We start from the raw sequence: 230,686 nt of genomic DNA on the forward strand, positions 1-230,686 counted from the left end.
ACCGCCAGCCGAAATTCATCCTGCCGTCTACGGCAGATCGTCTGGAAAAGGGCGATGATATCGTCGGTCTCTCGCTGGTCTCAGCGCTCTGGTGCCGTTATTTTGCAGGCACATCCGATAGCGGCGCGCAGATCGTCTTCAATGATGCCAGCACTGATCGCCTGCAGGCCGCCGCCATCAAGGCCAAGGATGACCCGATGGCGTTTCTGGCTCTGGATGATATCTTCGGAGATGTCGCCAAATCGGACCTGTTCCAGAAACGCTTCGCCCATGCCTTGAAGACATTGTGGGAGAAGGGTACGGCTGAGACGCTTGAACTTTACCTGCAAAACAAACTCGTCAGCTGACGACAAAGAGATGGGCCATGCAAACCGGAAACGCGCCACTGCTGATCTTTGATTGCGATGGCGTTCTCGTCGATAGCGAGCCGGTTTCGATTGCGGTGCTGATCGAAATGGTCGCCCATCAGGGTGTCCAGATCAGTGAAAAGGAAGCCTACGAAAGGTTTCTGGGTCGCAGCGTTGCCAGTATGACGAAAACGCTCTGGGAAGAGTACGGTATCGAGACCGATATCGATTTTCTGGAGCATATGCGTCGCATTCTGTTCGAGCGGTTTCGAGCGGAACTCAAGGCCATCAATGGCATTGCCGAGACACTGGATCGCCTGTCGGTTGCCCGTTGTGTTGCATCGTCGAGCCAGCCCGAGCGCATCCGCTATTCGCTTGGCCTGACCGGTCTTTTGGAAAGGTTCGAGCCGAATATTTTCAGCGCCACCATGGTCAAAGATGGCAAGCCCGCGCCGGATCTCTTCCTGCATGCGGCTCATGAGATGGGGGTTGCGCCTAGCAATTGCATCGTCATCGAGGATAGCCCCGCTGGAATTATCGCCGCCAAGGCGGCAGGCATGCGGGTCTTTGCCTTTACCGGTGGCACCCATGCCCGTTTTCCTGCCTTCCGGGAGCAAATTGCCAGCCTCAAGCCCGATCTGGTGTTTGACGCCATGCCGGATTTGGTCCAACTTGTGGCCGATCAAGCTGCGCGACATTAGCGGCTGCCGGTGCTGCCTGCACCTTTGCTGATTGGCTGCGACCGAGGGATGGGAATTTAGCGTGATGCGTCAATATCTTGTTGCTGTCGATGTCGGCACGGGCAGCGCCCGCGCTGGTGTGTTCGATGCAGGCGGCAGGTTGATGGCGCGCTCCACCCATCCCATCCTCATGCAGCGCCCGAAAGAGAACCACGCCGAGCATGATTCGACCGATATCTGGAACGCTGTCTGCGTAGCCGTGCGCAAGGCCATGGCGGATGCGGATATCCCGGCATCACGCGTTGCGGCAATCGGTTTCGATGCCACCTGTTCGCTGGTCGTGCGCGGGCGTCAGGGAGAGCCGGTTACGGTTTCCACCACAGGCGAGGCGCGTTTCGACACGGTCGTCTGGCTCGACCACCGGGCCATTGCGGAAGCCGATCTGCTGACGGCGTCTGCCCATCCGGTGCTGGATTTCGCGGGCGGCTCGATTTCACCCGAGATGCAGATGCCCAAGCTGATGTGGCTGAAAAAGCACCTGCCGGAAAGCTGGGCAAAAGCCGGCTATTTCTTCGATCTCGCCGATTTCCTGACATGGAAGGCAAGCGGCAACTCCCGCCGCTCCAATTGCACCCTGACGGCCAAATGGAACTTTCTGGCCCATGAGGGCAAAGGCTGGAGCCGGGATTATCTTGATATTGCCGGTGTCAGTGACCTTCTTCAGCGCGGCAATCTTCCAGAAGAAACGGTTGCACCCGGCCAGAGTGTCGGCAAGCTTTGCCAGCAGGCCGCCGATGAACTGGGTCTTGATACGGGCTGCGAGGTCGCCGCAGGCATGATCGATGCCTATGCCGGTGCGCTAGGCGCGCTGGGCGGCAGCCTGCAATCCGATGTCGGCAGCAATGTCGCGCTGATTGCAGGCACCTCCAGCTGCCTCGTCACGCTCACTCCAAAGCGCATGCCCGGCCACAGTCTTTGGGGTCCATACTGGCAGGCGGTTCTTCCCGGCCACTGGCTGGTCGAGGGCGGTCAATCGGCCACTGGTGCGTTGCTGGATCATGTGGTGCGCATGCATGCCGCCGGTGGCGAGCCGACGCCCGAACTTCATGCTCGCATCGTTCCTCGGGTCTTGGAGCTGCGCGGCATGGAAGGCAAAAGCTTTGCCGAACACCTGCATGTCCTGCCGGATTTTCACGGCAATCGCTCGCCTCTGGCTGATCCGCACGCGCGCGGCGTTGTCAGCGGGCTGACGCTGGACACGTCCTTTGACAGCCTTTGCCGCCTTTACTGGCGCACTGCCCTGGCAATCGCTTTAGGGGCAAGGCATGTGCTGGATGCGATGGAGGGTTTTGGCTATGCAGTCGAAACGCTCCACGTCACCGGCGGCCATGTGCACAACCCGCTTCTGATGGAGCTTTATGCCGATGTCACCGGAAAGCGCATCGTCGTTCCTGCCACGGCAGATGCGGTACTCCTTGGCACGGCCATGACGGCTGCCTCTGCGGGCGGTGTTCACCATGGATTGGCTGCGGCGGGTGCGGCCATGTATCCCGGCGGCGAGGAACGTCAGGCGAGCGGGCAGTTCTATGACCGATATGAGCGCGATTATCGGCGCTTCCTGGCCATGTATCGCCACCGCGAAGAACTGGAGCAGATGTAAGGCGTGCACATCGCAGCGGACGTGCACACCATCTAGCAAAGCAGCAGATTAGCCCTTCATGACCTTCTGCATATCGCCGATGCGGCGGTAGCGGTCCTTGCGGCCCGTATCGGTTTTCTGCGGCAGCGAATGCAGCACGAACTCGGTGATGGCCACCAGTTGCAACATGCTGTGGCCGCCATTCTGGCTCAACGGAATCGTCAGGCAGATGTCGGCGCTGTCAGGGCCCCACTCATAAAAGCGGGTGGTGATCAGCACTGTCGCGTAGCCAGCCTTCATGGCCATTTTCGCAAGCCGTTGCAATTCGGCCAGCTCGCCACCGCAATCCATCAGGATCAGCAGGGTGCCATCGGCAGGCTCGTCCATCAGCGAGATGTAGGATGCGCTGTCGCGGGGCAGGTAGTGAACCCGCTCACGACATTCCAGCAGCTTGGTGTAGAAGTAGCGGCAGATGCCGAAGCTTTCCGCAGAGGAGGCGACGAAGACCTGTTTGCTCTCGGCAATATTGGCAAGCGCCGTCTTCCAAACGGGCTGTCCCGCCAGATCATACACGGCCTGAACGGCCTGGATCTGTTGCAGCATGAGAGACGACAATGGTGTCTGTGGCGTTTCCTGTTTGGATACAGGCGCGGTTTCCACCACGCGGGGCTCTTCACGCAGATGTTCACGAATGTCGCTCAGCTGGCGATAGCCCAGCGAGCGCAGGAATCGACCGACCGTCATCGGGCTGAGGTTGAGTTTCTCAGCAAGCGTCGCAGCCGTCTCGAATGGCAACTCCGCCAGGTGCTCGATGATGTATTTTGCAATCCGCCGTTCAGAGGGCGTTCCCGTTTTCAGGGTCCGGGTCAGATCAATCAGCAACTTTTCCAACGAGGCCTCGTTTGTCTTGTCTTTAGTGCGCAATGATGATCTCACAAGCAAATCTTGCTGTTCATTGCGTCGACTAGGTTGTACAAAAATGGCCCATCGTCATCCTGCCCGCCCCCGGTCGCAAGAATATACGATTTTTTGCCTGTTTGTTTTTATAGTTTAGCGCCTCCTTTTCTTCAAGTGCAAAATGTCGAGTTGTGTTTTTTCTTGGAGGAAGCGCGGCGCATTTCTTGCGAAGGGTGGCTGAGCGCCCTATCTGGCATCTATCGGCGCTTGTATTTCACTCCCGAATCATCCGCCCAAATGGAGGCAATTGAATGATTTTCGACGCAGCGCGGCTTGCTTTTGGCAACCTTTTTGCCGCCGAGACCCGATCTGCCTTCTGGAAATCCCTAGGGTTGACGATTCTTGTGCTTGTGGGCCTGTGGTTTGCCATTCGCGGCATTTTCATCTGGCTCGCCCTGCCGTGGCTTGATCAACTGCTGCCGGGCATTCCCGAATGGGCGGGTTGGATGAGTTTCATTCTGGCCATTCTCGCGGGCATCGGCCTTGCGCTGGCGCTGGCGCTTCTGATTTCGCCGGTCACCGCCATCATTGCCAGCCTGTTTCTGGATGATGTCGCCGAGGTCATCGAGAAGAAGGATTATCCGGCCGATGCGCCGGGCACCGCCATGCCATTGAGCGAGGCCATACCCTCATCGCTGAAATTCTTCGGCGTGGTCATTCTCGGCAACATCATTGCGCTGTTGCTGCTGCTTGTCCCCGGCGTCAATCTCATCGCGTTTTTTCTGGTCAACGGCTATCTGCTGGGGCGGGAATTTTTCGAGTTTGCCGCCATGCGCTTCCGTAGCCCGGCCGATGCGCGGGCGTTCCGGTCAAAGCATCAGACCAAGGTGTTCATGGCCGGTCTTGTTATCGCTGCCTTCCTAGCCATTCCGTTCCTCAACCTGCTGACGCCGCTATTTGCTGCATCGATGATGGTGCATCTGCACAAGTCGATCAGCAAGCGCGACCCGTCATTCTCCAATCAGTTGAGCCGGTAGCTCCACCAGCGGTGCAGGAAGATCGCAGGTCTTTTCCGGCGATTTGCAGATATCGGCAATCACGCATCGCTCGCATTCCGGCTTGCGCGCCTTGCAACAATAGCGCCCGTGCAGGATTAGCCAGTGGTGCGCGTGGAAGAGATAAGTGTCGGGAATGATCTTTACGAGCCGCTCTTCCACCTCATCCGGGGTCTTGCCCGGTGCCAGACAGAGCCGGTTGGCAATGCGGAACACATGGGTATCGACAGCCAGCGTCGGAACGCCGAAGGCCATGGACATCACCACATTGGCGGTCTTGCGGCCCACGCCGGGCAGCAGGATCAGCTCTTCCAGCGTGCGCGGAACCTCACCGCCAAACCTGTCGACCAGCATCTGGCTGAGCGCGATGACGTTCTTCGCCTTATTGCGAAAAAGGCCGATGGTCTTGATATAGCCGATCAGGCGTTCTTCACCCAGCGCCAGCATCTTTTCCGGCGTGTCTGCCACGGCAAACAGCCCGCGTGTCGCCCTGTTCACGCCCGCATCGGTGGCCTGCGCGGAAAGTGCGACTGCCACCACCAGCGTGAAGGGATTGGAATGTTCCAGCTCCCCTTTCGGCTCCGGCCGCTGGATGGAGAGACGGCGGAAAATCTCGGACACTTCCTCGGTCGAGTAGAGCGTCTTGACGCGAACCGGCTTGCGACGTGTTGTCACGTTTGACTTTTTCACCGTTTGGGCGCTGGATCTCTTCTTGGCAATTGTCATGTTTAACTTTTATCTGATGTCAGCTTCCTGCGAAGCATTGGACGAGGACCGCAACGTGGACAGCGTAAACGAAAAGCCGGTTTTTGCAGCGGAACTTGTTCCCTATCGCTCCCTCGGGCGCAAGGGATTTTACGTGCTTTTAGGTCTCACGGGAACCGTGTGTCTCGGCTATGGCGCTTTCTTCATGATCACCGGGGCATGGCCCATCGGCCTGTTTCTATGTCTTGATTTTCTTCTACTCTACATCGCTTTTCGTGCCAATTATCGGGCGGCCAAAGCGCGTGAGGAAGTCACGGTGTCGCGCACCAATGTTTCCATCCGCAAGGTTTCTCCGGCAGGCCGCGTGGTAGAGCATCATTTCAACCCGTTCTGGGCGCGCTTTCGGGTTAAGCGCCATGATGAAATCGGCATCCTGTCCATGCATGTCTCAGGCGAGGGGCGCGTGACAGATATCGGCTCGTTCCTCAATCCCGATGACCGGGAAAGCTTTGCGAGGGCATTTCGCGGCGCGCTTGCAACGGTGCGGCTCAGAATTTAGCTTTTTCGGCAAGAAACGGGTGGAGAAAAGCGGCGCTGCGTGGTTGGTTGACGTTCAAGGAGAGACGCCATGAATGCCAGCATCACCCTCAGCGAGGATATCACCCCGGTGGGATCGGACTACGAAACCGTGCGGCGGGTGATCGAGATACTGACGCTGGACTATCGCGATCAACCCTCTCTCGAAACCATTGCCGCAAAGCTCGAACAATCCCCCACGCAGTTGCAAAAGACGTTTACGCGCTGGGCTGGCCTCTCGCCCAAGGCATTCCTTCAGGCCGTGACCATCGATCACGCCAAGCGTCTGCTTCGCGAAGAAAGCCTTCCGCTTCTGGAAACGGCATTGGAAGTCGGCATGTCGGGCCCCGGTCGCCTGCATGATCTCTTCGTCACCCACGAGGCCATGTCTCCCGGCGAATGGAAAGCCAAAGGCGCTGGCCTTCAGATCCGTTACGGCTTCCACCCGTCGCCCTTCGGTCTTGCACTTGTTATGATCACCGATCGCGGTCTGGCGGGCTGCGCCTTTGCCGATCCGGGTGAGGAGCAGGCCTGTTTCGAAGACATGTCCCGCCGCTGGCCCAATGCCGATTATCTGGAAGATGTCGCCGCCACCGCACCCTACGCCGCCCGCATTTTCGACCCGCAACGCTGGAGCAGCGAACAGCCCCTGCGCGTCGTTCTGCTGGGAACGGATTTTCAGGTGGGGGTCTGGAAAAGCCTCCTCAAGATCCCGCTCGGCAAGGCCGTCACCTATTCCCATGTCGCCCACGATATCGGCCAGCCCAAGGCATCCCGCGCCGTCGGCGCCGCCATAGGCGCCAACCCCATCTCCTTCGTCGTCCCCTGCCACCGTGCCGTCGGCAAAAGCGGCGCGCTCACCGGCTACCACTGGGGCCTCACCCGCAAACGCGCCATGCTTGGGTGGGAGACGGGCAAGGTTTGATTTGAGGCGGGACCTTGTGATATTGAGATGGGAACGGCGAAACTGCTGAGGTAGCGATGAGAAGCACAATTGATCTGCCTGAAGATTTGAGCCGTCGCGTCGATTTGCTTGCGCAGCAAACGCGCATGACACGCAGCCGCATCGTCGAAGAAGCTTTGTCCCATGGCCGATCAATCGCTTGGCAAGAGCAATGGATCGCCGGTGTCAAAGCGGGCATTGAAGACGCCGACAACAGTAACTTCGCGACCGACGAAGACATCGCCAAGGTCCTGAGCCGATACGATCAGGCTTGATCCATCATGCGATTGGTTTGGACCAGCCGTTGCCTGAACGAGCTTGCGCTTATTGGTGACTATATTGCGGAGCACAATCCACGCGCTGCGGCTCGTATGGTCAGGCTCATTTACACGAAGACGGATGAACTTTTATCATCCAACCCATTTATCGGTCGGACAGGCGATATCGTCGGTACGAGAGAATTGGTGGTACCCGGTACGCCTTACATCGTCGCTTACCGCGTGCGAGATGATAAGGTCGAAGTCTTGTTCGTCCAGCATGGCGCGCGTGAGTGGCCAACTGAAGTCGATTGACAGCTTCCGATCTCAGTCACCCGCCCCCACATTCCCCCAGTTCCAGCAACGCCCGTGCCGCCGCCTCATCCGTTATCAGCGTGTTGCATCCGATGCGTTTGATGGTGGCGCGGATGGCGGTGGCGCGGTGGGCGCCGCCGGAGGCCAGCACGATGTGTTTTGCCTTTTTCAGCGTATCGAGGCCGATGGCCATGGCGCGCTGGTTGATGGGGTGATCGACCGAGCGTCCCTCGGCATCGATGAAGTTGAACATGGTGTCGCAGACGCATCCCGCCGCCACCAGTTCCTCATGGGTCTCTCTGGAAATGAAGCCTTCCGATAGCGAGGTGGAATGCGGTCCGATATCGCCGCAGCTGACAATGGCAAGGTCGAGATTTTCGGCCAGCTCGAACAGTGTGTTCAGCCCGCATTTTTCGATCAGGGCGCGCCGTGTTTCCTCTGAATCCACCAGAAGCGGCGCAAGGAACATGTAGCATTCCGCCCCCAGCGCGCTCGCCAGACGCCATGTGTAATCCAGCGGGTTGGTCTGGTGGACGGCGACGATCCCGCCAAGAAGCGAAACGACCTTGCAGTTTTCCCGGCGTGGCGGGCGGAAGCTGGAAAGCGATGCCGTCATGGTGCGGCCCCAACCGACGCCGATGGTGGCATTATCAGGCACGGCTTCTGAGAGAAACTGCCCGAGCGCAAGGCCTACGGCCTTGGCAATGTCTTCTGCTTTGGCGGAGGCCGAGGGAATGATGATGGCTTCATCCAGCCCGTAGGCCGCTTCCAGTTTTATGGCGAGTTCGACGTAATCTTCGATGCCCTCATTGATCCAGATCTGAACTTCGGAGCGTTTCATGGCCTCGTCCAGAAGCCGGATGACGGTGGAGCGGCTGATCCCGAGCTTTTCCGCCACGTCCTTCTGTGTCATGCCCTGATTGTAATACAGCCATGCCGCCCGCAACCGCAGGGAAGCGGCTTCGGAATAGGCGGTATGGGTTTCTCTTCTCAGTTTTGCCACTGTCTTCGCCGTGATTTTGTTGTTGAGCAAGTATCGCTGGTATGAAACTTATGTCAATTGGATTGCGCAAATGTCTTGACTTTGCCATTTTGACAACGATACTCGCACCCTAGAAAAACCGGTTCCGGCGCCGCAATTTTGACGCGTGGGCAAAACTGGCTTGAAGCAGTTTCATTAAGATCACGAGGATCAAACGGCATGAAGTCCAAACTTGACCAACTTCGCGAAATCACAACGGTTGTGGCCGATACGGGCGATATCGAGGCGGTCGCGCGCCTGAAGCCGGTGGATTGCACCACCAATCCCTCCATCGTGCTGAAGGCGCTTGGCACGCCCATGTTTGCCGATGCCGTGAAGGAAGCCGTATCCTGGGGCAAGAAGCAGGGCGGACATTCCGACGCTGTTGTTGGCTCAGTTGCAGACCGTCTGGCCATTTCGGTTGGCGCTGCGCTGGTTGATCTGGTTCCCGGCCGCGTATCGACCGAAGTCGATGCCGACCTGTCCTTCGATACAAAGGCATCCATTGCCAAGGCGCACCAGATTATTGCCGGTTACAAGGAACGCGGCATAGAGCGGGACCGCATCCTCATCAAGCTGGCTTCCACCTGGGAAGGCATCAAGGCTGCTGAAGTGCTGCAGGCTGAAGGCATCGATTGCAACCTGACACTGCTGTTCTCGCAGGCTCAGGCCATTGCCTGCGCAGAAGCCAAGGCGTTCCTGATTTCGCCTTTCGTTGGCCGAATTCTGGATTGGTACAAGAAGTCCACGGGTGAGAACTACACATCCGAGACCGATCCCGGCGTTGTCTCGGTTCGCGAAATCTACAATTATTACAAGGCCAACGGCATCGAAACCGTCGTCATGGGCGCGTCCTTCCGCAATGTTGGCGAGATCGAAGCCCTGTCTGGTTGCGACCGCCTGACCATCAGCCCGGCACTTCTGGAAGAGCTGGACAAGGACACCGGCACGCTGGAGCGCAAGCTTTCGCCAGACAACGCAACGGCCAGCCCATTGCAGTCCATGGACGAGAAGACATTCCGCTGGCAGCTCAACGAGGATGCCATGGCAACGGAAAAGCTGTCGGAAGGTATTCGCCAGTTCGCCAAGGATCTCGTTTCCCTGCGCGAAATCGTTCGCAAGGAACTGGCCGCTTAAGGGTCTCCGCATTTTTTGCGGAACCTTTGCTGAGGTCTCCCGTTATTAAGGTATAATACCTCCAGTCAAAGAAAACGCGATCGGTCCCCTGCCGGTCGCGTTTTTTATTGTCCGGCCGCGACTTCGGAAATCGTCCGTGCTGCCTGACGGATGAGAGCAAGGCAATCATCGGCGCCGGGTGCGCCATCGTTCAGCGATGCGATGAAGGGGCAGGTCACAACCGCCAGCGCCGTGCCATCCAACGTCAGAACCGGTGCAGACATGTTGCGCACACCGGCGGTTTGCAGGCTCGGCATGTTTTCAAACCCATTTTCTCTCACCTGCGCCAGCCTGTCCAGCAAGCCTTCCGGCACGGCCTTTTCCTCACCGCCGCGCAATTGCTCGGCAATCATCCGGTCTCGCTGCGCATCGTTCTGGAAGGCCAGGAGCACATGGCCGGAGCCGGTGTTGAACAGGCTCATCTGCGCGCCGACCCGGATGGACAGCGCCCAATAGGTGGATGGTTCCTGCTGGGCGATGACGACGACGGAGCCGCGATCATAGACGGCCAGATGGCAGGCCTGTGCCGCCTTGTTGGAAAAGTCGCGCATGACGGGGGCGGCGAACGATACAAGTCGTCTCAACGGCGCATGGAAATGGGCAAGGCCAAAGAGTTTCAGCGTGAGGAAAAACCGGTCTCCATCCTGCCTCTGCACATAGCCGCGGCGCACCAGCCGGTCCAGCATCCGGTAAAATTCATTGGGACTTTTGCCAATCGCCTTGGCAATTTCCACCTGTGTCAAACCACCATCGGTGCTGGCTAAAAGCTCGAGAATGTCGAGCCCCTTGTCGAGCGCCGGTGCGCGATATTTCTCATTGTCGTCTTCAATCATCGTGGCCCTGCGTCACAAGATGACAGCACCATGCATCATCGCTGGCCCGGTTCACTTGACGTGCCATGAATACACTGTTTACTTATGAATTGTCGATCCATATTCGATTGCATCAGGCGCTTAGGCGCGGGAGGAGAAAGCGCATGGCGCAGAATTTCAGCGGCCAGACGGTCGTCATTACCGCCGCAGGCCAAGGCATTGGCCGGGCGACAGCGGAACGGTTCATCGAACTCGGTGCCCGCGTCATCGCCACAGATATCAACGAGGCCGCATTGGCAACGCTTGAGGGCGCTGAAACGCGCGTTTTGAACGTGCTAGATGCAGAGGCAGTGAAGGCGCTGGCCGCCGAGATTGGTCGTGCCGATGTGCTGTTCAATTGCGCTGGCTTCGTCCATTCCGGCACCATTCTCGATTGTGATGAAAAGGACTGGGATTTCTCGTTCGATCTGAATGCGAAAGCCATGTACCGCACCTGCCGCGCGTTTCTTCCCGCCATGCTGGAAAACGGCAAGGGTGCCATCGTCAACATGTCGTCGGTCGCATCCAGCGTGAAGGGTGTGCCCAACCGCTTCGCCTATACGGCGTCGAAGGCCGCCGTCATCGGCCTGACTAAATCCATCGCTTCGGATTTCGTCACCAAGGGCGTGCGCTGCAACGCCATCTGCCCCGGCACGGTTGACAGCCCCTCGCTGCATGATCGTCTTCGTGCCACGGGCGATTATGAGCAGGCATTGGCCGATTTCATTGCGCGCCAGCCCATGGGCCGCATCGCCACGCCTGCGGAAATCGCAGCGCTGGTCACCTATCTCGCATCAGATGAGGCTGGTTTCACCACTGGGCAGATCCATGTGATCGATGGTGGCTGGACGGCGTAAACGCCTGATATTTGTGGGGCTTGCCCCGAACTCCGTCATCCTCGGGCTTGGCCCGAGGATCTAACCACGTTTGACGTTGGGGTTCGTTAGATCCTCGGGTCAAGCCCGAGGATGACGGAAAATATGGTCTGAAAGCACAACAAAACGGCGGGCCTTGCGGTCCGCCGTTTCTCGTTCGAATTTGGTGTTAGAGAATGGCCTGACCTGCCATCAGCGCCAGAACCACGAAGATCAGGAACACGACCACGGCGATGAAGAACAGAATGCGCGCGATGCCCGCTGTCGCTGCGGAAATTCCGGTAAAGCCGAAAACACCGGCGATCAGCGAAATAACAAAAAATATCAGTGCCCACTTCAACATGGCCGTTCCCTTCGCGTCAATTGATGGGGTCGAGGCCTAAAGGCTCCAACCTTCACCTATGACGCCGAACCCTGACAGGAAGTTCCAGCCGGTCTGAAATATTCTCTTCAGCGCGAGAGTTCGGGCCTCAAATGACCTGTTCCGTGCGGGACTTCATTGTCGTGCGCAGGAAGGCGAGAATGAACATTGCACTCATGATGAGGACGATGGTCGGTGCAGGCGCGCTGTCGATCAGGAAGCTTGACCAGATGCCGATGATGGAGGCTGTGACCGCAACTGATATGGCGACCAAAATCATGCTGGAAAACCGCCGCGCCAGCAGAAAGGCGATGGCACCGGGGGCCACCAGCATGGCGACGGACAGAATAATGCCGATGGCCTGCAGCGCGCCAACCACCGTCAGCGAAAGAACAGCCAGCAGGCCATAATGCAACAGGCGCACCGGCAGGCCGATGGCTTTGGCGTGTTGGGCGTCAAAGGCATGAACGAGCAGATCCTTGCGCAGCAACACCAGAAACAGCGTGGCGGCTGCGGCAATCAGGCCTGTCTCGATGATATCGCCCATCGCCACACCCAGCATGTCGCCGAACAGGATGTGGTCCAGATGCACGTCGCTCTGCACCTTCACGTAGAGAACGAGGCCAAGGCCGAACATGCCGGAAAAGACGATGCCAAGAACGGTATCTTCCTTGATGCGGCTATTTTCCTTCAAAAATCCAGTGCCGAGCGCGCAGATCATGCCCGCAATGAAAGCGCCAATGGAGAAGGGAATGCCGATGATATAGGCGATAACGACGCCCGGCAGCACGGCGTGGGACACCGCATCGCCCATCAGCGACCAGCCTTTCAACACCAGCAGACAGGACAGCATCGCCATTGGCACCGCAATCATCAGCGTGATGATGAAGGCGTATTGCATGAAGGGAAGCTGGAAGGGCAGAATTGCCAGTTGCATGTTCTCGCTCATGGCGCTGTCTCCAGCGCGGCTTTCGCCTTGGCGCGGGATGCGAGGTAGCCATGTTTGGGCGCAAACACGAAAGCGGTGAGGAAAATCAGCGTTTGTAGCACCACGATGATGCCGCCTGTTGCGCCATCGAGAAAGTAGCTGAGATATGCGCCGGTAAAGCTGGTTGCAGCGCCAATGCCAAAGCTCATGCCGATCAGCCGCTCAAACCTGTCGGTTAGCAGATAGGCGGTGGCACCTGGCGTGACGACCATCGCTACCACCAGAAACGCGCCAACCGTCTGCAAGGCAGCGACTGTCGAGGCGGCAAGCAGCGTGAAGAAGATGATTTTCAGCAGCTCGGGGTTCAGACCCACGGTGCGGGCATGGTTCTCATCGAAGAACACCACCATGAAATCGCGCCACTTCAAGGTTAGCACCAGAAGGCTGATACCACCGATCAGCGCCAGTTGGATCGTATCCTTAGGCGTGATGGCCAGGATGTTGCCGAGCACGATGGTCTGGATGTTGATGGAGGTGGGCGACAGCGACACCATGAACAGACCAAGGCCGAAGAACGAGGTGAAGATCAGGCCGATGATCGCATCTTCCTTCAGCCGGGTTTTCTGGTTGAGAAAGAGCATGGCCGCAGCGGCAAGTCCGCCGGAGAAGAAAGCGCCGAGCGAAAACGGCAGTCCCAGCATATAGGCGCCTGCCACGCCGGGCACGATGGCGTGGGACAGCGCGTCGCCGATGAGCGACCAGCCTTTCAGCATCAGATAGGATGACAGAAAGCCACAGACGCCACCCACCAGCGCGCTGACCCAGATGGCGTTCAGCATGTAGGAATAGGTGAATGGCTCAAGAAGCGTGTCAATCATGGGGCTTGGCTTCCGTCGTCACCGTCGTGGTTCCGTTCTTGCCGTAGATCACGAAAGGCCGCTCATCATCGGTGATGACCTTGAGATGGCGCGGATCGGCATCGTCGTGCAGATCGGTACCGCCCAGAATGAAGTGCCGCAGGCTGCCGCCAAAGGCCTTTTGCAGGTTCTCTTCGGTGAATGTGTCTTCGGTCTTGCCGGAGGCGATCACGGTTCCCTTCACGAACACGGCGCGGTCGCAAAAATCCGGCACGCTGCCCAGATTGTGGGTGGAAACCAGCATGATGCGGCCTTCGTCGCGCAGCGCCTTCAATAGCGTCACGATCTGCTCTTCGGTGTTCACATCAACCCCGGTGAAAGGCTCATCCAGCAGGATCACCTGGCCTTCCTGCGCCAGCGCACGGGCCAGAAACACGCGCTTCTTCTGCCCACCGGAAAGCTCGCCGATCTGGCGCTTGCGATAGTCCACCATGCCAACGCGGGCCAGCGCCTCGCCTACCATTTGATGGTCGCGTTTGGAGGGGATGCGCAGAAAATTCATGTGGCCGTAGCGGCCCATCATAACCACGTCTTCCACCAGAACCGGGAAACTCCAGTCCACTTCTTCCGCCTGCGGCACATAGGCCACGAGGTTGCGTTTCAGCGCATCGCGGGCGGGAAGGTCGAAGATGGAGACCGAGCCAGCAGCCAGCGGCACAAAGCCCATAATGGCCTTGAAGATGGTGGACTTTCCCGCGCCATTGACGCCGACAAGCGCCGTGATCGTGCCGCGTGGAATGGAGAAGCTCGCGTTTTTCAACGCCGTGTGGCCGTTGCGGTAGGTCACGGTCACATCATCGACCGTCAATCCTGTCTGCGCCGCTTTGCGCTTGCCCATCATCATTGGGTCAGGCCTTTCACCACGGTTTGCGTGGTCACCCGCAACAGGTCCAGATAGGTGGGCACGGGGCCGTCGGCCTCGCTCAGCGAATCCACATAGAGAATGCCGCCATAGGCCGCGCCCGTTTCCTTCGCCACCTGCTTTGCCGGGTCGGGAGAAACGGTGCTTTCGCTGAAAATGACCTTGATATTGTGCTCACGCATGGCATCGATCACGCCGCGCACCTGCTGCGGGGTGCCCTGGCTGTCGGCATTCACGGGCCACAGATAGAGTTCCTTCAGCCCGAAATCGCGGGCGAGATAGGAAAATGCTCCCTCGCTCGTCACCAGCCAGCGTTTTTGCTCCGGTAGTCCTGCGATCGCATCGCGCATCGGCTGGATTTCCTGTCGGATGCGGTCGGAATAGGCCTTGGCATTGGCCGCGTAGAGTTCCGCATGGGCGGGATCGATCTGCGCCAGCGCCTTGCGGATATTCTCGACATAGATGAGCGCATTGTCCGGCGACATCCATGCATGCGGGTTCGGCTTGCCCTGATAGGCACCGCCGTTGATCGACATGGCCGTGATGCCATCGCTCACAGTCACATTCGGGACGCCTGCGAGGTTTGCCAGAAACTTCTGGAACCACATTTCAAGGTTCAGGCCGTTCCACAGAACGAGGTCGGCGTTGCGGGCTTTGAGAATGTCACGCGGGGTTGGCTGGTAGTTGTGAATTTCCGCGCCCGGCTTGGTGATGCTTTCCACGTCTGCTGCGTCGCCAGCCACATTGCGCGCCATGTCGGCAATGATGGTGAAGGTGGTAACGACCTTCGGTTTTTCACTTGCTGCGGCGGAAAGAGGCAGAAGAAGCGAGGCGGCACAGAAGAGAATACGGAGCGCGGATGACATCATGAACCTATAAAACCCCTAATGCGAATAATTCGCAATCTCAATCTGGGGTCTCACATGATGTTTGTCAATGATATTGCAAATCATTCGCAATAAAGCGCGTTGCGGCTTCTCTGATGCAATTCCACGTGGAGTCCAAAAATGGTTCATTTACAGGTGTGGATTGTTGCGTCGGTTAAATCTTCTTCAACAAGAAGGCGTCAGAATTGACCCGTGCAAGGCAACAGTTTTGGTTGCTGCGCTGGGTCCGTTTCGCAATCCGTCATCCATGACGCACCGAAACGGCGGTAGTGAACGGGGTAATGGATGTCGGAACGTTCGACGTGAAATCAGTGTTCAAGAGAATACGGTTTTCTCGCAAGTTCGTATTGATCAGTGGCGGTGTCCTCCTTTTGGGGGGAGCATCCGGCGTTGCTGCTATTTTCGTTGGCAAGGAAGCCCTGTTCGGCACCGCGCAAGTCTCGGTCAACGGGCTGGAATGCAGCATGGTCCAGACCGTCAACATCAAGAAAAACGGCGCTGTGTGGATCCGCAAATTCATCCGCACCGATGGTGGCGATGGTACGGATCGGATCAAGACGGCATTGCGTGTTGCCAAGAACGTCTATGACGAGACAAAGCCCGATCTGGTTCAGGTTTCCGTTCTGGATCAGAAGGGCCCAACCATGCGCTCGGATATGCGGGGCAGGGCGGTGGCAGCCCAGGTCGTTTACGTTCCCGATGTCACCAAGCTTCCAGCGGATGCGCAAGCCAAGACCTATTCCGCTTTTTATTATGATGGCGCGCCAAATGATGAGGGCGTCTTTTACGGCCTGAAGATCGACCTTCCGCTGGAAGATACCGAACGTCTGGCTGCAAGCCTCAATGAATTTACCCCGTGCAGCGACCCCGCCGCGGAACACGCACCCGCTGATGCGCATGGCGCTGCGGCAAAGGGCCACGAAAAATCAGGCGATGCGCACGGTGGCGGGCACGGAGAGGCCGCACCTGCCGATGACGGCCATGGCGCCAAGGAACCGGAAGGTGCCCATGGTGGGGGGCATGAGGGAGAGCCGACGGCGAAGGACGGCCACGGCACTTCTGACGATCCGGCATTGCTGACCTCCACGCCGGAGCCGGAACCCGTCAGCATGTTCAGTCTTGCCTATGTAAAATCGCTGATTTTCGGCAAAGGCCCGGTTGAAGCCGTTGCCGCTGAATCCGGACATGGCGAGCAGCCGGTGCCGGATGAGCCCAATGGGCATAAATCTGGCGCGCATGAGCCTGCTTCGCATGACGCGCCTGCCTCTGCCAAACCGGAAGAACCGGCCAAGCCAGAGCATTGACGCCTCGCCTTCTGCGACGCACTTCCTGATATCAATGAAAATTCGAGATGAGATGCGCCAGAGTTAGGCTTGCGCAACGAGCCGTTCCGACCTGACACCGGCGACTAGCCTGCTGAGGAGGAGGGCGGCTTTCCCGCCCTCTCCATGATTCTTTTAAGGCCGATCAATCCGCCTTCTGGCGGCGGGCCGGGAACAGGATGACGTCGCGGATGGACGGCGCGTTGGTGAGCAGCATCACCAGGCGGTCGACGCCGATGCCAAGGCCACCGGCGGGCGGCATGCCCTGATCGATGGCGTCGAGGAACTCGTCGTCCAGCTGCTTGTCCTTTTCGCCACGGGCATGCGCCTGTTCCAGCTGCTCCACCATGCGGCGGCGCTGTTCTTCCGGGTCGTTGAGCTCGGAAAAGGCGTTGCCAACTTCCCAGGCGTTGCAATAGCTCTCGAAGCGTTCCACCAGACGCGGCTCGCCCGGCACTTCCTTGGCGAAGGGCGAGATGTCCTTCGGAAAATGCGTGACGTGGCTTGGCTGAATGAGTGTTGCCTCGACCTTTTCTTCAAAGATGAAGGCGAGGCACTCGCCCCAGGTCCAGTCCTTCTCGACCTCGAAACCGGCAGCCTTGGCGGCAGCGCGGGCTTCTTCGTCGGTCTTGATTGCGAGGAAGTCGATGCCCGTCGCTTCCTTCACGGCATCCGGCATGGGCACGCGCTTGAACGGCCCCTTGAAGGAAATCGTCTTGCCCTGGAATTCCAGTTCCGTCGTACCATGAATGGCAATGGCCAGCGTCTCGAACATGCGCTCGACCAGACCCATAATGTCTTCGTAGTCGGCATAGGCCCAGTAGCATTCCAGCATGGTGAATTCCGGATTGTGCCGGGTGGAAACACCTTCATTGCGGAAGTTGCGGTTGATCTCGAACACCTTGTCGGAAAGGCCGGATACCAGCGTGCGCTTCAAAAACAGTTCCGGCGCAATGCGCAGATACATGTCCATCTTCAGCGTGTTGTGGAATGTCTTGAACGGATCAGCCGTCGCGCCGCCATAGACGGTCTGCAGCATCGGCGTTTCCACTTCGAGGAAAGCTTCCTCTTCCATGAAGCGACGAATGCCGGAAATGATCTTGGAACGCTGCTGGAAGCGCAGCTTGGATTCCTCATTGGAGAGAATATCCAGGTGGCGCTTGCGATAACGGATTTCGATGTCGGAAATACCGCTCCACTTCTCTGGCATCGGCAGCAGAGACTTGGTCAGCATGGTGATTTCTTCGGCATTGATCGTCAGCTCGCCGCGCTTGGTGCGACGCACCTTGCCGGTCACGCCGATGATGTCGCCAATATCGATCATTGGCAGCAGGTCACGGGCCTCTTGCGGCGTCGTATCCTTGTGAGAGAAGATCTGCACCTTGCCCGAGGCATCATGGATATCCATGAACATGCCGGAATTGCGCGAGGAATAAACGCGACCGGCAACCGTCACCGTATCGCCGGTCTCGACGTCAGGCTCGATCTCGGCATATTTCTCGGCCAGCTCGGCATTGGTCAGCGTGCGGTGAAAATGGGCGGGGTAAACATCGCCAACCTTCTCGCGCAGCATCGCCAGCTTCTGGCGGCGCACTTCGGTCACGTCGGAGGAGAGGGTGGTGGTTTCGGTTGTCTTTTCGGTCATCTTTATCGCCTTTTGGCAAGTTGTTCTGTGTGCTGGTGAGCCATCTTCTCGCCCACACCCACGCACGGTCGTCATCCTCGGGCTTGACCCGAGGATCTAACCCCGGTGCGGCCCGCTCACGTTCTATACTTGGCACCCGACGCAGATCCTCGGGTCAAGCCCGAGGATGACGAGTGTGGGGTCTGCCGAGCAACACCAAACAGCGTCGTTGCTTAACTTCCAGCGCCAACCATGGACGCCGCAACCGCAATCGCCACCTTCAAACGCTGGCGCACCACGGAACGACCCAGCACCGCCATGCTGTCGAACAGCGGCAGCGAGCGGGATGAGCCGGACATGGCAACGAAGAGCGGCGGTGTCACCACGCGCAGCTTCTTGCCGGTGCGTTCTGCCACATCGCGCAGTTCCTGTTCGATGGATTCCAGCGTCCAATCCGGCATCTTTTCCAGATCGGCAGCAACCGTGGTCAGGATTTCGTGGATTTCTTCTGGCTTGCTCTTCAGGCCAGCGAAGGATGCGGGCGTCAGGCCGACATCGCTCGATAGCAGGAAGCCCGCGAGGTTCGGCAAATCACCGAGCTTGGAAATGCGGCTCTGCGAAAGCTTGAGGCCCTCGGTCAGGCGCGCATTTTCCATCGCCCATTCCAGCGTGCGGGCAATGAATTCTTCCTGCGTCAGCTTTTCGCGCAGCCAACGGCCGTTCAGCCAGTCCAGCTTTTGGATATCGAAGATAGCGCCGGCCTTGGACAGCGCTTCCGGGTCGAACTTGGATGCAAGCTCGTCCATGGTCAAAAGCTCTTCGCCTTCGCCAATCTGGATGAAGAACAGGCCGAGGAAGTTCATCAACGCTTCCGGCAGATAGCCGAGCGCGGAATAATAGGAAATCGAGGTCGGGTTCTTGCGCTTCGACAGCTTGGATTTGTCGGCATTGCGCATCAGCGAAAGATGCATGAAGGTCGGCTGTTCCCAACCGAAGTAACGATAGAGCAGAATGTGCTTTGGCACGGATGCAAGCCATTCTTCGCCACGCGCCACATGCGTGATCTTCATCAGATGGTCGTCGATGACATTGGCCATGTGGTAGGTCGGCATGCCATCGGCCTTCATCAGAACCTGCATGTCGACGCTGTCCCAGGGGATCGACACATCGCCGTAAACGCCGTCGGTGAAATCGCACGAGCCTTCGGTCGGGATTTTCATCCGCACGACAGAAGCTTCGCCCGCTTCCATCTTCGCAGTCACTTCCTCAGCCTTCAGATGGAGGCAGAGTCCGTCATATTTCGGCGGCTTGCCAGCGGCGCGCTGCCCCTCGCGCATCTCCGTCAGCCGCTCCGGCGTGCAGAAGCAGCGGAAGGCATGGCCTTTTTCCAGCAGTTCATCGGCGAAAGGCTGGTACATGTCCTTGCGGTCGGACTGGCGGTAAGGGCCATATGGGCCACCAATATCCGGACCTTCAGACCATGTCAGGCCGGTCCATTTCAGCGCCTCAAGCACCTTTTCTTCATATTCGCGCGTGGAGCGCGTAGCATCGGTATCTTCGATGCGCAGAATGAATTCGCCGCCGTGCTTTTTGGCAAAGAGGTAGTTGAAAAGCGCGATATAGGCTGTGCCGACATGCGGCTCGCCAGTGGGGGAAGGTGCAATGCGGACGCGGACGCCGGAAGTGGTCATGGATTTCACTCGTGCTGACGCAAGGTGATACGGGGCGAGCCACGTGTCACGGATGTGTTGTTGAATGCCGAAGAAAAAGCGGAAATAGCGCAATATGCGCTGCCATCCCACAGTTTCCTGTTGGGATGGCTTAGGCCACATTCAGCCGCATGCGTCAAGAAAATTAGGTTGTTTCAGCCTCGTCTAGACCGGCCAGACATAGAGCAGCATGGGAATGGAGACGATGACGATCATGACGGAAAGCGGAGCCCCAAGGCGCGGATAGTCGCTGAACTTGTAGCCACCGGGTCCCATGACCAGCGTGTTGCACTGGTGGCCGATGGGGGTGAGGAAGTCGCAACCGGCACCAATGGCGACCGCCATCAGGAAGGCTTCGGGGCGAAAGCCGAGCGTTGTCGCAAATCCGGCGGCAATCGGCCCCATCACCAGCACCGTCGCGGCATTGTTGAGGAAGGGCGTCACGGCCATTGCTGTCAGCAGGATCATGCCGAGCGCAGCATAAGGCGGAAGCCCCTGCGCCGCCGTTCCCAGCCATCCGGCAATAAGGTCGCTGGCGCCGGTGGAACGTAAGGAATCACTGACTGGAATAAGGGCTGCCAGCATCACGAGGATCGGCCCGTCGATGGACTTGTAGACCTCGGTCAGCGGTATCGCGCCCACGAGGATCATCGCAAAGGCTGCGGCAAAGAACGCAACGGCCACGGGTGCCACGCCAGTGGCGGCGGCAAGCATGGCGGCTGCCAGAATAAGAACGGTGATGAAGGCGCGGCGCTGCGTACCGAGAAGGATTTCCCGTTGCGCCAGCGGAAGCAGCGAAAACTCCCGCAGCACGCCGGGAAGGTTCTTGCGTGATCCCTGCAGCACGATCACGTCGCCAGCCTTCAGCGTCAGGTCGGCAAGGCGCTCATTCACCCGGTGGCCACGGCGGCTGACAGCAATCAGGTTGACGCCGCGTGTGTAGGAGAGCGCCAGATCTCTCGCCGAGAGACCGCTCAGCAGAGATTCGTTGCTAATGACAGCTTCCATGGCAATCAGATCGACCGTCTTCTGGCCGTTTTCGGTAATCGGTTTGCCGGAAAGCGTCAGCTTGGCATTGGAGACGATGCGGTCCAGCCCCTCGGATGTGCCTTCCAGAAGAATGGTATCGCCCGCTTTCAGGATCACATCGGGAAATGGCGAAACACGGCGGTGGCCGCGAATGATGGTGTTGGCGATGACGTCGCCATCGGCCTGTTTCAAAACGTCTCCCAGCGGCTTGCCGATCATCAGGCTGTCGGCGGGAAGCGTTGCTTCTGCCGCGTAGCTCGCCCCTTCCAGAATGTCCTCGACGGAGGTGCCATCCTTGGCGCGTGCCGGAAGCAGCTTGTAGCCAAAGGTCAGAAATAGGATGCCGACAACGGCAAGCGTGGCGCCAACGGGCGTGAAATCGAACATCGAGAAGCTCTCGCCGGTCAATTCCTGCCGAAGGCGAGACACCACGATATTGGGCGAGGTGCCGATCTGCGTCATCAAGCCGCCTAGAAGGGCGGCAAAGGCCATGGGCATCAGGTAATAGGAGACCGGGCTGCCGGACTTGCGGGCAAACTGGAACGCAACGGGGATCATGATCGCCAGCGCGCCAATGTTCTTGATGAAGGCGGACATCACGGCCACAACGATCATCAGAAACGCCAACTGCAAATGTTTCGAGCGCATCTCCGGGAAGTATTTCTTGATCATCGTATCGACGATGCCCGACCGCGCCACGGAGGTGCTGACGATCAGCGCACTCGCCACGATGATGACGATATCGTCGGAAAAGCCTGAGAAGGCCTTGTCGAACGGCACGACGCCAAGCAGCACCGCAACCAGCAGCGCGCTGCATGCCACGATGTCATATCGGAACTTGTCGATGATGAAGGCGACCATCATGCCGCCGATCACAGTGAAGGCAAGGATCTGCTCGATGGTCATATGGTTATTTTTCTTTCAGAATCGGAAAAATCAAAGCGGCTGATTTTCCTTGCATGATGTGTGAGCAACAACGCAAGTCCGTTCTGTCAGTTCCTGCGTGCCAACAAAGAACATGTCTTGCCGTTTTAAAAAACCGAAAGGCCCGCACGGGGCGGGCCTCTGGCAGAAATTGATGTCAGAAAACGCTAGTGCATCGCCTTCTTTTTCTTGCGTGCATTTCGCGAGATCATGTTGAGCACTTCGACCAAAGCGGAGAAGGCCATGGCTGCGTAGACGTAGCCCTTCGGAACATGGAAGCCCATGCCTTCGGCGATCAGCGTCGTGCCGATCATCAACAGGAAGGCCAGCGCCAGCATGACGATGGTTGGGTTCTTTTCGATGAAGTTGGCCAGCGGATTGGCGGCCAAGAGCATCACGGTGACGGCGAAGACCACGGCAACGACCATGATCGGAACGTGCGGCGTCATGCCAACGGCAGTGATGATGCTGTCGAGCGAAAAGACGAGGTCGAGCAGCAGGATCTGGGCGATGGCTGAGGAGAAGCTGGCAACGGCTGTGCCGACCATGTCTTCCTTGTGATCATCCGGGTCCACATTGTGGTGGATTTCCTTGGTGGCTTTCCACACGAGGAACAGACCGCCGCCGATCAGGATCATGTCCTTCCAGGAGAAGCCGTGACCGAAGAGTTCGAAGACAGGTTCCGTCAGCTGCACGATCCAGGCAACGGTGCCCAGCAGGCCGAGACGCATGATCAGCGCCAGACCGATACCGATCTTGCGGGCCTTTTCACGCTGATGCTCAGGCAGCTTGTTCGTCAGGATGGAAATGAAAATCAGGTTGTCGATGCCAAGCACGACCTCCATGACGATAAGAGTGACGAGCGCCACCCATGCAGCGGGGTCTGACAATAGAGGGACAATGGAGTCCATCGGGCCTGTTTTCCTTTTCAGCTATCCGTCTTCGACAATTCGAAGCGCTCAGTTTTATATTCGATTGCGCGAGAAACAAGCGTGTGACAGCTGTGTTACGCCAAAATTTAGCGATATTGCGCGCAATGCGAGAAACCCGGATGCTGAATGGGCCTAGTCCTTCTTGGTTCCATAGGCCGCCATAAAAACCTCGATAGCGCTGGAAAGAACATGGTCGGCGTCTTCGGGCGGAATGTCTCCAGACAATTCTCCAAACAGCCGCATCTTGAAAAAGGTGCCGGTCGCGAGTTCTATGAACTGACGCGCAGCCAGATCCACATCATCGGTACGCAGCGTTCCCTGGTCCACATGGTTCTGGAGAAAATCGCGCAGAACAACCCGCACATTGTTTGGTGCCGCCACGAAGAACCGCTGGGAAAGCTTGGGCATGCGGTCAATCACGGCAAGCGCTGAGCGCATGGCAGGTATCATGTCAGTGCATGTCACCTTGTGAATGAAGGTATGGCCGAACTGCCATAGCCCGTCGCGCACTTCCTCCGTTCCCGCCAGAATATCGCGCATGGAGAGGGCAAATTGCGCCCGGTGGCGGTCTATAAGAGCGGCAAACAGCTCGTCCTTGTTTTCAAAGTAAACATAGATTGTGCCTTTGGAAACAGCGGCTTCGCGGGTAATATCGTTCATGCTGGCGGCGTCGAAACCCTTTTGCTTGAACACGCGCCAGGCACCGTCGAGAATCTGCTCGCGCTTGGCCGGATCTTCGCCCGCGGCAAACCGGCCCGCAGGCGTTGCGGTGGAGATGCTCTCCGAAGGTGTCTCGTTCGTCACTATGCAGTCCGCCAAAAGTTACAGAGGAATTCACTATATCGAACCAATCGGTTCGATGCCACTTGATATGTGTCACTAAACAGAATAAATCAATCGAACCGAACGGTTCAGTTCGAATTCCTTTTTCATGTTTACAATGAGCGATATGACCATGTTGGGCCCAAAAAACGGTGCAGTTCGTGTAGTCAACTCGGCGGATGAGGCTGAGGCCAATCCTGCGCAGGGCAAGGCGGGCGATGCAAATCCTGCGGACGCCCAGCAGGCTGCGGCACCTGCGCCAGCCACCCCTGCGGCCCCGGAAAAGAAGAAGCGCTCCCTCGTTCTGCCGGTCGTCGCCATTGCTATTTTGGCAGCGGGCGGCTGGTACGGTTATCAATACTGGACAGATGGTCGCTTCCTCATCTCCACCGACGATGCCTATGTGCAGGGCGATATCGCTGTTATCGCGCCCAAGGTTTCCGGCTATGTCGAGAAGGTCGAGATCGTTGAAAACCAGACGGTGAAGGCAGGCGATACGCTGGTAACCCTGGATGATGGTGATTACCGCAATGCGCTGGAACAGGCGCAGGCGCAATTGCAGACCCAGAAGCTTTCCCTCAACCGCATCGATGCGCAGATTGCCGGTGCCGAGGCATCCTTGCAGCAGGCTGTTGCGCAAAAGGGCTCTCTCGATGCCGCACTTCGCGGTGCCGAGATCAACCTGAAGCGTGCCACCGAGCTTCAGTCGAAGGATGTCGGCACGGTTGCCTCTACCGATAATGCTCAGGTCGCGATGGAACAGGCCAAGGCGAATGTCGTGGCGGGTGAAGCCAGCGTTGTGTCGGCCCGCGCCAATATCGATCTGTTGAGGGCGCAGCGCAAGGAAGCCGAAGGCTCCGTCAAGACGCTGGAACTTGCCCGCGACAAGGCCGAGCGCGATCTGTCCTTCACAGTTCTGCGCGCGCCCTATGATGGCGTGATTGGCAATCTCTCGGTCCAGACCGGTGATCTTCTGTCGGTCGGCAAGCGCCTTGCGTCGCTGGTCCCCATGGATGATCTTTATATCGACGCCAATTTCAAGGAAACGCAGCTCGCCAAGATCGAGCCCGGCTCCAAGGTGCGCGTGCATGTGGATGCCTTCGGCGAACATGATATCGAAGCCACGGTGCAGTCCATCTCGCCCGCCTCCGGCTCGGTCTTTTCCATGCTGCCGCCGGAAAACGCGACAGGTAATTTCACCAAGGTCATCCAGCGCGTGCCGGTTCGCATCGTCTTCTCGAAGGAAGACCTTGCCAAGCATAAGTTGCGCGCCGGTTTGAGCGTGGTGGTCGATGTCGATACCCGCACGGCACCGGAAGCGACGCAAACAGCTCAGTCGAAGTAAACTTCGATAAGGATCACGATCATGGCGGCAACAGCTGGTATGGCGGGCGCAAATGCGCCTGCAATCGATCCGCCGATGGATCGCAGACGCCTCATCGCCTTTTTCGCGATGGTCTTCGGCATGTTCATGTCGATCCTCGATATTCAGATCGTATCGGCGTCGCTGGCTGAAATTCAGGCGGGCCTCGGTGCCGGTTCGGATGAAATCGCCTGGGTTCAGACCTCCTATCTGATTGCGGAAGTCATCATGATTCCGCTGTCGGGAACGCTTGCGCGTATTCTGTCGACCCGGGTGCTGTTTGCCACCTGCGCGGCCGGCTTCACCATTTCCAGTGCCCTGTGTGCGACCGCAACGAACATCGACCAGATGATCGTCTATCGCGCCATACAGGGCTTCATAGGCGGCGGCATGATCCCATCCGTCTTTGCCGCCGCCTTCACCATCTTCCCGCCATCCAAACGCTCGGTGGTGTCGCCCATCATCGGCCTCGTGGCCACGCTTGCGCCCACCGTCGGCCCTACGGTCGGCGGCTATCTGTCCAATGCCTTTTCCTGGCACTGGCTGTTCCTCGTCAACATCATTCCCGGCATCATCGTCACGCTGGTCACCTGGAACTTCATCGATTTCGACAAGCCCGAACGCTCCCTGTGGAAGAAGTTCGACTGGTGGGGTCTTCTGTCCATGGGCGTGTTCCTTGGCTCCATGGAATATGTGCTGGAAGAGGGCAACAATAACGACTGGTTCAACGATAGCCACATCGTCATCGGCGCGCTCGCCATGACCATTGGCGGCGTCGTGTTCTTCTGGCGTGCGTTCAATGTCGATTTTCCGGTGGTGGACCTCAAAGCCTTCGGGGACCGAAACTTCTCCATCGGCTCGCTGTTTTCCTTCGTCATGGGCATCGGTCTTTACGGGCTGACCTATATGTATCCGCTCTATCTGGGGCGCGTGCGCGGCTATGATGCTCTGATGATCGGCGAGACGATGTTCGTCTCGGGCCTTGCCATGTTCATCACCGCGCCGATTGCCGGCAAGCTGTCCGTCAAGCTCGATCCGCGTTTCATGATGGCCGTCGGTTTCTCAAGTTTTGCGCTCGGCACGTGGATCATGACATCCGTCACCGCAGACTGGGATTTCTACGAGCTGCTCGTCCCGCAGATCCTGCGCGGCTTCGGGCTGATGATGTGCATGGTCCCGATCAACAACATCGCGCTTGGCACGCTGCCGCCTGCGCGCATGAAGAACGCATCCGGCCTCTTCAACCTCACCCGTAACCTCGGCGGCGCCGTTGGCCTTGCCATCATCAACACGCTGCTCAGCCAGCGCACCGACGATCACTATTTCCGCATCGCTGAACATGTGAATTTCGGCAATCCGGCAGCGCTTGAATGGCTTGATAATGTCGGCGCCAATTACAATTCCTTCGGCCTTGATGGCTCCTCGGTCGCCATCAAGAAACTCGTCGGTGTCGTGTCGCAGCAGGCATGGCTGCAGGCCTTTGCCGATGTATTCCTGGCGCTCACCGTCCTGTTCAGCACGCTGATTTTACTGACGCTTCTCATCAAGAAGCCAAAAGCCGCGCCCCCACCAGACGCCGCCCACTGATTTTTACCCATCCACCGCAGCGCAAAAGGGTCGTCAGAAATGACGGCCCTTTTGTTTTGATGGATGAATCTGAGGTACGTACATCATTTTCTGATTTACGTACCTCAAAAACTCCTTTAAGCACGCTAGCGGGAGGAAGCATGAAGCCGACAGTTCACGATATCGCGTCGAAAGCGGGCGTCAGCCTTGCCACCGTTGACCGGGTCATCAACCTGCGTCCGGGCGTGCATGCCGTTACCCGTGCCAAGGTCGAGGCGGCTATTCTGGAACTCGGTTATGTGCGTGATATGGCTGCCGCAAATCTGGCCAAGGGCCGCAGCTACGCGCTGGTCTTCATCCTGCCCAACAACGACAATTCCTTCATGGCCGGTCTGCGTGCCGAAGTCCGGGTCGCGGCGTCCCGGTCCTACACTGAGCGCACCTCCATCCGCATCATCGAGGTGCCGCCCTTCGATGCCGCAGCTTTGGCGCAGGCACTGGATGTGGCGCGGCTGGAAAAACCCTCCGGCGTTGCCTTCGTCGCGATTGATGCCGAAGACGTGGTGGAAGCGGTGGACCGGCTGACCGAGAGCGGCATTGCCGCCGTGACGCTGGTTTCCGATATCACCGGTTCGCGCCGCGATCATTTTGCCGGTGTGGACAATGTCGCCGCAGGGCGCACAGCGGCCAGCCTCATGGGTCGTTTTCTGCCGGAAAAGGGTGGGGATGTCGCGGTTCTCGCTGGCTCCATGCTGGTCAAGGACCACCGGGAGCGGCTTGCCGGGTTTCAGTCTGTGATGGCAGACGAGTTTCCTGACCTGCGGCTCCTGCCGGTTCTGGAAGGGCGCGACGATCCTGAAACGGTGGAGCGGCTGGTCGCGCAATGCCTTGAGGAAAATCCCGATCTTCTCGGCCTTTACAGTCTGGGCGCTGGCAATCGCGGGCTTATCAAGGCGCTCAAATCATCGCGCCAGCAAACCTCGCCTTGCGTCATCGCCCATGAGCTGACGGAAAACACCTCCAATGCGCTGGCAGAAGGCGTGCTGGATGCGGTGCTGAACCAGGATGCGGGCCATGAGGTGCGCAGCGCCATCCGCGTGCTGAAAGCACGCGCCGATGGGCTTGCGGTCATCGACGCACAGGAACGCATTCGTATCGACATATTCTTGCGGGATAATCTCCCCTGACACTGACTTAAGCACTGGAGGAAACATGTATCTCGGTCTCGATTTGGGAACATCTGGCGTCAAGGCGCTGCTGATCGATGGCGATCAGACCATCATCGGTTCGGCCAATGGCGCGCTCGACGTTTCTCGCCTGCACCATGGCTGGTCGGAACAGGACCCGGCCCATTGGATCAAGGCAACGGAAACGGCGATTTCCGGGCTGAAAGCCAAATTCCCCAAGGAATTGTCGGCGGTCAAAGGCATCGGATTATCAGGCCACATGCACGGCGCAACGCTGGTCAATTCGGCGGGCGATGTGCTTCGCCCCTGCATCCTGTGGAACGACACCCGCTCTTATGCCGAGGCCGCAACGCTGGATGCCGATCCCCGTTTCCGCCAGATTACCGGCAACATCGTGTTCCCCGGCTTCACCGCGCCAAAGCTCGCCTGGGTCGCCAATAACGAGCCTGAAATCTTTGCCAGGGTCGCCAAGGTTCTGCTGCCGAAGGATTATCTGCGGCTTTGGCTGACGGGTGAATATATCTCCGAAATGTCTGACTCGGCTGGCACCTCATGGCTGGATACCGGCGCGCGCAAGTGGTCGCCAGAATTGCTCGAAGCCACCGGCCTGACGGAAGACCATATGCCGTCGCTGGTGGAAGGCACGGATGAGGCGGGAACGTTGCGTGACATGCTTGCCTCTGCCTGGGGCATGTCCGGTCGCGTCATCGTCGCCGGTGGTGCCGGTGATAATGCGGCGTCTGCCTGCGGCATGGGCACGGTGTCCGAGGGCCACGCTTTCGTTTCACTCGGCACGTCCGGCGTCCTGTTTGCGGCCAATGCCTCCTATCTGCCAAAGCCGGAAAGCGCCGTTCACGCCTTCTGCCACGCGCTGCCCGATACATGGCACCAGATGGGCGTCATTCTGTCTGCCACCGACGCGCTGAACTGGTATTCCGGCATTGCGGGCAAGTCGCCTGCCGATCTCACCCAGGAGCTGGGCGATGCGCTTAAAGCCCCAACCGGCGTCACCTTCGCGCCCTACCTCTCCGGCGAGCGCACACCTCACAATGACGCCGCCATTCGTGGCTCCTTCATCGGCCTGTCCCATGAAAGTGACCGTAAGGCGCTGACGCAGGCGGTTCTTGAAGGCGTGACTTTCGCTATCAGGGATAATCTCGAAGCTCTGAAATCCGCAGGCACATCCATCTCGCGCGTCACCGCCATCGGCGGCGGCTCTCGCTCCCGCTTCTGGCTGGCCTCTATCGCCACGTCACTCGGCGTCTCCGTGGATATCCCAGCAGAAGGCGATTTCGGCGCAGCCTTCGGTGCCGCCCGCCTCGGCCTGATTGCAGCCACCGGAGCCGATCCTGTCACGGTCTGCACCCAACCTGAGACGGAAGAAACCATCGAGCCGGTCACGGCGCTGGCTGAGGCCTATGAAGACGCTTACGGGCGTTACCGGGCGCTTTATCCAGCCATCAAGGGCTTGTCACATTAATAGCCGACCACCGGCGACGAACACCACCATCCACACAAAGGGAGAGAACCTCACATGAGCACCGGCTTTTTCGGAGACATCCAGAAAATCAAATATGAAGGCCCTGACAGCACCAATCCGCTGGCCTTTCGGCATTACAACCCCGATGAAGTCGTCGGCGGCAAGCGCATGGAAGATCATCTGCGGTTTGCGGTTGCCTATTGGCACACATTCACATGGCCGGGCGGTGACCCCTTCGGTGGCCAGACATTCGAGCGTCCATGGTTCGAAGACACCATGCAGGCCGCCAAGCTGAAGGCCGATGTCGCGTTCGAATTCTTCTCGCTGCTCGGTTCGCCCTTCTATTGCTTCCACGACGCCGACGTGCGCCCAGAAGGCAAGACCTTTGCTGAAAACACGAAGAACCTCAACGAGATCGTCGATTATTTCGGCCAGAAGCAGGCCGATACCGGCGTCAAGCTTCTCTGGGGCACCGCCAACCTGTTCTCCAACCGCCGCTTCATGTCGGGTGCTGCCACCAATCCAGACCCTGACGTCTTTGCCTATTCAGCAGCAACGGTCAAAACCTGCATGGATGCGACCAAGACGCTCGGCGGCGCGAACTACGTGCTCTGGGGCGGTCGTGAAGGCTATGAAACCCTGCTCAACACAGATGTGAAGCGCGAACTGGACCAGCTCGGCCGCTTCCTCAATCTGGTGGTGGAGTACAAGTACAAGATCGGTTTTGAAGGCACGATCCTGATCGAGCCAAAGCCGCAGGAACCCACCAAGCACCAGTATGATTACGACGTCGCCACCGTCTATGCCTTCCTGCAGAAGCATGGGCTGGACAAGGAAGTGAAGGTCAATATTGAGCAGGGCCACGCCATTCTGGCCGGTCACTCCTTTGAACATGAGCTGGCCATGGCCAATGCCTTCGGCATTTTCGGCTCCATCGACATGAACCGCAACGATTACCAGTCCGGCTGGGATACCGACCAGTTCCCCAACAACGTGCCGGAAATGGCGCTGGCCTATTATCACGTACTGGCCGGCGGCGGCTTCAAGAATGGCGGTACCAACTTCGATTCGAAGCTGCGCCGCCAGTCGCTCGACCCAGCCGATCTCTTGATCGGTCACATCGGCGGCATGGATTGCTGCGCCCGTGGTCTGAAGGCTGCGGCCAAGATGATCGAGGACAAGGCCCTGTCGCAGCCGCTCGCAGATCGCTACGCCAAGTGGGATTCAGCCGACGCCCAGAAGCTGCTGCGCGGCGAGTTGAAACTGGACGAGATCGCCGCCATGGTCGAGCGCGATAACATCAACCCTGAGCCAAAGTCAGGTCGTCAGGAATACCTCGAAAACGTCGTCAATCGTTACGTTTGATGCAATTCCAGCAAGAGTGGGAACGGTTTTGCGCCGCTGAGGCGGCGCAAAACCCACTAGTGCTCATCCCCTCTTTCGTCATCCTCGGGCTTGTCCCGAGGATCTAACGAACCCCAACATCAAACGTGGTTAGATCCTCGGGACAAGCCCGAGGATGACGGCGGTGTGTGGCTACGATGTCTGTGGGTATGTTGCCGCTCGGTGCATCGACAGGCTCTACGATCTTTTTCAATCGACGCTGCGAACACGACGAAAAATATTTTAATTTTTTTCTCAATGGCCATTTTCACGCCCGCACAATCCCCATGCATTCGAAGCAAAGGGGCGCAACGCGCGGCGCTCTTGCGGTTCGAATGCCGGTATCGACAAGCGGCAGCTTTTGCAAAGAGGGTCGTTTCTGGAACCCACCTTTTGCCATTGGCCGGGCAAGAGACCGGGCGTTCCGATAGATAGTGCGAAATACTGATGCAATGGGTCCGGCAAATGCCAAGACCTTAACCATACCTGCCAATGCCAACAGCATTTGCCGGGCATTCCTCATCCCTCCGGTTCGCTTTTTTCATAAAGCGGGCCGGAGTGGATTTTGCATGTTTTGTTGGTGCTGCCGTCTTGTGTGCGCTGCAATATCACCTATCTCATAGATGTTTTTGCAAGGGCGCGCCCAAAGGAGAATATTGTGCTGATTGAGAAATTGAACTGGCGTTATGCCACGAAGAAAATGGATCCTTCCAAGTCTGTCTCGCAGGACAAGGTGGACCGTATTATTGAGGCGGCTCGCCTTGCGCCGACATCAAGCGGCCTGCAGCCTTTTGAAATCATCGTTGTGACCAATCCTGAAACGCGCGCCAAGATCCAGGCCATTTCCTGGAACCAGGCGCAGATCACCGAAGGTTCGCATTTGCTGGTGTTTGCTGCGTGGGATAATTACACCGCAGACCGCATCAACCACATGTTCGATCTCACCAACGACGTGCGTGGCTTCAAGAATGAAGGCTGGGAAAAGTACCGTCAGTCCCTGCTGGACTCCTACCCGCAGCGGGATGCGGAGGTGAATTTCCAGCACGCCGCCCGTCAGGCCTACATTGCTTTTGGCACCGCCATGGCGCAGGCTGCTTTCGAGGGTGTGGACTCCACGCCGATGGAAGGTTTCGATCCTGCCAAGCTGGATGAAATTCTCGGCCTTCGCGAAAAGGGCCTGCGCTCTGCGGTGATCCTTCCTCTCGGCTACCGCAAGGAAGAAGGCGACTGGCTGGTCAACCTCAAGAAGGTCCGCCGCCCGCTCGAAGAGTTCGTGACCGAGGTCAAGTAATCGCTCATAAGGCGTGTTTGGTCGATTTTTCTATCTCTCTCGCATAATTGAAAAATCATACCTATAAAATCGTATCGCAGACAGGCATGTTTGCGATACACACAGCCGATCCCGGCTTTATCAAGGAAGTCTGAATTGATGCTCAGGAACGTCTTACCTGGCCGAATGTGCTGCTAAGCAGCATGAGAAGCGGTTTTCCAAGACCGCCGGGTTCAACATGACGGTTTCCATTGCAAGAGCATTTTATGACACGAGACAATTCCGCGGCCAGCCCCGCTTCCGCCGATCGAGCGACTGATCGCCCCATGGTCGTGTTCGAGCGCGTCACCAAGACCTTCGGCGACCCTCAGAGCAACACTTCTTTCACAGCGCTTGCGGGTGTGGATTATGTCGTGCCGAGAGGTTCGATCTCCGGCATCATCGGCCGTTCCGGTGCCGGAAAGTCTACCCTCATCCGTCTGGTCAACGGGCTGGAGCTTCCAAGTTCCGGCACGGTTGCGGTCGATGGTATCGATGTCGGTGGATTGGATGAGGCGGGCCTTCGCACGCTGCGCCGCTCGGTCGGTATGATTTTCCAGCACTTCAATCTGCTGTCATCGCGCACCGCTTACGATAATGTGGCCCTGCCGCTGGAAATTGCGGGGATGTCCAAGGCCGATATCCGCAAAAAGGTCGCGCCGCTTCTCGATCTGGTCGGCTTGGGTGACAAATCGAACCGCTATCCGGCAGAACTGTCCGGCGGGCAGAAGCAGCGCGTCGGTATTGCCCGCGCGCTGGCCACGGAGCCGAAGCTTCTGCTTTCGGACGAAGCTACATCGGCGCTCGACCCGGAAACCACGCAATCGATTCTGGAACTTCTGAAAAAGATCAATGCCGAGCTTGGCCTGACCGTTCTTCTCATCACCCATGAGATGGAAGTGGTCAAAACCATCGCTTCTCAGGTGGCCGTCATCGACAAGGGCCTGATTGTCGAGCAGGGCACCACATTCGACATCTTTACGGCACCGCGCCATGAAACGACCCGCAGCCTTCTGTCGTCTGCCGTCGGCGTCAAGCTGCCCCATTGGGTGACCTCCGGATTGAAGCCCCAAGCCGCGCCCGGTGACCGCGTACTGGTGCGGCTTGTGTTCTTCGGGGATACGGCGTTCAAGCCGCTCACTGCGCGGCTGGTGGCCGAGATCGGGCCAGACGTCAACATTCTGGCAGGCACCATCGAGGAGATTTCCGGCCAGCCCTTCGGCTCGCTTGTCGTTTCCTATCCGGCAACGCCAGAGGTCACGGCCCGCGCGCAACATTTCTATGCCGATACCGGCCTGACAACGGAGGTGCTCGGCTATGTCGCCTGATATGCTGTTTACTGTTCTGCTGAAAGGTCTGCTCCAGACCCTGCACATGGTGGCTGTCTCCGGTCTGGTCGGGTCGCTGTTTGGCGTGCCGATCGGCATTTTCCTCGCCACCAGTGGCAAGGGTGAGCTGTTTGAGGCGCCAATGATCAACCGCGTCATCGGCCTCATCGTCAATGCTGCCCGCTCCACGCCCTTCATCATTCTCGTTGTGGCCATCATCCCGTTCACACGGTTTGTGGCCGGAACTTCCATCGGCACCTCTGCGGCCATTGTGCCACTCACGGTTGCAACCATTCCTTTCGTGGCTCGCCTTGTGGAGGCAGCCATTCGTGAGGTGGACAAGGGGCTGATTGAAGCGGCGCGTGCCATGGGCGCGACACCGTTGCAGATCGTGACCAAGGTTCTGCTGGCGGAAGCCAAGCCCGGCATCACGCTGGCGCTCACACTGACGCTGGTCAGCCTCATCGGCTACTCGGCCATGGTCGGCGCTGTCGGCGGTGGCGGGCTGGGTGATCTCGGCATTCGCTACGGTTACCAGCGCTTCATGCCGGATGTGATGCTGGCGGTGGTCGTCGTCCTCATCGTGCTTGTCCAGATCGTGCAAAGCGCCGGTGATGCGCTGGCCCGCAGCTTCGACAAGCGCAACCGCAAAAACTGATTACAGACAAGACTTAAAACTCAAGGAGTACCCCCCGTGAAAAAACTCATCATTGCCGCATCGCTGGCCGCACTTTTTGCAGGCAGCGCGCTTGCCGAAAGCATCAAGGTTGGCGTTACACCCGGACCGCACGCGCAGATCTTCGAAAAGGTGAAGGACATCGCTGCCAAGAAGGGTCTGGATATCGAGGTTCTGGAATTTTCCGATTATGTCGTTCCCAACCAGGCGCTGAATGACGGCGAATTGCAGGCTAATTCCTTCCAGCACCAGCCTTATCTCGACAATCAGGTGGCTGACCGCAAGTTCGATCTGGTCAGCGTCGGCCAGTCGGTCAACTTCCCGATGGGGATTTATTCCAAGAAGGTGAAGGCTCTTGAGGAGTTGAAGGAAGGCGCAAGCATTGCCATTCCGAACGATCCGACCAATGGCGGTCGCGCTCTGCTGATCCTCGCCGACAAGGGCCTGATCAAGGTGGATGCAGCCAAGGGCCTGAAGATCGGTCCTGCCGATGTGACGGAAAACCCGAAGAACTTCACCTTTGCCGAACTGGATGCAGCCCAGCTGCCGCGCTCGCTTGACGATGTCGATGCCGCCGTCATCAACACCAATTACGCGCTGGAAGCCGGTCTTGACCCATCCAAGGACCCGATTGCCAGAGAAGGCGAAAAGGCTCCCTACATCAACGTCATCGCCGTTCGTGCAGCTGACAAGGATGCGCCATGGGTGAAGACGCTGCTGGAATCCTACCACAATCCGGAAGTGAAGGCCTTCGTTCTGGAAACCTTCAAGGGTGCGGTCGTCCCCGCCTGGTAAACTGATTTTCGTCAATGTTGACGGCCTCTCCCAGCTCTCTGGGGGAGGCTTTTTTACGTCTTGTTAGCCGTAAAGTGACCGTCGTTGCCGTTGGCTGAAAATAGATGGCGATCGTCCCGATAATCTTAATGGGTTTTGAAGATTTCACGCGGAGGATGCAGTATTCCGTGGGAAAAGATACTGCTGCATGTCGCATGAGATTTCCAGAGCATTGTCGGTCGGTCGAAGAACGGCAGTTGCTGGAGTTCTTTCTGCCTTTGCGCTTGTCGTCATCATCGTCACGGCACTTATTCTTTCGGCGCTTGATAATGTCACGCGCAACACGAACGTGCTGGACGAGCAGCGGTCTCTGGAGACGATAACCGGGGCGCTCACCACCTTCCGCCAGCAACTGGGCGCGACGCTCAACGATTATGCAGCCTGGGACGATGCCGCCCGAGCGGTCTATTCCGCCGATGGCGCCAGCTGGATCATCGCCAATTACGGGGATATGACCCGCAACAGCGACTTGTTCGACACGGCCGTGCTGATCGATAACGATCAGCGGGTCCTGATGGCTTACAACAACGGGGATCCCGCTTACTGGTCCATACCGGGTTATTTCGGCTCCAGCCTGTCCAGCATGATCGATATGGTGCGTGCCGTTCCTCCAGGTGAGATACCGGAAACCACGGCATTTCTGCAAACCAGAGATGGCATAGCAGCCGTCGGCGTTGCGCTGGTGCGAACCAAGGCCGGGTTCGTCGATGCACCGGTTGCCAGGCACAGCTATCTCATCTTTGCCCGTCATCTGACCCCTGCCAAAGTGGAGAAGCTTGCCGAAACCTATGTCGTTGAAGGCCTGTCATTGCAACCGGGTGATGCGAAAGTGGCCTATCAGGTTCCCGTGCCTGATCCCTTCGGCAATATACTGGGCGTTCTCACATGGCAGTCGCGGATGCCGGGAGATCTCAGCTTTTATGAGGTGCGTCCCCGGGTACTGACTGCTGTTGCCATTACCCTCCTTTTTTTCATGGCGCTGCTGGGCATCGGCTACGCCGCCCTGAAAAAGCTGAAGAGTGATGAAACCGCTGCGCGGCAGGAGCTGCTGCGAGACAGGCTGACCGGGCTGAACAACCGCCTCGGCTTCTTTCTTGGCTTGAAGCGGCAGCTTGAGCGTTCAGCTCAGGACAATTCCTACGTCAAGCTGATCTATCTCGATCTTGATGGTTTCAAGGAAATCAACGATTCCTTCGGGCATGGCGCGGGCGATCTTCTCATCAAGGGGGTCTCGGCGGCGTTGCAGGTTCTGGTCTCGGAGCGGGCGCTCCTGGCGCGGCTGGGCGGAGATGAATTTGCCATCGCCTTGCAGGGCCCCGATGCCCGCGTGCTGGCCCGCCACCTCTGCGATGATCTTCTGACGCTGTTTTCCGAACCGTTCATGATTGGTGACAAGGTTGCGGCCATTGGTTGCAGCATCGGCATGGCCGTGGCGCGGGGAGGGGATATTGACGGGGAGGAGCTTCTGCGTCGGGCCGATATGGCCATGTATGAGGCCAAGGAGAACGGACGCGGGCGCTATGTGGCCTATGAGGCCAATATGGATACGCGCCGGGAAGAGAAGAACCAGCTTGAGGCCGATCTGAAATATGCCATCGAGCATGACGAGATCAAGGTTGTGTTCCAGCCGGTTGTCAACACTCTGACCCGCCGCATCACCGGCGTGGAAGCCCTGGCCCGGTGGAACCGCGCCGGCTACGGCCCGGTGTCGCCCGATATCTTCATTGCAGCGGCGGAAAGCAGCGGCATGATCGACCAGCTCGGCCTGTCCGTTCTGCGCAAGGCCTCCAAGGAGGCGGTCGCATGGCCGCAGGTCAAGCTTGCCGTTAACGTCTCGCCGGTGCAATTCAGAAATCCGATGTTCGCTAGCCAGGTCCAGTCGATTTTGGTGGAGAACGGCATTTCCCCATCGCGGGTCATGCTGGAAATGACGGAAGGCTACTTTATCCGCCATCCCGAGCGGGCAAGTACGGCCATCGACAAGCTGAAGCAGATCGGCGTCAGCATCGCCCTTGATGATTTCGGCTCCGGCTTTGCAAGCATCGGCTATCTGCGCCAGTTCGGTTTCAACCGCATGAAAATCGACAAGTCGCTGGTCGATGCGCTGGATGAGGGCGGACGCTCGCTTGAAATGCTGACCGCAACCGTTGCCCTTGCCCGCTCCCTCGGCATTCCCGTGACCGCTGAGGGCATTGAAACGGAAGACCAGGCATCGATCCTGCAATTGTGTGGCTGCGATGAGTTGCAGGGCTATCTGTTTTCAAAGCCGGTGCAGCCGCAACAGATTCTGACCCTGCTGACCGAGCAGGATGCGCCGGTGCGGCAACGCAAGGTTTCGTGAGGTTTTGGGGTGGCTGTAGATTACAGCCATCTAGAGTGTGTCGTCATCCTCGGGCTTGACCCGAGGATCTAACGAATCCCAACATCGAACGTGGTTAGATCCTCGGGTCAAGCCCGAGGATGACGTTTGAGAGTGCTTAGAGGGCGGTGCGTATCCATAAGGGGCGGTGACTACACTGAGTACAGCGCGCCTATAGGCTCCGCACCACATCGCCAAAGCCCATCCCTACCGACCGATATGCTTCTCGCCGCGCTGTTTTGCCAGATCAATCTGGCGCTGACGGTTGCGGAAGCGTTCGCGGTCTTCTTCCGAGCGGTCGTCGTAGCAGCTTGGGCAGGACACGCCTTCCTCGAACTTCGGAGAGAGGCGAACTTCCGGCGTGATGGGGTTGCGGCAGGCGTGGCACAGCTTGTGGTCGCCTTCGGCCAGACCGTGAACCACAGAGACGCGCTCGTCGAACACGAAGCAGGCGCCTTCCCACAGGCTCTCTTCCTGCGGCACTTCCTCAAGATATTTCAGGATGCCGCCCTTGAGGTGATACACCTCGTCAAAGCCCTGATCCTTCATGAAGGCCGTGGCCTTTTCGCAGCGGATGCCGCCGGTGCAATACATGGCGATCTTCGGCTTGTTGTGCAGGCCGGGATTGTCCTTCACCCAGCCGGGAAACTCGCGGAACGTCTTGGTCTGCGGATCGACCGCTCCCTTGAAGATGCCGATGGCGGTTTCGTAATCATTGCGGGTATCGATGAGGATCGTGTCCGGGTCTGAAATCAGCGCGTTCCAGTCCTTCGGATCCACATAGGTGCCGACGATCTGGTTCGGATCGATATCCGGCACGCCCATGGTGACGATTTCCTGCTTCAGCTTCACCTTCATGCGCACGAAAGGCATTTTGGAAGCGCGGCTTTCCTTGTGCTCAAGGCCCGCAAATTCCGGCTGGGCGCGCAGATAGGCAAGCACGGTGGCAATGCCCGCATCCGTTCCGGCAATGGTGCCATTGATGCCTTCGGCGGCCAGAAGCAGCGTGCCCTTGACGCCATTTTCCTGGCACAGCGTAAACAGCGGCTCGCGCACGCTTTCAAACCGCGGAAAGCGGGCAAAATGATAAAGCGCTGCCACGAGAAAATCAGCCGCTGCTGGCTGCGCGGCTTGCGGGCTGGGTAGGGTCGAAGTGTCGGTCATGGCGGCTGAAATACAGCCAGATGCGGCTTTGCGCAATCATATTTCGCGCATGGTCTGCCTTGCGGCGAAGTTTTGAATTTTGTCAAAACACGGCCTGGTGTCTTGGACCCTGATGACACAGCATGGTCGAAAAGCTTTAAGGAGGAAGTCGGTACCTATTGCAAAACTTGCCGAGAACCGCCTCGGTTTAATTCAAGCAGCGTACCAATTAACGTCGTGTGTGGCGATCCACCCTTTGCATCTCGACTTACGAGCGAGACTGTTTCGAAGAGAACTTCGATCGTAATGTCGTTAAAAGATATCAGCCAGAATCTCGGTTTGAGGGCTTTCCAATCTCTGGTTTCCGCCCCCTGCGTAATTTCATTGAAGGTCCATGGATCGACCGGATACCTGCAGTCTTTCAGCCCCTCAACGTTTACCGGCGTTATCCGGAAATCGATAACGTCCCCGAATTTGATGACAACATTGCCGCCTCCCGCACGGTTTGAGGCTTCATAGCAAACAAAAGCATCGTTGCCATCATAGATTACGGCGGGGTTTGCTACAGTGCCTAACTCGGGGAAAGCTTCTTCGGGACTTAATACTTGCATGATCGCGCTACCAGATCGGTGAAAATAATGGCACTGCTCTACGTAGAGCGTCACTCCGTCACTTGAGCCTACCGTGCCGCCTCTTCCCACAGAAGCCCGATGATGCCGCTTTCGGATTTGGCGGATTCGGCAAAGATCCGGTCGGCCAGATCGAGGCACTCGGCCCGCAGGGTCTGCTGGCGGTGGGTGACGGTTTCAAGCAGCGCGGCGCGTGTATCTTCGCTCTCGAACTGCTCCGGTTCATGCTCGACAAAGGCTTTCAGCACGGAGAGGTCATGCTCGTAGCCGAGGAGATCGACCAGATTTTTGGCCTCGATTTTCTTGGCGCGCATGGCCGATGGCCAGAGCTTTCGCAACAGGGCCAAGTGCATCCAGTAGACCTGGCCGCTCTTGCGCAGATCATGGAAGTCCTCGTCATGGATGTCGTGGTCGTGCCTGCCATGACAGCGGTTGAGAGCATCCAGCGCCCGCTTGCGTTGCTTGCTCCATGTTTTCCTGATGAGCTTCGCTGTCGTCTTGCCGCCGCTGGGCAGCGAGAGCTGTTCAAGCGCATGCTTGCCCTTTTCGCACTCGATCAAGGCGGCTTCGATGCGGGCGGGTAGATCGCCATCCTCACTGGTCATGGCATCGCGCCGCTCGGTCAGGGCGTGATGGGCTGACGTGAGAGCGTGGCTTCCTGCCTCCGATTGGTCGAAACCTTGCAAATATTCGACCGTTTCCACCAATGCGGCGGCGTCGCGGGCCTTCGACAGGGTGCGTGCAATATCGCCGAAGCGTCGGTTTTCCTCGCTGCGGAATTTCGGCTCGGCGCTTTGCACGAAGCGATAGAGGCCACGAAGGCGTTTGAATTTCTTGCGCGCTGCATGCACGGCGGCATGAGGCCCATCGGGCTGCTGCGAGAGCGCTTCCATGGCCTCATCGATCAGCCGGGTGCCGATGCGCTGGATTTCATTGTTGAGGGGTTTTGACGGATCAATCCTTGATGACATCGCTCAACTCTGTGCTGAGATCGTCCGTTGCCAGTTGCTGGTTTGAAAAGCGTCGGTCGCCGGTGACCTCAGGGCCGACCCATGCGGGCAGAGCGGGCTGGTCGGCTTCGGAACGCAACTCCACCTCCGCCACGATGAGGCCGCGATAAAGGCCATCGAACACATCGATTTCCCATGTGAAGCCTTCATGCTCCACCGTGTAGCGGATTTTTTCGAGGATGAAGCCGGGCACGGACTTCAACAGCTCCTCGGCATCGGCCACGGGAATGTCATATTCATATTCGTCGCGGATCAGAGCGCCGGTGCCGACCTTGATGGTGAGCTTTGCCGCTTCATCGCCCATGATGCGGACGCGCACCGAGCGGTCTTCCAGCGAGGCGATGTAGCCTTGTCGAAAGCGCGTTCGTGACGCGATTTCCTCTCGCCAGCTCTCATCCGTTACAAGATACTTGCGTTCGATTTCTTTGGCCATTCAACAACCTGTCCAGTTTTGCGGCACCGTAGCGCAAGCTTGCGTCATGAAACAGTAATCAAATCGAAATATTTCATTTTGCCTCGACACTCGCGGTTCCGCGCGGTAATTAGACCCCAATTCAATCGATTCAATGAGGAGACATTGCCATGGCCCAGGATTCCGAAAAGCTGATTTCCATCCTGCAACTTCAGCCGGTCGTGCCTGTCCTCATCGTGGAAGACGCAGCCTCTGCCGTGCCGCTGGCCCGCGCACTGGTGGCGGGTGGCCTGCGTGCCATCGAAATCACCATGCGCACACCGGCAGCACTGGACGCCATCCGCGCCGTTGCCGATGAAGTGGAAGGCGCCAATGTGGGCGCGGGCACCGTTCTCAATTCCAAGGATTTCGATGCTGCCGTGAAGGCGGGCTCGACCTTCGTCGTCAGCCCCGGCGTCAACAAGAGCGTTCTGGAAGCGGCCAAGGGCTCCAAGGTTCCGCTTCTGCCGGGTGCGGCAACGGCCAGCGAAGTCATGCATCTGCGTGACAAGGGCTACAAGGTTCTAAAATTCTTCCCCGCCGAACAGGCCGGTGGCGCGCCTTACCTGAAGGCGCTGTCTTCTCCGTTGGCCGATATCAAGTTCTGCCCCACGGGCAGCATTTCGCTGAAAAATGCTAGGGATTATCTGTCGCTGCCAAACGTCATCTGCGTTGGCGGTTCCTGGGTTGCGCCGAAGGAAATGATTGCTGCCGGTGACTGGGATGGCATCACCAAGCTGGCGGCTGAGGCTTTCGCCCTTCGCGGCTGAGGCGTTTTGTTCACGACGGCGTGAACGGTGCTGCCATTTGTTTTCCGCTTCGCAATTCCTATCTCCTGTTGATGTTAACCCAGCAGGAGATTTGAATGTTCGACGCGAAGAAGCTTCTAGACCAGTTTTTGGGCTCCAACGTACCGGGCCTGTCGGGAAGTGTGCGGGACCGGGCCGGACAGGCCACGCAAATCGCGAAGAACAACCCGATGAAAGCCGGCGCGATTGCCGCCGCTCTCTTCGGCACCAAAACCGGCCGCAAGCTGGCTGGCAATGCCGCAGCCGTTGGCGGCATCGCGGCCATCGCGGGCCTTGGTTATCTCGCCTACAAGAATTACCAGTCCGGTCAGGCGCCAAAATCCGTGCCGCAGCCGCAGCCGACTCAGGAGCTTTTGCCGCCACCGGTCGATTCGCCGTTTCACCCGCAATCACCGACGCTTTCTAACAACTTCGCGCTGACACTGGTGCAGGCCATGATTGCCGCCGCCAAGGCTGACGGCCATATCGATGCGGCGGAACGCGCCCGCATCATGGAAAAGCTTCAGGTTTCCGAACTGGATCGCGAGGCGGAAGCCTTCATCGAGAAAGAACTGGCCGATCCGCTCGATATCGATGCGCTGGTGGCTGCGGCCCAGACTGAAGAGCAGAAGGTGGAGATCTATACGGCGTCTCGCCTGACCATCGAGCCGGACAGCCGGGCAGAGCGCGGCTATCTCGATCTTCTCGCGGGTCGTCTCGGCTTGCCGGATGCGCTGGTGGAGCATATTGAAGCCACGGTTTCCGCCGCCAAGGTGTGACGCCGTCTGCGGGCAAGTACGCCAATTCCTGTTGTCTTTGCCCGCCGCCTGCCATAAGTCTCTCCCGTCATGTTACGGGGGAGCAGAATGCGCGATCTAGCCCAGTTCAAAGGATGTCCGCCACCAAAGCCGGTGCTGCTCAAGGGCCGTTTCGTAACCGCCGCACCGTATGACCGGTCGCAGCATCTCGACAGGCTCTGGGATGCGCTGGGTGGCGCGGGTACCAATGATCTTCTGAAGTATTTCCCGCAGGACAGCTTTGCAGATGCCGTCGCCTTTGGCGACTGGCTGGATGCCGCACAGGCCGGTTCAGGCTGGGTGACCTTCACCTTTATTGAAAACGCCAGCGGCAATGTCGTGGGCATGGCGAGCTATATGCGGCCTGAGCCGAAATACGGCGTGGTGGAAGTCGGCTCCGTTGCCCATGGTGCGGCAATGAAGCGCTCGCCGCTTGCCACCGAAGCGCATTATCTCTTGGCCCGCCATGTGTTCGATGATCTCGGCTACCGCCGCTATGAGTGGAAGTGCCACAGTGAGAACGAAGCCTCCAAGGCTACGGCTGCGCGTTACGGCTTCCAGTTCGAAGGCATCTTTCGCCAGCACATGGTTTCCAAAGGGGCAAACCGCGATACGGCGTGGTTCTCGATGATCGATGCTGAATGGCCGCTTCTGCGCGAGGCCTTCGAGACATGGCTTTCGCCGGACAATTTTGGACCTGACGGTCTGCAAATCCGCAAGCTGGAAGATATCAGGGCAGGGCTATCCGCATGAACGGCAAAAGCACATCCGCAGCGCTCGCCGCCGTCGCCATTGTCCTCGGCTTCGGCTTCCTGTTCTACATCATGCCCACCGTGACGCTGTGGCTGGCGGAACACTATTCCGTCTGGGTCGCCGCCGCGTTTGATACGGTTGCGGTTCTCGCATTCTTCCTGATCTTCTGGCTGCGGGCGCGGTATCAGCGGCGCAATCACTAGGATATCTACAGCATGTATCCCAAAAACAAGCCGTAGAAGATGCCATGAAAGAGCGCTCGGCTAATCTTTCCGCCTGCGCCGCCGTCAATCGACCTGAACTCTAAATATAATTCTGCGGCTTTGATCATGCCAAAGATGATCACCACCGCCACGATGACCCAGATACCCGTCAGAAAAAGCATACCGATAATTGAAGCGATGGCGACAAGCACCGCAAAACCAGTTTCGGCACGCTGATTATTCCTCATCTGTCCGGTCACCTCTGAAACGCTTCGCTATAGACCCACGAAAATTCTGGATTCGTGTTCCAGTTTGCGGCGGCGTCGATGGCGTGCGAAATTTGCCGACCAAATATTCACTGATCAATCCGATGACGAAAGCCGCACTGAGGCAGGCGGTTACAAGAAACCAAAATTGGCCATATGCCGCGAGAGATAAATCGTATTGATTGATTAAAGCGAATCCCAGGACAAAGCCCACCGCTGCGCAGGCGATTGCGCTTGATGTGACTACGATCTCTTTCATCAATCGACTGCTTATCACAGCCCCCACTTTCGCTTCACGCCTGCAGTGCTGCCCCCAGCAAGCCAAGCCCCATCAACAGCACGAAGACGGCGCCTGCGATTTCGATGGCGTGGGTGATGCCTGCGGCTTTGCGGCTGCCGGTTCCGGCAAAGCGCACCGCGATGTCCTTGGCCTTGACGGCAAGGCAGGCCAGCAGGGATACGGTGATGGCGGTGCCGAGCGACATGGCGATGACCGAGAGGACGCCGCCCAGCAGCAGGCCGTTCAGGATTGAAAAGCTCATGACGATGATGGCGCCGGAGCAGGGGCGAAGGCCGACCGCGATGATGGCTGACCATGCTTCCTGCAGGCTGAAATCTTTGGATCTCAGCATGGAGGGGTCTGGCGCATGGGCATTGCCGCAGGTGGTGCAGATTTCGCCAGTGCCGCTCTGGTCGTGATCGGCAAAGACCGGCTGGCCCTGAAAGCGCAGGCCGGAGCCCATGCCCTTTCTGGCGGTGCTGGTGGTGGCTGAGCTTGCGGAGAAGCTGCTTGTTTCGAGCGCGATAGTCGGTGCGGGGCCTGCAGTTTCGATGGCAAGGACTGGAGCTGCTGTCCGACCTGTCATGAGGCTGCGCAGCTTGCGAAACAATAGCCATGCGCCGAACAGGGCGACCATGGCGAAGCTGGCGATCTCCATGGCCTGCGTCGCCTTGGTCATGGTGATGGAGGTGCCGCGCAGCACCAGATAGGCCGCGCCGACGAGGCCGATTGCAACGCCGCCTTGCAGAAGAGCGGAGACGAAGGAAATGAGGATGCCGCGTTTTAGCTGCGTCTCATTGGCAATCATATAGGACGAGATGACGGCCTTGCCGTGGCCGGGGCCTGCGGCGTGGAATACGCCATAGGCAAAGGAGAGGCCGATCAGCGATGTCAGCGCCCACGGGTCTTCCCGCATGGCGCGCAGCGCGCCTGTGAGGGCGCGGTAGAACATCTGCTGGTGAACGTTGATCCACTGGAAGAGGGGCGCGAGCGGCCCGCCGATGGAGATGGAGGGCTCTGCCGAGCCGATGCCGAGCGGCGATTGCGCATGGGCCACGCTGACGGCCGCAACCACAAGCACTGAGGCCATCAGGAAACCGGCGCACTTCCTCAGCATGTCAGCTCCAGTCGCGTTGCAAACAGCTTGGTCATGTCGGTGCCCGTCGGATCGTTGAAGAAGGCGTCGGTCAGATTGTTCTGGTTCTGAGAGATGATCTCATCCGGGTCCGGCCGCACGACCTTGTGCTTGCAGGCGCTGAGATGCGTGCCTTTCACGACGATGTCGGTGTCCTTGGCGAAATCGATGGCCGTGTAGAGCGTCGGGTCCCATGCGCCGAAGGTCAGGACGCCCTTCACAGGGAGGGGTGCTTTTGGCTTGACCGAAAAGAACATCAGGACCTGATTGTTCTGGTAATCCACATGGATCGTATCGGGCTTGCCGAAATCAACCGGTTTTCCGTTTGCGGTGATGAAGGTGTAGTAGGAAAATTCGGCAAGCGACTCGTGAACCGTCGCGCCGATTTCGCCCAGCTCTTCCTTGTCGAGCTTCGCGTCGCTGTTCTTGTCGTAATCCATCACGACACTTGCGGAAAACATCTCATCAAAGCGCCAGACATTGCGTACCTCTGCGATATTGCCATCGGCACCCTCGATAATTTCCATCCGGGCTTCGGCAAAGATATGCGGGTGCGCCATGGCGCTCAAGGGCGCAAGACAGACGGGCAGGCATGCAGCCAGTGATATGATCGCTTTTTTCATGGATGCCTGTCTGTCTCTTGTCTGGGGTGTTTCTATGATTCTAGCGGAAATTGGGACCGAATTTCGGCCTTGCTGTTTTCGATCCGAAATCAGCCGTGCGTTTTAAACCAGTTGGTCAGATAGTCCACAAAGCTTCTGACCTTGGCGGGCAGATAACGGCGGTGCGGATAGACAGCGTAAATGCCGCGATCCCGGGAAATGTAATCGTCAAACAGGGTCACAAGTTCGCCTGAGAGAATGTAGGGCTTGGCAATGAAATCGGGAACGATGGCGACGCCAAGACTGGTGCGGGCCGCACGCAGGGTGGCTTGCGGGCTGTTGACCTCAATCGGGCCGTTGATGGCCACTGAATTGGTGCCGCCGCCGGGTTCGAAATAGCGAATGTGATTGTGGAAGCGCGAATTCGTATCCACGATGCAGGGAACCCGGCCAAGATCCTGCGGGCTGTCGAGCGGGCCATAGCGTTCCATGAAGGCGGGTGTTGCGACCGCATAGACGCGAAAATCCGCCAGCTTCTTGGCAATCATGCCCGAATCTTCAAGCTTGGTGATGCGCACGGCCAGATCGAAGCTTTCCTCGATGAGGTCAACGAATCGGTCCTCGGCCACGATTTCCAGCACGAGATCGGGATTTTCCTTGGCGAAATCGATGAGGCTCTGGCCAATATCCGCATCGATGAAGGTGCGCGGCACGGAGATGCGCAGCTTGCCCTTCAGGTCGGCATTTTTCTCGCGCACCAGATCGGCCAGATTGTCGATTTCCTTGAGGATATCGGCGGCGGTGCGATAATAGGTGTGGCCCGCTTCGGTCAGCGAAAACTGCCGAGTGGTGCGGTTGAGAAGCAGCGCGCCGAGATCGTCTTCCAGCTCGCGCACATATTTGGACAGCAGCGCTTTGGAGCGCCCGGTTTTGCGGGCGGCCGCCGAAAAACCCTCCGCTTCGACAACATCAATAAAGGCCCGGATACGGGTGAGAGTGTCCATTAAAGTCTCCAATTCGCTCACAATTGTGAACGGTCAAGCCCCAGTGTTCAGCGATAAAGTATTCTGCCAAAAAAATCTGCATCGTGATGAAAAATTCCCTTGATTGTTACAGCGAATATTCCTATCTCCCGGTTGCCCAAAGTCGCACGTGCCCATGTGTGTCCGCCGACCCTCGATGTGGTGAGGAGTTCGGTAAGGTACCTGGAATTAACCCCTCCAGTCGCTATTCCGGCCAACCGGAAAATGCGAGGACATATGAAGCAACGACGGTGCGGGCCTTTCTGGTTCTCTGCCGGCTTTCCATCAGCCGGGGTACTAAAGAGGCACACCATCATTGCCGTAAGTGCGGTTGGGTATGATTCCCTCCAATCCCATGGCAGACAAAGCCGAATGATGCTCCTGGCAGGGCGTTGTTCACAATTGCGCCTTGAGCGTATGCTATTGATTCAGCGTCTCCACCGGCTGGAACATTCTGCATATCTTGAGCGCCCTTTGTCCTCTGGAATTTTTCCAGAGCCGGAACATTTTAGGGAATACAACGATGACGACTGCACGCATCATTGACTTCATCAAGACCCGCCGCCCAGAAGGCCCTTGCCTCGTGGTTGACCTTGATGTTGTACGCGATAATTTCCATGCGTTCCGGCACGCTCTGCCAAACAGTGCGATCTATTATGCCGTGAAGGCAAACCCTGCTCCTGAAATTCTCAAGCTGCTGGCCGGCCTGGGCTCCAGCTTCGATTGCGCCTCCGTGGCTGAAATCCAGATGGCGCTCGATGCCGGTGCGACTTCTGACCGTATCTCCTACGGCAACACCATCAAGAAGGAACGCGATGTTGCGCGCGCATTTGCGCTGGGCATCGATCTCTTCGCGGTGGATAGCCATGAGGAAGTCGAGAAGGTTGCCCGTGCAGCCCCGGGCGCTCGCGTATTCTGCCGCGTTCTGACCGATGGCGAAGGCGCCGAATGGCCGCTGTCGCGCAAGTTCGGTTGCGTGCCGCAGATGGCTGTCGATGTTCTGGTCTATGCCCATCAGATGGGTCTGGAATCCTACGGCGTTTCATTCCACGTCGGTTCGCAGATGATGAACCTCGACGCATGGGATGCTGCCCTTGGCGATGCAAAGCGCGTATTCGCTTCGCTGTCCAAGCAGGGTATCCACCTGCAGATGGTCAACATGGGCGGTGGCTTCCCGACGAAGTATCTGCGCGATGTGCCTGCTGCCGAAGAATATGGACATGCCATCGACACGGCGCTGCGCAAGCACTTCGGCAACCAGATTCCACGCACCATCATCGAGCCGGGTCGCGGCATGGTCGGCAATGCTGGTGTCATCAAGGCGGAAGTTGTGCTGGTTTCGCGCAAGTCCGACAATGACAACCATCGCTGGGTGTTCCTCGACATCGGCAAGTTCGGCGGCCTGGCCGAAACCATGGACGAGGCCATTCGCTACCCGATCCGCACCGAGCGGGACGAAGATGCGATGGAGCTTTGCGTTCTGGCGGGTCCAACCTGCGATAGCGCCGACGTGCTCTATGAGAAGAACATGTATCCGCTGCCGGTCTCTCTGACCATTGGCGACGATGTTCTGATCGAAGGTACGGGCGCTTACACGACCACCTATTCGGCGGTCGCATTCAACGGCTTCGAGCCGCTGAAGTCCTACGTGATCTGAATGAGTGCCGCCGGTCTTTAAGGGCAGGCGGCATTTTCAGACGTCTCCCGTTCCGGCTTAAGTCTTCCATGCCTGGCGCAAACCCTGCTTGCCGCACCTCTTTCCAGCCGAGGTAGGGCGTGGTTCAGCGGGCCGGAACGGTTTCAACATTTTTTTGGGTGCCGCTTTCGTGGGCGGCTTGGTGACGGGAGGCCGGGATGGCCGCTGTTCTCAAATCTGTACGTGCATTTTTCACGCCGCAGACATTTCATATCGAAGCTGAAAATCCTGGTGATGTGGTTGCCCGCGAGAACCTGCTGGACCGCGTCATGGGCCCGGGTCGTCGCCGCAAATCATCCGAGAAGCTGCGCGCCGGGCGCGTTCCTGCCGAAGGGCTGGCGCTGGTTGCGCGCGATGAGGATGGTCACGTGATCGGGACCGTCCGCCTGTGGAATGTCGAAGCTGGAGTAACGCGCGAGGGACGTCCGGTTTCGGCCCTTCTGCTTGGGCCGCTTGCGGTGGACTGCGCCCATGAGGGCAAGGGCATCGGATCTGCCCTGATGCGCGCCGCCATCGGTGAAGCTGCCAAGCGCGACCACGGTGCCATTCTTCTGGTGGGTGATGCTCCCTATTATGAGCGCTTCGGCTTTTTTGCCGGTCAAACCCAGCATCTTGTCATGCCCGGCCCATTCGAGCGTTCGCGCTTTCTGGCGCTGGAGCTGAAAAGCGGCTGGCTGGATGGCGCGGCTGGCATGCTTGTGGCGAGCGGGCGCAAGTTTTCCTGATATCGGTAGTTTGATCGGTCGTACAAAGAAAAGAGGGCTACACGCCCTCTTTTCTTATCGGCAAACGCCGTGACTGAGCCATCTATGCTGCGCGTCTGGAAGACACGGCTGCGGGCTCGATGCTGAAGCGGCTGACCATGTCCGATAGCGCCTTGGTCGCTTCTGCAATGGAATGGCTGACCGCATTTGTCTCTTCCACCATGGCGGCGTTTTGCTGGGTCATCTGGTCCAGCGCGTTGACGCTGGCGCTGATTTCCTGAAGGCCGACGGATTGCTCGCGGGCAGCGGTGGCGATGTTGTCGATATTGGTATCGATGCGGGAGACGAAATCCTCGATCCGCGTCAGCACCTCGACGGTGGATTGCACGAGGGTTACGCCGCTTGCGACTTCATCTCCCGATTTGCCGATGAGAACCCTGATTTCCTTCGAGGCCTTTGCCGAACGCTGGGCGAGTTCGCGCACTTCCTGCGCAACGACCGCAAAGCCTTTTCCAGACTCGCCTGCACGGGCTGCCTCTACGCCAGCATTCAGCGCCAGAAGATTGGTCTGGAAGGCGATTTCGTCGATGACGCCGACGATGGATTCGATTTCTCCAGACGCGCCTTCGATGCGTTGCATGGCGGATATGGCTTCGGTGACGACGCTTGCAGACTTCGAGGTGGACCGGCGCGCTTCCTTCACCAGATTGCGGGTGTCATCGACACGCGCCGTGGAGGTCTTGACGGTGGAGGCGGCTTCTTCCAGTGCGGCTGCGGTCTGTTCGAGCGCTGCAGCTTGCTGTTCCGTGCGGCGTGACAGATCGTTTGCCGAGCCGTGCATCTCGCTGCCCTGGGCCCGCAGGTGTTGGGCTTCTGAGAGGATCTTTCCCATCGTTGCTTGCAGGGTGCGCACCGAGGCGTTGAAATCTGCGCGCAGGGTTTCAAACTTGGCGTCGAAGCTGTGGTCGAGTGTCGAGCTTAAATCACAGTTGGCGAGATTTTTGAGGCCATGTCCCAGATGCTGGATTGCGAAGCGCAGCGCATCTGCCTCGGCAATGCGTTCTCTTTCCCGTGTCTCGCGCTCCATGCTGGCGGCGCGGCGTGCTTCTTCTGCTTCACTTTCCAACTGACGCTTGGCGAGGCCAGCATCTCTGAACACGGCGAGCGCCCTTGCCATGGCGCCAATTTCATCATGCCGGTGAATATGCGGTGGCGCTTCCTTCAGGTCGCCTGCGGCCATGCTCGTCATGGTCTGCGTGATCCGCAGGATCGGCTTCATGGCGCGGCGACGCAGGAAGACGGTCGAGGCAATGGACAGGAGGACGAGGATATATCCCAGCGTGTCGTTGGTCGTTTTCAGGAATGAGGTCTGTTCCGCCGCTTCTACTTCCTTCTGCTTGCCATAGACGGTGCCCATCTCGACCAGTTGATTGACCGCCGCTTCATGGGCATGGAATGTCTTGCTCAAGGTGTCGAGCGATGCCGGGATTTTTGCCGCCTCGCCGGAGGCGAGCGCTGGCAGCGTGTCCGTATCCAGCGTTGCCCAGAAGGCGTCGCCCTTGATGAGAACATCGTTCTGCAAGGCCTGCTTCAACGTGTCCGGCAGGGTCGTCGTCTTCCAGTATTCACGGCGCTCCTTATATTGGCCCTTCAACACCTTGATACGCTCGATGTTTTGCGGCAGCCTATCCGGGTGGAGGGCGCCTTCATTGGTCAGCGCATAGGTCTCGATGAGATAGAGCGGTGGTGGCAGGATATCGGCAATCAGGTCCTTGCTATCGATGATTTCCTGATAGATCGGGCCGTTGACCTTCAGCGTATCGAGCGCGAAAGAACCCACGAGAAGCGTGATGGTAATGCCGGTTGCCAAGGCGATGCCACTGGCCGTTATGATCGCTGAAATCGAAAGTTTCATAGGGGAAAGATCCAAGGAAATACAGGGAAGCGGCGTGCTACTTTTCGAAATTCTGAATGGGGGTAAGTATTTCAAGTACAGATGCAGTGTTCAATGACTGCAACTATTGAATAAAAATATCTATAATTGATTAACTACAATAATCGCTCTTCGCATTGATATGTTTGAATAATCTTAAATGCGAATACGCTCTATGTGCGTGACCAACCCCCAAATTTCCTGTCCGGGTTTTGATCTCCCTCAAATGATGATTTTGATGTGCGTGTTACGTGCGGGCAGGGTGTGGCTTGCAGCAATGGCTATGGGTTTCCAAGGTCGAGGGGCCAAAGGAGCCGATGTTGCAAAGCACCTCTTCGATAGATCAAGGAGAGAAAAATGTTCGCCAAATTCCGCAAAGCCATCTTTTTGGCATCTGCTTTCGCTGTTGCGCTGCCAGCGTTTTCCCAAGCCGCTGACATGGCGCCGACCGCGCCCGTGCCCACAGCCGAAGAGGCCATTGCTGCGGCAAGCCCATGGATGATCCGTGTGCGCGGCCTTGGCGTGATGACCCATGACAGCGGCTCGATCAACGGCGTGCCCGGCGCAGGGCTTGAATATTCGGACACGGTTATTCCGGAATTCGACGTAACCTATTTCTTCACCGATAATATTGCCGCCGAACTTATTCTTGGCACGACCTTCTCCAAGATCAACACGACAGGCGCGTTGGGCGAGATCGATGTCGGCAAGACATGGCTTTTGCCACCAACGGTGACTTTGCAATATCACTTCACCAATTTCGGTGCCTTCAAGCCTTATGTGGGCGCTGGCCTGAACTATTCGCTGTTCTACAATCAGTCTGAAAAGGCAGGTTTCCACAATCTCGACGTCAAGAACGACTTTGGCGCGGCGGTGCAGGTCGGTTTCGACTACATGCTGACGAAGAATTGGGGTGTGAACTTCGACGTGAAGAAGATCTTCCTCGAAACGAAGTGGAGCGCCACGCATGACGCGCTGGGTGATATCAGCGGCAAGGCCAAGCTCGATCCGTGGCTGATCGGTGCCGGTGTGACCTACCGCTTCTAATCCTCTGGGAGGGCGCCACCGAGGTGGTCAGGGAGGCACTGCCGCAAATTGCGGCGGTGCCTCGCTCATATTTGAGGATTGCTTACGTCTTGATGTCGATGATGCCGCAATCACCAGCTTCCGATGCGAAGGCCAGCAGATTACCATTGTTGCTCCAATCCATGGACGTAATCGCGCCCTTGCCGGGGCGACGCAGCAGGGCTTCCTTCTCGTCGGCAAGACGCACGCCGAGGATCATGCCATCCGCAAAGCCTACGGCCAGCACTTCATCTGCCGGGTGGAAGCAGACATTGGTGACCATGATGTTTGCGCGGGTGCCAAGCTCCAGCGGAGCCTTGCCCATTGGGCCATCCTTGCCGGAGAAGGGCCAGACGATGGCCGCCGGTGCGCCCGATGATGCCAGCCACTTGCCCTTGTGTGACCACGAGATGGATTTGACCTTGGCGGGATAGCCGGTCATGCGCATGTGGCGCGCTTCCATGCCGCCCTTGGTGGCCTCCATCTTCCAGCCATGCAGCGCATTTTCCTGCATGGTGGTGACGAGGAATTTGCCATCTGCGGAGAAGGTGACGCCGGTATGGGCGCCTTTCCAATCGAGATCGACAGGATCGCCAGCGCTGGCCACCCAATGAAGCGTGACGCCATTGTAGCGGGCAGCGGCAATGCGCAGGCCCTTGGGCGCAAAGGCGATGCCCTCAACGGTACGGTCTTCCTTGAATTCCTTGACGGTGCCATCACCCAGACGCACGAAGCTGGACTTACCAACGCCGTATGCGATGGCGTTTTGCGGGCCGCCTGCGACAACGCTGATCCATTTGCGCGGCACATGGGCAAGCTCGATGACAGAGCCATCATGGCCGATGCGCAGCACCTTGCCATCTTCACCGCCGGTGAGAAGCGTGGCGCTGTGCGGATCGCGGGTGCAGGTCAAAAGGCCCTGATGTGCCTCGACAACCTTCTCGCCGCCATCCAGCCGGTGGATGGTGCCTGCAGCTGTGGCAAACAACGGAACTTCGCCCAGAAAATGCGCCGCGACGACGTGGCCTTCGAGGTCAAGAGGAGCAACGGTGGGCATGGGTCTCTGGTCTTTCCGTGGTTGTTATCGTCAGTCGTGAAAAAGTGCACCATCACGGTGCACTCCTTGTGGTCGTCATGTCATGGCGTGCCGCAATGGCACTTTTCGATATCAGGTCGATATCAAGCCGCTGCCATGCAGGCATTGAAGCTGTTTTCCAGCTTCTCGCGGTCAAGATCGCGGCCGATGAAGACGAGGCGGCTTTCGCGCTTTTCGCCTTCTTTCCATGCACGCTGGTGATCACCTTCGATGATCATGTGAACACCCTGAACGACATAACGTTCCGCATCATCCTTGAAGGCAATGATGCCCTTGAGGCGCAGGATCTTCGGGCCATCGGTCTGCGTGACCTTCTGGATCCATGGGAAGAAACGATCGGCATTCATCTCACCGCCGCGCAGCGAAACGGACTGAACCGTGACATCATGGATGGGCGAGGCGGCGTGGCTGTGGCCATGGTCGTGCCCGTGATCATGGTGGTCGTGGTCATGGTGATGATGGTCATGCCCATGGTCGTGATGATGGTGATCGTGGCTGTGGTCATGTCCACAATCTGGACCGCAGACGTGGTCGTCGTGTTCTTGCGCCAGGAAATCCGGGTCGTTTTCCAGCGCCCGTTCAAGGTTGAACGCGCCCTGATTGAGCACATGGGCCAGATCGACACCGGAGCGGGTTGTCTTGTGAATGCGGGCGGACGGGTTGATGGCGCGAACGACATCTTCGATGACGGCCAGTTCCTGCGGCGTGACAAGATCGGTCTTGTTGATGACGACGACATCGGCAAAGGCGATCTGGTCTTCGGCTTCGCGGCTGTCCTTCAGGCGCAGCGGCAGGTGCTTGGCATCGACAAGCGCGATAACGGCATCCAGTTCTGTCTTGGCGCGCACATCGTCATCCATGAAGAATGTCTGTGCGACGGGAACAGGATCGGCAAGGCCTGTGGTTTCCACGATGATGCCATCGAAACGGCCGGGACGGCGCATCAGGCCTTCCACCACGCGGATAAGGTCTCCGCGCACGGTGCAGCAGACGCAGCCATTGTTCATCTCGTAGATTTCTTCGTCGGATTCCACGATCAGGTCGTTATCGATGCCGATTTCGCCGAATTCATTGACGATGACAGCGTATTTCTTGCCGTGATTATCCGACAGGATGCGGTTGAGGAGCGTGGTCTTGCCCGCGCCCAGATAGCCCGTCAATACGGTTACGGGAATGGGCTTTGATGTCGGTGCTGCTTCGGTCATGATGAACCTCTGATATAAAAGAGCCGGATGATGGCTTTGAAAGCGTTGCTGTTCATATAGGCGTGTGGGGAAGTGAGTTCAAAGAGAATCTGCCGAAGATTTTTGAACCGAGCTTTCAAGCAAATTCATGTCGAAGGCGGAAATGTCCGCTAGCAGCTCCACCAGACCCGATACCGCATGCGCGATCATCGCCTCGCCCTTTGCGGTGGTGGCAATAGCGGCATTGCCCGCCACGCCTTGTCTGTTGAGATCTGACATGCGCCAGCCGAAGGCGTGCGGGCCATAGGCGCGCAAATGCTTGAAGCGGTTGGAAAATTCCGTCTGTGCGGAGGGGAAGTTCCCAGCCTTGTCCATCTTCACACGATGCGGCTGCAAGGCCAGCATCACAGACGTTTCGATATCGCCGCCATGGATATCGATGGTCTTTTCCTGCGGGGTGATGATGCCGGGCGGCATGCCGAAGCGGGTCCAGCTGGTGGCAACGGCCAGCATATCGAAACGAACACGCGCTTCGGTGGCGACGATGGTCATTAGCGGTGAATTGCCACCATGGGCGTTCAGCATCACGAATTTGCGGATGCCCTTACGGTGCTGGCTTTCAGCAATTCCCAGCCAGCGGTGCACCGCCTCATCGAAAGACAGCGTCTTCGTGCCCGCCACATCCATATGCTCGAGCGAATAGCCGACCGGCTCTGCGGGCAGGAAGTGGATAGGCGCATTGGGCGCAAGCGCCTGTTTCAATCGCTCGACAATGCCTTCCACGATCAGCGTATCCGTCTCGAAGGGAAGGTGGGGGCCGTGCTGCTCATGGGCGCCTAGCGGCAGCACGGAAATGCTCTCGTTTTGCCCATCTGCTGGGGCTGTTACGTTATTGTCGTGAATATGCGTATATGTGTCTGGCATCTGGCGATCCGCGCCTGCATTCGTTAAGTGTTACCAAGAACATATCGTCGTCCGGGACTTCAGGAAAGGCATTTGCTGATGAGCAAGGATAAGCTGGCCAAAAAGAACAAATCCGAGAAGAAGGCCAAGTCCGGCAAAAAGAAGGATCTGGCGATCCATTCGGAAGAGCTTGCCCAGACGATTACGCAGGCAGCCCGCTCCATGCGCACGGCACTCAGCCACAATCTTGCAGCCAGTGGCCTCTATGCGGGGCAAGATGGCGTTATTCTAGCGCTGGCCCAAGAGGGAAGCATGACGCCGGGGCAGATTGCCCAGAAGCTTGGCGTGAAGGCACCGACGATGACGCGCACGATTGGCCGCATGGAGGCGCAAGGCTTTGTGGAGCGCAGTGCGGGCGATGGCGACGGACGGCTGACTATGGTGAAGCTGACGGAGGCTGGCCTGAAGAGCGTCGAGCACATCAATACATCGCTGGCCGATTGCAACAGCCGTGCTGTGGAGGGTCTGTCCGCCAAGGATGTGAAAACGGTTGTCAAATTGCTGCGGGCCATCGACGCCAATTTGCAGGCTTTTGAATCAATCGATTAAAATTTGTATTACAGATATTGCCTTGTGTTGAAATCCTTAAAACGGTTGCAGATTTTGTTTAAATTGTTTAGTCACAATTTAAACGCCGCGTGATGGCGGAATGCGTGACCGTGGGAGGCAACTGTGGCGCAGAAGATCAAATTATCGACCATTGCTGAAAGTCTGGGGCTTTCAACTGCGACCATTTCGCTGGCATTGCGGGACAGCCCGCTGGTGGCTGCCGATACGCGCGAAAAGATCAAGCTGCAGGCGCGAGCGCTGGGCTATATCTACAACCGCCGCGCCGCCAGCCTTCGCACCTCGCGCTCCGGCATTATTGGCGTTGTCTTTCACGATGTGATGAACCCGTTTTACGGTGAAATTCTCAAAGCCATCGAGAGCGAGCTGGACCGCAGCCGCCAGACCTTCATTCTGTCCAACCACTATGATTCCGTTGAAAAGCAGCGCACCTTCATCGAGACGCTGCTGCAGCTTGGTAGTGACGGCATCATCATGTCTCCGGCCATCGGTACGCCTTTGGAAGACATGACGCTGGCCGAGGAAAACGGCATGCCCGCCATTCTGGTGGCGCGCTCCATGGATGGTGTCGACATGCCGACATTTCGCGGCGATGACAGCTATGGCATTTCGCTGGCCACCAACCACCTGATCAGCCTTGGCCACCGCACCATTGCCATGGTGGGTGGCACGGACCAGACTTCGACCGGACGTGACCGGTATCAGGGCTATGTCAATGCGCTGCGCAAAGCGGGCATCGAGGTGGATCCAAACCTGCGTATTCCCGGCGCGCGCTCCAAGCAGGGCGGGTTCGAGGCGGCTGTGAACTTCCTGTCGCTGCCGCAAAAGCCGACCGCTGCCGTTTGCTGGAACGACCTTGTCGCGATTGGCCTGATGAACGGTATTTCGCGGGCGGGCTTTGTGCCGGGCAAGGATATTTCGGTCACCGGCTATGACGATCTGGAAGAGGCGGCGATTGCGACGCCGGCGCTGACGACCGTTTCCAACGGGCAGGCAGAGGTGGGTCGACTGGCTGCGCGGGCGCTGCTGGACAGGCTGGCGGGCAGCCATGAGCCTGATGGTATTCACCTCATCAAGCCCGAAATGCGCATTCGCCAATCCACCAGCCCTTGCATTCCGCGAAAGTAGTTTGCGGGTTTCGCTTTTCGTATTGATCGTCTAGCTTGCCCCCCGACGCATTGCAGCAAGGGGTTGTCCAAGCATGTCAGAGAGTAAAGCCGCCGTTCTCGTTCCGGGAAAGATCCATCCACGCGTTCTCGAGCGTTTCGAGGGCAAGGTGGAGGTCATCACAGCGCCCTCGGGGCCAGAGCCGTCGCTGCCAGAAGGTGTTGCCGAGCGCATTAAGGCCGTTGCCGTTTCCGGTGGCTTTAACGCCAAGTGGATGGATGCGCTGCCGAATCTTGAAGTCATCGCCAATTTTGGTGTGGGCTATGATGGCGTTGATGTGAAGCATGCGGCTTCGCGCGGCATTATCGTGACCAACACGCCTGATGTGCTGAACGACGAGGTGGCCGACACGACGATTGCGCTTCTGATCAGCACGGTGCGGCGCCTTTACGAGGCGGAAAAGCATCTTCGCGAGGGCAAATGGGTGGCGGAAGGACCGTTTGCGCTTTCGCCATTTTCGCTGCGGGGCCGCAAGGTGGGCCTGTTCGGCATGGGCCGCATCGGCCAGGAAATCGCCAAGCGGCTGGAGCCGTTCAAGGTGGAGATCGGCTATCACACCCGCTCCAGGCGCGCCGAGCTTTCCTATAACTACTATGGCTCGCTGAAGGAAATGGCGCAGGCGGTGGACGTGCTGATCTGCATCGTGCCCGGCACTGCGGAAACCCATAAGGCCATCAATGCCGATATTTTCGCGGCGCTGGGTTCCAATGGCGTGTTCATCAATGTGGGCAGAGGGTCCAGCGTTGATGAAGACGCGCTGCTTGCGGCGCTGCAGAACGGCACGCTGGGTGCGGCGGGTCTCGATGTGTTTTACGCTGAGCCGAAAGTGCCGGAAGGGTTCCTGGCTCTGCCCAACGTAACCCTGCTGCCGCATGTTGCCTCGGCATCCGTGCCGACACGCAACGCCATGGCCGATCTGGTGGCAGACAATGTGCTGGGCTGGCTTGGCGAGCGCAAGGTTGTGACGCCGGTGCCGGAAACGCCGGTCTAAGCGACGACAAAGATCATGGGGGGAGTTGAACTCTCCCCATGCAGTCTATGTCATCAGGCTAGAGCTTTAGCGCAGCAGGACGAAGCCTGCGACAGAGAGAATGACGAACACGAGCAGGCCACCGAAAAAGCCGCCTGTTGTGAAAAATCCAACGGCCATGGCGATCATCAATACCGTGACGAGCATTGTGCCGTATTTGGCGGCTGACAGAAAGCCGTCATAGGTCTTTTCATGCTCGGAATAGTTCATCTTCGCGCCGAGTTCGATCGGGCCCGTATGGTGTTCACTCATGCCAATTCCCCTTCAATGATCAACGCTTCCGCCCGTTACTCCACACGCCCGTTGGCGGCTTTCCTCACATGGCAGACCGTTGCAAAACGCTCCGAAACAAGACCTACATGGAAGTGTTGAAAAACGCAACGGACACAGGCCAGTCGTGGTTGGCCTGTGTGGGACATGCCGCAATTTTGCCGGGCCTGTGGAAAAAGCGTGCAGTGATGCCACAGCAGGTTGCTCAATTCCTCGTAAACCGCCTGTTTGCAAGGGCAAAGGTGCCAATGCCGTTGCATTTTGGCAAGCCACCTCCTACACGAAATGGTGTGGAGGACGTCCGAAGTTACCGCATAGTCGATGCAAGTATCGTCAGAGGGTGACGGTCACGGATGAACCTCTCGCATAGAACCCGCAAAGGGATGGTGGAGGGGAAGGAATGAAGGCTCTTCTGAAGACAAGCGCTCTTATTGACGGGTTCAGTGAGGCGATGGGCAAGTTTGCAGGATACCTTGTCCTGATCTGCTGCCTCGTGAGTGCGGGCAACGCCATTGTTCGCTATATTTTCAATTATAGCTCGAACGGCTGGCTGGAAATCCAGTGGTACATGTTCGCCTTCATCGTGCTGGTGGGTGCGTCCTACACATTGCGGATGAACGAACATGTGCGCGTGGACATTATCTACGGCGCCATTTCCGCCCGCGCCCGCCTCTGGGTCGATATGATCGGCCTCGTCGTGTTTCTGCTGCCGGCCTGTTTTTATCTGGCGTGGCTGAGCTGGCCGATGTTTACCCTGTCACTTGCGCAGAACGAAGTGTCTTCCAATGCGGGCGGCCTGATCCGCTGGCCGGTCAAGTTCATTATCTTTGCGGGCTTTGCCTTGCTCTTCCTTCAGGGAATATCCGAACTGGTGAAGCGCATCGGCGCGCTGAACGGGCTCTATCAGCTCGACACCAAATACGAAAAACCGCTCCAGTAAATCAGGCGCTGACCGCTAAGGATATTTCCATGTTCGAATACGGTATTTTGCCGCCGCTGATGTTCCTGGGCATGATTATTTTCATGCTTTACGGGTTTCCCGTGGCGTTCTCTCTGGCTTCTGTCGGGCTTTTGTTCGGCGTCATCGGCATTTTCACGGAGCATTTTTCTCCTGCCTTCCTGCAGGCGCTGCCGCTTCGCATTTTCGGCATCATTTCCAATGATCTGTTGCTGGCCATCCCCTTCTTCACCTTCATGGGCGCTATTCTGGAACGATGCGGGCTTGCGGAGGATTTGCTGGAGGGCACGGGCAAGCTGTTCGGCGCCATTCCCGGTGGACTTGCCTATGCCGTCATTCTCGTTGGCGCGATCCTCGGTGCCATTACCGGCACAGTTGCGGCCTCGGTCATTACCATGGGCGTCATCTCGCTGCCGATCATGCTCAAATATGGCTACAATCCGCGCCTTGCGACCGGCGTCATCGCCGCATCCGGCACGATTACCCAGGTCATTCCGCCATCTCTGGTTCTGATCGTTCTGGCCGACCAGCTCGGCAAGTCCGTCGGCGACATGTATCTCGGTGCCATCGGCCCATCGATCCTGCAAGTCGTCATCTTCATGCTGTTCATCTTCGTCATGTCGAAGCTGCGGCCGAAAGACCTGCCAGCCTTGCCGCCGGAAGCGCGTGGCGAACTGAACCGTGCGCTGGTGTTCAAGGTGCTGGCGGGCATGGTGCCTTCCATCGTGCTGATCTTCCTCGTGCTGGGCACCATCTTCATGGGTCTGGCAACGCCGACGGAAGCGGGTGCGCTGGGTGTTGTAGGTGCCATGGCGCTGGCCGCCGCGCATCGTCGCCTGACCTGGGATCTGGTCAAGCAGGGCATGCACTCCACCATGCACATCACCTCCATGGTGGTCTTCATTCTGGTCGGCGCGACCTGCTTCAGCCTCGTGTTTCAGGGCATGGACGGTTCGCTGTGGATCGAGCACATGCTGTCGGGCATTCCGGGCGGGCCAATCGGCTTCCTGATCTTCGTCAACATCTTCATCTTCTTCCTGGCGTTTTTCCTCGATTTCTTCGAAATCGCCTTCATCGTCATTCCGATGTTGGCGCCGATCGCCGAGTCTCTCGGTATCGACCTCATCTGGTTCGGTGTGCTGATCTGCATCAACATGCAAACCAGCTTCATGCATCCGCCCTTCGGATTTGCGCTGTTCTATTTGCGGTCCATCGCACCCCGAAGCGTGAAGACATCCGACATCTATATGGGCGCGATACCGTGGCTGGGAATGCAGCTCGTTCTCGTTGCCATCGTGATCTTCTGGCCCGAATCCGTGACCTACTGGCTGGACAAGGCGCCTGCTGTGGATCTCAACACGATCAAGATCGATGTGCCCTTTGGCAACTCAGGTGGCAATACGATGCCGACTTTGGGGCCGAATTTCGGCCTGCCACCGATGGACGGTGCGCCGGCACAGCCGGGCGGAAATGGACTGCCCGGAATGCCGAACCTGAACGAGCCGCCGAAGATCGGTCCGTAGTACAGCATGCCTGAAAATAAAAGACCCGGACCTTTCGATCCGGGTCTGTCATAGTGCCGTCAGGCCTTGATAGTGATCAGAGCTTGCCGTTGCGCTGCTGGATCATCATGAATGTATCGAATGTGTATTCAGCAAGCTGCATCCACAGATAGCCCTCGCGCTTGAATGCCACTTGATCTTCGTAGATCTTCTTGAAGTCCGGATTGACGGCTGAAATTTCGGCGTAGACTTCCAGTGCTGCCTTGTAGCAGGCATCCAGAATATCCTGGCTGAAGGGGCGCAGCGTTGCACCTTCGGACACGATCTGCTTGATCGCGATGGGGTTTTTCGCGTCGTATTTCGCCATCATGTTGGTGTTGGCAAAGGAGCAGGCGTCCTGCAGGATAGCCTGATAGTTCTTGGGCAGGGCGTTCCACTTGTCCAGATTGACGAAGGAGTGGATGACCGGGCCACCTTCCCAGAAGGCCGGGTAGTAGTAATACTTCGCCACTTTCTGGAAGCCGAGCTTGTGGTCATCATAGGGGCCGACCCACTCAGCCGCATCGATTGTGCCTTTTTCCAGCGCCGGATAAATATCGCCACCGGCGATCTGTTGCGGCACGACGCCAAGCTTTTCGACCACCTTGCCAGCCAGACCGGCAATGCGCATCTTCACGCCCTTGAAGTCTTCGACCGTGTTGATTTCCTTGCGGAACCAACCGCCCATCTGCACGCCGGTATTGCCTGAGATCATGCCGTAGAGGTTGTGCTTGGCATAGAACTCGTTGAGCAGCTTGTTGCCATTGCCCTCATAGAACCAGGAGTTCGTGAGGCGCGCATTGAGACCGAAGGGAATGGCCGTGCCGATGGCGAAGGTTGGGTCCTTGCCGACGTAATAATATGAGCAGGTGTGGCACATTTCCACCGTGCCGGATGAAACGGCATCGGCTGCCTGCAGGCCGGGCACGATTTCACCGCCTGCAAAAACCTGAATGTTGAAATTGCCGTCGGTGGCGGCCTTTACGCGGTCTGCGACATCCTGCGCGCCACCGAAAATCGTATCCAGCGATTTTGGGAACGAAGAGGTGAGGCGCCATGTGATCTTGGCATTTTGTTGCGCGATGGCCGGCGCGGCAAGAACCGTTGCGGCAGCAACGCCTGCGCCGGAAACGGCACCTTTTTTGATGAATGAACGACGATCCATAAATATCCTCCCAGATATTGATCTGACCGATAGGCGAATTCCCCTCCGCTATCTGGCATGGCCAGAGAAAAGCACGCCCCCGCACGGCTGACAAGCATCTCCACCAAGAATAAAACGCTGTAAATGCTTTGTTGTTACGGCGATTGCGTCAATACAAGCAGTCAACTGAAATCTGAAGAAGAGACATCAGACTTTAGGTGAAGACTGGGCTTCACTCCGACAGCGCAGACGCTTGACGAACGGCGTTTCCGGTTTCAAAACAGGTGAACCTTCCAAGCCGGAGCCTCCATGTCCAGACCCATCATCGCCATTCCCGCCGATATCAGACATCTTGATGGTGCCGACTGGCACGCCGCGCAGACACAGTATCTTTCCGCCGCGCTTGATGTTGCCGACGTCATGTCCTTCATCGTACCTGCCTTTGAAGAGGGCAATGATGTCGATGCCATTCTCGACCGTGTGGATGGGCTGCTGGTGTCGGGTTCCGCCACCAATGTTCACCCCTCGCTTTACCGTGTCGAGGCGAAAGACAGTGACGGACCTTTCGACCCCGCCCGTGATGCGACGAGCCTTGCGCTCATTCGTCGGGCGATAGATCGCGGCATTCCGATGCTGGCGATCTGTCGCGGCATTCAGGAGTTGAATGTGGCGCTGGGTGGCACGCTGGCCAGTGAAATTCAGGAGCAGCCCGGCGTGTGGGACCACCGTAAGCCCGATGATGCGAACCGCGACGCGGCCTATGCCATTCGCCAGCCGGTCCATATCCGCGAGGGCTCCTGCATTGCCACGCATCTGGGCATGAGTGGTGAGGTGCAGATCAACTCGCTGCACCGCCAAGCCATCGCAAAAACCGCGCCGCGCCTTCAGGTGGAGGCGACGGCGCAGGATGGAACGATCGAGGCGGTTTCCGTGATCGATGCCAAAGGCTTTGCCTTGGGCGTGCAATGGCACCCGGAATATTGGGCGCATACGGACGCACCCTCGCGGGCGCTGTTTGAAGCCTTCGGCAAAGCCGTGCGGCAATATCAGGCAGGTAAGGCCTGACTGCAGCCGGCAGAAGATTGGCGCCGTCAAGCGGGTCCGGTTCGGCGAAATACAGGAAGAGGGTTCTGAAAGATTGCAATCCATGGTTTAATGTCAGCGATTCTTAATGTCGCTCACGTCATTCCAGTTGCTTTCGCAGGACCGCCATGGCTTTTTCAGACTTTGTGTATCGTCCGTTTGAAAGGCTGATCCGGCCGCTTGATATTGCCTACCGGCCGATCCCTGATAAGGGGCCGTTCCATGTGCTTTTGCATTTCGTGCGGATGTTTCGGGGTGTGCTCATCGCGATCTCTGTCTCTGCGATGTTGATGGAAGCCAGCAATCTCTTTCTGATCTGGAGCTTCTCATCGATTGTTGACGGGGTAACTGCCAAGGGGGCGGAGGCCTTTCTGGTTGAGGACTGGCCTCTTCTCGCTGTCATGGCGTTTCTGCTGTTTCCCGTGCAGCCCATTCTCATATTCCTGGCCAACACGCTGTCATCGCAGACGGTTGCGGTGGGAATGCCGGCGGCCATTCAGTGGCAGGGCCACAAGGCGGTTGAACGGCAGGATCTGCGGTTCTTTCATGACCTGTTTGCCGGGCAGGTTGCGTCGCGGCTTTCGCAGGCCGCTTCTGCCGTGCAGACCCAGGTTATTGTCGCTTTTTATTCGATACCCTATTTTCTGATCCAGTTTGTCGGCTCGCTCGTGCTGTTGAGCACGGTGGCGTGGCCGCTTGCCCTACCGGTGCTGGTCTGGATAATCTTCAGCATTCTGATTGCCGTGAAAGCGGTGCCTAAATTTGCCGAAGCCGCTCGCCACTCGGCCAAGAAGCGCAGCCTGCTGGTGGGGTCGATGACCGATCTCTACAGCAACATCCAGATGGTCAAGCAGTTTGCCGCCGAAGACAGCGAGGCGGGAAGTCTGCGCAAGGTCTTTGCCGAGGTCATATCAACGCAGCACAGCGAGCGGCGGGTCTATCTGACGACCAGCATCGCCATTCTCCTTCTCAGCGTTCTCCTGTGGCTTGCCATGTTGGGTATCGGCTTCTGGGGCATGCTGGATGGTTTTGTGACGACCGGCCAGTTGCGGGCGCGATCTATCTCACGCAGCGGCTTTCAGGCAATGGTCGCGCCTTTCTCGATATGGGCCAGCAGATTTTTCAGGCGATTGGCACCATCCGTGATGCGATGCCCGTGATGACGACACCGCCGACCATTGTCGATGCGCCTGATGCTGCAACACTTGCTGTGAAGCGGGGCGACATCAATTTTGAGGGCGTGCACTTTGGATATCGGGAAGGTGCTGATGTGATCAATGACCTGTCACTGCATGTGCGGGCGGGTGAAAAAGTCGGGCTTGTCGGGCTATCGGGTGCTGGAAAAACGACACTCATCAATCTTCTGCTGCGCTTTTACGAGCTGGAAAAGGGCGATATCAGCATTGATGGGCAGAACGTTAAAGCCGTGACGCAGGCGAGCCTGCGCGAGAATATCGGTGTGATTTCTCAGGATGTTTCGCTGCTGCACCGCTCCGTCGGCGATAATATCCGCTATGGCAAGCCGGATGCATCGGCTGACGAAATCGATGCGGCGGCGCGGGCAGCGCAGGCCCATGACTTCATCGGCGATCTGACCGATGGCGAGGGCCGTCGCGGTTATGACGCTTTTGTCGGAGACAGGGGCGTCAAGCTTTCCGGTGGCCAGCGCCAGAGGGTGGCCATTGCGCGGGTGCTGTTGAAGGATGCGCCCATCCTCATTCTGGACGAGGCGACATCTGCGCTCGACAGCGAGTCCGAGGCTGCGATCCAGGAGAAGCTCGACCTGTTGATGGCGCGCAAGACGGTGATTGCGATTGCCCATCGGCTGTCCACGATTTCTCGGATGGACCGCATCATCGTGCTGGACCGGGGCCGGATTGTGGAAGAGGGAACGCTTGCAGCCCTGATCGAGCAAGGTGGTCTTTATGCGAGGCTTTGGCATAGGCAGACCAGCGGCTACATCGCCGATGAGGATGACGGGCCGTGAACGTCTTTCCTGTCAGCTAAGCAGGTATGGCAACAAAAAAGCCGGAGGCGAGGCATCCGGCTTTCGTTTTCGGTCATGTCGTGTGTTCGATCATGAGGCGCGCGCGCCACCACGGGTGCGGGCGAGGCCATCGACAGCTGGCTTGTATTTCGGATCGAGGCGGGCGGCGTGGCCGTAGGATTTGGCGGCCTTGTCGCGTTCGCCACGGCGCTCATAGACCAGCGCCTGATTTGCCCAGGATTCAGCCAGATCACCATCAAGAGCGATGGCGTGGTTGAAGTCTGCGAAAGCGTTTTCATCGTCATTCATGGCGACATAGGAGATGCCACGGCCGTTGTAAGGCTCTGGCGAATTTGGCGACAGCGAGATGGCCTTTGAGAAGTCCTCGATGGCCTGGGTGTGCTGGTTGCGGACCTGATAGATCAGACCGCGATTGTGCCAGGCGCGACCATCGGTCGTATCCAGACTGATAGCGGAAGAGAAGTCGTTGAAGGCTTCGTTGATGCGGCCTGTCTGGCGATAGAGATTGCCACGGCCGATCAGTGCCACATCATAGCTTGGGTTGATCTGCAGCGCGCTGTTGTAATCCTGCAAGGCCAGTTGCTGCTGGTTCATGTTGCGATAGACGAGGGCGCGGTTGGCATAGGCCTGGTAAAAACGCGGATTGAGCTGCAAGGCGCGCTCGAAATCTGCGATGGCGCGCTTGGAATCGCCAGCACGGCCATAGGCGGAGCCGCGAACATTATAGCCTTCAGGATCCTGCGGATTGGCATTGATGACCGAGGTCAGCGACGCGATGTTTCCTTCCGAGCCCTGTGCCCGATCAAGCTGGAATACATCATTTGTCTGCGGGGAGGAGGTGGCGCAGCCCGACAGGGTTGCAAGAACACCGCAAATAACGAGAGAAGGCAAAAGCCGCATGTTTTTTCTCTGGGATACGCCGCTTGCAACAAACGGATTTCGGGAAGCACTTGTATCAACAGCGTTCATGCGATTTGGGTTCCCTCTACCAATCCCGGTCCACGGTCATAGACTCAAAGAGCGGCGGCGAAAAATCGCCCCCGCCCCATAAACATTCAAAAACGTCGAAAAAACGACCTTATGCGCGAGCCGCTGGTGCACGTGGGCCTGCGATCAGACCTTCGCGCTGCATGCGCTTGCGGGCTAGCTTACGAACGCGGCTAACACTTTCGGCCTTTTCGCGTGCACGCTTCACAGACGGCTTCTCAAAGTGGTCACGCAGTTTCATCTCGCGGAAAATGCCTTCGCGCTGCATCTTCTTCTTGAGAGCGCGAAGCGCCTGATCAACATTGTTGTCGCGGACTAGTACCTGCACGTGAATCCCGTTCCTTTGGTTGGTTATTTTGCCGTGTGAATTGGCATTCGCAAGCAAACAAAAAATCGTTCGGTTGGCCGTGAAGCCGCGCGAGTGGTGGGGTGCAATACCAGATTGCCTCCCGAAAGTCCAGCGATTAACTGTGTTCGAGCCCCTAAAAAGCACCGCCTGAGCCATTCCAGACGCCCATGTCGATACTTTATAGTGGCACGTCGCAAAATGAACATTCCCAGTCTAATTCATTTGCCATGTGTAGTGTTCTGCCGGAAGAGTATCCAGCCCGGTTTTCCTGCCCGGCTTCAAGGAGTGGTTCGCCCAATGCGCAAATATTCGGTTTTCGCCGTCGCTCGTGAGGCCCTGCGTGGACACAAGGGTTGGGATGCGCAATGGGCCTCTCCCGAACCGCGCCAGTCCTACGATGTCATCATCATCGGTGGCGGCGGGCATGGGCTGGGTGCAGCCTATTATCTGGCCAAGGAACACGGCATTACCAACATTGCGGTGCTGGAAAAGGGCTGGATCGGTGGCGGAAACAGCGGGCGCAACACCACCATCATCCGCTCCAATTATCTCTATGAAGAGAGCATGGATATTTACGAGCATTCCCTGAAGCTTTGGGAAGGCTTGAGCCAGGACCTCAACTACAATGTGATGTATTCGGCACGCGGCGTGATGATGCTGTCGCACAATGTGCATGACCAGCAGAGCTTCAAGCGCCATATCAATGCCAACAGGCTCTATGGCATCGACAATGAATGGCTGACGCCGGAACAGGCCAAGGCTTACTGTCCGCCGCTCGATATTTCCGCCAATGCGCGTTACGCCATCAATGGTGCCGCTCTTCAGCGCCGTGGCGGCACGGCGCGCCATGATGCCGTGAACTGGGGTTATGCCCGTGCAGCATCCGACCGTGGCGTGCATGTGATCCAGAACTGTGAAGTGACGGCGATCCGGCGCGGGCCTGACGGTGCGGTGACGGGTGTGGAAACCAATCGCGGCTTTATCGGCGCCAAGAAGATCGGCGTTTCGGCGGCGGGCCATTCTTCCGTCGTCATGAAAATGGCCGATGTGCGGGTGCCGCTCGCCTCCAACCCGTTGCAGGCGCTGGTCTCTGAGCCGCTCAAGCCGATTTTCCCCTGCGTGGTCATGTCAAACACGGTGCATGCCTATATTTCGCAATCCGACAAGGGTGAGCTGGTGATCGGCGCGGGTACTGACCAGTATAACTCCTATTCCCAGACCGGCGGTTTGCAGATCATCACCCATACGCTGGATGCGATCTGCGAGCTGTTCCCGATTTTCCGCCGGGTGAAGATGATGCGCCAATGGGGCGGCATTACCGACAACACGCCTGACAGGTCTGCCATTCAGAGCCTGACGCCGGTGCCAAACCTCTTCCTCAATTGCGGTTGGGGCACGGGCGGGTTCAAGGCGACACCGGGCTCGGCGCATCTGTTTGCGCATCTGATTGCGCGTGGTGAGCCGCATAAATTGGCGGAAGGCCTTAACCTCGACCGTTTCCGCACGGGACGGCTGATCGATGAGGCGGCAGCTGCGGCGGTGGCGCATTGATGATGCCGCAAGCGCTTCTTGCCGCAGCCGTTGCGACCGCGCCATTGCCGGTCAGCACGCTTGTGCCTGAGGTGCAGGATTTTCGCGTTCAGGCCATAGCCAAGGCGCAGGGCGAGGAGAACTGGCCGTTTGTGGCGAACAAGGGAATGCTTCTCTGCGCGCCCGTGATTGGCGACAAGGCGGTCTATTTCGTGGCGGAAAAAGAGGATGGCGGGCAGGAAGCGCCTGTCGTTCTCAACATCAACCCCATGACGATGGCGGTCGTCAATCTGGGTAAGACCAAGGTTTTCCGCGCCTTTAGCAGTGTCGATGAACTGATGAGCAGGCTCTACCCCTATATTACCATGGGAAAACGCCTGTGTGACCAACCCGCCGGAACCATCGTTCCGGAAAGCTCTCTTTGAGGCAAGAACATGCTGTTGATCCGTTGTCCCTATTGTGAAGATGAGCGTTCCGAGCTGGAGTTTCGCTGGGCGGGCGAGGCGCACATTGCGCGGCCTCAAAACATTTCCGCTGTCACCGATGAGGAATTTTCGGAATATTTCTTCATGCGCGACAATGACAAGGGCATGGTGTTTGAACGCTGGCGGCATATTCACGGCTGCGGGCGTTTCTTCAATGCGGCGCGCCATTCGGTCACCGACAAGATCCACCTGACCTACAAGGCGGGTGAGCCGAAGCCAGATGAGGCGACGATCATGGCTGGAAGTGAAGGAGCGGCACGATGAGCGGCGCTTACCGTATCAAGGGCGCTGGCCGCCTGACACCTGCGCGGACAGCGCGGTTTACCTTCGATGGCAAGATCCACACCGCTTTGCAGGGTGACACGGTTGCTTCGGCACTTCTGGCCGATGGTGTGCATCTGATTGGCCGCTCGTTCAAATATCACCGTCCACGCGGGTTCTTGTCCGCCGGGCCGGAAGAGCCGAACGCGCTGATCGATGTTTCCAGGGACAGCAGCCGCAAGCAGCCCAATGTGCGCGCCACGGTGCAGGAAGTGTTCGATGGTGCCATCGTCTCGTCGCAGAACCGCTTTCCGTCGCTGTCCTTCGACGTGGGTGCGATTAACGATTTCTTCTCGCCCATGTTCGTGGCGGGCTTCTACTACAAGACCTTCATGTGGCCGAAGGCTGCGTGGGACAAGCTCTATGAGCCGATCATCCGCCGTGCAGCGGGCCTTGGCAGTGCGCCGAAGGAAGGTGACAACGACCATTATGCCAGCCGTTTCGCCCATTGCGATGTGCTGGTGGCGGGCGGTGGTGTGGCCGGTTTGACGGCAGCGCTAGCTGCGGCAAAGACCGGCGCGAAGGTCATGCTGGTCGATGAAAACCCTGATATTGGCGGCGCGCTTCGCTTCGATACCGGCGCGACCATCGACGGCCTTAACGGCTACGACTGGGCGCAGAAGGTTCTGGCCGAGTTGAAAGCCATGCCGAATGTGCAGGTTTTGCAGCGCACGACCGTGTTCGGCTATTACAACCACAATTTCATCGGTCTTGCCGAGCGCGTGACCGACCATCTGGCCACACCGGGACATGAACCGCGCGAACGCCTGTGGCAGGTGCGGGCCAAAAAGGTTGTGCTGGCGACAGGCGCTATCGAGCGTCACATGGTGTTTGCCAATAATGACCGGCCGGGCATCATGCTCGCGTCTGCTGCGCGCACCTATCTCAACCATTACGGCGTGACTGTTGGCCACAATGTCGGCGTCTATACCGCGCATGACTCGGCTTATGAGACGGCCTTCGACCTGAAGCGGGCTGGCGTCGCCATTGCCGCCATCGTGGATTGCCGCGCAAACCCGGATGCGAAGCTTCTGGATGAGGCGCGCATACTTGGCATCGAGGTGCTGGCGGGCCACAGTGTTTATGACACGGCGGGGCGTTTGCGGGTTTCCTCCATGACGGTGGGTCGCAATGGCGGCGGATCGAAGCGCAAGATCAAGGTGGATGCGCTTGTGGTTTCCGCAGGCTGGACGCCATCGGTCCATCTCTTCTCGCAATCTCGCGGCAAGCTGACATATGACGCGGAAAACCAGCGTTTTCTGCCAGACGTGCATGTGCAGGAGTGCGTTTCCATCGGCGCCTGCAATGGTACGGATGATCTGAGCGCTCTCATTGCCGAGGCGGCAAGTGCCGGCGGCGGTGCTGTGGAGTATTCCGGCCATAATGCCCATTCGTGGACCGGCGGCATGATCGGTGCGGCGGAAGGTGCGGGTGAAGGCGAGAATGTCAAAGCCTTCATCGATTTCCAACACGATGTCTGCGCCAAGGATATTCGTCTGGCGGTGCGCGAAGGCATGCACTCCATCGAGCACATCAAGCGCTTCACCACCAATGGCATGGCGTCCGATCAGGGCAAGATGTCCAACATGCACGGCCTGGCAATCGCATCAGAAGCCTTGGACCGCGATCTGCCCAAGGTGGGTCTGACGACGTTCCGTGCGCCCTATACGCCTGTCACTTTCGGCACGCTGGTTGGCCATTCACGAGGCAAGCTGTTTGACCCGGCCCGCAAGACGCCGATGCATGCGCTGGAAGTGGCAGCAGGGGCCGCCTTCGAGGACGTGGGCAACTGGAAGCGTGCGTGGTTCTACCCGCGCGCGGGCGAAGACATGCATCAGGCCGTGAACCGCGAATGCAAGACGGTGCGCGAAACGGTGGGCGTGTTCGACGCTTCAACACTGGGCAAGATCGAGGTTGTCGGGCCGGATGCGGCCAAGTTCCTCAACCTGCTTTACACCAATGCCTGGGACACGCTGAAACCCGGCCGCTGCCGCTATGGCATCATGACCCGCGAAGATGGCTTTGTTTACGATGACGGCGTTGTCGGGCGTCTGGCCGAAGACCGTTTCCATGTGACGACCACGACCGGCGGTGCGCCACGCGTGCTGCATCATATGGAAGACTATCTTCAGACGGAATTCCCGGAGCTGAATGTGTGGCTGACATCGGCCACCGAACAATGGGCCGTGATTGCCGTGCAGGGGCCTAAGGCGCGGGAAGTGATTGCGCCGCTGGTCGAGGGCATCGATCTTTCGCCGGAAGCCTTGCCGCATATGGCCATTGCCGAGGGCACGATTTGCGGCGTGCCGACACGACTGTTCCGCGTGTCTTTCACAGGCGAACTTGGTTTTGAAATCAACGTTCCTGCTGATTTCGGCCCTGCCGTGTGGAAAGAGATTGCGCAGCGGGCTGAAGCCGTGGGCGGTTGTCTCTATGGTACTGAGACCATGCATATTCTGCGTGCCGAAAAGGGCTATATCATCGTGGGTCAGGATACGGATGGTACCGTGACGCCTGACGATGCGGGGCTTGGCTGGGCTGTTTCCAAGAAGAAGACGGATTTCGTCGGCATTCGCGGTCTGCAACGTTCTGATCTTAAACGAGAAGGGCGCAAGCAGCTTGTCGGCCTTCTGCCCAAAAATCCGCACGACGTGCCGGAAGAGGGTGGGCAGATCGTGGCTGATCCGAACCAGCCTAAGCCGATGACGATGCTGGGCCACGTGACATCATCCTATTGGTCTGAAAATCTTGGCCGTTCCATCGCCTTCGGGCTGGTGGCGGGTGGCCGGGCGCGGATGGGCGAAACGCTCTATATTCCGCTGGCCGACAAGACGATTGCCGTTGAGGTGACGGACATGGTGTTCTTCGACAAGGAAGGGGGCCGCATCAATGGCTGATCTTATAGTGGCAAACCGCACGTCGGTTCTCGAAGGCGCTCGCGCCGGGTCTGCAAATGTCTCGATCAAGGTTGCAGCGCCCGCCTACAGGCTTTCGCTGCGCGCCAAGGCCGATGCAGTGACGGAGCTTTCGCAGGCGCTGGACATCAGCCTGCCGCAGACGCCCAAAACATCCACCACATCAGCGCTGCGTGCCGCACTCTGGCTCGGGCCGGATGAATGGCTTGTGATAGACCAGGGCGAAAGCAACCTGATGGAAGCCTGCGCCAGCGTTACATCAGCCCATTCCGCCACCGACGTTTCCCACCGCAATGTGGCTATGACAGTCTCAGGCGAAGGTGCTGAAGCCACACTGAACGCCGGATGCCCGCAAGATCTCTCGCTGGAAGGCTTCCCCGTCGGCGCATGCTCACGCACGCTGTTCGGCAAGGCCGAAGTGGTGCTCTTGCGCGTCACCGAAGACACGTTCCGGGTGGAGTGCTGGCGCTCCTTTGCGGACTATGTGTTCGACTTGCTGGAAGAGGGCGCACGGGACGCTTGAGGCGTTTTGTTGCCGACAAGCGTCAGGCAGAAGTTACACTCCGCCTGACATGTTTTCTCAAGGTCTGCTTCCCAATGCCAGACGGCATGCCAAGCCGGTAAATACGCTCGCCAGCAAATATTGCGGCAGCTTCGGAAAACGGCTGACTGCGGAGAGCCGGTTACGGATGCTGGTGCCTAGCAGGATGACCGCGCCATTTACCAGAAAACCTATGCCATTCAGGATGCTGGCGAGGGCCACGGTCTGGATGAGCATGGAGTCATTCGGATCGATGAATTGCGGGAAGAGAGCCAGCACGAACAGTGCCATTTTCGGGTTGAGGATGTTGGTCGCCAGACCCTCGCTGAAAATGCGTTTTCCCGACAGTTTTTTAAGACCCGTCGATGGGGCAAAGGTTGAGCTTTTCGAACGAATTGTCTTATATGCCAGATATAGCAGGTAGGCGCATCCCGCCCAGCGTACGATCTCATAGGCAAGGGGCACGGTCACAAACAGTTGGGACAGACCAAGGGCTGCAGCGATTGCGTGGCAATATGTGCCCGCTGCTATTCCCGCATAGGTTAGAAAACCGGCTGAACGGCCTTGGCTGACACTGCGTGATGCAATCAGCAGCATATCAGGACCAGGCGTTGCCGTCAGCACGACTGCGGCGGCAGAGAAGAGCATGAGGGTGGAGAAGTCCGGCATGGAATTTCCTTTGAAATGGGAGCCGGAATTCCGATTTATCACCGTGGGTATGGAATGCAACCATGCCCACGGCGTATTTGCGTTCTTTAAACTGCTTTACGCTGCATCTTCATGAAGCTGATCGTGGCAAGCCATAGCAGCACGCCGATGAAGAGCAACACACCAGCGATCGAATATTGCACCGGGTCGCGGCCTGTCCATGGGCCGACGAGGAAGAAGCAGCTGGCGGCGCCGATGATCGGGATGATGGTCGGGGTACGGAAATGCTTGTGCGCCACCTTGTCCTTGCGTAGCACCAGAACCGCGATGTTGACGATGGTGAAAACGCCCAGGAGCAGAAGCGCCGTCGTGCCGCCCAACGCTGGCACGCCGCCTGCGAAAGCGATGAGGCCGATGGCGATGACGGATGTGAAGACGATGGCGATATAGGGGGTCTGACGCGCCTTGTGGACCTTGCCGAGCGCTGGCGGCAGCACGTTTTCGCGGCTCATGCCATAGATCAGGCGGCTGGCCATCATCATGTTGATGAGCGCGGAATTGGCGACCGCAAACATTGTGATGACACCGAAAATGCCGATGGGGAAGTTTGGCGCACCGGCTGCGACGACTTTCAGCAAGGGCGTTTCGCCTTCGCCAAGCTCGGCTGCGGGAACAAGCGTAATGGCCGATATGGCAACGAGAATGTAGATGACGCCTGTTATCGCAAGGCCACCCAGGAGCACCTTGGGGAAAATGCGCGAGGGCTGCTTGCACTCCTCAGCCATATTGACCGAATCCTCAAAGCCGACCATGGCGAAGAAGGCGAGGGTCGTGGCGGCAACGACCGACCACATGACGCCGGTATCGCCAGCAGGCTCAAATGTCCAGACGCGTGATACATCGCCCTGACCGTTGCCGATGGCCCAGAAGCCAATGCCGATGATGATGAGAAGGCCGGTCAGTTCGACCACCGTCAGCACCACATTCATCTTCACGCTTTCGCCCACGCCGCGAAAATTGATGAGCGCGATGGCGGCGATGAAGGCGATGGCGACACCGGTGACGCCGAAGGCACCGAAATCAAACCCGGTCACTGTCGTGAAATTGGCGGCAAAGGCGCGCGATGCCGTGGCGGCGGACGTGACGCCCGACGACATGACGGTGAAAGCCACCAGAAACGTGATGAAATGCACGCCAAAGGCCTTGTGCGTATAAAGTGCTGCACCGGCGGCCTTGGGATACTTCGTCACCAGTTCCAGATAGGAGCAGGCGGTGAGCAGCGCCACGCCAAAAGCAATGAGGAAGGGAAGCCAGACAACGCCGCCGACTTTTGCGGCAACCTGACCCGTTAGCGCGTAGATGCCGGTGCCCAGAATATCACCGACGATGAACAGGAGCAGAAGGCCGGGGCCGATGACCCGCTTGAGCTCCGTTTTCGGCTCGGACGTATCGTCGACCTGCGTGACCGGTGTTGCCATGAATTTTTCCCCCTCAAATCATGTTTCCTTCAACGCAGAGTGCGCTGACGGGTTCCGGGCTTTGGGCGAGAAAAGTTGCGCACAATGCATGTTTCCTCAAACGGTTCACAAGAAGAGTATGAGGATGGAGACATCCGATATGGAATTTCGGTTTGGAATTGGGGTCGGAATTCCGATGTTTCGACGCGGGGCACCGATTGCAACCATGCAGAGGAAACGATTCGTTTGTGTTGTGTGGTGATCGCTATCTCAGAAAGTAATGCGAAGAAGTTTTATTGGTGAACTTTCAAAATCGATTGACGAACTGCAAGCTTGATGACGTCTAAGACTGGTAATTTGATAATTTTATCGGTTTTTTCTGTCGTTTCTCCGTAATTCCAAGGTTATTCGGCAAATTCAATCTGTAGTTTAATAGTTTATTTATCCAGCGGAGTAAACTGTCATAAAACTGTCATAAAACTTTCACAATCGACCGTAAGCGAGGAAATGCCAATGTTTCTTTTGAGGTTTTCTATTGCTGCCCGCACATGGATGCTGGCGTTTTTTTCTCTGCTTGGAATGTTGAGTGTTGGATTTCTGTTCTGGGATGCTCAGGAGTTTGAAGAACACACAGAAGAACAACTCAGTTTTTCAAAGAAGATATCCGATCAGGTGACGGAAGCTGGATATCTCTTTCAAAATCTTCGTTTGAGTGCAGGACGGTTTTTACAATCGCCGACGGAGGAGCTTGAAAAGCAGGTGGATGCCCGCCACGCCAAGCTTGTTGCCGCGGTGAATGCCCCTTTGGCCGCGCTTGCGCCTGATACCTCCGAGGCAAAGCAATTGGTGCTTTTGCGCCAGCAGGTGGATGTCTATGGCGCAGCGTTCAAGCGGCTGGCTGGAACCACGCGGGAGCTCGGCTTTACGGCGGATGATGGTTTGCAGGGCCAGTTGCGCGGCGCCATCCATGCCGTGGAAAAGATACTGACCGGCAGTAACAATCCTACTGTGGAAGTTCTGCTGCTGAAAGCCCGCCGCTATGAGAAGGATTTCATGCTGCGCGGTGAGCAGAAATATATCGAGCAGCTCGACAAGAGTGTCGATGCCATGGAGGCGCTTCCCGCTTCCACCTATGCGGCGGGCCAGAGCGCGGATATTTCGGGTCTGTTGGAAAAATATCGCAAGGCTTTTCATGATTTTGCAGAGCGGTCGGTTTCCCAGCGCACGATGACGGAAGAGCTGCGGCAGATGGAGCTGCGACTTGATCCGCAATTTGAAGCGCTGAGGCAGTCTCTTGCTTCAACGCAGGCGGCAACGGAGGCTGCTGCCACTGCCGATAATGCCCGCCGGATGCTGATTCTGATGGGCACGCTTGTGGTTGCCGCTGCGGTGCAGCTGGCTCTGGCGGTTATTGTCGGTCGCTCCATCGTTCGTCCTTTGCGCGGACTGACCCAGGCCATGAGCCATCTGTCCGCCGGGCAACTGGATGTCGATATTCCCGGCAAGGGAACGGGTCACGAGTTGGGAAGCATGGCGGAAGCCATGGAGATTTTCCGCTCCAATTCCCTGCTGAAGGAAAGCCTGGAGGCAGAGACGATTGCACAACGCGCGGCGGCCGAGCGAGAACGCCACGCCAACGAACGGCAGGCGCAGCAGCGGGTTTCTCAGCTGGACCACGCAACGGCCCTTTTGGGGCAGGGTTTGCAGGAACTGGCCAATGGCAATCTGGCTTTCTCAATCGAAACGCCGCTTGCGCCGGAATTCGAGCGTTTGCGGCAGGATTTCAACCGCTCCGTGGCAGAGCTGGCCAATACGCTTTCCACCGTGGTGGAGGCTGCCCATTCCATCGATGGAGGTGCGGGCGAAATCAGCGGCAGTGCTGCCGATCTTTCCAGCCGAACGGAACAACAGGCTGCCTCGCTTGAGCAGACGGCGGCGGCGCTCGATCAGATCACGACCAACGTTCAGGGTTCCACCCAGCGTGTGCAGGATGCGCAGGAAGTGGCCGGGCAGGCGCAGCAAAGCGTGGCAGATTCCGCCAAGGTTCTGGCCCGCATGACCGAAGCCATGTCGCTGATTGAAAGCTCATCGCAGCAGATTACCAGCATCATCACTGTTATCGACGAGATTGCCTTCCAGACCAATCTTCTGGCCTTGAATGCCGGTGTGGAGGCGGCGCGTGCTGGGGAGGCGGGCCGTGGCTTTGCCGTCGTTGCGCAGGAAGTGCGCGAGCTGGCACAGCGCTCCTCCAAGGCGGCCAGGGAAATTCGTCTGCTGATCGGGCAATCGGGCTCTCATGTGCGCGGCGGTGTGGAACTGGTGACGGACACGACGCAGGCGCTTGGCGAGGTTCAGGTGCATATTCAGACCATCAACGAGCACATGGCCTCCATCGGCATTGCAGCCAAGGAGCAATCGACCGGCCTTGCCGAGGTCAATGCTGCGGTCAACCAGATGGATCAGGTCACCCAGCGCAATGCCGCCATGGTGGAGGAAGCGACAGCCGCAAGTAACATGCTGGCGCAGGAAAGCAAACGTCTGCGCGAGATGATCAGCCGCTTTGCTTTGGCTGATAAGCGGCACGGCCAAGTGCGCAAAGCGGCATAAGGCGCGCGCTCAATCGTCTTCTGGCCTGTCTTCCGGGTTGAACTGGCTGATGGTGGTCCAGCGGGCGGTGAGGGCGGGTTTTTTCTCGTCTTCGATTTCCACGGTCACGTCATAGGTGGTCATTAGCATGGCTGCGCCGCGAAAGCGGGCTTCGGCGAGGGTGAAATGGCCGCGAATGCGGGCGCCGCTTTTGACCGGGGCGACGAAGTGAAGTTTGTCGAAGCCGTAATTGATGCCCATGGTCTGTTCGCGGATCTTGGGCAGGGCGCTGTAATTCATGGCAGACAGGAGAGACAGGGTCAGAAAGCCGTGGGCGATGGTGCCGCCGAAAGGGCTCTCGGCTTTCGCCCGCTCAGGATCTGTGTGGATGAACTGGTCATCCTGCGTTGCCTTGGCAAAGGCATCGATCATGGCTTGATCGACGGTGATCCAGTCGGACACGCCGACTTCTGTATCGACAAGGTCTTTGACCTCGGACAGAGAGATTTCCTTGGGCATGGTTGCTCTCGATGTTTGTTATCTCAGGGGTAGTGCCAGCATATTCAGTCGGACTGACTCTAACGAACAACAGGCTTTTTGCAACGCAGCAATCAGCCCTGCCGGTAGAACACCACCGAGCGGGCCGGGAGATAGGCCGGGTTGCCGAAATCCGTGCCCATGGGCTGCCATTGCCCCGGTAGAGTGAAGGGCACGATATCGTGGCTGCGGTTGAAAAGGATGGCAAGGCGTGTGGCCTCACCCGTTTGCGCATCATGGGTTTTGAGCAGCATAGCGAGCGGTGTGCCGTCAGGTCTTTCCCAATCGGCCACCGTCATTGGTTCGCCGGATGGTGAGAGCCACTCCACATCGTCGCTCAGGCTGGAGAAGAAGCCCGCCTCGCTGAAGACATCGAAGCGTTTGCGCAGGGAGGCTAAAAAGGCCGTGTGCTCGATCAGTTCCGGCGACAGCGAAGACCAATCCACCCATGTGATGGCATTGTCCTGACAATAGGCATTGTTGTTGCCCTGCTGGCTACGACCGCCTTCATCGCCCGCTGTCAGCATGATGGTGCCACGGGTGACGAACAGGGTGGAGAGCATGGATTTGATGTCTGCAGCCCGGGCAGCCTGGATCGACGGATTGTCGCTCAGGCCCTCGACGCCATTGTTCCAGGAGAAATTCTCATTGTGGCCATCGCGGTTCTCCTCGCCATTAGCGCCATTGTGCTTGTGGCTGTGGGAGACGAGGTCGTAGAGCGTGAAACCATCATGGGCGGCGAGGAAGTTGATGCTTCGGGTTTGCGTGCGGTTGTGGCGAGAGAAAATGGCGGATGAGCCCGCCAGCGCATCGGCCAGCGCGCCGGTGGTTGCGGCATCGCCGCGCCAGTAGCGGCGCAGATCATCACGGGCGCGGTCGTTCCATTCGAGAAACTGCTCGGGGAAATTTCCGAGCTGATAGCCGCCGGGACCGATATCCCACGGCTCGGCAATCATCACACGGTCATGCAGCAACGGATCGGCGTGAATGAATTTCAGGGTCTCGCTATCCGCATGGAAGCCTGTGGCGGTGCGGGCGAGAATGGGGGCGAGATCGAAGCGGAAACCGTCTATGCCTGCATGGGCTACGAAGTGCCTGAGTGTTTCAACGATAAGCTGGCTAACCTGCGGATGGTCGCAGGCCAGTGTGTTGCCGGTGCCGGTATCGTTGACCAGCGTGCCGGGATCATCAGGCAAGTTTCGATAATAGGTGAGGTTATCCAGCCCGCGCAGCGACATAGTGGAGCCGAAGCGGTCGCTTTCGCCCGTGTGGTTGAAGACGAGATCGAGGATGACGCCGATACCCTCTTCGTGCAAAGCGGCAACGGTATCGCGCAATTCATCCATGCCACCGGGGCACAGGCGCGGATCAAGCGCCATGAAGCCGACGGGATTATAGCCCCAGCCATTGGTGAGGCCGAGCGGGGCCAAGTGGCGCTCATCGATCCAGGCGGTAATAGGCATCAGTTCGATGGCATCGACACCGATGGTCTTGAGATGTGCGATGATGGCGGGGTGGGCGAGTGCTGCGACCGTTCCCCTGATCGTCTCGGGCACATCGGGATGCAGCATGGTAAGCGGCTTGACGGCCACCTCATAGATCAGGCCACCGCGCGAAAACAGCGGCGCTTGCCGCTCTACGGGCTTGTACTGGGACACGATGGCTTTCGGCATGACGGCAGCGGTGTCGGCACCAAAGGTAAACAGCGCTGCATCATGGGCGAAAGGTCGATCGATCTCGGTGGCATAGGGGTCGAGCAGGAGTTTCGACGGATCAAACCACAGGCCGTGGTCTGGCGCATAGACGCCATCGGCACAAAAGCCGTAGCGGGTGCCGATGGGAGCATCTGTGGTGAGGCGGTGGATATCGTTTTCATCGCGCTGCATGGGCAGGCGGGCGGTCTGGATATTGCCGGTGGCGTCGAACAGGCAAAGGTCGATCTGGGAGGCGTGGCGGGAATAGACGGAGAATGCCGTGCCGTTAGCCGTGAGGGTTGCGCCTGATGGGTAAACGGTGGGGGGCATCTCGCTTATTCTCCAATATGTGGAAGCCAGCGGCTGGGTTACCTCTCCTCTTGTGGGAGAGGAAGAAAAATCATGATCTTAGCAAAGCTAAGTCATAGATTTTTCAGGTGAGGGGTCCGTTGAGGGTGCGGCAAACCCCTCACTTGCGATTTCTAGCACTTAAGCTGCGCTTAAGACGCTGAAATCGCTTTCTCTCCCACAAGGGGAGAGATACCGAGCATGCCGCACCCTCAAGGCCTATGACGACCGTTGATCACGTAATCACAGTCGGTGCATCGCGGCCCGTGTGCGTCTTGATGCCAGCAATCGTGTCGGCCACCGAGATCAGGTCGGCGAGTGCCTCCTGCGTTTCGATGTTGTGGCGCGATGCGTCTGCCTCGTACCGTTCGACATAAAGGCGGAGAGTCGCGCCCGATGTGCCGGTGCCGGAGAGGCGGATGACGATGCGGGAGCCGCCTTCGAAGAGGATGCGGATTCCCTGGTTCTTGCTGACGGACTGATCGACCGGATCATTGTAAGCGAAGTCATCGGCAGCCTTGACCTTCAACGCGCCGTAGGTGGTGCCGGGCAGGGTGGCCAGCTTTTCGCGCAGGATGGCGACAAGCGTGTTGGCGGCGTCGCTATCGACTTCTTCATAGTCGTGGCGCGAATAATAGTTGCGGCCATATTCGGCCCAATGCTGCGTCACGATATCCTTGACGCTTTCCTTGCGGGCGGCAACGATGTTCAGCCAGAACAGCACGGCCCAGAGACCATCCTTCTCGCGCACATGGTTGGAACCGGTGCCGAAGCTTTCTTCGCCGCAGACGGTGACCTTGCCAGCATCGAGAAGATTGCCAAAGAATTTCCAGCCGGTTGGCGTTTCATACATGCCGATGCCGAGCTTTTCAGCCACGCGGTCTGCCGCCGCACTTGTCGGCATGGAGCGGGCGATGCCGGAAATGCCCGCGGCATAGCCGGGTGCCAGCGTCGCGTTGGCAGCAATGATGGCGAGGCTGTCTGACGGTGTCACGAACATGCCCTTGCCGACCACCATGTTGCGGTCGCCGTCGCCATCGGAAGCCGCGCCGAAATCAGGGCCATCGGCGCTCATCACGTCGTCATACATTTCCTTGGCATGAACAAGGTTCGGGTCCGGGTGGTGGCCACCGAAATCAGGCAGCGGAATGGAGTTGCGCACCGAACCGGCAGGCGCGCCGAGGCGCTTTTCAATGATTTCGACAGCGTAAGGACCGGTGACGGCGCTCATGCTATCGACCACGACCTTGAAGCCACCGGCGATGAGTTCGCGAATGGCTGCGAAATCGAACAGCTCTTCCATGAGGGCTGCATAATCGGCCACGGGATCGATGACCTCGACGGTCATGCCCGCAACATCATAGGTGCCGATCGTATCCAGATCCACATCGGCAGCCTGCGCGATGCGGTAGGTTTCGATGGCCTTGGTGCGGGCGAAGATGGCGTCGGTGATCTTTTCGGGTGCGGGGCCGCCATTGCCAATATTGTACTTGATGCCGAAATCTTCGTTCGGGCCGCCGGGATTGTGGCTGGCTGAGAGAACGATGCCGCCGAAGGCCTTGTATTTGCGGATGATGTGCGAGGCGGCCGGTGTGGAGAGAATGCCGCCCTGACCGACCAGAATTTTGCCGAAACCGGCAGCAGCGGCCATCTTGATGACCTTCTGGGTGACTTCGCGGTTATAATAACGGCCATCGCCACCAATCACCAGCGCCTGTCCGGCAAAGCCTTCCAGGCTGTCGAAGATCGACTGGATGAAGTTTTCCGCATAGTTTTCCTGAGCAAACACAGGCACTTTCTTGCGAAGGCCTGACGTGCCAGGCTTCTGGTCCTGAAATGGTTTTGTCTGAACAGTGGTGATCGTCATTTATTGGCCTTTCGAAATGAGCTGGGCGTAAAGGTCGGCATAAAGGCCTGCACTTTTTTCCCAGGAAACGTCCGATTTCATGCCCTGCTTCTGCATCTGCGTCCATAATTTTGGTTCGCGATAGAAGCGCACGGTGCGGCGAATGGCATGCCGCAAACCGTCAGCGGTGATGGAGGAGAACTGCACGCCGGTTGCGACCTTGGCAGCAATGGCGGCGTGGTTGGCATCGATGACCGTATCGTTCAGCCCGCCATTGCGGGCCACGACCGGAATGCAGCCGTAGCGCAGGGCATAAAGCTGGGTGAGGCCGCAGGGCTCAAAGCGCGAGGGAATGATGATGGCATCACAGCCCGCCTGCATGAGGTGCGAGAGCGGCTCATTGTAACCTATGGCAACGCCGACGCGGCCGGGATGGCGCGAGGCGGCCGCCAGAAGCGCGCCTTCCAGCGAAATTTCACCAGCGCCGAGCACCACCAGACGGCCACCCATGGCGACGATATCGTCAACGACTTCGCTGACCAGATCGATGCCCTTCTGCCATGTGAGGCGCGAAATGACGCAGAACAGGGGTCCGCTATCCTGATCAATGCGGAAATGGTTTGCCACCGCCGCCTTGTTCAGCGTTCGCAGCTTGGGGTTGGCGGAGGAATAATTGTGGTTGATCAGGTGGTCGCTTGCCGGATCCCAGACCTCGGCGTCGATGCCATTGACGATGCCATGCATGACATGTGCGCGGCTTCTGATAACGCCTTCCAGCCCCATGCCGAATTCCGGCGTGAGGATTTCCTCGGCATAGGAGGGGCTGACGGTCGTGATGGCCGTCGCCGTCTGCACGCCGCCCTTGAGGAAGCTGACATCGTTGTAATATTCGATGCTCTCGGTGCTGAAGGCATGCGCGGGAAGACCGAGCTGGCTGAAAATATTGGCACCGAACTGGCCCTGAAAGGCTATGTTGTGGATGGTCAGGATACTCGGAATTTCCGGCGTCTCGGCATAGCGCATATAGACCGGCGCCATGGCCGCCTGCCAGTCATGGGCGTGCAGAAGGTCCGGCGTCCAGCCGGGCAGCTTGCCAGCGGCAATTTGCGCTGCCGCTAGAGACAGTGCCGCAAAGCGCTTCCAGTTATCGGCAAAATCCTTGCCGGTGGAATCGAGGTAGGGACCGGCGGGGCGATCATAATAGGCGGGCGCATCGAGGATGAGAAGGTCAAGACCTTCGTGATGGGCTTCCAGAATATCGGCATGTTCGCCGAGCAGTTCCATCTCGGCGATCTTGACGGCATCACTCACCGCAGCCTTTACCGCCGGATAGCCGGGGATGAGGGTGCGGGTGGTGACACCGAATTTATTGAGGGTGATGGGAAGCGCGCCGGCAACATCGGCGAGCCCCCCTGTCTTGATGAGTGGATAAACTTCGGACGCAACCGAAAGAACTTTCATGAGGTCTACAGATCCAGCTTGTCGATCATCGATTGGGTTATCAGGCAAATGCCGCTATCTGTGCGGCGGAAGCGCTTTCCATCCAGTTCCGGGTCCTCGCCAACGATCAATCCTTCCGGAATGACCACGCCATGGTCGATCACCACATTGCTGAGCTGCGCGTGGCGACCGATCTTCACACTCGGCAGTACTACGGCATTCTCAAGGCGTGAATATGAATTGGCTCTGACACCTGTGAACAACAGGCTTCGGTTGAGAGACGAGCCGGAGATGATGCAGTCACCCGCCACAACGGACGAGGTGGCAGAGCCGCGGCGCTTGTCATCGTCATGCACGAATTTGGCGGGCGGCAGAATTTCCGCGTAAGTCCAGATCGGCCAGGACTTATCGTAGATATCCAGATCCGGGACGATGTCCGTCAGGTCGATATTGGCCTGCCAGTAGGCATCGATGGTGCCGACATCGCGCCAATAGGGTTCATGCTCGAAATCCGAGCGCACGCAGGAGGCGGCGAAGCGGTGTGCGACGGCTTTGCCGTGCTCTACGATATGGGGAATGATATCCTTGCCAAAATCGCGGCTGGAATTTGGATCGGCGGCATCGCGGCGCAGACAATCCATCAGGAACTTCGTGTGGAACACGTAAATACCCATGGAGGCGAGCGCCATGTCCTCATTGCCGGGAATGCCCGGTGGGTCAGCAGGCTTTTCGATGAAGGCGATGATTTCGTCTTTTTCATTCACATGCATGACGCCGAAGCCGGTGGCTTCCATGCGCGGAACTTCAAGGCAACCGATGGTAACATCTGCGCCTGAATCCACATGCTGCTGCAGCATGTATTCATAGTCCATCTTGTAAATATGGTCGCCCGCCAGAATGACCATATATTCCGGGCCGTGGGATTCGATGATGTCAATATTCTGAAAGACCGCGTCGGCGGTGCCTTCATACCATTGCGTTTCGGACACGCGCTGGGAGGCGGGCAGAATGTCGAAGCTTTCATTACGCTCGGGGCGGAAGAAGTCCCAGCCGCGCTGAAGGTGGCGAATGAGGGAGTGCGCCTTGTACTGCGTGGCGACACCAATGCGGCGGATGCCGGAATTGAGCGCATTCGACAGCGCGAAATCGATGATGCGCGCCTTGCCGCCGAAATAAACGGCAGGCTTGGCGCGGCGATCCGTCAGTTCTTTCAGGCGGCTGCCACGGCCACCGGCAAGCACGTAAGCCATCGCATCGCGCGCCAGCGGCTGAATTCTTTTCTCACTCATAGCAATCCTCCCATAAAATTCCGTATGTTCCCACGATATAAGGGCGTCGATTTTGTGTTCGATGCCTTTTTAGTTTTCGAGCTCCAGCATGATCACGGCCAGCGGCGGCAATGTCAGTGTCGCACCAATTGTGCCGCCTGCATCCACAGCCTGAACGCGCCCGCCATTGCCCTTGCCGGTGCCGCCATAGATCTCGGCGTCGGTGTTGAGCACTTCACGCCAGCGACCGGCTGTCGGCAACGGCACGTAGAAATTCTCCCGGTAAACAGGCGTCAGGTTGGAGATAACGGCGACAGGCTTTTCGCCCGGTGCCAGACGCAGCCACGCCAGAACCGAATTTTCATGGTCATCAGCAATCAACCACTGGAAGCCTTCCGGCTCGCAATCGCGCGCATGCAGCGCGCCCTTGGAGCGGTACATGAAGTTCAGATCGCGCACGAGGCGGCGCATGCCCTCATGCATATGATATTGCAACAGGTTCCAGTCCAGCGAGGACTTCTCGCTCCACTCGCTCCATTGCGCAAATTCCTGACCCATGAACAGCAGCTTCTTGCCGGGATAACCCCACATGAAGGCGTAATAGGCGCGAAGATTGGCGAATTTTTGCCAGTCATCGCCCGGCATCTTGGCAATCATCGAGCCTTTGCCGTGGACGACTTCGTCATGCGAAATCGGCAGCACGAAATTCTCAGTGAATGCATAGAGCAGGCCGAAGCTGAGTTCCTGATGGTGAAACTTGCGGTGGACAGGCTCGCGCTGGAAGTAGCTCAGCGTGTCGTGCATGAAGCCCATGTTCCACTTGAAACCGAAGCCCAGCCCGCCTTCGTGCACCGGCTGCGAGACCTTCGGCCAGGAGGTGGATTCCTCGGCAATGGTCATGACGCCGGGATGATGTCCGTAGATCAGCGTGTTCATCTGCTGCAGGAACCGCACGGATTCGAGGTTCTCGCGGCCGCCATATTCGTTGGGAACCCACTCGCCTTCCTTGCGGGAATAATCGAGATAGAGCATCGAGGCCACGGCATCGACGCGCAGGCCATCGAGGTGGAATTTCTCGGCCCAGTAAAGCGCGTTGTTGACGAGGTAGGACATGACCTCGGAGCGACCGAAATTGTAGATCGCCGTGTTCCAGTCCGGGTGAAAGCCCTGACGCGGGTCGGCATGCTCGTAAAGCGCAGTGCCATCGAACCATTTCAGGCCGTGCTCATCGACAGGGAAATGCGCAGGAACCCAGTCGAGCAGAACGCCGATGCCGACCTTGTGGGCGCCGTTGACGAAGCGGGCAAAGCCTTCCGGCTCTCCGAAACGTGCGGTGGGCGCATAGAGACCGGTGGTCTGGTAACCCCAGGACGGATCATAGGGATGTTCTGAAATCGGCATGAACTCAATATGGGTAAAGCCCATGTCGGCACAGTATGGGATCAGCCTTGCGGCCAGCTCATCCCAGGTCAGAAACTCGCCGTTTTCACCAAGCTGCCAGGATGAGGCGTGGACCTCGTAGATGCTGATGGGCTGGCGGCGCTGATCGACGCTGGCCCAGTGCTTGCGGTGTGCATCGTCGCTCCATTCCTGAACCAGTTCTGGCGTGGTGACGGATGCGTTCTTTGGGCGAAGCTCGGCGCGGCGGGCATAGGGGTCGGCCTTGAGCGGCAGCAGATCGCCATGCGGGCCGATGATTTCGAACTTGTAGCTGCAACCGGCATAGACGTCTGGCGCAAAGATTTCCCAGATGCCGGTGTCCTTGCGAAAGCGCATGACGTGGCGGCGGCCATCCCAATTGTTGAAGTCGCCCACCACTGAAACGCGCCGGGCATTGGGTGCCCAGACGGCAAAATGAAAGCCCTCGACGCCTTCAAGCTTGAGAGGATGCGCGCCCATCTTGTCGAACAGGCGCAGATGCGAGCCCTCTCGCACGAGATAATCATCCATGGGCCCGAGAACCGGGCCGAAGCTGTAGGGGTCCGTCACCGCCCATTCGGCATCGTCGCGCAGCGCGCGATAACGGATGGGCTGGCGTTTCGAAAGCGTGATGGGGCCTTCGAAGAAGCCGTCGGCATCGGTGCGGACAAGCGTGCCCGCAACGTTGCCGTCCAGTGTCATGACGGTGATTTCTTCTGCACCGGGAATGAAACAGCGTGCCACAAAGCCGTCCGGTGCCTGGTGGACACCCAGGACGGCAAAGGGGTTGGAATGCAAACCGCTCTTGATTGCCTCGATCTCAGCCTTAGCGATAGTGCCAGTCTTTTTCTCTTCGGCAGCATTGAGCGGTTTTTTCATCAGGCTCTCCAGATTTCGGACGCATATTGCCGGATCGTCCGGTCGGACGAGAACCAGCCCATGCGCGCCGTATTGTGCACGGTTTTTTCGTACCAGCTCTTCGGATCGCTCCAGATCGTATCGACGTCCCGCTGCGCCTGTGCGTAAGCGTCGAAATCTGCGGCGACCATGAACCAGTCATTGTTGTAGATGCCGTCCATCAGGCCTGCAAAGCGCGAGGGGTCATCCGGCGAGAAGACGCCCGATGCGATGGATGACAGGGCTTGAGACAGTTCGGCGGAATTTTCGATGATCGCACGCGGATTGTGCCCATCGGAGCGGGCCTTGGAGACCTCTTCCGCCGTCTTCCCAAAGATCATGATGTTGTCTGCGCCGACATGCTCGAGCATTTCGACGTTGGCACCATCCAGCGTGCCGATGGTGAGCGCGCCATTCAGACCAAACTTCATGTTGCCGGTGCCGGATGCTTCCATGCCAGCCGTGGAGATCTGCTCGGACAGATCAGCCGCCGGAACCATGATTTCCGCAAGAGACACGTTATAGTTTGGAATGAAAACCACCTTCAGAAGACCGCGAACCGCCGGATCGTTGTTGATGACGCGCGCGATATCATTGGCGAGCTTAATGATAAGCTTTGCATTGTGATAACTTGGCGCGGCTTTACCAGCAAAGAACTTAACGCGCGGCACCCAATCCAGTTCCGGGCGCGAGCGAATTTGATCGTAAAGGGCAACGGCTTCCACGAGGTTTAGAAGTTGACGCTTATATTCGTGGATGCGCTTGATCTGGATGTCGAACATGGCCGATGGATCAAGGCGGATACCCATGCGCTGTGCGACCAGATTGGCAAGGCGCACCTTGTTCTGACGCTTGATCTGCGCAAACTTCTCGCGGAAGCCGGCATCGTCAGCAAAGGGGTCGAGGGCAACGAGTTTTTCCGCATCGTCCAGAAAATCATCGCCGATGGATTGGCGGATGAGGTCGGTCAGGCCGGGGTTGCACTGCATCAGCCAGCGGCGCGGAGTAATGCCGTTGGTCTTGTTGTTGATGCGGTTTGGGTAAAGCATGTGAAGGTCGGAAAACACCGTTTCCTTCATCAGTTCGGTGTGAAGTGCCGAGACCCCGTTGATGGAATGCGAGCCGATGAAGGCCAGATTGCCCATGCGCACGCGGCGCTCTCCACCTTCCTCGATGAGCGAGATGGAGCGGATCTGCTGATCCACCAGCTTCTTTTCCTTGCGGGCAAAGACCAGCGTCTGGGCATTGATCGCGTAGATGATCTGCATGTGGCGCGGCAACAGGCGCTCTAGCAATGGCACGGGCCAGCTTTCCAGCGCTTCCGGCAGAAGCGTGTGGTTGGTGTAGGAGAATGTGCCCTGGGTCAGCTTCCACGCTTCGTCGAAATCAAGACCATGCACGTCGCACAGAAGGCGCATCATTTCGGCGATGGAAATGGCCGGATGCGTATCGTTGAGCTGGATCGAGACCTTGTCCGGCAGGTTGGTGAAGTCAGGATATTGCTGCAAATGGCGGCGCAGAATGTCCTGAAGGGATGCCGACGAGAAGAAATATTCCTGACGCAGGCGCAGTTCCTGCCCCGCCGGGTTGGCATCGGCAGGGTAGAGAACGCGGGTCAGGGATTCTGCCTTGTTGCTTTCGCGCAGCGCGCCGATGTGATCACCGGCGTTGAAGGCGGCAAGCAGGATGGGGTCGATCGGCTGTGCTGACCAGAGCCGCAGCGTGTTGACGCGGGTGCCGCGCCAGCCGACGACCGGCGTGTCGAAGGCGGTCGCGATCATGCGCTCGGATGGCTTCCAGACGAACCGCTCAGGGTCTTCATATCCACCGACGGTTTCGACGCCACCGCCAAAACCGATTTCATAGGAGCTTTCGCGGCGCTCGAATTCCCATGGGTTGCCGTGGGCAAGCCATGTCTCGGGCAATTCCACCTGCCAGCCATCGGCCATCTGCTGGCGGAAAAGGCCGTGCACGTAGCGAATGCCATAGCCGTAAGCCGGAATATCGACGGTTGCCATGGATTCCATGAAGCAGGCGGCGAGGCGGCCAAGACCACCATTGCCCAGCGCCGCATCCGGTTCCAGCCCGGCAATGACGTCATACTCGACACCAAGCGAGGTCAGCGCTTCCTTGATCTGGCCCATCAATCCGAGATTGGAGATGGCGTCGCGCATTAGTCGACCAATCAGAAACTCCAGCGACAGATAATAAACGCGCTTGGAATCATGCTGGTAGGCCTTGCGGGTCGATTCCATCCACTTGTCGATAACGCGGTCGCGGATGACAAGAATGGTGGCTGTCAGCCAGTCATGCGGCTTTGCGACCTTGACGTCCTTACCGATGCGGTAGGTCAGTCGCTCAATGATTTCGGAAGCCAGAACTTCCGGTTCGGAGCTGCGCGGGGCGGGGCGGGGAAGATCGTTTGTTTCGAGTTTATTGATCATTGGTCGGTCAGCACCTTGTTGGGAGGATAGTGTCTGATTCTGTCGATCGGCGCGGCTGTCGTGGTTGCAATTTATGCACCGATACGCGGTCGTGGCAACAGCCGTTTTGTCGGAAACGTGAATGACTTAGAGAGTTAAGACATGCTTATAAACGCCGTGCGAAAACAATAAAAAACCACGCAAACCGGCGTGGTTTGCGTGGTGTATCAGAGGACAGTTAAAACTTTAGTTTGTAAGGCGGCTGACGTTTCCTGCGGCTTTCTTGGCGATATCGCCAAAGGCCGCGACAATCTCTTCCATATTCTCGGGCGCGTAGTAGTTGTCGAGGCTCGTGGCGCAGGCCTGAAGCAGAGACTTGCCCTTGTCCGGCGCCATGAAGGCAACCGTATATATCTTGATGTCATCAGCCTTGGCTCGGGCGCAGGTGGTTCGCACAGCATTGTCTACGAAAGAAGACCAGTTTGCGCTGTTGCCGGTCATTTCACCGTCCGTCATCAGCACGATGATCCGCTGGAAAGACTCGTTTCCGGATTCCTTGTGGGCGTTGGCTTCTGCCGGATTCGACGATTTTAGTGCTTCAAAGGCGGCGCTGAGCGCCCCGCTTGCGTCGGTGCCGCCCGTTGCCGAGAGCGCATTAACGTAGCCGCCCGATCTCTTGGTGCCCCAGTCCAGACCCTGCGTTGGCGATGCCTTGTCATTGTAAGCGATGGCGCTTGTTCTGACCAATTGGGACGCCGGATTTCCATTGGATTTATAGGTGGGGTCGGATGTGTTGAGAGTCTCGACGAGAAAGCTGACAGCCGTCTTGAGCGAGGTGATCTTGTCAACGTAGCAGGGGCGGGTGCTGCGCATCGGGTTTGGCCAGTTGACCGCATCATAGTTGGAGCAACTGTATTTGCTCTTGTCGACGGTGTCAGTTTTGAACGCCATGGATCCCGAGCGATCCAGGACAAGATACATGGACAGCGGCGCGCCATTGTTGAAACTGCTTTGCGATGTGCTGGTGGCGCTGAGCGTGATCGACTTAGCACCGATGAACTCCAGCATCGGATTGAGCGGCATCTGGTAATTGATGGTGGTGGAAACCTTGAAGCCGGTGCCCTTATCCGTCTTGAACCGGGATGTGGCGGTTCCGATTGCTACGCCAGCCGCCTTCTTTTCGACGTCGCTCAGAGCATTTGCTGCGAGGGCCGGGTCGAGCATTTTTTTGTCATCGTCACTCAATTCCTGCGCAAATTCAGAGGCGCTGAGAAATCTGGTCACTTCGGTCTTGAGCTCTTCATCGCTCTTTTCGCCGGCGGATTCGCGGAATTTCGTGGCAGCGGCAAGTGTTGCTGCGTCGGCGGCATTCTGCATATCGGATTTGACCTGAAGGGCTCTGGTGAGCTCAAGCCCGGCGCCCGCCACGCCCATCAGAAAGGGCAGCGTCAAGGCTGTCATGATTGCAAAGTTACCCTGCCGGTCGCGCAACAGAGCGCCCAGACGTGTCTTCATTCCAGCCCTGTTGAACATCATGTCCACCTGTTCAATTGTAACCCTTGTGAGAGGTCTACAGGCGGGTAATGTAGATTTTCCTAACGTTACGTCAGCAATTTTACGGAATGCTCGAAACGGCACATTTTTCTATTGAAAAACAGGGAGATGCGCCAAGCTGGCGCAGCGCGCTGTGCCATTTCGAGGCAGAGCTGTGCGTCTTGTCTATTCCTTTACGGGAATGACGTCGACGGCCTGCGTTGCCTGCTGGTTTCCGTAGCTTTTCAAGACACCGATGACGGGGGCGACATCGGAGTAGTCGCGACCGTAACCCACCACGATGTGGTCATTTCCTGCGACGATGTCATTGGTCGGGTCCAGCTCGATATAGCCTGTCGTTTCGCCGCACCACACGCGCACCCAGGCATGCATGGCGTCTGCGCCCTCCAGCCGCTCCTTGCCCGGTGGTGGGGTGGTGCGCAAAAAGCCGCTGACATAGCCTGCGGGAATACCGAGGCTGCGCAGCGCCGAAATCATGATATGCGAGAAATCCTGACAGACGCCGCGTTTCAGTTTGAAGGCTTGAGCGGGGGTTGTATCGACGGTGGTTGCCTCGCCGTCATATTTGAAATCCTTGTAGATGCGTTTGCAGAGCGCCAGTGCAATATCACGGATGGTCATGTCAGGCGTGATGATTTCGCGCGCATAGGCGGCAATCGCTGCGTCCTCGCCGATGCGCGGGCTGAAGCCTGCGAGATGATGCGGGGACTGCGCATCAAGCGACCAGACGGTCGCCAGTTCCCGTGGCAATCGCGACAGTGTCGGCGAGAAATCCGCCGGTAGTGACGCACTTTCGACCGAAACGCGGGCCTGCATGCGAATATCCAGCTTATCGTGCGGTGCGCGCAGAAAGACCGAGGTCGCGCTTTGCTCGAAAAAGTCGTTGAATGCGGTGCGCTCTTCCGGCGTGGGGGACACGCTGAGCGATCCGGCGATCAGCCGTTGCCGTCCGGGGATGGACAGGGGCATGACGCGAATGATGTGGCGCGCACCGGATGCCAGCGTATCATAGAGATAACCCATGTGCAGGTTGAGATCGTAAAGCATGGATTATCCGAGATATGTCTGGGCCAGAAGGTCCGAAAGATGTTCGAGATCCTGCTCCAGCTGCCGGAAGACGGCGGGCGACAGGTTTTCCGGCGTCAGTACGGCAAGCCCTGAATGAATGCGCATGACTTCGCGGTAGAAGGGCGACATCTGGCCGTTCACGAAGGCATTGGGCAGCTGCTCGACCTCGGTGCGGATCTCGTTGAGCTGGAACAGGATGGAGCGCGGATTGAGCGGATCAAGGCCGAGCAGGTCCATCACCGTCAGCGCGGCGGTGTTGACATTGTAGCGGCGGCGATGGGTCATGACGCTATCGCCGATTTCCAGCAGCATGTCATAGGAACCATCAGGCGCATCCGGTCCGCTCATATGGCCGAGAAGCCGTGTGAGATGCAGCCCGCGCTCCAGATAACGGCCGATGGAGAGGAACCGCCAGCCGGTGAAGCGATACATGTTTTCATGCACCAGACCGGCAAAGCCCGCCAGCTTGCGCAACAGTACCGTCATGGCATGGGTCGCGTCATCACCGGCTGCGACCTTGCTCTGGAAGCGGCGCGCGGTTTTGGCGAGATCGTTCAATGCTAGCCAGCCATCCGGGGAGAAGCGGTCGCGGATATTGCTGGCGGAATAGATCGCGCTGTTGAGATTGGCGATGAGGCTTGCCGGAACGGCGACCTCGACATCGATATCGATGGTTTCGAGATATTCGGTGACGTGTGCCAGCAGCGGCTGCTTCGGATCTGCCGACTCGGCAAAGCGGGCGTGCCATGCGCGCAGAATGCGAAGCGCACCTTCGGCCCGCTCGATATAACGGCCTAGCCAGAAAAGATTGTCTGCGGCACGGCTGGGCAGGCTGCCCGGCATGTTGCGGATGAAGTCTTCTTCGGCGGGCAAAAGCGTTGTTCGTTCCACCGGTTTGTTCGAGACGATCCACACATCGGCAGCACTGCCGCCAGCCTGCATGGCAATGGCCGCCGTGTCATTGCTGCGACCGATGCGGGCGAAGCCGCCCGGCATGACCTGCCAGCCATCCTGCGTGCGGGCTGCAAAAACGCGCAGGCTCATGGGGCGCGGCACCAGCTTGCCATCGACATAGGCCGGTGTGGTGGAGAGCGTTACCGCTTCCTGGCCAACCAGCTTGTTGCCATCGCTGGCCAGCCAGTCGCCAATGGAATCCTTGGCTGTTTCGCGCAGCGACGAGCCGAGCACCGACTGGCCGTTATCATCAAAGAAGGGCAGGCGCGAATAGGCCGGGCCGATAACCATGCGCTCGATATTGCGTGCCACATGCTCCCGCTCGGAAGGCTGGCCGCACCACCACGTGGCAATCGACGGCATGGCGAGGTCTTCGCCCAGCATGTTTCGGCAGATGGCGGGCAGAAAGGCGAGCAGCGCGCGGGTTTCCAGAATGCCGGAGCCGAGCGCATTGACGATGCTGAGCGAGCCGGACCGCAGCGCCTGCACCATGCCGGGCGTGCCGATATGGGAGTTCTGATCCAGTTCCAGCGGGTCGGTATAGGAAGCATCAAGCCGCCGCCACAACACGCCGATGGGTTTGAGGCCCGCCACTGTGCGCACCATGACGCGGTTGTTGACGACTGTCAGGTCTTCGCCTTCCAGCAGCATGAAGCCGAGATAGCGGGCGATATAGGCGTGTTCGAAATAGGTTTCGCTGGCAGGTCCGGGCGTTAAGACCGCAATGCGCTCATCCGGGTGCTGGCGGTGGGATTGCAGCGTATCGCGAAACCCGCCGAAGAAGGATGCTAGGCGGTGGACGTGGGATTCGGCATAGATATCGGAAAAGGCGCGGGTGGTGGCGACGCGGTTTTCCAGCGCAAAGCCAGCGCCCGAAGGGGCCTGCGTGCGGTCTGCCAGCACCCACCAGTTGCCATCCGGTCCACGGCCGATTTCGAAGGAGCAGAAATGCAGGTAGTGGCCATTTGCCGGTTTGACGCCTGCCATGGCGCGCAGATATTCCGGGTTGGAGGCGATGAGCGCCGGAGGCACATAGCCCTGCTGCACAAGCCGGTTCTCGCCATAGAAATCCGCAACGATGTTTTCCAGCAGATTGGCGCGTTGGACGATGCCGCGCGTGACGGCCTCCCATTCCTTCTCATCGATGAGAACGGGAATATGTGAGATCGGCCAGTTGCGTTCGCTGTTTCCTTGAGCGCTGTAATCACGGTAAAACACGCCGGCATCGCGCAGGTAACGGTCCGTGCGGGCAAAACGCTCATGCAGCTCGCGTTCGCTCATATGCGACAGCGCATTGACGAATGTCTGCCAGACAGGGCGAATGCGACCGTGGATATCGAGCATTTCATCGGCAATGCCGGGCAAGGACTCGTAGCCCAGCATGGTTTCCATGCCGGGCTTTGCCTCTATCCGTTGCCTTGCCGGTGTCTTTGCCAACTCACACTCCCTGCGGGCGTCTTAAATCAAGCGTCAACGGAAATTCCGGCGACGCTGCTTCCGGCCACAAAGGATAGTGTCCGGCCGTATGTCCCCACGGTTCGAAACGGGCAAGCCGTCTGGCTTCTGCCTCATTTCCATTGATGGGGAATGTCTCATAGGTGCGCCCACCGGGGTGAGCAACATGATAGATGCAGCCACCGATCGATCGGTTCGACCATGTATCATATATGTCGAAGGTCAACGGAGTGTTGACCGGCAGAGCTGGATGTAGCCCCTGCGCGGGCTGCCACGCCTTGAAGCGAACGCCAGCCACGGACACGCCGGAAACATCGGTCTGCTTCATCGGCACGGCACGGCCGTTGCACGCCACCGTGTAGCGGGATGGATTGGAGGTTTCCAGCCGGACCTGCAAGCGCTCCACCGAGGAATCGACATAGCGAACCGTGCCGCCAATGGCACCCTGTTCGCCCATGACATGCCACGGCTCCAGCGCCTGGCGAAGCTCGAGCTTGGACCCTTCATATTCGACCTCTCCGAAGAAGGGGAAGCGGAATTCCAGCTGGGCCGTGAACCATTCCGGCTTCACATCAAAGCCGTTTTCCTTGAGGTCCGCCAAGACGTCGAGGAAATCCGCCCAGATGTAATGGGGCAGCATGAAGCGGTCTGCCAGCGCCGTTCCCCAGCGAACAAAGCGCCCGCTCGACGGGTTTTTCCAGAAACGGGCGATGAGGGCGCGGACCAGCAATTGCTGCGCCAGCGACATGCGGGCATTGGGCGGCATTTCAAAGCCACGGAACTCGACAAGGCCGAGGCGTCCTGTCGGGCCATCCGGGGAGAACAGCTTGTCGATGCAGATCTCTGACCGGTGCGTGTTGCCGGTTACATCAGTCAGCAGGTTGCGGAACAGGCGGTCCACCAGCCACGGCAAAGGCGGCGCGCCTTCACCCGGCATCGGCACCTGCGCCATGGCGATCTCAAGCTCGTACATGCTGTCATGACGGGCTTCATCGATACGCGGAGCCTGGCTTGTGGGCCCGATGAAGAGGCCTGAGAACAGGTAGGACAGAGACGGATGGCGCTGCCAATGCAGCACGAGGCTTTTCAAAAGGTCTGGACGGCGCAGGAAGGGGCTATTTTCAGGATTTGCGCCGCCCACGACCACATGGTTGCCGCCGCCAGTGCCGGTGTGGCGACCATCGATCATGAACTTGTCTGCACCGAGCCTTGTCTGGCGTGCGTCTTCATAGACCGCCGTGGTGATATCGACGCAATCCTTCCAGCTTTCCGCCGGATGGATGTTGACCTCGATGACACCGGGATCGGGCGCGACGCGGATGACATTCATGCGCTCGTCATGGGGTGGCGTGTAACCTTCGATATGGACGGGAAGCCCAAGATCGGTCGCGGCTGCCTCGGCTGCGGCGACCAGATCGAGATAATCCTCGATGCGTTCCACCGGTGGCATGAAGACGCAGAGGCGTCCGTCACGCGCCTCGACAGACATGGCAGTGCGGACTTCGCCATTGATATCGCTGATGGATTGCTCGATGCGCTCCTGCGTTGCGCTGTCTGAGGCCTGGAATGACGCTTCCGGCAAAGCGCGGGCCGAGGGCGCGACGGAATCGGGCAAGGGTCCACGAGGCACCGAAGGGTCAGCCGGGTGGATATAGGGATATTTCGACGGCGGCACATGGGGCAGGGTGCCGAGCGGAATGCGGTATCCGACCGGGCTATCACCCGGCACGAGGAAGATGCGGCCGCGCCTTGTCTTCCATTTCTCGCTCATCCAGCGTTTTTCCGATGTCGCCTTGGCGTTCCACGCCTGCACCGGCAGAACATAGCCCGTGGGCGTGGTGAGACCGCGTTCGAACACGCGGGCGATGCGGTTGCGCTCTTCCGGGTCTTCCAGCTTTGAATTGGATGGATCGACATTGTCAGGAAGGTTGCCTTCCTTGACCAGCCATTCCGCCGGATCTTCATAAGCGGGCAGCACCAGTTCCGGCGCGATGCCGATGTTTGAGGCGATGGTGGTCAGCAGCTTTTCCGCATCTTCCGAGGTCACGCCGGTGTCGGCACCTTCGCGTGCTACGAGATCAGGATTATGCCAGACGGGCTTGCCGTCCTTGCGCCAATAGAGCGAAAAGGTCCAGCGCGGCAGGCTTTCGCCGGGATACCACTTGCCCTGACCATAATGCAGAAAGCCGTTGGGTGCGAAGCGTTCCCGCAGCTTGCGGATCAGCACGTCGGCCTTTTCGCGCTTGGTGGGGCCGACGGCGTCGGTGTTCCATTCGCCGGATTCGAAATCATCGATGGACACGAAAGTCGGCTCGCCGCCCATGGTGAGGCGCACGTCCTGCTCGGCCAGAACCTTGTCCACCTGTTCGCCCAGCGCATTGAGGCGATCCCAGCTTTCGTCGGAGAACGGCTTGGTGATGCGCGGATGCTCGGCCACACGGGTGACCTTCATGTCGAAGGCAAATTCCGTGTTGGCCTCGCCATAATAACCGCCGGAAATGGGGGCGGCATTGCTGAAATGCGGCGTTGCGGTCAGCGGCACATGGCTTTCGCCGGTCAGAAGGCCAGAGGTTGGATCAAGACCCACCCAGCCAGCGCCGGGAAGATAGACTTCCGCCCAGGCGTGAAGATCGGTGAAATCCACCTCCGTTCCCGATGGGCCATCCAACGCCTTCAGATCCGGCGTCAACTGGATGAGGTAGCCCGAGACGAAACGAGCCGCGAAGCCCAGATGGCGCAGGATCTGCACCAGAAGCCAGCTTGTGTCGCGGCACGAGCCCTTGGCTGTTCCGAGCGTTTCTTCCGGCGTCTGCACGCCGGTTTCCATGCGGATGACATAGCCGATATCGCGTTGCAGGCGGGCGTTCAGACCCACGACCATATCGACCGTCGGCTGTCCTGACGTCCAGTCGAGGGTTTTCAGATAGTCTGCAAGAAGCGGGCCTGTCGGCTCCGGCGTCTGGTAGATCGAAAGATCGGCCTTCAATGTTTCTGGATATTCGAAAGGCCAGTAGGTGGCGCTTTCCTCGACGAAGAAGTCGAACGGATTATAGACCGTCATGTCCGCGACGAGATCGACCTCGATCCTGAATTCGGTAACCGGATCAGGAAAGACGAAACGGGCGAGGAAGTTGCCGTAGGGGTCCTGTTGCAGGTTCACGAAGTGATTGGCAGGCGTGACCTTCAATGAGTGGCTGATAACCTTTGTGCGAGAATGCGGCGCAGGCTTTAATCTGATGATCTGCGGTCCAAGGCGGATTGGACTGTCATATTTGTAATGCGTCAGATGATAGATGCTTGCTTTGATCGACATGCTGGCCCTTGCCCGGTTTTTCCGGTTTGCGCGGATGGTGCCGCCCCTCTTTGATTGTCCATTTTGATATCCCCGACAGCGCTGGCGGGTTTCCCAATGAACTCTTATTGCTGCGACTTTGTGCAATGCACGCAAATAAAGCAAGGACGTTTTGCCCGCCGTCACGCATTGCGGCACCTCAGCGCTTTTCCAGTGTTTGTTGGGAAGTGGACAAGCTTTGCCGTCATGCTATTGCTGTCATCACATGCAATGATATTCGACGGCCTAACAAAAGTCCCACAATTTACAAAATCATGGAAATGGCAAGGTACTGATGGCGCAAGGTAATCCTTCCACCGAAACCGTGGTCCCACCCTCGTTCGATCTGGATTTCAAATCGCAATTGAAGATGATGGGCAGTGCTTTCTGGACCTCTCCGGTGCGCGGCAGGCTTATTTTTTTGATGGCGGCCCTGCTGACCGTCATTCTGGTAACAGCTTATGGTCAGGTGAAGCTGAACCAGTGGAACGCACCGTTCTACAACGCGCTGGAGCGACGCGATCTTGCCGCGTTTCTGAGCGAGCTGAAAGTCTTCGCCGTCATTGCCGGAACACTCTTGCTGCTCAACGTCTTCCAGACGTGGTTGAACCAGACGACGGCGCTGAATATGCGCGAGGGCCTTGCAAAGGACATGGTGGACCAATGGTTCAAGCCCGGCCGCGCAGCAAGGCTTGCCGGCTTCGGTGCGATTGCCGTTAACCCGGATCAGCGGCTGCATGACGATGTGCGCAATCTGGCTGAAAGCAGCACCGCACTTGCCATCGGGCTGGTCAATGCCACCATCATTCTCGTCAGCTTCATCGGCGTGCTCTGGGGTCTGTCGGCTGGCTTTGCCATCGATATTGGCGGCAAGATGGTGGAAATTCCGGGCTACATGGTGTGGGCAGCGCTGATCTATGCGGGCTCTGCGTCGTTTCTCAGCAACCTTGTGGGCTACCGGCTGGTGCCGCTGAATGCGGAACGCTACTCCAAGGAAGCGGAATTGCGCTTCTCGCTGATGCGGGCCAGCGAAAACGTCACCGCGATCACGCTTGCGCGCGGCGAAAAGAACGAGCGTCACCGCATCGGTGAAGACATCAATGCCGTGCTGGCGGTCATTCGGGGGCTGGCCATGGCGCTGACCCACCTGACATGGGTTTCCTCGGGATATGGCTGGCTTGCCGTCGTCGCGCCGATCCTGATTGCCGCACCGGTCTATTTTTCCGGAAACCTGAGCTTTGGTGGCTTGATGATGGCCGTGGGTGCCTTCAACCAGGTCAATGTCGCCCTGCGCTGGTACATCGACAATTTCGGCCCCATCGCCTCCTGGAAGGCCAATTTGCAGCGCGTATCGGTGTTTCGCAATGCCTTGATCCAGATGGACAGCGTGGAGCGCCATGGCAATGCCATCGAAATCGAGCGGACCACGACAGGCCCGGTGCGGCTGACATCGGTTGAAATCTCGCCGGAGGCCGGTGGGCTGGATCTGTCGCGCGTTTTCCGTCTGCGCGAAGCGCCTGTCGAAATCAATGTCGGAGACCGGTTGATTGTGAACGGCGATCAGGGCGTCAACCGGCGCCTGTTCTTTGCTGCCCTTGCCGGTCTGTGGCCATGGGGGCGCGGCACCATCACCATGCCGCCGCGTGAGGAATCGCTGTTCATTGCCCAGCACGGCTATCTGCCCGCCGCTCCCTTGCGCGAGATACTCTGCTATCCGCGCAGCCCGCAGAAATTTCAGGAACAGGAGTTTCTGGATGCCATGGAAAAATGTGGGCTCAGCCACATCATTCCGCGTATGGGCGATCATGTGCGCTGGGACAAGACATTCGATTCAGACGAGCAGGCCTGCGTGCGCGTTGCCAATGCGCTGATGCTGAAGCCGCGCTGGCTGTTTATCGATGATCTTCTCGAAGGTCTGGAGACCGAAACCGTGGACCGGCTGACAGCGGTGCTGGCGGGGATGAAGGACACCGCCATCGTGTATATTGGCCGCTCCGATGCCATCATGCAGGTTCTGGAACCGCGCGTCGTGCATCTGGACCTGATCAAAACCTAAAGGGTTTACGGCGGCAGGCTGTTTTCCTCCGATGCAATTGAAGAGGCCGGGGCGATGGTATCGCCCCGGCCTTTATTGTTCTCGCAGTTGAGCTTTCACTCCGCTGCCGGTGTCGTCAGACGGCGATCTTGCCGCCACCGGCCTTGGTGATCGCAACGACTGCCGGGCGAACCGGCATGTTGTCCTTGAAATCCGGCCAGCGCGTGGAAAGGTCTTCGTAATAGGATGGGCGGCCATGGCCCGACCAGTCTTCGCCGCCATCACCCGGATGCTGAACAGCCACGAAGGCGGTTTCATCATCGGGGGTGAAGAGCGGGCCGCACATTTCAGCGCCAACGGGGACGCGGAAGAACAGCTTTGAGGTGGCGCGGGCTTCGCCTTCCGTATCGACTGCCCAGAGACCGTCGGTGCGGCCTGTCTGCTTGTTGTTGTTGCCGTCTGTCGAGACCCAGAGACGACCGGCAGCATCGACTGCACAATTGTCCGGCATGCCGAACCAGCCATTCTTGGTGGTCTCGGTGGAGAAGGTAGCACCAACAGCTGCAACGGAAGGATCGCCGCACTTCAGCAGCACTTCCCACTTGCCGAAGGTAGCAGTGAAATCGCCGTCGTTTTCGGCAATCTCGATAATGTGGCCAAAGGCGTTTTCTGCGCGCGGGTTGGCCGCATTGACCTGATCTGCCTTGCGCTTGGTGTTGTTGGTCAACATGACGTAGACCTTGCCGTTGACGCCATTCGGCTGAACGTCTTCGGGGCGGTCCATCTTGGTGGCGCCCAGAACGTCACCTGCACGGCGGCATTCGATCAGAACATCTGCCTGGCTGGCGAAACCGTTTTCAGCGGTGAGGGGGCCCTGACCGTGGATCAGTGGCAGCCATTGCATGGTGCCGTCTTCGTTGAACTTGGCGACGTGCAGTGTGCCCTTGTCCAGCAGGTTCATGTTGGCCGCACGGTCGTTTGCGTTGAACGTACCTTCGGTCACGAACTTGTAGACATAGTCGAAGCGTTCGTCATCACCGAGATAGAAGACGACCTTGCCGTTCTTGGCAACGATCGATTCGGCACCCTCATGCTTTGTGCGACCGAGTGAGGTGCGCTTTTTCGGCGTAGACGTTGGGTCCATGGCATCGACTTCGACAATCCAGCCGAAGCGGTTCGGCTCGTTCGGCTCTTTCGAAAGATCGAAGCGGTCGTAGAAATTGCCCCACTCATAGCCGCCCTCTGGCACGCCATAACGCTTGTAGTTGGCGGCTTCCTTGTGGCCTTCAGGCAGTTTGCCGGAGAAGTAGCCGTGGAAGTTTTCTTCCGCCATGATGTATGTGCCCCAGGGCGTTACGCCGCCGGCACAGTTGTTCAGGGTGCCGATGGCGCGGGTGCCTGTGGCGTCTGCCGATGTTTTCAGGCGATCATGGCCTGCGGCAGGGCCGGTGATTTCCATAGGCGTGTTGGTGGTGATGCGGCGGTTGTACTTACCGTCAGTCACGACCTTCCACTTGCCATCGACCTTGCGGATTTCGACGATGGTGCCGCCATGGGCTGCCATTTCGACATCCACCTGCTCCTTGCTGAGCGCGCCCTGCTTGATCTTGCCATCCACGACCTTGACGAGGCCCGGGAACATCAAATGAGGGTTGGTGTATTCGTGATTGACGACGAGCAGGCCGTGCTCGCTCGACCCGTCGAGCGGAATGAAGCCGACATAGTCGTTATTGTAGCCAAACTGCTTGCTCTGAGCCTCAGCGGTCTGCTTGGTCGGATCGAATTCGGGCGCGCCTGGCAGCACCGCATCGCCCCAGCGCAGCAGGATATCGGCGTCATAGCCTTCAGCCACGTGGTGGGTGGCATCGACGCCAGCTTCCACCTCGGTGAAGTTGAAGGCGGAGCCGCCCTTGCTCTGGGCGCGGGCTTCATCGGCGGTGATCAGGGCGACAGGGCTGATGGTCGCGGCAATGGCCGAAACGGCAAGCGAGCCCTGCAGAAAATTGCGACGTGAGAAGCGCTGGCTGATGATTTCGCCCATTGTGGGGTTGGCACTTGCGTTGTGGCCGTCACCATCTGCGTCTTCTAGCTGGGTAGTCGGGAATATCTTCTGGGGACAGTGCTCGTTCATCGGTTAGCCTCTTTGTTAAAACGCGCCCCTAGTCTGGAGCCGTTCTAACCTAGAGTTACAACATTACAGGTTTGCGACATTGCAGGCTTTCGCCGTGGATATCTGGCCGGGCATGTGTTCGACACGGCTGTCAGGCTCCGCGTCTCTCCCCGGAAACGCGATGTCGCTGACGGCAAACCAACGATGTTTGTTGTGGTAGGAAAAGGTTAGAGTTTCAGCGGCGTCGATTTGACGGCTTTGGCAGTGGACTCGACCAGCTGCGGTGCAGCCACATGCGTGGTGCCCAGTGGTGCGATGGCGGCAATCAGCAAAAGCGCGAGGATGGTGACGATGACGAACACAGTCCAGTTTTCGCGTTTTTCTTTAACGGTATTCCCACTCCAGTCATATGCCATAGCGATCCTCGCCCTTTTAAGTACATTATGATGAAAGATTACAACGTTAGAGTGCCGTAGTATGGTTAATCAAAGGTTAACAGCTCTGTCAATTCCCTTTTATACTGGAGCGCAGATTTGCGATTGCCATGTGGAAATGTTCAGCGGCGATGCGCAAAAGGCAACTCTTGCGCGCATCGCATCAACTGCGGATGAGGGGTGTTGTCAGCCTCAGGCGCCAGCCAGCAGTGCCAGCGCCTGTTCGTGCACTGCCTTGCTTCCGGCGGCGATGATGCGGCCCGCGGCTTCCGGCCTTCCGCCATCCCAATTGGTAATGATGCCGCCAGCCTGCTCGATGATGGGAATGAGCGCGCCGACATCGTAGGGTTTCAGGCCCGATTCAATGACGAGATCGACATGGCCGCCGGCCAGTAGAGCGTAGGCGTAGCAATCCACACCATAGCGGAACAGGCGGACCTTTTCTTCCACCGCGCCGTAAAGCCTTGCTTCATCCGGTGTGAAGATATGCGGCGATGTGGTGAAGAGGATGGCGTCCGAGAGGGATTGGCAATTGCGTGTCTTGATCTGCCTGTCGCCGCCGGGGCCGAAGTACCATGCGTTTTCGCCATCGGCAAAATACCGTTCGCCGGTGAAGGGCTGATCCATGACGCCCATGACGGCGCGACCTGACGATTGAAAGCCGATCAATGTTCCCCAGACGGGCAGGCCCGAAATGAAGGCGCGGGTGCCATCGATGGGGTCTATGACCCAGACATGCTCCCGGTCCGTGCCGACGCTGCCATGTTCTTCGCCCAGAATGCCGTGGTCGGGGAAATGCTCGGTGATCAGGCTGCGGATCGCCGTTTCGGCTGCCTGATCGCCCTCTGTCACCGGATCGTAGCCGCCATCCTGCTTGTTGGCAACGGCGATGCCGGTGCGAAACCGGGGCAGGGTCTCGGCCTTGGCGGCATCGGCAAGACGAAAGAAGAAGTCGCGATCTGGCAGCATCATTTTCCTCGGCAATGGGAGCAATTGGCTCATTGCATAACCCGGCAAGGCCGCTTCGTCCACATGGGGTTGAAGCCATGCTGTGCACGCGTCTTGTGCGTTGCGGCCTAAAATAATGGCAAAGCAGCAAAAATCAGCACAAAATATAAGCAAATCAAAATATGCTTGACAATTGTGCAGTTCTTGCTAGTGTCTTCTCACAGTCTTTGACTGTAAATACCCTCCTTGGGTGTTTCCTCCCTAGACTTGACCGCGCCAAGGCGCGGTTTTTTTTGGCCGTGTCACGGCGGTGGTCAACGTTGGAGGGTTGGGCTGCGGCCTATTCGGCGGCAAATGCCATGTCGATGGCGTATTCGGATACGAACATCGCCATCTGGCGCATGAAGCTATCGAGCGCCGCTTGTACCGCGAAGAAGTCCGGTGTTTTCATAAGAGTCTTCTCGTCCACATAAAGCGACCGGCTAACCTCGATCTGCAGGGCATGCAGTGAGCGGACGGGGCGTCCGTAATGTTCGGTGATGAAGCCGCCAGCATAGGGCTTGTTGCACACGGCGGTGAAGCCAAGCTCTTCCAGAACATAGAGGGCGGCGCGGGAGATTTCTGCAGATGCGCTGGTGCCGAAGCGGTCGCCGATGATGATATCTGGGCGGACATTGGAATTGGCAAGGCGGATATTACCGGGCATCGAATGGCAATCGATCAGCACCGCCATGCCGAAATTGGCATGGGTGCGCGAAACCAGCTTTCGCAGGCAGGCGTGATAGGGCTTGTAGATGCTCTCGATGCGCTCAATGCCCTCATCGACGGTGAGGCGGCGCGCATAGATATCCATGTTCTCTGCCACGATGCGTGGCACCGTGCCAAGCCCGCCTGCCACCCGCATGGAGCCGATATTGGCGTAGGATGGGAGCGGGCCATCGAACATGCGCGGATCAAGCTCATAGGGCTCGCGGTTCACGTCCAGAAAAGCACGGGGAAAATTGGCCTTGAGCATCGGCGCGCCAAGATCGACCGCGCCTGAAAACAGCTCATCGACGAAATGATCTTCCGAGCGGCGGATCTCATAAGCATCGAGGCGGGATGATTCGAGGAAGGAAATGGGGTAGCAGCGGCCGCTATGAGGAGAGTTGAATACAAACGGAATGCTGTGAACGGCCGGTTCGTGCACTTCGAAGAGTTCGTACTCGCCCGTTACCCAGTCCATTCCGCCCCGTTTACCATGTCATAATTCTGCCAGAAGCTTCATGTTGCCAGTTAAGGCAGAGCAAGTCCATACTGTGCATCAGTCGTCCAAGCCACGATTCTGCCGTTCACATCATATTTACTGAACATGCGGTATGATCAGGGTAAGGTATTCCCAGAAATCCAGAAGCTACGGTCATTTAAATGGTACAGAAAATTCTTCTCGCAGAAGATGACAATGATATGCGCCGCTTTCTCGTGAAGGCGCTTGAGAAAGCCGGTTACAAGGTTTCCTCCTTCGATAACGGCGCAAGCGCCTATGACCGGCTTCGTGAGGAGCCTTTCTCGCTTCTGCTCACCGACATCGTGATGCCGGAAATGGACGGGATCGAGCTTGCCCGCCGCGCAACCGAACTCGACCCTGACCTCAAGGTCATGTTCATCACCGGTTTTGCAGCCGTTGCGCTCAACGCTGATTCGAAAGCACCGAAGGACGCAAAGGTCCTTTCCAAGCCATTTCACCTTCGCGACCTCGTCGACGAAGTGAACAAACTCCTTGTGGCATAAGGCTTCGCATAAACCTTTCACAAAACTGAAAAAAAGCAGTTGACGCTTCATCCAGTTTCGTGATTTATGCGCCGCAACGGAGGGCGTGTAGCTCAGCGGGAGAGCACTACGTTGACATCGTAGGGGTCACAGGTTCAATCCCTGTCACGCCCACCATCCAGTTTCAAAAAGGCTTTCGGGAAACCGAAAGCCTTTTTTGGTTTTGGTGCGTGCGCACCCGAGTTGGAGCGTTTGCACCAGCATTAAACCTGCAGGCCTGACACAATCATCACCCTTGCTTTTTACCTGTGGTATAGGTGGCCTCTATCCGCACAAGGAATACAGCCATGGCTAAAATCAAACTGATCGTTCTCGCCGCCTACAAGGCCGACGACGAGGGCAACATGGTCGAGGCATTCGAGCCAAGGCAAATGCCAACGGAAGAGCGCGCCGTGCGTGAGGGCAAGGCCCTCTCAAGCCAGTATGACGGCGTTCTGGCCTGGGCGCGCGATGCAGACCCCGACATGGGCGAATACGGCCCTCCGGTGATTATCTACCAGCACGGCGAAATTCCCGATATTGGATGATACTTGCTCGGGGCGGGGTTGCGCGGGCCGATTCGATCTTGGCTGCCCCTGCATCCGTCGTAGGCACTCAGATTGCTTTCGAACGCCTCAATGAAAGCAGCCGCCCAGTGTTAACCGGACGGCTGCAAATGGTGGTAAGCGTATTTAGGCGACTATCTGCCACCAGGTCTTTCTGACGCAGCACGACCGCCGCAGCGCGAGCCGTCGCTGGCCCTATCGCTGGCATAGTTACAAGCCGCGTTTGCAATGCTTCCGAACGACAGAAGTGCAAGAATGGCAACAGAAAGAATTTTCATGAAATGATCCTTCATGCGCCGGATTGGCGCAATGCAGGAAGCGTTGCAGCTCACTTAAATAGCAAGTGCTAAATTAAAATATTCGAACCTTTATTGGGCTAGACTATGATTTAAACTATGGCGATCGTTATTATAGGATTGATCTATTGTTTGAACTTGCAGGACACTACGATCACCGAAATGCCCGGCACGTCAGGGCTTTTAGGTGTTGCGTAACTTTTGATTGTCTTCAACGGAAAGGAAAAGACGCGATCAGGCGTTCCAGCACTTCGTCTGACGGTACGGCAGGGGCGAACTCTGACGAGTGCATGTCAATCTCTCCAGCCAGTACATTTTGAAACAAAAATGGGCCGGAGAATTTTTTCCCTCTTTGTGCTTCGTAGTCCTTGAACTTGAAGCCATCGCCCTTGATCTTGCCGGTGGGGAAAATGCGGCAGGATGGTACGCCATAGGCGTCTGACACGATCAGACCATGCAGGCTGCTGGTGACTACGAATTCGCTTCCCGCGATCTGCTCACAGACGTCCTTGGGATCACTGCGCAGATCAAGAACTTTCCAGTTCTTTGGAAGATCATTTTCGAATGTCGACGTGAATTTTTGGTGGGTCGCGAAATGGGGCACCACCAGCACTTTGCATGTTTTATCTTTCGGGCCGGCCCAGATTTTGGGTAGCAATATGGCCGGGTCACCTAAAGCCAATGCATCGCCATTTGGCACCCGTGCGGCAGACAATGGGCCTCGCACAGCGTGGTAGCGAAGTCTTTGGGGCCATTCATCGGCGGAATCCGAGGACATGAACCCGCTTCCCCAAACGGCAAGTTCCCTCCAGGGACGTCTTTGCCAGAAATATGGCCTGCGCCGCTTGCGCCAATAGGCATCGATAATGCTTCCAATTCCGATGAGATCGGCTTGAGAATGTCCAACATATTTGACATCGACGCCAAATATCTCGGGCAGCATGAAATGCATCAGATTGTCACCAAAATTCTCGGTGCTTTGGCCAAATTTTCCAGCAATGGGCGCCGCGTAAACGTTGACTGTCCTCATATGGCTTTACTTTACTCCCCTATCTGCAGCCATAGATGCTGCTAATATAAGCGAAGCAAAATACTATATTTTATATATAAGGCCAGCCTTTATGAGGAATTTTCTATGAATCAGGCTGTGGACGGCCAACGGATGATGGGGCTGTGGCTGGCTGAAGCTTAGCTCTCGATCTTCTCCACCACCAATGTCCGCCCGTGGGCGGACGCTATGCGCACGCGGGTGCCGGCGGGGAGGTCGGTGCCTTGGACGGGCCACCAGGTGTCATCCAGCCGGATGCGGCCTCGGCTTTCGGCGATGGGTTCCTGCAGGGTTGCGGTGCGGCCTACGAGGCTGGCTTCGCGCTGGTTGAGGAAGGGCTCGTCGGTTTTGGCGTGGTTGCGGCCGTAATAGCGGCGTCCAAGGAGCGCGAAGGCGATGGAGAGCAGGGCAAACAGCAGCAGTTGAACATGCCAGCTCCACAGAGCCGTATCCCAGAGCGCCAGCGACACCGCGCCGATGACGAGCGCGGCGGCGCCGATCCAGATGAGGAACACGCCGGGGGCGACGAGTTCGGCGGCCAGCAGGAGGGCGGCGAGTATCCACCAACTCCACGGGCCAAGATCGGTCACGAGCCTGGCTATCATCTCAACGCTCCGTGGAAGGGCCGAACGGGTTGTTGGGGATGGTCACGTTGATGGTCTGGGCAGCCGGGCGGCTGGACGTTGATGGAACGGAGCTGCGCTGTTTGGGCGAGGCGGCTGTATCGGGCGTAGCCTGTGCATTGCTGTCGCGGCCGAACACTTCCTTGGCGATGGCGCCGATGCCGCCGAGAGAGCCGATCAGCGCGGAGGCCTCCATCGGCATCAGCACGATCTTGGAGTTCTTGGCGGTGCCGATGGCGGTCATCGCTTCGGTGTATTTCTGGGCGATGAAGTAGTTGATGGCGTGGATATCGCCAGCGGCGATGGCTTCCGAGACCATGCGGGTGGCATTGGCTTCGGCTTCTGCCAGACGCTCACGCGCTTCGGCGTCACGGAAGGCCGCTTCGCGCTGACCTTCGGCCTCGAGAATGGCGGATTGCTTGGCGCCTTCTGCCCGCAGAATTTGCGCAGCGCGCGAGCCTTCGGCTTCCAGAACCTGCGCGCGCTTCTCACGCTCGGCCTTCATCTGCCGGGCCATGGAATCCACGAGGTCCTTGGGCGGCGCGATATCCTTGATTTCGATGCGGGTGACCTTGATGCCCCATGGGCCCACGGCTTCATCCACCACGCGCAACAGGCGGTCATTGATGGCATCGCGGTTGGACAGAAGCTCATCGAGATCCATAGAGCCCATGACCGAGCGGATATTGGTCATGGTGAGGTTCTGGATGGCAGATTGCAGATCAGTGATCTGATAGGCCGCCTGCGCGGCGTTCAGCACCTGATAGAAGGCGACGGCATCTGCCGAGACGCTGGCATTATCCTTGGTGATGACTTCCTGTGTGGGAATATCCAGCACCTGTTCCATCACGTTCAGCCTTGCGCCGACGCGCTCGATATAGGGCGTGAGGATGTTGAGGCCGGGTTCCATGGTGCGGGTGTAGCGCCCGAAGCGCTCCACCGTGTAGCGATAGCCCTGCGGCACCGTCTTGATGCCTGCAAACAACGTGAGAATGACGAGCCCCACAACGACGATCACGACAATATCGAAACCACCCAGATCAAACATCGCCATCTCCTCATGTGCTGGCAGGTGTCAGGTAGAGCAATTCCAGCAAAAGTGTAACGCGGTTTTGCGTCCGGAATTGCTCAGGGTTGGGTCAAACCCAACCTTGCAACTCCCTGCGTACAACTTTCTCGAGAACCCGCATACCCTCAGAACTGTCATTCAGGCATGGAATGTGGGAAAACTTCTCGCCACCATTGTGGTGGAAAATCTCGCCCGCTTCGCCTGCAATTTCTTCCAGCGTTTCCAGACAGTCGGAAACGAAGCCCGGATTCATCACGGCAATGCGCTTGACGCCTTCCTTGGCAAGCCGCTCCACCGTCTTGTCGGTATAGGGCTGCAGCCACTCTTCCGGCCCGAAGCGGGACTGGAAGGTAATCATGAAGCGGTCTTTGTCCAGACCCAGCTTTTCACGCAGCAGGCGACCCGTCTTCATGCATTGGCAATGGTAGGGATCGCCCTTCTTGAAGTAGGATTGCGGAATGCCGTGGAAGGAGGCAATGATCTTTTCCGGCTGCCAATCCAGCGTCGCCAGATGGGTTTTGACGGAGTTGGCCAGCGCATCGATATAGGTGTCGTCGTCGTGATAGGGCGGAACGGTGCGAAGCGCTGGCTGCCAGCGCTGCTTCATCAGATATTCGAAGGCCTTGTCGTTGACGGTGGCAGTCGTTGCCGCCGCAAATTGCGGATAGAGCGGAAACAGCAGGATTTTTTCACACCCTTGCGCCTTCAGCGCGTCCATGCGTTCGGCAATGCTCGGCTTGCCGTAGCGCATGCCCCAATCGACGACGACATTGGGCAGATCGGTCAGCATCTTCGCCAAAGCCTCACCCTGATTGCGGGTATAGGTGCGCAGGTAGCTTTCGTTCAGCTCGTGGTTCCAGATCTCCTCATAGGCCTTGCCCACCTTTTGCGGGCGCTTGTTCAGCACGATGCCATAGAGAATGGGATACCAGAACAGGCGCGACCATTCGATGACGCGCTTGTCGCTCAAAAATTCCGCCAGATAACGGCGCATGGATTTGTAATCCGTGCCATCTGGTGTGCCGAGATTGACGAGGAGCACCCCGACCTTGCCGAAGGCGACCTTCGGGTGGTCTGCGGGGAAATGAGCTGTCTGAACCGTGGAATTATCTGCGATCATGAAATCGTCCTGAACCTGCATTGTTTGATCAGCCATACGGCAGGACCATGGTGTTGGATCATCTTGTAAAGCATCGATATCACAATCTGAATTGAAATCTTGAGTTCAGGACGTGACATTTCAACGCGTAATCTTCTGACCCATATAAAAAGCCGGCCCGCAGCGCGGACCGGCTTCAATTTCGTGTCGGCAGATCAGTTGGCTGGAACGGTCAGTTCTTCGCCAATCTCGATGTGGTTTGGACGCTTCAGCGCATTGGCCTCGGCAATCTTCTTCCACTCCGTGCCATTGCCGTATTTCTCGGCAGCGATCTTCCAGAGAGAATCGCCACGCGTCACGACATATTTTTCAGCAGCAGGCGCCATAGCGGCAGGCGCGGCTGTGGTTGCTGCCGGTGCCGGAGCGGTTGCGGCTGGCGCTGTTGCGGTGGCAGGTGCAGGCGTTGTGGCTGCTGGGGCCTGGGCTGTTGTGGCCGGTGCAGGTGTCGCAGGCTTGGCTTCCTTTGGTGGAGCCACATAGTCGGCAGGGGTGACATCCATCACGCGGCCATCGGTGTAAGGCTTGTAGGGGCTGTGCGCGCCGATATAGGCGGCGACGGCATCTTCAAGGCTTGGTCCGAAGTCGTAAGGGTTGATGGCCTTGGTTGCGAAGGTCTTGAAGCCATCGCCGCCGGTGCGGGTATAGTTGTTGGTCACCACGCCATAGGTCTTTTCCGGGTCGAGCTTGACGAAGGCGTCGCCTTCCTTGACCTCGACGGAGACGATACGGCTGCCAGCTGGCTTGGAGCGATCAAAGGAATATTTCAGGCCAGCGGTTTGCACGAAGCGACCGGCGCCTTCTTCAATCTGGCCTGCGCCATTTTCAAGAGCGGCCAGAAGATCGACACCCTTGATCTGGAAGGTGGCAACGGAGTTCTGGAACGGGAGAACCGTCAGCACTTCGCCCATGGTGATTGGACCGGCATCAATAGAGGCGCGCAGACCGCCGCCGTTCTGGATGGCAATCGTGATGCCCTGATCCTTGACGCGGTCGAGCAGGGCGTCGGACACCAGGTTGCCCATGGTGCATTCCTTGGCACGGCAGACTTCGCGGGAACCGTCGATGGCCGCTTCGGCAACGCCGATTTCCTTCTGCTTCATCTCTTCCAGCGGTGCGGCGAGTTCTGCCACGCGCTTGGTAAAGCCTTCATCCGGCGTGACCGATGCGTCGAGCAGCTTCGGTGCGCCAGCGGTGGACTTGACCACGCCATTGTCATCAAAGGTAACGGTGAGGTCGCCGAGGAATTTCGAATAGGCATAGGCCGTGACGATGGGAACATCGATCCCGGCGGGGTCCTTGACCAGCGTCGGGTAGGGGCCAGCCGCCTTCGGGTCGGTGCTGGAGAGCAATGTGTGGCTGTGGCCGCCGACGATCACGTCGATACCATCAACAGAACGGGCGATCTCCTGATCCTTGACGTAACCGACATGGGACAGAAGGACGATCTTGTTGACGCCCTGATCCTGGATTTCCTTGACGGCACCCTTGAGATAGCTGATCTCGTCGTCAAAGGTGACCTTGTCGCCGGGCGAAGATGTCTCGTTGGTGTCGGTTGCCAGAACGGAAACAACAGCGACCTTCTCGCCGCCCATCTCCTTGATGACGTAGCCCTTGAACTTGTCCTTCAGTTCGGAGCCATCGGCGATTTTCGTGTTGCCGGAGATGATGGGGAATTTTAGCGCATTGATGAATTTCAGAAGCTCTGCCGGGCCGTCATCGAATTCGTGGTTGCCGATAGCCATGGCATCGAAGCCGATACCGTTCATGAATTCGGCAATGGGCGCGCTCTTGTAGCGGGTGTAGAAGAGGGAGCCCTGAAACTGGTCGCCAGCATCCAGCACCAACACATTGGCATTGGTGCCGAGTTCGGTGCGGCGGGCATCGATGGCGCTTTTGACGCGGGCAATGCCGCCGAAGCACTCGTTCTTGCCAGCTTCCGCAGCGGAGCAGGTCGAATCCGACTTGTTGATCGCCTCGATGCGCGAATGCAGATCGTTGATGTGGAGAATATTGAGCTGATAGTCAGCCAGCGCTGCCCCCGCCGAAAGCGCGACGACCGATGCGGTCATCAGGCTGAATCTCAAAATCCTGTTCATCGTATCTCTCCTGTTGAAAGCGAAATGCTGAAGGGCTCGTCCGTGCCATCATAGCTATTGTGAAAGTGTGTCAGTCTTTCAACGATGATGTTTTCATCTCGGGCCATCTGCCGCAAGCAGAATTGTGACAGGTGTGCGCAAATAAAAACGCGCGCATTACGCGCGCGTTCAATCAACGCCGAAGAGAAATGGTGAAAGCGGATCAGCCCTGGCGTGTCAGCGTAAACTGGCTGTTGCTATCTGTCGTGCAGTTGAGCTGCGACGGAGAGATGAGCGCGCAATTGACGCGCGACTGGGTGTTGCGCACCAGCGAGGTCATGTTGATCTCATAAAGTGTTGGCGACAGGGTGACATAGGTTCCCGACGCCAGCAGCGTGTTGGTGTCTGTGGAGCGAGTGGAGAATGCGCCCGCCTGGAACGTGGAAACGATGCCGTTCTTATCGACCCAGCGACCATCGACAGCCGGACCCTGTGCCGCGACGGGTGGCATGGGGCGAGGGGATGGGCCTGTCGGAGAACATGAAGCGGCTGCCATTGCGGCCAGAACCAAGGCTGCGCCTGTCTTGAAATTCATGTCTTAAGTCTCCTGCGATTCTTCCCGATCTATCAATCAGACCATGTATGGAAGTTGACTATATTGCAAGCGAACGACCACCTCCATGCGCTGGTTCCCAACGCCTTCCACAAAAGGACAAGCGTTGCAAACCAGCACCAGTCTGCGCCCTGAGGTAGGGCGGGGTTTCTAGTTGCGCACCAGAATATTGCGGAACTGCCAGGGGTCATTCGTGTCGATATCGTCAGGGAAAAGGCCCGGCCTGCCATCGATGGGCGTCCAGTCCGTGTAGTGACCTTCCACAGCCCCCAGATAGCGCCGCTGGACATTGAGGCAACGGCGATAGTCTACCTCATCGGCCTCCACGATGCCCGCTTGAGGGTTTTCCAGCGCCCAGACCATGCCCGAGAGAACGGCGGAGGAAACCTGAAGACCGGTAGCATTCTGGTTGGGAGCAAGCTTGCGCGCCTCTTCCAGCGTCAGGCGCGAGCCGTACCAGTAGGCATTCTTCTCGTGACCATAGAGCAGAACACCCAATTCGTCTGAACCATCGGTCAGTTCGGCTTCTGTCAGCACGTGCTGCACAGGCTGGGCATTGCCGCCATTGCCGAACATTTCATAAAGCGAGAGCACGGCATCATTGCAGGGATGGTAGGCGTAATGGCATGTGGGGCGGAACTCCACATGGCCGCGCTTGTCGTGCACCGTGAAATAGTCCGAGATCGAAATCGCTTCATTGTGCGTGACCAGCAGGCCGTACTGGGGCCCGAGTGTCGGGCACCATGTGCGCACGCGGGTGGAAGCGCCGGGCTGATCGAGGAAGATCGCGGCCTTGTTGCCCTTTTTTTGCTTTTTGGCGTTTTTCGGCATCCATTTTTCGTGGCTGCCCCAGCCCAGTTCGGCAGGCTGCATGCCCTCAGCAATGAAGCCTTCGACAGACCATGTGTTCCAAAATGTGTTGAAGGGCTTGGGGTCCTTTGCGCGCTGTGTGTCTCGCTCGGCAATGTGCACACCTTTGACGCCCAGCGTCTGCATCAGCTTTGCCCAGCCTTCACGGTCGTGGGCTTCGGGCTCGTCGAATTCCAGGCCCGTGTCATTTGCCAGATTGACCAGCGCCTGCTTGACGAACCACGACACCATTCCCGGGTTTGCACCGCAGGTGGAAACGGCCGTGGTGCCACCGGGGCGCCGGGCCTTTTCCTTCAGCATGGTCTGGCGCAGCGCATAGTTGGTGCGGGCGGCATTATCCACATCCGTGTCGAAGTAGAAGCCCGGCCAGGGTTCAACGACGGTGTCGATATAGAGCATGCCATATTTGCGGCACAGCTTCATCAGATCCACGGAGGAGGCATCGACCGACAGATTGACGCAGAAACCCTGTCCCTCGACATTCTTGATCAGAGGTTTCAGCACATCCTTGTAATTCTCTTGGCTCAGATGTGCACGGATATGGCGGATGTTGCGGCTTTGCAGATGGTCGGCAATGTCTTCCCGGGGGTCGATCACGACAAGGCGCGAGAGATCGAATTTGAAATGCCGCTCGATCAATGGAAGCGTACCGCGCCCGATAGAGCCGAAACCGATCATGATAATGGGACCGGGAATTTCGCCAAGGATCGGGTATTCAACGTCCGTCATTCTTTAATTTCCTATTGGAACACAAGGCTCAAGCTAGATGATTAGTCTGTAACAATAAAGGGTAGCCGGATGACGGGCGTGTGAAGGCTGACGAAAGGGTAAACCGATCCGCATGTGGGCGTCATCATTCCGGGCATAAATCACAGGTATGGCTTGAGACTTCGCGTTTCCATTCCAGGCATTATAATGCAACCACGCCGAATGCATGGTTCGGCTTGAGGAGGGCGCAAAATCGTGAGGCAAGAGACTGCCAATCTGGATAGTCTGATGGAACGCGTCATTGCCCTGCAGGACGCTACGCCTGTGTTTATTGCGCTTTTCGATACAAATGACAGGCTGCGCCATGCCAACCGCGCCTTTCGCGAAGCCTTCAATCTGGCCAGCGACGCTTTCCCCATGTGGGGCGATATTCTGCGGGCGAACTACGTCGATCGAAAAGGCCTGATCATCACCACCACGGATTACGAGGCGTGGTTTCTGTCGGCGCAATCGCGCCGCGGCAAGCTGCCTTTTCGCGGGCTGGAACTCGACCTGCATGACGGCCGCTGGATCTGGATGACGGAGACCGTGCAGGATGATGGCTGGATGCTGTGTGTGGGAAGCGACATTACGGCGCTTCGGCAAAACCAGCGCAGCCTGCGCCAGGACCGCGACATTGCCCAGCGCGCCGCGCAAACCGATGAGTTGACCGGAACCGCCAACCGCCGGTTCGTCTTTGCCAATCTCGATGCCCAGATGGAGAAAGTCCAGAAGGGCGCAGAAGGACCCTTCGGGCTCTGCGTCATCGATATTGATTTCTTCAAGGTCATCAATGATCGCTTCGGCCATCAGGGAGGCGATACTGTTCTGCGCGATTTCGTCAAGATCGCTCACTCGACGATCCGCCGTGCCGATTGCTTCGGGCGCGTGGGCGGTGAGGAGTTCATGCTCATCATGCCGCGCACGGCTTTGGCGGATTGCGCTGGTATGGTTGAACGATTGCTGGAGAAAGTCAGGGCATCCTGCCCGTTTCCCGGTGCAACGGATTTTTCCTACAGCTGCTCGGCCGGGCTTTCGCTTTATCAACCCGGAGAAACCGCTTCCGACCTCTACCAGCGGGCAGACCGTGCGCTCTATGCTGCAAAGCAGAACGGACGCGCGCGGGTGGAGTGGCTCTAGACCAATTCCGCAGCCACCAGCCCGTGCAGGGAATTGCCCACGAACAGTTTGCGACCTGCAAGATCCTGCGGCTTGAGGGACTGTCCCCGTGCCCTGCGCTCGCGGATAAGGTCGGCACGCAGCACGCCGGGCAGAATGCCGCTATCGAGTGGTGGCGTCAGAAGCGCCCCTTCGGCGGTTTCCACGAAGATGCTGGTGGCCGAGCCCTCGCAGATTTCTCCGCGCTCGTTCAAAAGCAGCACCTCATCGGCCTCGGCGGTCGAAAATTCCGCGCGGGCGGCATCATAGGGCTCGCGGCGGGATGATTTGTGCCGGTAGAATGTGTCGGCTGAGTCCAGACGGGTCTTTTCCGCGATCTTCAGCCGCCAGACCGCGTTGTCGCAGAGTGGAACGAAAGGTTCCGCTGCCACGTCCAGCTCGCCCTTGTAGTTCATCACCACGCGCACGATCAGCGGCTGGGTGCCGCCGACAGCTGCGTTTAGTGCCTTGGCCGCGTCAGACGGTGCACGGAAGCCCAATGCATCGGCAGAGCGCAGCAGGCGGCGCAGGTGCTGCTCCAGCCGTTTGAAGCCTGATGCAGGTTCCCAGCGCAGCGTTTCCCGCAATGTCAGGTCAGCCGGTTTGCGTTTCATGATCAGTGTCCATCAAGCTGTTCACGTAAGGTGAGGCATAAGAACCGGCGAAGCTTGCCCGAAAATGGGAGCGCCGCCGGTTTTCATGATTATTCTTTATCCAGAGCCTCCAGCTCGTCGATTAATCCTTCGATCATCGACAGGCCCTTGTTCCAGAAGGACGGGTCGGTGGCGTCAAGGCCGAAGGGCTTGAGCAGTTCGGAATGGTGCTTGGTGCCACCAGCCTTGAGCAGCTCGAAATACTTGTCCTGGAAGCCGGTGTCGGCGTTCTGGTAAACCGCATAAAGCGAATTGACGAGGCAATCACCGAAGGCATAGGCATAGACGTAGAATGGGGAGTGGATGAAGTGGGGAACATAGGTCCACCAGCTTTCGTAGCCTTCGGAAATCCTGATCGCCGGTCCAAGGCTTGTCCGCTGCACAGACAGCCACAGCTCACCAATCTGCTCTGATGTCAGCTCGCCATCCTTACGGGCGGTGTGGACCTTCCGCTCGAATTCATAAAACGCGATCTGGCGCACGACCGTATTGATCATGTCTTCCACCTTGCGGGCCAGAAGTGCCTTGCGCTCGCGCAGGTCCGTGGTGTTGTCCAGCATCTTGCGGAAGGTCAGCATTTCACCGAAGACCGAGGCCGTTTCGGCAAGCGTCAGCGGTGTTGCGCACATTAGAGCGCCCTGTCCACCAGCCAGAACCTGATGGACGCCATGGCCCAGCTCGTGGGCGAGCGTCATCACATCCCGCGGCTTGCCGAGATAGTTGACGAGCACATAAGGGTGAGCTGATGGCACGGTGGGGTGGGCAAATGCGCCGGGTGCCTTGCCGGGGCGGGCAGGGGCATCGATCCATTGTTCATCGAAGAAGCGGCGGGCGATATCGGCCATTTCTGGCGCAAAATCGCCATAGGCCGAGAGCACCATGTCCTTCGCATCTTCCCATGGAATGACCGCATTGGATGTATCGGGCAGCGGCGCATTGCGGTCCCAATATTCCATCTGGTCCATGCCCAGCCATTTGGCTTTCATCGCGTAATAGCGGTGCGACAGGCGCGGATAGGCCTCTGTGACCGCTTGGGCCAGCGCATCCACAACCTCGCGCTCAACGCGGTTGGCCAAATGGCGGCTATCGGCAATGTCTTCGAATTTGCGCCAGCGGTCGGAGATTTCCTTGTCCTTGGCCAGCGTGTTGGTAATCAGGGTGAAGACGCGCAGATTGTTCTTGAAAGTCGTGCTGAGCGCCTGAGCGGCGAGCTTGCGCGTTTCCGGGTTTGGTTCCTGAAGCAGGTTGAGCGTTTCTTCCAGCGCCATGCTCTTGCCATCAACCTCAAAGCGCAGTTCCGACATGGTTTCATCGAACAGGCGGTTGAAGGCGGCTGCACTTGTCATGGATTTTTCGAGGAACAGTTGTTCAAGCTTGTCATCCAGCTGGTGCGGCTTGTCCTTGCGCAGATCCACGATCCACGGCGCATAGTGGCCGGTCAGCGGGTCATTGGCGATGGCCGCATCGATCGTTGCATCATCGATGCGGTTCAATTCCAGCGCAAAGAAGAGCAGATGCGAAGACATATCCGTCAGTTTCGACTGCGCATCGCCGTAAAGCTTGCCATTTGCAGGGTTGGACGTATCGGAAAAATAGGTGAGGCCCGCAAAGGAGCCAATAAGACCCAAACTGTCATCCAGCGCTTCATATTCCTTAAGCGCGGCACCGAGGCCTTGATCGCCAGAGAGCTTGGCGGCGGCCTCAAGCTTTCCCTTCCACTTAGCTTCAAATGCCTTGGCATCGCTTGCGGCTTTTTCCAGCGCGCCCTTGTATTCCGGGGCATCCGCAGAGGTAAAGAGGTCGGAAAGCTTCCATGTGGGCAAGTCACCCAGAGCAGCACTTGCGGCTTCCGCACCAGAAAAAACGGGCAGGGGGATCGGTGTCTTGAAGGTCATGTCAGGCTTTCCTCTTTATCTTTGCCCCAAGCATATGGGGGCTCTGTTTCCCGTGGCAATGCATAAAATGCAAGCAAATCTCAAAACTGGATGTTCAAGCCTTGCGTGTCACATTCCCTCCAAAGGACTGCATGAAGCACGTCCATAAACCGGAAACCGGAGCCTGACATGACAGCGCAAGTACTCGTTATCGATGACGATCCAGTTCAGCGCCGCTTGCTGAGACAAGCGGTGGAGCGTTATGGACATCACCCAATCCTTGCTGAAAATGGCCGGGTCGGGCTGGAGCTGTTGAAACAACACAGCGGCGATATCAGCGTTATCGTGCTTGATCTGATGATGCCGGAGATGGACGGATTGTCTTTTCTTAAGGCTGTTGGAGAGCTGGGTACGGATGTGCCCGTCATCGTGCAGACCGGTCAGGGCGGCATCGACACCGTGGTTCAGGCCATGCGCGCCGGGGCATTCGATTTCGTGGTCAAGCCCGTATCGCCCGAGCGGATCGGCTCGGCGATTGCCAATGCGTTGAAACTCGACCAGCGCGAGGCCAAGGCCCGTACCGGCAAACGCTCCCGCAATCATGCGGTCAACTTCAACGATATCGTTTCGGCAAGCCCCGCCATGCTGCGGGTGATCGAGTTGGCGCAGCGCGCCGCTCAATCCAATATTCCGGTCGTGCTGGAAGGCGAATCCGGCGTTGGCAAGGAAATGATCGCGCGTGCCGTTCAGTCTGGCAGCGACCGGGCGGGCAAGCCCTTCATCACGGTCAATTGCGGGGCCATTCCGCACAATCTGGTGGAGAGTATTCTTTTCGGTCATGAGAAGGGTGCCTTTACCGGCGCCACCGAAAAGCACATGGGCAAGTTCATGGAAGCCGATGGCGGAACGCTGTTTCTGGACGAGATCGGTGATCTGCCGCTCGAGGTTCAGGTCAAGCTTTTGCGCGCCGTGCAGCAGGGCGAAATAGAGACCGTTGGCTCCACCAAGGTTCAGAAGGTCAATGTGCGGCTGATTTCAGCCACCAACAAGAACCTGATCGAAGAGGTCAAGGAAGGTCGCTTCCGCGAAGACCTCTATTACCGCCTCAACGTCTTCCCCATCACCATTCCAGCGCTTCGCCGCCGCAAGGAGGATATTCCCTATCTTGCACGCGTGTTTGCCGAGCGTTTCTCCATTGAGCAGAAACTTCCACATGCGCTGGGCGTCAGCGCCGGTGCTTTGGCCCTGCTCACCGCTTATGATTGGCCGGGCAACATCCGCCAGCTGGAAAATGCCGTATTCCGCGCGGTGGTCTTGGCACAAGGCGATGAACTGACCGAAGCGGATTTCCCGCAGATCGCCTTTCAGGTTCCCGAGTTCAGGGATGATGTCGACGAGCACGACCTGTCGGCCCACCGTCTGTCTGAACGTTCGCTTCTCGTTGCGCCCGTTGCAGAGAACCGCGCCAGTGCTGCTGAGATACTTTCCGTCATGGAAGCCATTGCCACGGATGAGGAGCGTTCAGCGGCTGTGTTTCCGGGCGGTGGCCTGATTGCATCGACCGATGACAGCGGCGACGTTCGCAAGATCGCCGATATCGAGGAGGAACTGATCCGTTTCGCCCTGCGATTCTACCGGGGCCAGATGAGCCAGGTGGCCCGCAAACTCGGCATTGGGCGCTCTACACTCTACCGAAAGTTGAAGGATTATGGCATTGATCCCGATGATCCGCTGCGTGATGCCGCATGATGCAGCGGGCGGGTCGTTAAATTAGCAAAACCGATATTTGTTAACTCCTGGGCAAGGATATTCACTTACGGTCTATAAACCTCTTGTTAGTATTCCATTCACTATATAGAGGATGAGTGTTCATGTGTGGCAAAATTGCCATCGTGTGACCGTAATTGAGGTTCATGTGGGGCAATGTGACGAATTGTCTGCCAGGCGGGGATCAAATTGCTTTATCTGCATCGGAAATTCGCGCTCTCGGGCAAGAAGGCGCGCAGCGTGATTAAAGATACATGCAAGAAGCTATCGGCACGCGTCGTGACTTGCGCGTGCCTGATGATGGCAGCTGTTCCCTTTATCGGGATTTCGGCCACAGAAGCGGCTGCTGAAACCCGCAGCCTCAAGCTTTATTATATCCACACCAAAGAAAAAGCCGTCATTACCTTCAAGCGCAACGGCAAGTACGACCAGAAGGGTCTGCAGGAGCTGAATCGTTTCCTGCGTGACTGGCGCCGCAACCAGCCAACCAAGATGGACCCGCGCCTTTTTGATCTGGTGTGGGAAGTTTATCGCCGCTCCGGTGGCAGTGATTATATCAACGTCGTTTCTGCCTTCCGCTCGCCTGAAACCAACGGCATGCTGCGGTCGCGCACGAAGGGTGTTGCAAAAAGCAGCCAGCACACGCTCGGCAAGGCCATGGATTTCTACATTCCCGGCGTAAAGCTCGCCCGCCTGCGTGAAATCGCCATGCAGATGCAGATTGGCGGCGTTGGCTTCTATCCAACCTCCGGTTCCCCTTTCGTGCATCTTGATGTCGGCAATGTGCGTGCTTGGCCACGCATGAGCCGCCAGGAACTCGTGCGCATTTTCCCCAAGGGCAACACCATTCACCTGCCAGCTGATGGCAAGCCTTTGCCTGGCTATGAGCAGGCGATGAGCGATTACAGAAAGCGTGTCAGCTCGTCCTCCATTCAGGTTGCCAGCACCGCTGGCGAAGGTCCTGCTTCTGCGCCATCGGGTGGCAAGCGTAAAACTCTTCTCGCGGCCCTGTTTGGCGGTGGCGATGAGGACGAAGATGCCGAAGGCATTGCAACGCCGGAAGCCGCCCCATCGCGTCCTTCGGCGCCTGCCGCTGCACCTGTGGCTGAAGAGACGGAAGAAGCGCCTGCTGCCGTTGCCGTTGCCTCTGCGCAGCCGGCTCCTGCCATTTCCGACGCGCCTTTGCCAACGGCAAGGCCTGCATTCCGCAATCAGGATGGACAGACCGGTCTAGCGACCGCGCTCTATTCGCCAACGCGTAACGCCGCGCAGGATGCTCTTCAGGCTGCAACCATGCCAACGCCGACAGCCGCTCCTGCCGAGCAGCAGTTCGCCGATCTGGCACAATACTCAATTCCCGTGCCGACCCTGCTTGGTCCGCGCCGCTTGAAGGGTGATGCAGACAGTCCTATCGTGACCGCATCTCTGGGTTCGGAAGATATGCCGGGCGATGCCTTGGCTGCCCATGTTCCCGTTCCTGCCAACCGTCCTGCCGTTGCCGAAGCACTGCTTGCCAACGCCAATTCCAACGTGGATGGCCAGGAAGATGATGCCGAGCAGGAGCAGGCGAGCCTTTCGCCTGTGGTTGTTGCGGCGCTGGAACAGAGCGGACAGGATGCGCGCTCCTCAATGACAGCAACGGCCATGCCATCGGCTGCACAGTTCCCGGCATCGCTGACACGCAGTGCCGCCACGCAGCCTGCTGCAAAGCCTGTGGAAACAGCCAGAGCCACGCCTGCATCAACACCGCGTGACGATGCGAGCTACGGTGATGCGTTCGATGTCAAGCCACAGGCGAAGAATAGCGGCCTGACGGCTGGCCTGCCAACCAAGGGCTCGCGCCCCAGCAAGCAGGATGCCGTGGTTTCTCAGAAAGCCATGGTCAGCGGTGGTCGCTTGACGCAGGAAGCAATCTCCGACTGGGCCTTGAGCCAGGACAAGGGTGTTTCCGGACGTGCCGTGAAAGCACCGCGCGTGGTCAATAACCGCATGTTGAGCCACGATATGTCGGCCTCTGCCGCCACCGCAAGCTTCCGCCCCGGTGCCAAGGCCATTGACTCGAGCCGCTTCAGCACACCCGTAAAAATGCCATGACGGATGCCGCCGCATCGTAGTGGCAGCTTGAAGAATTTAGATAAAGCGGCACCCACTGTGCCGCTTTATGCGTTATTAGGGCAGCATTTGCCTGGTGAAACGGGTGGGTCGGGACGGATTGCCCGTATTCGAGGGTGGGGCTGCCCAAACGCGGGGACGTATCTCCAGGCTTAACGGTTAGATGTCGTTATGGCTTGAGGCGATCTTGACGCGTAATATCCGGGCTGCTATCTTAATATTTACTATTACATGAAAATGTAGTATGATTGTTGCATGTGAATATTCAATCTCATCAATGCAATATTGTATTTTGACGCAACGGCAGCAATCCTCGGGATTGCTTGCTGCATGAGGCAACCCAGCGCGTCGGCTCTAGCCAGCCATGTTTCTTAAAATTCGTTGTTTACGCTGCATATGTTTGGTGTTTGCTATTCTGGCTCTCATCACTTCTTGTCGTGACAGGTTCATTGTTGGGTTGCGGCCACTGCCGTTTCTCGAGCTCGGGACAAGATACGCTGCGTAATACTTTGGCTTGATCAGTAATTGATGGTGTTGCGCGCTTATGGCTTCTGAAATCACCTCCCTTCCTCCCCGGCAGATTGCCCAGCTTCCGACGGCAACTGTTGCCGCCTTGACGACGTCTGACCTCGACGAGCTTAGTACGGCGCAGCTAAGGGCCCTGACATCGACGCAGGTCGGTGTGTTGAGCACAGGTGTCGTTTCGTCGCTGACCACGAGAATGGTCAGTGCCCTTGCTCCGGCATCCGTCAGAGGATTGACGCTTGAGCAATTGGCAGCTGTCGGTCCGACGCAGGTCTCTGGAATGAGCGCGACGCAGGTCAAGTCGCTTTATGCAACCCAAGTAGAAGCATTTTCCTCCGCAGCGATCGAGGCGCTGGACGTCAGGCAGATTTCCGCGCTCACCAATCAGCAGACTGCAACGCTCTCAGCCAGCGAGCTCAACAGCTTTACTGGTGAAGAAATTGCCGCGATCAACAAAGGGTCGATTGCAGGCATTCCGGTGGCGACGATTGCAGGTTTGACAACCGACAAGATCGCTGCGTTCACGCCGTCGCAAATCTCGGCTTTCAAGACGGATCAGATTGCGGGCTTGACGACAAACCAGATCCTGTCGTTTTCGGGCACACAGTTTGGAGCCCTCACGTCCAGGCAGATTGCTGCATTTTCAACCTCGGTGATCGCAGCACTTACCCCTGCGCACATTGAGGCGATGACCACGCGGCAGGTTGGCGGGTTGACGTCGGACCAGTTTGAGGCGCTGACCACCTCCAGCCTCGAGGCTTTGTCGACCTTGCAGGTTGCCGGGCTTAAATCGCAGCAGCTTGCAACGCTGACGGCTGGCGAGCTGAATTCATTTAGTGCGCCAGAAATTGCGGCCTTGAGGAAAACCTCCCTGGTCGGGTTGGCAACGTCTGCAATAGCAGGTCTGACCACAAACAGTTTGTCAGCTTTGACAGCGGGGCAAATCGCCGCGTTTTCCTCTGAGCAGGTGAATGCGCTGAGCTCGGCGCAGTTTGCGGCGCTCAGCCCGCTGCAGTTTTCCGCCCTGACGCAAAAGCAGATTGCCGGACTGTCCTCTGACGTCATTGCAAGCCTTGACTCTTCCAAGCTTGAAGCCATGAAAACGAGGCAGATTGCTGCGCTGACGACCGCGCAGTTCGGTGCCTTGACATCTTCCGCTCTAGCAGGTCTCACGACCGCGCAAGTCGTGGGATTGACCGCGCAACAGGCTTCCACGCTGACCTCTGATGAACTGAGCACCTTCACGGCAGCAGAGATTGCATCGTTCAAGAGGGCGGCCATGTCGGGTTTGACGACATCGGCAATCGCCAGCCTTTCATCGGACAAGATATCCGCCCTAACGTCCACCCAGATCGCCTCGCTGACGTCGACGCAAATGGAAGCTCTCAGCACAGATCAGCTAGAGGCTCTATTGCCCAGCCAGTTTGCGGCGATGAGAGCCAACCAGATTGCTGGTCTTTCGACGCAAGCCATTTCCAATCTTGATGCAGCGGAGCTGGCAGCCTTTACCGTCCAGCAGCTGAAGGTGCTTTCCTCGACTCAGTTCGAAGCGCTCACCAGCGCCAATATTGAAGGCCTGACAAAAGTTCAGGTGGCAGGATTGAGCGGCAAGCAGACAGCCACGCTGTCTGCAGCGGAATTGAACGCCTTCACGGCAGATGAAATTACAGCTTTCAAGAAAGATGCGATTTCCGGCTTTTCGACGACGACACTTGCGGGTCTGACGACGAACCTCGTCGCTGCCCTGACGACTGCTCAGATCGCTGCTCTCTCGTCAGACCAGGTGAAAGCCCTCACGTCCACTCAGTTCGCCGCTTTGTCTCCGCAACAATTTGCGGCGATTGGGACCAAGCAGATTGCCAGCCTGTCGACTGATATGATCGCCGGCCTCACCAGCGATAAGGTGAGTGTGATGGCCACAAGGCAGTTGGGCGCGCTCACGTCCCAGCAGTTCGCAGCGCTCAGCACAGCCAATGTCCAGGCGCTGACCGTGGCGCAGGTCGCGTCACTGGGCACGAGCCAGCTCGCAACACTGGACTCGGCGGAGCTGAACTCCTTTACGACAGCTGAGATAGCCGCAATCAAACACACAACGATCCAGGCGCTGTCAACGGCAGCACTCGCTGGTCTTTCGGATGCAAACATCGCCGCGTTCACTACGCGCCAGATGCAGGCTCTGACTGAGGCGCAGGTCGCCGTTGTTATCGCGGCCTATCAGGACGTTTGATCGGACAAAGTCTGCCCTTGGGGCAGTTCTGGCGGAAGTGGTCAGTTGCCTCCCAGCGCAGATTTCTCAAAACAAAAGAAACGAAGAAAAAAGGCGCCCCGAAAGGCGCCTTTTTTAATGCGGTTGATTTTGAGATGGCTCAGACGCCGCTCTGGCCGTCAGAGCCGATATAGGCGATGCGGACCATGTTGGTCGCACCCGGTGTGCCCAAGGGAACGCCGGCAGAGATGATGATGCGGTTGCCGGGCTGGCCGAAGCCTTCGTCGACAACGATACGGCATGCACGGTTGACCATGTCATCCTGGTCGCTTGCATCGCCGGTCACAACACAGTGCAGGCCCCATACGACGGAGAGGCGGCGCGCGGTCTGAACGATCGGCGACAGGGCGATGATCGGCACCTGTGGACGCTCGCGCGCTGCGCGCAGACCTGTCGTGCCTGACGAAGTGTAGGTCACGATTGCAGTCAGGCCAAGCGTTTCGGCAATCTGGCGGGCGGCCAGCGAAATCGCGTCGGCGCCAGTTGCCTCCGGCTGCGGGCGCTGCGCGTAGATGATGTTGGAGTAGTAAGGGTCCTGCTCCACGGTGCTGGCAATGGATGCCATGGTGGAAACAGCCTCGACCGGATAATCGCCGGAAGCCGATTCGGCCGACAGCATGATCGCGTCTGCACCTTCAAACACAGCAGTTGCCACGTCGGACACTTCGGCGCGTGTTGGAACCGCAGCCGAAATCATGGATTCCAGCATCTGGGTTGCAACGACAACGGGCTTTCCAGCCTTGCGGCAGGCGCGGGTCAGCTGCTTCTGGATGCCTGGAACGGCTTCCAGCGGCATTTCAACGCCGAGGTCACCACGGGCAACCATCAGCGCGTCTGATAGTTCGATGATTTCCTCGATGCGCTCGACGGCCTGCGGCTTTTCGATCTTGGACATCAGGCCAACGCGGTTGCCAGCAATCTTGCGCACTTCTACCAGATCTTCCGGGCGCTGCACGAAGGAGAGCGCAACCCAATCGACATCGTTGGTTGCCAGAACGGCATCCAGATCGACGCGGTCCTTGTCTGTCAGAACGCCGACGCCGAGCAGGGTGTCCGGCAGGCTGATGCCTTTGCGGTCTGAGATCTTGGTGCCGGAAACGACTGTGGTGACAATGCTCTTGCCATCGCATTTTTCAGCGCGCAGGTGCAGCTTGCCATCGTCGATCAGCAGGCGGTCGCCCGGCTTCACGGCTTCAAGAATTTCTGGATGCGGCAGGAATACGCGGTTCTGGTCGCCAGGGGCTTCATTGTTGTCGAGCGTGAAGCTCTGACCGGCAACGAGATCGACCTTGGTGTCGGCAAATTTTCCGACGCGCAGTTTGGGGCCCTGAAGATCGGCCAGAATGCCGATGGGGCGGCCAACGCGGCTTTCGACCGAGCGAATGCGCTGGATGAGCGTGCGCATCACATCATGGCTGGCATGGCTCATGTTGATGCGGAAAAGATCAGCGCCGGCCAGGTGGAGCTTCTCGATCATCGCTTCATCGGAGGATGCAGGGCCGAGAGTTGCAAGGATTTTGACTTTGCGATTGCGCTTCATCAGTTCTGACTTTCCTGTGTACCTGGCGTGTCTGAAAGCTGGACCATCCAGCTTCCCTGTCGGCCCGTATCGTATTCCTTGAAACCCATTCTCTGGAAACTACGGGCATAGCAATCATCCACGCCTGTGATCTTGAACTCGTTTTCCGCGACGCACATGTTGACGTCGCCTGTCCACCTGCCGCCACGGGCAGCATCTTCGGCGTAGAGGTAATAATAGCGCGATTGCAGCTCACCCTCGATCAGCGTGGCGCATGTCGATGCGGGAACCTGCCACCAGCCTTCGCTGATCCAGCCTTCCTGCGCACGGTAGCCAATGGCCACGCCCACGAGGTTCTGCGTGCTGTTGCAGACACGGAAATCCGCCAATGCCGGCTCTGCAAGAAGAAGCGGTGTGGTGAAGAGGGCTGCGGTGCACAACAGGCGGATCGCGCGCTGGTGTTTTTGGAGCTTAGCGGAGAATGTCTGTGTCACGGCTTCCATCGGGATTCCATGGTTATAAATGAGAACACTTCTTGGCGCGGACGCCCAAGAAAGTCAACGCAAGTTCAATCGATTGTATCGATATGGACTGTATCTGGCGGCAGTCGGGGTGGTCCCGAGGCGGTCTCAACTTGCGCGTGGCGCTGAGCCGTGGCATCAAGCGTCTCTCCCTTATCATCGCCAGAAATCTAGAGATGCCAGACTTCCAGCCATACGAAATCATAGAAGGCGATTATGACAAAGGCATGGTCCTCCTTGCCGATCACGCCACCAACCTTCTGCCGCCTGCTTATGGTGATCTCGGCCTGCCGCCACAGGCTTTTCAGCGCCACATCGCGTTTGATATCGGCATTGAAGGCCTGACCCGAAAGCTTGCTGCGCGGTTGGGTGTTCCGGCCGTCATGAGCCGATTTTCCCGCCTGTTGATCGATCCCAATCGCGGTGAAGATGATCCGACGCTGATCATGAAGATTTCCGATGGCGCGATCATTCCCGGCAATCATCCGATCACGAAGCAAGAGTGGGATCTGCGGCTCGATGCCTTTCATAGGCCGTATCATAAAGCGGTGGATGACGTGCTGTGCAGAACAGCAGAGGCGAGCCGCAAGGCGCCGCTGGTGTTTTCGCTGCACTCTTACACGCCGTTCTGGAAAAGCTTTGAGCGACCATGGCATGCCGCCGTGCTCTGGGACACAGACCACCGCGCTGTTGAGCCTTTGCTGGCCCATCTACGGGAGGCAGGTGACATTCTTGTGGGAGACAATGAGCCCTATGACGGCGCGCTCAAGGGTGACACCATGTATCGCCATTGCATGGTCAAGGGCTTGGCGCATGCACTTCTGGAAGTGCGGCAGGATTTGATTGGCGATGAGGCGGGGATTGAGGCCTGGGCTTTGCGCCTTGCTCCCATTTTTGCCGCAATGAATGCTGATCCCACCCTCCATGACTACAAGCAGTTCGCATCGCGGACGGGCCCCTATTGAGCGGAGAGCAGCATGAGCGAACTTGACGAGCGCCAGAAGACAGAGCTTGAGGCGGCTGCATTCCGCAGGCTTCTCAACCATCTGCGCGAACGCAACGATGTGCAGAATATCGATCTGATGAACCTTGCCGGCTTTTGCCGTAACTGCCTGTCCAACTGGTATGCCGATGCAGCGCGCGATGCAGGCCACGAGATCAGCAAGGATACGGCCCGTGAGATGGTCTACGGCATGCCCTACGATACCTGGAAAACGCTCAATCAGGGCGAGGCCAGTGATGCCCAGAAAGTCGCATTCGAGCAAAACAAGCCTCACGAATAAAGCACCAGCACCGGAAACGGCTTGACGCGGCGGCCCGGGACGGGCAGTTCACCAACCTTGAAAATTCAGCTGCCATCGCAGCCTGGAGGCTCGTGCCTCCAACCAGTTTGAATGAAGCGGCTCTTCATACAGAGCCCACCCGCAAAGGATAGAAGAATGGACGAAACAGCCACAACCGAAACCGTAGCCGCCGCCGAACTGCGTCAGTTCATCGAACGCATCGAGCGTCTTGAAGAAGAAAAGGCTGCGATCTCAGGCGACATCAAGGATGTCATGGGCGAGGCAAAGGGCCGTGGTTACGACACCAAGGCCATCCGCACCATCATTCGTCTGCGCAAGAAGGACGCCAACGAACGTATCGAGGAAGAAACGATCCTGCAGACCTATATGGCCGCGCTTGGAATGGAATAATGCAGTGGCCGACCTGAGTTGCTGACCAAATTTTCCGGGAACCATACTGCTTCCTAACCCGTTGTTCCACCAATCGAGCAATCCAGCTCACGATAAGGAGAACGATCATGGGAAGCACAATGGACAAGGTTAAGGGCAAGGCAAACGAACTCGCTGGCGAAGCACGTCAGGCAGTAGGCGATGCGACCGACAACCACGAGATGGAAGCCAAGGGCGCAGCTCAGGAAGCCAAGGGTCATGCACAGCAGACCAAGGGCGAAGCCAAGGAAAAAGTGAAAGACGTGATCGACCGCGCATAACGGTTGCCGTCAACACATCAAGGGCTCCGAACTCAGTTCGGGGCCCTTTTTTTATGGCATGAGGTTGGGTCCGCAACCGCGATCGGCGGCATTTTTTGCCTCGGGCTTTCGGCGCGTGGGTCGTGTACAACGGCTGCATGAATGGAAAAATCAGGCAGGCGTTACCAGAATGGTTTTTGACTGCACACAATCCGTTGCCGGAAGCTCACAGTTGCGTCATAAAGACCAAAAGGCCAGACGGCCGTACCGCCTGAAAGGCCTGAAATGACATCGAATGCGCCTGCGTCAGAGACGCGGAAGTTCCTCGTTCTGCTGCTCGGATCCGTTGGGGTCGTGTATGGGGACATTGGAACCAGTCCGCTTTATGCCTTTCGTGAAGCACTTCGCCCGTTCTCTTCAGACGGCGTGCAACAGATCGAGGTGATCGGTCTCATCTCGTTGATGATCTGGACGCTGACCATCATCGTCACATTCAAATACGTCCTGTTTCTTTTGCGTGCAGACAATGACGGCGAGGGCGGAACGCTGTCTTTGCTTGCGCTTCTGATGAAAAAGACGGGAAGCTACATGCCCGCCCTGTTTTTCGCGGGTCTGATCGGCGCGGCGCTTTTCATCGGTGATGCGATGATTACGCCAGCGCTGTCCGTCATGTCTGCGCTTGAGGGCATGAAGCTCGTCACGCCTGCCTTCTCAGATTACGTTTTGCCTCTTTCCGTCGTCATCATGCTCGGCCTGTTTGCTGTGCAATCGAAAGGTACAGAGGCTGTCGCCAAGTTTTTTGGCCCCATCACCGTTGTGTGGTTCCTCGCCATGGCCTGGGGTGGGCTGATCCATGTTGGGGATGACCTGACGATTCTTCAGGCGCTCAATCCCGTCAACGCATTCTGGTTCGTCACCCATGCTGGCTGGGCCGGGCTGGTCGCTCTCGGTGCTGTGTTCCTGACGGTGACAGGCGCGGAAGCCTTGTATGCCGATCTCGGCCATTTCGGTCGCAAGCCGATCAGCGTCGCATGGTTTATTCTGGTGTTTCCGGCACTTGGCCTCAACTATCTCGGTCAGGGTGCGCTGGTCCTCAGCAATCCGGCAACCATCGATAATCCTTTCTATCTGCTCTATCCGGAATGGGCGCTGCTACCCATGGTCATTCTGGCGACCATGGCCACCATCATCGCCAGTCAGGCGGTCATCACCGGTGCATTCTCGCTCGCCCGTCAGGCGGTGCATCTAGGCTTCCTGCCTCGCCTTGCCATCAAATTTACGTCGGAAACCAATACGGGGCAGATTTACGTGCCATCCGTCAACATGATCCTGCTCATCGGCGTCATCGTGCTGATCCTTACGTTCGGGTCTTCGGAATCGCTGGCGACCGCCTATGGCATTTCGGTCACGGGGGCGATGGTGGTCACGACACTCATGGCGTTCCAGTTCCTGCGCTCGGTCTGGGGTTTCAAGGCCATCACCGCCGGTCTGCTGCTGGCACCGCTGCTGATGATCGAGACGGTGTTCCTGATGGCCAACATGCTGAAGGTCCATGATGGCGGTTGGGTGCCTCTGGCTCTGGCAGCTGCGATCATCATGGTCATGTGGACTTGGACAAAGGGATCACGCTATCTGCGAACCAAGATCGCCAAGAACGATATTCCGCTGGGTGACTTCATCAAATCCATCGAAAGCTCGATTGACCGCGAATCCTCCAGCGCACCCGTGACTGTTCCCGGAACCGCTGTGTTCCTGACAAGCGTTCCCAACATGACGCCGGGCGTGCTGCTCCACAACCTCAAGCACAACCACGTTCTTCACGAGCAGAACGTGATCCTGACGATCTGGACGCAGGACAAGCCCTATGTTGCCGAGAGCGAACGCGTGCATATGACACGGCTTTCCAAGCGGTTCATGCAGCTTGAAATCACCTTCGGCTTCATGGACGAGCCCAATGTCACGAAGGCGCTTTCGCTGTGCAAGAAGGCCGGGTTCAAGTTCGAGATCATGCAGACGTCCTTCTATCTGGGACGCCGAAACCTCATCGCCACGCCGAATACGGGGCTGCCGCGCTGGCAGGAAGATCTCTATATCGCTCTGTCCGATTTCGGAATTGACCCATCAGCCTATTTCAATCTGCCCCCAAACCGGGTGGTTGAGCTGGGAGAGCAGATCGCGATCTAGGCTGCTCATCCTGCCAGAACGCTGCGTGCTTTATTCAACGGGCGCGAAAAACGTGTCGATCGCTGCCAGCGCCTGGCGGCGGTAGACATCGCGCTCCAGAAACAGCTCGTGGCGCGCGCCCGTTACCGGTATCAGTTGCGCGGCACGGAAGTTGCGGGAGAGCTCTTCCTGCGCCGCATAGGGCGTGATGCTATCGCGAATGGGTGCGAGCAAAAGCGTCGGCACGGTGACCTTGGTCAGATGCTCCTGCCGGGTCACACGCGGCATTGTCTTTAACGCTTCATACAGCCAGCGTGCGGTTGGTGCGCCTATGAAAAGCTCTGGATGCTCGGTGCCGATAGCCGCATTGCGGGCAAATCTCACAGGATCTGAGGTGAGCGGATTGTCTTCGAAAGACCGCGCGCGATGATCCTTGCCCACCTGCACGCCGCCAAGGCCTAGGAGGCTCAGCGTCGTGACGACAGCCTTGATGAACCAGCCCGGCATGGATTGTCCGCTCAAGCCAATGAAAGGGGCACTGAGCACCATGCGCTCTATGCGGTTGGATAGGGCAGGTGCCATGGAAAGGGCTGCAAGCCCGCCGGTGGAATGGGCCAACAGGAAGAAAGGCAGGCGCGCATCGGGCAGCACAACCTGCTCCAGAAACAGCGAAATATCCTTCTGATAATCGGAAAAACGGCGGACATATCCGGCATGGACGTTCTTCAGCAAACGCTCGGAACCGCCCTGGCCACGCGTATCGAAGGTGGCGACCCAGAAGCCCTTGGCGGTCAGGTCATTGATGGTCTCGAAGTATTTTTCGATGCACTCATTGCGGCCATGCAGGAGAACGATGGTGCCGCGTGCCACGGAATGGCTGGAGCGAAAGATCGCGTAGCGCAGCTTCTTGTTCTTATGACCGGTAAACGTGCCCACGATGTGATTGTCGGGCACGGGGTTGCCCTTGGTCGCGTGCAATGTGGCTTCGGTCATGGGGTGGTTTCCGACTTGGCACTGAAGAGGTGTTTCAGAACGGGATAAGTGGCGCGCCCATTTGCGTCAAAGGAAAACATGCGCGTCACAGGAAAAGTTGCCGGAACCGTCGGGCTTAGCAGTCGCGGTTCCGGCCAATATGACAGAAGAAGAAGGGACGTTATCCTCCTGCCGCCGGAGAAAGCCTCCGATGTCGCTTGTTTAGCGTAGGTAAAATGAACGTTTTCAGAATTGCCCGTTCAGATGAAGTTCACATGTGAAGCGGGGCTAAAAAAGCTCTTGAACTTCTCGCAGGCCCTTCCCATCTCTTGGTTACGGTCGCCAGAACGGGGCCGTTACCCGGGTCACTCATCGCCAGAATGGGATGAGGCCTTATCGCAAACAGTCGCTTCCTAGGAGGACACCATGCGTCACGTTGATTTTTCCCCTCTTTACCGCTCCACAGTCGGTTTCGACCGTCTTTTCTCCATGCTCGATGGTCTTGGCCAGCCGGAGCAGGCGCAAGCCTATCCGCCCTACAACATCGAGCGGACCGGCGAGAACAACTACCGCATCACCATGGCGGTGGCCGGTTTCGATGAGAGCGAACTCAGCATCGAATCCCGCGCCAATGTTCTGACGGTCAAGGCTGAAAAGGCCGATGAGACCAAGGAGAGCGAAGGCGAGTTTCTCTATCGCGGAATTGCCAAGCGTGCTTTCGAGCGTCGCTTCCAGATGGCCGACCACGTGGAAGTGCAGAACGCTTCTCTGAAAAACGGCCTGCTGCACATCGATCTTTACCGCAATATTCCAGAAGCCATGAAGCCGCGCCGTATCGCAATTGTTTCAGACGTTTCGGATGAGCCACGGCAGATCGAGGCGCAGATCACGCCAGCGCAGGTCAACTAATCCCACATTCCAATGTTACGGACGGCCCCTTTCATGGGGCCGTTTTTGTTTGTGCGGGCAGGGCATTCGCTTTTGTAGATGCCGGCTTTTCAATGGTCTTTGCTCTGCGCGCATAGCGTTGGGCAATCGCCGCGCAGGCCATCAGCTGGATCTGGTGGAACAGCATCAGTGGCAGGACGATTGCGCCGATGCTTTGGCCAGCGAAAATCGCGCCTGCCATGGGTACGCCGCTTGCGAGGCTTTTCTTCGAGCCGCAGAAGGTGATCGTTATCTCGTCTTCCTTCTTGAAGCCCATGAGGCGGCTTCCAAACATGGTGATGAGCAATACGGCGGTCAAAAGCACAATATCGACAGCAATGACCACGCCGATGTCACGAAGAGTGAACTGCTGCCAGATGCCTTCGACGACAGCGTCGCTGAAGGCGAGATAGACGACCATCAGGATGGAGCCACGATCGACGGGCGCGAGAAGGGACTTGCGGGCGCGGATCCAGTCGCCGATCCAGGGCTGCAGGCACTGGCCAAGAATGAAGGGAAGCAGAAGCTGGAGGAAAATCTGGAGGAAGGCATCAAGCGAGAAGCCGCCGCCGTGGCCGCCCACGGTAAACAGAAAGCCGACGAGCGCCGGAGTAAGGAACATCCCGAGAATGTTGGACGCCGATGCCGCGCAAACGGCCGCGGGCACATTGCCGCCGGCCATTGAGGTGAAAGCAATGGAGGATTGGACGGTGGAGGGCAGAACGCAGAGGAACAGCACGCCCATATAGAGCGGTGCTGGCAGAATATCTCGCGGGATATAGCCCAGCGCTACGCCCAGCAGTGGAAACAGGCCGAATGTCACGAGCAGGATGACAAGATGCAGCCGCCAGTGCAGCACACCCGCAATCACCACATCCCGGGACAATCTGGCCCCATGCAGGAAAAACAGCAGAGCGATTGCACATTTGGTGGCGATGCCGAAGTAATCCGCCCATTCGCCGCTGATCGGCAGCAGGGAGGCGAGGATGACGGTGGCGACCAGCATCATGGTGAAACGGTCGGGCAGGAAGCGGCTCATGAGGGCAAGCTTTCGTTTCTTTGAATGTGCATTGAATATTGCGGCATTATCGCTCATCATGATTTAAGATGCAAAGACTAACAGTTATCACATTTCAGGATAACCATGCTTAACCTGCAACATCTGGCCAGCTTCGTCGCGCTGGAACAGACGATGAATTTTACCCAGGCCGCAGAACGGCTGGGCATCGGTCAGTCCACACTCAGCCAGCATATTCAGCGGTTGGAAGTATCGCTCGGGCAGCGCCTGATCGCCCGCGATACCCACCGCGTGAGGCTGACGCCGGAGGGTGAGGCGCTTCTGGGGTATGCGCGCAACATGCTCGATATCAACAGCAAGGTGGCGGCTTTGTTCGGCGAAAGCAGGCTGCGCGGGCGTCTGCGCCTTGGTGTGTCCGAGGATTTCGTCGCCAGTCGGCTCACCGTCATTCTCGAAGAATTCACCCGGCTTTATCCGCTTGTTGATCTGGAGCTGACGGTGGCACTGAGCGGCGTGCTCTATGAGATGCAGGATAATGGCGAGTTGGATGTGGTGCTGGCCAAACGGCGGCTGGGAGATCAGCTCGGCCATTTTCTCTACCGCGAACCGCTGGTGTGGCTGGCGCGGGACCCTGAGGCCGTTCTGGGCCGAGACAGCGCGCTTCCGTTGATTGCCTTTCCGCCACCCAGCATCACGAGAAAAGCCGCGCAGGAGGCTCTGGATCGCGCTGGCGTTTCATGGCGCATCGTCTGCACCTGCGGCAGCCTGAGCGGGCTGACGGCGGCGGCGCGTGCGGGAATGGGCGTTCTCGTTCAGCCGCGCAGCATGGCCCCGTCGGGGTTGCGCGAATTGCCCAAGGGCGCGTTGCCTGCGCTGGAAGACGTGGAATTCGTCCTCCAGCCGCGCAAGGGCGCCGATGCGGAGCTGGTCGAGGCGCTTTCCCGGCTGGTCATGGCGAAGGGCATGGTGCCGGGAAGCTCTCTTTAAGCGTCAAGCAGTCCCGCAGATGCGCAGGAAGTCATCCACGTCGTTCTCAAGCGTCGCAAAGCTTGTGACGAGGCGGATGAGTTGTTCGTTTTCGCCCACCGGTTCCGGCATGTCGTGGGGCACGGGCCAGTCGTAGAAGCTGGCACCGGCATCCTTTGCCGCCTTCGCCTTGTCCTTGTTCAGCACCACGAACAATTCGTTCGACTGGGTCTGCCACGCCAGACGTGCACTGTTGGATGCCGACAGGCCCTCGCGCAGGCGGGTAGCCATGGCGTTGGCATGGGCTGCCAGTTCCAGCCAGAGATCATTAGCAAAATAGGCATCGAACTGCGCCGCCATGAAGCGCGTCTTGGAGAAAAGCTGGGCGGAACGCTTGCGAATGAAGGGCAGGTCTTCTGCCGTTTTCGGATCCATATAGACGATGGCTTCCGCGCACCAGCAGCCGTTTTTCGTTGCCCCGAAGGACAGAATATCGACGCCACGCTTCCAGGTCATTTCAGCAGGTGTGGTGTCGAGCGCCGTCAGTGCATTGGCAAAGCGTGCGCCATCCATGTGCAACGGCACACCGGCTTTTTTAGCAATGTCAGAGATCGCCTGGATTTCGTCAAGCTCGTAAATCGTGCCCTGTTCGGTGGCCTGCGTCAGCGTGACCAGCATGGGCTGGCCCTGATGGATGGAGCCGGGCGGGAAGCGGCCAATGGCGGCTTCAAGGTTTTTCGGCAGCATCTTTCCGTTCGGTCCGGCAACCGGCATCAGGCGCGAGGCATTGGAGAAATAGACGGGAGCGCCGCATTCATCCTCGATCACATGCGCTTCGGAGTGGCAAAATGCGATGCCGCCGGGTCGCGCAACACTGGCCATGGCCAGAGAATTGGCAGCGGTGCCCGTGCCCACGAAGAACACGGCCACTTCGCGCTCGAAGATTTCGTTGAAGCGTTTCTCGATGGCCCGGTCCAGCTCACTCGTGCCGTAGGCGGCGGCAAAACGCGTGGATTCCTTCATCAGCCGCTCGTTGATGGCGGGATGGGCACCTGCCCAATTGTCGGAAGCAAAAAACATGGGTCTGCACTTTCGATGAGTTGATGATGGCTGCGGTGCCTTGGTAGGCCAAGAGATAGTCGTTTTATGGGCATATTTTGCGGAAGGCAAATCCGGTAATGAAAGCAACGATTTCGCCCTGTCGCCGGAATAAAATTGCGTCGAATTCGACCCCCGAGACACGAAACGTCATTTTGCGGGTTTATAATTTGTTAGGGTGGACTTGCAGAGCAAGGATGTTTCTGTCAAAATCCAATCAGAATTGAGACAGCAATGCTGTCCTAAATTGACAAGCGGACGCGATGCCACTATCCAGAAATGGGGCGAGGCAGACCGTCCGCCTCTCTGCGTGAAGCCATGCAACGTGTTGCAGGAGGGATGAAACATGACGATGAAGCTGGACGGCGAAAACGCCACTGCTGCCGTAACCAATGACTGTCCGACGAGTGCCGAGCCCAAGGCTGCGGCACGCGCGACCATTGGCGGTCTTCCTCCAAAGCAGGGTCTTTATGACCCGCGCAACGAGCATGATGCCTGCGGCGTGGGCTTCGTTGCCCACATGAAGGGCCAGAAGTCGCACCAGATCGTCAAGGACGGCCTGTTCATCCTCGAAAACCTCACTCACCGCGGTGCTGTTGGTGCCGATCCCCTGATGGGCGATGGCGCGGGCATTCTGGTGCAGATCCCCGACAAGTTCTTCCGTGAGGAAATGGCGCTTCAGGGCATCACGCTGCCCAAGGCTGGCGAATACGCTGTCGGACATATCTTCATGTCGCGCGATGCGGCCCAGATCGAGCACTACAAGAAGGTCATCATCGATGTGGTGGCTGAAGCTGGACAGCAGTTCATCGGCTTCCGCGATGTGCCTGTCGACAACTCCTCGCTGTCTGAAGCACCTGATATTGCCGCAACCGAGCCGCACCACGTGCAGGTCTTCATCGGTGCTGGCCGCAATGCCGCCACCAATGCGGATTTCGAGCGTCAGCTGTTTTTGATCCGCAAGGTCATTTCGAACACCATCTACAATGCTGGCGGTGGCAAGGAAGCGCAGGATTTCTATCCGGTTTCGCTGTCCTCCTCGACCATCGTCTACAAGGGCATGTTCCTGGCCTATCAGGTTGGTGCCTATTACAAGGACTTGGCCGATCCGCGCTTTGAAAGTGCCGTCGCTCTCGTGCACCAGCGCTTCTCCACCAACACTTTCCCATCCTGGAAGCTGGCGCACCCGTACCGCATGGTTGCCCATAACGGCGAAATCAACACGTTGCGCGGCAACGTCAACTGGATGGCGGCGCGTCAGGCTTCCGTCGCATCGCCGCTGTTTGGTGAGGACATTTCCAAGCTCTGGCCGATTTCCTATGAGGGACAGTCGGACACTGCCTGCTTCGACAACGCGCTCGAATTCCTCGTGCGTGGTGGCTACTCCATGGCGCATGCCGTGATGATGCTGATCCCGGAAGCATGGGCTGGCAACCAGTCCATGTCGCCTGAGCGCAAGGCATTTTACGAATATCACGCCGCTCTCATGGAGCCATGGGATGGCCCGGCTGCCGTTGCCTTCACCGATGGCAAGCAGATCGGAGCGACACTCGACCGTAACGGTCTGCGGCCTGCTCGTTATCTCGTGACCGATGACGACCGCATCATCATGGCGTCTGAAGCTGGCACATTGCCGGTGCCGGAAGAGCGCATCATCAAGAAGTGGCGTTTGCAGCCCGGTAAGATGCTGCTGATCGACATGGAAAAGGGCGCGATCATTTCCGATGAGGATGTGAAGCGCGAACTGGCGACCAAGCATCCTTACCGCACATGGCTTGATCGTACCCAGCTGATCCTCGAAGACCTGAAGCCCGTCGAGCCTCGCGCTCTGCGTCGTGACGTGTCGCTGCTCGACCGTCAGCAGGCCTTTGGTTACACCAGCGAAGACACCAAGCTTTTGATGTCTCCGATGGCCACAACCGGTCAGGAAGCCATCGGCTCCATGGGCACGGATACGCCGATTTCGGCCATGTCGTCCAAGTCCAAGCTGCTCTACACCTATTTCAAGCAGAACTTCGCGCAGGTTACCAACCCGCCGATCGACCCGATCCGTGAAGAGCTGGTGATGAGCCTTGTTTCCTTCATCGGCCCGCGTCCGAACATTCTGGACCATGAGGGTGCAGCGCGTGCCAAGCGTCTGGAAGTGCGCCAGCCGATCCTGACCAATGGCGATCTGGAAAAGATCCGCTCCATCGGTCACACGGAAGACCGTTTCGACACCAAGACGCTCGACTTCACCTATGATGTGGAGCGTGGTGCCGAAGGCATGCCTGAAATGCTGGACCGTCTGTGCGAGCGTGCAGAATCCGCCGTTCGTGGTGGCTATAACATCATCGTTCTGTCAGACCGTCAGGTCGGGCCGGATCGCATCGCTATTCCCGCGTTGCTGGCAACGGCTGCCGTCCACCACCACCTCATCCGCAAGGGTCTGCGCACCTCGGTCGGCCTCGTGGTCGAAACCGGCGAGCCGCGCGAAATCCACCATTTCTGCCTTCTGGCAGGGTATGGTGCCGAGGCTATCAACCCCTATCTCGCCTTCGATACGCTGCTGGACATGCACAAGCACAATGCATTTCCAAAGGAAGTGTCCGAAGACGAAGTGGTTTATCGCTACATCAAGGCGGTCGGTAAGGGCATTCTCAAGGTTATGTCCAAGATGGGCATTTCCACCTACCAGTCCTATTGCGGTGCGCAGATTTTCGATGCCATCGGCCTGTCTTCTGAGTTCATCGAGCAGTATTTCTTCGGCACAGCCACGCAGATTGAAGGCGTTGGCCTGACGGAGATTGCCGAGGAAACCGTATCGCGCCACAAGGATGCGTTCGGCAAGGACCCGATCCTCGCCAGCACGCTGGATATTGGCGGCGAATATGCCTACCGCATGCGTGGCGAAAGCCATGCCTGGAGCCCGGATGCGGTTGCCACCCTGCAGCACGCCGTGCGTGGCAACAGCCAGGAGCGTTACCGCGAATTCGCCGAAATGGTGAACGAGACGAACCTGCGGATGAACACCATTCGCGGCCTGTTCAAGGTCAAGGGTGCGGAAGCTTTGGGCCGCAAGCCGATCTCCATCGATGAGGTCGAGCCAGCGGTTGAGATCGTCAAGCGTTTCTCCACCGGCGCCATGTCCTTCGGCTCCATCAGCCGTGAAGCACACACCACGCTTGCCATTGCCATGAACCGCATTGGCGGCAAGTCCAACACGGGTGAGGGCGGCGAAGAATCCGACCGTTACCTGCCGCTGCTCAATGGCCAACCGAACCCGGAACGTTCTGCCATCAAGCAGATCGCCTCTGGCCGCTTCGGTGTGACGACGGAATATCTCGTCAATGCCGATATGCTGCAGATCAAGGTTGCGCAGGGTGCCAAGCCCGGCGAAGGCGGCCAGCTGCCCGGCCACAAGGTGGATGCCACGGTTGCCAAGACCCGCCACTCCACACCGGGCGTCGGCCTTATCTCGCCACCGCCGCACCACGATATCTATTCCATCGAAGATCTGGCGCAGCTGATCTACGACCTGAAGAACGTCAACCCGGAAGCCGATGTTTCCGTGAAGCTCGTGTCTGAAGTCGGCGTCGGCACGGTTGCCGCCGGTGTTGCCAAGGCACGTGCGGACCACATCACCGTGTCAGGTTTTGATGGCGGCACGGGCGCGTCGCCGCTCACATCGCTCAAGCATGCCGGTTCCCCATGGGAAATCGGCCTTGCTGAAACGCAGCAGACGCTGGTCATGAACGGCCTTCGTTCACGCATCGCACTGCAGGTGGATGGCGGCTTGAAGACGGGCCGCGATGTCATCATCGGCGCTCTCTTGGGCGCAGATGAATTCGGTTTCGCAACGGCTCCGCTGATTGCTGCCGGTTGCATCATGATGCGCAAGTGCCACCTCAACACCTGCCCTGTGGGCGTTGCCACGCAGGACCCGGTTTTGCGCAAGCGCTTCAAGGGTGCGCCTGAGCACGTCATCAACTACTTCTTCTTCGTCGCCGAAGAAGTGCGCGAAATCTTGGCATCCCTTGGCGTGTCCAAGCTGGATGAGATCATCGGCGCTTCCGAACTGCTCGAAAAGGATGAGATGCTGGCCCACTGGAAGGCCAAGGGTCTCGATTTCAGCCGCATCTTCCACAAGGTCGATGCGCCGAAGGAAGCGACCTACTGGACAGAGCGCCAGAAGCACCCGATCGACGATATTCTCGACCGCAAGCTGATCGAGAAGTCCATGCCATCGCTTGAAAACCGCGAACCTGTGGTTTTCGAAGTGCCGATCAAGAATGTCGACCGCTCTGCCGGTGCCATGCTCTCGGGCGCGCTTGCCAAGCGTTGGGGCCATAAGGGCCTGAAGGACGATACCATCCACGTGCTTCTTCGCGGCACGGCTGGCCAGTCCTTCGGCGCGTTCCTCGCACGTGGCATCACCTTTGATCTGGTGGGCGACGGTAACGACTATGTCGGCAAGGGTCTCTCGGGTGGTCGCATCATCGTGCGTCCGCCGGAAAATGCCCGCATCGTGGCCGAAAACTCGATCATCGTCGGCAATACGGTTCTTTACGGCGCCATCACCGGCGAGTGCTATTTCCGTGGTGTGGCGGGTGAACGCTTCGCCGTTCGCAACTCCGGTGCCCTTGCCGTTGTCGAAGGCGTGGGTGACCATGGTTGCGAATATATGACCGGCGGCATTGTCGTTGTTCTGGGTGAAACCGGACGCAACTTCGCAGCCGGCATGTCTGGCGGCGTGGCCTATGTTCTGGATGAGCAGGGCGATTTCGCCAAGCGCTGCAACATGGCCATGGTTGAGCTGGAACCGGTGCCGGAAGAAGACGACATGCTGGAAAAGCTGCACCATCACGGTGGCGATCTCATGCACAAGGGACGTGTGGACGTTTCCGAAGACATGACCCGCCACGACGAGGAGCGCCTCTACCAGATGATCTCCAACCACTTCCATTACACAAACTCCAACCGCGCCAAGGACATTCTTGACCGCTGGAGCGAGTTCCGCCCGAAATTCCGCAAGGTCATGCCGGTCGAATATCGCCGTGCGCTTGAGGATATGGAACGGATGAAAATGGGCGTGGCTGCGGAGTAATCCGACGCGTGAAGTCGCTACACCGACTGATCTCGCTGTTGATCGCGGTCGCCGTTCCCACGGCGATCCACTGGACGAGCGGCGAGATCAGACTTGAGTTCATCGTACTGGGAGCAGCCGTGGGCGGCGCTTGGAAGTACTGGGGCCCGACGGGTGCCCTGCTTTGATGTGAGGATATAACATGGGCAAGGTTACAGGTTTTCTGGAAATAGACCGTCAGGTTGGCAAGTATCAGCCAGCGTCGGACCGTATTCGCCATTTCCGGGAATTCACCATTCCCATGTCGGACCCAGAGGTGCAGAAGCAGGCGGCGCGCTGCATGGACTGTGGCATTCCCTATTGCCACGGCCCAACCGGTTGCCCTGTTCATAACCAGATCCCCGACTGGAACGATCTGGTCTATAACAACAACTGGGAAGAGGCGATCCGCAACCTCCACTCCACCAACAATTTTCCGGAGTTTACGGGCCGTGTCTGTCCCGCACCGTGCGAAGAAGCCTGCACGCTAAACCTTGAAGATGCACCGGTTGCCATCAAGACCGTGGAACAGGCCATTGCCGACAAGGCCTATGAGCTTGGCTTCATCGTGCCAAAGCCCGCCACGGTCCACACCGGCAAGAAGGTTGCGATCATCGGCTCCGGCCCATCGGGTCTGGCTGCTGCCCAGCAGCTGGGGCGTGCTGGCCATGAAGTGCATGTCTATGAGCGCGAAACCAAGGCGGGCGGTTTGCTGCGCTATGGCATTCCCGATTTCAAGATGGAGAAGAACTTCATCGATCGCCGCGTCGAGCAGATCAAGGGCGAGGGCGTCACCTTCCATTATGGCGTCAATGTCGGCGTGGATGTCACCGTTGAAACGCTGACGGCTGAGCATGATGCCGTGCTCTATTGCGGCGGCTCGGAAACCCCGCGTCCAGCCGGTATCGGCGGCACCGAGTTTCACGGCGTGCACGATGCCATGCCGTATCTCGTGCAGCAGAACCGCCGCGTTGGTCGCGAAAACATCGACAGCGTGGGTTGGCCTTCCGATCCCATTCTGGCCGGTGGCAAGCACGTCGTCGTGGTCGGCGGTGGCGATACGGCGTCGGACTGCGTCGGCACGGCGTTCCGCCAGGGCGCGGTCAAGGTGACCCAGCTCGACATTCGCCCCATGCCTCCTGAAAAGGAAGACAAGCTGGCCGTCTGGCCCTACTGGGCAACCAAGATGCGCACATCCTCCAGCCAGGCCGAAGGTGCCGCCCGTGAGTTTCAGGTGGCAACGCTGGAATTCGTGGGTGACGAAGATGGCGTGCTGACCGGTGTGAAGTGCTGCCAGGTGGATGACCGCCGCAAGCCGATTGCCGGCACGGAATTCATCATCAAGGCCGATCTCGCCTTCATCGCCATCGGCTTCTCCGGCCCGTTCACAGACAGCGTTCTGAAGGAACTGGACGGCAAACTGACGCTCAACACCGACCGCCGCGGCTCCACCAACGTCGTCGCCAATGACCGCGACTACAAGACCTCGGTCGACAAGCTCTGGGTAGCCGGCGACGTGCGCCGCGGCCAGTCCCTTGTCGTCTGGGCCATCCGCGAAGGCCGCCAGGCCGCCCGTGCCATCGATGAAGCCCTGATGGGCGAGACGCTGTTGCCGAGCTGAGGCTGGAGCGAATGTGACATTGAGCCTCCGAAGGTTTGCCTTTCGGAGGCTTTTTGTTGGTGAGTTGTTATTGATAGGATGATGGTATGCGGTGTGCTGATCCACCTTGGGTGGAGAATGCCGAACTGGGCTATTGAGCGTCAATCGCCGTGAAGCGGGTAAGGTCGCATTGAGGCAATAGCTGTCGTCCTCACGCCTTGCGTCGACGTCATATCGCCATCCGTGCGACCCTTTGCAAAGCTGTTTATTTTTCGTTGCAGTGCGGCGTGAACGTAATGACGCTTGGTGTCTAGAACTGTAGCATCTGGTCATGACAATCGAAGAGACGAGTATTAAAACTGATGGTCGCTAGGCTGCTTGATGAGATAGGTGCTAACCCGCCGAAGGACTGTGGGGCTTTAATGAAGCTCCTAGAGTTGGCCGCACAGCCTGATTCGTATCGCGAGTTTGTCAATAGGAACTCAAGCGGGCTGCCGAATTTTGAGGCCCGGAAATCGTTGCTAGAAATGGGCCACTTCCAATCTCAGGATTTCTTGCATCTTTTATATGCATGCGGAGACGGCGAAGGGATTAGTAGCGCCGTTGTGATGCCTCTATTACGGCGTCTGATCGAATGGGGGCTTGTCGTTGATCACACCATGTTTGGGAGCCATGCTTACGTAAATTATAGTTGGGAGCAAGGCAGAATTGGGGTGTTCAATGATTTGCGTGTCGTCGATAACATTCTCTTTGGAGCCAGCTATGTCGCGCGCAAATACCGCAGCAGCGTTCCCGCTGTGTACGTCAGACGAGGTGAGGATGAATATACTGGGACAGGGTTTCTGGTGACCAACAGAGTCGATAGACGAAAATGCGTAATTGTTACCGCAAAGCATAACGTCGACCCCGAAGATGGCATAACTTTTATTGGGCTAAACGAGCCTAACGGTAGCACCTTCAATCCTGTCAGTGGTAATTGGATCTTGCATCCTAAGCTCGACCTGGCGCTTCTAGAAGTTGAATGCAATGATGCCATCGCTCCAATTTTCCCGGTCGGGTACCCATTGGTGCTCACGCGGACCATCACTCTCGGCTACCCGCGTATTGCCACGACTGACTCGTCTTACCTCTTGGCCCACAGCGGCGAACTAAACGCTATTGTCAACACATACCATGGCGAGGATCGGCTGATAATTTCAAATGTAGTCGCACCAGGAAATAGTGGTGGCCCTGTCTTGGACGAGGCAGGACTATGTCTGGGAGTTATAGTCAACTCTTTTGAAACCCAACACGAGGGTGGAGTCGAAAAGGCGAATTCCGCCATTCCAGCCAAACATGTTCTGGAGTTTATCGGTCCCTATTGCAGTTAAGTATGTTGTAAAATGTTTGCAAGCCCTGACCTTTGCATGTCTCTGGTACCACATATGTTCCAGCAGTAGACTGATGGCGTCCCACACCGTCGTTTGCAAGTTCTCTTGGAGAATACTATTTCCGTTTAGGGCCAACAGTATACTTCAGCAGCTTGTTCGCCCCGTATAACTCAACGACAAAAGCTCATCGATCCGGCTTTGACTATGGCCTTGGCGATGAACGTCGACGCCTACTTCGCCGCCGTCTCAGCCGGTGCGGGCATGCGGTAATCATCCACGCGGCCCAGCGGTGCTGCGTCCATCAGGCCGCGTTTTGTGAGTTTTTCACGGGGGGATTCGGTGATGGAGAGTTTGGTGGCGGGTTTATCGCCCAAGAGCACGTCGCCGCCGTCGAGGTCTGGGTCGGTCAGGCTGATGGGCTGGGTGCGGACCTGTTGGGCGTCTATGCCAAGGGCTGGCAGAGAGGTGAGGGCAGGCAGGTTGCTGCCATCGAGCGTTGTCAGGTCAGGGCTTGCACCATCCAGATGGCGGCGCACGAATTTTTCGACATAGAAGGCGAGCTTCTGTTTTCCGGCTTGCGTCATGCCGATGCCGTCTGCTTCACGCAGACGCGCTTGCTGGCCGTTGACGTCGTAGCCTGTCGTTACGAACATGCCGGCTTCGTCCACGAAACCATCCCACACATCAACGAACTCGCCGCCAGCCTTTTCAATGTGGCTGCGGTAAAGGCGGTTGAAGCTGACGAAATCGGCGGTCAGCGAGGGCGACTGGAAAGCGGGGAGACCCACCCAGAGCACGGGCACCTTTTGGCGATTGGCGATGGCAATCAGCGCATCGATGCGGCGCTCATATTCTTTCAGCCAGGCATCGGTGCCGTATTTTTCCTTGGTGTCGCCCATCACCATCATCTGGCGGTCGTTGGAGCCCAGCATGATGACGATGGTGGCGGGGCTGGTTTCCTTGATGAATTGTGGAAGATTGGCAAACCAGTCGTAGTAATCCGTGCGCACAAGGCCGGATGATCCGTTGGAGCGGACATCCACGGTAATGGCGGGCGAACTCTGGAAGCTGGAAACAAGGCCTTCGCCCATATTGCCAGCCAGAAAATCACCAATGACCAGAACGCGGCGCGCATTTTCAGCCTTGGCCACGGGGCCGGGCTTTGCGGTTCGCATCTGCACCACGGATGGCGTCTTGCGCGGGGCGGCTGGGCGCGTCACGGCGCGGTTATCGCGGGCGGCTGGCGGCGGACGTCTCGTTCTTTCCGGCGGCGGCTGTCTGCGTTCCTGCTCATATGTTCGTTCATCGCGCCTGTTGGGGCTGCCAAACATCATTTCAAACAGGGTGCGGCGCTCACGCTGCTCCTGTGCTTGCGCGTAAGGAACCGACACAGGCAGGCTGATGACAAACGCCAGAAACACGGCACCTATGCGCCGCGTCATGCGTTTAAAATTGCCTGTGTTCATTCTCACCACGGCCTTGAACTCCCGGACGGTTCTTTACGTATTATGTTCTTCTAATTCTGGTGCCGTCCGCAAGCGCTGTCAATTGCGCAGCGCGCGCAGCAACAGGCGTGAGGGCTCGCCATCATTTTCCATGCCCATGCGTTTCTGGATCGCGCTGATGGCGGCCTTGGAGCCGGACCCGAAGTTGCCGTCGACTTCGCCATCATAATAGCCAAGCTCTTTCATGCGGGTCTGCAATTCGAACTTTTCCTTCACGTCCAGCGTATTATCAGGGCGCGGCCAGCGCTGCTGCATGCCGCCGGTGCCGGCAATTTCATCGGCCAGAAGGCCAACTGCCAGCGCGTAGCTATCAGATGAATTGTATCGCTTGATGGTGAAGAAGTTCTTCGTCATCAGGAAGCCGGGGCCGTTGGCACCGCCCTGCATCTTCAGCGTGGCGCGGTCTGAGGCACGGGGGAAGCCCTTGCCGCTTGGGCGGGCAAAGCCCAGCTTCTGCCACTCGCCCATGGTCTTTGTCTGACCTTCATAACGCCCGCCACCATTGGGAACGACCGCCTCATAGCCCCAGGTGCGGGCCGGCTCCCAGCCGTTCTTGGCCAGAAGGTTGGCAGCGGTTGCCAAAGCATCGGGAATGGAGTGCCAGATGTCGCGCTTGCCATTGCCGTCTGCGTCCACTGCATAGAGCAGGTAGCTGGTGGGAATGAACTGGGTGTGGCCCATGGCACCGGCCCATGAACCGGTCAGTTGCTTTGGCGTCACATCACCGGCCTGCAGAATTTTCAGTGCCGCAATCAGCTGGTTACGGGCAAACTTGCCACGCTTGGGGTCGGAATAGGCAAGGGTTGCCAGCGCCTGTGGAATGTTGTGCAGGCGTTCCGGCTTTTCCAGAACTGCACCATAATTGGACTCCATCGACCAGATAGCGAGGATGACGTGCTTGTCCACCTTGAAGTTACGCTCGATCCAGTTGAGGGTCGTGGCGTGCTTCATCTTCATTTCACGGCCAATGCGCACCGTATACGGGTTGACGCGGCTATCGACGTAATCCCATATCTTGGTGGTGAATTCCGGCTGGAAGGTTGCCTTGCGCAGGGCGTCCGGGTCAGGCTCGGTCACGCCTGCGAATGCCTTCTGGTAGGTGGATTTGCTAATGCCTTCCTTGGCGGCGGTGGCATAGAACTGGTTGATCCACTGGCGGAAACCTGCATCAGCATTGGCAGGTGATGGCGCAAAAGCGATTGCGATGCCCGCAAATGCCATGCAGCCAAATTTGCGAATGTGGGAAAGGATCAGCTTTTTCATCGGCAGTCTTTCGTTTCTCTCGAATTTCATTTCGATTGCGAGATACGCATCGGGCTTGACGATGTTTTAACAACTCAAAGTCAACAAATTCTTTACCATTAACTATGCGTAACGTCATCACTTACAAAAGATCGCCACTTTTGCCATAACAATGTCGTGGGTGATATTTGATCGAGCGAATCCCTCAAGGAGGAACGTGTGGTAGAACAGAAGAAAATTCGAAAAGCAGTTTTCCCGGTAGCGGGTCTTGGAACACGTTTCCTGCCCGCAACAAAAGCAGTTCCAAAGGAAATGCTGACCGTGGTCGACAAGCCGGTCATCCAGTATGTGGTGGATGAGGCTGCCGAAGCGGGTATCGAGCATTTCGTATTCGTAACCGGCCGTGGAAAAGGGGTGATCGAAGATTACTTCGATATTCAGTTCGAGCTGGAGCAGATGCTGCGCGAGCGCAACAAGAACGCTGAACTGACGCTGCTGTCGGGTATTCTGCCCAAGGCAGGAACTGCAAGCTTTACGCGCCAGCAGGTACCTCTTGGTCTTGGCCATGCCGTCTGGTGTGCGCGTGATATCGTTGGCGACGAGCCATTTGCGGTGCTGTTGCCAGACATGATCATGCACTCTGAAAAGAGCTGCCTCAAGGGCATGGTCGATCTTTACGATCAGACCGGCGGCAACGTCATCGCGGTTCAGGAATGCGAACCCGACCAGGCCCACAAATACGGCATCGTCGGCGTTGGCGAAACTGTTGGCGAAGGCTTCAAGATCACCGAAATGGTCGAAAAGCCTGCCAAGGGAACCGCGCCATCGAACTACTACATCAATGGCCGTTATATTCTTCAGCCCGAGATTTTCAATATTCTCGAAAATCAGGAACGCGGCGCTGGCAACGAAATCCAGTTGACCGATGGCATGCTGTCGCTGGCCAAGAGCCAGGACTTTGCGGGCTACCGCTTCAACGGTGAAACCTTCGACTGCGGCGCAAAGGATGGCTTCATCCTGGCAAACGTTGCCTTCGCGCTGGAACGTGGCGATATCCGCCCTTCCATCGAGGGCCCGCTGAAGGCGCTCGTCAACAAGCTGAAGTAAGGTCTCAAACCTTTAAACGACAAATCCCGGCCTTCGTGCCGGGATTTTTGTTCCAGAGCAATCCAGCAAAAGTGGGAACCGGTTTTGCGTCCGGAATTGCGTAAACTAAGGGACGCTCTAGCGCCTCAGGGTCAGACCTGCGCCAATCCGCCATTGGCTGTTGTCGGTCACAGGCGTCGTCTCGTAGCTGATGTCAGTGGTCAGATCGAGATATCTGTTGATGTTCCATGTCAGCCCGGCACCAACAGTATATTCCGTCTCGTCCCTGATGGTTGAGGTAAGGTAGGAGCGGCGCTCCAACCCAGCCGTCAGCCGTGCCACGAGGTCGCTGCGTAGCTGGTGCGTCAGGCCCGTCGTCAATTGCCTTGAAATCCACCCACCGCGCGCGCCACCGGCGAAATCTTCGATGGTGGTGCGAAGGCCAAGGTTGACATCTGTGCCGCGCTGGGGCGACCAGACGATGTTGCCATCCATCGCCAGCGCGTTGATAGCCGCCAGACGGTCATCATCATAGCCCTTGCGAAGATAACCGATGGCGGCTTCCCCGCGCAGCTTTTCACCCAAATCGATCTGCGCGCCCACCTTCGCGCCATAGCTCTGCGAGGAGCGTTCATAGCCGGTATTGTCCCGCGTCTGGTCGTAATTGGTCAGGCCCGCGGTGACTTCTAGAAAGGGAATGAGCGCTGGCGATAATTCGTAACCCAGCCGCCCGCGAATGCCCGCGCCGTAACGGTCGCGGTCGGCAAGGCTGATGGATTGGCCATTGACGCCCTTGGCATCCGTATAGACGGTGCGGGAAAGATCCAGCGCGGCAAGAGCTTTCAAGATGCCGACATTGCGCTCCACGGACGCACCAGACGTAAACACATGCTCGCCGCCCTGCACGGAGGCGTTGGAGATGGCGTTGGGATCATTGGTGTCTTCGCGGCTGAAGGCATATCCTGCTTTCAGGTTGGCCTGTGTGCCGTCACCCAGATCAAGGCGAAGGTCGGCGCCTATATTGGCGGTCGGCTCTTCGCCCGCGCTGCTGCCACCCAGATTGCGCTGATAGGCGCCCTCGCCAGTGATCGTCAGCGCATGGCGCGACCAGTCGCTGGTCAGCGTGCCGCGAATGGCAGTGGTCGAATAGGTGCGGCTGGTGGAGCCGTTGGAAAATGTCTTTTTCTCGTGGTTCAGCGTCTGGCTGATCGAAGGGCGAAGGGTCAGCGTTCCCAGGCGGATGCCGGGGGCGCTGCCATCATCGTTACGTGCGTTTTCTCCGCCATCCACGGTTGGCTCTGCCCCATTTTCAGACGTGACTGCAGCCTCCGCCGCACCGTCAAGGTCTTCCGGTATGGCGTCGCCGGGGTTGGAAAGCGGGCGCGTGGCGCCGGTGGTCAATGGGTCAGGGGTAGCCGCTGCCGGTGCTGGCTGCCGCCGGTTGGGGCTGTCAGGATCGATGACGGATAGATTATTCTGGCCGATAAAGGGATCGGAACTCGTCAGGGTTCGAAGGCCTGAAGTCTGGGGTGGCTGGTTGGCCGATTGGGCAAGGGCCGCTGTTTCAGGCCACAACACGGCACAAGCAAACAGCGCCGGGGCCAGCAGCACCGGGGCGGCTGTCCGCCACGTCGAAAGACGTCTTGCGGTGCTGTGATGATCCATGCGTGCTTCTATCCGGTCCCGACAAAATCTCGCCGCCAAAGGCAAATCTTCCGCTTCCTGCACCTCTGACGCTTCAATCGTCATAAGCATCTGTTTTTCTTGCAGTATATCAGCCACTGGCGGAGCTGTGGTGAAATCGCAGTCTGCCCGCGCAGGGTTATTTTATGGTTAACATTCTGTAAAAAATGGCAGATGCGTGCTGCTCTTCAACCGGCGGACCGTCTGGTCTATAGGAAAGCCAGAACCTGCTACGTCTTGGGAATCTTGCAGTGAACAGATATTTGCGACGCGCCGCCTGCCTTGCCGTTACCGCGCTGCTTTTGCCAGCTGCTGGCAGCGCCTCTGATTTGCCTTCGCGCAAGGCGGGGCTTTGGATTATTTCCTCGAAAGACAACCTGTTTGCAAACTGGTCTGCCTGCGTGGATGATAGCAAGGACAATGTCGTCAACACCGACATCTGGACCGATTTTGCCGCTGAATGCGAGGTTCTTCACACGGAAAAGACTGAGAAGGGGCGCACGTTGCTTGCCCAGTGCCAGTCCGGCCTCACAGGTAAGGTCAAGCTTCTGGTGGAATTGTCAGGGGATTTTCAGTCGCAGTACCACTTGGAATCGACGACCGTCTTTGCGGGCAAGGACGGGGAGGAGGCGCAGAGTTTCACAATTGATGCGCGCCATGGGGGCGAATGCCCCACGGGCATGCTGCCCGGCCAGAAAAAGATGGCGCGCTAAAGCCGCGCCTCAAGCTTGTCGCCAATAGACATGTTTTGTGGAAAAGAGTATCAGTCCGGCATGATTACGAGAGCTGTCACACTGGTTGAAAACAACGCCATCGAGTCTGCACTGCGGACCGTTTCGATCGAGAGAAACGGTCTTGCCGCTTTGGAGCAGGCGCTTCAGGGCGATCTTGGTGATGGATTTTGCAAGGCTATCGATGCCATCGGCAAATCGGATGGGCGTCTGATCATCACCGGTGTGGGCAAAAGTGGTCACATCGGCTCCAAGCTCGCAGCCACCTTCGCATCCACGGGAACGCCGGCCTTTTTCGTGCATGCAGCGGAAGCCAACCATGGCGATCTGGGCATGATTGGCGGCAATGATGTGGTGCTGGCCATTTCCAAGGGTGGTGAAAGCGCTGAGCTTCGCAGCATCATCAATTATACCAGACGTTTTTCCATTCCGCTCATCGCGTTGACCTCATCAGAAGACGGCTCTCTCGCCAAGGCGTCGGATATCGTGCTGCTTGTTCCCAATGAGCAGGAGGCATGCCCGCATGGGCTGGCGCCCACCACATCCACCATGATGCAGTTGGCCTTGGGCGATGCTCTCGCCATCGCCCTTCTGGAAGCGCGCAGCTTCACGGCGGGTGATTTTCGCGTGTTTCATCCGGGCGGAAAGCTCGGCGCGAGTCTCGCACTTGTCGGCGATATCATGCATACCGGAGACCGTCTGCCGCTGGTGCCGAAGGGCACCGCGTTGCGCGAAGCAATCGGCGTTCTCGCAAGCAAGCACTTCGGTTGCGTGGCCGTGCTGGATGAGGACGGCCGTCTCTGCGGTATTGTGACCGAAGGCGATCTCGCTCGAAACCTCACGCGCAATCTGTCGGAGCTTCGGGTCGATGATATCATGACCGTTACGCCGAAAACGGTCAGCCGACACGTTTTGGCGACTGCCGCGCTCGCAACGCTGGAGAAACATCATATCGGCGCTCTGATCGTGATCGATGAAGACAACAGGCCCATTGGCCTTATCCACTTCCACGATCTTCTGCGCATCGGCGTGGCTTAAATCATCAGCCGCTGACTGGCGTCAGCTGCGCGTTCCCGCGAGTTTTTCCGTAAGGTCGCTCGCTTCCTTCTGGGCATCCTTGTCTGCGGGGTATAGCGCCAGATACTGCTCCCACACTTTCAGGGCCAGCGCGTCGCGCTCGTTGCTCTCAAGAATATTGGCAAGGCTCGCAAGGGCCGGAAAAAAGCGCGGCTCCTTTTGCAGCGTGCTGTTGAGGTCAGCCATGGCCTTGCGGGTATCGCCATCCGCATAATGCACCAGCGCACGCCGATACCAGGCTTGCGCGAAGTCCGGCTCCAGAAGAATGGCCTGATCGAGAAAGTCATAGGCCGCAGCCTTGCGCTTTTCCTCAGCGGCTTCTTCAGACCATGTCAGGAGCAGATTGATGGTGGCGCTGCCGGAATCCGTCCACTGCCCAACGATCTCATTGGCAATGACGCGGGCTTTTTGAGGATCACGCTCTTTCTTCAGGCTGGAAAACAGACGGCTCAAGGCGGCGTCAGGTGTGGTTTCCGGCTGGGCGGCGGCCCCGGCATTCGCGGTGGGGGAGGCGGCGTTCCCATCAGGCGTTTGAACTTGTGGCGTCTGTAATTGAGGCTGCTGTAACTGGGGAGCCTGCGCGGCGGCGGGCGTGGTCAGCTGCGGGGCGCTGGCAAAAGCAACTCCGAGGCAGGTAAATGTGATGGCTCGAAAACAAAACTGGCGCATCTGGACAGGATAATCCAGCTGCGCCAATTATGAAATCGAATTTTGCAGTCTATCAACAATGTGATCCGCCACGACGAGACGGGCACAGATGCAAACGTTAATCAGCCCTGACGAGCCTTGAAACGTGGGTTCATCTTGTTGATGATGTAGACGCGGCCCTTACGGCGAACCAGACGGTTGTCGCGGTGACGGGCCTTAAGCGCTTTAAGCGAGTTCTTGATTTTCATTTTTCTGGTCCGCAGTTTGGCGTGACGCTTCTTGCCACGCATATCTCAACAATCAAAAACGCGCTACGAGGGCGCGCTTTTTTCGGTTGGCTGGCAAATACCCCGTCAGTCCCAGCCTGTCAACACATTAAGGCATATTTTGCCGGGAAAGACTTGGTTTTCCGGGGCTCGTTACCTGCGTAACATGGCCCATCTTGCGGCCTGCACGGGCTTCTGTCTTGCCGTAGAGATGCACAAGGCAATCCTCTTTTGCCAGCCAGCCCGGCACATCGTTGATGTCGTCGCCAATCAGGTTGGTCATCATACAATCGGAATGCCGCTGTGTGGAGCCGGGAGCAAGCCCCGCCACTGCACGAATATGCTGTTCGAACTGCGAAACCACGCAGGCTGCTTCCGTCCAGTGGCCGGTATTGTGCACACGTGGCGCGATCTCGTTTGCGACCAGCGATCCATCGCTCAGAACAAAGAACTCGATACCGACAACACCGACATAATCCAGCGCAGCCAGCAGTTTCCCGGCGGATTCCTCGGCCACGGTTCTGGCAGAATCGGAAAGATTGGCCGGAACGGTGGAGGTGTGGAGAATGCCGGAAAGATGTACGTTTTCGGCAGGGTCGTAGCAGGTCACTGTGCCATCGGCAAAGCGGGCGGCAATGATGGAGATTTCACGCTCGAAGGGCACGAAGCTTTCGAGGATGAGGGCCACGCCACCCATCGCCTCGAAGATGCCGGTTAGGTCTTCGCCACCCTTGAACACGCGCTGGCCCTTGCCGTCATATCCCATGCGGCGGGTCTTCAGTACGCCTTTGCCGCCAAACTCCGCAAGGGCGGCTTCAAGGCTTGCCTGGTCGTCCACTGGCCGGAAACCGGCGGTCGGAATGTCGCAATCATTGAGGAAGCGCTTTTCCGTCAGCCGGTCCTGCGAGGCGCTGAGCGCCTGCGGTGGCGGATAGACGGGAACAGACGCCGACAGCGTCTGTGCGGCCACGACGGGCACATTCTCGAACTCATAGGTCACGACGTCGCAAACGCTGGCAAGCTCGGCCAGCGCCGTCTCGTCATCATAGGCGGCCACGATCTGCCGATTGCAGACCTGTGCTGCCGGACAATCGGCCTGCGGTTCCAGCACGATGGTGCGGAAGTTGAGGCGGGCAGCAGCCATGGCCAGCATGCGCGCAAGCTGACCGCCACCGATAATGCCGATGGTCCCGGATTTCCCTTGAAGTTTCGATGTCATTGCGGCGTATCCAGCGGGTATTCTGCAATGGCGGCTGTCTGGCGGGCGCGGTATTCGTCCAGCCGGTCTGCCAGATCTTCGTCAGACAGTGCCAGCACCGCTGCGGCCAGCAGCGCTGCATTGATGGCGCCAGCGCGGCCGATGGCCAGCGTGCCGACGGGAATACCGGCGGGCATCTGCACGATGGAATAGAGGCTATCCTGACCCGACATGGTTTTTGACTGTACGGGAACACCGAAAACCGGCAGCGGCGTCAAGGCGGCTGTCATGCCGGGCAGGTGGGCTGCGCCACCGGCACCTGCGATGATGACCTTGAAACCTTCGTCGCGCGCGCCGCTGGCAAAGCTGAACATGCGCTCTGGCGTGCGATGGGCGGAAATGATGCGCGCTTCATATTCCACATCCAGCGCGTCCAGCGTATCGGCGGCGTTTTTCATGGTTTCCCAGTCAGACTGGCTACCCATGATGATGGCGACGGGCGGTGTTTCTGTGCTCAACGGTGATCTCCGTATCAGGCAATAATATCGGGAATAATCTGGTCTTCGATCTGTGTCATCTTGTCTTTGATAACCAGCTTCTTCTTCTTCATGCGCTGAATGCGCAACGCTTCGCAGTTGGTCTGCATCATGGCGTTGATTGCCGCATCGTAATCTTCGTGTTCCTGGCGAAGTCGCGCAAGCACCAGCCGAACGTCGGCCTGATCCTGATCGGGCATCTCTGTCTTCCCCATTTTAAGACAACCGGACCGCCATCCGGCTATTTTGTTGTCGCTCTTGGTGCCTGTACCATCAAATCACGGTAACGGGAAGTTTCCCTTACAACCAAATTGCCCCATTATGGCCTTCATTTCGCCTTCGACAAGCGCGGCGTTCCATGTCACATTGCTGTCGTAAACCTGAAACTCCTGCGATGGAGCGCGGGAGGTAGGTTCAACAAGGAAGGACGTGCCGCATGACCATTCAGGCTCATATTGCATCGCTGGAAAAGAAACACGGTGCTCTTGAGGAGGAGCTAGAAACCGTATTGGCTTCTCCCTCCTCAGATGATCGGCAGATTGTGGATCTTAAACGCAAGAAACTGCGCCTGAAGGATGAAATGCAGAGGCTGCAAGCCTCCACCAAGCATTAATCGCCTAAAATCTTTGTTGCCTGACGTCAGTATCGTTTACGTCGCAGCCTGAAAGCCCGGCTCTGATTGCTACCGCGATCAGGGCCTTTTGTTTGGCTTACCGTGGCTAGATCGGTAGCCCATCCCACAGAAGCTTCAGCGCCGCCAGGAAGGCCATGGCGTACATCAATGGATAAAAGATCGCCGGCTTCATGTATTTCACCACTTTTGCCCCGGCAAAGGTGGCCACCATGGCAACCGGCAGCAGCATGGCGGATGTCGTGAGGTTTGCGGAGTCAAGCGCGCCTAGCGCAAAATAAGGGATGAGCTTGATCGCATTCATGATGGCGAAGAAGCGAACGCTCATGCCGGTATAGACCTTGGGGTCCAGTTTCAGCGGCAGCACGTAAATCTGGAAGGGCGGGCCGCCTGCATGCGCCACGAAGCTGGCATAGCCCGAAAGGCTGGACCAGATGGTCGCCTTGACGGGGTTCTGGGCTTTGGCCGGTGCTTCCTGCCCGCCGCGCGCGGTGCGATAAGCCTCGAAGAAATAGCGGATGACAAAGATGATGGTGACGCTTGCCACGACAAGGCGCATGGCATCGGCTGAAATCATGCTGGACATCGCCCATCCCAGCGTAATCCCTGCAATCGCCCCCGGCAGCATAAGCAGCAGGGTCTGGCGGTGATTGTATTTGCGCCATGCCATCAGCGCGACCAGATCCATGACCACGAGGATCGGCAAAAAGATGGCCGCGGCCTGAACCGGCGGCACGGCCAGCGCCATCAAAGGCACGCCCATCAATGCCAGCGCACCGCCGAGCCCGCCTTTGGAAAGGCCAACGAGGATGACAGCGGGGATGGCGACGAGAAAAAAATGAAAATCATGCAGCATGGATGAAGGTTGATCCTTTCGCCTGTCCGGTCTATCGGAATTGCTATATGAAAACGAGTGCAGATTGCGCGGGAAGCGTTCTGTCTGCGGAAAATGGAAAAACCGATGTCTGCTCCCAAAAACCGTTGCCGCCTCGTTCTGATCGTGCCTGCGCATGATGATGCCGAACATCAGGCAAAGATGCTGCAAGATGCGCTGCGTGGCGGCGATGTCGCGTCCGTCATCATTCCCCAATATGGTCTTGACGACGCGACCTTCCAGAAATTGGCAGAAGTGCTGGTTCCCATCGTGCAGGAAGCGGGTGCGGCGGCACTGGTGGCTGGCGATAGCCGCACGGCAAGCCGCGTGAAGGCAGATGGCCTGCATGTGCTCGGCGGTACGGAAGCTTTGGCTGAAGCCATGGAGAGTTTCTCGCCGAAACTCATCGTTGGCGGCGGCAATGCCGATGACCGTCACAAGGCGCTGGAGCAGGGCGAGAGCAACCCGGACTATATGTTCTTCGGCAAGCTGGAAGGCGATATCAAGCCGGATGCCCATTCCAAGAACCTCGCGCTTGGCGAATGGTGGGCCTCCATGATCGAAATCCCTGCTATCGTCATGGGCGGTTCCGATGTCGCCTCGGTGGTTGCCGTGTCTGAAACCGGCGTCGAGTTCGTTGCCCTGCGGGACGCCGTTTTTGGCCATGCTGGCGGTGCCGCGCAGGCGGTTGCTGAAGCGAATGCGCTGCTGGACGAAAAAGCGCCACGGTTTGGCGGTTGATACAGGCGATGATCGCTCGTTTGCTTCGTTTCCGTCTGTCTGTTTCGGCTCTCGCTCTGGCTTGCGCGATTGTGCCGCATGCCGTTTTTGCACAGGACCCGAAACCGGCACCGCCACAATCCGAGCTTCTGCCGGGTGTGGGAGCGAGCGCGCCGCAGCCTGATACAATGACGCCGACGGATGAAGATACGGATTTTGGCCCCGCCAAAGCCGATGGCCCGGAAGTCCTGTCGCGTCCGTCTGATGCCAATGCCGAGCCGATCCGCAAGGGTCGCGTCGGCGCTGACGACCAGAAGGATTTGCAGCCTTCCGAAGGGGTCACTGTCTACCAGCGCATGGGCGCCGAACTTCCAGCCCTTCCGCCCGAGAAAAAATTCACCGGCAAGGTGGATGAGGCCTTCGGCCACTATCAGCGCGGTGAATATGTGCAGGCGCTGTCCAAGGCTTTGGCGCGCGCGGAAAAAGGCGATGCACCGGCCCAGACGCTGGTCGCAGAGATGATGTCGCGCGGCTTCGGCATTGCCCGCGATGACAAGACCGCAGCCTTCTGGTTCGAGCAGGCGGCAAAGGGCGGCGATCCCGTCGCCATGTTCAAATATGCCCTCATTCTGATGGAAGGCAAAGTCGTCAAGCGTGATAAGACGCTGGCCGATGATTACATGCGCCGTGCCGCTGAGGCTGGCAATGCCGAGGCGGAATTCAACTGGGCGCAGATCCTGGTGTCGCAGGCGCCGGGGCCCAATGGCCTTCACTCAGCTTTGCCATTTTATGAGAAATCGGCCGAAAAGGGCGTAGCCGACGCGCAATATGCCGTTTCGCAGATCTACTGGAACCTCAACGACATACCGCCCGAAAAGAAAGCCACGTCCCGCGACTGGCTGATGCGAGCTGCAAAGGCAGGTTTCGATACGGCGCAGGTTGATCTCGGCGTTTGGCTCGTCAACGGTGTGGGCGGTGAGCGCAATCTGGAAGAGGGCTTCCGCTGGCTCCTTGGCGCTGCCCAGCGCGGCAATGTCGTTGCCCAGAACAAGATCGCCCATCTTTATATTCAGGCGCTCGGCACCAAGCCTGATCCGGTCGAAGCCGCGAAGTGGTACGTGCTTTCGCGCCGCGCCGGTCTCAAGGACCCCGGATTGGAAGATTTCTACCTCGGAATCGAAGAAGAGCAGCAAAGAAAAGCCATCGACGCTGCAAACCGCTTCCGCCCTGCCTGAGTCGGACGCCTGTTCGGCTGCCTTTCGGCTTTTTACCTTGAATTCCAGCGCGTTTTGTGGTCTTGAACCGCAAACTTTCAATCAGAAACCGCATTTGCGTGCCTGCCGGAAATTTCGGCTAGCAGGTTCAGCCACCTTTCAGGAACAACGTCATGGCCCGTTCAGCCCTTCTCAATGTCATGGTTCAGGCCGCTCTCAAGGCCGGAAAATCGTTGGCTCGTGACTTCGGTGAAGTTCAGAACCTGCAGGTTTCGGTCAAGGGCCCCGGCGATTTCGTGTCACAGGCAGACCTCAAGGCTGAAAAGATCGTCCATGACGAGTTGATGAAGGCCCGTCCGACCTATGACTTTCTGGGTGAGGAAGGCGGCGAGGAAAAGGGTTCTGACGGCGCGCATCGCTGGATCGTCGATCCGCTTGATGGCACCACCAACTTCCTGCACGGCATTCCGCAATTTGCCGTTTCCATCGCGTTGGAGCGCAATGGCGAAATCGTCGCGGGTGTTATCTTCAACCCCGCCACGGATGAGCTCTTCACCGCGGAACGCGGCAGTGGCGCGTTCCTTAATGATCGCCGCATTCGCGTAGCCGCCCGCAAGCAGATCACCGATTGCGTTGTCAGCTGCGGCGTGCCGCATCTGGGTCGTGGCAATCACGGCAAGTTCCTGGTTGAGCTGCGTCATGCCATGGGCGAAGTGGCTGGCATCCGTCGTTTCGGCGCTGCATCGCTGGATCTGGCCTATGTTGCGGCAGGCCGTCTCGATGGTTTCTGGGAAGCGGATCTTTCCCCTTGGGATATGGCTGCCGGTCTCGTCATCATCCGTGAAGCGGGCGGTTTCGTCAGTGACATGAAGGGTGGACAGGATATTCTCGGCACTGGCACCGTCGTTGCCGGCAACGAATATATCCGCAAGGCGTTGCACGAAGTCGTCAACCGACCCATTCCGGGCCGTTAAGCCTCTTTTTTCGCTCGTTAATCTCCAGAAGAGTCGTTTGCTGACGCCTCTCTTGATCAAGGGTTAAAAAACCCTTGGGACGTTACCGGCTTTTCACTTCAATTCGTCGCAATTTTCCACTAGCTTCCGCTCGTAACCGCGATCATGCGTTTGCGAACCGCTGCAAGGCGTGTTCAAACGTGTGTTGCGGCAGGTCCAAAGGGAATGAGCATTATGGCGGATACGGAACGGCTGGACGTTGGCGTCGAGAGAGAGGTGACGAAGGAATATCACCACAAACTGTCGAGCCCCACGCCATTTTTGTGGACGATGGTCATCTTCCTCATCATCGTCGCCTTCCTCGCCGCCATTCTGTTCCGGCAGGCGCAATCGGCTTTCATGACCAATCCGGGCCTGAACGGCTTCATTCTCGGCGTTCTGGTCATCGGCATCATTCTCGTTTTCACGCAGGTTCTCTCGCTTCGTCCGGAAGTGCGCTGGTTCAACGGCTTTCAGGCCGCAGGCACTGTCGATAAGGCCGGTCGCACGCCAAAGCTTCTGGCGCCCATGCGCGCCGTCTTCGGCAGGCGCACCGATGTGCGCGTCTCCACCGTCACGCAGCGCTCCCTGCTGGATAGCATCGCTACGCGGTTGGACGAATCGCGCGATACGTCGCGCTATCTCATCGGCCTTCTGGTGTTTCTCGGCCTGCTCGGCACATTTTGGGGCCTCATCGGCACCATTGCCGCTATCAGCGGCGTCATTCAGGGCCTTGACCCGACATCGGGCGACACCAACGATATCCTCTCGTCATTGAAGTCAGGTCTTACCGCGCCATTGTCGGGCATGGGCACCGCGTTTTCGTCCTCTCTGCTCGGTCTGTCCGGCTCTCTCATTCTCGGTTTTCTGGATCTTCAGGCCGGTCGCGCCCAGAACCGCTTCTATACAGAACTGGAAAACTGGCTTTCGTCCGTGACCGATACCGGCAAGGATATGGATGGAAAGTCTGCTAATTACGGCGCCGCTGGCAGCGAGCGTTCACTGGCCGCCATGACCAGCCTTGCGGAAGGCATTCAGGGTCTCGTCAAGAACATGCGCGGCGAACAGCAGATGCTGCGCGACTGGATCGAGGCGCAGCAGGAGGAATCGAAATCCCTGCGCCGCACGCTGGACAGATTGTCGGCGCGCATGGATGCCGACCAGAAATACGCCAGAAGTTCATCCCGCCACGATAACGGGAGCGAGTGATCATGGCGCTTGGGCGCAACCGCCGACGCGACCGGGGTGTCGATTACTGGCCGGGTTTCGTGGATGCCTTGTCCACGCTGCTCATGGCCATCATGTTCCTGCTCACCGTCTTCGTGTTGGCGCAGTTCATTCTCTCGCGGGAAATTTCCGGCAAGGATGAGGTGATGAGCCGTCTGAACAACCAGATCGCGGAACTGACCGAATTGCTGGCGCTGGAAAAGGGCAGCAAGCAGGATATTGAAGATACGCTGGCCAATCTCCAATCCACGCTGGCCGTATCGGAAACCGAGCGTTCGCGCCTGCAATCCCTGCTGGACTCCGGCGCGGGCAATAGTTCAGCCGCCAATGCCCGCGTGGGTCAGTTGACGGGTGAACTGGAAGATGCGCGCCAGACAGGTGCGCGTGCCTCTGCCCAGATCGACCTTCTCAACCAGCAGATCGCAGCGCTTCGCGCGCAGATTGCCTCTGTCGAAACCGCCTTGCAGGCATCCGAGGCGAAGGATTCATCCTCGCAGGTCAAGATCGCCGATCTCGGTCGCCGCCTCAATGTAGCGCTGGCCCAGCGGGTGCAGGAGTTGAACCGCTATCGTTCAGATTTCTTTGGACGCCTGCGTGAGATCCTGTCGGACCGCGAAAATATTCGTATTGTGGGCGACCGCTTCGTCTTCCAGTCCGAAGTTCTGTTTCCCTCAGGCGGCAATGACATGAACCCGGCAGGTCAGGACGAAATGGCCAAGCTCGCCACGGCCCTGATTGATCTCGCCAAGGAAATACCCGCCGAAATCAACTGGGTTCTGCGCGTGGATGGCCACACGGATAATGTCCAGCTTTCGGGCACTGGCCGCTTCCGCGACAATTGGGAACTTTCCTCTGCCCGCGCGACCTCCGTGGTCAAATATCTCATCTCCAAAGGCGTCCCCGCAAACCGCCTCGTCGCGGCTGGCTTTGGCGAATACCAACCCTTAGCTGATGGTGATACGCCTGAAGCGCGCTCGCAGAACAGACGCATCGAGTTGAAGCTGACCGAAAGGTAATGGCTCAGCTATGGCTTACCTCTCCCCTTGTGGGAGAGGATAGAAAATCACGATCTCAGTGCAGCTAAGTCGGTAATTCTGCAGGTGAGGGGTAGTGCCCCAACCGCCAGCGCTCCTATATCGCCAGATATTTCCTATCTGAATCAATGCCTTAATAAAAATCTCCGAAAATCCTCAAAAAATCGATCTGCACTTTCTCAATGACGGGCGAATCACCCGCACAATGGTCCCGTTCCGCCCTCGGATACACCGCAAGGCGTTGCGGCGAGGCGGAACCGGCGCTGGTGGTGATGAGGCTACGCAACCTTTCATCACCGGGGTCTGGCAGCGATCTCCCCGGGGGCAACGGGTGAGGGGATAGCGCCGGTTTCGGACCGGCTGGCGCAATCTCCTCCATGTTCGATCCGGCCTGATGCTTGTGCGTTGCGAAGGCCTTACGGGTTCGTTTCGCGTCTGCGTCAGTCCGGCTCGTCAGCCACCGGGCGTACCGACAGCCCTTCGCCTATGGTCGAACGCGACCGGATGGCGGAACGGCGAAAGTCAGGCGGTACACAGGAACACGCTGCATCTGCCCCGCATCGTAAAGGATGCGGACGGATCGTGAGGGACGCATCGGCCAAAAGCCTATGCCCACCTCGTGGAAAACGGATCGCTTGTGCCCGCGCCTCGATCAATCGGCGCGGATGTCAGGCGAAGGCAGGTGCGGCCGAACTGGCAGGGGGTATCCTTTAGGAGATGCCGCCGCCCGGAATGGGGAAGGGTTGGACCTTGGTCATGTCCGACCGGTTTTCCGGCAAGGTTCGCCCTCGCCATCCGGGAATAGCCAGCCGTGGCAAGAGATCGTGGGCGGACATAAACCGCTGAACGGGGCGCTGAAAGGTGCCACTCCTTACACTACCCAACGAGGCAACTTCCAGCGCCCCGTCCGAAATACCCATGGCCTCAAATGGCGATGGTCAGAAATGAGAAGATCAAGCCACGGGCAGATGCTGCCGCGTGAACGGCGAAGCTTGGCTGACGGAATGCGCTTCTGCATCCGTTGCAAAAAAATTGACGTTTGCGTAAAGGTAATCCGATCTATCCGGGAGGGGTTGATGGAGCAATTTGACGCTATTGTCGTGGGCGCGGGACTTGCCGGTCTGGTTGCGGCCAGCGAGGCTGCCGAGCGTGGGCTGAAAGTCTGTCTGCTGGATCAGGAAGGCGAGCAGAATCTCGGCGGGCAGGCCTTCTGGTCGCTCGGCGGTCTGTTTTTTGTCGATAGTCCCGAACAGCGCTTCATGCGTGTCCGCGACAGTATCGATCTTGCCCGGCAGGACTGGTTCGGTTCCGCAGCCTTCGACCGGCCAGAAGACCATTGGCCCCGCCTTTGGGCTGAGGCCTATCTGAATTTTGCAGCCGGTGAGAAACGGGCCTGGTTGCATGGTCTTGGCATGCGGTGGTTTCCGGTTGTCGGCTGGGCAGAACGCGGCGGCGCGCATGCCCATGGTCACGGCAATTCCGTGCCCCGCTTCCACGTGACATGGGGCACCGGCCCCGGTGTGTTGGAGCCCTTTGTCAGAAAGGTCAAAAGCCTTGCCGAGACCGGGCGCATTGTTCTCAAATTCCGCCATCAGGTCGATGTGCTTGATAGCACCAATGGTGCGGTGACTGGCGTTTCTGGCGTGGTGCTCTATCGGGACACGGTTCAGCGTGGGCAAAGCAGCAGCCGGCTCGGTATTGACACATTTCAACTCACCGCCGCAGCGGTCATTGTCACATCGGGTGGCATTGGTGGCAACCACGCGCTGGTGCGCCAGAACTGGCCGGTCGAGCGGCTAGGTCAACCACCAGCAGAAATGGTCTGCGGCGTTCCTGCCCATGTGGACGGGCGCATGGTGGCCATCACAGAGGCGGCGGGCGGTGCGGTCGTCAACCGCGATCGCATGTGGCATTATACCGAGGGTGTAAAGAACCATGATCCGATCTGGCCAAACCATGGCATCCGCATTCTGCCCGGTCCGTCATCCTTCTGGTGCGATGCGCGGGGTGATCGGTTGCCAGCGCCTGCCATGCCGGGTTTCGATACGCTGGGCACGCTGAAAATTCTGCGTGAACGGGGCAGCGATTACAGCTGGTTCATTTTGACCAAGGCGATCATCAAGAAGGAATTTGCGCTATCCGGTTCCGAGCAGAACCCGGATCTGACGGCCAAGAATATCCGCCTTCTTCTCAAACGTCTGGGCAAGGAGCCGCCCGGTCCGGTCAAGGCCTTCATGGAGCATGGCGAAGATTTCGCCGTTCGCGATACGCTGGAGGAGTTGGTGGAGGCGATGAACGGCATTGCCGGTGAAGGGCATCTCGATGCGGGCCACATTCGCCACCAGATCGAGGCGCGGGATCGGGAACTGACCAACGCTTTCAGCAAGGATGCGCAGATCACTGCCATCCGTGGCGCGCGCCATTATCTCGGCGACAAGCTGATGCGCACCGCCAAGCCCCACCGTCTGCTGGACCCGGCAGCCGGACCCCTGATCGCCGTTCGCCTGCACATCCTCACCCGCAAAACGCTGGGCGGTCTGCACACCGACCTCCATGGCCGGGTGCTGGATGGCAACGGCGAGGCGCTGCCTGGGCTTTACGCGGCGGGCGAAGTCGCAGGCTTCGGCGGTGGCGGCATGCACGGTTACAATGCGCTGGAAGGCACCTTCCTTGGAGGATGCCTGTTTTCCGGTCGCGTGGCTGGTCGGAGTGTCGGAGGCTAGCTGGATTTCAGCAGCGTGACGACCTCATCCTCGCCTGATGTCTGGAACTGAAGACGGGCGAGTTTCGCATAGAGACCGCCCTGTCTGGAAAGGCTTTGATGCGAGCCTTCCTCGATGATGCGGCCTTCATCCATCACCAGAATGCGGTCGGCTTTCAGCACGGTCGCCAGGCGGTGGGCGATGACGATGGTGGTACGCTTGGCAATCAGCTGATCCAGCGCCTTTTGCACCAGTGTCTCGCTTTCGGCATCCAGCGCAGATGTTGCCTCGTCAAGAAGCAGAATGGGCGCGTCCCGCAGAATGGCGCGGGCAATGGCGATTCGCTGGCGTTGGCCGCCCGACAGTGTCACGCCGCGTTCGCCAACGATGGTGTCGTAGCCATTTGCGAGCTTGGTGATGAAGCCATCGGCCTGTGCGGCGACCGCTGCCGCCTGCACATCGTCACGGCTCGCATTGGGTTTGCCAAAGGCGATATTGTCATGGATGGAGGCCGCAAAGATCGCCACATCCTGCGGCACGATGGCCAGCCGCGACCGCAGCTCTTCCAGCGTGACCGAACGGATATCGGTGCCATCCACCATGATGCGTCCGTTCTGCGGATCATAAAAGCGCATCAGCAGCGAAAAGACCGTGCTTTTCCCAGCACCCGATGGGCCGACAATCGCGACCGTTTCACCAGCCGCAACCTTGAAGGACAGGTCGGATAGAATCGGTCTGCCAACGGCCTGTGGATAATGGAATGCAACATTCTCAAAGCTTGCTTCGCCACGGGCCGGAGCGGGCAGGGCAACCGGCGCTGCGGGATTTTCGACCGGCGATCTCTCCTGCAGCAGTTCGGACAGCCGCTCGGCGGCACCGCCTGCCTGCGACAGCTCGCCCCAGACTTCGGAGAGCTGGCCGAGCGAGCTTGCGGCTATGACGGAATACAAAACGAACTGGCTGAGCGTGCCAGCCGAAATCGTCCCATTCAAAACGCCATGCGCGCCGTACCAAAGGATTGCGACGACGCTGCCGAAGACGAAGCTGATGGCAACGGCTGTCAGAACTGCGCGGGCGCTGATGGCAGCACGGGCGCCGCGATAGGCCGTTTCGACCGCATTATTATAGCGAGAGTTGGCCAGCACTTCCGCATTGAAGGACTGGATGGTGCGGCTGGCGGAAATGGTTTCGGCGGCAAAGGCAGAGGATGTGGCAAGGGCGTCCTGCGTGATGCGTGACCGCGAACGGACGGAGCGGCCAAAGGCGATGAGCGGGAAGACGATGAGCGGGATGGCCAGCAGCGCAAGGCCCGAGAGGCTCGGGCTCGTATAGACCATCATGACCACGGCACCCAGACAGAGCAGGATGTTGCGCAGCGCCTGCGAAGCGGATGAGCCGAAGGCGGAGCGGATCTGCACCGTGTCGGCGGTCAGGCGCGAGGCCAGTTCGCCGGAATGGTTGACGTCGAAAAAGGCCTGGGACAGAGAGGTGAGATGGGCGAATACGTCACGGCGAAGATCGGCAACGACCCGCTCACCAATGGTCATGACGTAATAATAACGCATGGCGCTGGCCAAAGCGAGCACGACGGCAATGGCCAGAAGCATGGCGAAATAATTGTTGATCATGGCGCCATCGGCACCTGCAAAGCCATGATCGACGATCCGGCGAACGGCCAGCGGCAGAGCGAGCGTCATCGCAGAGGACAGGACAAGGGCGAAAATGGCGGCTGCAACCAGCCCGCGATAGCGCTTCAGATAGGGGAACAGGCTCGCGAGAGGCTTGGGCGATTTGCGCATGGCCGATTTCGGTTCCTGAATGTCTGCCACGATCAACTCCTACATTTGCCGACATGCTGTTGTGCCAAGTGTTGACCGAGCATCAGCAGGCACTTGTTATCTCGGTGACCTTCATGTATAGGCTCCGCATCGAATTGGGAAGCCATGGCCAAATGGTCTGGAGCTTCATTATTGAATTGGCTCAGTTGACGCAATTGCGGCAAATGGTCCGCATGTCACTAAAGCAGGAAGATTGTCATGAAGGCTGAAATTCATCCCGACTATCACATGATCAAAGTGGTCATGACCGATGGCACAGAATACGAAACACGCTCCACATGGGGCTCCGAGGGTCAGGTCATGAACCTCGAAATCGATCCAAGCTCGCACCCTGCCTGGACAGGCGGCAACCAGCAGCTTATGGACCGTGGCGGTCGCGTTTCCAAGTTCAACAAGCGTTTCGGCGGCCTCGGCCTCTAAGCTTCTTGATACTGAAAACAATAGCAAAAACCCCGGAGCAATCCGGGGTTTTTTGTTGCGTGGATTTTTGGGGCGTTTGCCGCTTCGCTTGGGAGGGGCCAAATTTCACAGAGCCGAAAAACAAAAAAGGCAGACCGAAGTCTGCCTTAGAAGTGTTTAGTCGTCTTCAAAACCGACTTGGCGTCTCAGTTGCCTGAGAATGCGGTGCGGAGCAGGTTGAGCTGCGCCTGAACACTGTTCTCATTGTCTGGAACCTTGGCGGCTTCAGACGGACGATAGATTTCGCGGTCGAGAAGGGCGACGCGGTTCTGGAGGCGAAGCGAACGCTCGACGAGATCGCGGAACGATTCTGGCAGGTCACCCCAGCCAGGAGCATTGCGATCAACGTTGAAGTTGTCGAGGCGGACTTTGTTCTTCTCGCTCAGGACCTGATCGCGGCTCATTTCGCCATTGTTGACAGCGCGCTGGAGAAGAAGCCAGGAAGCCATCTGCATGAGGCGGGTTGTGAGACGCATGGATTCTGCGGCGTAAAGAACCGATGCCATCCGTGGCAATACTTTGGAAGCTGCGCGCCCGGAACCGTCGAGGTAGGTCGCAGTTTCTTCTACCAAAGTCATGCCCTCAGAATAAAGGCTCTTGAACTGGTTGGAAGCTGCAGCACGGCCAGCAAAGCTGATAGTATTCAAAACCTGTTCTGACATTTTTTCAAATCCTGCTTACGCACCATACTACGGCAACGGAACTGAGGCGTAATAGTTCCGGCGTCTTTGTATTTTCAGGATGATAGCAATAGCCCAAATACGCAAGCTGATTATTAAAGAAAGGTTAATACCCACAGCTTTGGTCATTTTGGGGCTGGACAAAAAAAGAGCCGCAAAAGCGGCTCTCAAGGTAAAACAGGGAGAAAAATCAGACCAAATCGCCGATAGGAGAAACTGCCTGAGGTTCAGCAGAACTGAACATGTATATTAATCGCTTAAAAAGCTTAATTTTTGGTTAATGGTAAACGAAATTCTGACCCGCTGCGTAACGTTAATGGAACGTCACGCAGCCGATCAGGAGCGGAACAGGGTTTCTGCTGACTTTCGGCCCGCTGCCTTCTTCTCACGCTCAACTTCCAGTCTTGTTATTTCCACTTGAAGTATTGTGATGCGCGCCGTCAGCTCGTCCACCGACAATGGCGAGAGATCGCCACCCACAACATGGGTGGTGGCTGGGGGCTTCATGGATGGTTCGTCAAAGACACTCATATTCCGGCTCCTTTTTCCAACTCAGCCTCATCCTCGGGATATTGCGGGGCGCGAGGATCGAGCGAGGCGCTTTCAGGGGTGATCTGTGCCATGGCGGTGGTGGAGAAATTATCCTTCTCTTCCGCAGGCAGAGCGGCGCGTTGGCGCGAGCGGAACATGGCATAGGCGGTAATGAGCAGGTGCGAAATGGCCGTGACCCAGAAGAGGGCATAGGGGCCGAAGGAGGTCATGATCGGGCCACCGAGGGTTGGGCCGATGATTGTGCCGATGCCGTAAAGCAGAAGAAGGCCGCCAGAGACTTTGACGAAGTCTTCTGAGGAGGCGTAGTCGTTGGCATGCGCGACCGCGATGGGGTAGAGCGCGTTTGCGGTGGCGCCATAGACCGCGATCATGCCGATCAGCACATAGGCGTGACCCGGCTGGACGAGGGTGACGGCGAGGCCTGCGAGGGCCGCCACGCCGGATAGGCCTGCTAGCACATAGCGACGGTCTATCCTGTCGGAAAGCTTGCCTGCCGGAAATTGAGCCAATGCGCCGATGAAGATGGTGACACTGACCATGATGGCGATGGTGGTGGGGTCAAGGCCCGCACGCGCGCCGAAAACCGCGCCTAAGGTGCCGTATGCGCCGTTGGCGATGCCGATCAGCAGAATGCCGATGAAGGAGACCGGTGAGTTTCGGTAGAGTGCGGGAAGATCCAGCTTGACCTTTTTGAGAGGCTGAGGGCTTTCCGCTTTCGACAGCATGGCGGGCATGATGGCGACGCAGTAGATGATGGCGCAGACCATGAAGAGCGAGGTGTTGCTGACGGTGCCGAATGGAACCAGCAATTGTCCTGCCACGACGCCAAACAGAGTGATGGCGATGTAGAGGGAGAAGATCGCGCCACGGCTTTCATTGGTAGCGCGCTCGTTAAGCCAGCTTTCGATAATCATGGACGTACCGGCGGTGCAGAAGCCGGTCAGCGCACGCAGCGCGACCCAGGATACATCATCGACGAAAAGTCCTGTCAGAAGAACGGTGAGGCAGATGAGGGCGACGAAACTACCGAAGGCCCTGATATGACCGGCGCGCCGCACGATGCTGGGTGCCACAAAACAACCAACGACGAAGCCCGCAGCCCATGACGTGCCGAGAAAGCCCAGCACTTCGTTGGAATATCCTTCTGCCGATCCCCTCACGGGCAAGAGAAGGCCTTGAAGGCCATTGCCCAGAAACAGAAACAAGGTGCTGGTTAAAAGGGCGAATACGGGTAGAAGGTTTCTGCTCATAAGGCCACTCTCATGCTAAGCGATTGGTTGCGCCGCTGTGGATGGCGCGCGAATGGGGTATGTGTCTTTGGTGAGCGTTAAAAATGTCCAGCCTGTGACACTGTGACAATAAAGCCAAAAGGTTTCGGGATGACGAAGGCAATAGGCCTTTTTTTACTACTGGCCATGGTCGTCCAGATTATTCGCCCGCTTGGCCTGCCGGGCCTGCGCAAACGCGCCGACTTCTGGAAACTCGCCGTGATTGCCTTTGTCATCTGGTCTCTGGTTCTGCTGCTGCGGCCCTGAATAGAGCCGCAGCATTCTGATGTCGTCAAAGTTTTCTCTTTAGATAATGCTCCACCTGCCGCCTTTCCCAATCCGCATTGAGGAATGGCACCATGTCGAACGTTCGCAAACCATGGCCGATGACAGCGATGCCCAGCCCCAGTGCTGGCCAGATGGCCCAGAAATAATGCGGGCTGGTGAGAAGGTTGACCACGGCAAGGAACACAACAAGCACGACATATCTGGCGACGTGCATGTAAAAAGCCTTGATATTGCGCACGCGGGCGAAGGCGACAGCCTCTTCCGCTTCGATGCTGTTTATGGGTGTTGCGGGCATGTCTTTGGGATCCTGTTCGGTGAGTTGCGATACATCGATCTCGAAGATGGACGCCAATGTTTTTGAGGTCTCCAGACTTGGCGCCTGCCCACGCTCGATCCGCTGGATGGTGCGTGTGCTGAGGCCGCTGATGGTCGCCAGTTGTTCCTGCGACCAGCCGCGTTGAAGTCTCAGTTTCTGTATCAACATTGATGTCTCTCCACGTTCGATGTCGAACACCTGCCTTTGATGCCGCACCACTGCCACGTCACCGGGCCGACTGTCGGGTTCGTGTCGGGTGACGCAGGTCGCACGCCGAGTTGATCATGCTTTGACTGGAAGCGATTTTGAAGGGGACTGAAAAACAAAACCGCCCGCAACGATGTTGCGAGCGGCGTTTGGACTGGTCTTGAAGCCAGAGGCTGGATTAGGCGGCTTTTTCAAGCTCCTGCTTCCAGTTGCCCAGTGCGGCAAGCGTGTTCATTTCTGCGCGGTGGCGGAAGGCGCGCTGGCCGGCTGCGACATTCTCGGACTTGCCGCCCCATGCCTTGAGAGCCGTATCCTGAAGGGCGCGACCATAGGAGAATGTGAGGGCCCATGGGAGATCGTAGCCAGCGTTCATGGCGCTCAGATGTGCGGTTGCTTCTTCGGCAGACTGGCCACCCGAGAGGAAGGCAACGCCCGGAACGGCTGACGACACGGTGGCCTTCAAAACCTTGACGGTTTTCTCGGCGACTTCTTCGACGGATGCCTTGCGGGCGTTCTTGCCATCGATGACCATGTTCGGCTTGAGGATCATGCCTTCGAGGTTGACGCGGGCATCGTAAAGATCGGTGAAGACGGTGCGCAGCACCCATTCGGTCACTTCGGCACAACGATCAATGCTGTGGGTGCCGGGTTCGCCATCCATCAGAACTTCAGGCTCAACGATGGGAACGATGCCAGCCTGCTGGCACAGCGCGGCATAACGGGCGAGCGCCTGCGAATCCGCCTTGATGGAGCCCCATGTGGGCAGGCCCTGACCGATGTTGATGACGCCGCGCCACTTCGCAAAACGCGCACCGGCTTCGTAATAGGTCTTCAGGCGATCCGCGAGGCCATCGAGACCTTCGGTCACTGTTTCGCCGGGGAAGTTGGCCTGCGGCTTTGCACCCGTATCGACCTTGATGCCGGGAATGCTGCCCGCTGCCTTGATGATATCAACGAAGGGCGTGCCATCAGCGGCCTTCTGGAAGAGGGTTTCTTCATAGAGGATGACGCCGGAAATACACTTCGTCATTGCATCTTCGGTGCGAAACAGCATTTCGCGATAATCGCGGCGGCTGTCTTCGGTGGATGCCAGACCGATGCTGTCAAAGCGCTTCTTGATGGTGCCGGTGGATTCATCTGCTGCCAGCAAACCTTTGCCGTCGGCAACCATTTTCACTGCGATGTCTTCAAGACGTTCCGTCATTTTCAATCTCCCTAAGCACGATGAATCTGGGTTAGCAGAAGAATTTAGGAAGGAAAATGGCACGCTAAATCATTGAAACGATTGAAATCATTTCAATCGTTTGAAACTTTAGGAAATCTTTAAAAATATTTAAATGCGATGAAGAGGCGCAATGAGGCGTCACGCCGCACACGGCGTTATCGGTGCATCTCTCAGGTTGCTCTTTTGGGAACGTGGTTGGATCCTCGGGACAGGCCCGAGGATGAAGTCACGGGTGTGGCAAGGCCAGGCATCCCCGCTTTCCAGTTGGAGAGCGGGAACGCGGTGTTCGAGTTTACTTCTGTTCCTGAAGGATGGCGACGCCGGGGAGGACCTTGCCTTCCATCCACTCCAGAAACGCGCCGCCTGCGGTGGAGATGTAGGTAAAGTCATCGGCTACGCCTGCATGGTTGAGGGCGGAGACCGTATCACCACCACCGGCCACGGAAACGAGCTTGCCGTTTCGGGTGCATTCGGCTGCATATTGCGCGGCGGCGACAGTTGCCTTGTCGAAGGGTGCGATTTCGAAGGCGCCGAGCGGGCCGTTCCAGACCAGCGTTTCAGCGCGGGAAATCCAGCCCTTGATGGCTTCGACGGATTTGGGGCCGACATCCAGAACCATGGCATCTTCAGGGATTTCGCTGATATCGACCACTTCGTTTTCGGCGTTGGCCTTGAATTCGCGGGCAACCACGCCGTCTTCCGGCAACACGATGGCGCAGCCTGCGGTGGCTGCTTCGATCATGATCTGCTTTGCGGTTTCTGCCAGATCATGCTCGCAGAGAGATTTGCCGACTTTGGTGCCGCGTGCGGCCAGGAATGTGTTGGCCATGCCGCCGCCGATGACGAGCGCATCGACCTTCTTGACGAGGTTCATCAACAGATCGATCTTGCTGGAGACCTTTGCGCCGCCAACGATGGCAACGACGGGGCGCACGGGCGCGCCGAGGCCTTTTTCCAGCGCCTCAAGCTCTGCCTGCATGGTGCGGCCAGCATAAGCGGGCAGGTGGCGGGCCAGACCTTCCGTTGAGGCGTGGGCGCGGTGTGCTGCAGAGAACGCATCATTGACGTAGATATCGCCGTTCTTGGCAAGCTCGGCCACGAAGGCCGCATCGTTCTTTTCTTCACCCTTGTGGAAGCGTGTGTTTTCCAGAAGCAGAATATCGCCATTGGTCATGGCGGCGACGGCATCCGCTGCGAGTGCGCCGATGGCATCCGAGGCGAAATGGACCTTGTGGCCCAGAACCTCTTCCACCGAGGAGGTGATGAGGGACAGCGACATATCCGCGACGGGTTCACCCTTGGGGCGACCGAAATGCGCCAGCAGAATGACTTTCGCGCCCTTTTTCGACAATTCGAGGATCGTTGGCGCAACACGCTCGATGCGGGTCTTGTCCGTTACCTTACCGTCAGCGACCGGCACGTTGAGATCGACGCGAACGAGAACGCGCTTTCCGGAGATGTCGGTAAGGTGATCGAGGGTCTTGAAGGCTGGCATGGATCGATCCTGATATCGTTGAAAGGATTGGCTTTGCGCGCGACCATACTATGCCTGACCGGTGGTGCAAGTCGCTCAATCATGATTTTCGCTCTGGCCGGGGTCACGTGTGGCTGACGGTATCGTGTTACCGGGCACGGCAGGCGCTTCGCGTTGCTTTTTCTTGGCGATATGGCTGCGGATGCGCTGGTTGATCTCCTTGAAGCTGATGAAGACCGGAAGCGCCGTGGCGGGTTCGACCGGCTCCAGCGAGATGCCGACGCTGGAAATGGCGTGGTTTTCATCCAGATCCCGCACAATCAGAATGAGCGAGCCCAACCGCACGCGATCTGCATATTCGGCCTTGCCACCGAAACGGTTCTGGATGAGCTCGGCGACCGTCAGCGACTGTTCCTGCGTCGTCAGAAGGCCGGGGCCATAGGAAGCATCCAGTTCTTTCGCCGGGCGTTGGGGAGAGATGGCGAAGGTGCCGAAGATGTCCTCATCATCCTTCGTCAAGGGTTTGGCGCTGGCAAAGAGCCGGTCCAGAAGGCGCGTGTAGCTGGGCATGACGAAGAGATAGACCAGATCGTTTTCGCGCAGGCGTCCGGCATATTGGTAACGGATGGACTTGCCATCCCGCACCACGAGCGAGGGCATGGCCCAGCGGGGAATGCGTTCACCCTGCAGCACGGCACTGCCCTTGGCGACACGATAGGAAATGAGTTCGTGGTTGGCGGTGCCGGGCAGGTCCACCTCCAGCTTGTCGACATCACCCATGCGCGGCGGGACGATGAGGCCGAGCTTTGTGGCCACGGGCTTGATGGTCCAGCCCTGTATCAGAAGAGAAACCAGCACGATGATGAAGGCTGCGTTGAAATAGACATCTGCACCCGGCAATCCGCCAAGGGCGGGAAGGATGGCCAGCAGAATGGAGACCGCGCCGCGCAGGCCCACCCATGCCACGAAGGTGGTTTCCTGCTGGGTGTAATTGAAGGGCATGAGGCTGAGCCAGACGGCGAGCGGGCGGGCGATGAAGATGAGAAACAGCGCCAGCAAGACCGCCGGTATGATGATGGCCGGAAATTGCGACGGCGTTGCGAGCAGCCCGAGCATCAGGAACATGATGATCTGCGCCAGCCACGTCATGCCCTCATGGAAACGTCGGATCGCGCCCTTGGCAAACACCGTGCGGTTGCCCGCAACGATGCCCGCCACATAAACCGCAAGGAAGCCGCTGCCATGCATTGCGCCGGTGAAGGAAAAGACCAGAAGCGCCAAGGCCAGAACAAGGATGGGCACCAGTCCGCGGTCGACCTGAAAGCGGTTTACCACAGTCGCGATCATCCATCCGCCAAGCAAGCCGAAGACCACGCCGAGGCCCATTTCCTGCAGGAACAGCAACAGGAAGCTGGTGTCGAAACCGGCAAGACCTTCGCCCTTGGACACGACTTCGACCAGTGCGATGGTGAGGAAGATCGCCATGGGATCATTTGTGCCGGACTCCACTTCAAGGGTGGAGCGCACCTGATCACGAATATGGATGCCGCCGATGCGCAGGAGGAAGAACACGGCCGCTGCATCGGTGGAGGCAACGATGGAGCCGAGCAGCAGGCCTTCCAGCCAGGAAAAGCCCAGAAGAAGCGCGGCTGCGCCTGCGAAAAAGACCGATGTCAGCACCACGCCGACGGTGGCGAGCGCAATCGACGGTCCCGCCGCCAGTCGGAAGGATTGGACCGATGTGCCGAAGCCGGAATCAAACAGGATGACGGCCAGCACCAGCGAGCCCATCATATAGGCCAACGGATTGTTGCTGAAATGAATGCCCAGCCCATCCGTGCCAGCGGCAAGGCCGATCATCAGGAACAAGAGCAGAAGCGGGGCGCCAAAGCGGTAGGCGATGAGGCTGGAAAAGGCGGCGATAAGAACAAGGACGGTGGCGACCAAGAGCAAGATGTAAAACGATTCCACGCACACGTCCTTCCATGAAGGTCGCTTGCCACGCATGCTCCCGCACGTCAGCAATCAATGCGCCACGTTTTGGACGGCCACGGCGCACTGTTTGCGCAGAGGTCAGGGCAAGGCGAGGTCTATCGAATGGTACGGCAGGGAGCGATGCGCACACACACGCGACCGAATCCCTAGTCTTGATTTTTCCGGGCGAAAATAGACGAGAGCAAGGCGGTGATGGGAAATTCATGAAAGATGTACTATCGAACGCAATCGCAAAGAACGGTGGGATGATGCGGATAGCGTAGCTTGACGCTTTTCACCTGATTTGCTAGCTTTTGATATGAAAATTCGAAACGTCATCCATAAAGGTTTACGCCGCCTGATCGAAGATGATGACGCGACCGGCCTGCAGTCTGCCGTAGTCCCGAAACTTCTTCGCATTGTTTCGTTCCTTCAGGAAATGGAACGGGAGGAGGAGTTGCGCACGGTTCCAAGCTGGAAGGCTCATCAGCTTGTGGGTGATCGTAAAGGGACCTGGAGCCTTTTCGTGACGAAGAATTGGCGGATCACGCTGCGGATCGATCAAGCTGAAATCGAAATTGTCGATCTTGACTATGAAGACTACCACTAGGAGGTGGCTATGAATGCGATGCAAGGCATCCGCCTGAAGAACCCTGCTCATCCCGGCGGTTTCATCAAGAGCGAGATTATTGAGGCGCTTGAACTGTCGGTAACGGCTGCGGCGCAGGTCCTCGGCGTAACGCGCGCGGCATTGTCGGCGCTATTGAATGAGCGTTCGAATCTATCGTCAGAGATGGCGTTGAGAATAGAAAAGGCCTTCGGCGTGTCTATGGATACGCTCATGAGGATGCAGAACAGCTTTGACATTGCTCAGGCGCGCAAGCGTGAGGGTGAGATCCACGTTGCACAGTTCCGTCCAGGCCAATCGATGACAGGACCATGCTGACGTTTGCCTGAGAACTGAAGTCCTGAAACGAGAAAACCCGGCGAGATCGCTCTCGCCGGGTTTTGCTATTCATAGGCTGAACAAAATCAGATGGTCTTGGCGAATGCCACTGCTGTGTCCGACATGCGGTTGGAGAAGCCCCATTCGTTGTCGTACCAGGTCAGGATGCGCACGAAGTTACCTTCCATGACCTTTGTCTGGTCTGTCGCGAAGACGGAAGAGTGGCTGTCGTGGTTGAAGTCACGGGAAACCAGTGGCTCGTCCGTGTAGCCGAGAACGCCCTTCAGCGCGCCATTGGAGGCTGCCTTGATGGCTTCGTTGATTTCTTCGACCGTGGTGTTTCTCTTGGCCACGAACTTGAAGTCGACAACCGATACGTTTGGTGTTGGAACGCGGATCGATGTGCCGTCGAGCTTGCCCTTGAGGTGCGGCAGCACGAGGCCAACGGCCTTTGCAGCGCCGGTCGAGGTCGGGATCATGGACAGGGCTGCGGCGCGGGCGCGATACAGGTCCTTGTGCATGGTGTCCAGCGTTGGCTGGTCGCCTGTGTAGGAGTGGATCGTGGTCATGAAGCCGTGGTCGATGCCGACGACGTCATCCAGAACCTTGACGACCGGGACCAAGCAGTTGGTGGTGCAGGAAGCGTTGGAGATGACGAGGTGATCCTTCGTCAGCTGATCTTGGTTGACGCCGAAAACGACCGTCAGGTCCGCACCTTCGGCAGGAGCCGAAATGATGACGCGCTTTGCGCCAGCGGTGAGGTGGGCAGCGGCCTTGTCACGGGCAACGAAAATGCCTGTGCATTCCAGCGCGATATCGACGCCGAGTTCCTTGTGCGGCAGCTGGGCAGGATCGCGAACAGCGGTCACCTTGATCGGCTTGCCACCGGCAACGATGATGGTGTCGCCTTCGACCTTCACGTCTGCAGGGAACTTGCCATGGATGCTGTCATAACGCAGCAGGTGCGCATTGGTCTCGACCGGGCCGAGGTCGTTGATGGCAACGACTTCGATATCGGTACGGCCGGATTCCACGATGGCGCGAAGGACGTTGCGGCCGATGCGGCCGAAACCGTTGATGGCAACTTTAACTGTCATTGAGATACTCCCTGTCAATATATTCGAATTTTGTTTGAAATGGTGACAGCCCGGAGAGGCGAATAAAATGTCCGCCGCCCCAGGTTTTGTTCAGGCCGTTCAGCCGAGCTTTGCTTCAGCCGCAGCAACCACTGCTTCTGCGGTGATGCCGAACTTCTTGTAGAGCTCCTTGGCAGGTGCGGATGCACCGAAGGAGTGCATGCCGATGAAGTCACCATCATTGCCGATGAAGTAATCCCAACCCTGACGGATGGCGGCTTCGACGCCGATCTTGACAGGCGACGTGCCGATGATGGCTTCGCGGTAGGTTTCTGGCTGTTCCATGAACAGTTCGAAGCAGGGAACAGACACAACGCGTGTGGAAATGCCCTTCGCCTTCAGATCAGCTGCGGCCTTGAGTGCGATTTCCACTTCCGAGCCGGAGGCGAAGATCGATACCTTCGCATCGCTATCCGAAACCAGCTCATAGGCTCCGTGGGAGACGAGGTTCTTTTCCTCGTAGTCTTTGCGGGCCGGTGTCAGGTTCTGGCGGGTCAGCGCCAGCGCAGATGGGCGGTTTTTCTGATGCAGGGCGAACTGCCAGGCTTCCGCTGTTTCCGTTTCATCCGCAGGGCGGAAGACCAAAAGGTTTGGAATGGCACGCAGCGCAGCGATCTGCTCGACCGGCTGGTGGGTCGGGCCGTCTTCACCAACGCCGATGGAGTCATGCGTCAGAACGTGAACGACGCGGATGCCCATGAGAGCGGCCAGGCGGATGGACGGACGGCAATAATCCGAGAAGATCATGAAGCCGCCAGCGTAAGGAATAAGACCGCCATGCAGCGCGATACCATTCATGGCGGCTGCCATGCCGTGTTCGCGGATGCCGTAGTGAAGGTAGCGGCCCGAGAAATCGGTCGGTGTGATCGACTTCATCTGGCTGGTCTTGGTGTTGTTGGATGGCGTCAGGTCGGCAGAGCCGCCGATGGTTTCAGCCAGAATGCCGTTGATGACTTCGAGCGCATCTTCCGATGCCTTGCGTGTGGCAACGGTTGGATTGTCAGCAGCGACCTTCTTCTTGAAGGCATCGATCGAGCTGTCGAAATTGCCCGGCATATCGCCAGCAAAGCGGCGCTTGAACTCAGCCTTCTTGTCTGCGTCTGTCGCTTCGAGGCGTGCGATCCACTCCTGGCGAGCCTTGGTGGAGCGCAGACCGGACAGACGCCATGCGTCGAGAACGTCTTCTGGAATGACGAATGCTTCGGCTTCCCAGTTTGCGTTCTTGCGAGCGGCAGCAATTTCTTCAGCACCCAGCGGGTTGCCGTGCACCTTGTGCGTGCCCTGCTTGTTCGGCGCGCCGAAACCGATGATGGTCTTGCAGGCGATGAAGGTCGGGCGGTCGGACTTGTGTGCGGCTTCGATGGCGTTTGCAATCGCTTCCGGGTCGTGGCCGTCGATCTCGATGGTGTTCCAGTGAACGGCCTTGAAGCGCGCGATCTGGTCTGTGGAATCGGACAGGCCAACTTCACCATCGATGGTGATGTTGTTGTTATCCCAGAACAGCACGAGCTTGTTCAGCTTCAGGTGGCCAGCAAGCGCGATGGCTTCGTGGCTGATGCCTTCCATGAGGCAGCCGTCGCCGCACAAAGCATAGGTGTAGTGGTTTTGCAGATCCGAGCCGAACTCTTCTTCCAGCTTGCGCTCGGCAATGGCCATGCCAACTGCGTTGGCAATGCCCTGGCCCAGCGGACCCGTTGTCGTTTCAATGCCAGTCGCGTGGTTATATTCCGGGTGACCGGCGGTCTTGGAATCCAGCTGACGGAAACGCTTGATCTCGTCGATCGTCATGTCCTCGTAACCTGTGAGGTAGAGGAGCGCGTAAAGCAGCATGGAGCCGTGACCGGCAGACAGCACGAAGCGGTCGCGGTCTGGCCACTGCCAGGCCTTCGGATCGAATTTCATGTAACGGGTGAAAAGGACCGTGGCCACATCCGCTGCGCCCAATGGCAGGCCGGGGTGGCCGGAATTGGCCTTCTCCACAGCATCCATGGCAAGAAATCGGATTGCATTGGCCATCCGGTCGTGTTTATCGCGAGAAATCATGGCTTTTCCGTCTGTTCCGGGTGAAAGGAGATAGCCTTATGACTATCCAAAAAGCGGTTTGATCCATAGCAGGTGGTGCGGGCGAGTCAATAAAACCAGGGCCGCTTGCGGTTCGATCTTGAACAAAAATCGTTTCGCATGATGGCGACATTTGGACGCCTGCCACGTTTGCGCCCTTGCGGTGGTGCATTCATCCACAGCGCAAAGTGTTTGAATGTATTGGTTTGATTGACGTAGAGGTTAACAAAGTCATATCGTGCAGCGGCCCTGATTGACACCAAGCGACAACGATTCGGCTTGTGGCTTGCGGTTTGGAAGAAACGATGACGGCGGAAAAAACCATACACATCGCGTTGTCGGAGCTTAGCTCCGCCATCAACAGCCTTGAAAACGCAATCGACATGCGGATCGAGCGCCAACGCGAAAATGGCGAGGTTGAGAACGAGGTGAAGCGCGTGCATGTGGACCGTGCGCGCCTGGCGCAGGAGCTTGACCAGTCGCAATTTCGCGCCAACCGCCTTGAGGAAGTCAATCGCGAGGTTTCCCGCCGCCTTGTGACGGCAATGGAAACGATCCGCGCAGTGCTGGATCGGTAAGGACTTACATTCATGGCTCAAGTAACGGTGATGATTGACGGCAAGGCGTATCGCATGGCCTGCGAGGCAGGGCAGGAAGCGCATCTGACCGATCTTGCCAGCCAATTCGACCAATATGTCGGCCACCTGAAAAGCCAGTTTGGCGAGATCGGCGATCTGCGCCTGACGGTGATGGCGGGCATCATGATAACAGACGAAATGTCAGAGCTTTCCCGCAAGATCGAAGCATTGGAAAAGCAGGTCGCATCGCTTCAGCACAGCCATGATGGGATGGCTCAGAGCAAGGCAAAGACCGACGAACTGGTGGTGAATGCCATCTCGGATCTGTCATCACGCTTGAATGGGATTACCGAAAAACTGGTGGCACGGCCTAAGCCTGCGGTGAATTAGCAGGGCCTGACCCGGCGATTTCACGCTTGCGTTCCTCATGCGAAATTATGGCGTCGCCCCCTTCCGCATGTTCACGAACTTCCCTATATAAAGACTGCGTTCTGCGCTTCTCGACAGGAAACTCAATCCCTGGGGCCATACTCGATCCAAAGGGAGCTGTCCCTGGCCAGGCCCGTGGGCTTGGACATATGGCGCCCACCTACGTTTGTAGGCACCCAGGATCGTAAAACTCCATCGGTCGCCGCGGATCGCACTTTATTTATCGCTCCGGGCACGAGCAGCCCAGAAGCGGCCCGGTCTGTCTCAAGCCTGCTCCAACCTCGGTTGACCTGCCTATGCAGGACGCTTCTTGCGTGGGGCAAGAGTTGTTGGGCCTGAATTTTCATCCTCCGGTCATTGCATTGGTGGAACAAATCCTTATTATTTGCCTTGGTATGTGCGCTCCCGCATTCAACCTTTACGATTGTGGTTGCAGTCGCGACGTGCCGTTCAACAGCCCAAAAAGAGCGAAACTTGTTTACTGAAATTATGATCGTGGTTCTGCTTACCGTTCTGAACGGTGTGCTTGCCATGTCTGAACTCGCCGTTGTCTCCTCAAGACCAGCGAGGTTAAAAGTACTTGCCGCACAGGGCAGCAAGGGCGCTGGAATGGCGCTCACCCTTTCCGAAGATCCCGGACGTTTTCTCTCCACCGTGCAGATCGGCATTACGCTTGTTGGCGTTTTGTCGGGTGCGTTTTCGGGTGCCACGCTCGGCGCACGCTTTACCGGATGGCTTTTGGAGCAGGGCGTGCCAGACCGTGCTGCCGATGCACTTGGCGTCGGTATTGTGGTTGTTGCCATCACCTATCTATCTCTGATTGTTGGTGAGCTCGTTCCCAAGCAGATTGCCCTTCGCGATCCCGAGAAAATTGCCGTTCGTGTCTCTCCGGCCATGGTTCTGCTGGCGAAAGTCGGCGCGCCCATCGTGTGGTTGCTGGACCGTTCCGGCAAGCTTATTCTGGCGCTTCTGGGCCATAGCGGTGAATCCAACAATTCCGTGACTGACGACGAAATTCGCACCGTTCTGGCCGAGGCACACAGTGCCGGTGTCATCGAAAGCGAAGAATCCGCCATGATCACCAGCGTCATGCGCCTTGCCGACCGCAATGCGCGCGGCCTGATGACACCGCGCCGCGACGTGGAGGTGGTGGATATAGAAGACACTCCGGAGGAAATCCGCTTGCAGTTGCGCGAGACGCAACGTTCGCGTCTGCCGGTCAGAAACGGTGCATCCGACGAGATTCTCGGCGTTCTCTTTGCCAAGGATGCATTTGATGCGCTGGCATCCGGCAGGGAGTTGAACATTCGCGAGTTGCTGCGCGAAGTACCCGTCGTTTCGGACCTTACCAGCGCTGTCGACGTGATTCAGTCGTTGCGTCGCTCCACCGTGCATATGGTTCTGGTCTATGACGAATATGGCCACTTTGAAGGTATAGTCAGCTCCGGCGACGTGCTGGAAGCCATTACCGGCGCGTTTCAGGAAGATGACGGCGAAGAGCCTGCCATGGTTGAACGCGAAGACGGCAGTTTCCTTGTTGCCGGGTGGATGCCGGCTGACGAATTTGCCGACCGCATGGGTTTCCAGATTGCCGACGATGCCGAGTTTGAAACGGTTGCCGGTCTGGTTCTGGACGAATTCCGCCGATTGCCGGAACTGGGTGAACACATCACCCGCGATGGCTGGCGCTTCGAAGTGATCGACCTCGATGGGCACCGGATCGACAAGGTGCTGGTGAGCCGGGCTGCCTGATGACATCCGGCGACCTCGATAAAGCCCGGATCAGATCAGAGCGTCTCGCCTTGCGGGACGCTCTTTCCGTTGATGATCGGACCGCCAAAAGCCTTGATATTGCCGAACACGGTGCCGATGCGATCCGCTTTGAGGCGGGTACGATTGTTTCAGGCTTCATGCCGATCCGGTCCGAGGCTGACTTGCGCCCGCTGATGGAGCGTCTACGCATCAAGGGAGCGCGGATCTGCTTGCCGGTCATTCTGGACCGGGAAACGATTGCGTTTCGCGAGTTTGCCGCTGGTTCAGAGCTGGTTAAAACCGGATTTGGCACCACCGGACCGGATGCGCATGCGGCGGTCCTCGACCCCGCAATATTGCTCGTGCCCTTGTCCGCTTTCGATGCGACAGGCCAGCGGATTGGCTATGGCGCGGGGCATTACGACCGCGCAATTGCCAGACTTCATGCAAAAGGGCTTGAAACAACGCTGATCGGCATTGCATTCGACTGCCAGGAAGTGCCATCAGTGCCCGCGCAAGCGCATGATGTGGCGCTGGATGCCATTCTGACCGAGAGCGGCATGCGATTTTTCAACAGCAGGACGGCGGAATGAGATTACTGTTTCTCGGGGATATGGTTGGCAAGACGGGCCGCACGGCGGTGTGGGAGCGTCTTCCGGGACTGATCTCCGATCTGAAACTGGACTTCGTCATCGTCAATGGTGAGAACGCCGCCGGTGGTTTCGGGATTACCGAGGACATCTATCTCGAGACGATCAACGCCGGGGCAGATGTGGTGACCACCGGCAACCACGTTTGGGACCAGAAGGAAGCGGTGAGCTTCTGCCAGCGCCACGACCAGTTTCTGCGGCCTGCCAATTATCCCAAGGGAACGCCGGGCAAGGGTTCCGGCCTGTTTTATGCGCGCAACGGCGCCCGCATTCTCGTGGCCAACATCATGGGCCGCGTTTTCATGCATCCCGAACTCGACGATCCTTTCAGCTCGGCGGAAACCATCCTGGGTTCCTGCCCGCTGGGCGAGCAGGCAGATGCCATCGTGTTCGATTTTCATGCGGAAGCGACGAGCGAAAAGCAGTGCTTCGGCCATTTCGTCGATGGGCGCGCAAGCTTTGTCGTGGGTACCCATACGCATGTGCCGACGGCGGATGCGCAGATCCTGAATGGCGGTACGGCCTATATGTCGGATGCCGGCATGTGCGGCGATTACGATTCCTCGCTTGGCATGGAAAAGGAAGAGCCGATAAATCGCTTCATTTCCAAAATGCCGAAGGGCCGGTTTGAGGCGGCGAGCGGCCCCGCCACCATCTGCGGCGTGGGCGTTGAGATTTCCGACCGCACCGGCTTGGCGGAAAAGATTGCGCCGCTGCGGCTGGGGCCACGGCTGGCGGAAACGGTCCCGGCCTTCTGGGCCTGACCTGACGCTCCTGACAATGACGACATTGTGAGCGCCGCATGGGCGCTTGCGTGTAGACGATCAAAGAGCCTTGCCGCATCTTGGCCCCACTCGTTTCGTTCAGGGAGTGGTGGTGATGCTTCGCATGCTCATTCTGGCGATGGCCGCCACGGTTCTGTGCGGAACGCAGGCGCAGGCGCAGCAACGGCCCGCACGACCTCCGATCAGCCAATGTCAGGCGATTGCCAGCACACTCCCTGATGTCACCTTCGCCAGCGTCACGAGCGGGTTGCAACGCGTGCAGGCGAGCAAGGAAGACGTCAAAATACAATATATCGGGCATTCGTCATTTCTCATCACCTCGCCCGAGGGGGTGACGATTGCCACCGATTATAACGGTGTCTATCTGCCGCCTGTGACGCCCACCGTTGTGACGATGAACAATGCGCATTCCACGCATTACACAATGCATCCAGACCCGGCGATCAAACACGTTCTGCATGGCTGGGGCGATGTGCCGGGAGAGAAAGCCGAGCACAAATTGCAGCTGGGTGATGTCTATATCCGCAATGTTACATCCGATATTCGCAACCGCTGGGGCGGAGGCGGGCTGCTGCAAAAGGATGGAAATTCGATTTTCATTTTCGAGGTTGCCGGTCTTTGCATCGGGCATCTCGGCCACCTGCATTACGAGCTGACGGAAACGCAATATGCCGAAATCGGCCGCCTTGATATTCTGATGGTGCCGGTGGATGGTGGGTTGACGATGGGGGCCGACAGTATGAGCCGGATCGTCAAGCGGCTGCGGTCTGCCTTGATCTTGCCGATGCACCAGCCAAGCGGTCTGGAGCAGTTTCTGGTAACATTCGGGCCGCAGTTTCAGATCGCCTATGCCAACAACCCGGTCATCAATGTCTCGATGAGAAGCTTGCCCCGCCAGCCGCAAATTCTGGTGCCGCAAGGCATGTGAAGATGCGGAGGGCGGGGTAAGGATTATGCGAAAGTCAGATGCTGGCGCACGCCGATATCTGGCGTCTTGTCATCAGACATATTGGCCTTGGCGATTTCCCAGCCGAATTTCAGCGTGCTATCGGTGGAAGCCCAGATTTCAGCCTCATCGACATGCAGCGCAAGCATGGTGAGCAGGGGATCGCTCTTGCCATGTTCGTACCAGGCAGCTGTCACAGAATTCCAGTATTCATCAACCTTGGTCTTGTCGTCACGCACTTCCAACTTGCCGGTCAGGCATGCGTGATAATCGTGATCCTTGCCGATAACGCAGAAATGGGCGCGGGAGGCTGATCTCAGCGACTGGACGAGCTGCGAATCCTTCTTGGAATAAAACCAGATGGTGTTGGTTTTCGGATCTGCGTGAGGCGCCATGGGCTGCATGTGGTTCTGGAGCCCTTCGAGGCCGAGCATGCCCGCATGAACAGAATTGATCTCATCCCAGAGCTGACGGGCAGGGGCTTCGCGTGCTTCACTCAAACTGACCATTCAATATGTCTCCTTCACGTTTGCTTACTGGTAACGAAACGAAGTGCGTAGATTTCAGTTCCTTTCTGCGTCAGGAGAAGTATGACCGTGCTGCGACAAGAGTTGGTCATGTGGGCTTGAACCGCCGGGCCATCGCACTTATAAGCACCGCAATCCAAACAAACGATCCGATCAGGGGTGCCATGGCTGGCCATTCACAGTTCAAGAACATCATGCATCGCAAGGGAAAACAGGATTCGATTCGTTCGAAGATGTTCTCCAAGCTTGCGCGTGAAATCACCGTTGCTGCCAAGTCCGGTCTGCCGGATGTGAGCATGAACGCGGCGTTGCGTCTGGCAGTGCAAAACGCCAAGGCGCAGTCCATGCCGAAGGACAACATCGACCGCGCCATCAAGAAGGCATCCGGTGCAGATGCCGAGAACTACGATTATGTGCGTTACGAAGGTTACGGTCCAGGCGGCACTGCGGTTATCGTTGAAGCGCTGACGGACAACCGCAACCGCACGGCGTCCAACGTTCGCTCCATCTTTACCAAGGCTGGCGGCGCGCTGGGCGAAACCGGCTCGGTTTCCTTCTCCTTCGACCGCGTTGGCGAAATCAGCTACAAGGCCTCTGTCGGTAGTGCCGATAGCGTCATGGAAGCGGCGATTGAAGCTGGTGCTGATGATGTGGAAAGCAGCGAAGACGGCCACACGATCATTTGCGAATTCGAAGCGATGAACGAAGTGTCCAAGGCGCTGGAAGCGGTGCTGGGCGAAGCAGACAGCGTCAAGTCCATCTGGAAGCCACAGAACACGGTGCCTGTGGATGAAGAAAAGGCGCAGTCGCTGATGAAGCTGATCGGCAATCTGGAAGACGACGACGACGTTCAGAGCGTTTATTCGAACTTTGAAGTGTCTGAAGAAATCATGGCCAAGCTCTCGGCCTGATTTGGCCAAAAGAACTAAGCCAATTAATGAAAAACCCCGGCTCATCACCGGGGTTTTCTTTATATCTGAGGCTTACGCCGCCAGTTTCAGCCCGCCGCGCACCTGCGCGAAGACCTCGACGGAACGAAGGCGTTTCTGGATATCATGGACCGGCATGGAGATGATCAGTTCATCTGCGCCTGTCTCAGACAGGAAGTCGCCCAACTTGCGCTCAATGGTGTCATGGGAGCCGACGACCGCGTATCGGAGCGTATGGTCAACCGTGATGCGCTCCATGTCGCTCCACAGGCCGTCCATGCTCTCCACGGGGCGCGGAAACTGCGTGCGGACATTTTTGCGCAGATTGACGAATTGCTGCTGAGCTGACGTGAACAGATGCTGTGCCTCTTCATCCGTATTGGCACCCACGCCCATCACGCCGACCATGACATAGGGCTCTTTCAGCGTTTCTGATGGCTGGAAACGCTCGCGATAGATCGCGATGGCATCCATCAGCATATCAGGTGCGAAATGCGAGGCAAAGGAGTAGGGCAGGCCAAGAGCTGCTGCCACATGGGCACTATAGGTGCTTGAGCCCAACAGCCAGATCGGCACATTGGAATTCATGCCCGGCACGGACAGGATGGCCTGATCCGGTTCCGGGGCGCCGAGATAGCGCTGCAATTCGATGATGTCATGCGGGAAGTTTTCCGCACCCGCATCCAGATTGCGGCGCAGAGCGCGGGCGGTGCGCATATCCGTGCCGGGTGCGCGGCCAAGACCGAGATCGACGCGGCCGGGCAGCAGCGCATCCAGCGTGCCAAATTGCTCGGCGATGACCAGCGGCGAATGATTTGGCAGCATGATGCCGCCGGAGCCGACGCGAATGCGCGATGTGGCAGCGCCGACATGGGCGATGACGATGGACGTCGCGGCGCTGGCAATGCCCGGCATGCCGTGATGTTCGGCCAGCCAGATGCGCTCATAGCCTTCTTCTTCCGCCTTGATTGCCATGCGACGGGAATTATCAAGCGCCTTGCTCGCGGTCTCGCCTTCACCAATGGGCGACAGGTCGAGAATGGAAAAAGGGATCATTGGACGCTCCTGGTGCGTATTTCGTTGCTCAAGATGTAAGCGACATGGCTCGATTTGCCAGCCCAATCGCAGCGAATTGAACGATGGATCAAAAAAACTCGTGCAAGGGCCAAGGCGCATTTCAGATCAATGTTGTCGTTTTGTTCACTTATCGCTGGCAGGTTTCGAGCCGCAACGTTAGGATGCCATATGCAAAATGCGATTCGAATTATCGGGATAGACCCTGGGCTGCGGCGAATGGGCTGGGGCATCATCGAGACACTGGGCAACAGCCTGCGTTTCGTGGCTTCCGGCACTGTCACGTCAGATGGCGACATGGATCTGGCATCGCGGCTTTGCCAGCTGCATGATGGCCTTTCCGAGATCGTTCATTCCCATCAACCGCATGAGGCGGCTGTGGAGCAGACTTTCGTCAACAAGGATGCGGTGGCAACCTTGAAGCTGGGGCAGGCCCGTGGCATTGCCATGCTGGTTCCGGCCCGTGCCGGTCTGCCCGTTGCCGAATATGCGCCCAATGCCGTCAAGAAGGCGGTGATCGGGGTTGGCCATGGCGAGAAGCAGCAAATTCACATGATGCTCAAGATTTTGATGCCCAAGGCCGAATTCAAGGGCAATGATGCGGCAGATGCGCTCGCCATTGCCATTTGTCACGCCCACAACCGGGCAAGCGAGCGCATGCGCCGCGTGCTGGCAGCAAGCTGATTTCCTCTTTTCACAGGCGTTACCATGATCGGAAAACTCAAAGGCACCATCGATGAAATTGCAGATGACCATGTGGTCGTCGATGTGCATGGCGTCTGTTATGTGGCCTATTGCTCGGCGCGCACCCTGTCTCGGCTGGGTTCCGCGGGGGAAGCGGTTGTTCTCTTCATCGAAACCTATGTGCGCGAAGACCAGCTGAGGCTGTTCGGTTTCATGACGGCGCTGGAACGGGAATGGTTCAACCTTTTGCAGAGCGTTCAGGGCGTGGGCGCCAAGGTGGCGCTCGCCGTGCTGTCTACCCTGACGCCATCCGAACTTGCCAATGCCATCGCGTTGCAGGACAAGGTCGTTGTTTCTCGCGCTCCGGGTGTGGGGCCGAAAGTGGCTGTTCGTATCGTGACCGAGTTGCGCAACAAGGCGCCCGCCTTTGCGGGAGACGCATCCGGCTCCATCGGTTTCAAGCAGGAGCTGGGCGAAGGCGTAGCGTCGGCACCGGTGGCCGATGCCGTTTCCGCGCTGACCAACCTTGGCTATTCCCGGGACCAGGCGGCCAATGCCGTGGCTGCTGCGCTGAAGAATGGCGGTGAGGGTGGCGACAGCGCAAAGCTGATCCGGCTGGGGCTTAAGGAGCTTTCGCGCTAGGGCGCGCCATGGTAAAAACGCCAAGCAAATACCCGGAATGGAATATCTGACATGAGCGACGCGGCACGGCTGATTTCTTCGGAAAAGCGCGGCGAAGATATTGATACGACGCTGCGGCCGCAGACGCTGGATGATTTTACCGGTCAGGCAGAGGCGCGGGCCAACCTCAAGATCTTCATCGAGGCTGCAAAGAACCGTGGCGAAGCGCTGGACCATGTTCTGTTTGTCGGGCCTCCGGGCCTTGGCAAGACGACGCTGGCGCAGATCATGGCCAAGGAGCTTGGCGTCAATTTCAAGTCCACCTCCGGCCCGGTCATTGCCAAGGCGGGTGATCTGGCGGCGCTTTTGACCAATCTTGAAGAACGCGATGTGTTGTTCATCGACGAGATTCATCGCCTGAGCCCGGCTGTCGAAGAAATTCTCTATCCGGCGATGGAGGATTTTCAGCTCGACCTGATCATTGGCGAGGGGCCAGCGGCACGTTCGGTGAAGATCGATCTTTCGAAATTCACGCTTGTTGCGGCCACCACGCGGCTTGGACTGTTGACGAACCCGCTGCGCGACCGCTTCGGCATTCCTGTTCGCCTGTCTTTCTATACCGTCGATGAGCTTGAGCTGATCGTGCGGCGTGGTGCGCGCATCATGGGCCTGCCGATGACGGAAGAAGGCGCGCGAGAGATCGCACGCCGTTCGCGCGGAACGCCGCGCATTGCCGGGCGGCTTTTGCGCCGGGTGCGCGACTTTGCGGAAGTGGCGCGGGCTGAATCCGTGACGCGCCAGATCGCTGACGAGGCGCTGACGCGGCTGCTGGTGGACAATATGGGTCTCGACCAGCTGGATATGCGCTATCTGATGATGATTGCCGTGAATTTCGGTGGTGGGCCTGTCGGCATTGAAACGATTGCGGCTGGATTGTCTGAACCGCGTGATGCCATCGAAGACATTATCGAGCCCTATATGATCCAGCAGGGCTTCATCCAGCGCACGCCGCGGGGACGGGTCTTGACCGGCACGGCGTGGAAGCATCTTGGTATGCAGCCGCCAAAGGATATCGAAGCGGCACAGTTCCGCATGTCTCTTGAGGACGATTGATTGTGATCACCCGCCGTGCCTTGCTCAAGACTGCTGCGACCATGGCGGCGGGACTGGTTTCTCTCGGTGCCTATGCGGGTGGCATTGAGCCGCTGGCGCGGCTTTCCACCACGCGTTACCGCATCAATCCGCCCGGCTGGCCAAAGGGCCAGACGCTGCGCATCGTGGCGCTTGCCGATTTTCATGCCTGCGAGCCATGGATGCCAGCCGAGCGGATTGCCAAGATCTGCGATTACGCCAACACGCTGGGTGGCGATGTGATGCTGCTGCTGGGCGACTACATGTCTGGCATGAAGCTGGTGACGGGTGTCGTAGAGCCGCAAGATTGGGCAAAGGCGCTTTCGGGTTTGAAGGCACCGCAAGGCGTGCACGCGGTGTGCGGCAACCATGATTGGTGGCAGGACCTTGAGGCGCAACGGCTGCGGCTGAAGGAAACGGTGGCGCATCAGGCTCTGCGGGCGGTGGGCATTCAGGTTCATTCCAACAAGGCTATGCGCTGCGGCACTGAGACCAATCCATTCTGGATCGCCGGGGTGGAAGACCAATGGGCGTACAAGACCGGAGGCCGCTTGATCGGCCTGGACGATCTGTCTGGCACGCTTGCGCAGGTGAGCGACGATGCGCCGGTCATTCTGCTGGCGCATGAGCCAGATATTTTCGTGAAGGTACCGGACCGTGTGTCGCTCACGCTTTCGGGCCATACCCATGGCGGACAGGTCAATCTCTTCGGCTGGCGTCCGGCTGTGCCATCGCGTTACGGAGAGCGCTTCGTCTACGGCCATGTGGTGGAGAATGACCGGCATCTTGTCGTGTCCGGCGGGCTTGGATGCTCCATCGCGCCCGTGCGGTTCCTGTCTCCGCCTGAAATCGTGGTGATAGATCTCGGCGAAGCCTGAGGAACCATCGGCAGCTCTGGCCATTGCTCTTTTTTGGCCCCGTCTTTTGGCAAGGAGCGTGTGATGACAAAGTTTCGCAAGGGCACCAAAGTTCAGTGGAAATGGGGTTCCGGCAAAGGCGAAGGCAAGGTTGCCGAGAGCTTTACCGAAGATGTCGAGCGCAAGATCGAGGGCTCAGTTATCAAGCGCAAAGCCAGTGACGACGAGCCCGCCTACCTAATTGAGCAGGAAGACGGTGGGCGAGTTTTGAAAAGCCATTCGGAACTGGAAAAGGCCGGTTAAGCCCTCTGAGTGTCACTTAACGTCTTTGTGGCTGATGCGGTAGGAGAGGTGGTATGTCTTATGATCCGGGTCGCGTGTTCCGGAAACTTGCCCGCAACAACCGCCTTGCCAATGTCAGGCTGCACGCGTCCTGCCTCAGGCTTTCCCAGCACGAGTTCACGGCACCGCGCACAAGCTTTTTTCCGACGATCCGGGCAACGCTCAATCACATCTATCTGGTAGACCTGTGCTACATCGACGCGATGCAAGGCGGCACCATCGGGCTTGCTGCGTTCCATAAAGACGAGCCCTTCGAAGACATGGCAAGCTTGCGCGACGCGCAGGCGCAGATGGACGATCGTCTGATTGCATTGGTGGACCGTTTGACAACGGTGGAACTGGCGCAAACCGTGTTTGTTCAGCGCGGCGAGCGCGTGCAGACGGACCGCTGCGACGACATTCTGACCCATCTCTTTCAGCACCAGACCCACCATCGCGGACAGGTGCATTCCATGCTATCAGGCACGGGCGTGAGCCCGCCGCAGCTGGACGAGTTTGTCGTGGGAGATGATGCGGGGGTTCGCCAAACGGAGATGAAGGCGTTAGGCTGGACGGAAGCTGATCTGATGAACCAGGAATCGATGCATGACTGAAGACCTCCGTATACGCATGAAATTCAAGCCGAAGCGCCTTTTCCAGATGCGGGTAGCAGGCATTGCCTTTCGCGATGGTCACGTTCTGGTGCACAGGGCAACACACGAGAAATTCTGGAGTTTCCCCGGTGGTCGCGCCGAAATGGGTGAGGAGACCAAGGAGACGCTGGCGCGTGAAATGGTAGAGGAGCTTGGCGTTGAAGCAACGGTCGGCCGCCTGCTCTGGGTGGTTGAGAACTTCTACCATTACGAAGGCAAGGACTGGCACGAGCTTGGGTTTTACTACCTGATGGAGTTGCCGGAGATATTCCCCTTCCACGAAGCAGACATCGTCCACCGTATGCAGGACGGCAAGTATCCGCTCGAATTTCGCTGGGCAAGAGCGACAACCGAAGCCTTGACGCAGCTGGATATTCCACCCTATTTCATCGCCGGTCAGATCGAAAATCTGCCCGTCACGACCCAGCATATCGTTTGGAATGATGGAAACCTGGACGATAAATGAGCGACACAACTTCTCTTAGGCACATGATCAGGATCGATCACAAGCCGCAGCTTTTCAGCTTTCGTGTGGCTTGCCTCGTGTTCCAAAACGGCCACCTTCTGGTGAACCGCAGTGTTACTGACCGCTATTGGGGGCTTCCGGGCGGTCGTGCCGAAATCGGGGAAAGCTCGGAAGAAACGATCCTGCGGGAAATTGAGGAAGAGCTGCACGTGAAGGCGCGGATCGAGCGTCTTTTGTGGTCGGTCGAAAATTTCTTTTCGTATGGCGAGTACAATGCCCACGAATTGGCCTTCTATTACCTCGTCCATCTCGAAGAGCCTTTTCCTTTTCATGAAACGGACATTGTCCATCGTGTCGTCGATGGTGCGGATATCGAGTTTCGATGGCTGCCCGCGAACTCAGCCGCGTTGAAGGAAAACGATCTCAGACCTGTGTTTGTGGCTGAGCGGATCGAGGCGCTGCCGCAACGGCATGAGCATCTGATTGTGCGTGAAGGAGCATCAAACGATGACTGACCTAACCGTATCCCTCTCTGGCGAATTGATCGACCACGGCCATCGGCTGGCGCAGCGGGTCTATTATGAGGACACCGACTTTTCCGGCCTGGTTTACCACGCCCGTTACCTGCATTTTCTTGAGCGCGGGCGCACGGATTATTTGCGGTGTCTGGGCTGCGAGCAGAGTGCGCTTCTGACGGCGGATGAAGAGGGGTTGGTTTTTGTGGTTCACCGCATGGAAATCGACTTCAAGTCGCCTGCGCGGATGGATGATGTTTTGACCATTACGACCACGACGGAAAAAGCGGGTGGGGCCAAGATGGTGCTTGCGCAGGAAATCTGGCGCGGAGACACATTGCTGATTGTCGCGAAAGTGATCATCGCCGTGATCAATTCCAAGGGAAGACCGCGACGTCTGCCGGAGACGATTGCCGAGAAATTTCTAAGTTAAGAATTTCCGATGATGCAGTTGCTGCTAGTCGTGTTGATTTCGTAACACTCTCTTAACCATAATGTAGTCTATCTTAACCATCCGGTATTTGTGCGCCGCACGCCTTCCTTTTACCAAATTTGCAGTCAAGGAAGGCTGAATGGTCATATCGGGGCACGGCTCAAGGGGTTTTCGGCGACTGCCGCAGGACTTCAAACGTTGATGCGCGTTTAAATCGCCCGGTCATGCACCGGGCGTTTGGATTCGGGGATTGGATTTTTATGGAACAGGCAGGATTGGCCGCGGCAACGCACGACGTAAGTCTTTGGGCTCTGTTCATGCAGGCTGGCCTCATCGTCAAGCTGGTCATGATCGGCCTTCTCGCAGCTTCGGTTTGGACGTGGGCCATCGTCATCGACAAATACGTAGCTTTCGGCAAGGCGAAGCGTCAGTTCGACCAGTTCGAGCAGGTGTTCTGGTCTGGCCAGTCGCTTGAAGAGCTGTATCGCACGCTGGCCGAGCGCCAGAATACTGGCCTTGCAGCCATCTTCGTGGCGGCGATGCGCGAGTGGAAGAAATCCTTCGAGCGCGGTGCGCGGTCTCCCATCGGTTTGCAGATGCGTATCGACCGGGCCATGGACGTGACGATGGCGCGTGAAGGCGAAACCTTCGAAGCGCGTCTCGGTTCGCTGGCGACGATTGGTTCGGCGGGTCCGTTTATCGGTCTGTTCGGTACTGTTATTGGTATCATGACCTCGTTCCAGGCGATTGCCGGTTCCAAGTCCACCAACCTTGCGGTTGTGGCTCCTGGTATCGCCGAAGCGCTTCTGGCAACGGCCATTGGTCTTGTCGCCGCTATTCCGGCCGTTATCGCCTACAACAAGTTCACCGGTGATGCAGGCAAGCTTTCTGCGCGCATGGAAGGCTTTGCGGACGAGTTTTCCGCCATCCTTTCGCGACAGATCGATGAGAAGCTGCAGACACGTCAGGCCGCGCAGTAACCGCGTCACCGAGCGAGTGGAGTAAACATAATGGGTATGTCAGCAGGCGGTGGCGGGGGCGGATCCGGCGGACGCCGTGGCCGAGGCCGGGGACGCCGCAAGGGCGGCGCGATCAGTGAAATCAACGTGACGCCCCTCGTGGACGTCATGCTGGTGCTGCTCATCATCTTCATGGTGGCTGCACCAATGATGACGGTGGGCGTGCCTGTCGATCTGCCGCAGACCTCTGCCAGTGCACTGAATTCCGAGACGCAGCCGATTACCATTTCAGTCAATGCGGATGGCGTGATCCATTTGCAGGAAACGCCGATCCAGGCGGTGGAAGTGGCCGACAAGCTGCAGGCAATTGCCACCACTGGGTACAATGAGCGCATTTTCGTGCGTGCAGATTCCGTCGCGGCCTATGGCATCGTGGCGGATGTGATGGCGCGTATTCAGGCTGCGGGTTTCAAGAATATCGGCCTCGTAACGCAACAGAAACAGGACAATTGACGTAAAGCGATGAAGGGCAGCATTACCACATCTGCGATTGTGCACGCTTCACTGCTGGCTGTTGCCCTGGTTTCCCTGGGCTCGCCGGCACCGCTCGAGGTGACTCAATCTGAGGCCATGCCTGTGGATCTGGTATCCGTAGAAGAGATGACGCAGATACAGCAGGGTGACAAGAACGCGCCCAAGGCTGAAAAATCCGCGCCTGTTCCCACGACTCGCCCTGATGTGGTTGCGAATGCCCAGAACGTCGGCAACAACAGCGCCGATCTGGATGCGCCACCAACGCCGACGGAAAAGCCCAATAATAATGACAGCGCGGCCGCTCCTCCCAAGCAGGAGAAGCCAGCGCCTGTCGTCGATAACAAGCCGAACGACGTCAAAGATATCGTGAAGGAAGAGACATCTGCGCCCAAGCCGCAGGAAACCGCGTCACTTCCCATTCCCAAGCCTGAGATAGCGACACCCCCGACGCCCACGCAGCCCCCGGCTCAGCAGCAGGCGCAGGAGCCGCCGCCGCAAAACCAGGAACCAGCCGAAATTCCCGTGCCGGCCAATGTGCCGCGCCCCAATTCGCGCCCGACGCCGCCGCAGCCAAAGCCGGAGCCGCCCAAGGAAGCTGAACAGAAGCCAGCCGAGCAGAAACCTGCCGAAAAGCCGCCGGAAAAGACATCCGATCAGGCCAAGTCGAATGAGAAGCCGTCCGACAAGAAGGTCGCTGACCGCAAGCAGGAAACGGCAAAGTCTGCCAACTCCCAGGCCAGCGAGTTCAATGCCGATGAGATTTCTAAGCTCCTGAACAAGCAGGCACCTTCAGGTGGTGGCGCAAAGCGTTCGACCGAAACGGCGTCGCTTGGCGGCAAGAAGACAATCGGTACGGGCTTGAGCTCGAGTGAAGTCGACAATGTGCGCGGCCAGATTCAAAACAACTGGACCATGGCATCCGGCCTGACAGGCGTTTCGGAAGTCCGGGTGGTTGTTCGCGTATCACTCGATCAATCTGGCAACATTGTCGGCCAGCCAGAAGTAACGGCGACAGGTGGGCCTGATGGAACGCGCCGCGCCGTTGAAGGCAGCGCGCGCCGTGCGATCTTCCGGTCACAGCCGCTAAAAAACCTGCCGCCAGACAAATACGAGGGCGAAAAGGGATGGAACACCATGGTTCTTGAATTTGATCCGTCCGAGTTTGCCATTTAACCGACAGTTTTGGGACCGATGACAACACTGACACCCAACTCGATGTCTAATTTTTGTATGAAGCTGAAAGGCTTGTCTCAATGACCAAGTTCTCTTTCCTGCGTGCGTTGACGGTAGCCTGTGGCATGCTGTTTTCGTTCGTTGCAGTTACCCCGGCCAGTGCTGAAGTTCGAATCAACATCAACAAGGGCAATGTTCAGCCGCTGCCAATCGCCATTACCGATTTCATGTCGGCTGATGGAATCGGTGCGCAGGTGTCGCAGGTTATCGCGGCTGACCTCCAGCGTTCCGGGTTGTTTGCGCCCATCAACAAGAATGCGTTCATCGAAAAGATCAGCAATCCTGACCAGCAGCCACGGTTTGAAGACTGGAAGGTCATCAACGCGCAGGCACTGGTCACGGGTCGTGTGACGAAGGAGGCCGATGGTCGCCTGCGCGCCGAGTTCCGCCTTTGGGATACGTTTGTGGGTCAGCAGATGAGCGGCCAGCAGTTCTTTACGCAGCCTGAAAACTGGCGGCGCGTCGCTCACATCATCGCCGATGCGATCTATGAGCGGGTCACCGGTGAAAAGGGTTACTTCGATACCCGCGTCGTGTTCGTGTCTGAAAGCGGACCGAAGACTGACCGCAAGCGTGCCCTTTCGATCATGGATCAGGACGGTTTCAACGTTCGCAACCTGACCACGACCAAGGATCTGGTTCTGACGCCGCGCTTTTCGCCAAGCCGTCAGGAAGTGACCTACATGTCGTTTGAGGGCCAGCAGCCGCGCGTTTATCTGTTACAGCTGGAAACCGGACAGCGTGAAGTTGTCGGCAACTTCCCCGGCATGACATTCTCGCCTCGCTTCTCGCCTGATGGACAGAAGGTCATCATGAGCCTTCAGCAGGAAGGCAACGCCAATATCTATACGATGGACCTGCGCTCGCGCACCACGACACGCCTGACCAACACCGGCGCCATCGACACGGCACCATCCTACGCGCCTGATGGTCAGCGCATCGCCTTTGAAAGCGACCGTGGTGGCCGCCAGCAGATCTACGTGATGAATGCCGATGGTTCCGGCCAGACGCGCATTTCCTTCGGCGATGGTTCCTATTCCACGCCGGTATGGTCTCCGCGCGGCGATCTCATTGCCTTTACCAAGCAGTCGGGCGGCAAGTTCTCCATCGGCGTTATGAAGCCGGATGGTTCGGGCGAGCGCATTTTGACGTCTGGCTTCCACAATGAGGGGCCAACCTGGGCGCCGAATGGCCGCGTTCTGATGTTCTTCCGCCAGAATGCAGGCTCCGGCGGTCCTCAGCTCTACTCCATCGATCTGACGGGATATAACGAGCAGCAGATCAAGACGCCGACATTCGCGTCTGACCCTGCCTGGTCGCCACTTCTCGACTAACCCAGCTTATGGAGGTCCGCTCTTGTTGCGGGCCTCCATATTTCCTCAGCATGTCGCATCGGGGCATGTCTTGTTTTTTGCTGCAATTTGGTTGTGAGGGCGCAAAAAATAAGGCATTTCCTTTCTGTTAACCATAATCGTTTGGGGGCAATTAACTGCATTCGGTTATTGTCTGGCAACGTTACTGAATTTCTAAGGAGAGACCGGCTATGAGCCGTACAAACACTTCGGCACTCGGCCGGATGCAGAAAATTGCCCGTAACCCGGCCATGATCGCTCTGACGCTCGCGCTTGCGCTGGCCGGTTGCGCCAACAAGAAGAACATGCCGAACAGCGCTGGCGAGCTTGGCCTTGGCGGCGGTGCCGGTTCTGCGACGCCTGGTTCTGCACAGGACTTCACCGTCAATGTCGGCGACCGCATCTTCTTCGACACGGACTCGACATCGATCCGCGCCGACGCACAGCAGACCCTGCAGCGTCAGGCTCAGTGGCTGGCCCGTTATCCCAACTACGCCATCACCGTTGAAGGCCATGCCGATGAACGCGGTACACGCGAATACAACCTTGCGCTGGGTGCACGCCGTGCAGCCGCAACCAAGGAATTCCTCGCTTCGCAGGGTGTTCCTGCAAACCGCATGAAGACCATTTCCTACGGTAAGGAACGTCCTGTTGCTGTTTGCGACGACATTTCCTGCTGGTCGCAGAACCGCCGTGCGGTCACTGTTCTCGGTGGCGCTCGCTAAAACCTCTCGCGATTGTGTGATGATGATTGACAGGCGGTCCTCGGGCCGCCTTTCTTTTTTCCATAGTTTGGCCGAACTTAAGTTGCTTTTTGACGCCAGATGGAAAAAATCCGGTTTTGCGTCGTTGGGGCGCAAATCAACCAGACAGGACGCAACATGAAGAAACTTGTCGTGGCGGGAATGCTGGGGCTTGCAGCCTGCACCGGCTTGAGCGGCGTGGCCGTCTCAGGTCCGTTGTTCGGTTCAGGTGGGGCCTTCGGCACGTCGAACACGCAAAATGCACCCGTGATCAATGTGCAGGCAAGCGAAACCTATCGCGTACAGCAGCTTGAGGAGCAGATCCGCCAGCTGAATGGCCGCATTGAGGAAATGAGCTTCCAGCTTTTGCAGATGCAGGAAACGATCCGCAAGGCACAGGAAGACAACGAGTTCCGTTTCCAGGAACTTGAAGGCGGCAAGGCCGCCGCACCTGCGCCAAAGAAGAAGGCTGAAGCCGACATTCCATCGGCTGGTCCTCAGGACGATGTCGCATCCATCATTGAAACGCCGTCCGAGGGCGGCGCTTCAATGGGTGGTGGTGACATTGGAGTATCACCACGCGCTAATGCAGCACCCGGCGAAACGACGCTGGGGTCTATCGAGCTTGATTCCCGTGGGGCGCCCGTGGGCGGATCGCTGAACTCCGGTGCCAACAACTCTGCCGGTGCGTTGCCTGGCGTTGAAACCGGACGCTCTTCCAGACCTGATCCCGTCAACACGGCAGCGCTGACCAGCGAAAACGACATCTATCAGGCGGCCTACAGCAATGTTCTGTCTGGCGATTACAAGGCGGCGGAAAAGGGTTTTGAGCGGTATATCCAGGGCTATCCCAAGGGAACGAAGGCTGCTGATGCCAACTTCTGGCTGGGCGAAGCTCAATATAGCCAGGGCAAATTCACCGATTCTGCCAAGACGTTTCTGAATGCGCACCAGACCTACAGCAAGTCGCCAAAGGCACCGGAAATGCTGTTGAAGCTTGGCATGTCACTGGCTGCTCTCGACAACAAGGAAACGGCCTGCGCAACCCTGCGTGAAGTGCCAAAGCGTTACCCCAGCGCCTCCAAGACCGTTCTGGGCAAGGTTACCAGCGAACAAAAACGCCTGAGCTGCTAAGACGGTGACGACCGCTTGTCATGGCAGGTCGTCTTTGGTGACGCCGATTGCGCCTCTTTTGGCTGCGCGGCAGTTCATCGACAAGATTTCAAAACCCACGACGATTCTCGCTGCCGTTTCCGGTGGCAGCGATTCCACCGGATTGCTCATCGCGCTTCAGCTTGCCTTACGCGAAGCGGGCAGGAGCGACGTTCAGCTTCATGCCGTCACGATCGATCATGCTCTGCGCTCCGAATCCGCCATGGAAGCACAAGGTGTGGCGCGGCTTTGTGAGCGCATCGACATCCCGCACCATATTCGCCGATGGGATGGAGATAAGCCGAAGAGCGGTGTTTCCGCAGCCGCACGACTTGCCCGTTACGGGCTGATTGGGGCGGTTGCGGAAGACATTGGCGCGGACTTGGCTGTTGTCGGCCACACGCTGGGCGATCAGCAGGAGACGATTGCCATGCGCAGCGCCCGAAGCCAGCGGGCAGACAATCTTGGCCTCGCAGGCATGGCGGACGGTGTTCTCTACGACCGTCGCCTTTGGATCTTGCGACCATTCCTGAATTGCACGCGGCAGGATATCAGGGATTTTCTCTGTGAGCAGGGGCTTACCTGGTACGATGACCCCAGCAATGATGACATGAAATACGAGCGCGTTCGGATGCGCAAGGTGGCATCCGGGATGTTGATTGATCGCTCAATCAACCGGGCTGAACTCTCGGAGCTGGCAGCGCAACTGATTGAAGACTATGGCATATCGGATGGCGGCAATATTTTTGCGTTGAAACGGGAAGCGTTCGATGCTGATCCAGCAACGCTGCGCTACGCTTTGTCAGTGCTCGCCTGTGTTGCTGGTGGGCGGCGCTTTGCGATGGCGGCTGACAGCATGGACAAGATGATGGCCTGCGCCACGCCAGAGGGTGTGGGCAAGATGACGGCTGGGCGGGTGATGTTCGACCGCCGGAAAGACGTCCTTTATCTGGTGCGCGAGGAGAGAGGGATCGAAACCTTGCAGGTTTCCGCCGGTGAGACACGGGTGTGGGACGAGCGCTTCGAGATCAAGAATAATTTTGCATTTGATATGGTCGTGCGGGCCTGTGGCAAAGAGGCGCAGGGCGCTGGTGTCGTAACCGATTTTCCTCCCGGGGTTGTTCGTCGCGCACGGCAGGCAATGCCGATGTTCGAGGGGCAGCAAGGGCAAGTATTGTCTGCCGGAAATGTGGAATGGCGCCGGATGATTGCTCCCTATGACCTGTTTCTTCCGCGCTTTGATCTGACGCTTGCAAATGCAATTGCGGGGCTTGTTGGCCGCGAAGCCTATCCGCTTGCGCCGGTCTAGCGCCGCTTGCGCATTTCACACGGGTTTTTCGCAGAGTTTTTACCTCAAATTGCATCTGATGCCCCCACCTGCCTTGGCAAGGGCAACTGTCGTCCTTATGTTAGGCACAACATAATGGCGGGCACGCATTTGCCCGTTGCAGTTCGGGGAGTTCAATGAACCCAAATTTTAGAAATTTCGCCCTGTGGGCCGTGATCGCACTGTTGCTGATTGCGCTTTTCAGCATGTTTCAGACGTCGCCCTCGCAGTCGAGTTCGCGTGACATTCCCTATTCGCAGTTTTTGCGCGATGTTGATGCCGGGCGGGTGCGTGAAGTCACCGTGACCGGCAACCGGGTTCTGGGAACATACACCACTGAAAACGGCACAGCCTTCCAGACATACTCACCCGTCATCGATGATTCGCTGATGGAGCGTCTGCAGAGCAAGAACGTGACAATCGTTGCGCGCCCCGAAAGCGACGGTTCGTCCGGCTTCCTGAGCTATCTTGGTACATTGCTGCCCATGTTCCTGATCCTCGGTGTGTGGCTGTTCTTCATGCGCCAGATGCAGGGCGGTTCTCGCGGAGCCATGGGCTTTGGCAAGTCCAAGGCAAAGCTTCTGACCGAAGCGCATGGCCGGATTACGTTTGACGATGTTGCAGGCGTTGATGAAGCCAAGCAGGATCTGGAAGAAATCGTCGAGTTTCTGCGTGACCCGCAGAAGTTCCAGCGTCTGGGCGGCAAAATCCCGCGCGGCGTGCTTCTCGTTGGTCCTCCGGGTACGGGTAAGACGTTGCTGGCACGCTCCGTTGCGGGCGAAGCCAACGTGCCTTTCTTCACGATCTCGGGTTCGGACTTCGTTGAAATGTTTGTCGGCGTTGGTGCTAGCCGCGTGCGTGACATGTTCGAGCAGGCGAAAAAGAATGCGCCTTGCATTATCTTCATCGACGAAATCGATGCCGTTGGTCGCCACCGTGGCGCCGGTCTTGGCGGCGGTAATGATGAGCGCGAACAGACACTGAACCAGTTGCTGGTTGAGATGGATGGTTTCGAAGCCAATGAAGGAATTATCCTGATTGCTGCGACCAACCGCCCTGACGTTCTTGACCCCGCCTTGCTGCGTCCGGGCCGTTTCGACCGTCAGGTCGTCGTTCCTAACCCTGACATTGTTGGCCGTGAGCGCATTCTGAAGGTTCACGCCCGCAACGTGCCTTTGGCACCGAATGTCGATCTGAAGGTTCTGGCTCGCGGTACGCCCGGTTTCTCCGGTGCGGATCTGGCCAACCTCGTGAACGAAGCTGCCCTGATGGCTGCGCGCCGCAACAAGCGTGTGGTGACCATGGCTGAGTTTGAAGATGCCAAGGACAAGATCATGATGGGTGCGGAACGCCGCTCTTCCGCCATGACCGAGGCCGAAAAGAAGCTGACTGCTTACCACGAAGCTGGCCACGCCATTACCGCGCTGAAAGTGCCGGTGGCTGACCCGTTGCACAAGGCCACGATCATTCCGCGTGGTCGCGCGCTGGGCATGGTCATGCAGTTGCCGGAAGGCGACCGCTACTCCATGAGCTACAAGTGGATGGTTTCGCGTCTCGTCATCATGATGGGTGGCCGCGTGGCAGAAGAACTGACCTTCGGCAAAGAAAACATCACCTCGGGCGCGTCGTCTGACATCGAGCAGGCCACGAAGCTTGCCCGTGCGATGGTCACACAATGGGGCTTCTCCGACGCGCTTGGACAGGTTTCCTACGGTGAAAACCAGCAGGAAGTGTTCCTGGGTCACTCGGTTTCGCAGTCCAAGAATGTTTCCGAAGCCACGGCGCAGACCATCGACACGGAAGTGCGTCGTCTGATCGACGAAGCCTATACCGAAGCACGCCGTATTCTGACGGAAAACCATGATGGCTTTGTTGCCATTGCGGAAGGCCTGCTGGAATATGAGACTTTGACGGGCGAAGAAATCAAGGCGCTGATCCGGGGTGAAAAGCCAGCCCGCGATCTGGGTGACGATTCGCCGGGTCGCAGTTCCGCTGTGCCGAAGACCGGCGCGAAGAAGGATGGCCCAACCGACGCCAAGGGCGACGGTGAGGCGGAGGGTGGCATGGAGCCGCAGCCGCGCTGATCCTCAAAATTTTGCTGATATCAAGGGGCCGTCCGTAACAGGGCGGCCCTTTTGCTTTGCTGTATGCCTGCGTCAATCTCAGCTGGTAACAACATATGTTTGCTCTTTGCGGTAATTGACGTGCTGTGCTGCGCCTTTTATGGCATCTAGCCGGAAAGCTTGGCGGACATTGGGGTGTCTGTCGTGCGCGGGACAAATCTGGAGTTCACATGACACGTCGCTATTTCGGAACCGATGGTATTCGCGGGCAGTCCAACGTCTTTCCAATGACGCCTGATCTGGCCATGCGGGTTGGAATTGCCGTGGGCACCATTTTCCGCCGTGGCCATCACCGCCACCGTGTCGTGATTGGCAAGGACACACGTCTTTCCGGCTATATGCTGGAAAATGCGCTGGTTGCCGGTTTCACCGCTGCTGGTCTGGATGTGTTTCTGCTTGGCCCCATTCCCACGCCTGCGGTTGCCATGCTGACCCGGTCCCTGCGCGCTGATATCGGCGTTATGATTTCTGCTTCGCACAATCCTTTTGCCGATAATGGCATAAAGCTGTTCGGCCCTGACGGTTACAAGCTTTCCGATGAGTTGGAGCTTGAGATCGAGGAGCTGCTGGACAAGGACATCTATTCGCAGCTGGCCAAGCCAAACGAGATTGGCCGCGCCAAACGCGTGGATGGCGATATTTATCGCTACATCGAATTCGTCAAGCGCACGCTTCCACGGGACGTGACGCTGAGCGGTTTGCGCATCGCCATCGATTGTGCGAATGGCGCCGCATACAAGGTGGCTCCGGCTGCTCTTTGGGAGCTGGGTGCTGAGGTGGTGACAATCGGCAACGAGCCGAATGGCACGAACATCAATTTAGAATGTGGTTCGACACACCCCGCCGCTCTTCAGAAAAAAGTCCACGAAGTCCGTGCTGATATCGGCATCGCGCTGGATGGAGATGCCGACCGCGTCATCATCGTTGATGAGAAGGGCGAGATTGTCGATGGCGACCAGCTGATGGCAACGATTGCGGCAAGCTGGGCGGACGACAAAATCCTGCGCGGCGGCGGCATCGTCGCAACGGTCATGTCCAATCTTGGTCTCGAGCGTTTCCTCGTGGACAAGGGCATGACCCTTGCGCGCACCAAGGTTGGTGACCGCTATGTGGTCGAGCATATGCGCAACCATGATTTCAACGTGGGTGGTGAGCAATCCGGCCATATTGTGCTGTCAGACTATGGCACGACCGGCGATGGCCTTGTCGCAGCGCTTCAGGTGCTGGCGCGGGTCAAGCGGTCTGGCCGGACGGTTAGCGAAGTCTGCCGCAAGTTCGAGCCTGTGCCGCAATTGTTGAAGAATGTCCGCACGACAGGCGGCAAGCCGCTGGAAAACCCTATTGTGAAGCAGGCCATTGCCGACGCGGAAAGCGCACTGGCCAATAAGGGCAGGCTGGTCATTCGCCCGTCCGGCACAGAACCTCTGATCCGCGTCATGGCGGAAGGCGACGATAGTGCCCAGGTGGAGCGCATCGTCAACGAATTGGTTGGCGTGATTGCCAATGCAAAGACTGCCGCATAGGGCACCACAAGCAGAGGCATTTCAAAGGGCATCCATTGTCTGTAGCTGTTGAAATTGAATTCATGCCCGATGAGCTTACGCGTAAGCTCATCGAACACGGACTTGACGAGTTCAACGGCACCAAGGCCGGTTCTGACAACTCTGAAGATCTGTGGGTGATCGCACGCGACGCCGCCGGTGACGTACGGGGCGGTCTGAAGGCAAGAAGTCACTATTCCTGGATGTCAATCGACTGGTTGTGGGTATCAGAGTCCAGTCGAGGTTCAGGTCTGGGTAATGAACTGATGAACAAAGCCGAGGCGGTCGCTCGCGAATGTGAATGTGTGGGTGCATACGTCAGTACATACAGTTTCCAAGCCCCCGACTTCTATCGATCTCGCGGTTACGAGGAATTCGGCCGGATCGATGGATTCCCACCGGGTCATGCATGTATTTGGTTGCGTAAGACTTTCTCCGAGTGCTAATTTCTTTGAAATAGGCTCAATCTCGGTCTTGGATTTTCTGTAGAAACTTTCGGTTCCGGCTGTCGCTAGCGGTGTAACCTGCAATGCAAGGTTTACGCTCTGCGATAAAAGTCCTGCTGGCGCTCTTCTTCTGACGCAAGAAAGGCTTCGATCATTGCATCTGGCATGGGGCGAGAAAACAGGTAACCCTGGACCAGATTGCCGCCAAGGCTGCTGATAACCGCCATTTCCTCTTCTGTCTCGACGCCTTCCACAATGGCATCCAGCCCCATTTCGCGGCTGAGGGTGAGAACGGATCGCACGATCTTTTCGCTCGCCGGGTTCTGCTGGATGCCGCGGACGAAGCTATGATCGACCTTGATCTTTGTCAGCGGCAGGGAGTGAAGCGAGGTCAAGCTGGAATAGCCGGTTCCAAAGTCATCCAGCGATATGCCGCAGCCTATCTGGCGCAGCATTCCGACGGATATTCCGGCCTGCCGCGTATCATGGATAAACGCTGTTTCTGTGATTTCGAGGTCGAGGCGTGAGGGGTCGAAGCCGCTGGTCTCGATGATGGCGATGATGCTTAGAACCGCTTCCGGGCTGTTTAAATCCTGCGCCGAGAGATTGAAGGATAGCGTCAGATGGTCAGGCCATTTGCAGGCCGCATCCAGTGCTTTTTTCAGGAGCGGGCGCGTCAGCGTGCTGACAATTCCGGCGCGCTCTGCGATTGGAACGAACTGGCCGGGTGAGACATTGCCGAGAGCGGCGCTCTGCCAGCGGGCCAGTGCTTCGAAACCGGTTGTTCGGCGGCGGGCTACGTCCACGATGGGCTGGAAGACCACGGAGAGTTCGCTTGCAAGATCAGCCTGTTTCAGGACCTGTTCTATCAGGGCATCCCGATGGATTTCTGCAACATGAAGCGCTGTGAAGAGTGTGCTGTTGCCACGTTTGCTGCGCTTGCCGTGGTAGAGCGCGTAATCGGCGCGGTCAAAGAGCTCTTCCGGGGAGGATGCCAGATCGGGGAAGACGGCGATGCCGATGGAGCCCGAAATCATGATGGTGGCATCTGGCAGGTGGAACGGCGCGCGCAGCAGTTCACACATGTGGTTGCCTTCGCTGACGACACAACGTTCGCTGGGGCAATCCGAGATGACAAAGGCAAATTCATCTCCGCCGAGACGGGCGAGAAAGACGTCGCTGGATGAAAAATTGGCGGTGAGGCGGTTGCTGACCTCTACCAGCAGGCGGTCTCCGGACGAATGTCCATAGAGATCATTGACGGGTTTGAAGCCATCCAGATCGATGACGCCAACGGCCAGCCGCGTGCTGTTTTCCGTCGCGACCGTGAACGCCTCTGCCAGGTGTTTGAAAAATGCACGGCGGTTGGGCAGCTCTGTCAGGCTGTCAATGTTCGCCAGGCGCAGGTTCTCGTTGCTGAGTGCCTCGGTTTTGTGCTGCGCGCTGATCATGTTTTCGAAATTTCGATAATTGACCACCAGCACGGCCAGCATGCCGAAACTGACAAGAAGAATGTTAACGGCAATGGCAATGAATGTTGCCTGACCCGTGGCGGTGAAAAAGACGATGAAGGTGCCGTTGACGAGAATGGCGACGAAGAACGCCGCCGAGCGCACGTGCATGAGGCAGAAAATGCAGGATATGACCGTGATCGCCATATAGAAGGCTATATGCGATTGCTGGTAGGCGTCGCCATAGGGGTAGAGCAGGAATGACCAACCTGTGAAGGCCGTGGATATGACCACGGCCAGTTTTTGCGTCCGCTTCAATGCGACACGAGCTTCATGAGCTGTGGGAATGAGATCGCGCGACTTCCACCAGAAAGCGACCCTGATAGCGCTGATGGCGGTAAGAACCGCAGGCACGATGATGGTGAGCCAAAGTGGTGCAACGGGAAGGTGTGTGACAGCCAGCGCCCAAGTGCTCGACATGAGAATGAAGTACATGATCGGCATTTGTCTGCAAAATGCGCGGTACTTCGCGATAAGCAGAACTGGATCACGATCCGATATCTCAAAAAACTCGATCAGGAGCTTCACTTGCGCGTTCAACGAATGGTAACCTTGAGCAGCTGTTGAAACGACCTGCGACACGGCGTGGCGAGCTCGCTAAGGGATGGAATTCCCTGTCTTATCAGAGCATCATGCCTGACCTAATCTTGATATACACTGGCGAAACTTAGCTTGTTCTCATGATAGAGAACTATTGTTGTTATAAGCTCAACAATATTAGGTAACAAAACATTACCGCTTGCTTATGCCGGTGATGTGGTGTGTGAGGGATAGCCTCAGCATTTCCGGCCCGTCGTCGCGATTTTGGTGCGTGTCCTATAAATTAGTTAGATAGTATTAACCGAGTTTCTTAGCGAAGTTAGACAGAATAGGTCACGTTTTAACGGTGATTTAACCAATTTCCTTCAGGCTTCATAAATGAACAAGTTCTCGAGTATGGGCGCATCTGGTGCCATACCGCTTATGGAGCCGCCGTTATGAAAAAGAGCCTGATTGGTGTCGTCGCTGCTTTGATGGCATGCCAAACTGCTTCCGCAGCAGACGTTTATCAGCAGGAACCAGCGCCAGCATTTGTTGACAACGCGCCTGAAGTTCAGGTTCAGCAGGCCAGTGGCTGGTATCTGCGTGGAGATGTTGGCTATTCCTTCAACAAGTCCCGTGGTGCAGACTATCTCCGCACCGATTCCGGTAGCCCGGTGAATTACAGCTTCACGAACAAGTCCGTGGAAGACAACTTCCTTTATGGTGCGGGTGTTGGTTATCAGGTCAACAACTACCTGCGGACGGATTTGACGTTTGACTACATGGCTAAATCGAAGTTTAGCGGCAATGGCCCGCTTATCAATGGTGTGAACTCGTCAGTTCGTGCCTATTCGTTGATGGCCAATGCTTATGTCGATCTGGGAACCTATGGCCGCATAACCCCCTATCTCGGCGCTGGTATCGGTGGCGCCCACGTCAAATGGGACAAGTTGTCGAGCTGCGGTAACTGCGAAATCGATGGCGAGGGTAACTGGCGCTTCGCTTACGGCTTGATGGCCGGTGCCTCGATCGATGTCACCTGTAACCTGAAGGCCGACGTTGGCTATCGTTTCCGCCAGATCGGCAGCGGCAGCATGTTCGGCACGAGCGGCTCCGGTCTGACATCTGCAGGCCGTGACAAGGGTCTGACCTCGCACGAAATTCGCGTTGGTGGCCGTTACGTCTTCAACGGTTGCGATACTGCCCAGTACATTCCGCCAGCCGATATTCCGCTTCAGCCAGCCGTCTACAAGTAAGCCGTCTTTGGACAAAAGACACCGCTCGCATTCTTCACGATGCGGGCGGTTTTTTTATTCTAGATCACGATTAGAATTGCTTCCTGAACAGTTTGTCCAACGACCAATATCCGCCGCCGAAGGCCGCGAAAAGGGCTGCGCCGCCAGTCCAGAACAGCGAGGCGAGCTCTGCCTTTGTCTGGACCTGTTCAAGAAAGACCGTGCCGCCATCTGCCAGTCTACGCAGGCCCTGGGGTGTGAAGAAGGTTTGATCCGCGGCCTTTAGTGCCTCCATGCCCGCTTCGGTCAGCAACGCATGGCCGTAGGGATTTGCGAAGTGGAACCAGAGGGTGATGGCGAGCATGACCATGTTTGCCAATGCGACAGGGCGGGTGAGCAGCCCAAGAGCGATGAACATTCCGCCGAAAAACTGCAGTCCTGCCAGTGTCGGCGACCAGAGCCAGCCGGGATAGAAGCCGAGGTTTTCGACAAATCCAACCTGTGCGAAAGGTGCGAGGATCTTGGGATATCCCTCGATAACCAGCATTCCACCAATGGCGACACGCATGGCGGTCCATGCCAGGGGCTGGGCAAATTTATCGTAAAAACCCGACAGGAATGGCAGAAGCAGTGTTTTGCGGGCGTTTGAAAAGGGAGCATTATGAGGCATATCAATATCTCTTTCGTCGGTGACGATGGAGAAACTGCCCCTTTTGCTGCGGGTTTGATTTGACTTATGTCAACATGAAAGTGAAACGGCGCCAAGCTATAGCTTATGCCGCAGATAGGCCGAGAATTTCACCTTGAGCGACATAATCCGCTTGACTGTGACGACCGAGACGAATAGCAACGCTGTCAGGACACTCCACCCTAACGTGGGGCGCCTATCTGGAAGGATAGTCAAATGACAGATATAGTGAAGCCGGACACCCGTCCGAACAATACGCATTTCTCTTCTGGTCCTTGCTCCAAGCGCCCCGGTTGGTCGCTGGAAGCCTTGAGCGACGCACCTCTTGGTCGCTCGCACCGCGCCAAAGTTGGCAAAGCCAAGCTGAAGCAGGCCATTGATCTCACCCGCGAAGTTTTGAATGTTCCAGCCGATTACCGCATCGGTATCGTTCCTGCATCTGACACCGGCGCTGTTGAAATGGCGCTTTGGTCGTTGCTTGGTGAACGTGGCGTGGACATGGTTGCCTGGGAAAGCTTCGGTGCCGGTTGGGTGACCGATGTCGTCAAGCAGCTGAAGCTCAAGGACGTTCGCAAGATTGAAGCCGATTACGGCCTTCTCCCTGACCTTTCCACTATCGATTTCGACCGTGACGTGGTCTTCACTTGGAACGGCACCACATCGGGTGTTCGCGTTCCTAACGCCGATTTCATTCCTGCAGACCGCAAGGGCTTGACCATTTGCGATGCGACCTCTTCCGCATTTGCACAGGACATGGACTTCTCCAAGCTCGACGTCGTGACCTTCTCCTGGCAGAAGGTTCTGGGCGGCGAGGGTGGCCATGGCGTCATCATCCTTTCACCACGCGCTGTGGAGCGTCTGCTGTCTTACGCACCGGCATGGCCTTTGCCTAAGATTTTCCGCATGACTTCGGGCGGCAAGCTGATTGAAGGCATCTTCACCGGCGAGACGATCAACACGCCATCCATGCTCTGCGTCGAAGACTATATCGATGCGTTGCTCTGGGCCAAAGATCTCGGCGGCCTCAACGCGCTGATGGCGCGTGCCGATGCCAATGCGCAGGTCATTTTCGACTTCGTGGCCGAGCATAACTGGATTGCCAATCTGGCCGTTGTGGACGAAACGCGCTCCAACACGTCCGTTTGCCTCAAGATCGTCTGCAAGGATGTTGCAGCGCTTGACGCCGCCGCGCAGGCCGATTTCGCCAAGGGCATGGTGTCCCTTCTCGAAAAGGAAAACGTGGCTCTGGACATCGGTGCTTACCGCGATGCGCCATCCGGTCTTCGCATCTGGGCCGGTGCAACCATCGAAACGGCTGATATGAAAGCCGTCATGCCTTGGCTCAAGTGGGCATTCGAAACGCAGAAGGCTGCGACCTTCAAGGCTGCTGCCTGATTTTATCCGGCCCTGCCACGGCAGGGCCGCGCATTTTCGCTTTCAAGACTGAACCCTTTTCAAGGAGCCCACACAATGGCACCTCGCGTACTCGTATCTGACGAACTGTCGGAAACCGCCGTCCAGATTTTCCGCGATCGCGGCGTTGAAGTTGATTTCCAGCCAAAGCTTGGCAAGGACAAGGACAAGCTGGCCGAAATCATCGGCAATTATGATGGTCTTGCTATTCGCTCTGCCACCAAGGCAACGGAAAAGCTGATCGAAGCAGCGACCAACCTGAAGGTCATCGGTCGCGCCGGTATTGGCGTCGACAATGTCGATATTCCAGCGGCCTCGCGTCGCGGTATCATCGTCATGAACACGCCTTTCGGCAACTCCATCACGACTGCCGAACACGCCATTGCGCTGATGTTTGCCGTTGCCCGCCAGCTGCCAGCTGCTGACGCCTCCACGCAGGCCGGCAAGTGGGAAAAATCGAAGTTCATGGGTGTTGAAATCACCGGCAAGACGCTCGGCGTTATCGGTGCTGGCAACATTGGCGGCATCGTGTGCTCGCGGGCGCTCGGGCTGAAGATGAATGTTCTGGCCTACGACCCCTTCCTTTCGCCAGAACGTGCGCAGGAAATGGGCGTGACCAAGGTTGAACTGGACGAGTTGCTTGCTCAGTCCGATTTCATCACCCTGCATGTTCCTATGACCGACAAGACGCGCGGCATTCTCGGCGCTGAAAACCTTGCCAAGACCAAGCCCGGCGTTCGCATCATCAACTGCGCCCGTGGTGGTCTGGTGGATGAAGCAGCTCTTGCTGCCGCCATCAAGTCCGGCCATGTTGCCGGTGCCGGTTTTGACGTATTCGAGGTTGAGCCTGCGACCGAAAGCCCACTGTTTGGCTTGCCGAATGTTGTGTGCACGCCGCATCTGGGTGCATCCACCACGGAAGCACAGGAAAATGTGGCTCTGCAGGTTGCCGAGCAGATGTCGGACTACCTCGTCAAGGGTGCCGTTTCCAACGCCATCAACATGCCGTCGATTACCGCTGACGAAGCGCCGCGCCTGAAGCCTTTCATCAAGCTTGCTGACGTTCTTGGTTCTTTCGTGGGCCAGGTGCAGGAAAGCGCTACGAAGGAAATCGAAATCCTTTATGATGGCGCAACCGCCAACATGAACACCAAGGCGCTGACATCGGCTCTTCTCGCCGGTCTCATTCGCCCGCAGGTGTCTGACGTGAACATGGTTTCCGCGCCCATCATGATCAAGGAAAAGGGCATTATCCTTTCCGAAGTCAAGCGCGACAAGACCGGCGTTTACGACGGCTTCATCAAGCTGACGGTCAAGACCGAGAACCAGATCCGTTCTGTTGCCGGAACAGTGTTCTCGGATGGCAAGGCACGTTTCATCCAGATCAAGAACATCAACATGGATGCCGATGTCGGTCAGCACATGATCTACATCACCAACACCGACGTTCCCGGCATGATCGGCTTCATGGGCATGACGCTGGGCGAAGCGGGCGTTAACATTGCCAACTTCCAGCTGGGTCGTGAAAAGGAAAGCGGCGACGCCATCGCGCTTCTCTATGTCGATGGTCCTGTTTCTGAAACGGTGCTGGACAAGCTGCGCGCAAATCCTGCCATCCGTCAGGTCAAGTCGCTGTCCTTCAACATCGACTAAGTCCTCGCGCTTTTCGATTGCTATCATCACCCGGCACAGGAGAAATCCTGTGCCGGTTTTTTTGTATTTTCGATCAAATACTTACCTATGGTTGCATATCACGAAAAATTTTATGCCATGTGTCTAAAAATGATGATCCATAGTTGCTATATCGCATTTCAAGATCCGCTCATTGGGAGGGCGGTGCAACAGGAGAAGATGATGTTTGCTGCCATTAGGCGCTTTAGGGGTTTGTTTGCGGTTGCGGCATTGGGAATTGCCGTATCGTTCATTGCTGTCGATATGGCTGAGGCAAGACGCGCCAGTGGCGGGTTCGGCAGCCGCGGTACACGCACCTTTTCCGCGCCACCGACAACAAACACTGCGCCGGGCCAGTCTGCACCGATTAACCGCAGCATGACGCCAAACACCAACCAGGCGACGCAGCCGGGCGCAGCCCAGCCAGCACGCCCTAACGCACAGGCGGCTCCGCAGAGCCGCGGTATGTTTGGCGGCATGATGGGTGGTCTCATGGGTGGTTTGCTGATGGGCGGCCTGTTCGGCATGCTCATGGGCGGAGGCTTCGGCGGCATGGCCGGTTTCTTCGGTCTTCTGATCCAGGGTCTTCTGATTGGCGGCCTTGTGATGCTCGCCATGCGCTTCTTCAGATCTCGTCGTCAGGGCCAGCCAGCTTTTGGCGGTGCCGGCAACAATGCCGCACGCAACGATTATTCTGCCCCGCAGAATAACCAAAGTGGGCTGGGCGGCTTCAAGATCCCGCAGATGGGTTCCAAGGCTGGCGCGGCAGCGGGTGTGGCTACAGCGGCAGCTGCCGCGCCAAAGGCTACACCGCATGAAAATGCCATGTCTCAGGGTGATGAGATTGGCATGACGCAGGCAGATCTCGAAACATTCCAGCAGACACTTCAGAATGTGCAGTCCGCTTATGCTGCGGAAGACTACGGCACGCTTCGCAAGCTGACCACACCGGAAGCCATGTCCTATCTGGCCGAGGAATTGAGCGACAACGCAACCAGCGGCGTGAAGAACGATGTGCGCGATGTGACGCTGTTGCAGGGTGATGTGGCCGAAGCCTGGCACGAAGAGGGCAAGGATTTCGCGACGGTCGCTATGCGCTATTCCGCTATCGACGTGATGCGCGACCGAAACACCGGCAAGATCGTTCAGGGCGACGAGAACAAGCCAGAAGAATCGGTCGAGCTGTGGACATTTGTTCGCTCCGGCAAGGCCGAGTGGCAGGTTGCCGCGATCCAGGAAGCTGCCTGAGCATCTTAAAATATACTGACAATGATTATGGCCGGTGCGGGTGTCTCCCGCACCGGCCATATCTTTTGCAAACGCCTTACAGGGCAGGGAATGCAGCGCCTTGAGCGCCAAGCCATTGATTCTGCTTGCCGCAGTTCTTCCACGCAATGGCCTTTTTCCATTCATCCAGCGTTCAGTCAGGGGCCGTTAACCAGACCGGGACACGGCAATGTGACACGGACGCGGACAGCAAACCGCCATTTTGGGCGGAACCCTAGCTTGGAAGCAGCGTTCTCGATCCAGGTTTGGATGGTGCCCCAAGAACCATCCTGTCATTCGGATCAGGCGACCTTGGCTCAAAAGGTTCCTGCGAGTATGGAGAGCAATCACGATGAAACGCTTCGACCTGATCGACGGAATGCGCGGTTATTTCCTCGTTTTCATGCTTATCAATCACCTCGTCTTCGCAGGTGGTCTGTGGCTGATGGAGATCAACCACCGCCAGCTGGCTTTTGTGGAAGACGCTCAGGGCTTCGTGTTCCTGTCTGGCCTGCTGATTGGCATGGTCTATGCGCGCAAGATGATGAAATACGGCTATGAAGCTGGTCGTGACATGATCTGGAGCCGGGCGCTGGAGCTTTACAAATACGCCATGGGTCTTGTGATCGTCGTGCTGTTTGCGCGCATGGTCATCCCGCATGCTCCCTATATCTGGTACAACTGGCTGGGCATGACATCGTTTGACGATCCGCTTCGTCTGGCTGCCATTGCGACCTTCCTGTTTCAGCCCACCTTCATGGATATTCTGCCGCAATACATCGTCTACATGGTGTTTGCGCCGCTGCTGGTGAAGCTGTGCCTGGATGGGAAGTGGGCCTATGTCGTTGCCGGTTCGCTTCTGGTGTGGATGGCTGGCCAGCTTGGCTTGCAGCAACTGTTTACGGCACCCGTCAACGAACTTGTAAAGGGTGCTGACGAGCAGGGCATCCGCGTCAGCTTCAACCTGTTTGGCTGGCAGCTAGTGTTCTACTCCGCGCTGGTGATGGGTGCCATGACGGCGCAGAACAAGATTGCCTGGACGAAGATATTCTCGCCACAACGCAGCTGGATTGCCAAGGCGGCACTGCTGGTCTGCCTGTTCTTCGTTCCGCTGCGCATCGCAACCGCGTGGAACCTGATGCCGGAATTCATGCTCGGCAAGTTCTCCACCATGGAAATCCGTGCCGACTTCGGCCCAGTGTACCTCATCAACTTCCTGGCTGTGGCCGTGGGCCTGACATGGTTGCTGATTGCTGGCCCTAAGCATCACAATCAACTGGTGCAGAAAGCCGCCGCTGCCGTTATCTGGGTTCTGTCTCTGCGGTTCCTACAGCTTCTGGGTCGCCACTCCCTGCAGGTCTACGTCTGGCATGTCGCGATTGTTTACGGCATCTACTATCTGGATGGTCGCACCGCTGAACTGACGCAGATTGAAAAGACTGTTATCGCGCTGGTGGGCGTTGCGATGCTCTCTCTTCCAGCCCTGTGGCGGGAACGGGACAAGTGGATTGGCAGCGGCCAGAAAACGGCCGGCGCCTGAGCGAACCAACAGAGGTATTGATGCGGGGAGGGCGGCCATGTCGCCCTCTACTTGCGTGTTTGCTCATTTCTTTCTATATGCAGGCCTGAAAAATCTGGATGTTGCGCGGTGTTGGGTCATGGAACCTGCCTTTGCCAAGCCAGATACGACAGGCGGCGGGGCCTTGAACCCCGGTATGACTGACGATTGGAAAAACACGTGAACACGCTCGACTTTGATAAGAAGCCGGAAGACACCCGCATTGTTGTCGCCATGTCCGGTGGTGTCGACTCCTCGGTGGTGGCAGGCATTCTCAAGCGCGAGGGCTATGATGTCCTGGGCATTACCCTTCAGCTGTACGATCATGGAGCTGCCGTTCACAGGGCCGGTTCCTGTTGCGCGGGGCAGGACATCGACGATGCCCGCCGCGTGTGCGAAACGCTCGGCATTCCGCACTATGTGCTCGATTACGAAGCGCGTTTCCGCGAGACCGTCATCAATCCCTTTGCCGAAGCCTATGCCATGGGCGAAACGCCTGTGCCGTGCGTTGCCTGCAACCAGACGGTCAAGTTCGCCGATCTTCTGGCAACGGCGCAGGAACTGGGCGCTGACGCTCTGGCGACCGGGCATTATATCCGCTCACGGTTGAACCCGGTGCCGGGCCAGCCCAACCGGCGGGCTCTATATCGCCCCATCGATAGCGACCGTGACCAGAGCTGGTTCCTGTTTGCCACTACGCAGGCACAGATCGATTATCTGCGCTTTCCGCTCGGAGGCCTTTCCAAGGCCGAGACGCGTGAGCTGGCCGAAGAGATGGGCCTTGTCGTTGCCAAGAAGGCAGACAGCCAGGACATCTGTTTCGTCCCGCAGGGCAAATACACCGAGATCATCAACAAGCTGAAGCCGAACGCCGCACTGGTGGGCGATATTGTGCATCTCGATGGCCGTGTGCTGGGTAGCCATGACGGCATCGTGCATTATACGATTGGCCAGCGGCGCGGCATTGGCGTGGCCACCGGCGAGCCGCTTTATGTCGTTTATCTCGATGCGCGCAGCCGCCGTGTTATCGTTGGCCCGCGTGAGGCGCTGGAAACGCACCGCGTGTATCTGCGGGACATGAACTGGCTTGGCGACAACCCATTGCTGGACGATGCGAGAGAAGGCTTCTCCTGCTTCGCCAAGGTTCGCTCCACGCGCCCGCCAAGCGAGGCTGTGCTGCATGCGGATGAGCGCGGCATCTATGTCGATCTCGCCATTGGTGAGGCCGGTGTGGCCCCAGGTCAGGCCTGCGTGCTCTACTCAGCCCCCGGTGCCGACGCGCGCGTCTATGGCGGCGGCTTCATCGAGCGCTCGGAACGTTCGCCCGAGGCAGAAGCATCGCTGAAGGCGCTGCTTCAGAACCAGGTTGCCGCCTAACAACAGCATGGGTTCAAGCGACGTCGTGGAAAGCAGAATTTTTGCGCATCTTACGCTTGACACTGACCGGAGCGGCACCTTATAAGCCGCTCATCCTGATGGACAAGCCAGTTACAAAACTGTCATGTCCCTCTGTGGCGGGGTAGCTCAGGTGGTTAGAGCAGCGGAATCATAATCCGCGTGTCGGGGGTTCAAGTCCCTCTCCCGCTACCACTTTTTCCAATTTAAGACTTGTATAAGCTCAAGCTTTTGCTGCTACTTGCTTTTATTGTACCCTGTAGCGCGGTTTTGCAAATTTGACAGCACGTTTTGCAAGTTCTGACTTTTGCAACCGCCCTGTACCCTGTAGCGCGTTTTCGGAATTTTGACACGAGAAACCGGAATTTTTAGAATTCCATAAGGTCTGTCAAACTCAATTCAAACGCTCCTTAAGTCCCATTCAAAATGTTGCGCGTGACTTGCGAGAGACAGCGAAGACTCTGTCGTTTCGCCACCCCTTTCGCAACCTACTTACGAGCGGGTACTGACAGATATATGCGAATGCAAACCTTTCGTGCCATCGCGAGCGTTCCTGCGGATGCGATTGTCGAACCATCAACAATCATTGATTTTCCTGCCTCGACAAATAACTTTCTAGGTGAAGCGTTGATAGCAGCAAGCGGTGCGCCTTGAGCGTCTAAGAGTATGAAGTCGCTTGCAAGGTACACAAGGCCAGAGGTCTCGTTGGTAGCAGCGTAGGCCAGCAATAAGCCTGCTGATTTCAAGTCTGTTCCTGCCAACTTTTCGTTGATGCTGAAATTGCCAATACGCATCAATGCCGTTTTGACGGAAGCATTCGCGAAATCTGAATATGAAACACAGTCGAACGTTCCAAATTGCTCAGCAGCTGCATGCTCCATTCCAAATAAACAAATTGCCAAAGTCGCCGCCGCTCTTCTCATGTGCCCCTCAATATTGTCTTTGACCGGTTGCACCATGTAGCGCGTTTCCGGAATTTTTAGAATCTAATATGTCAGTCAAACTTTCTTCAAGCGCCACTTAAAGCCCTTTCGAAGGGGTATCCTTGGGCCACGAGATTTCCGGCTGCGCACCCGATACCTGCAACAGCTTCGAGACACGCGTCAGCGTCAGCTTGTCGATGATGATCCTCGGAGGGATAGCACCCTTGACCGTTTCGACATAGAGGAGCGGCTTATCTCCAGACGCTATCAGATGACCTACCTTGATCACCTGCCGTTCGGCGTGCTGGGCCGAAATACAGAGATGCAAGTGGCATACTTTTGGATCGATGGTTTCAATTGTCGTGACATCACCGCCCGACCACAGGCGATAATTCTTCCCATTTCGAACCGACTTGCAGCGATCAAGTAGGAAGTCAGGCCCCTTGAGATCGAAGCCTGCATCCGCGTTTTCGAAAGCCTGACAGCGCTCAAAGGTGATCCGTGCATTGGGATGCTCGGTGGCAAATCCATCGCCCTGCCAGTAGGTCTTGCCGGGTGCAGGACGTGTCCGAAACCCTTTCATTGTGCACCGCTCTACACACCAATCAGTGCCGCCCTCCTGGAACTTGACACCAGTTGCTGTCCATGGCGATTGCGTCTCACCGGCAGCATGGCCGGTGAGCATCGAGAGCGAGCCGCCGATGCCACCCGTGACGCGAATGAACTCCCGCGCCACGGCTTTGTCGGTGATGCCTTTGAGGATGCTGGGGCTGAAGAGCCTATAGACTTGGTGCTTCATGGGCCCACAACGGTGAAGACAGTCACACGCCCATCGTTAACTGCTCCGCTGTAGTTCTCCTTAACGCTGACCGTGAAGGATTCTCCGGTGAGAAGGACAGGGCCGCGAATGAAATCTCCATCCGCAATCCAGTCGGTTTGCGGCACCCCGCCCTTTGTTACGCTGACAGTGATATCCGAGTTTGTCGTTCTGTTAGACAGCGCCCCCGCGTAATTGGCACCGGACGGGCCGACCAGCGGCGTCATCGTCAGCGCCTTCACCGCCACCTTGGAGATGATCTTTCCAGCCGATACGCGGTTGTTCCACTTGTCCGTTCGGTTGCCGGAACCAGATGATGCGTTGCTGACCAAACCCGATCTTCGAGCAGCCGGAAGGATGCCGTTGACATTCACCGCTCCGATCTCAACGCCGTTTTGCAGCACCTGGACAATGTCGTTTGTGCCGTCACTGTATAGGTTGGCGATGATCTCGTCGCTATTTGCTATAGCCTTATACGGCACTGTCGCCAGCAACGTGCTTGGCGTTCCAGCGGTTAAGCGTTGCACTACCGGGACGCCGGACCCCTGCACCACATACAAAGAGTTTGCTTCGTCCTGCACAAGAATTGCTTGACGCAAACCAGCGGACGCCGCCCCGACAGGGATATAGCCTATTTGCTGATACCGCGTGTCGCCCTGTTGAGGAGCAAGGTACGCGGTGATCGGAAGAGCACCGCCGACCGAGTTGTTGATTGCCGCGTTGGTGTTGATCGTGATCGCGCCGGAGGCTCCGCCTACCCGCGTCCAGTTGGCCGAGTAGTCGGCCAAGTCCGTGCCATTGGTGCCGGTAAACAAGTCCGTATAGCCGTCGTCAATGTTGGTGACGGTTAGCGTGACGTTCTGGCTAACAGACGGCAAAGACAAGTTGTAGGGCTTGGCCGTGATGGTGAATGTATAGACGTTCGAGCCGCCTGCATCGGCATCGAAGGCACCGGCTGTTAAGTTGCCGTATTGATCGATGGCGAACAGTGCTGCATGCGTGCCTGATAGGCTGAATGAAGCTGGACGCGATGTGGTTACAGCGGTTGCGAAGGGTTTTTCTTCTGCCGTCGTCATCGAGGCAGATGACGTGAATGTCAGCGGCGTGGTGTTCGCCTCGTCATAAAGGAACAACGATGGGTCTGGCACTTCCTGCAAGGCAATTTCCGTGAACCGGATTTTTGCTATGCCGCTACCAGGCGCAAAGTACATGGCCGCATAGAGGCTCGCGCTTGTCGTTGTCGCCTGTGACGGCATGCCTTCAATGACGCCGGAATAGGCCACGGCAGGGCCGGGAAGAACGGCAGTCGATACAGAGGTTTCCGTCGACCCCCCGCTGTTCGTTGGTCCCATTCCGAAAGATGAGTTAGCGCCTGTCGTTAATCTGATCTGAGGCGCACCCAGCCAGCCGTTGAACGCATCGACCTCAAACCGCACCTTTGGCACATACCACTTGCCGGGAACGACTGTGACTGCCGCTGGGGTGAGTGTGAAGCCTTCAGCCGTCGCCGCCGTCATGGTGGAAGTGTCGGTAGCGATTTCTGTGCAGCGTTTGCCGTTCTTGACTACGACGGCGGATGAAACTGTGGCAGTTGTCGCACCGGTTCGAGCAACCGTATGACTGTCAGGTGCTTGGCCAGTCACAGCCGCGCCAACTGTGCCGCCCGTGCCGCTCATAGCAGCATTGGTGACAAGGTTGCCCGTCAATAGATCACGGGCCGGCACCGCTTTGAGGTAAGGCCCAAGAGCGGCCAAGTAGATGTCACCCATTGCCTTGCCGCCAAGGGTGGAAAGGTGGGTCATGTCAGGGCGAACAAGCGCAGCGACCGGCTCTTTACTCGCGGATGCCAGATCAACGAATGTCGAGCGGACTTCGATAAACGGAATACCGTTGTCCTGGCACCATGTCTTCATTGCTGCGTTGATGGCCGGTATCAACAGACGAGGCGCGTTCCCGGCAAGCCAAGGCCCACCAGCATTCGTGCCGCGCTCCCAAAGCTCTTTCACCGCGACCGCCTTGCCGCCTGCGATCAGGGCGAGGATCATCGGTTTGACAAGGTTCAAGTAGCCATCAACGGAAAATGTCGATCCGTCAGGGTTGTTGAACTGTACCGAGTTGGAAGACAGAGCCACGATAACGAGGTGTACGTCTGACGCCAAAATCTTTGGAACTCGCTGCTTCATCTGAATGAAGCCCTCGCCATCCTGCGCGAAGACAAGACCGTTTATCCGGGATTGCCCGGCAGCATCGTAATAGAACGACGCGCGGAAATTCTGCCCCTGCATACGCGCCCACATCAATTGGCCCATGGACATCGTGCGAACCTGTCCCGCTGCCCCTTCTCCATTCTGGCGCTCGCGGGAACCGCCGATTTCTGCAATCAGCGGATCTGCAGGAAGAGCAGCCAGCAGCGCAGCGTTTGGGAGCACAGGAGATCCGCCCCCGCCCTGAGGTGGGACGAACCCCATTGATTGCGGAGTGGCAATCCCTCGGGAAAGCGGCCGATCGGAGTAGGAAACGAGAGACGGTCTTTTCACGTGCTGATCTCCATCGGCCAGCCGATTGCGTTGACGGCTGTGACGGTTTTCGCCGCCGTGATCTGGGCGTTGAGTGTTGCAAGCGTGGTCTGGCAAGTGACGACGTGGGCCTTTCCGTCGCGGCCTGCCTGCTGGATTTGAGCCGCATTGTGCATTTTCCAGTTCCAGACACCGCCCGCATCGCGACACCAGAACGGCGTCTGCCAGTCGGCAGGAAGCTCCGGCATGATGCTGTCGGTAACCGAACCCATAAGGTTGATTTGGTCTTTCATTTCGCTTGGATAGATGTGGGCCGCGCCCAATGCAGCGGACGCAAAGCCACCTGTGATCTTCGCACCACAAATCACAGTCAGGGTCGCAACACGTCTCTGCTGGGCAGCATCGAGCGCGCTGGATCCGACAACCAAACCATAATCCTTCACAACGTCGAGGAGCGCTGCATCAGTCTGATTGCCCCACTCGTCGCGAGGCCAAGGTGTTGGATAGTTACCGCTCGTCAGCCAGGCCTGAAACGCCTGACTATCCTCATTGACCACCGACTCCGATGCAGAGGAATAAATCCGCCCGGTTTCGTCGATCCAATACCAGTCCAAAGGATTGAAGTTCATGAAAGCCTCTTATGCGTATTGGCCGCCCGTGACGGTCGAGCCTGCTATTGAACCGGGATAGTGATTTACGCCTGCACCCAGTGAATCAATCACGCCGTTCTTGCTGGCGCTGAACCTCTTGCCGGTGACAACTCCCGCTCCGATGGTCGACGAGAAACGGCCCCAGATCGTGCCAAGATCATCGGCAACTACAGACGCATTTGAGATCGTGATGTTGTTTGGCGTATTCAGGACAGGGTTGTCGGCGGGATTAAGGGTGATGTTGCCACTGACAGCTGCTGACAAAATTATGGGGGCGTTACCGATGATATTGATCTGTCCGGTGATGATAATGTTGCCGCCATTGGACGCGTAAAGATGCGGTCCAAAGCAAGAGCCGAAGCTCATGGCCGAGATATCAACCGCAGCACCGCTTGCCGCTGCATAGACGCCGCAACCAGCGTCACCGCCACTGGCTCCCGACGAGGACACAGTAAATCCGCTGAGTTTCCACCGGCCAGTTATGGCAAGAAAACTGGAGCCGACAGGTTGGCTCACAACGCAATTGGCAGGATTGCCGATATTGCCAATGATACTGACCGTTCCGCCACTGACGGCCCCCAGGATCACAGGACCAACATAGTTGCTGTCAGCGACGATGATCGAAATGCCATACCCATTGAGATTGATACGCTGGGCGAACAGCACAGCCTTCTGGATCGTAGCGAATGCAGTGCCTGGAGTGGTGCCGTTATTGTTGTCATTGCCGGTCGCTGCGTTGACATAGAACGTGAGGTTCGTAGTCAAAACAGGCTGAGTGACCGACGCCCACCATTTGGCACCATCGTAGGTAAAGCGGACAGGCCCAACGAGTTCACGGCCGGAGAGCGGTGCTCCGAAGACATTGACCACGGGCAGCGCACCGCTGTTAGCCAAGTTGAGTGTAACCGGGCCGGTGTTGGGCGTTGTGATGTTCAGAACGACTGACATGCCTGCGACCAAAGCTGGCGCAGTGGGCGTCAGAGTTGCAGTTATGGCGTTCGAGGTGCCGCCGATGACGCCGGTTGACCATTTTCCGGACTGAACATCCAGGGCGATCTTCTCGACGTAGGTGCCGTTCACCCTTTCGAAGATGCGGCCATCTGGAAGCGAGATCCCGTGGCCGTCTACCGGAGTTGCATAAGACCAAGCCGAGCCGGTCCACTCGGCGATCTTGCCGATGTTTGCAGCCCATACGCCCGTTGCGGCAGCCGGAACAAGGTAGCTGTCGCCAGCGGCTGCGCCAGCTGGTGGCGCAGCCGTGGTCATGGAAAGAACCGCTAACCACCTCAAACGATCTGCGTTGCCGCGAATGATTTTGAGCGCCGCTGCAAGCTGCGTCCAGTCGTTCGGGTCTGGTTCAATTCCGGCCTCCAGAAGGACTTGCATGATTTCTTCCTGTAACGAATTCAGGAAGGCCGCAGTCACGACCGTGCCCTGTATGCCGGTGGGCAAGTCCTCGTCACGAAAGCCGCGTCGGCCTGCGCCAATATCCGTGGTGCCAACACCGATAATTCGATCCATCAGGCATCTCCATAAGCAAAAACAACATGGGTATGAGCTGGCTTGATCCGGCGCAGCTCGCACTCGATTTCAGAAAGGGTGAAGGTGCCAAGACGGTGCCCTGCCTGGCTGACGCCGGTGCGGAACTTCACCACATTGACGAGGCCTGGAACGTTGATGCGCCAGACGAACTGGCTTCCCTCGGGCAAGAGGCGCTGACCTGCGCGAAGGCCACCAGCAGTGCTCGGCCAGAATTCTTCAATGGTGATATCAACGCCAAGCTTGGCAGCGACCTCGATCATGTAAGGGATCGACTGGCCGCCTCTGGCAGTCCAGCGCTGATGCGCAATGCGCTGGCGTTGCTCCAATGTCTGTTGCGACGTGTCGCGCTCACACGGGTCAGGCCCGAGGCAGCGCTCGAAATCCGGTAAAAGCGCATTGGCAGCACGCGGGTCCGTCTCGCGCATCAGCTCTTCGGCATCCTGCTCGATCGTGCCGATTGAGACCGCAAACGACGACAGGACCGCATCCAGAACACCGCCACGCATGCCAAGTGCCCAGCCGTTTGGAAGGTTCTGTATGAGGCTTTTAAGGATTGTTGAAACCGGTCTTGCCATCCCTAATCCTCAAAGATGATGGCAGCGGGCACGGGGTATTGCGTGCGCTGAAGCGTGTAGGCTGCGGCAGGTACGATCAGATCATGGGCGTACTCGCCGGCTGCGGACGAAATCGCTTCGGAGATCCGCGACCGCTCGATCAGCGCGCCGATCGGACTGTCATTCTGGGCGTCATCGTCATCGCCAATGGTTGCGATGAAGCGGGCGTAGGCATCCGTGACCGCTGCCCTTGTGGCAGCAGTGTCCGGACGCAATCGGATGGTCAGAGGAACAGGCGTCAATTGTCCGCCTACGACGACAGTCCGCGAGGTCACGGGCTTGACGCCGGTTCGGCTCGATGGTGGACCAAGATGGTTTTGAACCAGAGCGATCTCGGCTTCGGTCGGCACGCGGGCGGAGCCGTCATCATCGCGCATGATCAAAACGATGCCAACAGAGCCATAGCCGATCCAGTCGGGCACAACAGCGACCGCTTTGACAGAGGCAACCTGCGCCACCCAGACCGGGTAATCAAAGCCCGCGCCACCGTGCGGAGCCTGCCGGATACGTTGCAAATAGGCAGCTTTTATCTCGGCGGGCGTTTGCTCATCCGCGCCGCCCGACAGTGCCGTCGCGATGGTCACTCGCGAAATCTCCGGGTATGACGTGACAGTTGCTAGCCGGATGCCGCTTTCAAGGTTGCCAGCCGTTCCAGCCTCACTGGCGGAAGCCGGAACGATAACTGTCCCATTTAAGCCAATCGTCGCGCTGGCTGTCGTGACATAGAGCGCTGCGTTGCTTGCTGAAAGCTCGATACCGGCTGGAAGGACAGTTCCGGCAATGCCTTCGATCATGACAGAACCGATGGCGGTCAGAGCGCCGCGCTGCTCGGTTCCCCAGATCGACGCATGGCGAAAGATCATGGCGTCGTCGTCGGCGCTGTCGGGCATGTACTGCCTTGCCCAGTAAGCCTGATGATCATGGACTTCGCGCAGCTCGGCCGCAACGGCCCGACCGATCTGGGAAAACACACCACGGGCAGATCGCACGGCCCGCGATATGGCGAGCGGTGACAGGTCCGGACGAATAGCCAGAATGCCCGTCTCAAGCGAAGCCGAAATCTTTGCGAAGATCTCGCCAGCGGTTGGAATGATCCACGCCATCAGAGATCCACACGCTTGGAAAGGGAAACTGCACTGTCATCGATGGCCACGCGGTAACCCAGCACGCCAGGGCGAACCCATGCCACCTCGATCTGGGCGGGCGCTCCGGTTTCGCTCTTTGCCCAGGCAAGAGCTTCCTGAAGCCAATACTCGGCCATCAACCGTGTCGTCTCAGTCTCTTTCGCCCGGTCCAGCAGCCAAAGCTTGGAGCCGCTCATCTCACCAAACGGATCGATGCCATCACCAACACAGCCACGACGTTCGGAAAAGCTTGAGGGCGTCAGGAACTGGGAACGTCCTTCCGGCAAGGGATCATCAACGGATGCGCGACGATCAAGACCGAGTGACAGGATAATGGATGGAACCGGCGTTTCGTCAATCAACAGATCGCCGTCATCGCCGAGCGTGAGATCGCAACGGCGCGTCGAAGCATCATAGGTGAGCGCGAGATCGTAGAACATGGCGCGAAACTATCGCGCGCGCGCGTACCGCATCATGCCTGCCACAGCGGGCGGCAGCACTAAACCGGAGGTCCGGATACACCAGGAGGCGCAGAAACATGGCCGTGGTCATCGCCAATATTCTTGTCGTTGTGCTTAACTTGACCGCCCGTGACCTCAAGTCCGGCCGCCGAAAACTTCATGGTAGCGCCGCCAACTGCTACCTCGAAACTGTTGGCTGACAGGGTGAATTTCGATCCGCCAACTTCAGCCGACACAGTCGTTGCGGACGTGGCGCGAATGTTGCCCCCGGCATCCACAACGATCTTGTCGCCATGCTCGTTGTAGATCCCGACTTCACCCTTGCCCAGGCCGCCAAGCCGCTTGCTGGGATTGCCAACCGGCAGCGCGACCATATCGCCCTCATCGCCGCCGATGGCCAGCACGATGGCCAGTGCGCCGTCTTCCGGGGCATGGCTGGAAAGACCATAGACTTGAGAGATTTCTACGTTGTCGCGCCAGATGCCGTCTGCCACCTCGACGCTTGCCGTCTGGGCTTCGCCGTCATCCTTGATGTTCTTCAGGACGACCCGGCGAACCATGCCGCGAATTTTGGAGGTGGTTTCATGGTCACTCATAGAGCCTGTGCCTTTCCATCGATCGCGCCGGATGACTTTGAGGCCTTGGCCTTCTTGTTTGTACGCCGCTTGCCGACAGGCTCTTTGTCGAAGGCTTCAGGGCTGATGATTGCCATCTCTGTGGCGCGTCCAGACTCGTCTTCGCGATACGTCACCCGAGAGATCAGCATGTCGCGTTCGACATCGAGGTAGGCATCAGAAACATAAACGAGCTGGTTGACTGTCCAGAGCTGGCCGTTGGCAACGTGGCCCTTCACTGTATGCGTGATCTCTTCACTCTTGGCGCGGGCCGTGCGGCTCCGCCAGTCGGCCTCGTCCTGCGCCGAGACATTGTCGGCCTTGGAGCGCGCAAGATGCACAATCGGGCGGTAGCGGGTGATTTCGTCATCCTTGGCGCGACCCGTAGCGGCCGTGCCTTTGCGCTCCCGATCCGTGGCAGACCCATCACTGTCTTGCCGATCCGAGGCCGAGATCGGCGCGGCCGTTACATCCAGCGACGCGGCCCCGCGTTCTTTCCCAGCCGCTTCACCCTGTCCACGAACAATGGTTTCCGAATACCGGCCCTCATGGCTGAAGGAGGCAGACGCGAACAGGACATTACCGGGCAGTCGCAGATCAGCGGGAGCGCGAGACTTGCCCGTCTGGGTGATGACAACCCCGCCAACGCCGTCTGAAAGGATCAAGGCATGTCGGCTTCGAGTGCCCTTTTCGATGGCCGAAAACGCGCTTTCAGCCAGATCGAGAGAGTAGCGAGCAAAGGGCGCGCCGGTGTCGATCTCAGAGCGAACGGAAAGACCATAGGGCGCAACGATCCGTTTGACAGCGTCTTCAAGCTTGACGTTCTTGTATTCGGCCGTGTCCTTCAAAGCTGCGCAATCGATCAGGTCGCCCGTTTTGTCACGGCCGGAAATCGTGACGCTGGCCTGACGCTCTCCAATGTCGGGAGACACGGTTTCCAGCCAGCCTTTCAAGACAGCCCGACCATCAATGAAGATATCGACGGAAGGACCAGGACGCAGTTTGAAGGCTGAACCCGCAGACGCGTAGGGCAAGGATTGACCGGACCGTGCCTTGTCTCGGAACGTAAAGCTGAAGCTGCCGGAAAAATCCTTCAGGTCTCGCGTGACCTCGGCCGACAGCCATTGGTCATAAGGCTGGCCGTCGATCACGAGGGAAATGCCTTTGAGCTTCATCGGCGGATATCCAGAACTTCGATTGCGCCCGGCTCCATCGACGCGGGATGACTGGGATCGTTACGGGCGACGATATCTCTGTAAACATCCTCAATGCGCGACGGTGTATCGCCCGCGACATGCAGCGCGAGCTGCCAGGCGCTGATGTCGTTTGTTGGCTTGAATGTCAAAACGTCTGGCAGGCGGCCAATCACTTCGTTGATGTCAGCGATGACGGAAGCGTGGAGATTGCGCGACGCCCGGATCAGCGCAGAGGCTTCCGCCTGGAAAAGAGCGGAGCCGAAGGTCTCCAGTTCTTCGACCAGGGCGGTGATGGCGAGCGTCATTCGGGAACGAAAATTCTGAGCCTCGCGACGTGATGCATAGTCGCCGTAGCTGGATTGGGCGGCGGCGGCCGCGAGGAACTGGGCAGCGGCCGACAGCAAAAGTGCACGATCGGAATCGGACGGCGCAACGATGGCAGCGTCGGACAGTCGGCGTGCAAATGACAAGCCGATCTCCATCACGCTCTGGACTGACGGTCTTGTTTCGACAGGTGCGGAGGCTGCTGGGGCAACAGCGGGAACATCCGTCGCCGCCTCGATAAGAGCCGCTGCGCCAGCAATCCATAGATCATAGCCGGTTGATGTGGCGGGAGCCTTCGAAAGTGCCTTCAAGATTTGAGGCATGACGCGAGCGGAGCCAGCCGGTGGCGTGATGGCGCTGGCGGCGGCCGAAACGATGCGGGCCGATCGGGTAACAGATGCCGTCCTGGTCGCGGTAATGATGCGCAGGCCAACGGCAAGCGCCAGAGCCGAGGCGGCTGACACCATGGACGAAACGGCAGTGCCAAGGCCCGAGGCAACCGCACTAAGAAGGCTCGATGCGGCAAGCACCCGCTTGAAGCGGGCGCTGATACGCACCAAGCGCAATTCCTTGGACGAGAAAGATATTTGCGCCGGCTCATCCATCATGACCGACATCGGACCAAGCCATGGATGCAAAAGAAGGCCGGGTCCTGCGGCCTCAAAGGCGGCCTGCAGAGCCGTAGCCCTCAGCTTGTAATCATCGCTGATAACCAGCGCGTCGATGGAAACCACAGACGGCAGCACCCCAAAGTCGTCATAGGCGGCTGCATCAACGCCTGGGAAAAGATACTCCAGAACACGCCGTCCGCTGTCTGTCGTGGTGTCAGCAATGTGGAGCGGAATGCCACGGTACATGCCGGGAAGAAGACCGGGTATTGTGTCCAGACTATCTAGGTTCATCAGGGCCGCCCCACTGCCCGACCAGTATTAGGCTTGATCGGAACGGAAGGATTGTCGGAAGTGACGCTCGTGACAGCAGCTGGACCGGTAACTTGAACATTGATCGTTCCGCCAACTGTCGTGCTGGTGGCAGCCTGCGCAGGCAACGTGTTGTTGTTGGCAGGAAGTTTGCCCGGCCCATTCAGGAAATCATCGAGGGCCGCCGCCCTGTCACTTCCATCGCCAGACGATCCAGCGGCAACGCCGTTCGGAAGGATTTCGCCCGGCTTGTAACTCATGCCCTGGACGGCGCTTGTCACGGCATTGATAGCATTTGCGATGCCTTGGAACGCACCTGCGACCCAATCAGGCACAAACGCTTTCCAGTCTGGTGTGTTGGCAAGGCTTTCCAGAACCTTTGCAAGGCTGTCGGCCAACCACGCCACACCCTTTGCAAGATCGCGGATAAGCGCAGTGACTTCGCCTGTCAGGCCACCGGCAAACGCGCCAATTTTTTCGAAGATGCTGCCGATCTGGGCGTCTCCTATTCCGACCAGTCTGCCAATCGCAGTTGCCATACGGCCAATCGCCTGACCGGTTTCTGCGAAGGCTTGCACCGTCCCTCCTAGGTTTTCGCCAATGGTTGACAAGTACGGTGCAAAGCCATTGCCGAAAGACTTCATGCGCTCCCATGCATCGCTAATGCCGTTCAACGCAGCATCCAGGGCGTTGAGCGCCATGACGGTTGCGCTGTCGACGTTCAGGCCAGACAGGTCGAGCGTGAAGCCCTTTTGAAAGCCCTCGAAAACCTCTTTCAGGCGACCCATCCCGACTTTCGCGCTTGTCCAGGCATTCGCCAGCCCGCGGCCGATCATGGGTCCATAACGGTCAGCAAGGCTGCGCCCCGCAGCTATCATCCCGTTCCACACCCTGGCGGACGCAGTGCCGAGATCGCGCATGGCAGTTTTCGCACGACCCCAAAGGTTTATCAGCTTCGGTGCGTAGCTGCTCCAGTTCCGGTAAACGTGAACCGCTCCCGCAGCGAGTGCCGCCAAAGCCAAGCCGACTGGCGATACCAAGGCCAGAACGGCGCTCAGTCCAGCTCCGATCAATGGAATGGCCAAACCCAAAGCGCCCAGCGCAGCAGCTGCCAGCACGCCAGCACCAGCCAACGCGAGCCCCTGCTTGACCATGCCGCCTGTGGACGCATCCAGTTCACGAAGCCATTTAAGGCCGTCCATCAGGTAGCCGTTGATCATCGGCATCCATGTCCCGAACGCCAGCCCGACTTCGCGGCTTGCTTGCTGCCCGATTTCGCCAAAGATCATAAGCTGTCGATTGAGGCCCTGCATCTGGGTTTCGAAGTCGGCATCGATGATACCGCCTGTCGCTTCTGCAACTTCGTTTTTAATCCGCTTGAACTCGTCAACGTTGCTGAGGAAGGGGATCAAGAAGTCCATAACCTGCATGTCGGAGAACAACTCTCCCAATGCGCCAGCGCCATGTATCTTTTCCAGCTGCTCGCGAACGTCGGCAAGGGCGTCCGCACCTTCCAGCCCCTTCGCCTTGGCCCCCTCCATCATTTTATTGATTTCTTTGCCCGAAATGCCCGTCAGCTTGACGATCTTCTGCATGACAGCCTCAATGGGATTAATCCCTTTGAGGACTGCATCTTGCATCACGGCCTGAATATCGACACCCATTCCCGCGAAGTTTTTGATAGTCGTTGGGGCGAGGATCTTCGACAGGAAGTTCTTGAGGTTGTTTGCGGCCTCGGCTGGGTCAGATGTTCCCTTACGGGCGATCTGGAGCGCCGCGCCAAGAAAGTTGACGGCTTCGCGGCCGGTAACACCAAACTTTGCCATCTGGCTTGTGAGCGTTGGCAGGTAACGTGCCATATCCTTAAGTTCGAACGCACCCTCTTTGCCAGCCACAACAAGTCCGCCAAGCGCACTCTCAAGCTGGTCTGATGGCACTTTCAGCGTCTGAAGCAGCGACGTGGCAACGGCAGACATATCGCTGAACTCGGCATTCGCTGCGGTCGCAGCTTTGCCGATCGTTCCGATGGACGCATCGATCAACGACCGATCCACACCGGCCGCGATCATCTGACCAGCGCCTGACGCAATGATGTCGGAGGTCTGACCGACGAGCAACGCCAGCTCTTCGTATTGAGCTTTCTGCTGATCTACGAACTTGAAGGCTGCTTCGTTGGTGAGATTGGCCGTTCCGGCGATATCGATCAGTTGCTGCTGAAACGCTGCGGCCTCGCGCATTGGCCCCATAAAGGAGATGGCTGCGACGGCTGCACCGACAACACCGATCTTGCGGGCGAAATTAGAGATGCCTTCGAGGGAGCTGCGCAACCGGCGCAGAGGGCCGGTCAAAAGATCGCGCATACGCACGATCACATCAAGGTTCATATTTCTATTGGCCACGGTCGCGCCCCGCTCTCACTGGCGGGCAACATACGCGCGGGCGCGCGGAGGCATCATGCCCACCCGCGCGGGCGGGCATGATCAACCTCTCGATTTTTCGCTGACGTGGTTTCTGTAGGCCATAATGCAGTTCCACCAGAACCGCAATTCAGAGATCGTCATGGCCGATATTTCGGCGGCGCTGAAGCCGGAGCCGTCAGCGACGCCGCCCGTCATTATCGGCCAGTCTTGCGGCCACTCGACAAAAAATGGTTGAGGACACGCCCACCGTTGCTGATATCGGCGGCATCCATCTTGTCAAAGAGAGCATTCATGATGGCCTGATTGATCCGGGTCGACTGTGCAAAGGCAACGACAGACATCATGTCGTCAGTGGCCGAGGCAATCGCACGCTGGTTGGCACCGTTGAGCCGGTGGAACGTCAGCTCCTCGAATTTGCGGTCGCGGACTTTTCCGTCCTTCCGGCTGAGGATTGTGACCGGGAATTCCAGCGGCAACGAAATTGAGCCGTCGTCGTTCTTCTTGGCGGATTTCGGCAATGCTGCCAGCGGGTCGATATCTTCATCAACGATCTCGGCCGTTCCGTCCTCGATGACCGTAACGCTGTCTTCTTCGACAACCGTGTTGGACGTGGAGACGCCTTCCGCGTCCTCGTCCATGTCGATCTGAAGCGTAGTTTTGGGCACCGTCTTCATGACAGGATTTCCTCGGGCGAAGACGCCGCCCACTTGAGTGCAATTTTACCGCCTTCGCCGCCCGTGATGGTCGGGATATCATCGACGAAGAAGGCGTCGTTAAAGACGTAGGTCTGGCCGGTATCACAGATCACCTGCAATTCACCTTCGCCTGCATCCCATGTGTTGCCCCAGCGCTGGCCGCGCTCAAGGTTGGTGGTCGCGGAGATCTCCGATCCCTGGTATTCCTGAGCGCGGCTCACCTTGCGACCATAGGTCACCGCGTTATTCTTGATGCCGCCGAGGCGCAGTGTCGCGCCCGTCTCGACCGGCAGGTTTCTCCCCCGCCAGACGATATCGACGATGCCCAGTGTTTGTGTCATCGTTCAAAAACTCCTGTTAGACCTGAAATTCGAGACTACCGGCAAGCACCATCAGATTGCCGACGATGCGGATTTGCTGACGGCTTTCCAGCCGGTTCTTGTCGTCGGATGAGCGCTGGAAAATGCTCTCCTTTACGGTGCGATTGACGTCCTCGATCCAGACCTTCTCGCCATAGAGTTTGCAGCGGGCCGCCCACGAGGCGTGCATGCGCGAAGGCGTCACCACGGCTGTGCCTGGATCACTATCGTCATCGTTGCGGCTGGCAAATGCACCGGCCGCGTCGTCATCGACGAGCTTGGAACGCGGATACATGAGGGAGGCATAAGCCTGCCAGTCGTAGCGGATGCGTGAAAGCGTATGCGGCACCATGATATCCAGCCACGCCCGGTCAGCCACGCCGAGCGCCGAGACCTTGTATGTCGTGATCATGCGGGAAATGGTGGTGGTGCCGTCCGCCAGATGGTCAAAGGTGGAGATCCCGCGCTGAAGAAGCAGATTGTTTTCTTCTTCAAGAAACTGGTCGGCAGGCGACGGCGCTTCGACGCCTGGCACCACAAGCGACCGCAACTGGCGGGCTGGGTCGTTGGTCAGATGGAAGGTGGCGATACCTGCGGCCGCAGCTGCGATAATCCACGAACTCGTCGGCGACTTGTTGAGACCAAGGCATGTCAGATGTGCAGAGTTCGTCAGGTTGCCAAAAGTGCTCAACTGACCGTAGGTGCCGCGCTTGGCCGTAAATGCGTGGGCATCGAGCTTTGCAGTTGCGGTGTAGCGATTGCGCAGCCATTCGACCAGAGCTGCGAGATTGGTGACATCTGCAAACGGAACGACCAGATGGGTGAACCAGGTGTTCGTCAAAAGATCGAGAACTGGCTGAAGGGCAGGATTGCCTACACCGTTTGCCATGGCGGTGACTGTCACGCTCAAACCGTTTGGCACCGGCTGCGCTTCTGTGTGGACACGCAGATCGATATCGTTGCCAACGTCGCCGCCGTTTCGGGCGGTGCACGTCACCACACCGGCAGCCGCTGCGGCCGTGACAGCATTGGCCGTGTCGGCATTGATGGCAGCGGCAAGCTTTGTCGCCATCGCTGCCACGTTGTCCGTGGTGAGCGCGGTGAAGCGAATAGGCCGACCGGCAATCTTGAACCGCAAAACAGTCGCCTGCGGGATCGCGCCTGCAAACGTGATGGTGCCCGTCGCTTTCACGGCGCCAGCGTCATCAGCAAGTGCCGTCACGAACAACGGCGTGGTGCGGTTCGCATTGCGGAAGGCCGCAACCATTTCAGCGCCAACCGAGCCCAGGCCAAACAGGGCTGAGCCTTCTTCAGCACGGGTGACCTCAACCAGCTGGCCCGCCTGCAGAGCACCGTTCGCAAGCTTCTGACCGACAATCAGCGCACGCGTCGGATAAGGAAGAACGCCCGTGTTGCGATAGTTCGGCTTGATTTCGAGGAGGGTGGCCGGTTCGAGCCAATCATACGGGATCTCGTTAAAGTCCATGGTTCTTACTTCCTTTTGGGCTTGGGTGCATCGTCGGGTGTCGCATCGATCAGATCCCCATCAGCAATCCGACGGCGAACAAAGAGCGTGTCTTCGGCCTCCATGCCGTCTGTGGGCCATGGCGAGCCGTCCACACAGTCGACCGTTCGGCCTTCGGCTGGTTTGAGAAATTTCATGGTTGCTCCTGTGGAAGGGACAGATCGTCCGCAACGGTGTCGCTGTTCGGATCGTCGGTAAGAGACCAGGTGATGCCCAGATCCTTGAAGTCTTCAGGCGTCATCAGGCCCGTTGCTGCGACCGAGCATGCGAAGCTGAAGGAAAAGTCGATCTGGGAAATCGCCACGTTGTCATCGGTCCACCCGTCAGCAATCACGCTGTTGGCAAGGGTGACTTTCGTTGCACCCTGACCGGCAAAATTGACGCCCTGCAGCAGCACGGTGGAAACATCGACCATGGCATCCATGCCGATATCGCTCCGGTCGCCCTTAAAGCGAGCTTCAAGGCCGCTTGAAACCGAGTTCACCAGGATAAGACGCCAGAGCATATTTCCTTTCAGCATGCGCCCGTTATCGCTGTCTGGCTTCATGCCGGTCCAGGCGAGGCCGATGAACGGCGTCAGCTTGGTAATGCGCTTGAACTCCGTCAGGCTTAAAACCTGCGGCACGCGCTCGATGGTGAAAGTCTTTTTTGGGAAACCCAAACGGAGCCGCTCGGTGATGAGCGGTTCCTGATTGCGGATCGGCATTAGTGGAAAGGTGTCCATCAAAACCCTCGCAATGTTTCGAAGGTCACGATGCGCTCGCGATCGGAGATGCGCGGGCCGGAGCCCACGGCATTGCCGCCTGTCACGGCTGCAAGCGGAATGTCGAGGTGCACGATTTCCTTGGCGATGTTCTCCAGCCACTTGATGACCTCGGCTTTACCCTTGGTCATTTCTTCAGACGGGCTGGAGCGTTCCGTGTCTGCCAGATCATGGCGGGCGATAACGCAGGCTGCACGCACGATGTCCTTCGGCGGACTTGCGATCGGCACGAGGTAGCGGCCACGAATGTAACTGTTGATCAGGGCCGTGGCGTCTTCCAGTGCCGTGTTGACCTTCACTTCGTCAGGCGCTTCAGCCGTGCGATCTTCCGGATTGGACAGGCGCACGATCTGCACCTCTCCAAAGCGGGCGATCATATCGGTGACGGTGGCGTACATGAATTGCTCCTAGTGAAGTGCGGCGGGGCCGTATCGCCCCGCCGCCGTGCGGTCGCTCGGGGGGTTATTTCGTGCCGTTCTCGGATGGCTTGGAAAGTTCGGTGATCTTTTTGGCGTCTGCCTTTGCGGCGGCCTCAAGCTCCTTCACTTTCGCCTCGGCTGCCGACAGCTTCTTGCCGAGCGCATCCATGGCGTTGTCATGTTTTGCCTTTGCCTCGGCCAGCTTTTCGGCGAGAGTTTCGCTGAGGGTCTTGTTGAACGCCTTTTCCAGCTCCACTTTCGCGGTTTCGACCTTGGCATTCACAGCCGCATCAAACTCCGGCCCGGAAAAAGCGGTGCTTGCAGAATTCGCATCCAGCACCATGAAAG

General features: G+C 57.8%; 208 protein-coding genes, 2 tRNA genes, 1 other RNA gene and 3 pseudogenes (1 of these 214 cut by a window edge). 109 read left to right on the plus strand and 105 right to left on the minus strand.

Going from position 1 to position 230,686, the window contains the following annotated elements:
• The 3 genes from IFT53_RS05100 to IFT53_RS05110 all read left to right on the plus strand — a co-directional run.
• A partial coding sequence (locus IFT53_RS05100) for a mannitol dehydrogenase family protein (RefSeq protein ID WP_446737654.1) occupies positions 1-347 on the plus strand: 347 nt, incomplete at its 5' end.
• Positions 348-364: 17 nt separating this feature from the next.
• A complete protein-coding gene (locus IFT53_RS05105; protein WP_192067015.1) occupies positions 365-1,048 on the plus strand; it encodes an HAD family hydrolase in 684 nt (227 codons plus the stop codon).
• A gap of 64 nt (positions 1,049-1,112) precedes the next feature.
• Positions 1,113-2,687: an FGGY-family carbohydrate kinase gene (locus IFT53_RS05110; protein ID WP_192067017.1), complete on the plus strand. Its 1,575-nt coding sequence runs from the start codon at positions 1,113-1,115 to the stop codon at positions 2,685-2,687.
• Positions 2,688-2,735: 48 nt separating this feature from the next.
• On the opposite strand, the gene IFT53_RS05115 is transcribed toward IFT53_RS05110, so the two are convergent.
• On the minus strand, positions 2,736-3,557 hold the full coding sequence (locus IFT53_RS05115) for a MurR/RpiR family transcriptional regulator (protein ID WP_244656395.1): 822 nt from the start codon (positions 3,555-3,557) through the stop codon (positions 2,736-2,738).
• 317 nt (positions 3,558-3,874) lie between these two features.
• Here IFT53_RS05115 and IFT53_RS05120 point away from each other — a divergent pair, with 317 nt between their 5' ends.
• A complete protein-coding gene (locus IFT53_RS05120; RefSeq protein WP_192067020.1) occupies positions 3,875-4,600 on the plus strand; it encodes a sulfate transporter family protein in 726 nt (241 codons plus the stop codon).
• On the opposite strand, the gene nth is transcribed toward IFT53_RS05120, so the two are convergent.
• Positions 4,574-5,344 (minus strand): endonuclease III, encoded by a 771-nt coding sequence (gene nth, locus IFT53_RS05125; RefSeq protein ID WP_192067022.1) that lies wholly within the window; start codon positions 5,342-5,344, stop codon positions 4,574-4,576. The two genes, IFT53_RS05120 and nth, sit on opposite strands and share 27 nt — an antisense overlap.
• Before the next feature lie 16 nt (positions 5,345-5,360).
• Between nth and IFT53_RS05130 the strand changes: the two genes are divergently transcribed.
• The 4 genes from IFT53_RS05130 to IFT53_RS05145 all read left to right on the plus strand — a co-directional run bounded on the left by IFT53_RS05130 (position 5,361) and on the right by IFT53_RS05145 (position 7,414).
• Complete coding sequence (locus IFT53_RS05130; RefSeq protein WP_192067184.1) at positions 5,361-5,882, plus strand: DUF2244 domain-containing protein; 522 nt, start codon at positions 5,361-5,363, stop codon at positions 5,880-5,882.
• 69 nt (positions 5,883-5,951) lie between these two features.
• Positions 5,952-6,824, plus strand: coding sequence for a methylated-DNA--[protein]-cysteine S-methyltransferase (locus IFT53_RS05135; RefSeq protein ID WP_192067024.1), 873 nt, complete (start codon positions 5,952-5,954; stop codon positions 6,822-6,824).
• A 56-nt stretch (positions 6,825-6,880) separates the two neighbouring features.
• The gene (locus tag IFT53_RS05140) at positions 6,881-7,117 is read left to right on the plus strand and encodes a CopG family ribbon-helix-helix protein (protein WP_192067026.1); all 237 of its coding nucleotides are present in this window, start codon (positions 6,881-6,883) and stop codon (positions 7,115-7,117) included.
• Between the two features lie 6 nt (positions 7,118-7,123).
• Positions 7,124-7,414: a type II toxin-antitoxin system RelE/ParE family toxin gene (locus IFT53_RS05145; protein ID WP_192067028.1), complete on the plus strand. Its 291-nt coding sequence runs from the start codon at positions 7,124-7,126 to the stop codon at positions 7,412-7,414.
• 16 nt (positions 7,415-7,430) lie between these two features.
• Here the strand turns inward: IFT53_RS05145 and IFT53_RS05150 are convergent, their stop codons facing one another.
• Positions 7,431-8,417, minus strand: a complete 987-nt coding sequence (locus IFT53_RS05150; protein WP_192067029.1) for a sugar-binding domain-containing protein — start codon at positions 8,415-8,417, stop codon at positions 7,431-7,433.
• 198 nt (positions 8,418-8,615) lie between these two features.
• Between IFT53_RS05150 and tal the strand changes: the two genes are divergently transcribed.
• Positions 8,616-9,572, plus strand: a complete 957-nt coding sequence (gene tal, locus IFT53_RS05155; protein WP_192067031.1) for a transaldolase — start codon at positions 8,616-8,618, stop codon at positions 9,570-9,572.
• A gap of 104 nt (positions 9,573-9,676) precedes the next feature.
• Here the strand turns inward: tal and IFT53_RS05160 are convergent, their stop codons facing one another.
• Entirely contained in the window at positions 9,677-10,444 is a 768-nt protein-coding gene (locus IFT53_RS05160; RefSeq protein ID WP_192067033.1) for an IclR family transcriptional regulator, read from the minus strand.
• 143 nt (positions 10,445-10,587) lie between these two features.
• Here IFT53_RS05160 and IFT53_RS05165 point away from each other — a divergent pair, with 143 nt between their 5' ends.
• On the plus strand, positions 10,588-11,319 hold the full coding sequence (locus IFT53_RS05165) for an SDR family oxidoreductase (RefSeq protein ID WP_192067035.1): 732 nt from the start codon (positions 10,588-10,590) through the stop codon (positions 11,317-11,319).
• 187 nt (positions 11,320-11,506) lie between these two features.
• Here the strand turns inward: IFT53_RS05165 and IFT53_RS05170 are convergent, their stop codons facing one another.
• The 5 genes from IFT53_RS05170 to IFT53_RS05190 form a co-directional block, all read right to left on the minus strand.
• Positions 11,507-11,680 carry a DUF1328 domain-containing protein gene (locus IFT53_RS05170; protein ID WP_042617663.1) on the minus strand — a complete coding sequence of 58 codons (174 nt, stop codon included), beginning with the start codon at positions 11,678-11,680 and terminating at the stop codon, positions 11,507-11,509.
• 127 nt (positions 11,681-11,807) lie between these two features.
• Positions 11,808-12,647 carry a metal ABC transporter permease gene (locus tag IFT53_RS05175; RefSeq protein WP_274604102.1) on the minus strand — a complete coding sequence of 280 codons (840 nt, stop codon included), beginning with the start codon at positions 12,645-12,647 and terminating at the stop codon, positions 11,808-11,810.
• Positions 12,644-13,504 carry a metal ABC transporter permease gene (locus tag IFT53_RS05180; protein ID WP_192067036.1) on the minus strand — a complete coding sequence of 287 codons (861 nt, stop codon included), beginning with the start codon at positions 13,502-13,504 and terminating at the stop codon, positions 12,644-12,646. The genes IFT53_RS05175 and IFT53_RS05180 overlap by 4 nt, the downstream gene beginning before the upstream one ends.
• Positions 13,497-14,384, minus strand: a complete 888-nt coding sequence (locus IFT53_RS05185) for a manganese/iron ABC transporter ATP-binding protein (protein WP_446737661.1) — start codon at positions 14,382-14,384, stop codon at positions 13,497-13,499. Before IFT53_RS05185 ends, IFT53_RS05180 begins: the two co-directional genes overlap by 8 nt.
• Positions 14,384-15,274, minus strand: a complete 891-nt coding sequence (locus tag IFT53_RS05190) for a metal ABC transporter substrate-binding protein (protein WP_192067038.1) — start codon at positions 15,272-15,274, stop codon at positions 14,384-14,386. Before IFT53_RS05190 ends, IFT53_RS05185 begins: the two co-directional genes overlap by 1 nt.
• A 320-nt stretch (positions 15,275-15,594) precedes the next feature.
• Here IFT53_RS05190 and IFT53_RS05195 point away from each other — a divergent pair, with 320 nt between their 5' ends.
• The gene (locus tag IFT53_RS05195; protein ID WP_192067040.1) at positions 15,595-16,596 is read left to right on the plus strand and encodes a hypothetical protein; all 1,002 of its coding nucleotides are present in this window, start codon (positions 15,595-15,597) and stop codon (positions 16,594-16,596) included.
• 163 nt (positions 16,597-16,759) lie between these two features.
• On the opposite strand, the gene lysS is transcribed toward IFT53_RS05195, so the two are convergent.
• The 5 genes from lysS to IFT53_RS05220 all read right to left on the minus strand — a co-directional run bounded on the left by lysS (position 16,760) and on the right by IFT53_RS05220 (position 23,636).
• A complete protein-coding gene (lysS, locus tag IFT53_RS05200) occupies positions 16,760-18,259 on the minus strand; it encodes a lysine--tRNA ligase (protein WP_192067042.1) in 1,500 nt (499 codons plus the stop codon).
• Positions 18,260-18,471: 212 nt separating this feature from the next.
• Positions 18,472-19,929, minus strand: coding sequence for a glutamate--tRNA ligase (gene gltX / locus IFT53_RS05205; protein WP_192067043.1), 1,458 nt, complete (start codon positions 19,927-19,929; stop codon positions 18,472-18,474).
• A 183-nt stretch (positions 19,930-20,112) separates the two neighbouring features.
• Positions 20,113-21,882 (minus strand): SLC13 family permease, encoded by a 1,770-nt coding sequence (locus tag IFT53_RS05210; protein WP_192067045.1) that lies wholly within the window; start codon positions 21,880-21,882, stop codon positions 20,113-20,115.
• Positions 21,883-22,067: 185 nt separating this feature from the next.
• Positions 22,068-22,811, minus strand: coding sequence for a TerC family protein (locus IFT53_RS05215; RefSeq protein ID WP_192067047.1), 744 nt, complete (start codon positions 22,809-22,811; stop codon positions 22,068-22,070).
• A 153-nt stretch (positions 22,812-22,964) separates the two neighbouring features.
• Complete coding sequence (locus IFT53_RS05220) at positions 22,965-23,636, minus strand: TetR/AcrR family transcriptional regulator C-terminal domain-containing protein (RefSeq protein WP_155398804.1); 672 nt, start codon at positions 23,634-23,636, stop codon at positions 22,965-22,967.
• Positions 23,637-23,787: 151 nt separating this feature from the next.
• Here IFT53_RS05220 and IFT53_RS05225 point away from each other — a divergent pair, with 151 nt between their 5' ends.
• The 10 genes from IFT53_RS05225 (at position 23,788) to IFT53_RS05270 (ending at position 37,121) form a co-directional block, all read left to right on the plus strand.
• A complete protein-coding gene (locus IFT53_RS05225; protein WP_192067048.1) occupies positions 23,788-24,999 on the plus strand; it encodes an HlyD family secretion protein in 1,212 nt (403 codons plus the stop codon).
• Between the two features lie 21 nt (positions 25,000-25,020).
• Entirely contained in the window at positions 25,021-26,604 is a 1,584-nt protein-coding gene (locus IFT53_RS05230) for a DHA2 family efflux MFS transporter permease subunit (RefSeq protein ID WP_192067050.1), read from the plus strand.
• Positions 26,605-26,744: 140 nt separating this feature from the next.
• A complete protein-coding gene (locus IFT53_RS05235) occupies positions 26,745-27,770 on the plus strand; it encodes a LacI family DNA-binding transcriptional regulator (RefSeq protein WP_192067052.1) in 1,026 nt (341 codons plus the stop codon).
• Positions 27,771-27,795: 25 nt separating this feature from the next.
• Positions 27,796-29,250 carry a xylulokinase gene (gene xylB / locus IFT53_RS05240; protein WP_192067054.1) on the plus strand — a complete coding sequence of 485 codons (1,455 nt, stop codon included), beginning with the start codon at positions 27,796-27,798 and terminating at the stop codon, positions 29,248-29,250.
• 54 nt (positions 29,251-29,304) lie between these two features.
• Complete coding sequence (gene xylA / locus IFT53_RS05245) at positions 29,305-30,615, plus strand: xylose isomerase (RefSeq protein WP_192067056.1); 1,311 nt, start codon at positions 29,305-29,307, stop codon at positions 30,613-30,615.
• Positions 30,616-31,291: 676 nt separating this feature from the next.
• The gene (locus IFT53_RS05250; RefSeq protein ID WP_042617808.1) at positions 31,292-31,924 is read left to right on the plus strand and encodes an NAD(P)H-dependent oxidoreductase; all 633 of its coding nucleotides are present in this window, start codon (positions 31,292-31,294) and stop codon (positions 31,922-31,924) included.
• A 305-nt stretch (positions 31,925-32,229) separates the two neighbouring features.
• Positions 32,230-33,270, plus strand: coding sequence for a methionine ABC transporter ATP-binding protein (locus tag IFT53_RS05255; RefSeq protein WP_192067189.1), 1,041 nt, complete (start codon positions 32,230-32,232; stop codon positions 33,268-33,270).
• The gene (locus IFT53_RS05260; RefSeq protein ID WP_042617650.1) at positions 33,260-33,928 is read left to right on the plus strand and encodes a methionine ABC transporter permease; all 669 of its coding nucleotides are present in this window, start codon (positions 33,260-33,262) and stop codon (positions 33,926-33,928) included. The genes IFT53_RS05255 and IFT53_RS05260 overlap by 11 nt, the downstream gene beginning before the upstream one ends.
• 36 nt (positions 33,929-33,964) lie before the next feature.
• Positions 33,965-34,741 (plus strand): MetQ/NlpA family ABC transporter substrate-binding protein, encoded by a 777-nt coding sequence (locus tag IFT53_RS05265; protein WP_192067057.1) that lies wholly within the window; start codon positions 33,965-33,967, stop codon positions 34,739-34,741.
• Between the two features lie 187 nt (positions 34,742-34,928).
• Complete coding sequence (locus tag IFT53_RS05270) at positions 34,929-37,121, plus strand: putative bifunctional diguanylate cyclase/phosphodiesterase (RefSeq protein WP_192067059.1); 2,193 nt, start codon at positions 34,929-34,931, stop codon at positions 37,119-37,121.
• Between the two features lie 225 nt (positions 37,122-37,346).
• On the opposite strand, the gene trhO is transcribed toward IFT53_RS05270, so the two are convergent.
• The 4 genes from trhO to IFT53_RS05290 form a co-directional block, all read right to left on the minus strand.
• Positions 37,347-38,303 (minus strand): oxygen-dependent tRNA uridine(34) hydroxylase TrhO, encoded by a 957-nt coding sequence (trhO, locus tag IFT53_RS05275; protein WP_192067191.1) that lies wholly within the window; start codon positions 38,301-38,303, stop codon positions 37,347-37,349.
• A gap of 155 nt (positions 38,304-38,458) precedes the next feature.
• On the minus strand, positions 38,459-38,947 hold the full coding sequence (locus tag IFT53_RS05280; RefSeq protein ID WP_342365837.1) for a hypothetical protein: 489 nt from the start codon (positions 38,945-38,947) through the stop codon (positions 38,459-38,461).
• Between the two features lie 14 nt (positions 38,948-38,961).
• Positions 38,962-39,882, minus strand: a complete 921-nt coding sequence (locus tag IFT53_RS05285; protein WP_192067061.1) for a CHAD domain-containing protein — start codon at positions 39,880-39,882, stop codon at positions 38,962-38,964.
• Entirely contained in the window at positions 39,866-40,354 is a 489-nt protein-coding gene (locus IFT53_RS05290) for a CYTH domain-containing protein (RefSeq protein WP_042617646.1), read from the minus strand. The genes IFT53_RS05285 and IFT53_RS05290 overlap by 17 nt, the downstream gene beginning before the upstream one ends.
• Positions 40,355-40,503: 149 nt before the next feature.
• Between IFT53_RS05290 and IFT53_RS05295 the strand changes: the two genes are divergently transcribed.
• From IFT53_RS05295 to IFT53_RS05310, 4 genes are all read left to right on the plus strand, one after another.
• A complete protein-coding gene (locus IFT53_RS05295) occupies positions 40,504-41,142 on the plus strand; it encodes a 2-dehydro-3-deoxy-phosphogluconate aldolase (RefSeq protein ID WP_192067062.1) in 639 nt (212 codons plus the stop codon).
• A 95-nt stretch (positions 41,143-41,237) separates the two neighbouring features.
• Positions 41,238-41,939: a tellurite resistance TerB family protein gene (locus IFT53_RS05300; RefSeq protein WP_192067064.1), complete on the plus strand. Its 702-nt coding sequence runs from the start codon at positions 41,238-41,240 to the stop codon at positions 41,937-41,939.
• Positions 41,940-42,026: 87 nt separating this feature from the next.
• Positions 42,027-42,710, plus strand: a complete 684-nt coding sequence (locus IFT53_RS05305) for a GNAT family N-acetyltransferase (protein ID WP_192067066.1) — start codon at positions 42,027-42,029, stop codon at positions 42,708-42,710.
• Positions 42,707-42,913 carry a hypothetical protein gene (locus IFT53_RS05310; RefSeq protein WP_192067068.1) on the plus strand — a complete coding sequence of 69 codons (207 nt, stop codon included), beginning with the start codon at positions 42,707-42,709 and terminating at the stop codon, positions 42,911-42,913. Before IFT53_RS05305 ends, IFT53_RS05310 begins: the two co-directional genes overlap by 4 nt.
• A 5-nt stretch (positions 42,914-42,918) precedes the next feature.
• On the opposite strand, the gene IFT53_RS05315 is transcribed toward IFT53_RS05310, so the two are convergent.
• The 5 genes from IFT53_RS05315 to IFT53_RS05335 form a co-directional block, all read right to left on the minus strand.
• On the minus strand, positions 42,919-43,161 hold the full coding sequence (locus tag IFT53_RS05315; protein WP_192067069.1) for a hypothetical protein: 243 nt from the start codon (positions 43,159-43,161) through the stop codon (positions 42,919-42,921).
• The gene (locus IFT53_RS05320) at positions 43,151-43,438 is read right to left on the minus strand and encodes a hypothetical protein (protein WP_192067071.1); all 288 of its coding nucleotides are present in this window, start codon (positions 43,436-43,438) and stop codon (positions 43,151-43,153) included. Before IFT53_RS05320 ends, IFT53_RS05315 begins: the two co-directional genes overlap by 11 nt.
• A gap of 34 nt (positions 43,439-43,472) precedes the next feature.
• Positions 43,473-44,576: a nickel/cobalt transporter gene (locus IFT53_RS05325; protein ID WP_192067073.1), complete on the minus strand. Its 1,104-nt coding sequence runs from the start codon at positions 44,574-44,576 to the stop codon at positions 43,473-43,475.
• Positions 44,570-45,217 carry a DUF1007 family protein gene (locus tag IFT53_RS05330; RefSeq protein WP_192067075.1) on the minus strand — a complete coding sequence of 216 codons (648 nt, stop codon included), beginning with the start codon at positions 45,215-45,217 and terminating at the stop codon, positions 44,570-44,572. Before IFT53_RS05330 ends, IFT53_RS05325 begins: the two co-directional genes overlap by 7 nt.
• A gap of 89 nt (positions 45,218-45,306) precedes the next feature.
• Positions 45,307-46,200 (minus strand): LysR family transcriptional regulator, encoded by an 894-nt coding sequence (locus IFT53_RS05335; protein WP_192067077.1) that lies wholly within the window; start codon positions 46,198-46,200, stop codon positions 45,307-45,309.
• Positions 46,201-46,741: 541 nt separating this feature from the next.
• On the opposite strand from IFT53_RS05335, the gene odc2 reads away from it, so the two are divergent.
• Together odc2 and IFT53_RS05345 are read left to right on the plus strand one after the other, a co-directional pair.
• Entirely contained in the window at positions 46,742-47,875 is a 1,134-nt protein-coding gene (odc2, locus tag IFT53_RS05340; RefSeq protein ID WP_042617638.1) for an ornithine/lysine decarboxylase, read from the plus strand.
• Positions 47,876-48,072: 197 nt separating this feature from the next.
• Positions 48,073-48,639, plus strand: coding sequence for a GNAT family N-acetyltransferase (locus IFT53_RS05345; RefSeq protein WP_042617637.1), 567 nt, complete (start codon positions 48,073-48,075; stop codon positions 48,637-48,639).
• 82 nt (positions 48,640-48,721) lie between these two features.
• On the opposite strand, the gene IFT53_RS05350 is transcribed toward IFT53_RS05345, so the two are convergent.
• Positions 48,722-50,533 (minus strand): methyl-accepting chemotaxis protein, encoded by a 1,812-nt coding sequence (locus tag IFT53_RS05350; protein ID WP_192067079.1) that lies wholly within the window; start codon positions 50,531-50,533, stop codon positions 48,722-48,724.
• 375 nt (positions 50,534-50,908) lie between these two features.
• On the opposite strand from IFT53_RS05350, the gene IFT53_RS05355 reads away from it, so the two are divergent.
• Positions 50,909-51,598: an OmpW/AlkL family protein gene (locus IFT53_RS05355; RefSeq protein WP_042617635.1), complete on the plus strand. Its 690-nt coding sequence runs from the start codon at positions 50,909-50,911 to the stop codon at positions 51,596-51,598.
• Between the two features lie 82 nt (positions 51,599-51,680).
• On the opposite strand, the gene IFT53_RS05360 is transcribed toward IFT53_RS05355, so the two are convergent.
• The 3 genes from IFT53_RS05360 to IFT53_RS05370 form a co-directional block, all read right to left on the minus strand.
• Positions 51,681-52,673 (minus strand): WD40 repeat domain-containing protein, encoded by a 993-nt coding sequence (locus tag IFT53_RS05360; RefSeq protein WP_192067081.1) that lies wholly within the window; start codon positions 52,671-52,673, stop codon positions 51,681-51,683.
• A 122-nt stretch (positions 52,674-52,795) separates the two neighbouring features.
• Positions 52,796-53,917 carry a CobW family GTP-binding protein gene (locus IFT53_RS05365; protein WP_192067082.1) on the minus strand — a complete coding sequence of 374 codons (1,122 nt, stop codon included), beginning with the start codon at positions 53,915-53,917 and terminating at the stop codon, positions 52,796-52,798.
• A 78-nt stretch (positions 53,918-53,995) separates the two neighbouring features.
• Positions 53,996-54,820, minus strand: a complete 825-nt coding sequence (locus IFT53_RS05370; RefSeq protein ID WP_192067084.1) for a creatininase family protein — start codon at positions 54,818-54,820, stop codon at positions 53,996-53,998.
• A 78-nt stretch (positions 54,821-54,898) separates the two neighbouring features.
• On the opposite strand from IFT53_RS05370, the gene IFT53_RS05375 reads away from it, so the two are divergent.
• From IFT53_RS05375 to IFT53_RS05385, 3 genes are all read left to right on the plus strand, one after another.
• Positions 54,899-55,408, plus strand: a complete 510-nt coding sequence (locus IFT53_RS05375; protein ID WP_192067086.1) for a MarR family winged helix-turn-helix transcriptional regulator — start codon at positions 54,899-54,901, stop codon at positions 55,406-55,408.
• Between the two features lie 123 nt (positions 55,409-55,531).
• On the plus strand, positions 55,532-56,554 hold the full coding sequence (locus IFT53_RS05380) for a LacI family DNA-binding transcriptional regulator (protein ID WP_192067088.1): 1,023 nt from the start codon (positions 55,532-55,534) through the stop codon (positions 56,552-56,554).
• Between the two features lie 73 nt (positions 56,555-56,627).
• On the plus strand, positions 56,628-57,584 hold the full coding sequence (locus IFT53_RS05385; protein WP_192067089.1) for a 2-hydroxyacid dehydrogenase: 957 nt from the start codon (positions 56,628-56,630) through the stop codon (positions 57,582-57,584).
• Between the two features lie 66 nt (positions 57,585-57,650).
• On the opposite strand, the gene IFT53_RS05390 is transcribed toward IFT53_RS05385, so the two are convergent.
• Positions 57,651-57,875, minus strand: a complete 225-nt coding sequence (locus IFT53_RS05390; protein WP_192067091.1) for an aa3-type cytochrome c oxidase subunit IV — start codon at positions 57,873-57,875, stop codon at positions 57,651-57,653.
• A 418-nt stretch (positions 57,876-58,293) separates the two neighbouring features.
• On the opposite strand from IFT53_RS05390, the gene IFT53_RS05395 reads away from it, so the two are divergent.
• Complete coding sequence (locus IFT53_RS05395; RefSeq protein WP_192067092.1) at positions 58,294-58,833, plus strand: TRAP transporter small permease subunit; 540 nt, start codon at positions 58,294-58,296, stop codon at positions 58,831-58,833.
• Between the two features lie 29 nt (positions 58,834-58,862).
• A complete protein-coding gene (locus IFT53_RS05400; protein ID WP_192067094.1) occupies positions 58,863-60,374 on the plus strand; it encodes a TRAP transporter large permease in 1,512 nt (503 codons plus the stop codon).
• A 76-nt stretch (positions 60,375-60,450) separates the two neighbouring features.
• Here IFT53_RS05400 and IFT53_RS05405 read toward each other — a convergent pair whose 3' ends face one another.
• Positions 60,451-61,557, minus strand: a complete 1,107-nt coding sequence (locus IFT53_RS05405) for a TRAP transporter substrate-binding protein (protein WP_192067095.1) — start codon at positions 61,555-61,557, stop codon at positions 60,451-60,453.
• Between the two features lie 288 nt (positions 61,558-61,845).
• Between IFT53_RS05405 and IFT53_RS05410 the strand changes: the two genes are divergently transcribed.
• Together IFT53_RS05410 and IFT53_RS05415 are read left to right on the plus strand one after the other, a co-directional pair.
• Positions 61,846-62,601, plus strand: coding sequence for a gamma-glutamyl-gamma-aminobutyrate hydrolase family protein (locus tag IFT53_RS05410; RefSeq protein ID WP_192067096.1), 756 nt, complete (start codon positions 61,846-61,848; stop codon positions 62,599-62,601).
• Positions 62,602-62,747: 146 nt separating this feature from the next.
• Positions 62,748-64,606, plus strand: a pseudogene (locus tag IFT53_RS05415) (ABC transporter ATP-binding protein).
• A 90-nt stretch (positions 64,607-64,696) separates the two neighbouring features.
• Here IFT53_RS05415 and IFT53_RS05420 read toward each other — a convergent pair.
• Positions 64,697-65,596 (minus strand): tetratricopeptide repeat protein, encoded by a 900-nt coding sequence (locus IFT53_RS05420; protein WP_192067097.1) that lies wholly within the window; start codon positions 65,594-65,596, stop codon positions 64,697-64,699.
• A 109-nt stretch (positions 65,597-65,705) separates the two neighbouring features.
• Complete coding sequence (gene rpsU, locus IFT53_RS23695; protein WP_192067098.1) at positions 65,706-65,942, minus strand: 30S ribosomal protein S21; 237 nt, start codon at positions 65,940-65,942, stop codon at positions 65,706-65,708.
• Positions 65,943-66,260: 318 nt separating this feature from the next.
• Here rpsU and IFT53_RS05430 point away from each other — a divergent pair, with 318 nt between their 5' ends.
• From IFT53_RS05430 to IFT53_RS05450, 5 genes are read left to right on the plus strand one after another with little or no spacing between them, the layout of a single operon-like run.
• Positions 66,261-67,514: a sarcosine oxidase subunit beta family protein gene (locus tag IFT53_RS05430; protein ID WP_192067099.1), complete on the plus strand. Its 1,254-nt coding sequence runs from the start codon at positions 66,261-66,263 to the stop codon at positions 67,512-67,514.
• Positions 67,514-67,918 (plus strand): hypothetical protein, encoded by a 405-nt coding sequence (locus tag IFT53_RS05435; protein WP_192067100.1) that lies wholly within the window; start codon positions 67,514-67,516, stop codon positions 67,916-67,918. The genes IFT53_RS05430 and IFT53_RS05435 overlap by 1 nt, the downstream gene beginning before the upstream one ends.
• A gap of 9 nt (positions 67,919-67,927) precedes the next feature.
• Positions 67,928-68,242 (plus strand): sarcosine oxidase subunit delta, encoded by a 315-nt coding sequence (locus IFT53_RS05440; RefSeq protein WP_192067101.1) that lies wholly within the window; start codon positions 67,928-67,930, stop codon positions 68,240-68,242.
• Positions 68,239-71,196, plus strand: coding sequence for a sarcosine oxidase subunit alpha (locus tag IFT53_RS05445; protein WP_192067102.1), 2,958 nt, complete (start codon positions 68,239-68,241; stop codon positions 71,194-71,196). Before IFT53_RS05440 ends, IFT53_RS05445 begins: the two co-directional genes overlap by 4 nt.
• Positions 71,189-71,737 carry a sarcosine oxidase subunit gamma gene (locus IFT53_RS05450; RefSeq protein WP_192067104.1) on the plus strand — a complete coding sequence of 183 codons (549 nt, stop codon included), beginning with the start codon at positions 71,189-71,191 and terminating at the stop codon, positions 71,735-71,737. The genes IFT53_RS05445 and IFT53_RS05450 overlap by 8 nt, the downstream gene beginning before the upstream one ends.
• Positions 71,738-71,794: 57 nt before the next feature.
• On the opposite strand, the gene IFT53_RS05455 is transcribed toward IFT53_RS05450, so the two are convergent.
• Together IFT53_RS05455 and IFT53_RS05460 are read right to left on the minus strand one after the other, a co-directional pair.
• Complete coding sequence (locus IFT53_RS05455) at positions 71,795-72,424, minus strand: LysE family translocator (RefSeq protein ID WP_192067106.1); 630 nt, start codon at positions 72,422-72,424, stop codon at positions 71,795-71,797.
• An 86-nt stretch (positions 72,425-72,510) separates the two neighbouring features.
• Complete coding sequence (locus IFT53_RS05460) at positions 72,511-73,881, minus strand: APC family permease (RefSeq protein WP_192067108.1); 1,371 nt, start codon at positions 73,879-73,881, stop codon at positions 72,511-72,513.
• Between the two features lie 492 nt (positions 73,882-74,373).
• Between IFT53_RS05460 and IFT53_RS05465 the strand changes: the two genes are divergently transcribed.
• Positions 74,374-76,467 (plus strand): methyl-accepting chemotaxis protein, encoded by a 2,094-nt coding sequence (locus tag IFT53_RS05465; RefSeq protein WP_192067109.1) that lies wholly within the window; start codon positions 74,374-74,376, stop codon positions 76,465-76,467.
• A gap of 9 nt (positions 76,468-76,476) precedes the next feature.
• Here the strand turns inward: IFT53_RS05465 and IFT53_RS05470 are convergent, their stop codons facing one another.
• From IFT53_RS05470 to IFT53_RS05520, 11 genes are all read right to left on the minus strand, one after another.
• Entirely contained in the window at positions 76,477-76,965 is a 489-nt protein-coding gene (locus tag IFT53_RS05470; protein WP_192067111.1) for a MaoC family dehydratase, read from the minus strand.
• Positions 76,966-77,057: 92 nt separating this feature from the next.
• Entirely contained in the window at positions 77,058-79,007 is a 1,950-nt protein-coding gene (gene glgX / locus IFT53_RS05475) for a glycogen debranching protein GlgX (protein WP_192067113.1), read from the minus strand.
• Between the two features lie 253 nt (positions 79,008-79,260).
• A complete protein-coding gene (locus IFT53_RS05480) occupies positions 79,261-80,892 on the minus strand; it encodes an alpha-D-glucose phosphate-specific phosphoglucomutase (RefSeq protein WP_192067114.1) in 1,632 nt (543 codons plus the stop codon).
• On the minus strand, positions 80,893-82,332 hold the full coding sequence (glgA, locus tag IFT53_RS05485) for a glycogen synthase GlgA (protein WP_192067116.1): 1,440 nt from the start codon (positions 82,330-82,332) through the stop codon (positions 80,893-80,895).
• A gap of 5 nt (positions 82,333-82,337) precedes the next feature.
• Positions 82,338-83,600 (minus strand): glucose-1-phosphate adenylyltransferase, encoded by a 1,263-nt coding sequence (gene glgC / locus IFT53_RS05490; RefSeq protein ID WP_192067118.1) that lies wholly within the window; start codon positions 83,598-83,600, stop codon positions 82,338-82,340.
• A gap of 69 nt (positions 83,601-83,669) precedes the next feature.
• Positions 83,670-85,877, minus strand: a complete 2,208-nt coding sequence (glgB, locus tag IFT53_RS05495; RefSeq protein ID WP_192067120.1) for a 1,4-alpha-glucan branching protein GlgB — start codon at positions 85,875-85,877, stop codon at positions 83,670-83,672.
• Positions 85,877-88,339, minus strand: coding sequence for a glycogen/starch/alpha-glucan phosphorylase (locus tag IFT53_RS05500; protein WP_042617605.1), 2,463 nt, complete (start codon positions 88,337-88,339; stop codon positions 85,877-85,879). The genes glgB and IFT53_RS05500 overlap by 1 nt, the downstream gene beginning before the upstream one ends.
• A gap of 225 nt (positions 88,340-88,564) precedes the next feature.
• On the minus strand, positions 88,565-89,851 hold the full coding sequence (locus IFT53_RS05505; RefSeq protein WP_244656541.1) for a vWA domain-containing protein: 1,287 nt from the start codon (positions 89,849-89,851) through the stop codon (positions 88,565-88,567).
• A gap of 186 nt (positions 89,852-90,037) precedes the next feature.
• The gene (locus tag IFT53_RS05510) at positions 90,038-90,919 is read right to left on the minus strand and encodes a transglutaminase family protein (protein ID WP_192067123.1); all 882 of its coding nucleotides are present in this window, start codon (positions 90,917-90,919) and stop codon (positions 90,038-90,040) included.
• Between the two features lie 3 nt (positions 90,920-90,922).
• Positions 90,923-93,331 carry a circularly permuted type 2 ATP-grasp protein gene (locus tag IFT53_RS05515; protein ID WP_446737655.1) on the minus strand — a complete coding sequence of 803 codons (2,409 nt, stop codon included), beginning with the start codon at positions 93,329-93,331 and terminating at the stop codon, positions 90,923-90,925.
• A gap of 1 nt (position 93,332) precedes the next feature.
• On the minus strand, positions 93,333-96,662 hold the full coding sequence (locus IFT53_RS05520; protein WP_192067125.1) for a transglutaminase family protein: 3,330 nt from the start codon (positions 96,660-96,662) through the stop codon (positions 93,333-93,335).
• A gap of 313 nt (positions 96,663-96,975) precedes the next feature.
• Here IFT53_RS05520 and IFT53_RS05525 point away from each other — a divergent pair, with 313 nt between their 5' ends.
• Positions 96,976-98,736, plus strand: a complete 1,761-nt coding sequence (locus IFT53_RS05525; protein WP_192067127.1) for an ABC transporter ATP-binding protein/permease — start codon at positions 96,976-96,978, stop codon at positions 98,734-98,736.
• Positions 98,737-98,851: 115 nt separating this feature from the next.
• Here the strand turns inward: IFT53_RS05525 and IFT53_RS05530 are convergent, their stop codons facing one another.
• The 4 genes from IFT53_RS05530 to IFT53_RS05545 all read right to left on the minus strand — a co-directional run bounded on the left by IFT53_RS05530 (position 98,852) and on the right by IFT53_RS05545 (position 103,432).
• The gene (locus tag IFT53_RS05530; protein WP_192067129.1) at positions 98,852-100,846 is read right to left on the minus strand and encodes a PhoX family protein; all 1,995 of its coding nucleotides are present in this window, start codon (positions 100,844-100,846) and stop codon (positions 98,852-98,854) included.
• Between the two features lie 206 nt (positions 100,847-101,052).
• Complete coding sequence (locus IFT53_RS05535) at positions 101,053-101,241, minus strand: hypothetical protein (protein ID WP_192067131.1); 189 nt, start codon at positions 101,239-101,241, stop codon at positions 101,053-101,055.
• A gap of 210 nt (positions 101,242-101,451) precedes the next feature.
• The gene (gene hisN / locus IFT53_RS05540; RefSeq protein ID WP_192067196.1) at positions 101,452-102,228 is read right to left on the minus strand and encodes a histidinol-phosphatase; all 777 of its coding nucleotides are present in this window, start codon (positions 102,226-102,228) and stop codon (positions 101,452-101,454) included.
• 319 nt (positions 102,229-102,547) lie between these two features.
• Positions 102,548-103,432, minus strand: a complete 885-nt coding sequence (locus tag IFT53_RS05545) for an N-formylglutamate amidohydrolase (RefSeq protein WP_192067133.1) — start codon at positions 103,430-103,432, stop codon at positions 102,548-102,550.
• A 182-nt stretch (positions 103,433-103,614) separates the two neighbouring features.
• Between IFT53_RS05545 and cpdR the strand changes: the two genes are divergently transcribed.
• From cpdR to IFT53_RS05560, 3 genes are all read left to right on the plus strand, one after another.
• The gene (gene cpdR, locus IFT53_RS05550) at positions 103,615-103,977 is read left to right on the plus strand and encodes a cell cycle two-component system response regulator CpdR (protein WP_027675545.1); all 363 of its coding nucleotides are present in this window, start codon (positions 103,615-103,617) and stop codon (positions 103,975-103,977) included.
• An 81-nt stretch (positions 103,978-104,058) separates the two neighbouring features.
• A tRNA-Val gene (locus IFT53_RS05555) sits at positions 104,059-104,133 on the plus strand.
• Positions 104,134-104,303: 170 nt separating this feature from the next.
• Positions 104,304-104,543 carry a hypothetical protein gene (locus tag IFT53_RS05560; protein WP_192067135.1) on the plus strand — a complete coding sequence of 80 codons (240 nt, stop codon included), beginning with the start codon at positions 104,304-104,306 and terminating at the stop codon, positions 104,541-104,543.
• A gap of 525 nt (positions 104,544-105,068) precedes the next feature.
• Here the strand turns inward: IFT53_RS05560 and IFT53_RS05565 are convergent.
• From IFT53_RS05565 to IFT53_RS05595, 7 genes are all read right to left on the minus strand, one after another.
• Entirely contained in the window at positions 105,069-105,809 is a 741-nt protein-coding gene (locus IFT53_RS05565; RefSeq protein ID WP_192067137.1) for a polysaccharide pyruvyl transferase family protein, read from the minus strand.
• Positions 105,810-106,045: 236 nt separating this feature from the next.
• Entirely contained in the window at positions 106,046-106,510 is a 465-nt protein-coding gene (locus tag IFT53_RS05570; protein ID WP_192067139.1) for an NfeD family protein, read from the minus strand.
• Between the two features lies 1 nt (position 106,511).
• Positions 106,512-107,576 carry an SPFH domain-containing protein gene (locus IFT53_RS05575; RefSeq protein WP_192067140.1) on the minus strand — a complete coding sequence of 355 codons (1,065 nt, stop codon included), beginning with the start codon at positions 107,574-107,576 and terminating at the stop codon, positions 106,512-106,514.
• Positions 107,577-107,667: 91 nt separating this feature from the next.
• Positions 107,668-108,717 carry a ferrochelatase gene (hemH, locus tag IFT53_RS05580; protein WP_192067197.1) on the minus strand — a complete coding sequence of 350 codons (1,050 nt, stop codon included), beginning with the start codon at positions 108,715-108,717 and terminating at the stop codon, positions 107,668-107,670.
• 194 nt (positions 108,718-108,911) lie between these two features.
• Positions 108,912-110,852 carry a 5'-nucleotidase C-terminal domain-containing protein gene (locus tag IFT53_RS05585; RefSeq protein WP_192067142.1) on the minus strand — a complete coding sequence of 647 codons (1,941 nt, stop codon included), beginning with the start codon at positions 110,850-110,852 and terminating at the stop codon, positions 108,912-108,914.
• 202 nt (positions 110,853-111,054) lie between these two features.
• Positions 111,055-111,426: an outer membrane lipoprotein Omp10 gene (gene omp10, locus IFT53_RS05590; RefSeq protein WP_042617592.1), complete on the minus strand. Its 372-nt coding sequence runs from the start codon at positions 111,424-111,426 to the stop codon at positions 111,055-111,057.
• Positions 111,427-111,594: 168 nt separating this feature from the next.
• Positions 111,595-113,043, minus strand: coding sequence for a homospermidine synthase (locus tag IFT53_RS05595; RefSeq protein WP_192067144.1), 1,449 nt, complete (start codon positions 113,041-113,043; stop codon positions 111,595-111,597).
• A gap of 255 nt (positions 113,044-113,298) precedes the next feature.
• Here IFT53_RS05595 and IFT53_RS05600 point away from each other — a divergent pair, with 255 nt between their 5' ends.
• Positions 113,299-114,201 carry a sensor domain-containing diguanylate cyclase gene (locus tag IFT53_RS05600; RefSeq protein WP_192067199.1) on the plus strand — a complete coding sequence of 301 codons (903 nt, stop codon included), beginning with the start codon at positions 113,299-113,301 and terminating at the stop codon, positions 114,199-114,201.
• On the opposite strand, the gene IFT53_RS05605 is transcribed toward IFT53_RS05600, so the two are convergent.
• Complete coding sequence (locus IFT53_RS05605) at positions 114,198-114,833, minus strand: aminotransferase class IV family protein (RefSeq protein ID WP_042617590.1); 636 nt, start codon at positions 114,831-114,833, stop codon at positions 114,198-114,200. The genes IFT53_RS05600 and IFT53_RS05605 overlap by 4 nt on opposite strands.
• Before the next feature lie 89 nt (positions 114,834-114,922).
• Complete coding sequence (locus tag IFT53_RS05610) at positions 114,923-116,767, minus strand: M3 family oligoendopeptidase (protein WP_192067145.1); 1,845 nt, start codon at positions 116,765-116,767, stop codon at positions 114,923-114,925.
• A 168-nt stretch (positions 116,768-116,935) separates the two neighbouring features.
• Here IFT53_RS05610 and IFT53_RS05615 point away from each other — a divergent pair.
• The 4 genes and pseudogenes from IFT53_RS05615 to IFT53_RS05625 form a co-directional block, all read left to right on the plus strand.
• Positions 116,936-118,124: pseudogene (locus IFT53_RS05615) on the plus strand (sigma-54-dependent transcriptional regulator); the annotation flags it as partial.
• 170 nt (positions 118,125-118,294) lie between these two features.
• A pseudogene (locus IFT53_RS24120) lies at positions 118,295-118,495 on the plus strand (helix-turn-helix domain-containing protein); the annotation flags it as partial.
• A 315-nt stretch (positions 118,496-118,810) separates the two neighbouring features.
• On the plus strand, positions 118,811-120,607 hold the full coding sequence (locus IFT53_RS05620) for a DUF882 domain-containing protein (RefSeq protein WP_446737662.1): 1,797 nt from the start codon (positions 118,811-118,813) through the stop codon (positions 120,605-120,607).
• 562 nt (positions 120,608-121,169) lie between these two features.
• Positions 121,170-123,377, plus strand: a complete 2,208-nt coding sequence (locus IFT53_RS05625; RefSeq protein WP_192067151.1) for a hypothetical protein — start codon at positions 121,170-121,172, stop codon at positions 123,375-123,377.
• Between the two features lie 139 nt (positions 123,378-123,516).
• On the opposite strand, the gene pyk is transcribed toward IFT53_RS05625, so the two are convergent.
• Both pyk and IFT53_RS05635 read right to left on the minus strand, forming a co-directional pair.
• On the minus strand, positions 123,517-124,956 hold the full coding sequence (pyk, locus tag IFT53_RS05630) for a pyruvate kinase (RefSeq protein ID WP_042617586.1): 1,440 nt from the start codon (positions 124,954-124,956) through the stop codon (positions 123,517-123,519).
• Entirely contained in the window at positions 124,956-125,438 is a 483-nt protein-coding gene (locus tag IFT53_RS05635; RefSeq protein ID WP_042617585.1) for a DUF1036 domain-containing protein, read from the minus strand. The genes pyk and IFT53_RS05635 overlap by 1 nt, the downstream gene beginning before the upstream one ends.
• Positions 125,439-125,632: 194 nt before the next feature.
• Between IFT53_RS05635 and IFT53_RS05640 the strand changes: the two genes are divergently transcribed.
• The 5 genes from IFT53_RS05640 (at position 125,633) to IFT53_RS05660 (ending at position 129,612) form a co-directional block, all read left to right on the plus strand.
• On the plus strand, positions 125,633-126,421 hold the full coding sequence (locus IFT53_RS05640; RefSeq protein ID WP_192067201.1) for an N-formylglutamate amidohydrolase: 789 nt from the start codon (positions 125,633-125,635) through the stop codon (positions 126,419-126,421).
• A gap of 12 nt (positions 126,422-126,433) precedes the next feature.
• Entirely contained in the window at positions 126,434-126,739 is a 306-nt protein-coding gene (locus IFT53_RS05645; RefSeq protein ID WP_192067153.1) for a DUF1244 domain-containing protein, read from the plus strand.
• Positions 126,740-126,895: 156 nt separating this feature from the next.
• The gene (locus IFT53_RS05650) at positions 126,896-127,150 is read left to right on the plus strand and encodes a DUF2312 domain-containing protein (protein WP_042617583.1); all 255 of its coding nucleotides are present in this window, start codon (positions 126,896-126,898) and stop codon (positions 127,148-127,150) included.
• A gap of 107 nt (positions 127,151-127,257) precedes the next feature.
• Entirely contained in the window at positions 127,258-127,449 is a 192-nt protein-coding gene (locus IFT53_RS05655; protein WP_192067154.1) for a CsbD family protein, read from the plus strand.
• Positions 127,450-127,713: 264 nt separating this feature from the next.
• Complete coding sequence (locus tag IFT53_RS05660) at positions 127,714-129,612, plus strand: potassium transporter Kup (RefSeq protein ID WP_192067156.1); 1,899 nt, start codon at positions 127,714-127,716, stop codon at positions 129,610-129,612.
• Positions 129,613-129,642: 30 nt separating this feature from the next.
• On the opposite strand, the gene IFT53_RS05665 is transcribed toward IFT53_RS05660, so the two are convergent.
• Positions 129,643-130,584, minus strand: coding sequence for an alpha/beta fold hydrolase (locus IFT53_RS05665; protein ID WP_192067158.1), 942 nt, complete (start codon positions 130,582-130,584; stop codon positions 129,643-129,645).
• Positions 130,585-130,989: 405 nt separating this feature from the next.
• On the opposite strand from IFT53_RS05665, the gene IFT53_RS05670 reads away from it, so the two are divergent.
• On the plus strand, positions 130,990-131,472 hold the full coding sequence (locus IFT53_RS05670; RefSeq protein WP_192067159.1) for an Hsp20 family protein: 483 nt from the start codon (positions 130,990-130,992) through the stop codon (positions 131,470-131,472).
• 31 nt (positions 131,473-131,503) lie between these two features.
• Here IFT53_RS05670 and IFT53_RS05675 read toward each other — a convergent pair whose 3' ends face one another.
• Complete coding sequence (locus IFT53_RS05675) at positions 131,504-132,529, minus strand: bile acid:sodium symporter family protein (protein WP_192067161.1); 1,026 nt, start codon at positions 132,527-132,529, stop codon at positions 131,504-131,506.
• Between the two features lie 105 nt (positions 132,530-132,634).
• Between IFT53_RS05675 and IFT53_RS05680 the strand changes: the two genes are divergently transcribed.
• Positions 132,635-133,495, plus strand: a complete 861-nt coding sequence (locus IFT53_RS05680) for a LysR substrate-binding domain-containing protein (protein WP_192067163.1) — start codon at positions 132,635-132,637, stop codon at positions 133,493-133,495.
• A 3-nt stretch (positions 133,496-133,498) separates the two neighbouring features.
• Here IFT53_RS05680 and IFT53_RS05685 read toward each other — a convergent pair whose 3' ends face one another.
• Entirely contained in the window at positions 133,499-134,554 is a 1,056-nt protein-coding gene (locus IFT53_RS05685; RefSeq protein WP_042617576.1) for a threonine aldolase family protein, read from the minus strand.
• Between the two features lie 364 nt (positions 134,555-134,918).
• Here IFT53_RS05685 and gltB point away from each other — a divergent pair, with 364 nt between their 5' ends.
• The 4 genes from gltB (at position 134,919) to IFT53_RS05705 (ending at position 142,646) form a co-directional block, all read left to right on the plus strand.
• The gene (gene gltB / locus IFT53_RS05690; protein ID WP_192067164.1) at positions 134,919-139,658 is read left to right on the plus strand and encodes a glutamate synthase large subunit; all 4,740 of its coding nucleotides are present in this window, start codon (positions 134,919-134,921) and stop codon (positions 139,656-139,658) included.
• An 8-nt stretch (positions 139,659-139,666) separates the two neighbouring features.
• Positions 139,667-139,825 carry a hypothetical protein gene (locus IFT53_RS05695; RefSeq protein WP_192067209.1) on the plus strand — a complete coding sequence of 53 codons (159 nt, stop codon included), beginning with the start codon at positions 139,667-139,669 and terminating at the stop codon, positions 139,823-139,825.
• Positions 139,826-139,839: 14 nt separating this feature from the next.
• A complete protein-coding gene (locus IFT53_RS05700) occupies positions 139,840-141,297 on the plus strand; it encodes a glutamate synthase subunit beta (RefSeq protein WP_192067166.1) in 1,458 nt (485 codons plus the stop codon).
• Between the two features lie 341 nt (positions 141,298-141,638).
• Positions 141,639-142,646 (plus strand): S1 family peptidase, encoded by a 1,008-nt coding sequence (locus IFT53_RS05705; protein WP_192067167.1) that lies wholly within the window; start codon positions 141,639-141,641, stop codon positions 142,644-142,646.
• A gap of 230 nt (positions 142,647-142,876) precedes the next feature.
• Here IFT53_RS05705 and IFT53_RS05710 read toward each other — a convergent pair whose 3' ends face one another.
• Both IFT53_RS05710 and IFT53_RS05715 read right to left on the minus strand, forming a co-directional pair.
• Positions 142,877-144,088, minus strand: coding sequence for an SGNH/GDSL hydrolase family protein (locus IFT53_RS05710; RefSeq protein ID WP_244656397.1), 1,212 nt, complete (start codon positions 144,086-144,088; stop codon positions 142,877-142,879).
• A 102-nt stretch (positions 144,089-144,190) separates the two neighbouring features.
• A complete protein-coding gene (locus tag IFT53_RS05715) occupies positions 144,191-145,414 on the minus strand; it encodes a lytic murein transglycosylase (RefSeq protein ID WP_192067169.1) in 1,224 nt (407 codons plus the stop codon).
• A 198-nt stretch (positions 145,415-145,612) separates the two neighbouring features.
• On the opposite strand from IFT53_RS05715, the gene galU reads away from it, so the two are divergent.
• Positions 145,613-146,500: a UTP--glucose-1-phosphate uridylyltransferase GalU gene (galU, locus tag IFT53_RS05720; protein ID WP_042617571.1), complete on the plus strand. Its 888-nt coding sequence runs from the start codon at positions 145,613-145,615 to the stop codon at positions 146,498-146,500.
• Between the two features lie 117 nt (positions 146,501-146,617).
• Here the strand turns inward: galU and IFT53_RS05725 are convergent, their stop codons facing one another.
• Complete coding sequence (locus tag IFT53_RS05725) at positions 146,618-148,144, minus strand: outer membrane beta-barrel protein (protein ID WP_192067205.1); 1,527 nt, start codon at positions 148,142-148,144, stop codon at positions 146,618-146,620.
• Positions 148,145-148,413: 269 nt separating this feature from the next.
• Here IFT53_RS05725 and IFT53_RS05730 point away from each other — a divergent pair, with 269 nt between their 5' ends.
• Together IFT53_RS05730 and IFT53_RS05735 are read left to right on the plus strand one after the other, a co-directional pair.
• Positions 148,414-148,875, plus strand: a complete 462-nt coding sequence (locus IFT53_RS05730; RefSeq protein ID WP_192067171.1) for a DUF3617 domain-containing protein — start codon at positions 148,414-148,416, stop codon at positions 148,873-148,875.
• 60 nt (positions 148,876-148,935) lie between these two features.
• Positions 148,936-149,931, plus strand: coding sequence for a KpsF/GutQ family sugar-phosphate isomerase (locus IFT53_RS05735; protein WP_192067173.1), 996 nt, complete (start codon positions 148,936-148,938; stop codon positions 149,929-149,931).
• A gap of 21 nt (positions 149,932-149,952) precedes the next feature.
• Here IFT53_RS05735 and IFT53_RS05740 read toward each other — a convergent pair whose 3' ends face one another.
• From IFT53_RS05740 to IFT53_RS05760, 5 genes are all read right to left on the minus strand, one after another.
• On the minus strand, positions 149,953-150,639 hold the full coding sequence (locus IFT53_RS05740) for a tetratricopeptide repeat protein (protein ID WP_244656398.1): 687 nt from the start codon (positions 150,637-150,639) through the stop codon (positions 149,953-149,955).
• 101 nt (positions 150,640-150,740) lie between these two features.
• Positions 150,741-150,866 (minus strand): type B 50S ribosomal protein L36, encoded by a 126-nt coding sequence (gene ykgO, locus IFT53_RS05745; protein ID WP_007607121.1) that lies wholly within the window; start codon positions 150,864-150,866, stop codon positions 150,741-150,743.
• Between the two features lie 127 nt (positions 150,867-150,993).
• Positions 150,994-152,103, minus strand: a complete 1,110-nt coding sequence (locus tag IFT53_RS05750; RefSeq protein WP_192067175.1) for a 5-(carboxyamino)imidazole ribonucleotide synthase — start codon at positions 152,101-152,103, stop codon at positions 150,994-150,996.
• Positions 152,100-152,567 (minus strand): 5-(carboxyamino)imidazole ribonucleotide mutase, encoded by a 468-nt coding sequence (gene purE / locus IFT53_RS05755; RefSeq protein WP_042617795.1) that lies wholly within the window; start codon positions 152,565-152,567, stop codon positions 152,100-152,102. Before purE ends, IFT53_RS05750 begins: the two co-directional genes overlap by 4 nt.
• Positions 152,568-152,614: 47 nt before the next feature.
• Positions 152,615-152,818 carry a YdcH family protein gene (locus tag IFT53_RS05760; protein ID WP_042617568.1) on the minus strand — a complete coding sequence of 68 codons (204 nt, stop codon included), beginning with the start codon at positions 152,816-152,818 and terminating at the stop codon, positions 152,615-152,617.
• A 236-nt stretch (positions 152,819-153,054) separates the two neighbouring features.
• On the opposite strand from IFT53_RS05760, the gene IFT53_RS05765 reads away from it, so the two are divergent.
• Positions 153,055-153,231, plus strand: coding sequence for a YdcH family protein (locus tag IFT53_RS05765; protein ID WP_042617567.1), 177 nt, complete (start codon positions 153,055-153,057; stop codon positions 153,229-153,231).
• 106 nt (positions 153,232-153,337) lie between these two features.
• On the opposite strand, the gene IFT53_RS05770 is transcribed toward IFT53_RS05765, so the two are convergent.
• A complete protein-coding gene (locus IFT53_RS05770; RefSeq protein WP_192067177.1) occupies positions 153,338-154,105 on the minus strand; it encodes a sulfite exporter TauE/SafE family protein in 768 nt (255 codons plus the stop codon).
• A 105-nt stretch (positions 154,106-154,210) separates the two neighbouring features.
• On the opposite strand from IFT53_RS05770, the gene IFT53_RS05775 reads away from it, so the two are divergent.
• From IFT53_RS05775 to IFT53_RS05795, 5 genes are all read left to right on the plus strand, one after another.
• A complete protein-coding gene (locus IFT53_RS05775; protein WP_192067179.1) occupies positions 154,211-154,864 on the plus strand; it encodes a thiamine phosphate synthase in 654 nt (217 codons plus the stop codon).
• Positions 154,865-154,872: 8 nt separating this feature from the next.
• Positions 154,873-156,078 (plus strand): tetratricopeptide repeat protein, encoded by a 1,206-nt coding sequence (locus IFT53_RS05780; RefSeq protein ID WP_446737656.1) that lies wholly within the window; start codon positions 154,873-154,875, stop codon positions 156,076-156,078.
• Between the two features lie 152 nt (positions 156,079-156,230).
• A complete protein-coding gene (locus tag IFT53_RS05785; protein WP_042617563.1) occupies positions 156,231-157,031 on the plus strand; it encodes an inositol monophosphatase family protein in 801 nt (266 codons plus the stop codon).
• Between the two features lie 213 nt (positions 157,032-157,244).
• Positions 157,245-158,258 carry a flagellar motor protein MotA gene (locus IFT53_RS05790; protein WP_192067180.1) on the plus strand — a complete coding sequence of 338 codons (1,014 nt, stop codon included), beginning with the start codon at positions 157,245-157,247 and terminating at the stop codon, positions 158,256-158,258.
• Positions 158,259-158,260: 2 nt separating this feature from the next.
• Positions 158,261-159,292, plus strand: coding sequence for a peptidoglycan -binding protein (locus IFT53_RS05795; RefSeq protein WP_192067182.1), 1,032 nt, complete (start codon positions 158,261-158,263; stop codon positions 159,290-159,292).
• A 728-nt stretch (positions 159,293-160,020) separates the two neighbouring features.
• On the opposite strand, the gene IFT53_RS05800 is transcribed toward IFT53_RS05795, so the two are convergent.
• Positions 160,021-160,230, minus strand: a complete 210-nt coding sequence (locus IFT53_RS05800; RefSeq protein WP_192064448.1) for a hypothetical protein — start codon at positions 160,228-160,230, stop codon at positions 160,021-160,023.
• 156 nt (positions 160,231-160,386) lie between these two features.
• Between IFT53_RS05800 and IFT53_RS05805 the strand changes: the two genes are divergently transcribed.
• Positions 160,387-162,033, plus strand: a complete 1,647-nt coding sequence (locus IFT53_RS05805; RefSeq protein ID WP_192064447.1) for an FAD-binding dehydrogenase — start codon at positions 160,387-160,389, stop codon at positions 162,031-162,033.
• Here IFT53_RS05805 and IFT53_RS05810 read toward each other — a convergent pair.
• On the minus strand, positions 162,030-163,841 hold the full coding sequence (locus tag IFT53_RS05810; RefSeq protein WP_192064446.1) for an ABC transporter transmembrane domain-containing protein: 1,812 nt from the start codon (positions 163,839-163,841) through the stop codon (positions 162,030-162,032). The two genes, IFT53_RS05805 and IFT53_RS05810, sit on opposite strands and share 4 nt — an antisense overlap.
• Positions 163,842-164,048: 207 nt before the next feature.
• Between IFT53_RS05810 and rpmE the strand changes: the two genes are divergently transcribed.
• Positions 164,049-164,270, plus strand: coding sequence for a 50S ribosomal protein L31 (gene rpmE, locus IFT53_RS05815; protein ID WP_042617559.1), 222 nt, complete (start codon positions 164,049-164,051; stop codon positions 164,268-164,270).
• Positions 164,271-164,455: 185 nt separating this feature from the next.
• On the opposite strand, the gene rcdA is transcribed toward rpmE, so the two are convergent.
• From rcdA to IFT53_RS05830, 3 genes are all read right to left on the minus strand, one after another.
• Positions 164,456-164,971: a protease adaptor protein RcdA gene (rcdA, locus tag IFT53_RS05820; RefSeq protein ID WP_192064445.1), complete on the minus strand. Its 516-nt coding sequence runs from the start codon at positions 164,969-164,971 to the stop codon at positions 164,456-164,458.
• A 354-nt stretch (positions 164,972-165,325) separates the two neighbouring features.
• Positions 165,326-165,520 (minus strand): DUF1192 domain-containing protein, encoded by a 195-nt coding sequence (locus tag IFT53_RS05825; protein ID WP_192064444.1) that lies wholly within the window; start codon positions 165,518-165,520, stop codon positions 165,326-165,328.
• On the minus strand, positions 165,517-166,791 hold the full coding sequence (locus IFT53_RS05830; RefSeq protein ID WP_192064443.1) for an MFS transporter: 1,275 nt from the start codon (positions 166,789-166,791) through the stop codon (positions 165,517-165,519). Before IFT53_RS05830 ends, IFT53_RS05825 begins: the two co-directional genes overlap by 4 nt.
• A 129-nt stretch (positions 166,792-166,920) precedes the next feature.
• Here IFT53_RS05830 and IFT53_RS05835 point away from each other — a divergent pair, with 129 nt between their 5' ends.
• Entirely contained in the window at positions 166,921-167,076 is a 156-nt protein-coding gene (locus IFT53_RS05835) for a hypothetical protein (RefSeq protein WP_192064442.1), read from the plus strand.
• 25 nt (positions 167,077-167,101) lie between these two features.
• On the opposite strand, the gene IFT53_RS05840 is transcribed toward IFT53_RS05835, so the two are convergent.
• The 4 genes from IFT53_RS05840 to IFT53_RS05855 form a co-directional block, all read right to left on the minus strand.
• Complete coding sequence (locus IFT53_RS05840) at positions 167,102-167,581, minus strand: 2TM domain-containing protein (protein WP_192064441.1); 480 nt, start codon at positions 167,579-167,581, stop codon at positions 167,102-167,104.
• 217 nt (positions 167,582-167,798) lie between these two features.
• Positions 167,799-168,824: a class I fructose-bisphosphate aldolase gene (locus IFT53_RS05845; RefSeq protein ID WP_192064440.1), complete on the minus strand. Its 1,026-nt coding sequence runs from the start codon at positions 168,822-168,824 to the stop codon at positions 167,799-167,801.
• 313 nt (positions 168,825-169,137) lie between these two features.
• Positions 169,138-170,340, minus strand: a complete 1,203-nt coding sequence (locus tag IFT53_RS05850) for a phosphoglycerate kinase (RefSeq protein ID WP_192064439.1) — start codon at positions 170,338-170,340, stop codon at positions 169,138-169,140.
• A 75-nt stretch (positions 170,341-170,415) separates the two neighbouring features.
• Positions 170,416-172,326, minus strand: a complete 1,911-nt coding sequence (locus tag IFT53_RS05855; protein ID WP_192064438.1) for a potassium/proton antiporter — start codon at positions 172,324-172,326, stop codon at positions 170,416-170,418.
• 286 nt (positions 172,327-172,612) lie between these two features.
• Between IFT53_RS05855 and IFT53_RS05860 the strand changes: the two genes are divergently transcribed.
• Together IFT53_RS05860 and IFT53_RS05865 are read left to right on the plus strand one after the other, a co-directional pair.
• Complete coding sequence (locus IFT53_RS05860) at positions 172,613-172,903, plus strand: type II toxin-antitoxin system RelE/ParE family toxin (protein WP_042617549.1); 291 nt, start codon at positions 172,613-172,615, stop codon at positions 172,901-172,903.
• Positions 172,904-172,912: 9 nt separating this feature from the next.
• The gene (locus IFT53_RS05865; RefSeq protein ID WP_042617548.1) at positions 172,913-173,239 is read left to right on the plus strand and encodes a HigA family addiction module antitoxin; all 327 of its coding nucleotides are present in this window, start codon (positions 172,913-172,915) and stop codon (positions 173,237-173,239) included.
• 86 nt (positions 173,240-173,325) lie between these two features.
• Here IFT53_RS05865 and gap read toward each other — a convergent pair whose 3' ends face one another.
• Together gap and tkt are read right to left on the minus strand one after the other, a co-directional pair.
• Complete coding sequence (gene gap / locus IFT53_RS05870) at positions 173,326-174,336, minus strand: type I glyceraldehyde-3-phosphate dehydrogenase (RefSeq protein WP_192064437.1); 1,011 nt, start codon at positions 174,334-174,336, stop codon at positions 173,326-173,328.
• Positions 174,337-174,435: 99 nt separating this feature from the next.
• Complete coding sequence (tkt, locus tag IFT53_RS05875) at positions 174,436-176,418, minus strand: transketolase (protein WP_192064436.1); 1,983 nt, start codon at positions 176,416-176,418, stop codon at positions 174,436-174,438.
• Positions 176,419-176,741: 323 nt separating this feature from the next.
• Between tkt and IFT53_RS05880 the strand changes: the two genes are divergently transcribed.
• From IFT53_RS05880 to IFT53_RS05910, 7 genes are all read left to right on the plus strand, one after another.
• The gene (locus IFT53_RS05880; RefSeq protein WP_192064435.1) at positions 176,742-177,014 is read left to right on the plus strand and encodes a DUF4164 domain-containing protein; all 273 of its coding nucleotides are present in this window, start codon (positions 176,742-176,744) and stop codon (positions 177,012-177,014) included.
• A gap of 12 nt (positions 177,015-177,026) precedes the next feature.
• Positions 177,027-177,404 (plus strand): cell division protein ZapA, encoded by a 378-nt coding sequence (locus IFT53_RS05885; protein WP_192064434.1) that lies wholly within the window; start codon positions 177,027-177,029, stop codon positions 177,402-177,404.
• A gap of 95 nt (positions 177,405-177,499) precedes the next feature.
• Positions 177,500-177,658: non-coding RNA, 6S RNA (gene ssrS / locus IFT53_RS05890), on the plus strand.
• A gap of 274 nt (positions 177,659-177,932) precedes the next feature.
• The gene (locus tag IFT53_RS05895) at positions 177,933-179,195 is read left to right on the plus strand and encodes a CNNM domain-containing protein (protein ID WP_192064495.1); all 1,263 of its coding nucleotides are present in this window, start codon (positions 177,933-177,935) and stop codon (positions 179,193-179,195) included.
• Positions 179,195-179,788, plus strand: a complete 594-nt coding sequence (locus tag IFT53_RS05900; RefSeq protein WP_192064433.1) for a 5-formyltetrahydrofolate cyclo-ligase — start codon at positions 179,195-179,197, stop codon at positions 179,786-179,788. The genes IFT53_RS05895 and IFT53_RS05900 overlap by 1 nt, the downstream gene beginning before the upstream one ends.
• Complete coding sequence (locus tag IFT53_RS05905) at positions 179,785-180,609, plus strand: TIGR00282 family metallophosphoesterase (RefSeq protein WP_192064432.1); 825 nt, start codon at positions 179,785-179,787, stop codon at positions 180,607-180,609. Before IFT53_RS05900 ends, IFT53_RS05905 begins: the two co-directional genes overlap by 4 nt.
• A gap of 112 nt (positions 180,610-180,721) precedes the next feature.
• The gene (locus tag IFT53_RS05910; protein WP_342365796.1) at positions 180,722-181,558 is read left to right on the plus strand and encodes an MBL fold metallo-hydrolase; all 837 of its coding nucleotides are present in this window, start codon (positions 180,722-180,724) and stop codon (positions 181,556-181,558) included.
• A 23-nt stretch (positions 181,559-181,581) separates the two neighbouring features.
• Here the strand turns inward: IFT53_RS05910 and IFT53_RS05915 are convergent, their stop codons facing one another.
• Entirely contained in the window at positions 181,582-182,085 is a 504-nt protein-coding gene (locus IFT53_RS05915) for a pyridoxamine 5'-phosphate oxidase family protein (protein ID WP_192064430.1), read from the minus strand.
• Between the two features lie 182 nt (positions 182,086-182,267).
• Between IFT53_RS05915 and IFT53_RS05920 the strand changes: the two genes are divergently transcribed.
• A complete protein-coding gene (locus IFT53_RS05920; RefSeq protein WP_192064429.1) occupies positions 182,268-183,014 on the plus strand; it encodes a YebC/PmpR family DNA-binding transcriptional regulator in 747 nt (248 codons plus the stop codon).
• 72 nt (positions 183,015-183,086) lie between these two features.
• On the opposite strand, the gene IFT53_RS05925 is transcribed toward IFT53_RS05920, so the two are convergent.
• On the minus strand, positions 183,087-184,088 hold the full coding sequence (locus IFT53_RS05925) for an LLM class flavin-dependent oxidoreductase (RefSeq protein WP_042617524.1): 1,002 nt from the start codon (positions 184,086-184,088) through the stop codon (positions 183,087-183,089).
• 189 nt (positions 184,089-184,277) lie between these two features.
• Between IFT53_RS05925 and ruvC the strand changes: the two genes are divergently transcribed.
• From ruvC to IFT53_RS06020, 19 genes are all read left to right on the plus strand, one after another.
• Positions 184,278-184,790 carry a crossover junction endodeoxyribonuclease RuvC gene (gene ruvC / locus IFT53_RS05930; protein WP_042617523.1) on the plus strand — a complete coding sequence of 171 codons (513 nt, stop codon included), beginning with the start codon at positions 184,278-184,280 and terminating at the stop codon, positions 184,788-184,790.
• A 24-nt stretch (positions 184,791-184,814) separates the two neighbouring features.
• Positions 184,815-185,432, plus strand: coding sequence for a Holliday junction branch migration protein RuvA (ruvA, locus tag IFT53_RS05935; RefSeq protein WP_042617522.1), 618 nt, complete (start codon positions 184,815-184,817; stop codon positions 185,430-185,432).
• 51 nt (positions 185,433-185,483) lie between these two features.
• Positions 185,484-186,524, plus strand: coding sequence for a Holliday junction branch migration DNA helicase RuvB (gene ruvB, locus IFT53_RS05940; RefSeq protein WP_192064428.1), 1,041 nt, complete (start codon positions 185,484-185,486; stop codon positions 186,522-186,524).
• 2 nt (positions 186,525-186,526) lie between these two features.
• Positions 186,527-187,420: a metallophosphoesterase gene (locus IFT53_RS05945; RefSeq protein ID WP_446737657.1), complete on the plus strand. Its 894-nt coding sequence runs from the start codon at positions 186,527-186,529 to the stop codon at positions 187,418-187,420.
• Between the two features lie 63 nt (positions 187,421-187,483).
• Positions 187,484-187,702 (plus strand): DUF2945 domain-containing protein, encoded by a 219-nt coding sequence (locus tag IFT53_RS05950; RefSeq protein WP_192064427.1) that lies wholly within the window; start codon positions 187,484-187,486, stop codon positions 187,700-187,702.
• A gap of 53 nt (positions 187,703-187,755) precedes the next feature.
• Positions 187,756-188,334 carry a DinB family protein gene (locus IFT53_RS05955; protein ID WP_192064426.1) on the plus strand — a complete coding sequence of 193 codons (579 nt, stop codon included), beginning with the start codon at positions 187,756-187,758 and terminating at the stop codon, positions 188,332-188,334.
• Positions 188,327-188,839 carry an NUDIX hydrolase gene (locus tag IFT53_RS05960; protein WP_192064425.1) on the plus strand — a complete coding sequence of 171 codons (513 nt, stop codon included), beginning with the start codon at positions 188,327-188,329 and terminating at the stop codon, positions 188,837-188,839. The genes IFT53_RS05955 and IFT53_RS05960 overlap by 8 nt, the downstream gene beginning before the upstream one ends.
• Positions 188,836-189,354 carry an NUDIX hydrolase gene (locus IFT53_RS05965; RefSeq protein ID WP_244656256.1) on the plus strand — a complete coding sequence of 173 codons (519 nt, stop codon included), beginning with the start codon at positions 188,836-188,838 and terminating at the stop codon, positions 189,352-189,354. The genes IFT53_RS05960 and IFT53_RS05965 overlap by 4 nt, the downstream gene beginning before the upstream one ends.
• Positions 189,347-189,787, plus strand: coding sequence for a tol-pal system-associated acyl-CoA thioesterase (ybgC, locus tag IFT53_RS05970; protein ID WP_192064424.1), 441 nt, complete (start codon positions 189,347-189,349; stop codon positions 189,785-189,787). Before IFT53_RS05965 ends, ybgC begins: the two co-directional genes overlap by 8 nt.
• Before the next feature lie 260 nt (positions 189,788-190,047).
• A complete protein-coding gene (tolQ, locus tag IFT53_RS05975) occupies positions 190,048-190,767 on the plus strand; it encodes a protein TolQ (RefSeq protein WP_042617787.1) in 720 nt (239 codons plus the stop codon).
• Between the two features lie 30 nt (positions 190,768-190,797).
• The gene (gene tolR / locus IFT53_RS05980; RefSeq protein ID WP_042617518.1) at positions 190,798-191,259 is read left to right on the plus strand and encodes a protein TolR; all 462 of its coding nucleotides are present in this window, start codon (positions 190,798-190,800) and stop codon (positions 191,257-191,259) included.
• A gap of 9 nt (positions 191,260-191,268) precedes the next feature.
• On the plus strand, positions 191,269-192,453 hold the full coding sequence (locus IFT53_RS05985; protein ID WP_042617517.1) for a hypothetical protein: 1,185 nt from the start codon (positions 191,269-191,271) through the stop codon (positions 192,451-192,453).
• A gap of 80 nt (positions 192,454-192,533) precedes the next feature.
• A complete protein-coding gene (gene tolB / locus IFT53_RS05990) occupies positions 192,534-193,847 on the plus strand; it encodes a Tol-Pal system beta propeller repeat protein TolB (protein ID WP_042617516.1) in 1,314 nt (437 codons plus the stop codon).
• A gap of 209 nt (positions 193,848-194,056) precedes the next feature.
• On the plus strand, positions 194,057-194,590 hold the full coding sequence (pal, locus tag IFT53_RS05995; RefSeq protein WP_192064423.1) for a peptidoglycan-associated lipoprotein Pal: 534 nt from the start codon (positions 194,057-194,059) through the stop codon (positions 194,588-194,590).
• 156 nt (positions 194,591-194,746) lie between these two features.
• Positions 194,747-195,742: a tol-pal system protein YbgF gene (gene ybgF, locus IFT53_RS06000; RefSeq protein WP_192064422.1), complete on the plus strand. Its 996-nt coding sequence runs from the start codon at positions 194,747-194,749 to the stop codon at positions 195,740-195,742.
• Between the two features lie 37 nt (positions 195,743-195,779).
• Positions 195,780-197,069, plus strand: coding sequence for a tRNA lysidine(34) synthetase TilS (tilS, locus tag IFT53_RS06005; protein WP_342365795.1), 1,290 nt, complete (start codon positions 195,780-195,782; stop codon positions 197,067-197,069).
• Positions 197,070-197,224: 155 nt separating this feature from the next.
• Entirely contained in the window at positions 197,225-199,171 is a 1,947-nt protein-coding gene (gene ftsH, locus IFT53_RS06010) for an ATP-dependent zinc metalloprotease FtsH (RefSeq protein ID WP_042617514.1), read from the plus strand.
• Between the two features lie 209 nt (positions 199,172-199,380).
• Complete coding sequence (gene glmM / locus IFT53_RS06015) at positions 199,381-200,733, plus strand: phosphoglucosamine mutase (protein WP_192064420.1); 1,353 nt, start codon at positions 199,381-199,383, stop codon at positions 200,731-200,733.
• Between the two features lie 35 nt (positions 200,734-200,768).
• The gene (locus IFT53_RS06020; protein WP_244656255.1) at positions 200,769-201,197 is read left to right on the plus strand and encodes a GNAT family N-acetyltransferase; all 429 of its coding nucleotides are present in this window, start codon (positions 200,769-200,771) and stop codon (positions 201,195-201,197) included.
• Between the two features lie 92 nt (positions 201,198-201,289).
• Here the strand turns inward: IFT53_RS06020 and IFT53_RS06025 are convergent, their stop codons facing one another.
• A complete protein-coding gene (locus IFT53_RS06025) occupies positions 201,290-203,152 on the minus strand; it encodes a putative bifunctional diguanylate cyclase/phosphodiesterase (protein WP_192064491.1) in 1,863 nt (620 codons plus the stop codon).
• Between the two features lie 533 nt (positions 203,153-203,685).
• Here IFT53_RS06025 and IFT53_RS06030 point away from each other — a divergent pair.
• Positions 203,686-204,486, plus strand: coding sequence for an outer membrane protein (locus tag IFT53_RS06030; protein ID WP_042617511.1), 801 nt, complete (start codon positions 203,686-203,688; stop codon positions 204,484-204,486).
• 70 nt (positions 204,487-204,556) lie between these two features.
• Here IFT53_RS06030 and IFT53_RS06035 read toward each other — a convergent pair whose 3' ends face one another.
• On the minus strand, positions 204,557-205,135 hold the full coding sequence (locus IFT53_RS06035) for a DoxX family protein (protein ID WP_192064419.1): 579 nt from the start codon (positions 205,133-205,135) through the stop codon (positions 204,557-204,559).
• A 234-nt stretch (positions 205,136-205,369) separates the two neighbouring features.
• On the opposite strand from IFT53_RS06035, the gene IFT53_RS06040 reads away from it, so the two are divergent.
• From IFT53_RS06040 to IFT53_RS06065, 6 genes are all read left to right on the plus strand, one after another.
• The gene (locus IFT53_RS06040; protein ID WP_192064418.1) at positions 205,370-206,548 is read left to right on the plus strand and encodes a phosphoserine transaminase; all 1,179 of its coding nucleotides are present in this window, start codon (positions 205,370-205,372) and stop codon (positions 206,546-206,548) included.
• Between the two features lie 75 nt (positions 206,549-206,623).
• Entirely contained in the window at positions 206,624-208,219 is a 1,596-nt protein-coding gene (gene serA, locus IFT53_RS06045) for a phosphoglycerate dehydrogenase (RefSeq protein WP_192064417.1), read from the plus strand.
• 201 nt (positions 208,220-208,420) lie between these two features.
• Positions 208,421-209,485 carry a Tim44 domain-containing protein gene (locus tag IFT53_RS06050; protein WP_192064416.1) on the plus strand — a complete coding sequence of 355 codons (1,065 nt, stop codon included), beginning with the start codon at positions 208,421-208,423 and terminating at the stop codon, positions 209,483-209,485.
• Positions 209,486-209,855: 370 nt separating this feature from the next.
• Complete coding sequence (locus tag IFT53_RS06055; RefSeq protein ID WP_192064415.1) at positions 209,856-211,043, plus strand: OpgC family protein; 1,188 nt, start codon at positions 209,856-209,858, stop codon at positions 211,041-211,043.
• 198 nt (positions 211,044-211,241) lie between these two features.
• On the plus strand, positions 211,242-212,438 hold the full coding sequence (gene mnmA / locus IFT53_RS06060; protein ID WP_192064413.1) for a tRNA 2-thiouridine(34) synthase MnmA: 1,197 nt from the start codon (positions 211,242-211,244) through the stop codon (positions 212,436-212,438).
• Between the two features lie 136 nt (positions 212,439-212,574).
• Positions 212,575-212,651: transfer RNA gene (locus IFT53_RS06065), tRNA-Met, on the plus strand.
• Between the two features lie 293 nt (positions 212,652-212,944).
• On the opposite strand, the gene IFT53_RS06070 is transcribed toward IFT53_RS06065, so the two are convergent.
• The 19 genes from IFT53_RS06070 to IFT53_RS06160 all read right to left on the minus strand — a co-directional run.
• On the minus strand, positions 212,945-213,415 hold the full coding sequence (locus IFT53_RS06070) for a hypothetical protein (RefSeq protein WP_192064412.1): 471 nt from the start codon (positions 213,413-213,415) through the stop codon (positions 212,945-212,947).
• Positions 213,416-213,476: 61 nt separating this feature from the next.
• Positions 213,477-214,178, minus strand: coding sequence for a hypothetical protein (locus IFT53_RS06075; protein ID WP_192064411.1), 702 nt, complete (start codon positions 214,176-214,178; stop codon positions 213,477-213,479).
• Entirely contained in the window at positions 214,175-216,733 is a 2,559-nt protein-coding gene (locus IFT53_RS06080; protein WP_192064410.1) for an SGNH/GDSL hydrolase family protein, read from the minus strand. Before IFT53_RS06080 ends, IFT53_RS06075 begins: the two co-directional genes overlap by 4 nt.
• Positions 216,730-217,341 (minus strand): DUF4376 domain-containing protein, encoded by a 612-nt coding sequence (locus IFT53_RS06085; protein WP_192064409.1) that lies wholly within the window; start codon positions 217,339-217,341, stop codon positions 216,730-216,732. The genes IFT53_RS06080 and IFT53_RS06085 overlap by 4 nt, the downstream gene beginning before the upstream one ends.
• Before the next feature lie 9 nt (positions 217,342-217,350).
• The gene (locus tag IFT53_RS06090; RefSeq protein WP_192064408.1) at positions 217,351-218,883 is read right to left on the minus strand and encodes a DUF2793 domain-containing protein; all 1,533 of its coding nucleotides are present in this window, start codon (positions 218,881-218,883) and stop codon (positions 217,351-217,353) included.
• On the minus strand, positions 218,883-219,479 hold the full coding sequence (locus IFT53_RS06095; RefSeq protein WP_192064407.1) for a YmfQ family protein: 597 nt from the start codon (positions 219,477-219,479) through the stop codon (positions 218,883-218,885). The genes IFT53_RS06090 and IFT53_RS06095 overlap by 1 nt, the downstream gene beginning before the upstream one ends.
• A 2-nt stretch (positions 219,480-219,481) precedes the next feature.
• On the minus strand, positions 219,482-220,621 hold the full coding sequence (locus IFT53_RS06100; protein ID WP_192064406.1) for a baseplate J/gp47 family protein: 1,140 nt from the start codon (positions 220,619-220,621) through the stop codon (positions 219,482-219,484).
• Positions 220,621-221,082 (minus strand): phage GP46 family protein, encoded by a 462-nt coding sequence (locus IFT53_RS06105; protein ID WP_192064405.1) that lies wholly within the window; start codon positions 221,080-221,082, stop codon positions 220,621-220,623. The genes IFT53_RS06100 and IFT53_RS06105 overlap by 1 nt, the downstream gene beginning before the upstream one ends.
• Positions 221,083-221,141: 59 nt before the next feature.
• On the minus strand, positions 221,142-221,699 hold the full coding sequence (locus IFT53_RS06110; protein WP_192064404.1) for a phage baseplate assembly protein domain-containing protein: 558 nt from the start codon (positions 221,697-221,699) through the stop codon (positions 221,142-221,144).
• Positions 221,696-222,892, minus strand: coding sequence for a phage baseplate assembly protein (locus tag IFT53_RS06115; protein WP_192064403.1), 1,197 nt, complete (start codon positions 222,890-222,892; stop codon positions 221,696-221,698). The genes IFT53_RS06110 and IFT53_RS06115 overlap by 4 nt, the downstream gene beginning before the upstream one ends.
• Entirely contained in the window at positions 222,889-224,139 is a 1,251-nt protein-coding gene (locus IFT53_RS06120) for a DNA circularization N-terminal domain-containing protein (protein WP_192064402.1), read from the minus strand. The genes IFT53_RS06115 and IFT53_RS06120 overlap by 4 nt, the downstream gene beginning before the upstream one ends.
• Complete coding sequence (locus IFT53_RS06125; RefSeq protein ID WP_192064401.1) at positions 224,139-226,556, minus strand: phage tail tape measure protein; 2,418 nt, start codon at positions 226,554-226,556, stop codon at positions 224,139-224,141. Before IFT53_RS06125 ends, IFT53_RS06120 begins: the two co-directional genes overlap by 1 nt.
• Positions 226,557-226,771: 215 nt before the next feature.
• Positions 226,772-227,251 (minus strand): hypothetical protein, encoded by a 480-nt coding sequence (locus IFT53_RS06130; RefSeq protein ID WP_192064400.1) that lies wholly within the window; start codon positions 227,249-227,251, stop codon positions 226,772-226,774.
• Positions 227,248-227,613, minus strand: a complete 366-nt coding sequence (locus IFT53_RS06135; protein WP_192064399.1) for a phage tail tube protein — start codon at positions 227,611-227,613, stop codon at positions 227,248-227,250. Before IFT53_RS06135 ends, IFT53_RS06130 begins: the two co-directional genes overlap by 4 nt.
• 16 nt (positions 227,614-227,629) lie before the next feature.
• Positions 227,630-229,117, minus strand: a complete 1,488-nt coding sequence (locus IFT53_RS06140; RefSeq protein WP_192064398.1) for a phage tail sheath subtilisin-like domain-containing protein — start codon at positions 229,115-229,117, stop codon at positions 227,630-227,632.
• A gap of 5 nt (positions 229,118-229,122) precedes the next feature.
• Positions 229,123-229,293 (minus strand): DUF2635 domain-containing protein, encoded by a 171-nt coding sequence (locus IFT53_RS06145; RefSeq protein WP_192064397.1) that lies wholly within the window; start codon positions 229,291-229,293, stop codon positions 229,123-229,125.
• Positions 229,290-229,880, minus strand: coding sequence for a hypothetical protein (locus tag IFT53_RS06150; RefSeq protein ID WP_192064396.1), 591 nt, complete (start codon positions 229,878-229,880; stop codon positions 229,290-229,292). Before IFT53_RS06150 ends, IFT53_RS06145 begins: the two co-directional genes overlap by 4 nt.
• On the minus strand, positions 229,880-230,317 hold the full coding sequence (locus IFT53_RS06155) for a gp436 family protein (protein ID WP_192064395.1): 438 nt from the start codon (positions 230,315-230,317) through the stop codon (positions 229,880-229,882). Before IFT53_RS06155 ends, IFT53_RS06150 begins: the two co-directional genes overlap by 1 nt.
• A gap of 64 nt (positions 230,318-230,381) precedes the next feature.
• Positions 230,382-230,686 carry the 3' portion of a hypothetical protein gene (locus IFT53_RS06160; protein WP_192064394.1) on the minus strand. Its footprint extends 130 nt past the window's final position, so only the last 305 of its 435 coding nucleotides appear in the window; the start codon falls outside the window, past its right edge — the gene reads right to left on this strand; its stop codon occupies positions 230,382-230,384.

This window comes from Rhizobium sp. CFBP 13644 (assembly GCF_014842165.1).
In the GTDB taxonomy this organism is placed as follows: Bacteria; Pseudomonadota; Alphaproteobacteria; order Rhizobiales; family Rhizobiaceae; genus Agrobacterium; species Agrobacterium tumefaciens_C.

Coding starts and splice junctions, on each gene's coding strand:
- IFT53_RS05845 (WP_192064440.1), bottom strand. CDS start 168,824: ATGACGGAACGTCTTGAAGACATCGCAGTGAAAATGGTTGCCGACGGC.
- IFT53_RS05375 (WP_192067086.1), top strand. CDS start 54,899: ATGAGCAAGGATAAGCTGGCCAAAAAGAACAAATCCGAGAAGAAGGCC.
- ftsH (WP_042617514.1), top strand. CDS start 197,225: ATGAACCCAAATTTTAGAAATTTCGCCCTGTGGGCCGTGATCGCACTG.
- IFT53_RS05465 (WP_192067109.1), top strand. CDS start 74,374: ATGTTTCTTTTGAGGTTTTCTATTGCTGCCCGCACATGGATGCTGGCG.
- trhO (WP_192067191.1), bottom strand. CDS start 38,303: ATGACCGACACTTCGACCCTACCCAGCCCGCAAGCCGCGCAGCCAGCA.
- tolQ (WP_042617787.1), top strand. CDS start 190,048: ATGGAACAGGCAGGATTGGCCGCGGCAACGCACGACGTAAGTCTTTGG.
- IFT53_RS05700 (WP_192067166.1), top strand. CDS start 139,840: ATGGGCAAGGTTACAGGTTTTCTGGAAATAGACCGTCAGGTTGGCAAG.
- IFT53_RS05305 (WP_192067066.1), top strand. CDS start 42,027: ATGCGCGATCTAGCCCAGTTCAAAGGATGTCCGCCACCAAAGCCGGTG.
- IFT53_RS06145 (WP_192064397.1), bottom strand. CDS start 229,293: ATGAAATTTCTCAAACCAGCCGAAGGCCGAACGGTCGACTGTGTGGAC.
- IFT53_RS05860 (WP_042617549.1), top strand. CDS start 172,613: ATGAAAATTCGAAACGTCATCCATAAAGGTTTACGCCGCCTGATCGAA.
- IFT53_RS05410 (WP_192067096.1), top strand. CDS start 61,846: ATGTCCAGACCCATCATCGCCATTCCCGCCGATATCAGACATCTTGAT.
- IFT53_RS05450 (WP_192067104.1), top strand. CDS start 71,189: ATGGCTGATCTTATAGTGGCAAACCGCACGTCGGTTCTCGAAGGCGCT.
- IFT53_RS06075 (WP_192064411.1), bottom strand. CDS start 214,178: ATGAAGCACCAAGTCTATAGGCTCTTCAGCCCCAGCATCCTCAAAGGC.
- IFT53_RS05445 (WP_192067102.1), top strand. CDS start 68,239: ATGAGCGGCGCTTACCGTATCAAGGGCGCTGGCCGCCTGACACCTGCG.
- ruvC (WP_042617523.1), top strand. CDS start 184,278: ATGCAAAATGCGATTCGAATTATCGGGATAGACCCTGGGCTGCGGCGA.
- IFT53_RS06050 (WP_192064416.1), top strand. CDS start 208,421: ATGTTTGCTGCCATTAGGCGCTTTAGGGGTTTGTTTGCGGTTGCGGCA.
- IFT53_RS05500 (WP_042617605.1), bottom strand. CDS start 88,339: ATGATCAATAAACTCGAAACAAACGATCTTCCCCGCCCCGCCCCGCGC.
- ybgC (WP_192064424.1), top strand. CDS start 189,347: ATGACTGACCTAACCGTATCCCTCTCTGGCGAATTGATCGACCACGGC.
- IFT53_RS05570 (WP_192067139.1), bottom strand. CDS start 106,510: ATGATAGCCAGGCTCGTGACCGATCTTGGCCCGTGGAGTTGGTGGATA.
- IFT53_RS05535 (WP_192067131.1), bottom strand. CDS start 101,241: ATGGCATATGACTGGAGTGGGAATACCGTTAAAGAAAAACGCGAAAAC.
- IFT53_RS05170 (WP_042617663.1), bottom strand. CDS start 11,680: ATGTTGAAGTGGGCACTGATATTTTTTGTTATTTCGCTGATCGCCGGT.
- IFT53_RS05670 (WP_192067159.1), top strand. CDS start 130,990: ATGCGTCACGTTGATTTTTCCCCTCTTTACCGCTCCACAGTCGGTTTC.
- gltB (WP_192067164.1), top strand. CDS start 134,919: ATGACGATGAAGCTGGACGGCGAAAACGCCACTGCTGCCGTAACCAAT.
- IFT53_RS05520 (WP_192067125.1), bottom strand. CDS start 96,662: ATGTCGATCAAAGCAAGCATCTATCATCTGACGCATTACAAATATGAC.
- IFT53_RS05350 (WP_192067079.1), bottom strand. CDS start 50,533: ATGAAACTTTCGATTTCAGCGATCATAACGGCCAGTGGCATCGCCTTG.
- IFT53_RS05505 (WP_244656541.1), bottom strand. CDS start 89,851: ATGTTCAACAGGGCTGGAATGAAGACACGTCTGGGCGCTCTGTTGCGC.
- purE (WP_042617795.1), bottom strand. CDS start 152,567: ATGGGTAGCCAGTCTGACTGGGAAACCATGAAAAACGCCGCCGATACG.
- IFT53_RS05310 (WP_192067068.1), top strand. CDS start 42,707: ATGAACGGCAAAAGCACATCCGCAGCGCTCGCCGCCGTCGCCATTGTC.
- IFT53_RS05370 (WP_192067084.1), bottom strand. CDS start 54,820: ATGCCAGACACATATACGCATATTCACGACAATAACGTAACAGCCCCA.
- IFT53_RS05605 (WP_042617590.1), bottom strand. CDS start 114,833: ATGAAACGCAAACCGGCTGACCTGACATTGCGGGAAACGCTGCGCTGG.
- IFT53_RS06140 (WP_192064398.1), bottom strand. CDS start 229,117: ATGGACTTTAACGAGATCCCGTATGATTGGCTCGAACCGGCCACCCTC.
- IFT53_RS05620 (WP_446737662.1), top strand. CDS start 118,811: ATGATGGCAGCTGTTCCCTTTATCGGGATTTCGGCCACAGAAGCGGCT.
- IFT53_RS05510 (WP_192067123.1), bottom strand. CDS start 90,919: ATGCTTTACGATCTCAACCTGCACATGGGTTATCTCTATGATACGCTG.
- IFT53_RS05635 (WP_042617585.1), bottom strand. CDS start 125,438: ATGGAAGCCGTGACACAGACATTCTCCGCTAAGCTCCAAAAACACCAG.
- IFT53_RS06120 (WP_192064402.1), bottom strand. CDS start 224,139: ATGAACCTAGATAGTCTGGACACAATACCCGGTCTTCTTCCCGGCATG.
- glgC (WP_192067118.1), bottom strand. CDS start 83,600: ATGAGTGAGAAAAGAATTCAGCCGCTGGCGCGCGATGCGATGGCTTAC.
- tal (WP_192067031.1), top strand. CDS start 8,616: ATGAAGTCCAAACTTGACCAACTTCGCGAAATCACAACGGTTGTGGCC.
- odc2 (WP_042617638.1), top strand. CDS start 46,742: ATGACGACTGCACGCATCATTGACTTCATCAAGACCCGCCGCCCAGAA.
- IFT53_RS05345 (WP_042617637.1), top strand. CDS start 48,073: ATGGCCGCTGTTCTCAAATCTGTACGTGCATTTTTCACGCCGCAGACA.
- omp10 (WP_042617592.1), bottom strand. CDS start 111,426: ATGAATTTCAAGACAGGCGCAGCCTTGGTTCTGGCCGCAATGGCAGCC.
- IFT53_RS05725 (WP_192067205.1), bottom strand. CDS start 148,144: ATGGATCATCACAGCACCGCAAGACGTCTTTCGACGTGGCGGACAGCC.
- IFT53_RS05895 (WP_192064495.1), top strand. CDS start 177,933: ATGATCGTGGTTCTGCTTACCGTTCTGAACGGTGTGCTTGCCATGTCT.
- IFT53_RS05180 (WP_192067036.1), bottom strand. CDS start 13,504: ATGATTGACACGCTTCTTGAGCCATTCACCTATTCCTACATGCTGAAC.
- IFT53_RS05965 (WP_244656256.1), top strand. CDS start 188,836: ATGAGCGACACAACTTCTCTTAGGCACATGATCAGGATCGATCACAAG.
- IFT53_RS05850 (WP_192064439.1), bottom strand. CDS start 170,340: ATGCCAGCCTTCAAGACCCTCGATCACCTTACCGACATCTCCGGAAAG.
- IFT53_RS05400 (WP_192067094.1), top strand. CDS start 58,863: ATGTTCGAATACGGTATTTTGCCGCCGCTGATGTTCCTGGGCATGATT.
- IFT53_RS05360 (WP_192067081.1), bottom strand. CDS start 52,673: ATGCCCACCGTTGCTCCTCTTGACCTCGAAGGCCACGTCGTCGCGGCG.
- IFT53_RS05120 (WP_192067020.1), top strand. CDS start 3,875: ATGATTTTCGACGCAGCGCGGCTTGCTTTTGGCAACCTTTTTGCCGCC.
- IFT53_RS05145 (WP_192067028.1), top strand. CDS start 7,124: ATGCGATTGGTTTGGACCAGCCGTTGCCTGAACGAGCTTGCGCTTATT.
- IFT53_RS05455 (WP_192067106.1), bottom strand. CDS start 72,424: ATGCCGGACTTCTCCACCCTCATGCTCTTCTCTGCCGCCGCAGTCGTG.
- glgA (WP_192067116.1), bottom strand. CDS start 82,332: ATGAAAGTTCTTTCGGTTGCGTCCGAAGTTTATCCACTCATCAAGACA.
- IFT53_RS05800 (WP_192064448.1), bottom strand. CDS start 160,230: ATGGGTATTTCGGACGGGGCGCTGGAAGTTGCCTCGTTGGGTAGTGTA.
- cpdR (WP_027675545.1), top strand. CDS start 103,615: ATGGTACAGAAAATTCTTCTCGCAGAAGATGACAATGATATGCGCCGC.
- ybgF (WP_192064422.1), top strand. CDS start 194,747: ATGAAGAAACTTGTCGTGGCGGGAATGCTGGGGCTTGCAGCCTGCACC.
- IFT53_RS05960 (WP_192064425.1), top strand. CDS start 188,327: ATGACTGAAGACCTCCGTATACGCATGAAATTCAAGCCGAAGCGCCTT.
- IFT53_RS05565 (WP_192067137.1), bottom strand. CDS start 105,809: ATGCATTTCATGCTGCCCGAGATATTTGGCGTCGATGTCAAATATGTT.
- IFT53_RS05805 (WP_192064447.1), top strand. CDS start 160,387: ATGGAGCAATTTGACGCTATTGTCGTGGGCGCGGGACTTGCCGGTCTG.
- IFT53_RS05575 (WP_192067140.1), bottom strand. CDS start 107,576: ATGTTTGATCTGGGTGGTTTCGATATTGTCGTGATCGTCGTTGTGGGG.
- glmM (WP_192064420.1), top strand. CDS start 199,381: ATGACACGTCGCTATTTCGGAACCGATGGTATTCGCGGGCAGTCCAAC.
- IFT53_RS06070 (WP_192064412.1), bottom strand. CDS start 213,415: ATGGTGCAACCGGTCAAAGACAATATTGAGGGGCACATGAGAAGAGCG.
- IFT53_RS05190 (WP_192067038.1), bottom strand. CDS start 15,274: ATGATGTCATCCGCGCTCCGTATTCTCTTCTGTGCCGCCTCGCTTCTT.
- IFT53_RS05985 (WP_042617517.1), top strand. CDS start 191,269: ATGAAGGGCAGCATTACCACATCTGCGATTGTGCACGCTTCACTGCTG.
- IFT53_RS05255 (WP_192067189.1), top strand. CDS start 32,230: ATGGTCGTGTTCGAGCGCGTCACCAAGACCTTCGGCGACCCTCAGAGC.
- IFT53_RS05595 (WP_192067144.1), bottom strand. CDS start 113,043: ATGACGGACGTTGAATACCCGATCCTTGGCGAAATTCCCGGTCCCATT.
- IFT53_RS05395 (WP_192067092.1), top strand. CDS start 58,294: ATGAAGGCTCTTCTGAAGACAAGCGCTCTTATTGACGGGTTCAGTGAG.
- IFT53_RS05885 (WP_192064434.1), top strand. CDS start 177,027: ATGGCTCAAGTAACGGTGATGATTGACGGCAAGGCGTATCGCATGGCC.
- IFT53_RS05750 (WP_192067175.1), bottom strand. CDS start 152,103: ATGACATCGAAACTTCAAGGGAAATCCGGGACCATCGGCATTATCGGT.
- tolR (WP_042617518.1), top strand. CDS start 190,798: ATGGGTATGTCAGCAGGCGGTGGCGGGGGCGGATCCGGCGGACGCCGT.
- IFT53_RS05175 (WP_274604102.1), bottom strand. CDS start 12,647: ATGAGCGAGAACATGCAACTGGCAATTCTGCCCTTCCAGCTTCCCTTC.
- IFT53_RS05135 (WP_192067024.1), top strand. CDS start 5,952: ATGAATGCCAGCATCACCCTCAGCGAGGATATCACCCCGGTGGGATCG.
- IFT53_RS05795 (WP_192067182.1), top strand. CDS start 158,261: ATGGCGCTTGGGCGCAACCGCCGACGCGACCGGGGTGTCGATTACTGG.
- IFT53_RS05270 (WP_192067059.1), top strand. CDS start 34,929: ATGTCGCATGAGATTTCCAGAGCATTGTCGGTCGGTCGAAGAACGGCA.
- IFT53_RS05560 (WP_192067135.1), top strand. CDS start 104,304: ATGGCTAAAATCAAACTGATCGTTCTCGCCGCCTACAAGGCCGACGAC.
- gap (WP_192064437.1), bottom strand. CDS start 174,336: ATGACAGTTAAAGTTGCCATCAACGGTTTCGGCCGCATCGGCCGCAAC.
- ruvA (WP_042617522.1), top strand. CDS start 184,815: ATGATCGGAAAACTCAAAGGCACCATCGATGAAATTGCAGATGACCAT.
- IFT53_RS05650 (WP_042617583.1), top strand. CDS start 126,896: ATGGACGAAACAGCCACAACCGAAACCGTAGCCGCCGCCGAACTGCGT.
- IFT53_RS06055 (WP_192064415.1), top strand. CDS start 209,856: ATGAAACGCTTCGACCTGATCGACGGAATGCGCGGTTATTTCCTCGTT.
- IFT53_RS06135 (WP_192064399.1), bottom strand. CDS start 227,613: ATGACACAAACACTGGGCATCGTCGATATCGTCTGGCGGGGGAGAAAC.
- IFT53_RS06130 (WP_192064400.1), bottom strand. CDS start 227,251: ATGAAGACGGTGCCCAAAACTACGCTTCAGATCGACATGGACGAGGAC.
- IFT53_RS05655 (WP_192067154.1), top strand. CDS start 127,258: ATGGGAAGCACAATGGACAAGGTTAAGGGCAAGGCAAACGAACTCGCT.
- IFT53_RS05830 (WP_192064443.1), bottom strand. CDS start 166,791: ATGAGCAGAAACCTTCTACCCGTATTCGCCCTTTTAACCAGCACCTTG.
- IFT53_RS05715 (WP_192067169.1), bottom strand. CDS start 145,414: ATGAAAAAGCTGATCCTTTCCCACATTCGCAAATTTGGCTGCATGGCA.
- IFT53_RS05260 (WP_042617650.1), top strand. CDS start 33,260: ATGTCGCCTGATATGCTGTTTACTGTTCTGCTGAAAGGTCTGCTCCAG.
- IFT53_RS05530 (WP_192067129.1), bottom strand. CDS start 100,846: ATGAACGAGCACTGTCCCCAGAAGATATTCCCGACTACCCAGCTAGAA.
- IFT53_RS05640 (WP_192067201.1), top strand. CDS start 125,633: ATGCCAGACTTCCAGCCATACGAAATCATAGAAGGCGATTATGACAAA.
- IFT53_RS05480 (WP_192067114.1), bottom strand. CDS start 80,892: ATGACGATCACCACTGTTCAGACAAAACCATTTCAGGACCAGAAGCCT.
- IFT53_RS05855 (WP_192064438.1), bottom strand. CDS start 172,326: ATGCGTGGCAAGCGACCTTCATGGAAGGACGTGTGCGTGGAATCGTTT.
- IFT53_RS05165 (WP_192067035.1), top strand. CDS start 10,588: ATGGCGCAGAATTTCAGCGGCCAGACGGTCGTCATTACCGCCGCAGGC.
- IFT53_RS05915 (WP_192064430.1), bottom strand. CDS start 182,085: ATGGTCAGTTTGAGTGAAGCACGCGAAGCCCCTGCCCGTCAGCTCTGG.
- IFT53_RS05645 (WP_192067153.1), top strand. CDS start 126,434: ATGAGCGAACTTGACGAGCGCCAGAAGACAGAGCTTGAGGCGGCTGCA.
- IFT53_RS05320 (WP_192067071.1), bottom strand. CDS start 43,438: ATGAAAGAGATCGTAGTCACATCAAGCGCAATCGCCTGCGCAGCGGTG.
- IFT53_RS05950 (WP_192064427.1), top strand. CDS start 187,484: ATGACAAAGTTTCGCAAGGGCACCAAAGTTCAGTGGAAATGGGGTTCC.
- IFT53_RS05390 (WP_192067091.1), bottom strand. CDS start 57,875: ATGAGTGAACACCATACGGGCCCGATCGAACTCGGCGCGAAGATGAAC.
- IFT53_RS05770 (WP_192067177.1), bottom strand. CDS start 154,105: ATGCTGCATGATTTTCATTTTTTTCTCGTCGCCATCCCCGCTGTCATC.
- tkt (WP_192064436.1), bottom strand. CDS start 176,418: ATGATTTCTCGCGATAAACACGACCGGATGGCCAATGCAATCCGATTT.
- IFT53_RS05760 (WP_042617568.1), bottom strand. CDS start 152,818: ATGCCCGATCAGGATCAGGCCGACGTTCGGCTGGTGCTTGCGCGACTT.
- IFT53_RS05405 (WP_192067095.1), bottom strand. CDS start 61,557: ATGGATCGTCGTTCATTCATCAAAAAAGGTGCCGTTTCCGGCGCAGGC.
- IFT53_RS05365 (WP_192067082.1), bottom strand. CDS start 53,917: ATGACCGAAGCAGCACCGACATCAAAGCCCATTCCCGTAACCGTATTG.
- IFT53_RS05230 (WP_192067050.1), top strand. CDS start 25,021: ATGGCGGCAACAGCTGGTATGGCGGGCGCAAATGCGCCTGCAATCGAT.
- hisN (WP_192067196.1), bottom strand. CDS start 102,228: ATGCTGCCAGATCGCGACTTCTTCTTTCGTCTTGCCGATGCCGCCAAG.
- IFT53_RS05905 (WP_192064432.1), top strand. CDS start 179,785: ATGAGATTACTGTTTCTCGGGGATATGGTTGGCAAGACGGGCCGCACG.
- rpmE (WP_042617559.1), top strand. CDS start 164,049: ATGAAGGCTGAAATTCATCCCGACTATCACATGATCAAAGTGGTCATG.
- serA (WP_192064417.1), top strand. CDS start 206,624: ATGGCACCTCGCGTACTCGTATCTGACGAACTGTCGGAAACCGCCGTC.
- IFT53_RS05685 (WP_042617576.1), bottom strand. CDS start 134,554: ATGTTTTTTGCTTCCGACAATTGGGCAGGTGCCCATCCCGCCATCAAC.
- IFT53_RS06040 (WP_192064418.1), top strand. CDS start 205,370: ATGACAGATATAGTGAAGCCGGACACCCGTCCGAACAATACGCATTTC.
- IFT53_RS05140 (WP_192067026.1), top strand. CDS start 6,881: ATGAGAAGCACAATTGATCTGCCTGAAGATTTGAGCCGTCGCGTCGAT.
- IFT53_RS05525 (WP_192067127.1), top strand. CDS start 96,976: ATGGCGCAAGGTAATCCTTCCACCGAAACCGTGGTCCCACCCTCGTTC.
- IFT53_RS06100 (WP_192064406.1), bottom strand. CDS start 220,621: ATGGCGTGGATCATTCCAACCGCTGGCGAGATCTTCGCAAAGATTTCG.
- IFT53_RS05785 (WP_042617563.1), top strand. CDS start 156,231: ATGGCCCGTTCAGCCCTTCTCAATGTCATGGTTCAGGCCGCTCTCAAG.
- IFT53_RS05880 (WP_192064435.1), top strand. CDS start 176,742: ATGACGGCGGAAAAAACCATACACATCGCGTTGTCGGAGCTTAGCTCC.
- IFT53_RS05825 (WP_192064444.1), bottom strand. CDS start 165,520: ATGAGTGTCTTTGACGAACCATCCATGAAGCCCCCAGCCACCACCCAT.
- IFT53_RS05840 (WP_192064441.1), bottom strand. CDS start 167,581: ATGTTGATACAGAAACTGAGACTTCAACGCGGCTGGTCGCAGGAACAA.
- IFT53_RS05330 (WP_192067075.1), bottom strand. CDS start 45,217: ATGAAAAAAGCGATCATATCACTGGCTGCATGCCTGCCCGTCTGTCTT.
- IFT53_RS06110 (WP_192064404.1), bottom strand. CDS start 221,699: ATGAGTGACCATGAAACCACCTCCAAAATTCGCGGCATGGTTCGCCGG.
- IFT53_RS05225 (WP_192067048.1), top strand. CDS start 23,788: ATGTTGGGCCCAAAAAACGGTGCAGTTCGTGTAGTCAACTCGGCGGAT.
- IFT53_RS05665 (WP_192067158.1), bottom strand. CDS start 130,584: ATGACCGAAGCCACATTGCACGCGACCAAGGGCAACCCCGTGCCCGAC.
- IFT53_RS06090 (WP_192064408.1), bottom strand. CDS start 218,883: ATGGATCGAATTATCGGTGTTGGCACCACGGATATTGGCGCAGGCCGA.
- IFT53_RS05900 (WP_192064433.1), top strand. CDS start 179,195: ATGACATCCGGCGACCTCGATAAAGCCCGGATCAGATCAGAGCGTCTC.
- IFT53_RS05735 (WP_192067173.1), top strand. CDS start 148,936: ATGATTACGAGAGCTGTCACACTGGTTGAAAACAACGCCATCGAGTCT.
- IFT53_RS05355 (WP_042617635.1), top strand. CDS start 50,909: ATGTTCGCCAAATTCCGCAAAGCCATCTTTTTGGCATCTGCTTTCGCT.
- IFT53_RS06085 (WP_192064409.1), bottom strand. CDS start 217,341: ATGAACTTCAATCCTTTGGACTGGTATTGGATCGACGAAACCGGGCGG.
- IFT53_RS05780 (WP_446737656.1), top strand. CDS start 154,873: ATGATCGCTCGTTTGCTTCGTTTCCGTCTGTCTGTTTCGGCTCTCGCT.
- lysS (WP_192067042.1), bottom strand. CDS start 18,259: ATGACCGAAAAGACAACCGAAACCACCACCCTCTCCTCCGACGTGACC.
- IFT53_RS05460 (WP_192067108.1), bottom strand. CDS start 73,881: ATGGCAACACCGGTCACGCAGGTCGACGATACGTCCGAGCCGAAAACG.
- gltX (WP_192067043.1), bottom strand. CDS start 19,929: ATGACCACTTCCGGCGTCCGCGTCCGCATTGCACCTTCCCCCACTGGC.
- xylB (WP_192067054.1), top strand. CDS start 27,796: ATGTATCTCGGTCTCGATTTGGGAACATCTGGCGTCAAGGCGCTGCTG.
- IFT53_RS05865 (WP_042617548.1), top strand. CDS start 172,913: ATGAATGCGATGCAAGGCATCCGCCTGAAGAACCCTGCTCATCCCGGC.
- pal (WP_192064423.1), top strand. CDS start 194,057: ATGAGCCGTACAAACACTTCGGCACTCGGCCGGATGCAGAAAATTGCC.
- IFT53_RS05215 (WP_192067047.1), bottom strand. CDS start 22,811: ATGGACTCCATTGTCCCTCTATTGTCAGACCCCGCTGCATGGGTGGCG.
- IFT53_RS05385 (WP_192067089.1), top strand. CDS start 56,628: ATGTCAGAGAGTAAAGCCGCCGTTCTCGTTCCGGGAAAGATCCATCCA.
- IFT53_RS06115 (WP_192064403.1), bottom strand. CDS start 222,892: ATGAAGCTCAAAGGCATTTCCCTCGTGATCGACGGCCAGCCTTATGAC.
- IFT53_RS05925 (WP_042617524.1), bottom strand. CDS start 184,088: ATGATCCCTTTTTCCATTCTCGACCTGTCGCCCATTGGTGAAGGCGAG.
- pyk (WP_042617586.1), bottom strand. CDS start 124,956: ATGAAGCGCAATCGCAAAGTCAAAATCCTTGCAACTCTCGGCCCTGCA.
- IFT53_RS05335 (WP_192067077.1), bottom strand. CDS start 46,200: ATGGACACTCTCACCCGTATCCGGGCCTTTATTGATGTTGTCGAAGCG.
- tolB (WP_042617516.1), top strand. CDS start 192,534: ATGACCAAGTTCTCTTTCCTGCGTGCGTTGACGGTAGCCTGTGGCATG.
- IFT53_RS05300 (WP_192067064.1), top strand. CDS start 41,238: ATGTTCGACGCGAAGAAGCTTCTAGACCAGTTTTTGGGCTCCAACGTA.
- IFT53_RS05775 (WP_192067179.1), top strand. CDS start 154,211: ATGTCTGCTCCCAAAAACCGTTGCCGCCTCGTTCTGATCGTGCCTGCG.
- IFT53_RS05315 (WP_192067069.1), bottom strand. CDS start 43,161: ATGAGGAATAATCAGCGTGCCGAAACTGGTTTTGCGGTGCTTGTCGCC.
- hemH (WP_192067197.1), bottom strand. CDS start 108,717: ATGATCGCAGATAATTCCACGGTTCAGACAGCTCATTTCCCCGCAGAC.
- IFT53_RS05710 (WP_244656397.1), bottom strand. CDS start 144,088: ATGACGCGGCGCATAGGTGCCGTGTTTCTGGCGTTTGTCATCAGCCTG.
- IFT53_RS05740 (WP_244656398.1), bottom strand. CDS start 150,639: ATGCGCCAGTTTTGTTTTCGAGCCATCACATTTACCTGCCTCGGAGTT.
- glgB (WP_192067120.1), bottom strand. CDS start 85,877: ATGAAAAAACCGCTCAATGCTGCCGAAGAGAAAAAGACTGGCACTATC.
- IFT53_RS06035 (WP_192064419.1), bottom strand. CDS start 205,135: ATGCCTCATAATGCTCCCTTTTCAAACGCCCGCAAAACACTGCTTCTG.
- xylA (WP_192067056.1), top strand. CDS start 29,305: ATGAGCACCGGCTTTTTCGGAGACATCCAGAAAATCAAATATGAAGGC.
- IFT53_RS06105 (WP_192064405.1), bottom strand. CDS start 221,082: ATGTTCTACGATCTCGCGCTCACCTATGATGCTTCGACGCGCCGTTGC.
- IFT53_RS05705 (WP_192067167.1), top strand. CDS start 141,639: ATGGTCGCTAGGCTGCTTGATGAGATAGGTGCTAACCCGCCGAAGGAC.
- IFT53_RS05765 (WP_042617567.1), top strand. CDS start 153,055: ATGACCATTCAGGCTCATATTGCATCGCTGGAAAAGAAACACGGTGCT.
- IFT53_RS05285 (WP_192067061.1), bottom strand. CDS start 39,882: ATGTCATCAAGGATTGATCCGTCAAAACCCCTCAACAATGAAATCCAG.
- IFT53_RS05325 (WP_192067073.1), bottom strand. CDS start 44,576: ATGCTGAGGAAGTGCGCCGGTTTCCTGATGGCCTCAGTGCTTGTGGTT.
- IFT53_RS05295 (WP_192067062.1), top strand. CDS start 40,504: ATGGCCCAGGATTCCGAAAAGCTGATTTCCATCCTGCAACTTCAGCCG.
- IFT53_RS05440 (WP_192067101.1), top strand. CDS start 67,928: ATGCTGTTGATCCGTTGTCCCTATTGTGAAGATGAGCGTTCCGAGCTG.
- IFT53_RS05835 (WP_192064442.1), top strand. CDS start 166,921: ATGACGAAGGCAATAGGCCTTTTTTTACTACTGGCCATGGTCGTCCAG.
- IFT53_RS05470 (WP_192067111.1), bottom strand. CDS start 76,965: ATGCCCAAGGAAATCTCTCTGTCCGAGGTCAAAGACCTTGTCGATACA.
- IFT53_RS06030 (WP_042617511.1), top strand. CDS start 203,686: ATGAAAAAGAGCCTGATTGGTGTCGTCGCTGCTTTGATGGCATGCCAA.
- IFT53_RS05955 (WP_192064426.1), top strand. CDS start 187,756: ATGTCTTATGATCCGGGTCGCGTGTTCCGGAAACTTGCCCGCAACAAC.
- IFT53_RS05660 (WP_192067156.1), top strand. CDS start 127,714: ATGACATCGAATGCGCCTGCGTCAGAGACGCGGAAGTTCCTCGTTCTG.
- IFT53_RS05235 (WP_192067052.1), top strand. CDS start 26,745: ATGAAGCCGACAGTTCACGATATCGCGTCGAAAGCGGGCGTCAGCCTT.
- IFT53_RS06150 (WP_192064396.1), bottom strand. CDS start 229,880: ATGGACACCTTTCCACTAATGCCGATCCGCAATCAGGAACCGCTCATC.
- IFT53_RS05105 (WP_192067015.1), top strand. CDS start 365: ATGCAAACCGGAAACGCGCCACTGCTGATCTTTGATTGCGATGGCGTT.
- IFT53_RS05210 (WP_192067045.1), bottom strand. CDS start 21,882: ATGACCATCGAGCAGATCCTTGCCTTCACTGTGATCGGCGGCATGATG.
- ykgO (WP_007607121.1), bottom strand. CDS start 150,866: ATGAAAATCAAGAACTCGCTTAAAGCGCTTAAGGCCCGTCACCGCGAC.
- IFT53_RS05625 (WP_192067151.1), top strand. CDS start 121,170: ATGGCTTCTGAAATCACCTCCCTTCCTCCCCGGCAGATTGCCCAGCTT.
- IFT53_RS05160 (WP_192067033.1), bottom strand. CDS start 10,444: ATGATTGAAGACGACAATGAGAAATATCGCGCACCGGCGCTCGACAAG.
- IFT53_RS05290 (WP_042617646.1), bottom strand. CDS start 40,354: ATGGCCAAAGAAATCGAACGCAAGTATCTTGTAACGGATGAGAGCTGG.
- IFT53_RS05130 (WP_192067184.1), top strand. CDS start 5,361: ATGTCAGCTTCCTGCGAAGCATTGGACGAGGACCGCAACGTGGACAGC.
- nth (WP_192067022.1), bottom strand. CDS start 5,344: ATGACAATTGCCAAGAAGAGATCCAGCGCCCAAACGGTGAAAAAGTCA.
- glgX (WP_192067113.1), bottom strand. CDS start 79,007: ATGCCCCCCACCGTTTACCCATCAGGCGCAACCCTCACGGCTAACGGC.
- IFT53_RS05185 (WP_446737661.1), bottom strand. CDS start 14,384: ATGATGGGCAAGCGCAAAGCGGCGCAGACAGGATTGACGGTCGATGAT.
- IFT53_RS05680 (WP_192067163.1), top strand. CDS start 132,635: ATGCTTAACCTGCAACATCTGGCCAGCTTCGTCGCGCTGGAACAGACG.
- IFT53_RS05920 (WP_192064429.1), top strand. CDS start 182,268: ATGGCTGGCCATTCACAGTTCAAGAACATCATGCATCGCAAGGGAAAA.
- IFT53_RS05110 (WP_192067017.1), top strand. CDS start 1,113: ATGCGTCAATATCTTGTTGCTGTCGATGTCGGCACGGGCAGCGCCCGC.
- IFT53_RS05610 (WP_192067145.1), bottom strand. CDS start 116,767: ATGACCTTCAAGACACCGATCCCCCTGCCCGTTTTTTCTGGTGCGGAA.
- IFT53_RS06095 (WP_192064407.1), bottom strand. CDS start 219,479: ATGGCAAGACCGGTTTCAACAATCCTTAAAAGCCTCATACAGAACCTT.
- IFT53_RS05420 (WP_192067097.1), bottom strand. CDS start 65,596: ATGAACGCTGTTGATACAAGTGCTTCCCGAAATCCGTTTGTTGCAAGC.
- IFT53_RS06025 (WP_192064491.1), bottom strand. CDS start 203,152: ATGCCGATCATGTACTTCATTCTCATGTCGAGCACTTGGGCGCTGGCT.
- IFT53_RS05545 (WP_192067133.1), bottom strand. CDS start 103,432: ATGGACTGGGTAACGGGCGAGTACGAACTCTTCGAAGTGCACGAACCG.
- IFT53_RS05430 (WP_192067099.1), top strand. CDS start 66,261: ATGCGCAAATATTCGGTTTTCGCCGTCGCTCGTGAGGCCCTGCGTGGA.
- IFT53_RS05435 (WP_192067100.1), top strand. CDS start 67,514: ATGATGCCGCAAGCGCTTCTTGCCGCAGCCGTTGCGACCGCGCCATTG.
- IFT53_RS06155 (WP_192064395.1), bottom strand. CDS start 230,317: ATGTACGCCACCGTCACCGATATGATCGCCCGCTTTGGAGAGGTGCAG.
- IFT53_RS05675 (WP_192067161.1), bottom strand. CDS start 132,529: ATGAGCCGCTTCCTGCCCGACCGTTTCACCATGATGCTGGTCGCCACC.
- IFT53_RS05790 (WP_192067180.1), top strand. CDS start 157,245: ATGGCGGATACGGAACGGCTGGACGTTGGCGTCGAGAGAGAGGTGACG.
- rcdA (WP_192064445.1), bottom strand. CDS start 164,971: ATGTCAGAACAGGTTTTGAATACTATCAGCTTTGCTGGCCGTGCTGCA.
- IFT53_RS05585 (WP_192067142.1), bottom strand. CDS start 110,852: ATGAACAGGATTTTGAGATTCAGCCTGATGACCGCATCGGTCGTCGCG.
- ruvB (WP_192064428.1), top strand. CDS start 185,484: ATGAGCGACGCGGCACGGCTGATTTCTTCGGAAAAGCGCGGCGAAGAT.